Annotated in this window: 210 protein-coding genes and 8 pseudogenes (2 of these 218 only partly in view); 119 read left to right on the top strand and 99 right to left on the bottom strand. The window is 64.5% G+C overall.

What is annotated here, in order from left to right; translation table 11 throughout:
- Together R9B84_RS34520 and R9B84_RS34515 are read right to left on the bottom strand one after the other, a co-directional pair.
- On the bottom strand, window positions 1-703 hold the 5' portion of the coding sequence (locus R9B84_RS34520; protein ID WP_096475490.1) for a 3-hydroxybutyrate dehydrogenase. It extends 83 nt beyond the left edge of the window; the window shows 703 of its 786 coding nt (coding positions 1-703); it begins with the start codon at window positions 701-703; its stop codon lies beyond the left edge, outside the window.
- A 51-nt stretch (window positions 704-754) separates the two neighbouring features.
- A complete protein-coding gene (locus R9B84_RS34515) occupies window positions 755-1,495 on the bottom strand; it encodes an acetoacetate decarboxylase (protein WP_423761867.1) in 741 nt (246 codons plus the stop codon).
- Window positions 1,496-1,933: 438 nt separating this feature from the next.
- Between R9B84_RS34515 and R9B84_RS34510 the strand changes: the two genes are divergently transcribed.
- Complete coding sequence (locus tag R9B84_RS34510; protein ID WP_423761866.1) at window positions 1,934-2,515, top strand: undecaprenyl-diphosphatase; 582 nt, start codon at window positions 1,934-1,936, stop codon at window positions 2,513-2,515.
- Between the two features lie 26 nt (window positions 2,516-2,541).
- Here R9B84_RS34510 and R9B84_RS34505 read toward each other — a convergent pair whose 3' ends face one another.
- From R9B84_RS34505 to R9B84_RS34495, 3 genes are all read right to left on the bottom strand, one after another.
- Window positions 2,542-2,775, bottom strand: coding sequence for a hypothetical protein (locus R9B84_RS34505; protein ID WP_423761865.1), 234 nt, complete (start codon window positions 2,773-2,775; stop codon window positions 2,542-2,544).
- A gap of 199 nt (window positions 2,776-2,974) precedes the next feature.
- Complete coding sequence (locus R9B84_RS34500) at window positions 2,975-3,796, bottom strand: siderophore-interacting protein (RefSeq protein WP_423761864.1); 822 nt, start codon at window positions 3,794-3,796, stop codon at window positions 2,975-2,977.
- 37 nt (window positions 3,797-3,833) lie between these two features.
- A complete protein-coding gene (locus R9B84_RS34495) occupies window positions 3,834-4,544 on the bottom strand; it encodes a PadR family transcriptional regulator (protein ID WP_423761863.1) in 711 nt (236 codons plus the stop codon).
- 796 nt (window positions 4,545-5,340) lie between these two features.
- Here R9B84_RS34495 and R9B84_RS34490 point away from each other — a divergent pair.
- From R9B84_RS34490 to R9B84_RS34470, 5 genes are all read left to right on the top strand, one after another.
- The gene (locus tag R9B84_RS34490; RefSeq protein ID WP_423761862.1) at window positions 5,341-6,342 is read left to right on the top strand and encodes an FHA domain-containing protein; all 1,002 of its coding nucleotides are present in this window, start codon (window positions 5,341-5,343) and stop codon (window positions 6,340-6,342) included.
- A complete protein-coding gene (locus R9B84_RS34485) occupies window positions 6,339-10,376 on the top strand; it encodes a TOMM system kinase/cyclase fusion protein (protein ID WP_423761861.1) in 4,038 nt (1,345 codons plus the stop codon). Before R9B84_RS34490 ends, R9B84_RS34485 begins: the two co-directional genes overlap by 4 nt.
- A 33-nt stretch (window positions 10,377-10,409) precedes the next feature.
- Window positions 10,410-10,754 (top strand): BMA_0021/BMA_0022 family TOMM bacteriocin, encoded by a 345-nt coding sequence (locus R9B84_RS34480; RefSeq protein ID WP_423761860.1) that lies wholly within the window; start codon window positions 10,410-10,412, stop codon window positions 10,752-10,754.
- Window positions 10,755-10,770: 16 nt separating this feature from the next.
- Window positions 10,771-11,136, top strand: a complete 366-nt coding sequence (locus tag R9B84_RS34475; RefSeq protein ID WP_423761859.1) for a BMA_0021/BMA_0022 family TOMM bacteriocin — start codon at window positions 10,771-10,773, stop codon at window positions 11,134-11,136.
- A 75-nt stretch (window positions 11,137-11,211) separates the two neighbouring features.
- Window positions 11,212-13,449, top strand: a complete 2,238-nt coding sequence (locus R9B84_RS34470; protein ID WP_423761858.1) for a TOMM precursor leader peptide-binding protein — start codon at window positions 11,212-11,214, stop codon at window positions 13,447-13,449.
- 137 nt (window positions 13,450-13,586) lie between these two features.
- Here the strand turns inward: R9B84_RS34470 and R9B84_RS34465 are convergent, their stop codons facing one another.
- The 6 genes from R9B84_RS34465 to R9B84_RS34440 form a co-directional block, all read right to left on the bottom strand.
- Window positions 13,587-14,159, bottom strand: coding sequence for an AidA/PixA family protein (locus R9B84_RS34465; RefSeq protein WP_423761857.1), 573 nt, complete (start codon window positions 14,157-14,159; stop codon window positions 13,587-13,589).
- 420 nt (window positions 14,160-14,579) lie between these two features.
- Entirely contained in the window at window positions 14,580-15,671 is a 1,092-nt protein-coding gene (locus tag R9B84_RS34460; protein WP_423761856.1) for a porin, read from the bottom strand.
- Window positions 15,672-15,848: 177 nt separating this feature from the next.
- Complete coding sequence (locus tag R9B84_RS34455) at window positions 15,849-16,571, bottom strand: SDR family NAD(P)-dependent oxidoreductase (RefSeq protein WP_423761855.1); 723 nt, start codon at window positions 16,569-16,571, stop codon at window positions 15,849-15,851.
- Window positions 16,549-17,670 carry a 2,3-butanediol dehydrogenase gene (locus R9B84_RS34450; protein ID WP_423761854.1) on the bottom strand — a complete coding sequence of 374 codons (1,122 nt, stop codon included), beginning with the start codon at window positions 17,668-17,670 and terminating at the stop codon, window positions 16,549-16,551. The genes R9B84_RS34455 and R9B84_RS34450 overlap by 23 nt, the downstream gene beginning before the upstream one ends.
- Window position 17,671: 1 nt before the next feature.
- Window positions 17,672-18,976, bottom strand: a complete 1,305-nt coding sequence (locus R9B84_RS34445) for an MFS transporter (protein ID WP_423761853.1) — start codon at window positions 18,974-18,976, stop codon at window positions 17,672-17,674.
- Between the two features lie 18 nt (window positions 18,977-18,994).
- Entirely contained in the window at window positions 18,995-19,528 is a 534-nt protein-coding gene (locus R9B84_RS34440; protein WP_423761852.1) for a 2,4'-dihydroxyacetophenone dioxygenase family protein, read from the bottom strand.
- Window positions 19,529-19,712: 184 nt separating this feature from the next.
- Between R9B84_RS34440 and R9B84_RS34435 the strand changes: the two genes are divergently transcribed.
- On the top strand, window positions 19,713-20,693 hold the full coding sequence (locus R9B84_RS34435) for a helix-turn-helix domain-containing protein (RefSeq protein ID WP_423761851.1): 981 nt from the start codon (window positions 19,713-19,715) through the stop codon (window positions 20,691-20,693).
- Between the two features lie 91 nt (window positions 20,694-20,784).
- Here the strand turns inward: R9B84_RS34435 and R9B84_RS34430 are convergent, their stop codons facing one another.
- The 4 genes from R9B84_RS34430 to R9B84_RS34415 form a co-directional block, all read right to left on the bottom strand.
- Complete coding sequence (locus R9B84_RS34430) at window positions 20,785-22,350, bottom strand: GMC family oxidoreductase (protein ID WP_423761850.1); 1,566 nt, start codon at window positions 22,348-22,350, stop codon at window positions 20,785-20,787.
- 146 nt (window positions 22,351-22,496) lie between these two features.
- Window positions 22,497-23,465, bottom strand: a complete 969-nt coding sequence (locus R9B84_RS34425) for a helix-turn-helix domain-containing protein (protein WP_423761849.1) — start codon at window positions 23,463-23,465, stop codon at window positions 22,497-22,499.
- Between the two features lie 448 nt (window positions 23,466-23,913).
- On the bottom strand, window positions 23,914-24,390 hold the full coding sequence (locus R9B84_RS34420) for a hypothetical protein (RefSeq protein ID WP_423761848.1): 477 nt from the start codon (window positions 24,388-24,390) through the stop codon (window positions 23,914-23,916).
- 146 nt (window positions 24,391-24,536) lie between these two features.
- Entirely contained in the window at window positions 24,537-25,484 is a 948-nt protein-coding gene (locus tag R9B84_RS34415; RefSeq protein WP_423761847.1) for an aldo/keto reductase, read from the bottom strand.
- Here R9B84_RS34415 and R9B84_RS34410 point away from each other — a divergent pair.
- Window positions 25,453-25,950, top strand: a complete 498-nt coding sequence (locus R9B84_RS34410) for a hypothetical protein (protein WP_423761846.1) — start codon at window positions 25,453-25,455, stop codon at window positions 25,948-25,950. The two genes, R9B84_RS34415 and R9B84_RS34410, sit on opposite strands and share 32 nt — an antisense overlap.
- 254 nt (window positions 25,951-26,204) lie before the next feature.
- On the opposite strand, the gene R9B84_RS34405 is transcribed toward R9B84_RS34410, so the two are convergent.
- Window positions 26,205-26,825 (bottom strand): LysE/ArgO family amino acid transporter, encoded by a 621-nt coding sequence (locus R9B84_RS34405; RefSeq protein ID WP_423761845.1) that lies wholly within the window; start codon window positions 26,823-26,825, stop codon window positions 26,205-26,207.
- A gap of 110 nt (window positions 26,826-26,935) precedes the next feature.
- On the opposite strand from R9B84_RS34405, the gene R9B84_RS34400 reads away from it, so the two are divergent.
- A complete protein-coding gene (locus R9B84_RS34400; protein ID WP_423761844.1) occupies window positions 26,936-27,829 on the top strand; it encodes a LysR family transcriptional regulator ArgP in 894 nt (297 codons plus the stop codon).
- Window positions 27,830-27,877: 48 nt separating this feature from the next.
- On the opposite strand, the gene fnr is transcribed toward R9B84_RS34400, so the two are convergent.
- From fnr to R9B84_RS34385, 3 genes are all read right to left on the bottom strand, one after another.
- Window positions 27,878-28,624, bottom strand: coding sequence for a fumarate/nitrate reduction transcriptional regulator Fnr (gene fnr / locus R9B84_RS34395; protein WP_085038217.1), 747 nt, complete (start codon window positions 28,622-28,624; stop codon window positions 27,878-27,880).
- Window positions 28,625-28,727: 103 nt separating this feature from the next.
- Window positions 28,728-29,195 carry a universal stress protein gene (locus R9B84_RS34390; protein WP_047902055.1) on the bottom strand — a complete coding sequence of 156 codons (468 nt, stop codon included), beginning with the start codon at window positions 29,193-29,195 and terminating at the stop codon, window positions 28,728-28,730.
- Between the two features lie 600 nt (window positions 29,196-29,795).
- On the bottom strand, window positions 29,796-30,206 hold the full coding sequence (locus R9B84_RS34385; protein ID WP_047902054.1) for a DUF3005 domain-containing protein: 411 nt from the start codon (window positions 30,204-30,206) through the stop codon (window positions 29,796-29,798).
- Between the two features lie 277 nt (window positions 30,207-30,483).
- Between R9B84_RS34385 and R9B84_RS34380 the strand changes: the two genes are divergently transcribed.
- Window positions 30,484-30,717 (top strand): hypothetical protein, encoded by a 234-nt coding sequence (locus R9B84_RS34380; RefSeq protein WP_047902053.1) that lies wholly within the window; start codon window positions 30,484-30,486, stop codon window positions 30,715-30,717.
- A gap of 136 nt (window positions 30,718-30,853) precedes the next feature.
- Window positions 30,854-31,774: a serine O-acetyltransferase EpsC gene (gene epsC / locus R9B84_RS34375; protein ID WP_423761843.1), complete on the top strand. Its 921-nt coding sequence runs from the start codon at window positions 30,854-30,856 to the stop codon at window positions 31,772-31,774.
- Window positions 31,775-31,812: 38 nt separating this feature from the next.
- Here the strand turns inward: epsC and R9B84_RS34370 are convergent, their stop codons facing one another.
- From R9B84_RS34370 to R9B84_RS34360, 3 genes are all read right to left on the bottom strand, one after another.
- Entirely contained in the window at window positions 31,813-32,616 is an 804-nt protein-coding gene (locus R9B84_RS34370; protein WP_047902051.1) for an SDR family oxidoreductase, read from the bottom strand.
- Complete coding sequence (folE, locus tag R9B84_RS34365; RefSeq protein ID WP_262543063.1) at window positions 32,616-33,245, bottom strand: GTP cyclohydrolase I FolE; 630 nt, start codon at window positions 33,243-33,245, stop codon at window positions 32,616-32,618. Before folE ends, R9B84_RS34370 begins: the two co-directional genes overlap by 1 nt.
- A 101-nt stretch (window positions 33,246-33,346) precedes the next feature.
- Window positions 33,347-34,273: a LysR family transcriptional regulator gene (locus R9B84_RS34360; RefSeq protein WP_175917242.1), complete on the bottom strand. Its 927-nt coding sequence runs from the start codon at window positions 34,271-34,273 to the stop codon at window positions 33,347-33,349.
- A 116-nt stretch (window positions 34,274-34,389) separates the two neighbouring features.
- Here R9B84_RS34360 and pobA point away from each other — a divergent pair, with 116 nt between their 5' ends.
- From pobA to R9B84_RS34325, 7 genes are all read left to right on the top strand, one after another.
- Window positions 34,390-35,622, top strand: a complete 1,233-nt coding sequence (gene pobA / locus R9B84_RS34355; RefSeq protein WP_423761842.1) for a 4-hydroxybenzoate 3-monooxygenase — start codon at window positions 34,390-34,392, stop codon at window positions 35,620-35,622.
- A 142-nt stretch (window positions 35,623-35,764) separates the two neighbouring features.
- A complete protein-coding gene (locus tag R9B84_RS34350; RefSeq protein ID WP_047902047.1) occupies window positions 35,765-36,481 on the top strand; it encodes a 3-oxoacid CoA-transferase subunit A in 717 nt (238 codons plus the stop codon).
- Between the two features lie 13 nt (window positions 36,482-36,494).
- Window positions 36,495-37,151 (top strand): CoA transferase subunit B, encoded by a 657-nt coding sequence (locus R9B84_RS34345; RefSeq protein WP_047903702.1) that lies wholly within the window; start codon window positions 36,495-36,497, stop codon window positions 37,149-37,151.
- Window positions 37,152-37,239: 88 nt separating this feature from the next.
- A complete protein-coding gene (locus tag R9B84_RS34340) occupies window positions 37,240-38,613 on the top strand; it encodes a 3-carboxy-cis,cis-muconate cycloisomerase (RefSeq protein WP_423761841.1) in 1,374 nt (457 codons plus the stop codon).
- Complete coding sequence (gene pcaD / locus R9B84_RS34335) at window positions 38,613-39,398, top strand: 3-oxoadipate enol-lactonase (protein ID WP_423761840.1); 786 nt, start codon at window positions 38,613-38,615, stop codon at window positions 39,396-39,398. Before R9B84_RS34340 ends, pcaD begins: the two co-directional genes overlap by 1 nt.
- Before the next feature lie 10 nt (window positions 39,399-39,408).
- Window positions 39,409-39,795, top strand: a complete 387-nt coding sequence (gene pcaC, locus R9B84_RS34330) for a 4-carboxymuconolactone decarboxylase (RefSeq protein ID WP_096475453.1) — start codon at window positions 39,409-39,411, stop codon at window positions 39,793-39,795.
- A gap of 199 nt (window positions 39,796-39,994) precedes the next feature.
- Window positions 39,995-41,353 carry an MFS transporter gene (locus R9B84_RS34325; RefSeq protein ID WP_423761839.1) on the top strand — a complete coding sequence of 453 codons (1,359 nt, stop codon included), beginning with the start codon at window positions 39,995-39,997 and terminating at the stop codon, window positions 41,351-41,353.
- A 57-nt stretch (window positions 41,354-41,410) separates the two neighbouring features.
- Here the strand turns inward: R9B84_RS34325 and R9B84_RS34320 are convergent, their stop codons facing one another.
- The 5 genes from R9B84_RS34320 to R9B84_RS34300 form a co-directional block, all read right to left on the bottom strand.
- Window positions 41,411-41,659, bottom strand: coding sequence for a hypothetical protein (locus R9B84_RS34320; RefSeq protein ID WP_423763539.1), 249 nt, complete (start codon window positions 41,657-41,659; stop codon window positions 41,411-41,413).
- Window positions 41,660-41,766: 107 nt separating this feature from the next.
- Window positions 41,767-42,384, bottom strand: coding sequence for a LysE family translocator (locus R9B84_RS34315; RefSeq protein ID WP_423761838.1), 618 nt, complete (start codon window positions 42,382-42,384; stop codon window positions 41,767-41,769).
- A 359-nt stretch (window positions 42,385-42,743) separates the two neighbouring features.
- The gene (locus tag R9B84_RS34310) at window positions 42,744-43,637 is read right to left on the bottom strand and encodes an EamA family transporter (protein ID WP_423761837.1); all 894 of its coding nucleotides are present in this window, start codon (window positions 43,635-43,637) and stop codon (window positions 42,744-42,746) included.
- A 426-nt stretch (window positions 43,638-44,063) separates the two neighbouring features.
- Complete coding sequence (locus R9B84_RS34305; RefSeq protein WP_423761836.1) at window positions 44,064-45,716, bottom strand: hypothetical protein; 1,653 nt, start codon at window positions 45,714-45,716, stop codon at window positions 44,064-44,066.
- Between the two features lie 323 nt (window positions 45,717-46,039).
- Complete coding sequence (locus tag R9B84_RS34300) at window positions 46,040-46,972, bottom strand: LysR family transcriptional regulator (RefSeq protein WP_423761835.1); 933 nt, start codon at window positions 46,970-46,972, stop codon at window positions 46,040-46,042.
- Window positions 46,973-47,170: 198 nt separating this feature from the next.
- On the opposite strand from R9B84_RS34300, the gene aspA reads away from it, so the two are divergent.
- From aspA to R9B84_RS34210, 18 genes and pseudogenes are all read left to right on the top strand, one after another.
- A complete protein-coding gene (aspA, locus tag R9B84_RS34295) occupies window positions 47,171-48,592 on the top strand; it encodes an aspartate ammonia-lyase (RefSeq protein ID WP_423761834.1) in 1,422 nt (473 codons plus the stop codon).
- A gap of 371 nt (window positions 48,593-48,963) precedes the next feature.
- Window positions 48,964-50,088, top strand: a complete 1,125-nt coding sequence (locus tag R9B84_RS34290; RefSeq protein WP_423761833.1) for a type II asparaginase — start codon at window positions 48,964-48,966, stop codon at window positions 50,086-50,088.
- Window positions 50,089-50,138: 50 nt separating this feature from the next.
- On the top strand, window positions 50,139-51,539 hold the full coding sequence (fumC, locus tag R9B84_RS34285; RefSeq protein ID WP_423761832.1) for a class II fumarate hydratase: 1,401 nt from the start codon (window positions 50,139-50,141) through the stop codon (window positions 51,537-51,539).
- 72 nt (window positions 51,540-51,611) lie between these two features.
- Complete coding sequence (gene aceE, locus R9B84_RS34280) at window positions 51,612-54,284, top strand: pyruvate dehydrogenase (acetyl-transferring), homodimeric type (RefSeq protein WP_423761831.1); 2,673 nt, start codon at window positions 51,612-51,614, stop codon at window positions 54,282-54,284.
- 12 nt (window positions 54,285-54,296) lie between these two features.
- A pseudogene (locus tag R9B84_RS34275) lies at window positions 54,297-55,877 on the top strand (dihydrolipoyllysine-residue acetyltransferase).
- A 12-nt stretch (window positions 55,878-55,889) separates the two neighbouring features.
- Window positions 55,890-57,656 (top strand): dihydrolipoyl dehydrogenase, encoded by a 1,767-nt coding sequence (gene lpdA, locus R9B84_RS34270; protein WP_423761830.1) that lies wholly within the window; start codon window positions 55,890-55,892, stop codon window positions 57,654-57,656.
- Window positions 57,657-57,813: 157 nt separating this feature from the next.
- Window positions 57,814-60,096: an NADP-dependent malic enzyme gene (locus R9B84_RS34265; protein WP_322067076.1), complete on the top strand. Its 2,283-nt coding sequence runs from the start codon at window positions 57,814-57,816 to the stop codon at window positions 60,094-60,096.
- A 14-nt stretch (window positions 60,097-60,110) separates the two neighbouring features.
- The gene (gene lipA, locus R9B84_RS34260; RefSeq protein WP_423761829.1) at window positions 60,111-61,064 is read left to right on the top strand and encodes a lipoyl synthase; all 954 of its coding nucleotides are present in this window, start codon (window positions 60,111-60,113) and stop codon (window positions 61,062-61,064) included.
- 5 nt (window positions 61,065-61,069) lie between these two features.
- Window positions 61,070-62,395: an NAD(P)/FAD-dependent oxidoreductase gene (locus tag R9B84_RS34255; protein WP_322067078.1), complete on the top strand. Its 1,326-nt coding sequence runs from the start codon at window positions 61,070-61,072 to the stop codon at window positions 62,393-62,395.
- Between the two features lie 33 nt (window positions 62,396-62,428).
- A complete protein-coding gene (gene phaC / locus R9B84_RS34250) occupies window positions 62,429-64,096 on the top strand; it encodes a class I poly(R)-hydroxyalkanoic acid synthase (RefSeq protein WP_423761828.1) in 1,668 nt (555 codons plus the stop codon).
- A gap of 32 nt (window positions 64,097-64,128) precedes the next feature.
- Entirely contained in the window at window positions 64,129-65,304 is a 1,176-nt protein-coding gene (locus R9B84_RS34245; protein ID WP_423761827.1) for an acetyl-CoA C-acetyltransferase, read from the top strand.
- Window positions 65,305-65,334: 30 nt separating this feature from the next.
- Window positions 65,335-66,081 (top strand): acetoacetyl-CoA reductase, encoded by a 747-nt coding sequence (gene phbB, locus R9B84_RS34240; RefSeq protein ID WP_423761826.1) that lies wholly within the window; start codon window positions 65,335-65,337, stop codon window positions 66,079-66,081.
- Window positions 66,082-66,104: 23 nt separating this feature from the next.
- Window positions 66,105-66,785, top strand: coding sequence for a DUF6781 family protein (locus tag R9B84_RS34235; RefSeq protein ID WP_322067082.1), 681 nt, complete (start codon window positions 66,105-66,107; stop codon window positions 66,783-66,785).
- 51 nt (window positions 66,786-66,836) lie between these two features.
- Window positions 66,837-68,474, top strand: a complete 1,638-nt coding sequence (locus R9B84_RS34230) for a cytochrome ubiquinol oxidase subunit I (RefSeq protein WP_423763538.1) — start codon at window positions 66,837-66,839, stop codon at window positions 68,472-68,474.
- Window positions 68,461-69,600: a cytochrome d ubiquinol oxidase subunit II gene (gene cydB / locus R9B84_RS34225; RefSeq protein ID WP_423761825.1), complete on the top strand. Its 1,140-nt coding sequence runs from the start codon at window positions 68,461-68,463 to the stop codon at window positions 69,598-69,600. Before R9B84_RS34230 ends, cydB begins: the two co-directional genes overlap by 14 nt.
- A gap of 20 nt (window positions 69,601-69,620) precedes the next feature.
- Entirely contained in the window at window positions 69,621-69,773 is a 153-nt protein-coding gene (cydX, locus tag R9B84_RS34220; RefSeq protein WP_423761824.1) for a cytochrome bd-I oxidase subunit CydX, read from the top strand.
- A gap of 129 nt (window positions 69,774-69,902) precedes the next feature.
- Window positions 69,903-71,138: pseudogene (locus R9B84_RS34215) on the top strand (polyhydroxyalkanoate depolymerase); the annotation flags it as partial.
- A 217-nt stretch (window positions 71,139-71,355) separates the two neighbouring features.
- Window positions 71,356-71,864, top strand: a pseudogene (locus R9B84_RS34210) (LysR family substrate-binding domain-containing protein); the annotation flags it as partial.
- Between the two features lie 111 nt (window positions 71,865-71,975).
- Here the strand turns inward: R9B84_RS34210 and R9B84_RS34205 are convergent.
- Window positions 71,976-73,184, bottom strand: a complete 1,209-nt coding sequence (locus R9B84_RS34205; protein WP_322067084.1) for an MFS transporter — start codon at window positions 73,182-73,184, stop codon at window positions 71,976-71,978.
- Between the two features lie 473 nt (window positions 73,185-73,657).
- Here R9B84_RS34205 and R9B84_RS34200 point away from each other — a divergent pair.
- Window positions 73,658-74,050: pseudogene (locus tag R9B84_RS34200) on the top strand (amino acid permease); the annotation flags it as partial.
- Here the strand turns inward: R9B84_RS34200 and R9B84_RS34195 are convergent.
- Together R9B84_RS34195 and R9B84_RS34190 are read right to left on the bottom strand one after the other, a co-directional pair.
- A pseudogene (locus R9B84_RS34195) lies at window positions 74,040-74,374 on the bottom strand (transposase); the annotation flags it as partial. The pseudogenes R9B84_RS34200 and R9B84_RS34195 overlap by 11 nt on opposite strands.
- Before the next feature lie 94 nt (window positions 74,375-74,468).
- Entirely contained in the window at window positions 74,469-76,709 is a 2,241-nt protein-coding gene (locus R9B84_RS34190) for an NADP-dependent isocitrate dehydrogenase (RefSeq protein WP_423761823.1), read from the bottom strand.
- 376 nt (window positions 76,710-77,085) lie between these two features.
- On the opposite strand from R9B84_RS34190, the gene R9B84_RS34185 reads away from it, so the two are divergent.
- Window positions 77,086-77,253: a hypothetical protein gene (locus R9B84_RS34185; RefSeq protein ID WP_423763537.1), complete on the top strand. Its 168-nt coding sequence runs from the start codon at window positions 77,086-77,088 to the stop codon at window positions 77,251-77,253.
- Between the two features lie 160 nt (window positions 77,254-77,413).
- Here the strand turns inward: R9B84_RS34185 and R9B84_RS34180 are convergent, their stop codons facing one another.
- A complete protein-coding gene (locus R9B84_RS34180; protein WP_423761822.1) occupies window positions 77,414-77,572 on the bottom strand; it encodes a hypothetical protein in 159 nt (52 codons plus the stop codon).
- Between the two features lies 1 nt (window position 77,573).
- Here R9B84_RS34180 and R9B84_RS34175 point away from each other — a divergent pair, with 1 nt between their 5' ends.
- The 5 genes from R9B84_RS34175 (at window position 77,574) to R9B84_RS34155 (ending at window position 82,582) form a co-directional block, all read left to right on the top strand.
- A complete protein-coding gene (locus tag R9B84_RS34175) occupies window positions 77,574-78,458 on the top strand; it encodes a LysR substrate-binding domain-containing protein (RefSeq protein WP_423761821.1) in 885 nt (294 codons plus the stop codon).
- 93 nt (window positions 78,459-78,551) lie between these two features.
- The gene (locus R9B84_RS34170) at window positions 78,552-79,301 is read left to right on the top strand and encodes an SDR family NAD(P)-dependent oxidoreductase (RefSeq protein ID WP_423761820.1); all 750 of its coding nucleotides are present in this window, start codon (window positions 78,552-78,554) and stop codon (window positions 79,299-79,301) included.
- Between the two features lie 74 nt (window positions 79,302-79,375).
- Window positions 79,376-80,704: an MFS transporter gene (locus R9B84_RS34165; protein ID WP_423761819.1), complete on the top strand. Its 1,329-nt coding sequence runs from the start codon at window positions 79,376-79,378 to the stop codon at window positions 80,702-80,704.
- Window positions 80,705-80,741: 37 nt separating this feature from the next.
- On the top strand, window positions 80,742-81,587 hold the full coding sequence (locus R9B84_RS34160) for a transketolase (protein WP_423761818.1): 846 nt from the start codon (window positions 80,742-80,744) through the stop codon (window positions 81,585-81,587).
- Window positions 81,584-82,582 (top strand): transketolase family protein, encoded by a 999-nt coding sequence (locus R9B84_RS34155; RefSeq protein WP_423761817.1) that lies wholly within the window; start codon window positions 81,584-81,586, stop codon window positions 82,580-82,582. Before R9B84_RS34160 ends, R9B84_RS34155 begins: the two co-directional genes overlap by 4 nt.
- Window positions 82,583-82,864: 282 nt before the next feature.
- Here R9B84_RS34155 and R9B84_RS34150 read toward each other — a convergent pair whose 3' ends face one another.
- Window positions 82,865-83,068, bottom strand: a complete 204-nt coding sequence (locus tag R9B84_RS34150) for a substrate-binding domain-containing protein (protein WP_423761816.1) — start codon at window positions 83,066-83,068, stop codon at window positions 82,865-82,867.
- 347 nt (window positions 83,069-83,415) lie between these two features.
- Here R9B84_RS34150 and R9B84_RS34145 point away from each other — a divergent pair, with 347 nt between their 5' ends.
- The 7 genes from R9B84_RS34145 to R9B84_RS34115 all read left to right on the top strand — a co-directional run bounded on the left by R9B84_RS34145 (window position 83,416) and on the right by R9B84_RS34115 (window position 93,655).
- The gene (locus R9B84_RS34145) at window positions 83,416-83,703 is read left to right on the top strand and encodes a DUF883 family protein (protein WP_322067086.1); all 288 of its coding nucleotides are present in this window, start codon (window positions 83,416-83,418) and stop codon (window positions 83,701-83,703) included.
- A gap of 1,318 nt (window positions 83,704-85,021) precedes the next feature.
- Complete coding sequence (locus R9B84_RS34140; protein WP_322067087.1) at window positions 85,022-85,885, top strand: carbon-nitrogen hydrolase family protein; 864 nt, start codon at window positions 85,022-85,024, stop codon at window positions 85,883-85,885.
- An 84-nt stretch (window positions 85,886-85,969) separates the two neighbouring features.
- On the top strand, window positions 85,970-88,855 hold the full coding sequence (locus R9B84_RS34135; protein ID WP_423761815.1) for an aminotransferase class I/II-fold pyridoxal phosphate-dependent enzyme: 2,886 nt from the start codon (window positions 85,970-85,972) through the stop codon (window positions 88,853-88,855).
- Window positions 88,852-90,309: a biotin carboxylase gene (locus tag R9B84_RS34130; RefSeq protein ID WP_423761814.1), complete on the top strand. Its 1,458-nt coding sequence runs from the start codon at window positions 88,852-88,854 to the stop codon at window positions 90,307-90,309. The genes R9B84_RS34135 and R9B84_RS34130 overlap by 4 nt, the downstream gene beginning before the upstream one ends.
- Window positions 90,310-90,317: 8 nt before the next feature.
- The gene (locus tag R9B84_RS34125) at window positions 90,318-91,316 is read left to right on the top strand and encodes a C45 family autoproteolytic acyltransferase/hydolase (RefSeq protein WP_423761813.1); all 999 of its coding nucleotides are present in this window, start codon (window positions 90,318-90,320) and stop codon (window positions 91,314-91,316) included.
- Between the two features lie 85 nt (window positions 91,317-91,401).
- Window positions 91,402-92,709: a dicarboxylate/amino acid:cation symporter gene (locus tag R9B84_RS34120; RefSeq protein WP_423761812.1), complete on the top strand. Its 1,308-nt coding sequence runs from the start codon at window positions 91,402-91,404 to the stop codon at window positions 92,707-92,709.
- Window positions 92,710-92,722: 13 nt separating this feature from the next.
- Window positions 92,723-93,655 (top strand): amino acid ABC transporter substrate-binding protein, encoded by a 933-nt coding sequence (locus tag R9B84_RS34115; protein WP_423761811.1) that lies wholly within the window; start codon window positions 92,723-92,725, stop codon window positions 93,653-93,655.
- 345 nt (window positions 93,656-94,000) lie between these two features.
- Here R9B84_RS34115 and R9B84_RS34110 read toward each other — a convergent pair.
- Window positions 94,001-94,434, bottom strand: a pseudogene (locus R9B84_RS34110) (DUF2384 domain-containing protein).
- Between the two features lie 1,106 nt (window positions 94,435-95,540).
- Between R9B84_RS34110 and R9B84_RS34105 the strand changes: the two are divergent.
- Together R9B84_RS34105 and R9B84_RS34100 are read left to right on the top strand one after the other, a co-directional pair.
- Entirely contained in the window at window positions 95,541-96,023 is a 483-nt protein-coding gene (locus R9B84_RS34105) for a molybdopterin-dependent oxidoreductase (RefSeq protein ID WP_423761810.1), read from the top strand.
- A complete protein-coding gene (locus R9B84_RS34100) occupies window positions 96,020-97,858 on the top strand; it encodes a hybrid sensor histidine kinase/response regulator (protein WP_423761809.1) in 1,839 nt (612 codons plus the stop codon). Before R9B84_RS34105 ends, R9B84_RS34100 begins: the two co-directional genes overlap by 4 nt.
- Here the strand turns inward: R9B84_RS34100 and R9B84_RS34095 are convergent.
- Window positions 97,848-98,699: a helix-turn-helix domain-containing protein gene (locus tag R9B84_RS34095; RefSeq protein WP_423761808.1), complete on the bottom strand. Its 852-nt coding sequence runs from the start codon at window positions 98,697-98,699 to the stop codon at window positions 97,848-97,850. The genes R9B84_RS34100 and R9B84_RS34095 overlap by 11 nt on opposite strands.
- Window positions 98,700-99,202: 503 nt before the next feature.
- Here R9B84_RS34095 and R9B84_RS34090 point away from each other — a divergent pair.
- From R9B84_RS34090 to R9B84_RS34065, 6 genes are all read left to right on the top strand, one after another.
- Window positions 99,203-99,796 carry a TIGR00730 family Rossman fold protein gene (locus tag R9B84_RS34090; RefSeq protein ID WP_423761807.1) on the top strand — a complete coding sequence of 198 codons (594 nt, stop codon included), beginning with the start codon at window positions 99,203-99,205 and terminating at the stop codon, window positions 99,794-99,796.
- Between the two features lie 62 nt (window positions 99,797-99,858).
- Window positions 99,859-100,725, top strand: a complete 867-nt coding sequence (locus R9B84_RS34085; protein WP_423761806.1) for a thymidylate synthase — start codon at window positions 99,859-99,861, stop codon at window positions 100,723-100,725.
- Complete coding sequence (locus tag R9B84_RS34080; RefSeq protein ID WP_423761805.1) at window positions 100,715-101,278, top strand: DUF84 family protein; 564 nt, start codon at window positions 100,715-100,717, stop codon at window positions 101,276-101,278. The genes R9B84_RS34085 and R9B84_RS34080 overlap by 11 nt, the downstream gene beginning before the upstream one ends.
- The gene (locus R9B84_RS34075; protein ID WP_423761804.1) at window positions 101,275-102,567 is read left to right on the top strand and encodes an amidohydrolase family protein; all 1,293 of its coding nucleotides are present in this window, start codon (window positions 101,275-101,277) and stop codon (window positions 102,565-102,567) included. Before R9B84_RS34080 ends, R9B84_RS34075 begins: the two co-directional genes overlap by 4 nt.
- On the top strand, window positions 102,564-103,169 hold the full coding sequence (gene purN / locus R9B84_RS34070) for a phosphoribosylglycinamide formyltransferase (RefSeq protein WP_423761803.1): 606 nt from the start codon (window positions 102,564-102,566) through the stop codon (window positions 103,167-103,169). The genes R9B84_RS34075 and purN overlap by 4 nt, the downstream gene beginning before the upstream one ends.
- On the top strand, window positions 103,166-104,362 hold the full coding sequence (locus tag R9B84_RS34065) for an MFS transporter (RefSeq protein WP_423761802.1): 1,197 nt from the start codon (window positions 103,166-103,168) through the stop codon (window positions 104,360-104,362). The genes purN and R9B84_RS34065 overlap by 4 nt, the downstream gene beginning before the upstream one ends.
- A gap of 527 nt (window positions 104,363-104,889) precedes the next feature.
- Here R9B84_RS34065 and R9B84_RS34060 read toward each other — a convergent pair.
- Window positions 104,890-105,801 (bottom strand): LysR family transcriptional regulator, encoded by a 912-nt coding sequence (locus R9B84_RS34060; RefSeq protein ID WP_423761801.1) that lies wholly within the window; start codon window positions 105,799-105,801, stop codon window positions 104,890-104,892.
- Window positions 105,802-105,899: 98 nt separating this feature from the next.
- Here R9B84_RS34060 and R9B84_RS34055 point away from each other — a divergent pair, with 98 nt between their 5' ends.
- The 19 genes and pseudogenes from R9B84_RS34055 (at window position 105,900) to R9B84_RS33965 (ending at window position 125,857) form a co-directional block, all read left to right on the top strand.
- Complete coding sequence (locus R9B84_RS34055; RefSeq protein WP_423761800.1) at window positions 105,900-107,273, top strand: hypothetical protein; 1,374 nt, start codon at window positions 105,900-105,902, stop codon at window positions 107,271-107,273.
- Complete coding sequence (locus R9B84_RS34050) at window positions 107,270-109,069, top strand: class II fructose-bisphosphate aldolase (protein WP_423761799.1); 1,800 nt, start codon at window positions 107,270-107,272, stop codon at window positions 109,067-109,069. The genes R9B84_RS34055 and R9B84_RS34050 overlap by 4 nt, the downstream gene beginning before the upstream one ends.
- A gap of 3 nt (window positions 109,070-109,072) precedes the next feature.
- Window positions 109,073-110,017, top strand: a complete 945-nt coding sequence (locus tag R9B84_RS34045) for a DMT family transporter (RefSeq protein ID WP_423761798.1) — start codon at window positions 109,073-109,075, stop codon at window positions 110,015-110,017.
- Window positions 109,983-110,474, top strand: coding sequence for a YbaK/EbsC family protein (locus R9B84_RS34040; RefSeq protein ID WP_423761797.1), 492 nt, complete (start codon window positions 109,983-109,985; stop codon window positions 110,472-110,474). Before R9B84_RS34045 ends, R9B84_RS34040 begins: the two co-directional genes overlap by 35 nt.
- Window positions 110,475-110,564: 90 nt before the next feature.
- Entirely contained in the window at window positions 110,565-111,467 is a 903-nt protein-coding gene (locus R9B84_RS34035) for an EamA family transporter (RefSeq protein ID WP_423761796.1), read from the top strand.
- A gap of 7 nt (window positions 111,468-111,474) precedes the next feature.
- Window positions 111,475-111,861 (top strand): GFA family protein, encoded by a 387-nt coding sequence (locus R9B84_RS34030; protein ID WP_423761795.1) that lies wholly within the window; start codon window positions 111,475-111,477, stop codon window positions 111,859-111,861.
- Window positions 111,862-111,905: 44 nt separating this feature from the next.
- Window positions 111,906-112,700, top strand: a complete 795-nt coding sequence (locus R9B84_RS34025; RefSeq protein WP_423761794.1) for a hypothetical protein — start codon at window positions 111,906-111,908, stop codon at window positions 112,698-112,700.
- 120 nt (window positions 112,701-112,820) lie between these two features.
- Window positions 112,821-113,402 carry a GNAT family N-acetyltransferase gene (locus tag R9B84_RS34020; RefSeq protein WP_423761793.1) on the top strand — a complete coding sequence of 194 codons (582 nt, stop codon included), beginning with the start codon at window positions 112,821-112,823 and terminating at the stop codon, window positions 113,400-113,402.
- Complete coding sequence (locus tag R9B84_RS34015; RefSeq protein ID WP_423761792.1) at window positions 113,399-113,875, top strand: hypothetical protein; 477 nt, start codon at window positions 113,399-113,401, stop codon at window positions 113,873-113,875. Before R9B84_RS34020 ends, R9B84_RS34015 begins: the two co-directional genes overlap by 4 nt.
- Window position 113,876: 1 nt before the next feature.
- Entirely contained in the window at window positions 113,877-114,464 is a 588-nt protein-coding gene (locus tag R9B84_RS34010) for an isochorismatase family cysteine hydrolase (protein WP_423761791.1), read from the top strand.
- An 83-nt stretch (window positions 114,465-114,547) separates the two neighbouring features.
- Window positions 114,548-115,573, top strand: coding sequence for a hydrogenase expression/formation protein HypE (hypE, locus tag R9B84_RS34005; RefSeq protein WP_423761790.1), 1,026 nt, complete (start codon window positions 114,548-114,550; stop codon window positions 115,571-115,573).
- Window positions 115,567-117,954, top strand: a complete 2,388-nt coding sequence (gene hypF / locus R9B84_RS34000) for a carbamoyltransferase HypF (RefSeq protein ID WP_423761789.1) — start codon at window positions 115,567-115,569, stop codon at window positions 117,952-117,954. The genes hypE and hypF overlap by 7 nt, the downstream gene beginning before the upstream one ends.
- Before the next feature lie 65 nt (window positions 117,955-118,019).
- The gene (locus R9B84_RS33995; RefSeq protein ID WP_423761788.1) at window positions 118,020-119,390 is read left to right on the top strand and encodes a diaminobutyrate--2-oxoglutarate transaminase family protein; all 1,371 of its coding nucleotides are present in this window, start codon (window positions 118,020-118,022) and stop codon (window positions 119,388-119,390) included.
- Between the two features lie 79 nt (window positions 119,391-119,469).
- Entirely contained in the window at window positions 119,470-121,926 is a 2,457-nt protein-coding gene (locus R9B84_RS33990; protein ID WP_423761787.1) for a penicillin acylase family protein, read from the top strand.
- 78 nt (window positions 121,927-122,004) lie between these two features.
- Window positions 122,005-123,159, top strand: a complete 1,155-nt coding sequence (locus R9B84_RS33985; RefSeq protein WP_423761786.1) for a branched-chain amino acid ABC transporter substrate-binding protein — start codon at window positions 122,005-122,007, stop codon at window positions 123,157-123,159.
- An 87-nt stretch (window positions 123,160-123,246) separates the two neighbouring features.
- Complete coding sequence (locus R9B84_RS33980; RefSeq protein WP_423761785.1) at window positions 123,247-123,519, top strand: XRE family transcriptional regulator; 273 nt, start codon at window positions 123,247-123,249, stop codon at window positions 123,517-123,519.
- Window positions 123,520-123,908: 389 nt separating this feature from the next.
- Complete coding sequence (locus R9B84_RS33975; protein WP_423761784.1) at window positions 123,909-124,133, top strand: glycine zipper 2TM domain-containing protein; 225 nt, start codon at window positions 123,909-123,911, stop codon at window positions 124,131-124,133.
- A gap of 88 nt (window positions 124,134-124,221) precedes the next feature.
- A pseudogene (locus R9B84_RS33970) lies at window positions 124,222-124,982 on the top strand (fatty acid desaturase); the annotation flags it as partial.
- Window positions 124,983-125,521: 539 nt separating this feature from the next.
- The gene (locus tag R9B84_RS33965; RefSeq protein WP_423761783.1) at window positions 125,522-125,857 is read left to right on the top strand and encodes a hypothetical protein; all 336 of its coding nucleotides are present in this window, start codon (window positions 125,522-125,524) and stop codon (window positions 125,855-125,857) included.
- Window positions 125,858-125,974: 117 nt separating this feature from the next.
- Here the strand turns inward: R9B84_RS33965 and R9B84_RS33960 are convergent, their stop codons facing one another.
- Window positions 125,975-126,151: a CsbD family protein gene (locus R9B84_RS33960; protein WP_423761782.1), complete on the bottom strand. Its 177-nt coding sequence runs from the start codon at window positions 126,149-126,151 to the stop codon at window positions 125,975-125,977.
- Window positions 126,152-126,714: 563 nt separating this feature from the next.
- On the opposite strand from R9B84_RS33960, the gene R9B84_RS33955 reads away from it, so the two are divergent.
- Window positions 126,715-126,861 (top strand): DUF3096 domain-containing protein, encoded by a 147-nt coding sequence (locus R9B84_RS33955; RefSeq protein ID WP_423761781.1) that lies wholly within the window; start codon window positions 126,715-126,717, stop codon window positions 126,859-126,861.
- A 657-nt stretch (window positions 126,862-127,518) separates the two neighbouring features.
- On the opposite strand, the gene R9B84_RS33950 is transcribed toward R9B84_RS33955, so the two are convergent.
- Window positions 127,519-127,821, bottom strand: coding sequence for a hypothetical protein (locus R9B84_RS33950; RefSeq protein ID WP_423761780.1), 303 nt, complete (start codon window positions 127,819-127,821; stop codon window positions 127,519-127,521).
- Window positions 127,822-128,047: 226 nt separating this feature from the next.
- Between R9B84_RS33950 and R9B84_RS33945 the strand changes: the two genes are divergently transcribed.
- On the top strand, window positions 128,048-128,473 hold the full coding sequence (locus R9B84_RS33945) for a PRC-barrel domain-containing protein (RefSeq protein WP_423761779.1): 426 nt from the start codon (window positions 128,048-128,050) through the stop codon (window positions 128,471-128,473).
- A 113-nt stretch (window positions 128,474-128,586) separates the two neighbouring features.
- Here the strand turns inward: R9B84_RS33945 and R9B84_RS33940 are convergent, their stop codons facing one another.
- Window positions 128,587-129,306, bottom strand: coding sequence for a Crp/Fnr family transcriptional regulator (locus tag R9B84_RS33940; RefSeq protein ID WP_423761778.1), 720 nt, complete (start codon window positions 129,304-129,306; stop codon window positions 128,587-128,589).
- Between the two features lie 367 nt (window positions 129,307-129,673).
- Entirely contained in the window at window positions 129,674-130,285 is a 612-nt protein-coding gene (locus R9B84_RS33935) for a TetR/AcrR family transcriptional regulator (protein WP_423761777.1), read from the bottom strand.
- Between the two features lie 175 nt (window positions 130,286-130,460).
- Here R9B84_RS33935 and R9B84_RS33930 point away from each other — a divergent pair, with 175 nt between their 5' ends.
- The 4 genes from R9B84_RS33930 (at window position 130,461) to R9B84_RS33915 (ending at window position 133,433) form a co-directional block, all read left to right on the top strand.
- Window positions 130,461-130,634 carry a hypothetical protein gene (locus tag R9B84_RS33930; RefSeq protein WP_423761776.1) on the top strand — a complete coding sequence of 58 codons (174 nt, stop codon included), beginning with the start codon at window positions 130,461-130,463 and terminating at the stop codon, window positions 130,632-130,634.
- A gap of 128 nt (window positions 130,635-130,762) precedes the next feature.
- Complete coding sequence (locus tag R9B84_RS33925) at window positions 130,763-131,350, top strand: tetratricopeptide repeat protein (protein WP_423761775.1); 588 nt, start codon at window positions 130,763-130,765, stop codon at window positions 131,348-131,350.
- Window positions 131,351-131,467: 117 nt separating this feature from the next.
- On the top strand, window positions 131,468-132,295 hold the full coding sequence (locus R9B84_RS33920) for a hypothetical protein (protein ID WP_423761774.1): 828 nt from the start codon (window positions 131,468-131,470) through the stop codon (window positions 132,293-132,295).
- Between the two features lie 115 nt (window positions 132,296-132,410).
- The gene (locus R9B84_RS33915; protein WP_423761773.1) at window positions 132,411-133,433 is read left to right on the top strand and encodes a hypothetical protein; all 1,023 of its coding nucleotides are present in this window, start codon (window positions 132,411-132,413) and stop codon (window positions 133,431-133,433) included.
- Between the two features lie 137 nt (window positions 133,434-133,570).
- Here the strand turns inward: R9B84_RS33915 and R9B84_RS33910 are convergent, their stop codons facing one another.
- The gene (locus R9B84_RS33910) at window positions 133,571-134,185 is read right to left on the bottom strand and encodes a trimeric intracellular cation channel family protein (protein WP_423761772.1); all 615 of its coding nucleotides are present in this window, start codon (window positions 134,183-134,185) and stop codon (window positions 133,571-133,573) included.
- Between the two features lie 43 nt (window positions 134,186-134,228).
- On the opposite strand from R9B84_RS33910, the gene R9B84_RS33905 reads away from it, so the two are divergent.
- From R9B84_RS33905 to R9B84_RS33870, 8 genes are all read left to right on the top strand, one after another.
- Window positions 134,229-134,558, top strand: coding sequence for a hypothetical protein (locus tag R9B84_RS33905; RefSeq protein ID WP_423761771.1), 330 nt, complete (start codon window positions 134,229-134,231; stop codon window positions 134,556-134,558).
- 238 nt (window positions 134,559-134,796) lie between these two features.
- On the top strand, window positions 134,797-134,952 hold the full coding sequence (locus R9B84_RS33900) for a hypothetical protein (RefSeq protein WP_167347854.1): 156 nt from the start codon (window positions 134,797-134,799) through the stop codon (window positions 134,950-134,952).
- Window positions 134,953-135,199: 247 nt separating this feature from the next.
- A complete protein-coding gene (locus R9B84_RS33895; protein WP_423761770.1) occupies window positions 135,200-135,673 on the top strand; it encodes a hypothetical protein in 474 nt (157 codons plus the stop codon).
- Window positions 135,674-135,943, top strand: coding sequence for a DUF1488 domain-containing protein (locus tag R9B84_RS33890; RefSeq protein WP_047902012.1), 270 nt, complete (start codon window positions 135,674-135,676; stop codon window positions 135,941-135,943).
- A gap of 303 nt (window positions 135,944-136,246) precedes the next feature.
- On the top strand, window positions 136,247-137,845 hold the full coding sequence (locus tag R9B84_RS33885) for a nitroreductase family protein (RefSeq protein WP_423761769.1): 1,599 nt from the start codon (window positions 136,247-136,249) through the stop codon (window positions 137,843-137,845).
- Between the two features lie 112 nt (window positions 137,846-137,957).
- Entirely contained in the window at window positions 137,958-138,179 is a 222-nt protein-coding gene (locus tag R9B84_RS33880; RefSeq protein ID WP_423761768.1) for a hypothetical protein, read from the top strand.
- Window positions 138,180-138,244: 65 nt separating this feature from the next.
- Complete coding sequence (locus R9B84_RS33875; RefSeq protein ID WP_423761767.1) at window positions 138,245-138,964, top strand: Crp/Fnr family transcriptional regulator; 720 nt, start codon at window positions 138,245-138,247, stop codon at window positions 138,962-138,964.
- A 248-nt stretch (window positions 138,965-139,212) separates the two neighbouring features.
- The gene (locus tag R9B84_RS33870) at window positions 139,213-139,416 is read left to right on the top strand and encodes a hypothetical protein (protein WP_423761766.1); all 204 of its coding nucleotides are present in this window, start codon (window positions 139,213-139,215) and stop codon (window positions 139,414-139,416) included.
- 146 nt (window positions 139,417-139,562) lie between these two features.
- Here the strand turns inward: R9B84_RS33870 and R9B84_RS33865 are convergent, their stop codons facing one another.
- From R9B84_RS33865 to R9B84_RS33835, 7 genes are all read right to left on the bottom strand, one after another.
- Window positions 139,563-139,904 carry a hypothetical protein gene (locus R9B84_RS33865; RefSeq protein ID WP_423761765.1) on the bottom strand — a complete coding sequence of 114 codons (342 nt, stop codon included), beginning with the start codon at window positions 139,902-139,904 and terminating at the stop codon, window positions 139,563-139,565.
- A gap of 46 nt (window positions 139,905-139,950) precedes the next feature.
- On the bottom strand, window positions 139,951-140,148 hold the full coding sequence (locus R9B84_RS33860; RefSeq protein ID WP_423761764.1) for a hypothetical protein: 198 nt from the start codon (window positions 140,146-140,148) through the stop codon (window positions 139,951-139,953).
- Between the two features lie 19 nt (window positions 140,149-140,167).
- The gene (rpsU, locus tag R9B84_RS33855; RefSeq protein WP_034181433.1) at window positions 140,168-140,380 is read right to left on the bottom strand and encodes a 30S ribosomal protein S21; all 213 of its coding nucleotides are present in this window, start codon (window positions 140,378-140,380) and stop codon (window positions 140,168-140,170) included.
- 33 nt (window positions 140,381-140,413) lie between these two features.
- Complete coding sequence (locus R9B84_RS33850; protein ID WP_423761763.1) at window positions 140,414-140,623, bottom strand: hypothetical protein; 210 nt, start codon at window positions 140,621-140,623, stop codon at window positions 140,414-140,416.
- A gap of 47 nt (window positions 140,624-140,670) precedes the next feature.
- Window positions 140,671-140,955 carry a hypothetical protein gene (locus R9B84_RS33845; protein WP_423763536.1) on the bottom strand — a complete coding sequence of 95 codons (285 nt, stop codon included), beginning with the start codon at window positions 140,953-140,955 and terminating at the stop codon, window positions 140,671-140,673.
- Between the two features lie 720 nt (window positions 140,956-141,675).
- Window positions 141,676-141,879: a cold-shock protein gene (locus R9B84_RS33840; RefSeq protein ID WP_174378597.1), complete on the bottom strand. Its 204-nt coding sequence runs from the start codon at window positions 141,877-141,879 to the stop codon at window positions 141,676-141,678.
- 296 nt (window positions 141,880-142,175) lie between these two features.
- Complete coding sequence (locus tag R9B84_RS33835) at window positions 142,176-142,460, bottom strand: hypothetical protein (RefSeq protein ID WP_423761762.1); 285 nt, start codon at window positions 142,458-142,460, stop codon at window positions 142,176-142,178.
- Window positions 142,461-143,092: 632 nt separating this feature from the next.
- Here R9B84_RS33835 and R9B84_RS33830 point away from each other — a divergent pair.
- The gene (locus R9B84_RS33830) at window positions 143,093-143,308 is read left to right on the top strand and encodes a hypothetical protein (protein WP_423763535.1); all 216 of its coding nucleotides are present in this window, start codon (window positions 143,093-143,095) and stop codon (window positions 143,306-143,308) included.
- Window positions 143,309-143,427: 119 nt separating this feature from the next.
- On the opposite strand, the gene R9B84_RS33825 is transcribed toward R9B84_RS33830, so the two are convergent.
- Genes R9B84_RS33825 through R9B84_RS33815 form a run of 3 tightly spaced genes read right to left on the bottom strand, consistent with a single transcriptional unit; the run spans window position 143,428 to window position 145,897 of the window.
- Window positions 143,428-144,162, bottom strand: coding sequence for a polysaccharide deacetylase family protein (locus tag R9B84_RS33825; RefSeq protein WP_423761761.1), 735 nt, complete (start codon window positions 144,160-144,162; stop codon window positions 143,428-143,430).
- A 23-nt stretch (window positions 144,163-144,185) separates the two neighbouring features.
- Complete coding sequence (locus R9B84_RS33820) at window positions 144,186-144,752, bottom strand: hypothetical protein (protein WP_423761760.1); 567 nt, start codon at window positions 144,750-144,752, stop codon at window positions 144,186-144,188.
- Window positions 144,752-145,897: a glycosyltransferase gene (locus R9B84_RS33815; RefSeq protein WP_423763534.1), complete on the bottom strand. Its 1,146-nt coding sequence runs from the start codon at window positions 145,895-145,897 to the stop codon at window positions 144,752-144,754. The genes R9B84_RS33820 and R9B84_RS33815 overlap by 1 nt, the downstream gene beginning before the upstream one ends.
- A gap of 539 nt (window positions 145,898-146,436) precedes the next feature.
- Between R9B84_RS33815 and R9B84_RS33810 the strand changes: the two genes are divergently transcribed.
- The 3 genes from R9B84_RS33810 to R9B84_RS33800 all read left to right on the top strand — a co-directional run bounded on the left by R9B84_RS33810 (window position 146,437) and on the right by R9B84_RS33800 (window position 151,388).
- The gene (locus tag R9B84_RS33810) at window positions 146,437-147,741 is read left to right on the top strand and encodes a dicarboxylate/amino acid:cation symporter (RefSeq protein WP_423761759.1); all 1,305 of its coding nucleotides are present in this window, start codon (window positions 146,437-146,439) and stop codon (window positions 147,739-147,741) included.
- 540 nt (window positions 147,742-148,281) lie between these two features.
- Window positions 148,282-150,216 carry an SMP-30/gluconolactonase/LRE family protein gene (locus tag R9B84_RS33805; protein WP_423761758.1) on the top strand — a complete coding sequence of 645 codons (1,935 nt, stop codon included), beginning with the start codon at window positions 148,282-148,284 and terminating at the stop codon, window positions 150,214-150,216.
- Window positions 150,217-150,530: 314 nt separating this feature from the next.
- Entirely contained in the window at window positions 150,531-151,388 is an 858-nt protein-coding gene (locus R9B84_RS33800; protein WP_423761757.1) for a peptidylprolyl isomerase, read from the top strand.
- Between the two features lie 22 nt (window positions 151,389-151,410).
- Here the strand turns inward: R9B84_RS33800 and R9B84_RS33795 are convergent, their stop codons facing one another.
- Window positions 151,411-151,848, bottom strand: a complete 438-nt coding sequence (locus R9B84_RS33795) for a GNAT family N-acetyltransferase (RefSeq protein ID WP_423761756.1) — start codon at window positions 151,846-151,848, stop codon at window positions 151,411-151,413.
- Between the two features lie 43 nt (window positions 151,849-151,891).
- Window positions 151,892-152,848 (bottom strand): hypothetical protein, encoded by a 957-nt coding sequence (locus R9B84_RS33790; protein ID WP_423761755.1) that lies wholly within the window; start codon window positions 152,846-152,848, stop codon window positions 151,892-151,894.
- Window positions 152,849-153,198: 350 nt separating this feature from the next.
- Between R9B84_RS33790 and R9B84_RS33785 the strand changes: the two genes are divergently transcribed.
- Together R9B84_RS33785 and R9B84_RS33780 are read left to right on the top strand one after the other, a co-directional pair.
- Window positions 153,199-154,491 (top strand): MASE1 domain-containing protein, encoded by a 1,293-nt coding sequence (locus R9B84_RS33785; protein WP_423761754.1) that lies wholly within the window; start codon window positions 153,199-153,201, stop codon window positions 154,489-154,491.
- A 13-nt stretch (window positions 154,492-154,504) separates the two neighbouring features.
- Entirely contained in the window at window positions 154,505-155,320 is an 816-nt protein-coding gene (locus tag R9B84_RS33780; RefSeq protein ID WP_423761753.1) for an alpha/beta hydrolase, read from the top strand.
- A 45-nt stretch (window positions 155,321-155,365) separates the two neighbouring features.
- Here R9B84_RS33780 and R9B84_RS33775 read toward each other — a convergent pair whose 3' ends face one another.
- From R9B84_RS33775 to R9B84_RS33745, 7 genes are all read right to left on the bottom strand, one after another.
- Window positions 155,366-156,388: a MerR family transcriptional regulator gene (locus R9B84_RS33775; RefSeq protein ID WP_423761752.1), complete on the bottom strand. Its 1,023-nt coding sequence runs from the start codon at window positions 156,386-156,388 to the stop codon at window positions 155,366-155,368.
- A 175-nt stretch (window positions 156,389-156,563) separates the two neighbouring features.
- Window positions 156,564-157,538, bottom strand: a complete 975-nt coding sequence (locus tag R9B84_RS33770; RefSeq protein ID WP_423761751.1) for an amidohydrolase family protein — start codon at window positions 157,536-157,538, stop codon at window positions 156,564-156,566.
- 1 nt (window position 157,539) lies between these two features.
- Window positions 157,540-158,487 (bottom strand): YncE family protein, encoded by a 948-nt coding sequence (locus R9B84_RS33765; RefSeq protein ID WP_423761750.1) that lies wholly within the window; start codon window positions 158,485-158,487, stop codon window positions 157,540-157,542.
- A 48-nt stretch (window positions 158,488-158,535) separates the two neighbouring features.
- Window positions 158,536-159,828 carry an MFS transporter gene (locus tag R9B84_RS33760; RefSeq protein WP_423761749.1) on the bottom strand — a complete coding sequence of 431 codons (1,293 nt, stop codon included), beginning with the start codon at window positions 159,826-159,828 and terminating at the stop codon, window positions 158,536-158,538.
- 127 nt (window positions 159,829-159,955) lie between these two features.
- The gene (locus R9B84_RS33755) at window positions 159,956-160,873 is read right to left on the bottom strand and encodes a dihydrodipicolinate synthase family protein (protein ID WP_423761748.1); all 918 of its coding nucleotides are present in this window, start codon (window positions 160,871-160,873) and stop codon (window positions 159,956-159,958) included.
- An 8-nt stretch (window positions 160,874-160,881) separates the two neighbouring features.
- On the bottom strand, window positions 160,882-162,054 hold the full coding sequence (locus tag R9B84_RS33750) for an L-rhamnonate dehydratase (protein WP_034181412.1): 1,173 nt from the start codon (window positions 162,052-162,054) through the stop codon (window positions 160,882-160,884).
- Between the two features lie 50 nt (window positions 162,055-162,104).
- A complete protein-coding gene (locus R9B84_RS33745) occupies window positions 162,105-163,160 on the bottom strand; it encodes a 4-hydroxythreonine-4-phosphate dehydrogenase PdxA (RefSeq protein ID WP_423761747.1) in 1,056 nt (351 codons plus the stop codon).
- A 115-nt stretch (window positions 163,161-163,275) separates the two neighbouring features.
- On the opposite strand from R9B84_RS33745, the gene R9B84_RS33740 reads away from it, so the two are divergent.
- Window positions 163,276-164,223: a LysR family transcriptional regulator gene (locus R9B84_RS33740; protein ID WP_423761746.1), complete on the top strand. Its 948-nt coding sequence runs from the start codon at window positions 163,276-163,278 to the stop codon at window positions 164,221-164,223.
- A gap of 96 nt (window positions 164,224-164,319) precedes the next feature.
- Here the strand turns inward: R9B84_RS33740 and R9B84_RS33735 are convergent, their stop codons facing one another.
- The gene (locus R9B84_RS33735) at window positions 164,320-165,594 is read right to left on the bottom strand and encodes an MFS transporter (protein ID WP_423761745.1); all 1,275 of its coding nucleotides are present in this window, start codon (window positions 165,592-165,594) and stop codon (window positions 164,320-164,322) included.
- A 193-nt stretch (window positions 165,595-165,787) separates the two neighbouring features.
- Between R9B84_RS33735 and R9B84_RS33730 the strand changes: the two genes are divergently transcribed.
- The gene (locus tag R9B84_RS33730) at window positions 165,788-166,474 is read left to right on the top strand and encodes a hypothetical protein (protein WP_423761744.1); all 687 of its coding nucleotides are present in this window, start codon (window positions 165,788-165,790) and stop codon (window positions 166,472-166,474) included.
- 49 nt (window positions 166,475-166,523) lie between these two features.
- On the opposite strand, the gene R9B84_RS33725 is transcribed toward R9B84_RS33730, so the two are convergent.
- The 3 genes from R9B84_RS33725 to R9B84_RS33715 all read right to left on the bottom strand — a co-directional run bounded on the left by R9B84_RS33725 (window position 166,524) and on the right by R9B84_RS33715 (window position 168,713).
- Window positions 166,524-167,609, bottom strand: coding sequence for an ATP-binding protein (locus R9B84_RS33725; RefSeq protein ID WP_423761743.1), 1,086 nt, complete (start codon window positions 167,607-167,609; stop codon window positions 166,524-166,526).
- Window positions 167,606-168,337 (bottom strand): response regulator, encoded by a 732-nt coding sequence (locus R9B84_RS33720; RefSeq protein ID WP_423761742.1) that lies wholly within the window; start codon window positions 168,335-168,337, stop codon window positions 167,606-167,608. Before R9B84_RS33720 ends, R9B84_RS33725 begins: the two co-directional genes overlap by 4 nt.
- Before the next feature lie 169 nt (window positions 168,338-168,506).
- The gene (locus R9B84_RS33715) at window positions 168,507-168,713 is read right to left on the bottom strand and encodes a DUF1737 domain-containing protein (RefSeq protein ID WP_423761741.1); all 207 of its coding nucleotides are present in this window, start codon (window positions 168,711-168,713) and stop codon (window positions 168,507-168,509) included.
- 181 nt (window positions 168,714-168,894) lie between these two features.
- On the opposite strand from R9B84_RS33715, the gene R9B84_RS33710 reads away from it, so the two are divergent.
- The 6 genes from R9B84_RS33710 to R9B84_RS33685 all read left to right on the top strand — a co-directional run bounded on the left by R9B84_RS33710 (window position 168,895) and on the right by R9B84_RS33685 (window position 174,472).
- On the top strand, window positions 168,895-169,569 hold the full coding sequence (locus tag R9B84_RS33710; protein WP_423761740.1) for a histidine phosphatase family protein: 675 nt from the start codon (window positions 168,895-168,897) through the stop codon (window positions 169,567-169,569).
- 19 nt (window positions 169,570-169,588) lie between these two features.
- Window positions 169,589-170,620, top strand: a complete 1,032-nt coding sequence (locus tag R9B84_RS33705; RefSeq protein ID WP_423761739.1) for a phosphotransferase — start codon at window positions 169,589-169,591, stop codon at window positions 170,618-170,620.
- A gap of 67 nt (window positions 170,621-170,687) precedes the next feature.
- A complete protein-coding gene (locus R9B84_RS33700; RefSeq protein WP_423761738.1) occupies window positions 170,688-171,452 on the top strand; it encodes an SDR family oxidoreductase in 765 nt (254 codons plus the stop codon).
- Between the two features lie 7 nt (window positions 171,453-171,459).
- Window positions 171,460-172,218, top strand: a complete 759-nt coding sequence (locus tag R9B84_RS33695) for an SDR family NAD(P)-dependent oxidoreductase (protein ID WP_423761737.1) — start codon at window positions 171,460-171,462, stop codon at window positions 172,216-172,218.
- Window positions 172,219-172,252: 34 nt separating this feature from the next.
- Window positions 172,253-173,497, top strand: a complete 1,245-nt coding sequence (locus R9B84_RS33690; protein ID WP_423761736.1) for an acyl-CoA dehydrogenase family protein — start codon at window positions 172,253-172,255, stop codon at window positions 173,495-173,497.
- Between the two features lie 69 nt (window positions 173,498-173,566).
- Entirely contained in the window at window positions 173,567-174,472 is a 906-nt protein-coding gene (locus tag R9B84_RS33685) for a LysR family transcriptional regulator (RefSeq protein ID WP_423761735.1), read from the top strand.
- Between the two features lie 133 nt (window positions 174,473-174,605).
- On the opposite strand, the gene R9B84_RS33680 is transcribed toward R9B84_RS33685, so the two are convergent.
- From R9B84_RS33680 to R9B84_RS33650, 7 genes are all read right to left on the bottom strand, one after another.
- Window positions 174,606-175,703: a porin gene (locus tag R9B84_RS33680; protein WP_423761734.1), complete on the bottom strand. Its 1,098-nt coding sequence runs from the start codon at window positions 175,701-175,703 to the stop codon at window positions 174,606-174,608.
- Between the two features lie 83 nt (window positions 175,704-175,786).
- The gene (locus tag R9B84_RS33675; protein WP_423761733.1) at window positions 175,787-176,887 is read right to left on the bottom strand and encodes a porin; all 1,101 of its coding nucleotides are present in this window, start codon (window positions 176,885-176,887) and stop codon (window positions 175,787-175,789) included.
- A 150-nt stretch (window positions 176,888-177,037) separates the two neighbouring features.
- Window positions 177,038-178,672: an HAL/PAL/TAL family ammonia-lyase gene (locus R9B84_RS33670; protein WP_423761732.1), complete on the bottom strand. Its 1,635-nt coding sequence runs from the start codon at window positions 178,670-178,672 to the stop codon at window positions 177,038-177,040.
- Between the two features lie 17 nt (window positions 178,673-178,689).
- Window positions 178,690-180,012: an MFS transporter gene (locus R9B84_RS33665; protein ID WP_423761731.1), complete on the bottom strand. Its 1,323-nt coding sequence runs from the start codon at window positions 180,010-180,012 to the stop codon at window positions 178,690-178,692.
- 30 nt (window positions 180,013-180,042) lie between these two features.
- Window positions 180,043-181,683 (bottom strand): urocanate hydratase, encoded by a 1,641-nt coding sequence (locus R9B84_RS33660; protein ID WP_423761730.1) that lies wholly within the window; start codon window positions 181,681-181,683, stop codon window positions 180,043-180,045.
- Window positions 181,684-181,698: 15 nt separating this feature from the next.
- Window positions 181,699-182,790 (bottom strand): DUF917 domain-containing protein, encoded by a 1,092-nt coding sequence (locus R9B84_RS33655; protein ID WP_423761729.1) that lies wholly within the window; start codon window positions 182,788-182,790, stop codon window positions 181,699-181,701.
- 180 nt (window positions 182,791-182,970) lie between these two features.
- A complete protein-coding gene (locus tag R9B84_RS33650) occupies window positions 182,971-183,861 on the bottom strand; it encodes a LysR family transcriptional regulator (RefSeq protein ID WP_423761728.1) in 891 nt (296 codons plus the stop codon).
- A gap of 99 nt (window positions 183,862-183,960) precedes the next feature.
- Here R9B84_RS33650 and R9B84_RS33645 point away from each other — a divergent pair, with 99 nt between their 5' ends.
- Window positions 183,961-185,346, top strand: a complete 1,386-nt coding sequence (locus tag R9B84_RS33645; protein WP_423761727.1) for a dihydroorotase — start codon at window positions 183,961-183,963, stop codon at window positions 185,344-185,346.
- Window positions 185,343-186,614, top strand: a complete 1,272-nt coding sequence (locus tag R9B84_RS33640; RefSeq protein ID WP_423761726.1) for a Zn-dependent hydrolase — start codon at window positions 185,343-185,345, stop codon at window positions 186,612-186,614. Before R9B84_RS33645 ends, R9B84_RS33640 begins: the two co-directional genes overlap by 4 nt.
- A gap of 33 nt (window positions 186,615-186,647) precedes the next feature.
- Here the strand turns inward: R9B84_RS33640 and R9B84_RS33635 are convergent, their stop codons facing one another.
- The 5 genes from R9B84_RS33635 to R9B84_RS33615 all read right to left on the bottom strand — a co-directional run bounded on the left by R9B84_RS33635 (window position 186,648) and on the right by R9B84_RS33615 (window position 192,984).
- Window positions 186,648-187,670 carry an AraC family transcriptional regulator gene (locus R9B84_RS33635; RefSeq protein ID WP_423761725.1) on the bottom strand — a complete coding sequence of 341 codons (1,023 nt, stop codon included), beginning with the start codon at window positions 187,668-187,670 and terminating at the stop codon, window positions 186,648-186,650.
- A 94-nt stretch (window positions 187,671-187,764) separates the two neighbouring features.
- Entirely contained in the window at window positions 187,765-188,961 is a 1,197-nt protein-coding gene (locus R9B84_RS33630; RefSeq protein ID WP_423761724.1) for a porin, read from the bottom strand.
- Window positions 188,962-189,104: 143 nt separating this feature from the next.
- Window positions 189,105-190,289, bottom strand: a complete 1,185-nt coding sequence (locus R9B84_RS33625; protein WP_423761723.1) for an MFS transporter — start codon at window positions 190,287-190,289, stop codon at window positions 189,105-189,107.
- Window positions 190,286-191,692, bottom strand: a complete 1,407-nt coding sequence (locus R9B84_RS33620; protein ID WP_423761722.1) for a D-arabinono-1,4-lactone oxidase — start codon at window positions 191,690-191,692, stop codon at window positions 190,286-190,288. The genes R9B84_RS33625 and R9B84_RS33620 overlap by 4 nt, the downstream gene beginning before the upstream one ends.
- A gap of 65 nt (window positions 191,693-191,757) precedes the next feature.
- Window positions 191,758-192,984 (bottom strand): amino acid deaminase/aldolase, encoded by a 1,227-nt coding sequence (locus tag R9B84_RS33615; RefSeq protein WP_423761721.1) that lies wholly within the window; start codon window positions 192,982-192,984, stop codon window positions 191,758-191,760.
- 428 nt (window positions 192,985-193,412) lie between these two features.
- Between R9B84_RS33615 and plcR the strand changes: the two genes are divergently transcribed.
- Window positions 193,413-194,123, top strand: coding sequence for a phospholipase C accessory protein PlcR (gene plcR, locus R9B84_RS33610; protein ID WP_423761720.1), 711 nt, complete (start codon window positions 193,413-193,415; stop codon window positions 194,121-194,123).
- 66 nt (window positions 194,124-194,189) lie between these two features.
- Window positions 194,190-195,566, top strand: coding sequence for a pectin acetylesterase-family hydrolase (locus R9B84_RS33605; protein WP_423761719.1), 1,377 nt, complete (start codon window positions 194,190-194,192; stop codon window positions 195,564-195,566).
- Between the two features lie 96 nt (window positions 195,567-195,662).
- Here the strand turns inward: R9B84_RS33605 and R9B84_RS33600 are convergent, their stop codons facing one another.
- The 6 genes from R9B84_RS33600 to kdgT all read right to left on the bottom strand — a co-directional run bounded on the left by R9B84_RS33600 (window position 195,663) and on the right by kdgT (window position 201,876).
- On the bottom strand, window positions 195,663-196,790 hold the full coding sequence (locus R9B84_RS33600) for a J domain-containing protein (protein ID WP_423761718.1): 1,128 nt from the start codon (window positions 196,788-196,790) through the stop codon (window positions 195,663-195,665).
- An 86-nt stretch (window positions 196,791-196,876) separates the two neighbouring features.
- A complete protein-coding gene (locus tag R9B84_RS33595; protein ID WP_423761717.1) occupies window positions 196,877-197,200 on the bottom strand; it encodes a DUF4148 domain-containing protein in 324 nt (107 codons plus the stop codon).
- 226 nt (window positions 197,201-197,426) lie between these two features.
- Window positions 197,427-199,805 carry a DNA polymerase II gene (locus tag R9B84_RS33590; RefSeq protein WP_423761716.1) on the bottom strand — a complete coding sequence of 793 codons (2,379 nt, stop codon included), beginning with the start codon at window positions 199,803-199,805 and terminating at the stop codon, window positions 197,427-197,429.
- A gap of 128 nt (window positions 199,806-199,933) precedes the next feature.
- Complete coding sequence (locus tag R9B84_RS33585; protein WP_423761715.1) at window positions 199,934-200,233, bottom strand: hypothetical protein; 300 nt, start codon at window positions 200,231-200,233, stop codon at window positions 199,934-199,936.
- A gap of 127 nt (window positions 200,234-200,360) precedes the next feature.
- Entirely contained in the window at window positions 200,361-200,822 is a 462-nt protein-coding gene (locus R9B84_RS33580) for a nuclear transport factor 2 family protein (RefSeq protein WP_423761714.1), read from the bottom strand.
- Between the two features lie 49 nt (window positions 200,823-200,871).
- The gene (gene kdgT, locus R9B84_RS33575) at window positions 200,872-201,876 is read right to left on the bottom strand and encodes a 2-keto-3-deoxygluconate transporter (RefSeq protein ID WP_423761713.1); all 1,005 of its coding nucleotides are present in this window, start codon (window positions 201,874-201,876) and stop codon (window positions 200,872-200,874) included.
- 251 nt (window positions 201,877-202,127) lie between these two features.
- Here kdgT and R9B84_RS33570 point away from each other — a divergent pair.
- Window positions 202,128-202,280 (top strand): annotated as a pseudogene (locus tag R9B84_RS33570) (SDR family oxidoreductase); the annotation flags it as partial.
- A 59-nt stretch (window positions 202,281-202,339) separates the two neighbouring features.
- Window positions 202,340-203,296, top strand: coding sequence for a DNA-binding transcriptional regulator KdgR (kdgR, locus tag R9B84_RS33565; RefSeq protein WP_423761712.1), 957 nt, complete (start codon window positions 202,340-202,342; stop codon window positions 203,294-203,296).
- 48 nt (window positions 203,297-203,344) lie between these two features.
- Here the strand turns inward: kdgR and R9B84_RS33560 are convergent, their stop codons facing one another.
- Window positions 203,345-204,949, bottom strand: a complete 1,605-nt coding sequence (locus R9B84_RS33560) for an EAL domain-containing protein (protein ID WP_423761711.1) — start codon at window positions 204,947-204,949, stop codon at window positions 203,345-203,347.
- A 533-nt stretch (window positions 204,950-205,482) separates the two neighbouring features.
- A complete protein-coding gene (locus tag R9B84_RS33555) occupies window positions 205,483-205,791 on the bottom strand; it encodes a hypothetical protein (protein WP_423761710.1) in 309 nt (102 codons plus the stop codon).
- Between the two features lie 428 nt (window positions 205,792-206,219).
- Between R9B84_RS33555 and R9B84_RS33550 the strand changes: the two genes are divergently transcribed.
- Together R9B84_RS33550 and R9B84_RS33545 are read left to right on the top strand one after the other, a co-directional pair.
- Window positions 206,220-206,513, top strand: a complete 294-nt coding sequence (locus tag R9B84_RS33550) for a transcriptional regulator (RefSeq protein WP_423761709.1) — start codon at window positions 206,220-206,222, stop codon at window positions 206,511-206,513.
- 88 nt (window positions 206,514-206,601) lie between these two features.
- Window positions 206,602-206,844 carry an energy transducer TonB family protein gene (locus R9B84_RS33545; RefSeq protein WP_249744884.1) on the top strand — a complete coding sequence of 81 codons (243 nt, stop codon included), beginning with the start codon at window positions 206,602-206,604 and terminating at the stop codon, window positions 206,842-206,844.
- A gap of 52 nt (window positions 206,845-206,896) precedes the next feature.
- On the opposite strand, the gene R9B84_RS33540 is transcribed toward R9B84_RS33545, so the two are convergent.
- From R9B84_RS33540 to R9B84_RS33530, 3 genes are all read right to left on the bottom strand, one after another.
- Window positions 206,897-208,540, bottom strand: coding sequence for a histidine-type phosphatase (locus R9B84_RS33540; protein ID WP_423761708.1), 1,644 nt, complete (start codon window positions 208,538-208,540; stop codon window positions 206,897-206,899).
- A gap of 179 nt (window positions 208,541-208,719) precedes the next feature.
- Window positions 208,720-209,154 (bottom strand): phosphatase, encoded by a 435-nt coding sequence (locus R9B84_RS33535; RefSeq protein ID WP_039344286.1) that lies wholly within the window; start codon window positions 209,152-209,154, stop codon window positions 208,720-208,722.
- A gap of 324 nt (window positions 209,155-209,478) precedes the next feature.
- Window positions 209,479-210,837, bottom strand: coding sequence for an NAD(P)/FAD-dependent oxidoreductase (locus R9B84_RS33530; protein ID WP_423761707.1), 1,359 nt, complete (start codon window positions 210,835-210,837; stop codon window positions 209,479-209,481).
- A gap of 99 nt (window positions 210,838-210,936) precedes the next feature.
- Here R9B84_RS33530 and R9B84_RS33525 point away from each other — a divergent pair, with 99 nt between their 5' ends.
- A complete protein-coding gene (locus tag R9B84_RS33525) occupies window positions 210,937-211,890 on the top strand; it encodes a LysR family transcriptional regulator (RefSeq protein ID WP_014900562.1) in 954 nt (317 codons plus the stop codon).
- A gap of 22 nt (window positions 211,891-211,912) precedes the next feature.
- Here R9B84_RS33525 and R9B84_RS33520 read toward each other — a convergent pair whose 3' ends face one another.
- Complete coding sequence (locus tag R9B84_RS33520; protein WP_423761706.1) at window positions 211,913-212,110, bottom strand: hypothetical protein; 198 nt, start codon at window positions 212,108-212,110, stop codon at window positions 211,913-211,915.
- 191 nt (window positions 212,111-212,301) lie between these two features.
- Here R9B84_RS33520 and R9B84_RS33515 point away from each other — a divergent pair, with 191 nt between their 5' ends.
- Entirely contained in the window at window positions 212,302-213,213 is a 912-nt protein-coding gene (locus R9B84_RS33515; protein WP_423761705.1) for a helix-turn-helix domain-containing protein, read from the top strand.
- Here the strand turns inward: R9B84_RS33515 and R9B84_RS33510 are convergent.
- Complete coding sequence (locus tag R9B84_RS33510; protein ID WP_423761704.1) at window positions 213,204-213,512, bottom strand: DUF1016 N-terminal domain-containing protein; 309 nt, start codon at window positions 213,510-213,512, stop codon at window positions 213,204-213,206. The genes R9B84_RS33515 and R9B84_RS33510 overlap by 10 nt on opposite strands.
- A gap of 27 nt (window positions 213,513-213,539) precedes the next feature.
- Here R9B84_RS33510 and R9B84_RS33505 point away from each other — a divergent pair, with 27 nt between their 5' ends.
- A complete protein-coding gene (locus R9B84_RS33505; protein WP_423761703.1) occupies window positions 213,540-214,427 on the top strand; it encodes an NAD(P)H-binding protein in 888 nt (295 codons plus the stop codon).
- Window positions 214,428-214,470: 43 nt separating this feature from the next.
- Here the strand turns inward: R9B84_RS33505 and R9B84_RS33500 are convergent, their stop codons facing one another.
- The 6 genes from R9B84_RS33500 to osmF all read right to left on the bottom strand — a co-directional run bounded on the left by R9B84_RS33500 (window position 214,471) and on the right by osmF (window position 220,859).
- Window positions 214,471-215,673: a benzoate/H(+) symporter BenE family transporter gene (locus R9B84_RS33500; RefSeq protein WP_423761702.1), complete on the bottom strand. Its 1,203-nt coding sequence runs from the start codon at window positions 215,671-215,673 to the stop codon at window positions 214,471-214,473.
- Window positions 215,674-215,917: 244 nt separating this feature from the next.
- Window positions 215,918-216,943 (bottom strand): fatty acid desaturase, encoded by a 1,026-nt coding sequence (locus tag R9B84_RS33495; protein WP_423761701.1) that lies wholly within the window; start codon window positions 216,941-216,943, stop codon window positions 215,918-215,920.
- A gap of 82 nt (window positions 216,944-217,025) precedes the next feature.
- Complete coding sequence (locus R9B84_RS33490) at window positions 217,026-217,784, bottom strand: ABC transporter permease (protein WP_423761700.1); 759 nt, start codon at window positions 217,782-217,784, stop codon at window positions 217,026-217,028.
- The gene (locus R9B84_RS33485; protein WP_423761699.1) at window positions 217,781-218,719 is read right to left on the bottom strand and encodes an ABC transporter ATP-binding protein; all 939 of its coding nucleotides are present in this window, start codon (window positions 218,717-218,719) and stop codon (window positions 217,781-217,783) included. Before R9B84_RS33485 ends, R9B84_RS33490 begins: the two co-directional genes overlap by 4 nt.
- Window positions 218,716-219,939, bottom strand: coding sequence for an ABC transporter permease (locus R9B84_RS33480; protein WP_423761698.1), 1,224 nt, complete (start codon window positions 219,937-219,939; stop codon window positions 218,716-218,718). Before R9B84_RS33480 ends, R9B84_RS33485 begins: the two co-directional genes overlap by 4 nt.
- Complete coding sequence (gene osmF / locus R9B84_RS33475; RefSeq protein WP_423761697.1) at window positions 219,936-220,859, bottom strand: glycine betaine ABC transporter substrate-binding protein OsmF; 924 nt, start codon at window positions 220,857-220,859, stop codon at window positions 219,936-219,938. Before osmF ends, R9B84_RS33480 begins: the two co-directional genes overlap by 4 nt.
- Window positions 220,860-221,275: 416 nt before the next feature.
- Between osmF and R9B84_RS33470 the strand changes: the two genes are divergently transcribed.
- Complete coding sequence (locus tag R9B84_RS33470; protein ID WP_423761696.1) at window positions 221,276-222,376, top strand: porin; 1,101 nt, start codon at window positions 221,276-221,278, stop codon at window positions 222,374-222,376.
- A 23-nt stretch (window positions 222,377-222,399) separates the two neighbouring features.
- Window positions 222,400-223,224 (top strand): phosphate/phosphite/phosphonate ABC transporter substrate-binding protein, encoded by an 825-nt coding sequence (locus R9B84_RS33465; protein ID WP_423761695.1) that lies wholly within the window; start codon window positions 222,400-222,402, stop codon window positions 223,222-223,224.
- A gap of 55 nt (window positions 223,225-223,279) precedes the next feature.
- Here R9B84_RS33465 and dbpA read toward each other — a convergent pair whose 3' ends face one another.
- From dbpA to R9B84_RS33440, 5 genes are all read right to left on the bottom strand, one after another.
- Window positions 223,280-224,677: an ATP-dependent RNA helicase DbpA gene (gene dbpA, locus R9B84_RS33460; protein ID WP_423761694.1), complete on the bottom strand. Its 1,398-nt coding sequence runs from the start codon at window positions 224,675-224,677 to the stop codon at window positions 223,280-223,282.
- Between the two features lies 1 nt (window position 224,678).
- Window positions 224,679-224,876 (bottom strand): hypothetical protein, encoded by a 198-nt coding sequence (locus tag R9B84_RS33455; protein ID WP_040140903.1) that lies wholly within the window; start codon window positions 224,874-224,876, stop codon window positions 224,679-224,681.
- A 412-nt stretch (window positions 224,877-225,288) separates the two neighbouring features.
- Window positions 225,289-226,950 (bottom strand): malate dehydrogenase (quinone), encoded by a 1,662-nt coding sequence (gene mqo / locus R9B84_RS33450; RefSeq protein WP_423761693.1) that lies wholly within the window; start codon window positions 226,948-226,950, stop codon window positions 225,289-225,291.
- 575 nt (window positions 226,951-227,525) lie between these two features.
- Window positions 227,526-227,813: a hypothetical protein gene (locus R9B84_RS33445; RefSeq protein ID WP_423761692.1), complete on the bottom strand. Its 288-nt coding sequence runs from the start codon at window positions 227,811-227,813 to the stop codon at window positions 227,526-227,528.
- A 64-nt stretch (window positions 227,814-227,877) separates the two neighbouring features.
- On the bottom strand, window positions 227,878-228,366 hold the full coding sequence (locus R9B84_RS33440; protein ID WP_096475371.1) for an Lrp/AsnC family transcriptional regulator: 489 nt from the start codon (window positions 228,364-228,366) through the stop codon (window positions 227,878-227,880).
- A gap of 126 nt (window positions 228,367-228,492) precedes the next feature.
- Here R9B84_RS33440 and R9B84_RS33435 point away from each other — a divergent pair, with 126 nt between their 5' ends.
- Window positions 228,493-229,310, top strand: the 5' portion of a protein-coding gene (locus R9B84_RS33435; protein ID WP_423761691.1) for a histone deacetylase family protein. It continues 220 nt past the right edge of the window; only the first 818 of its 1,038 coding nucleotides appear in the window; its start codon is at window positions 228,493-228,495; its stop codon lies beyond the right edge, outside the window.

The following is a 229,310-nucleotide window of genomic DNA, read 5'->3' as shown; positions in this document are numbered from 1 at the left end:
TCTGCGCGACGTCCTGCACCGTCGTGAACACGCCGTCGACCGTGTTGCCGAGCATCACCTTCTTCACCACTTCCTCTTCACTGATCCCGAGCTCCTTCGCCTGCTCCGGAATCTGCTTGTCGACCAGTGGCGTGCGCACGAAGCCCGGACACACGACGTGCGAGCGCACGTTGTGCTTCGCGCCTTCCTTCGCGAGCACCCGTGCGAGGCCGAGCAGCCCGTGCTTGGCCGTCACGTACGCGGACTTCAGCGGCGACGCTTCGTGCGAGTGCACCGAACCCATGTAGATCACGACGCCGCCGCGATCGTCCTTGTACATGTGCTTGAGCGCGGCCTTCGTCGTCAGGAACGCGCCGTCGACGTGGATTGCCTGCATCTTCTTCCAGTCGGAGAACGCGTAGTTCTCGATCGGGTTGACGATCTGGATGCCCGCGTTCGACACGAGGATGTCGACCGAGCCGAACGTTTCGGCGACCTTGTCGATGCCGCTGTTCACGGCTTCCTCGTTCGTCACGTCCATCGCGACGCCGATCGCCTTGCCGCCTGCCTTGTTGATCTCGTCGGCGACCGCATTTGCGCCGTCCTGGTTCAGGTCGGCGATCGCGACGGCCGCGCCCGCTTTCGCGAGCTCGAGTGCGATTTCCTTGCCGATGCCGCTCGCGGCGCCCGTGACGACTGCGGTCTTGCCATTCAGGTTGCTCATTTCGAATTCCCGTGGTGAAAGGTTTGACAGGGAGAAAGGACTGCGGACGTGTTACTGAGCCAGGTAATCGTAGACGACTTCGCCGAGGCCGAGCGTCAAATCTGCGACGAGGTGCCGGGCTTCGACGATCTCGAGCACGGGCAGGTCGGCTACCGGCGCGAGCGCGTGCGGCGCCAGCTCGAGCGATGCGGGGCCCGTCCACGCGCCCTTCATCTTGATGTCCTGCAAGTAGTAGCGCACGAGTTCGCACACGCGTGCGGTGCCGTCGACGTGCGGAATGATCTTCAGCAGGAAATTGGGGCCGGCGAGGCGCTTGGTCTGCTCGGCGATGTCGAGTTCCTTGTGCTTGTAGCCCATCGTGCCGGTCGCGACGCGCACCTTGCCGTAGTCGAGCGTGCCGAGGAGGTGATCGGTGTTCACGTGCAGCGTGGGCGATGCGAGCTTCTTCGGGAAGCCCCACAGCTCGCGGCCGCCGGCGATCGGCGGGTGATCGTCGAGATACATCGCGAGCGTGTAGCCGCCCGGCTGGCCGTTGTATTCGACGGGAATCACCTGGCCGCTTTCGGTGTAGTCGCCGAACCCGGTCGAATCGGCCATGCGGATGAATTCGTAATGCACGAGCGGCTCGGTGACCTGCAGCGGCTCGGGGACAATTTCGCGGAGACGGTCCGGATCGGTGCGATACGTGATGATCAGAAACTCACGGTCGACGAAACGGTACGGGCCCATCGGGAAGGCAGGGCTGGTCAACGGCATCGCAAACGCTTTCGATCGGACATCGCTGGGTTTCATGCGGACTCCTTGTTGTTGATCGCTTCGTGGATGAGTGCTCGTAATCGTATGCCTGTGCGTTGCCGTTGTGCGATGCCGCATCTGGAATTAATTGTTGCCGATTTCGAGGAATTTACCGCGTAAATATTGAGACGAACGACGCAAACGGCCTGGATGGCGCCCGGCGCCCCGAGGTTCGCACGCGTCGATGACGCCACGATGTGAAAAAGGTGAGTCTTTACGGGATGTCAGGTGAGCCTTTCCGGGAAACGGTCGCGCTGGAATATGACAATTTCGTGAACTTGTGTTGCACTGCAGGCTCTAAGTGCGTTCGCCGCGGCGGTCGCGCCCTGCCCGCAGGCCAGCCGCATTAAGCATCGCTTAAGCGGGCGCGCCCTAGCATCGTTCCTGTCCGACCGGGTAACCGGTCGAATCTTTACGTCCCACGCAACCGGATTCATGCAGAACCTCAATCTCGCCCTTTTTTCCGCCCTCAACGCCGGGCATGCGCCGCAGCCGGGCGTGGCCCGCCTTGCCGTCTTCGCCGCCGACTGGCTCGTCTATGCGCTGCCCGCGATGCTGCTGCTGACCTGGATCTTCGGCACGCGCCCGACGCGGCGCCAGGCGATCGAAGCCGGCGTCGGCGTCTGCGTGGCGATCGCGCTCGCGCAGGTGCTCGGACATGTCTGGTTCTCGCCGCGGCCGTTCATGGCCGGCGTCGGTACGCAACTGATTCCGCACGCGCCGGACAGCTCGTTTCCGAGCGATCACATGACGTTCGCATGGAGCATGGCGGTCGGCCTGATGCTCGGCGGCACGACCCGGCTCACCGGGTTCGTGATGGCTGCGATGGCCGTGGCGATTGCGTGGGGGCGTATCTATGCGGGCGTGCACTGGCCGTTCGACATGGCGGGCGGCGTGCTGGTCGGCACGGCCGGCGCACTGGCCGCGCACCTGTACGGGCAACGCGTGACCGCGCTGCTCGAACGATTCGGCGATTCGGTGCACGCGGTCGTGATGGGGCGCCGGCACGCGCCTTAAGCGGAAGGAAGCCGGGCAGGACGCCGTCAGCCGGGAGAGCCGGGCGTGCGGGCCGATTCGGCCGACGTGGACGGGCCGCCACCCGCATCGTGCAGTTCGGGCGTATCGGCCGGGTGCTGCGCGGCGTCGCGCTCAAGGGCGCTTTCCTTCAGGATCGCGCACATCGCGACGAACAGCGCGAGTACGACCGCGGCGAGGCCGCAATAGCCGGCGATCTTCAGGTTGCGAAGGAAAGGCGAAGCGTGGCTTTCTTTTGTCATGACCGGGCGCTCCTGGGCGGGCTGCGGCGGCTGTCGCCCGACAGCGGCGTCGCAAACATACATATATACCAGCCGCGATCTCGATGCCAAGCCCGTCGGTGCGCAGGCGCCACGGTTGCATCACCTGTCCCCCGCCGGCGGGGTGCCCGTCAGCCGGGTATCAGTCAGCCGGATGCCCGTCGCCGGATGCCCGTACGCATCAATCTTCCAGCGTTTCGTGCACGGCCGCCGCGCCGCGCTTCCAGTAGGCCGCCGCGCGGATGCGCGACTTGTCGACACCGCGCTCGCCGGTCAGGTGCTGACGCACCGCGCGCATCGACAGCGCTTCGCCGGCCGCCCACACGTAGCCGTCGCCGGACGGCGGCAGCGGCAGGTCGCGAACCGCCTTCAGCAGCACGTCGCCGTCCGCCGCGTCGGCTTCCGCGCGGAAGCGCCAGATTTCATGCACGTCGGCGCGCGTATCGAACGCGATCTGCGCGGTGCGATCCGCGACTTCCAGCACGACCGCCGCGCGCGCACCGGCCGGCAGTTCCTCGAGACGCCGTGCGACTGCCGGCAGTGCCGTATCGTCGCCGATCAGCAGATGCCAGTCGAAACCGGTCGGGACGACGAACGAACCGCGCGGCCCGCCGATACCCAGCCATTGGCCGACACGTGCCTGCGCAGCCCACTGCGATGCGGGGCCCGGATGGTTCAGCACGAATTCCAGATCCAGTTCGCATGCGGCGCGGTCGAAGCGGCGCGGCGTGAAGTCGCGCGCGACCGGCTTCGGTTCGCCTTCGGGAAACTCGGGGCCGTTCGCGCCGAGCGTCGGCATCGCGGGCCGTTCGGCGCCGGGCGGCGGGAAAAACACCTTCACGTGATCATCGAACGACGCGGATTCGAAATCCGCGAGATCGGGGCCGCCGAGCGTGACGCGCAGCAGATGCGGCGTCACGGCATGCACGCGCAGGACCTGCAGCAGGCGGAACTTGAGGGTATGGCGCACGCGCGTCACGGTGCGCTCGGATGTGTTCTGCATCAATCCGTTCTCCTTGGGTTTGACGGGGCGGCGCGGATTACGCGCCGGTGCCGCCTTCGATTTCGGCCGTCGCGCGGCGCATGATGGCCGCGATGCGGCGCTGTTCGTCGGGGCCGGCTGCGCTCTTGTGCAGCAGCGCCCGCTTGAGCGCGACGCGCGCCTCGACGAACTCCGGCAGCCAGCCGGCTTGCGATTCGTCCTGCGCATCGTTGCCCGCCGATTCCCCGGCGAACGCGCGGCGCATGAATTCCATCTTGCGGGCGAGGTGCGTGAGGCGCGCGAACAGCGTGTCGACGCGTTCGCGCTGTGCGTCGAGATGCGCGCGGCCGGCGTCGGTCAGCGCATAGCGCTTGCGGTTGCCTTCCGCCTGCGATACGACGAAGCCGACTTCTTCGAGATATGTGAGCGCCGGATACACCATGCCGGGGCTCGGGCTGTAGAAACCGTTCGAACGCGTGTCGAGCGCCTTGATCAGCTCGTAGCCGTGGCTCGGCTGCTCGGCGACCAGCGCGAGCAGCAGCAGTTGGAGATCGTCGGAGCTGAACTGGCGGCCGCGCGGCATGCCGTCGTCGCCGAAATCGCCAAAGCCGCCGCGCCCGCCACGGCCGCCGAACGGGCCGCCACCGAACGGATCGTGGCCGCGACGGTGTCGGCCGATCGCGTACCAGAGACCGGCGAACCAGTCAGGGCGGGCATGCTCACCATGACCGTCACATCGGGCATGGCCGCGGGAGGGGTTGTGTCGCATGATCGTGTCCTATATGTCGTAAAACATATCTAAAGATATATATCGAAAGATAGGTCGTCAAGGGGATTTATGTGGGGTGCGATGGGGCGGATGGCGGCCGGTTGCCTGCGATGAGGATTCCTGTCGATGCGTTCCATCAACCTCTTTGGCGAGTCGATCGGACGGGCGGACGTTCGCCGCAAGGTCTGATTTCGCCATTGCTGCGAAGCCATGCCGCCCCGCATTCACCTTCCGATGACATTGCGAGAAACGCTCCATAGCGCAACGACCTGTCGGAATTAATGAGGCAATGCTGATTATAAAAATGCCGACGGTAATTATTTGAATTATCGAAATGGTTTAATTTATTATCGGTTTGCCAAACAAAATATCCGCGGCGGCAAAGGTACTTAAATCCGCCCCGTCATTCAATGTGATCTGACTCAGGCAACGCACGTCAGCCATGGCCCGCACGCCGATGAAGATTTTCGACCCTTTATTTGCACCCCGAAAATCCGTCGTAAATGTAAAGCATTGCAATATAAAACACCGGTTTGTGTATTCCGGTTGCGGCGCATGATTTTATTTGGCAGGATTTTCAACAAGTTGCTCGATTTTAAAACAACAAAACGGTCGATAATTCAATCGATCGAAATAACACATGCCGGATGAGCAACGATTCGAAAGGAAGCTGACGAGAAAACAGGTAACGAGGCGGCGAACAGTCGACATTGTTCGCAATCATTGAATCAATCGCTCGCCCGGCAGCGCCGATGCGTCACTCGGGCGATCCGGGCGAATCCGATGCGGGGCGGCCATGGCGATACTCAAGAACGATTCCTCCGGCGAAGCGTGCCTGCTCCGCGCGTATCACGTGTTCGGCCGCGATGCCGCGCGCTGCGACACGGTCATCCGGGATGCGTCGGTGTCCCGTGTTCATGCCCATATCCGCTGGATCGGCGGGCTTTGGGAGCTCCACGATCACAGCAGCAACGGTACGTCGGTGTCGGGCGTGCGGTTGCGCGACGGCGAGCACGCGGTGCTGCAAGCAGGCGACGTGATCCGGTTCGGCAGGGCGGGCACCGCGCCGTGGCGGGTCGATGCGCTCGACGATCCGGCCGATACGCTGTGGCCGATACGAGGCGCCGCGCATCCGATCGTGCTCGCGCCGCGCCAGATCCTGGCCGCACGCGCCGCGCAGCCGATCACGATCGTCCGGTCGCCGGCCGGCGAATGGCTGTGCGACGACACGTTGCCGCCGCGCGCGCTCCATGACGGCGATGAAGTCTCGACCGGCGACGTCACGTGGCGCCTGGCGCTCGTGCGCGACGGCTCGACGATGATGCTCGCCGCGCCCGCCGATCCGGCCGCGCCGGCGCAACTGCTCGAATTCTTCGTCAGCCTGGACGAAGAGCACGTGCGCATGCTGCTGCATGTTCGCGGCGGCGTGGTCGACCTCGGCGAGCGCGCCCATCATTACAGTCTCGTCACGCTCGCCCGGGCGCGCTCGGCCGACATGCAGGCCGGCTACGACGCCGCCACGCAAGGCTGGATCGAACTCGAGCGGCTGGCGCGCATGCTCGGCATCGACACGTCACATGTCAACGTGCAGATTCACCGTGCCCGGAGCCAGTTCGCGGCCCTGCCGGGGCTGGACGCGAGCCAGCTCGTCGAGCGTCGGCGCGGCAGCGTCAGGTTCGGCGATTTTCCGTTCCGCGTCATGCGCGGCGAGCATCTCGAATGCCAGTCGGTGCCGGGCGTCCAGCCGCGTATCGGCGTGCATCGTCCGGCGCCGGACCCGGTCGTCCATTGCTCGTGAACACGCGAGAACCGGCCGTGTTGCCGATCGCGTCCCGCGCGCCCGTCGTGCAGGAAGCACTTGAACCCCGGCAGCCCGCCGCGCCTTTCGCCGAACTTGCCGGCAAGTGGCATTACCGGCTCGGCGCGCTGCTCGGCGAAGGCGGCAATGGCGTGGTGTTTCGCGCGACCTGCGGCGAAACGGGACAAGACGTCGCGATCAAGCTGATGCGGGATGACGCCACGCGGACCGCGACGGAGCGCATGCGCCAGCGTGCGCGCTTTCAGCATGAGACGAGCCTGTGCGAGGCGCTGCGGCACCCGAACATCGTGGCGTTGCTGGACAAGGGGGAAGCACCCGACGGCCGTCTGTTCGCCGTATTCGAGCTGGTGCAGGGCCGGACCTTGCGCGACCGGCTCGCGGCTCAGGGGCCGCTGTCGGCCGTCGACACGGGCCGGCTGATGACGGAGGTGCTCGACGGGCTCGCGGCCGCGCATCGGCGGGGCATCGTGCATCGGGACCTGAAGCCGCAGAACATCGCGATCACGATGGCCGATGACGGGCCGCACGCGAAGCTCCTCGATTTCGGCATCGGCGCGTTGTTGCCCGGCACGGAAGACATCGCGCGCCAGACCTCGACGCTGGCGACCGAGGTGCTCGGCTCGCCGCCCTATTGCGCGCCCGAGCAATTGCGCAACGAGCCGCCGACGCCCAGAAGCGACCTGTATGCGTGGGGACTGGTCGTGATCGAATGCCTGACGGGCGATGTCGTCATGCGCGGCGCGAGCGTGGCCGACATTCTCTATCAGCAGCTCAGTCCGGTGGATGTCGCGCTTCCTCCGTCGATCGCGTCGCATCCGCTCGGCTCGGTATTGCGGCGCGCGCTGAGCAAGAATCCGGAACAGCGCGCCGCGTCGGCCGACGCACTCGCGGCGACGTTTCGCACGCTCAACTTCGCCGCGCTCGTCGGCCAGTTCGATGCCGGCCGCGCAAGCGGGCAGACGCGTCCGCGCCCGTTCGCACCGTACGGCGAGACGATCGCAACGGCTGGCGGGTACCGGCAGATCACCACGCTGTGCTGTTGCGTGACGATTACCGGAACGGGCCGGCAACGCCACGCCGGAACCGAGCACGGCGGCTTGCTCGACGGCTACGAGGAGCAATGGCTGACGAAGTGCGCCGACATCGCCGTCGGTTATGGCGCGCAGGTCGACGGACGGCTCGGCGACACGTTGCTGTTCCATTTCGGCCTGCGCGGCGACATCGACCGGCCGGCGCGCCGCGCGGCGCGCGCGGCACTCGACATGGTGCGGGTGGCCGAGCGCGCACGGCTGCCGGCGGCGGCCGGCGGCCACGCCGGTGGCGAAAGCTGGCGCGTCGAAGTGGCCGCCGCGATTCACGTCGGGCAAGTTCTCACCCATGCGTCGCGCATGTCGGGCGTATCGACGCCCGCGGCGGCGGCGCGGCTGCTGCGGCTTGCCGGGCCCGGGCAGATCCTGATCAGTGACGATGCGCGGCTCGCGCTCGAACGGCATGCCGACTACCGGCCGACCTCGTTGCGGCTGGCGCGGGCAGGCGTCGTGCCGCAGCCGGTCCATGAATTGCTCGGCGAACGTCGCGCCGATACGCCGTTCGATTCGCTCGATGCCGGCATGCGGGCGCCGCTGGTCGGCCGCGCGCGCGAACTCGACGCGCTGTTGCGCGCGTGGCAGGAGACGCTCGCACGACATCGCCGCGCGATGCGCGGCGAGCCTGCGCCGCGCGGCGTGCCAAGGCTCGTCGTCGGCGACGCGGGAATCGGCAAGTCGCGCCTCGTGCACGAGTTGTGCGAGGCCGTCCGGATCCAGGGCCACGCCTTCGCGCATTGCGGGTGCCTGCCCGAGCGGGAGAATCATGCGCTGTTTCCGATCCTGCGATTCATCGGCGCGCATTGGCATATCGACGCCGACAGCCCGGCCGGTTTCGCGCTCGCGGCGATCGACGCCATGATCGCGCCGCTCGAATGCGATCATGCGGCGGCCCGTGTCGCGCTCGCGACCTGGCTGGGGCTACCCTGCGAAGCGAAGGGGTTTCTGTGGTCGAGTGCGCGCGAACAACACGCGCTGTTCGACGTTCTCGAGCAACTGATCGTGTCGCTCGGTAACGGCGCTCCGGTACTGCTCGTCGTCGAGGACGTCCAGTGGATCGATCGCTCGACCGAGGACTTTCTTGCGTACCTGCAGCGCTCGCCGCGCGCAGCGGCGCTCGGCATCGTGTTCACGTCGCGCCCCGACAAGCTCGGGCGCTGGCGCGGCGCGACCGAACGCCTGGTGCTGCGCCGCTTGCCGCGCGACGACGCGCAGCGCCTGATATCGGCGTGTCTGGGCCAGGGCGCGCTCGATCCGGCCTGGCTCGACCAGCTCGCCCATCGCACGGCGGGCATCCCGCTGTTCATCGAGGCCATCGTGCGCGAGCTGACGATGAGCGGCATGGACGGCTCGCTCGCGGGGCTGCGCGACACGGACCCTTATCCGCTTCCGCTCAGCCTCGGCGGCATGCTCGGGCTCGCGTTCGACCGGATCGACGACGCGCGCGACACCGCGCAGCTCGCCGCGACCATCGGGCTCGAGGTGGATGCGCAATTGCTCGCCGACGCATCGCCGCATGATCGGGCCACGCTCGACGCGCATCTGCGGCTGCTGCTCGAAGAGCGGATCGTGTACGCGCAACATCGGCGCGATCGCGTGTTCTATTCGTTTCGCCACGCGCTGATTCGCGATGCGGCCTATGAATCGATGCCGCCCGCCGTGCGGCGCGGCAACCATGCACGCGTCGGCCGCGCGCTGGTCGCGGAAGCCGATCGCGGCGCCGGTGCGCATGCGTTCGGCGTCGCCGGGCACTTCGCGCGCGCGGGTGCCTTCGCCGATGCGATCGCCCACGGCACCGACGCGGCGCGCCGCGCGCTCGAACGCTCCCGGTACGACGATGCGATCCGCTACGGGCAGGCCGTGTTCGACTGGCTCGGCCATGCCGACTACGCGCAACGCGAGCACGACAGCGCGCGCATCCGCGCCACGTTGACGCACGCGACGATGGCACGGTTCGGCTGGGCTGATCCGCAGGTGCGCGAGCATGCGGAGCAACTGTTGCGGCAGATGCAGACGCTCGACGACCCGGCGCTCGAGATCAGCGCGCTATGGACGCTGTCGACCTACTACCACGTCGCCGGCGATCGCTCCACCGTGCGGGGGATCGGCATGCGGCTCGACGCGCTCGCGACCGAGCGCGGCGATGCCGGCGTCCAGGTCGCGGCGGACGCGATGCGCGGCATGAGCCTGTGGGTCGACGGCGACTATACGCGCGCCCGCGCCGCGTTCGACGCCGTGCTGGCCGGCTACGACGTGCGGCGCGACGCGGACCATCGGCGCCTCCTGGGGCTCGATACGCGCGCGTGGACGATGGCGTCGCTCGCAAGCGTGCGCTGGTGCATGGACGACGATCCGCAGGCCGCGCTCGCGTTGGCGCGCGACGCGGTGTATTGCGCGACCTGCCTCGACCATTTGCCGACGCTCGGCGTCACGATGATGTACCTCGCGCGCATGCACCAGCTGGCGGGCGATCGCGACGCGGCCCGCACGCTGTCGGAAGCGATTCTCCGTCTGTCGGAGGTGCATCGGCTGCGCGCGGTCGGGCACTACGCCGCGATCATTCATGCGTGGGCGCAAGGGGATCGCGCGGGCGTCGTCGCGCATCTCGATGCGCAGCGGCAGTCGGGCGGCCTGCTCGGGCTGACCTACTACGCGTCGCTGCTTGCCGAGCTGGATGCCGAGCGCGGCGACTACCCCGCCGCACTCGCGCAGATCGAGCAGTGCCTCGCATGGTGCGAGTCGACCGGCGAGCGGTATTACGAAGCACAGCTGCTGCTGAAGAAGTGCGAGTACTTGCGCCAGGCCGACCCGCGATGCGGCGGCGTGGCCGCGCTGGCCGCGTGCCGGCGCGCATGCGAAGTTGCAACGACGGCGGGCATGGGCCGCATTGCCAGGCTCGCCGGAGCGATGTTGCAGTCGTTGCCGTAAGTCGTTCCATTCGTCAATCAGGAGAACATACCGATGAGCAAGGATCTTCGATTACCGACGTACGAACAGTTTCTCGAATACCGGGCAACCGTTATCCGGGCGATCGCCCTCGCGTGGCATTCCAAAGCGTTTCTCGACGAACTCGAGGCCGATCCGATCCACGCGTTGCGCGAGCATTTCGACTATCACTTTCCGTTCGATCTCGACCTGAAGGTGCAGACCAAGTCGTCGGCCTGGACACCGGGCGTCAACGGTGACTGGACGGCCGGCCAGAAAAACAAGCTCACGTTGTTTCTGCCGCCCGCGCCGGCGAACGAGAAGCACTTCGCGCAGGCGCTGGCCGCCTACAACGCGAACCACATCACCATCATGGAATGACTTCAGGGAAACCGACATGGCAAAGGAAAACGCTAATCCGACGCTCGAATCGATGCTGGAGTTTCAGAAGGTCTATCTGCGTGCGATCGCGCTTTCATGGCGAAACCCGGACTTCAAGGACGAGCTGCTGAAGAAGCCGCTCGATACGCTCGCGAAATACTTCGGTTACCAGTGTCCGTGGATCATCGACATCGAGGTCGTCGAACCACCGGACGGCGATCATGGCTGGAGGGACAACGGGAAGGACGGCGGGAGCTGGCACCTGCCGCGCAACGTGATGACGGTCGGCATACCGGAACAGCCGTTGAGCCGGGACGAAGAGGCCGTTGCACTCGCGGCGTACAGCGACGCCGGGTCGACTTACCTGTTCACCTGCTGCTGATCCGGCGCGGTCGCGCCGCGCACAGTCGCGCGGCGCGACCGCGATGTTTGCTTACCCGCTGCACGGAACCAGACGATGCTTGATGACTTTTCGCGCGTGTTGCGCTTCAAACCGCATTTGCTCGTGCTCGATGCGGGACCCGAGACGCTGTTCGTCGTCGACGAGTTCAAACGCGCGATGCTGTCCGGCGCGCTCTTCGTGCAGATCGCCGCCTGTTTGCGGGCGCGGATGACGATCGCCGAGATCGTGGCATCGCTCGCCGGCAGTTTCGGAGAATGGGACGTGCTCGCGCGGCTCGATCACCTGATGCAGCGCGGGTACCTGCGTGCCGACTCGCCGCACGACGATGATGCGGCGCGCGGCTTCTTCGAGCGCGCCGGACTCGACGGCGACGCGGCTTGTGCGCACGTCGTTCAACTGCGTGTTGCGGTCGAGGCGTTCGGCGTCGACGATGCCGCGCTCAGGCGCGCGTTCGACACGGCCGGCATCGAAGTCGTGCCGGACACCGAATTGACCGTCGCGATCACCGATACGCACGACCGCGACGATCTCGCCGCGTGCGCCGCCCGCACGGCGGCGCGTGGCGGGGCATTGCTCGTCGTGGCGGCCAGTGGCGTGCAGACGCTGATCGGACCGTTGCTGGCCGGCGGCGGCGCGTTGGCCGACGCGCCGTGCATCGAATGCGTGCGCTACTGGATTCGCATCAACCGGCCGGTCGAGGCGCTGCTTGCACGCCATCACGGCAGCGACGCGACGCGTCTGCCGCCGGTCGCCTCGCGCGCCGGGGCCGCCGCCGCGGCGGCGTTGGTGGCGGCGACGGTCGAGCAGATCGCGGTCAACCGCACGGCGTCGGAACGGCTGCAAACGCATATCGTGGCGCAGCGCATCGACACGCTGGCCGCCGAGCGGCACCGCGTGCTGAAGCGTCCGCAATGCCCGTGCTGCGGCAATCCCGCGTGGATGCGCGAGCAGGCGGCGCGGGCGCCGCGTCTCGCCGATCATGCGCCGTTGGCGCGCGCCGACGGCGGCTACCGTACCGCCGATCCGCAACAGGTGTTCGAGCGTTATGCCCATCTGATATCGCCGGTCAGCGGCGCGATCGCGTATCTGCACCCGATGCCGAAGCGACACGCGGGCCTGCGCAAGGTCTATGCGTCGGGCTTTCTCGTGTGCCCGGCTGCGGTACCGGCCAGCAACCGGTTCGACAGGATCTGCTCCGGCAAAGGCCGCACCGACGATCAAGCCCGTGTGAGCGCGCTATGCGAGGCGCTCGAACGATACAGCAGCGTGTATCAAGGCGACGAGGCGACGCTGACCGGAAGCATGGAAAGCCTGCTCGCCGATCCGGCATGCGACGCCGTACCGATTCACGTGAACGATCTTCAGCAGTTCAGCGAACGGCAATTCGACGCGCGCGATGCGATCAACGCATTGACCCGCGATGTCCGAAAGCAGGTGCCGCCGCGTTTCGCGGCGCACGACGTCATCGACTGGACGCCGGCTTGGTCGCTCGCGACCGGCAGGCGCCACCTCGTGCCGCTGAGCTACTGCTATGCGGAAACGCCCGACAGTGCGCAGGCGCACGCCGCATGCGTGCACAATCCCAACGGCTGCGCCGCGGGATCGACCGTCGACGAGGCGATCTTGCAAGGCATGCTCGAATTGATCGAACGCGATGCGGTCGCGATCTGGTGGTACAACCGGATCCCGCGCCCCGGCATCGATCTCGCGAGTTTCGACGATCCGTATTTCGATGCACTCGTGCACGAATACGCGACATTCGGGTGGCGTTTGTGGGCGCTCGACATCACCACCGATCTCGGCGTGCCGACCGTGGCCGCGCTGGCGGAAAATCCGCAGGACGGGCGCTTCTCGATCGGCTTCGGCTGCCATCCGGACGGCCGAATCGCGGTGCTGCGCGCGCTGACCGAAGTCAACCAGTTGCTCGACGTCGCAGCGGAGGCCCCGCACCCGTGGGATCGCGACAAACTGTCGGCAACCGGATTCCTGTATCCGGCGACCGGCGTGCGCGGCACGACGCGCGCGACGTGGCAGCCGATCGACGCTGCGTCGTTGCCGGCGGCGCTCGCGTTTTGCGTCGGGCGCATCGCGGCGGCCGGCATCGACGTGCTCGTCGTCGACAAGACGCGGCCCGACATCGGCTTGTCCGTGGTGCAGGTCATCGCGCCGGGGCTGTGCCATTTCTGGCCGCGTTTTGGCGCGCGACGGCTTTATTCGGTTCCGGTGGAACTGGGATGGCGCGCGCAGCCGTGCGGCGAACAGGAACTGAATCCGGCGCTGCTGTTTCTGTGAATTGACCGGTTGTCCGTTCATGGCGGCGGGATGGATTCGCCAGCGGAAAGCGGCGGGCGGGCCGATTCCGCCCGCCCGGTGCTGCCGGGCGCCTCGCGCCGATCACGTCGCGGCCGTGTCGAGGCGCCGGTTCGAGATCACCCGTTGTTGGTGGTGATGTAAGCATCCCAGGTGACGTAGCCCTTCAGTTGCGCGCGCCGGTCGTAAACGGCGGCGACGAACGCATAGGTCTCTTGGCCGGGCCTGCATACGGTGGCTTGCACCCAGTAGTCCGCGCGCTGCTCTGCTTTCACACTGTTGTTGTCGGGCCAGCCCTGTACCGGGTAAGGCTCGGTGACGTTCTCGGTGTGGTACGAAACATCGTTCAGAAGGTCGCCGGTGATCGCATTGAGGCGATACAGGAAGCACGTGTAGCTTTCCGTGTACGTCAGGGATACGGTGCGCCAGTAAATCACGTCGCCGACGTTGGCCTTGAGCAGCAAGTTGCTGCCGGCCTCGCCCTGGTACACACCTTGCACGGAGCCTTGGCCATAGCCGTGCGCCGCATCCGCCAGCGGAGTGATCATGTAGACGGAGTCGGGGTCGTTCCCGAGCGAAGTTGCCTGATACGGCTCCGTGCCGAGCGCGTTGTTGTTCTTTTTCAGGATCTCCTCGACATCGAACGCAATCAGGACGTCGATGATTTTGTAGCTATCCAGGCGATGAGACATGGCAGTTCCTTTCACGTTTTGTCGTTGAAGAACACGCTGCTGAATGACGACGCCCGTGACGCCGGCATCTCTCCCATCCTGCGAAGCAGCGCCAGCGGAGAAATCGGCCGGGCGGAAGAGTATCGACAGCGTACGAGGGATTGATCCGCGAGTCGATTACACGTAGTTACAGTGCACGAGCTTGTTTGGTCGGCGCTTCGGTGTCGTGCCGTCGCCGTGTCATGACCCGGCCATGCATGACATGGACCGAATGGATTCGTTGCGTTAGCTGCGGTTGCCCGAACGCCTTCCGAGCCGATACGCGGGCGGGCGACCGGTACGCGTGCGACGACGAAGGCGGCAGGCCGTGCCGGCGCCGCGCCTTCGTCGTCAGGCGATCCGGCCGCGGGATCACCGACAGGATTCACCGTGGGCCGGAACCTAGAACCGCGTACTGAACCCGATCCGCGCGATCGACTGCAGCGTGCCGCTCGACGCGCCGTTCGCGTCCATCACGCCGTTGATCTGCGCGTTGCTGCCGTGGTTCGCGCGCTGATGCACGCCCGCCACGTACACCATCGTGCGCTTCGACAGCCAGTACTGAACGGCGGCCAGGATCTGATGCGCATGCGCGTTGTCCAGCGTGTCGTTGCCCTTCATGTACGTGTACGACGCGCCGACCACCCACGCAGGCGACGGATGCCACGCCGCACCGGCTTCCGCCGACCACACGCCCGCGCCGTTCTGCGCGTTGCGCACGGTCGTGACGAGCGCCTTCCCCGTGACCGTGCCGAGCGTGTAGTGCACGCCCGCGCCCCAGTTGCGCACGCTGGTCGGCGGCAGCCCCGCCGACGCGCCGTATTTCTGGTTCGTATAGGCCGCGCCCGCGCCGAACGGGCCGTTGTCGTAGCTCGCGCCGACGCTGACCGTGTTGTTCGCGCCGACCGACCCCGCAACGTTGCCGAAACCGTACAGCGCGCCGAAGGTCAGGCCCGCCAGCGACGGGCTCGTGTACTTGACGGCGTTCGCGACGCGATTGCTGCCCGCGACGCGATCCCAGTCGAACGCACCGGTCGGGTTGTTCGGCAGCGCGAGCGTGTCGAACGGCCCGTTGCGGAAGCCGTACAGGCCGACGAGATCCTGCGCGATCTCGTTGCCGCTGGCGGCGAGCGCATCGACCATGAACTCGTACTGGTTGCCGAGCGTGAGCTTGCCGTAGCGGTCGTGTTCCAGCCCGACGTAGGCCTGCCGCGCGAACAACCCGCCGCCGATGATCGAACCGTTGCCGAGCGAATACTGGTTCACGAGCCGGAAGATCGCGCGCGTGCCCGCGCCGAGATCCTCCTTGCCTTCGAATCCGAGCAGGTTCGGAAAGAAGATGTTGTCGTCGAATTTCGCGTTCCCGTGGCCGCCTTCGTTGCTGACGTAACTGAGGCCGGCGTCCATCAATCCGAACATCGTCACGCTGCTCTGCGCGAACGCCGCCGCCGGGATCGCACAGGCCGCGAGTGCCAGAAGGGTCTTTTTCATCATCTCCAATGTGCTCCTCACATGTTTCCGATCGGGTCGGATATTTTTGATTGGACTACTGATTGATATGAATAAACCTGAGCCGGAACGATCCCGATTCAGGTGCAACCGAAGGGGACCGGGGCACGCACCGCGCATCGGGAGCGACTGCCTGCCCGCCGACACACCGTGCGCCGTGCGCTAGACCGTCGAATACCTGCCGTCCACCGGCACGACCGCACCGGTGACGAACGACGCGCCGGGCGAGCACAGGAACAGGATCACGTTCGCGACCTCGTCGGCGGTGCCCCAGCGCCCGAGCGGGGTGCGATCGAGGATCTGCCGCGACGCGTGCGCGTCGGCCATCAGCCCGCTGCTGAGCGGCGTGTCGATCCAGCCGGGCGCGACCGCATTCACGCGGATGCCGCGATCGGCCCACGCCTGCGCGAGCGAACGCGTGAGCTGCGCGATGCCGCCCTTGCTCGCGCTGTACGCGGGCCGGTCCTTGCTGCCGAAGTACGTGTACATCGACGCGACGTTGACGATACTGCCGCCGTGCGCGGACAGCGCCGGCAACGCGGCGTCGGATGCGCGCATCACCGATGTCAGGTTCACGTTCAGCACGAGCTCGAACTGGTCCATCCGGTATTCGTCCGCGTGCCGGCTGATGCCGACGCCGTTGACGAGCACGTCGAGCCTCGGCAGCGCGGCGATCGTGCGCGTCAGCGCGTCGCTGTCGGTCACGTTCAGCTCCATGCACCGGACGCGCGGATGCACGGGCGCATGCGGGCCGCCGACGTCGAGCCCGAGCGCGATGACCGACGCGCCCGCTTCCGCGAAGTGCCAGGCGGTGCTCGCACCGATGCCCGACGTGCCGCCCGTCACGACGACGGTCTTGCCTTCAAACGCCCACCGGTGACTCATGTTCGACACTCCCGATGATGTGTGCGCGGCGGGCGGACCGCTGCGCAGGGGAAACCAGGATCTTGATCTGCGTGCGATCGGCGAGCAGCGCGTCGAAGCCGTCGGCGACGGCGTCCTCGAGCGACACGGTGCGCGTGACGATCGACGTGAGGTCGAGCGCGCCCGACGCGACGATGCGCAGCAGGTCTTCGTATGCATGCCGGTAGCCGACGCTCGCCGTGAAGGTCAGTTCGTCGTTGACCGCGCGGAACGCATCGAAGCCTGCGTGCGGCATCAGGCCGACCATCACGACGCGGCCACCCTTGCGCAGCGCCTGCATCGCCGCTTCGAACGTGGCGGGCAAACCGGCCGCCTCGAAGCTTGCATCGACGCCGAGCCCGCCCGACGCCTCGCGGATCGCGTCGCGCAGTACGGACGCGTCGAGCGTGCGCGCGTTGAACGTGTGCGTCGCGCCGAAGCGCGCGGCGGCCGCGAGGCGCTCGGGCGACACGTCGACCGCGACGATGGTCGTCGCACCCTGCAGCTTCGCGAGCTGGATCAGCAGCAGGCCGATCGGCCCGAGCCCGAATACCGCGCAGGTGTCGCCGAGCCGGAGTTCGGCGCGGCGCAGCGCATGCAGCGCGACGGCGGCGGGTTCCATCACGGCGGCCTGTTCGAGACTCACGCCGTCAGGCAGCCGATACAGCATGTAGGCCGGCACGACCGAGAAGTCGGCCATCCCGCCGTCGCCCATCAGGCCCGCGAAGCCCATCGACACGCACAGGTTGTACGACCCCGCGCGGCAGTACGCGCATTGGCGGCAGCGATATTCCGGCTCGACGGCGACGCAGTCGCCCGGGTTCAGCGTCGTCACGCCTTCGCCGACTTCGACGACGGTGCCGCAGAACTCGTGGCCGAGCGTCAGCGGCGCGGTGCGGCCGGACAGCGGATGCGGCGCGTCGACCGGAATCGCGTGCGGGCCGTCCGCGTATTCGTGCAGGTCGCTGCCGCAGATCCCGCAATACGCGACCGCGATGCGTACCTCGCCCGGGCCGACGCGCGGCGTGTCGATTTCCACGAGACGCACGTCGCGCGGGCCATGCCATTGAAGTGCGCGCATCTCAGCGTCCTCCGAGGTTCTGCGTATCGAGACGGTTCGCGGCGGCGCCGGCGAGCGCGCGCTTGCGCAGCACGGCGGGTGCGGTTTCGACGAGGCCGAACGACAGCACGCACGCGAGGATCGCGCCGGTTGCCGACGTCCACATCGCGAACTGCAGGCCGTACTTGTCCGCCGCGAAGCCGGCGACGGTCGGCGCGACGAAGCCGCCGATCAGCTCGCCGGCGCCCATGATCAGCCCGAGCGCGCTGGCGATCGAGCGGGGCGGCACCGTTTCGGCCGGGATCGTCGCCATGAACAGCGTGAAACAGCCGAGGCCCGTGTAGGTCGCGAGCACGAGCGCGCAGAGCGCCCCCAGCGAGTTCGCGTGAATCATCGCGACGGGGCAAGCGGCGGCGATCAGCGCGAACACGATCATCGTCGGCTTGCGGCCGATCCGGTCGGAGATCGCGGGCACCGCGAAACCCCAGAACACCCACGCGGCGCCGAGGCAGGTCATTACGACGCCCATGTCGGCGGGGGACAGGTGGCGGCTGTCGACGAGGAACACCGGCGCGAACGAGATGATCACGATGAACCACGTGAGGAAGAAGCAGCTGATCAGCACGCAGAGCAGGATGTTGCGTTCCTTCAGCAGCGCCCAGCGGCTGATTGCCGTACCGCCCGCCGCCAGCGTGCCGACGGCGTCGGCCTGCGCATGCCGTGCGCCGCCGGGCGGCATTTCGCGCACCCAGCGCCAGATGCAGAACGCGATCAGGAAGCCCGGAATGCACGACACGTAGAACGCGTGGCGCCAGCCGTATGCGGTCGCGATCCCGATCACGACCGGCGGGCCGATCATCGCGCCGAGCAGGCCGGCGGCCGAGCCCTGCAGCAGGCCCATGTTCAGCCCGCGGCGGCTCGGCGTCGAACTCTCGACCATCAGCGATTGCGACAGCGGCAGCACGGGGCCTTCGGCGATGCCCATCAGCGCGCGGAACGCGATCAGGCTCGCGAAGCCGCCGACGAGCCCCGACAGCGCCGAGCACACGGAAAAGCCGAGCACGGCCGCGATCAGCAGCGGCTTGCGCGTGCCGCGCGCGTCGGACCACGCGCCGGTCGCGGCGCCCGACAGGGCCCACGTGAGCGCGAGCGCGGACGACACCATGCCGAGCTGCGCATTCGTCAGGTGCAGTTCGGCGGACATGAACGGGAACAGGAACGACAGCGCCAGGCGGTCGAAGAAGACGAAGCCGAACGTCATGAACAGGATCAGCAGCAGCCTGTTCTCGTACGTCCATGCAAGCTTGGGGGAAGGGTGGGATGTCATGGCGGGCCTCGTCGCGCGTCAGCGGAACAGCTTCTCGATCGCCTGCGCGCCGAGGCCGACCTTCTCGTAGTGGGCCTTGCACATCGCGATGTACGAATGCACGTCGAAATAGCCGTCGGGGTTGCCTTGTTCGTCGAGCCAGATCAGCGGCCCCTTGACGATGAAGAACGCGCGCATCGGCTCGGGGTGATCGAACGCGACGAGCGTGTGGCCTTCGCCCGGCGTCTCGTACACGAAATCGCCCTTCGTCGCGGTCCATTCGTGTTCCAGGTAGCCCCATTTGCCGGACAACGTGTAAGCGAACACCTCGTGCGGGTGATAGTGCCGGTTCACGAGCCCCGCTTCCTTCGCCATCAGGATGTCGCACCATTTGTTCTGCGACGGCGAGATCCACAGCGGCCGCGACGAAACCGTTTCGGTGAACGGAACGTAATAACGTTCGTCGTCGGTGGCCGCGTTCGCGATGTAGGCTTCCGGCAGCGCATCGGGCTTGAACGGATTGGCAATCGGCGGGATGTTTTGCCAGAATTCGGCTACGGCTTGGTCGACCACGGCTTGTCTCCTTGTGTTTGGGTGTCGTGGGCTCGACTTTAGCCAGCCGGTGCGCGCCGCTCTTGACTGGGCTGGACGAATTGCTTGATCGGGCCGGACATCGCACCGCACGACGTTTAAACGATCCATCCCCCAATTCCGCAATGCATGCCGCTCCGTACGACGGGCGCCAGCAGGAGGCGACGTGACGAATTCGACCGTTTTTTCACGCACGCGAGGCTCGACGGCCGACGTGCCGGTGCGCGACCGGATGGCGTACTGGGATGCGTTCAATGCCGCAACGCTGGTCGGCCTGCGTTGTTCGTCGCTGTCACCGGCCGGGCTCGACGTGGAGAAGACCGACATCGCGCTGCCGGGCCTCGGCCTTGCCGACATCAGCGGCCAGGATCACGTGATCGAGCGCAGCCCCGCTTTGGTGCGCCAGTTGCCGAAGGAATCGTTGTTCGCGTGCCAGATCCTGAGCGGGCGCGCGTATTTCATCCAGCGCGACCGGTGCCTGCTCGCGGAAGCCGGCGATGTCGTCGTCTACGACACGCGCGTGCCTTATCTGTTCGGATTCCTGACGCCGATGCGGCAACTGCTGATCGATATCCCGATCACGACGTTCGACGATCGGCTCGATGCGGAACTGGCCGCGCTGCCGCTGCGGATCGCGCCGAAACCGGGCGCGGGCGCGATGCTCGGCGCGACGCTGAGGACGAGCGTCGAGCGCTTCATGAAGGATCCGGTCGAGCGCGATGCCGCGCGATTCGCCGAGCACACGCGCACGCTGATCGCGGAACTCATCGACGCGGAAGTGAACGGCGCGGGCGCATCGCGCGCGTCGCTGTCGTACCTGCTGACGGCGAAGCAGTACATCGCGACGCATCTCGGCGAGCCGGAGCTCGGGCCGCAGGCGGTGGCCGACGCGGTCGGGCTGTCGCTGCGTCATCTCGGCCGGCTTTTTGCGGCCGAAGGCGAGTCGATCACGCAGCACATCTGGTCGGAACGGTTGTCGCACGCGTATCGCGAACTGACGGATGCGCGGCTGCGCAAGACGAGCGTCGGCGAGATCGCGTTTCGCTGGGGGTTCTCGAGCCAGGCGCACTTCAGCCGTGCGATTCGTGAACGCTACGGTGCGTCGCCGATGGCGCTGCGCGATGCGGCGCGCGCGGCCGGGTACTGATACCGGCAGTCGATGCAGATGGAGCGGCGGCGCGTGTCTCACGCGCCGTTTTTGTTTTCAGTGCAGTGCGGTGCAGCGCACTGGCGCCGCGTCACTCCGCCAGCATGAATTCGGCGCAACGCTCCGCGATCATGATCGTCGGCGCGTTCGTGTTGCCGGACACGATGCGCGGCATCACCGACGCATCGCAGATCCGCAATCCGTCGACGCCTTGCACCGCGAGGCGCGGCGTGACGACCGCGTGCGCGTCGTTGCCCATGCGGCAGGTGCCGGCCGGATGATAGACGGTTTTCGCGCGGCGCCGCACGTAGTCGGCGAGTGCCGCCTCGGTCAGCGTCTCGGCTTCGCGAACGATGCGCGCGAGCGACGGTGCACGGATGATCCGCCGGGCGAGCGCGACGCCGCGCACGAGGCCGTCGACGTCGGCCGGGTCGGACAGCGCGCCGCTGTCGAACCGGATCGGCGCGGCCGGATCGTTGCCGCGCAGTTGCACGGAGCCGCGCGAGCGCGGCCTGAGCAGGCACGGGTTGATCGACAGGCCGTGGCCGGGCAGCGGCGCGCGATCGACGTCGCCGACGAGCGTCGGCAGCACGTGGAACTGGATGTCCGGCCGGCCGCTGCCCGTCGTATCGACGAACGCGCCGGATTCGACGACGTTCGACGTCAGCAGGCCGGTGCGGCACAGCATCCACTGCAGCCCGTGCCGCAACGCTTTCAGCCCGCGATCCTCGCCGAGCAGGCTGATCGGCGCGTGGCTATGGCCGTAGATCGATACTTCGAGGTGGTCCTGGTAGTTCGCGCCGACGTCGGGGCTATCGTGCAGCACGTCGATGCCGTGCGCGTGCAGGTGCGCGCCGGGCCCGATGCCCGACAGCATCAGCAGTTTCGGCGTGCTCAGCGCGCCGGCCGCGAGCACGACGTCGGCGCGCGCGGCGGCCGAACCCGTCGCGCCGCTTTCGGTTCGCCATTCGACGCCGGTCGCGCGCCGGCCGTCGAACCGGATGCGCGTCACGCGGCAGCCGGTCAGCACGCGCAGGTTCGGGTGGCGGATCGCGTCGGCGAGATAGGTGGCCGCGGTGCTGCCGCGCTGCCCGTCGAAGATCGTCGTGTGATAGAAGCCCGCGCCGTGCTGCGCGGCGCCGTTGAAGTCGTCGTTGTACGCGATGCCGGCTTCCTGCGCGGCCTTCACGAACGCGAGGCTCAACGGATGACGGAAGCGCGTGTCGCCGACCTTCAACGGCCCGTCGGTACCGTGGAACGGCTCGGAGAGCCGCAGGTGCGATTCGGCGCGCTTGAACACGGGCAGCACGTCGTCCCAGCCCCAGCCCGTGCAGCCGAGCGCGGCCCAGTCGTCGTAGTCGTCGCGCGTGCCGCGCACGTACAGCATCGCGTTGACCGAACTGCCGCCGCCGAGCGTGCGGCCCTGCGGCACGTAGGTCTTGCGTCCCGCCGCGCCGGGCTGTGGCTCGCTTTCGAACGTGACCGTGCGCCGCGTGCCGAGCACACGGATGAACGTCGCCGGAATCCGGATGAACAGGCTGTCGTCCTTCGGGCCGTCCTCGAGCAGCAGCACGCGCCTGCCGGCCTTCACCAGCCGATGCGCGACCGTGCAGCCGGCCGAACCGCCGCCGACGACGATATGGTCGTACGTCTCCATCCCGCTTCTTCTCCTTGCTGTCGGGCGGCAGAACGTGTGCCGCCGCGGAAGAAGCCAGCTTAGCGACCGCTTTGCGGCCCCATTTGACCGGGATGGACGCCGTGCTTGCCTCGCAAGGACACGGCGGCGGGTGTTGCGGCGTCAGGTTATCGCGCGTCGGCCGGCGCGCGCGTGTCGCTCGGCGTCTCGCCGAAGCGTGCGCGATAGCTGCGGCTGAAGTGCGCGCTGTTGTTGAAGCCCCAGCGGAACGCGATTTCGCTGACCGTCAGGTGCTTCAGCGACCGGTCGCGCAGATCGGCGCGGCAGCGTTCGAGCCGCCGCGCGAGGATGTAGCGCGTGAGCGGCATTCCTTCGATCTCGAACACGCGCGCGAGCTGGCGCGGCGACAGGTTGATGGCGCGGCTCACCGACTGGCTGTCGAGATCGTCGTCGGCGAGATGGCTGTCGATGAACGCCTTCGCGCGCGACAGCGTGTGCACGGTCGACTTCGTCGGCGACGCATCGCCGTCGCGCAGCCGCAGCATCGATTGCACGAGCTCGAGTATCGCGGCGGCGCGTCGTTCGCGCGCGTCCGGCGCCGGTTCCTGAGGCGCGGCGAGCAGCGCGTACACCTGCCGCACGGCCCACGACGTCACGCCGTCGTCGCGATCGATCTTGACGAGGCTGCGGTAGCGCCACGGCCCGACGCGCGCCTCGAACACGTCGCGCGGCACGTCGAGTACGGTCATCGCCATGTCGGCGGGAAAGCCGTGGCCGTACGGCACCGATGTGTCGTAGAGGACGATATCGCCCGGCGCGTGCTGCATGCAGTCGACGTCCTGGAACGTATAGCCTTGCCCTTCGTGCATCAGGCAGATGAACACGGCGTCGCGCTGGTCGGCGTGGATGTTGTGCGGCGTGCGCACCACCGCGTGCCGGTTCGCGACGATGTCGCATGCGCTGAACAGCCCGAGATCGCGCTTGCGCAGCGACGCGTCGATGCCTTCGGACGATTTTCCGCTGCATTCGATCCGCACGAGCGTGCGGGCGACATGGTCGACCCAGAAGTCGACGCGCTCGGCGCCGCGAACGGCGCGCGTCGAGATCGTGACGATCCCGGTGCTGGTGTCCGGCATGACGTTCTCCCAATGACCGCCCGAGCGGCGCAGTCTCGGGCACGTCGAATGCCGCGGTCAATCCGTGAAAGACCGGGGCCGGTGCGCGACGCGCTTGCAGCGGGGCGTTGCGGCCGGATGCACGAACGATGTCCGGTTGAGTCAACGGAAGCGGCCGCGTGGGTCAAAACGCGAGCGCGATTGTCGGCTAGGGCCTGTTCACGCTGATAACGGGCCAGCCCCACGAATGATTTTTTCCAAACAGGGGAACGTGCGTTGCCGGCCGCATTGCGGTGTCGCGCGTCGCTTGTTTGGCTCGGCCAAACGGCGCTCCTTGCTTCTTGCACGCGCCCCGAAGGAAGTCCCCTTGGGGGACGACCGGCAAGGCACGTTCGCAAGCCCGTTATTAGCGTGAACAGGCCCTAAGCGGCGCGCGTATCGCGACGCGCTGCCGACAGGTGCCGCCGGCTCACTTCGACGAAGACGACGGCAGCCCGAGCGAAACGTCTTCGTTGTATCCCATCTTGTTGTCGCGGAGTTCGACGCTCACGTGGCCGGCGCGCTGTGCGTCGGTGACGTTCGTGTAAATTCCCGCTTCCGCTTCCGCTTCCGCTTCCGCTTCCGCTTCCGCTTCCGCTTCCGCTTCCGCTTCCGCTTCCGCTTCCGCTTCCGCTTCCGCTTCCGCTTCCGCTTCCGCTTCCGCTTCCGCTTCCGCTTCCGCTTCCGCTTCCGCTTCCGCTTCCGCTTCCGCTTCCGCTTCCGCTTCCGCTTCCGCTTCCGCTTCCGCTTCCGCTTCCGCTTCCGCTTCCGCTTCCGCTTCCGCTTCCGCTTCCGCTTCCGCTTCCGCTTCCGCTTCCGCTTCCGCTTCCGCTTCCGCTTCCGCTTCCGCTTCCGCTTCCGCTTCCGCTTCCGCATCCCGCGTCCGCGTCCGCGTCCGCGCCCGCATCCCGCGTCCCGCGTCCCGCGTCCGCGCCCGCATCCACATCCGCATCCGCATCGGCGACTGCGGCGATAGCTGGACGCACTTGACGCAGGCCGATCGCGGAATCGCGAGACTGCGCGATTCCGCCCGCCGGCCTGCCACCGACGACTTCAGGTCGCGCTGGCCTCGTCGATCTGGCGGATGTCGTCCTGATCGAGCTGAACGCGGATCGCTTCGCCGAGCAATTCGAGTTGCGTGAGCGACGTTGCGCTTGCGATCGGCGCGGTGATCGACGGCCGCGCGATCTGCCAAGCGAGCGCAATCGCGGCCGGCTGCGTGCCGTGCTTGGCCGACACGGCGTCGAGCGCCGCAAGAATGCGCAGGCCGCGTTCGTCGAGATAGCCGGCGACGCGATCGCCGCGCACGCTCTTCTTCAGGTCGGCCTCGCTGCGGTACTTGCCCGACAGGAAGCCGCTCGCGAGCGCGTAGTAGTTGACGACGCCGAGCTTCAGATCGCGCACGACCGGCTCGAGATCGCGTTCGTATTCCGCGCGGTCGATCAGGTTGTATTCGGGCTGGATGACCTGATAGGCGGGCAGGCCGTTGCGCTTGCTGATGTCGGCGGCTTCGCGCAACCGCGCACCACTGTAGTTCGATGCGCCGATGATGCGCACCTTGCCCGCATCGATCAGCGTCTGGTACGCGCCGAGCGTTTCCTCGAGCGGGGCCGTATCGGCGAGGTCGCGGTGCGAGAAATACAGGTCGATGTAATCGGTCTGCAGGCGGCGCAGCGAATCGTCGGCGGCCTTCAGGATGTTGTCCTTCGTCAGGCCCGCGCGTGCCGAGAGCAGGCCGACCTTGGTCGCGATCACGACCTGTTCGCGCTTGCCGGAACGCTTGAGCCACTTGCCGATGATCGTTTCCGATTCGCCGCCGCTGTTGCCGGGCGCCCAGGCCGAATAGACGTCGGCCGTGTCGATGAAGTTGATGCCGGTGTCGGCAAGCGCGTCGAGCAGCGAAAACGATGCGTTCTCGTCGACGGTCCAGCCGAAGACGTTGCCGCCGAAGGCGAGCGGCGAAACCTGGATGCTGGACGTGCCGAGGGTGCGTAGTGCCATGTTCTGCTCCGATATCGGTGGGGTGACGGGATTGAACTGCGCGATTGGCCAGGTCGAGCGCGACGAGACGACGGGGTGCGCGGTGCGGTTGCGCCGTTGTCGCAGGACACCGGACATTCTCGCCGATCGATTCGATTCGTGCAGGCGGCGCGCTGACGCGATGGTGGACGGCCTGCGACAGATGACGGACGCATCGTCCGTCAAGTGCGCGGTCCGTACAGCTGCGTTGGATCTGGAACTGAATTTCGCGGCGGCGATGCGCTGCGGGAAGCGGGATACCGTGTCGGCGGAAGCGGAAGCGGAAGCGGAAGCGGAAGCGGAAGCGGAAGCCGAAGCCGAAGCCGAAGCCGAAGCCGAAGCCGAAGCCGAAGCCGAAGCCGAAGCCGAAGCCGAAGCCGAAGCCGAAGCCGAAGCCGAAGCCGAAGCCGAAGCGGGAGCGGGAGCGGGAGCGGGAGTGAGGGAGTGAGGGAGGAAGGGAGGAAGGGAGGAAGGGAGGAAGGGAGGAAGGGAGGAAGGGAGGAAGGGAGGAAGGGAGGAAGGGAGGAAGGGAGGAAGGGAGGAAGGGAGGAAGGGAGGAAGGGAGGAAGGGAGGAAGGGAGGAAGGGAGGAAGGAAGGAAGGAAGGGAGGAAGGAAGGGCGGAAGGGCGGGATGCCCCGACGTTGCGCCGGAGCGGATCGGCAGACGGGCGGCACACAGCCGCCCGTGCGCTGGCGAGTCGGTCAGCGCAACTGCACCGCCGCGAGAAACAGCACCATGCTGCCGATCGCGCCGTCCAGCACGCGCCACGCGACGGCCTTGCGGAACCACGGCGCGAGCAATCGCGCACCGTAACCGAGCCCGAGGAACCACACGAAGCTGACCGTCATCGCGCCGATCGCGAACGCGAGCCGCGCGCCTTCCGGCTCGCGCGCGCCGGCCGTGCCGATCAGCAGGAACGTGTCGAGATACACGTGCGGGTTGAGCCATGTGAACGCGAGCGTCATCAGCACGATCGCGAGCCCGCTCTGCGGCGGCGGCGCGACCGCGTCGCCGCGCACGTCGAGCGTTTCGTGGCCCGGCTTGAACGCGCGGCGCAGCGCGTTGATGCCGAACCATGCGAGATACGCGAGGCCGACGTACAGCACCGCATGGACGAAAGTCGGATAACGCTCGACGAGCACCGATGCGCCGCCGACCCCCGCGCCGATCAGGATCATGTCGGACAGCGCGCACAGCAGCACGATCTTGCCGACATGCGAGCGCATGATGCCTTGCCGGAGCACGAACGCGTTTTGCGCGCCGATAGTGACGATGAGCGACGCGCACAGTGCGGCGCCGTGGGAAAAAGCGAGCCAGTTCATGATGGGTGACAGCAGTAGACGCAGTAGACGGATGAATCGGGTAGCGCTAGTCTGCGATCAGCATGAAAATAAGAGAAGCTAATTCACCTAATGCGGATTAAGGAAATCTAATGCTCGACTACGCTCTGCTCGATGCGCTCGCGGCGGTGATCCGGTACGGCTCGTTCGAGCGCGCGGCCAAGGAGCTGAACGTCACGCCGTCGGCCGTGTCGCAGCGCGTGAAACTGCTGGAGGAACGCGTCGGCAGCGTGCTCGTCAAGCGCGGGCAGCCGTGCGTCGCGACGACGTCAGGTGCGCTGCTGTGCCGGCATACCGAGCGCGTGCAACTGCTCGAGGCCGAACTGGGCGGCCGGATGCCGGCGCTACCGGGCCAGATCGCGGGCGCATGGCCGATGTTGCGCGTGGCCGTCAACGACGACAGCGTCGCGACGTGGTTCATCGATGCGGTGGGGCCGTTCTGTACGGAGCGCGAAACGTTGCTCGACCTCGTGATCGACGACCAGGACTACACGGCGGCGCGCATCCGCGACGGCAGCGTGCAGGGTGCCGTGACCGCGCAGGCCGAGCCGATCCAGGGATGCCGGTCGGAGCGGCTCGGGCGTATCCGCTATCGCGCGGTGTGCTCGCCGGCATTTTACGAACGCTATTTCGCCGCCGGCATTACACGCGATGCGCTGCGTCGCGCGCCGTGCGTGATGTTCAATCCGAAGGACGGGCTGCAGGCGCGTTTCATCCGGCGCGTGACGCGGGCGGATCTCGATCCGCCGCAGCACTGGATACCGCACGTCGCAGGCTATCTGCGCGCATGCGAAACGGGGTTGGGATGGGGGATGTGCCCGGACCGGATGGTCGACCGCCAACTGGCGGCCGGTGAGCTGGTCGACATGTCGCGCGGGCGAACCGTCGATATCGATCTTTACTGGCAGAGCTGGCGCCTGTCGATCGGCTGGCTCGACGATTTCAGCGCGGCGCTGAAGGCGCGCGCCGCGCTGTTTCTCGATTGATCGGTAACGTCATGCGGGTGGCGCACGAGATACGCGCGCCGGGCGGGATCAGACGTGATGCAGGCCGTCGAAGTCGACGATCTGCACGTGGCGACCCTGCATTTCGATCAGGCCGCGCTTCTGGAATTTGGACAGCGTGCGGCTGACGGTTTCGAGCGTCATGCCGAGGTAGCTGCCGATGTCTTCGCGCGTCATCCGCAGGTTGAATTCCGACGGCGAGTAACCGCGCTTCAGGTAGCGCGACGACACGTCGAGCAGGAACGCGGCGACACGCTCTTCGGCATTCAGCGAACCGAGCAGCATCGTCTGCGACGTTTCGCGCACGATCTGTTCGCTCATCAGCTTGTGCATGCGCAACTGCATCGAGCCGGCTTCCGAGCACAGCGTCTTCAGCGCGCTGTACGGAATCACGCAGACGGAGCTGTCTTCGAGCGCGACCGCGGTGCGCGGATGCGTGTCGTCGCAGATGCCGTCGAGGCCGAGCGCTTCGCCCGCGAGATGCAGGCCCGTAACTTGTTCGCGGCCATCATGGCGCGTGGCGACGGTTTTCAGCGAACCCGAGCGCACCGCGTACAGATTGTCGAATGCGTCGCCTTCGCGGAACAGCGCTTCGCCGCGCTTGACGGGGCGAGCCGCGCAGATGACCGACTCGAGGCGACTGAGTGCTTCGGGCGCCAGGCCCTGCGGCATGCACAGGTGCCGCATTGCGCATGACGAGCAGTGCGCGGCCTGGCGAGGAGCCCAGCTGCCGGCATGCGGCGTGGCGGCGGGACGTGTGGCGACGGGCGTCAGCATGATCGTTTACTCCGGCGTTGAATCGACGGAATCATTGTCCCACCGCAAGTTGCCGCTGTCGGGTGACAAAACGTCGCGACCGGCCGCGCATGCCGAACGCCGTTCAGGCGGCTTGTTCGTCCACGTTGGCGGCGGCCGGAATCAGCAGCACGGGCAGCGTCGCGTGCCGCACGCACTGTTCGGCGATGCTGCCGAGCACGAGACGGCGGAACCCGCGGCGGCCGTGCGTGCCGAGCACGAGCAGATCCGCGCCGAACGCCTTCGCGCCTTCGAGGATCAGCGACGACACATCGACGAGCGACGTCGCTTCGGTCAGCCGCGTCTCGCCCTTCACGCCCGCTGCCTGCATCAGCTTCGTGAAATCCTTCGCGAGCTCGTTGCCTTGCGCGACGAGCTGATCGCGCAGTACGGACGGATCGTAGCCCGGCACGTTGTAGTAGATCGCGGCGTTCTCGACGACGTAGAACGGTTGCAGCTCGGCGCCGTGCGCTTTCGCGAGCGCCAGCGCCGCATCGAACGCATGGCGGGACGTGTCGCTGCCGTCGACGGCAACCAGAATACGCTTGTACATAGTGTCTCCGAGTGGCGGGTTGAAACGAAGTCGGCCGGATGGCCGATCAGTCCGAGCAATGCTGCGAGGCAGAGTAAACCAATGGCGGGGACTTTGCAGTGCGGTGCCCGTCGCACCGCGCGGGCGCGACGCTTCCGACGCTGTGGTGCACGGCCATGCTCGCGATGCATGCCGCGCTGCGCGACGCGTGTCGCATGGCTGCGTCGTATCCGTCGTTCGCGTGGTCGCCGGGCGGTTCGAGACAGCCGGCTCCGGCATGATGACGGGTGAAGACCGCAGCGCCGCCGGGAACGGATGCGCGGGCATCGGAATCGCGCATTGCACCGGCGCACGCATCGCGGCGCGTGCATGCCGCACCGACACGGTGCGCCATGCCGCGCCGATGAACTGAACGCATCGTCATTCAATCGCAACCGCGCCGTTTCGACATGATTTCGATCAACGCATGTGCGTCACTGCGATTCGCGGCATGCATGCAACTGCCGATGCCGGTGCGCGGAATCGTTCGCTTGAGCACCCGTCGCGTGCACCAATCCGCCGGCATCGGTTGTCGACCGACGTCGGTCCGCAAACGAACGATCGATTCAAACGCCGTGCCGGTTACCTCGGCACGGCCGTCAGTTCGATCACGCGTTCCGGCCGCCGTCCGTGACCGGGCCAGTACGCGCTGCCGTACATCCGGTGGACGGGACCGAACTGCGCATCGCTCGCGGGCGACGGCGCGGCGAAGCCTTTCTCGATCACCGCGTAGCCCGCGCGCAGCGCGAACGCCGGATGGTTGCCGCCGTGGCGGCTGTCGAAACCGGCGATGCCGTCGCCGGCTTCGGGCATCGAATTGACGAGCGACGCGTTGCTGCCCGTGATCTGGTCGGGCGAGATCGGCCCGCCGCCGGCGAGAAGCCACGCCTCGCGGTTCTTGCCGTCGGTATCGACGGTGCTGTCGTGGGTTTCGTCGTTGTCGAGCTCGACGCTGTGCGGATGCAAATGACCTGTTCGACCGGATGATTCCATCGCGGCTCTCCTGACGGCGAAGCGGTCCGGATCGAAGCAAATCCCGTTCCGGGCATGACGGGAAAAGGCGCGCGGGCGATCGCCGCGGTCGTGTGACGCGCACTGATTTGTCATGATTTATTTCAGCTAGAAGACGCGTTTTCTACAGAGTATGATTCTTTTCCTGCGAAGCGGCGACAGGGGGATGCGATCTCGCCGCCTTTGCCCGCGACGGGCGCCGCAGCACCCTTAAAGACGGGTAGTGAACAACAAACAAGGGACTAGAGGTGGCGGATTCATGCAAGCGACTACTGCCTTCACGCACCGCGGTTATCTGTTGAATTGCGCGCCCGCACGCGCCAGTGACGGTTCGTTCAAACCCTACGTCGTGATCTCCCGATCGAGCGACGGGGAACTCGTTGCGAACCGTTTTTTCCCGACCGAACTCCAGTTCAACGACGAAGGCGCCGCGATCGCGCACGCGCGCGACTGGGCCGTGCGCTGGATCGACGCGAGCAGCATCACGATGTGACGCCGCCGCGCTCAGGCGCGTCGGCCGTCCGGCCGATCCCCGGTGTGCCGCTCCCGGACAAAAAACGCGGTAATCTTGTGGAACCCGTCACTTTATTAGCGGCCGTGCGACCGAGCGCGGCCGCCTGCATTGGCATATGTCGACATCACCCGCCCGTCAGTGGGGCCTCGAAGAAATCGTTGCCGGCTTGCGCGAGTCGCGCGAGGAACTCCATCGCACGCGCCATCCGCGCGGCATCCGCGAACTGCCGTCCCGCGACGCGATCTGCAAGATTGTGACCGGCCTGCGTGCGTCGATGTTTCCGACGCATTACGGTGCGCCGGATCTCACCGACGAAAGCGTCGATTACTACGTCGGCCACACGCTCGAAAGCACGCTGCGCATCCTGTCCGAACAGGTTCGTCGCGCGCTGCCGTTCCTGCCCGAATATGCGGACACGCCGTTCGCCGAGCTCGACGAGCGCGCGTTCGAGATCGCGCGCGAATTCGGCCGGCAGTTGCCGGCGGTCCGCGCGCTGCTCGTCAGCGACATCCAGGCCGCGTACGCGGGCGATCCGGCCGCGCAGCACATCACCGAAATCCTGCTGTGCTATCCCGGCGTGCTGGCGATGATGCACCATCGGCTCGCACACGCGCTGCACCAGCTCGGCGTGCCGCTGCTCGCACGTTTCATCAATGAAATCGCGCACTCGGCCACCGGCATCGACATCCACCCCGGTGCCCGGATCGGCCCGAGCTTCTTCATCGACCACGGCACCGGTGTCGTGATCGGCGAGACGGCGATCATCGGCGAGCGTGTGCGCTTGTACCAGGCCGTCACGCTCGGCGCGAAGAGCTTCCCGGCCGATGGCGAAGGCGCGCTGGTCAAGGGCAACGCACGGCACCCGATCGTCGAGGACGATGTGGTGATCTACGCGGGTGCGACGATTCTCGGCCGCGTGACGATCGGGCGCGGCTCGGTGATCGGCGGCAACGTGTGGCTTACGCACAGCGTGCCGCCCGGCACGAGCGTCGCGCAGAGCAAGGCCCGCGAAGGCGGCAGCGCCGAGAAACCGTAACGCGGCGCGCGGCCGCCGGCCGCCGCCGCGGGTGCGTGTCAGTGCTTGCCGGCGGGCGAGCGGTGCTTGTACAGCACGTCCTGGTCGACGCGGATCAGGTTCTGCCCGGCATCGACGACAAAATCCACGCCGTTGTATGCATTGCCCGTCAGCAGCAGGATCGCGCTCGCGACGTCGTCGGGGCCCGCGATGCGCGCGAGCGGCGTCGATGCACGGCTCGCATGTTCGAAGTCGGCCTGCGTCTGGTCGTCGCTCGGCAGCATCAGCCCCGGGAACACCGCATTCACGCGCAGCACCGGCGCGGACGACAGCGCGAGCATCTGCGTGAGGTTGCCGAGCGCGGCCTTCGCGACCGTGTAGCTGAAATGGTCGCGGTGAAAGTTTTCCTTGATCTTCTGGTCGACCACATTCACGACGACACCCTGCGTGCCGGCGGCGCGCGCCCGTTCGTAGAACGCGCGCGTGAGCAGGATCGGCGCGCGGCAGTTGACGGCCCACGCCTGGTCGAACGCCGCGAGATCGAAGCTCGGGAAATGGTCCTGCCAGAACACCGACGCGTTGTTGACGAGCACGTCGAGGCGCCCGAAGCGCGCATATACCTGGTCGATCAGCGCGGTGATCTGCGCGGCATCCGACAGGTCGGCTTGCAGCGCGATCGAATCGTGCCCGCGTTCGGCGATCGCGCGGGCCGCTGCCTGTGCGGCATCGGCCGAACGGTCGTAGTGCACCGCGGTGCGATAGCCGTGCGCGGCGAAATACTCGGCGAACGCGCGCCCGGCCCGGCGCGCGGCGCCGGTCACGAGCACGACGGGCGCGTGCGCCGTTTGCTTCGTCGACTCCATTACGTATTCGTCAGGTTGACTGAAGAAGGATTGGCGACGATCGACAGGAATTCGCGGCGCGTCGACGGATCGGTGCGGAACGTGCCGAGCATGCGCGACGTGACCATCTCGACGCCCGGCTTGTGCACGCCGCGCGTCGAGATGCACTGGTGCGCGGCTTCGAGGATCACGCCGACGCCCTTCGGCTGCAGCACGTCGAACAGCGTATCGGCGATCTGCACGGTCATCTTTTCCTGGATCTGCAGGCGCTTCGCGAACGCGTCGACGAGGCGCGCGAGCTTCGAGATGCCGACGACGCGATGGTTCGGCAGATACGCGACGTGCGCGCGGCCGATGATCGGCACCATGTGGTGCTCGCAGTAGCTCTCGAAGCGGATGTCCTTCAGCACGATCATCTCGTCGTAGCCGTCGACTTCGCTGAACGTGCGCGCGAGGATGTCGCGCGGCTCCACCGCATAACCGGCGAAGAACTGTTCGTACGCGCGCACCACCCGTGCGGGCGTATCGAGCAGGCCTTCGCGTGCCGGATCGTCGCCGGCCCAGCGCAACAGCACGCGGACGGCGTCTTCTGCTTCTTTACGGCTCGGCCGGGATGCGGCCGGCTCGGGCCGCGCGGATTTTTTACCCATGTACAGGCTCCATCGAATGCGGCCGCCCGAGGCGGCCGGAATCCGGCCATTGTTTCATGCTTTCGCGGGTCGTGTGTGCCAGCGCGAACAGGCCCTGGCGTTCACTTCGGCCATTCGTCCTGCTCGTCGTTGAACAGCGACGCGACCACGCCGCGCAGCCACGCGGTGCGCGGATCGTTGTGGTATTTGCGATGCCAGTGCTGCTTCAGGTCGAAGCGCGGCAGCGCGAGCGGCGGCTCGACGGGCACGATGAACGCGTGCTCGGCCGCATACGCATAGCCGATCGCATGCGGCACCGTCGCGATCAGGTCGGTGCGGCTCAGGATGAACGGCAGGCTCATGAAGTGCGGCGTCTCGAGCACCGCGCGGCGCTGCATGCGCTGCTTCGCGAGATATTTCTCGAGCACTTCCTGGCTGCGCCCTTCGGCACGCACCACCGCGTGTCCGCACGCGAGGAACTGCTCGACCGTAAAGGGCGGCGCCTGTTCGAGCGGATGGCCGCGCCGCATCAGGCAGACGAACCGGTGCGTGAACAACCGCTGCTGGAAGAAGTTGTTGCCGTCGAGATCGGGGAAGTAGCCGACCGCGAGATCGATCGACCCGGCTTCGAGGCCGCGGCCGACTTCATCGTGCGCGAGCGATACCGAGCGCAGGTTCGCGTGCGGCGCGCGCGTCGCGAACGCCTGCAGCAGCTTCGGCAGGAACACGATCTCGCCGACGTCCGACAGCGCGATCGAGAACGTATGCGTGCTCGCGGCCGGGTCGAAGTCGTGCGGCGCGACGAGGCCGCGCTCGATCTGCGCGAGCGCGTCGCGTGCGGCCGGCAGCAGCGCGAGTGCGCGCGGCGTCGGCTCCATCCCGCGCGACGTGCGCACGAACAGCGGATCGCCGAAATACTCGCGCAGCCGGCCGAGCGCCGTGCTCACGCGCGGCTGGCTCACGCCGAGCAGGTCGCCGGCGCGGCTGACGTTGCGCGTGTCGTCGAGCGCGACGAGGTAGGGAATGAGGTTCAGATCGAGCGAATCCATCATCGGGCCGATATCTTGAAAACGTATACAACATATCTCCTGAATCGCGTTGCCGCATAGTCGGGAAAGCGCTCAAATGTGTTCCATTACTCGAACCAATGTTCAGGAGACGAACAATGCGCACCCAAGTCGCGATCATCGGCGCCGGTCCGTCCGGCCTTCTGCTTTCCCATCTGCTGCGCCTGCAAGGCGTCGATTCCATCCTCGTCGAAGCGCGTTCGCGCGAATACTGCGAGAACCGCATCCGTGCCGGCGTGCTGGAGCAGGGCACGGTCGATACGCTGAACGACGCCGGCCTCGGCGACCGGATGCGCCGCGAAGGGCTCGAGCATCACGGCATCGAGCTGCTGTTCTCCGGGCAGCGCCATCGCATCGACCTGTCCGAATTGACCGGCGGGCGCGCGATCACCGTCTACAGCCAGCATGAAGTCGTGCGCGACCTGATCGCGGCGGGCGTCGAGCATGGCCACCCGATGCATTTCGAAGTCAGCGACGTCGCGCTGCACGACGTCGAAGGCGAACACCCGTTCGTCACGTTCAAGCATGCGGACGGCCGCGCGGACCGCATCGACTGCGACTACATCGCCGGTTGCGACGGCTTCCACGGCATCGCGCGCCAGACGATCCCGGCCGAGCGGCTGAACACGTTCGAGCGCGTCTACCCGTTCGCGTGGCTCGGCATCCTCGCCGATGCGGCGCCGTCGCTCGACGAACTCGTCTATGCGCATCACGACAACGGCTTCGCGCTGTTCTCGATGCGTTCGCCGACGGTCACGCGCCTGTACCTGCAGTGCAAGCCCGACGAGGACCTCGCCGAATGGTCCGATGCGCGGATCTGGGACGAACTGCACACGCGCTTCTCGAACGACACGGGCTGGACGCCGACCGAGGGCCGGATCACGCAGAAGAGCGTGACGCCGATGCGCAGCTTCGTGTCGGAGACGATGCAGCACGGCCGGCTGTTCCTCGCCGGCGACGCCGCGCACATCGTGCCGCCGACCGGCGCGAAGGGGATGAACCTCGCGGTTGCCGACGTCCGCGCGCTGTCCCGTGCGCTCGGTGCGCGCTACCGGACGGGCGATGCGACGCCGCTCGACACGTATTCGGCGACCTGCCTCGAACGCGTGTGGCGCGCCGAGCACTTCTCGTACTTCATGACGAACATGCTGCACGCGTCGCCGGAGGATTCGCCGTTCGTCAATCGCCTGAAGTTTGCCGAACTGAAATACGTGACGCGCTCGCGGGCCGCGGCGCAGTCGCTCGCCGAAAACTACGTCGGGCTGCCGTTCGACGACGCAGCGGCCCCCGAGGCAACCCGCCTTGACAACGCACTGTGCACGACTCTATGATCGGCCATCGTTCGCTAATCGAATCTACGTTCGAATAGCGAACAAATACCGGGATCGAGATCGGCCCCGGCGCGGCACGCGGCACACGCGTGTCCCCTCGACAGGCCGCGCATCGTGCCGCGGGTTCGTATCAGGAAGAGACATGGTCAACAAGATTTTCGAATCGCTTCAGTCGGCGGTTGCCGACGTCCACGATGGCGCGACAATCATGATCGGCGGCTTTGGCACGGCCGGCATGCCGTCCGAGCTGATCGACGCGTTGATCGAACAGGGCGCGCGCGACCTGACGATCGTCAACAACAATGCGGGCAACGGCGAGACGGGCCTGGCGGCGCTGCTCAAGGCGAAACAGGTGCGCAAGATCATCTGCTCGTTCCCGCGCCAGAGCGACTCGCAGGTGTTCGACGGGCTGTACCGCGCGGGCGAGATCGAGCTGGAACTCGTGCCGCAGGGCAACCTCGCGGAGCGCATCCGCGCGGCGGGCGCCGGCATCGGCGGTTTCTTCACGCCGACGGGTTTTGGCACCAAGCTCGCGGAAGGCAAGGAAACGCGCGTGATCGACGGCAAGCAGTATGTGTTCGAAACGCCGATTCACGCCGATTTCGCGTTCGTGAAGGCGTACAAGGGCGATCGCTGGGGCAACCTCGTGTATCGCAAGACCGCGCGCAACTTCGGGCCGATCATGGCCAGCGCCGCGAAGGTCGCGATCGTGCAGGTGTCGGAAGTCGTGCCGCTCGGCGCGCTGAACCCGGAACACATCGTGACGCCGGGCATTTTCGTTCAGCGCATCGTCGAGGTACCGCAGGCCGCTCATGCGGCCGAGCTGGCCGCCGAACACGCTGCATCGCAAGCCGCTTAAGGGAGATATCCAGATGAAACGACTGACCCGCGATGAAATGGCCAAGCGCGTCGCCCAGGACATCCCCGAAGGCGCGTACGTGAACCTCGGCATCGGCGTGCCGACGCTGGTGGCGAACCACCTCGACCCGAGCAAGGAAATCTTCCTGCACAGCGAGAACGGCCTGCTCGGCATGGGCCCCGCGCCCGCGCCCGGCGCAGAAGACGACGAACTGATCAACGCCGGCAAGCAGCACGTGACGCTGCTCACCGGCGGCGCGTATTTCCACCATGCGGATTCGTTCGCGATGATGCGCGGCGGCCACCTCGACTACTGCGTGCTCGGCGCGTTCCAGGTGTCCGCGAACGGCGATCTCGCGAACTGGCATACGGGCGCGCCCGATGCGATTCCGGCCGTCGGCGGCGCGATGGACCTCGCGATCGGCGCGAAGCAGGTGTTCGTGATGATGGAGCACCTGACGAAGCAGGGCGAAAGCAAGATCGTCGCGCAGTGCTCGTATCCGGTCACCGGCGTGCAATGCGTGAGCCGCATCTATACGGATCTCGCCGTGCTCGACGTGACGGCCGATGGCCTCGCGGTGAGCGAGATCTTCACCGACCTGTCGTTCGACGAGCTGCAGAAGCTGACCGGCGTGCCGCTGATCGACGCGACGCAAAAGGCCGCCGCCTGAACCGCAGGCGTGCCGGCGCGCGCGGTCGAGCGCACGCCGGCACGCTTGGGTGGACAATAGGCGCACGCCGTTTCCCCAATCTGATGCCATGCTCGAAGACAGCGCCCGCCTGACCTCCCTCATCTGCGGCACCGAGCCGCTCAACCGGATCTGGTCGCCGCACGCGACGATCCAGCGGATGCTCGACGTCGAGGCCGCGCTCGCGCGCGCGCTTGCCGCGCAGCAGGTGATTCCCGCCGCCGCGGTCGCGCCGATCGAACGCGCATGCGACGCAAGCCGGCTCGATGCCGATGCACTCGCGCACGGCGCGGCGCTCGGCGGCAATCTCGCGATTCCGCTCGTCAAGCAGCTCACCGCGCAAGTGAAGGCCGACGACCCCGAGGCCGCGAAGTTCGTGCACTGGGGCGCGACGAGCCAGGACATCATCGATACCGCGACCGTCCTTCAGCTGCGCGACACGCTCGACGTGCTCGAGCCGATGCTCGACGAAGCGTGCGCATCGCTCGCGGCGCTCGCACGCACGCATCGCGCGACGCCGATGATCGGCCGCACCTGGCTGCAGCAGGCGCTGCCGATCACGCTCGGTCTGAAATTCGCCCAATGGCTCGATGCACTGCTGCGCCATCGCGCGCGCTTCGCTGAATTGCGCGAGCGCGTGCTGGTGCTGCAGTTCGGCGGCGCCGCAGGCACGCTCGCGAGCCTGCGCGAGCACGCGCGTGGCGTCACGGCCGCGCTCGCGGCCGACCTGAAGCTTGCCGTGCCGGCCGTGCCGTGGCATACGCAGCGCGACCGCATCGCGGAAGCCGCGTCTTGCTTCGGGATGCTGACGGGTACGCTCGGCAAGATCGCGCGCGACGTGTCGCTGCAGATGCAGACCGAAGTCGGCGAGCTCGGCGAACCGGCCGCCGCCGGCAAGGGCGGCTCGTCGACGATGCCGCACAAGCGCAACCCGGTCGGCTGCGCGGCCGTGCTGACTGCCGCCGTCCGCGCGCCGAACCTCGTCGCGACCGTGTTCGCGGGGATGGTCCAGGAGCACGAGCGCGCACTTGGCGGCTGGCAGGCCGAATGGGATGCGTTGCCCGACCTCGCGCGGCTGACGGGCGGCGCGCTCGCGCAGATCGCGCAGATCGTCGCGGGCCTCGACGTCAACACCGAACGCCTTGCCGCGAACCTCGACCTGACGCACGGGCTGATCCTCGGCGAAGCCGTGATGCTCGCGCTCGGCGACCGGATCGGCCGGCTCGATGCGCACCACGTCGTCGAGCATGCGTCGAAGGAAGCCGTGCGCACCGGCGCGCCGCTGTTCGACGTGCTCGCCGCCGATGCGACCGTGTCGGCCCACCTGTCGCGCGACGCGCTCGCGCGGCTGCTCGATCCCGCACATTACGTCGGCGAGGCGCAGGCCTACGTCGACGCCGTGCTCGCGCTGCATGCGGGCGCGACCCAACCAGGAGAACATTGATGCCTTTCGCCACTGTCAACGGCGTGAAACTGCATTACCGGATCGACCGTGCCGCGCGCGACGACGCGCCATGGCTCGTCTTCTCGAACTCGCTCGGCGCCGACCTGCAGATGTGGGCGCCGCAGATCCGTCCGCTCACGCAGCACTTCAACATCCTGCGCTACGACACGCGCGGCCACGGCCATTCCGACGCGCCGGCCGGTTCGTACACGATCGAGCAGCTTGCCGGCGACGTGATCGGCCTGCTCGACCACGTCGGCATCGCGCGCGCACATTTCTGCGGGATCTCGATGGGCGGGCTGACGGGCGCCGCGCTGGCCGCGCGCTACCCGTCGCGCATCGTTCGCGCGGTGCTGTCGAACACCGCCGCGAAGATCGGCTCGCCGGAAGTGTGGGCGCCGCGTGCGCAGAAGGCGCGCGCCGAAGGGATGGCCGCGCTCGCCGACGCCGTGCTGCCGCGCTGGTTCACCGATGCGTTCGTCGAACGCGAGCCGCGCCTGTTCGATGCGATCCGCGACACCTTCGTGCATACCGACAAGGACGGCTACGCGGCGAACTGCGACGCGCTGAACGCGGCCGACCTGCGCGAAGAGGTGAAAGGCATCGCGCTGCCGGTGCTCGTCGTGACCGGCGCGAAGGACATGTCGACGCCGCCCGACCAGGGCCGCGCACTGGCTGCCGCGATTCCCGGTGCGCTTCACGTCGAATTCGACGCCGCGCATATTTCGAACATCGAGTGCACCGGCGGCTTCAACCGCGCGCTGCTCGATTTCCTGACCGCGTGAGGCCACTGCGATGGACGACCAGGAACGTTATGAAGCAGGGATGAAGGTGCGTCGCGCGGTGCTCGGCGACGCGCACGTTGACCGTTCGCTCGAGAACCGCACCGAGGTGACCGACGAATTCCAGAACCTGATCACGCGCTATGCATGGGGCGAGATCTGGACGCGCGACGGCCTGCCGCGCCATACGCGCAGCCTGCTGACCATCGCGATGATGGTGGCGCTGAACCGCGGCGAGGAACTGGCGCTGCATCTGCGCGCCGCGCGCAACAACGGCGTGACGCGCGACGAGATCAAGGAAGTGCTGCTGCAGACCGCGATCTATTGCGGCGTGCCGGCTGCGAATTCCGCGTTCCATCTCGCGGACAAGATCTTCAAGGAACAGGACGAGGCCGCGTAAGACGGCCAGTCAGGTGCGGCCGGCTGAGGGCGGCCGCAACCGATCGCGTGGCCCGCTGTCGCAAGCGGGCCGTCGACGACGGGATCGATGAACGCGCCGGCAGAGCATCGGCGCGCGGCACACCGGATGGCCGGTGGGCGAACAAAGGAAGGGCACGGCAACCATGCCGTATTGCTCATATATATCAAGGAGACTCGCGATGAATCGCGCACCCGTGGTCGATGTCCAGACCTTCATCAACGAGCAGCCGTTCGGCGGCTTTCAGTGGCTCGTGTTCCTCATGTGTTTCGTGATCGTGCTGCTCGACGGTTTCGATACGGCCGCGATCGGCTTCATCGCGCCGTCGCTGCTCGGCGAATGGAACCTGACCAAGCCCGATCTCGCGCCCGTGCTGAGCGCCGCGCTGTTCGGCCTCGCGTGCGGCGCACTCGTGTCCGGCCCGCTGTCCGACCGGCTCGGGCGCCGCTCGCTGCTGCTCGGCTCGGTATTCCTGTTCGGCGTCGCGTGTTTCGTGTCCGCGTTCTCGACGACCATCGGACACCTGACGATCCTGCGTTTCATCACCGGCGTCGGGCTCGGCGCGGCGATGCCGAACGCGGTCACGATGATGGGCGAATTCTGTCCGGACAAGCGCCGCGCGACCGTGATCAACCTGATGTTTTGCGGCTTCCCGCTCGGTGCCGCATTCGGCGGTTTCCTGGCCGCGTGGATGATTCCGCATTTCGGCTGGCGCAGCGTGCTGATGCTCGGCGGCGTGACGCCGCTGCTGCTCGGCGTGCTGTTGCTGCTGAAGATGCCGGAATCGGTGCGCTTCATGGTCGCGAGCGGCCAGGCGGTCGACAAGATCCGCGCAACGCTCGCACGCATCTCGCGCGACGCGCTGAATGCCGGCGCGTTCGCGATGACCGAATCCGCGCCGCAGACGGGCAGCAAGGGCCTCGGCGTCGTGCTGTCGCGTTCGTACATCGTCGGCTCCGTGATGCTGTGGATCGCGTACTTCATGGGCCTCGTGATCTTCTACGCGTCGATCAACTGGATGCCGATCCTGCTGAAGGATGCCGGCCTGACGCCGAAGAGCGCGACGCTGATCTCGGCGCTGTTCCCGCTCGGCGGCGTGGGCGCCGTGCTGTGCGGCGTGCTGATGGACCGCTTCAACGCGAACCGCGTGATCGCCGTGTGCTATGCGCTGACGGCGGTGAGCGTGTATGCGATCGGGCAGGCGGCCGGCAACGTCGGGCTGCTCGTGCTGGTCGTGTTCGTGGCCGGCGTGCTGATGAACACCGCGCAATCGTCGATGCCGGCGCTTGCCGCCGCGTTCTATCCGACCGAGGGGCGCGGCACGGGTGTCGCGTGGATGCTCGGCGTCGGCCGCTTCGGCGGGATCGCGGGGTCGTTCCTCGTCGCCGAACTGACGCGCCGGCACTTCACGTTCGCGGGCGTGTTCGCGACGATCGCCGTCGCGGGCGTGCTCGCGTGCGTCGCGTTGCTGATCAAGCAGATGGCCCGGCCGCACGGCGTCGCGCAGCCGGCGGGCAAGATCGAGTCGCTCGGGCATTGAGCGAAGCGTGGGCCGGTGCGATGCGCCGGCCCACCGTAAGCGGCACCCTTCGTGCCGCTATTCCTCCGCGTCGTGTTCCTTGACGAAGTTGCGCAGATACGCGAGCAGCGCGGCCTCCCGGCCGCGATGATCGGCGAGGTTCGCCGCACCCATCTCTTCCTCGTCGCCGAACAGCGTGGGCGGCGCGCAGTAAGTGCCGACTTCGATGTTGTCGCGCAGCACGCGGATGTCGTGCGTGAGCGGGTGATACTCGGCGATCCAGTGCATCCCCTCGATGTGCTCGCCCGTCCTCAGGATTGGCTTCATTGGCTTGTCTCCCGGCAGCAGCGGCGCGACCGCGAAGCGGCTGCGCGCGCCCGTACCGAAAGGGTACGCCTGCATCACATGAATCTCAACGGGCGCGCTGTGAGCGCTCACTGCGGCAGCAGGTGCGCGATCAGCGGATACAGCGACAGAATCAGCAGCACGGCCATCGTCACGTTGAAGATGCGCAATGCGCGGCGGTTCGACAGGAAGCGGCGCAGGCCGAGGCCGAACGCGGCCCACAGGCAGATGCACGGGAAGCCGATCAGGATGAACACGACGGCCATCCACGCGGCGTTCATCCCGTAGTCGGCGGACAGGCGCACCGTCGTCGCGGCGGTCAGCACCATCATCCAGGCTTTCGGGTTGACCCACTGGAACGCGGCGGCTTCGATGAACGTCATCGGCCGCGGCTTGGCGCCGTGCGCCTTCACTTCGCCCGACGTGCCGATGCGCCATGCGAGGTACAGCAGGTACGCGACGCTTGCGGCTTCGAGGATCGTGTACAGCAGCGGCAGGCGCTTGAACGCTTCGCCGAGGCCGAAGCCGACGCTGAGCATCAGGATCGCGACGCCGATGCTGATGCCGAACAGGTGCGGCATCGTGCGGCGGAATCCGAAATTCACGCCGGATGCGAGCAGCATCGTGTTATTGGGGCCGGGCGTGATCGACGTGACGAGCGCGAACAGCATGCCGGCGGGCAGCGCGCTCAGGGTGAGGAATTCCATCGCGGATTCTCCATTCGGTTCGAGACTGGGATGGAGATCAGTTTAGCGACGGTTGGCGGTACAGTACCGGTACAGTTGGTTTGACGATTGCCGGTACGGGAGGAGGGCATGGGGCGGTTTGCTGGTTCCCGGTCTTGATGACCAACAGTACTGAACCGGCGGCGATCCACAGAAGCCGGCCTCATCGAGATACAACAGCCGAACGGCATGTTCCCGTACGGCCTGCTGGACGACGCAGCAGCGCCCGGATACGCCAGTAGCCGTAGGTCGGCAGGTGCGCCACATGCCAGTGTCGTCATCCGGCGATGGAAGAAGACATGCGCCCGCGCGGTTGCATTGGAATGGTCGCGCTCTGATGACTACGACTTGCGCTCGACGCATGTACCGATGCTGGCAGTCGAAACCAGAACCACGCCGGCGAGTTGCAGTAACGACAACCTTTGCTCCAGCACCAGCCATGCGATGACGCCCGATATGGCCGGCTCAAGACTCATCAGAATCCCGAAGGTTCGCGCGTTGAGCCGGCGGAGCGTGGACATTTCAATCGCATAGGGAATCAGCGGAAACAGCAGCGCGATGCCGGCGGTTTGCACGAGGTCCACAAACGTCACGTGGTTCCACTGCGGCGCGATGCTAATACATAGCGATACCAGCGACGCAACGCTGAGTGACAGCGACAGTCCTTCGATGCCGTTCGTCCGTGTTGCGACGCTGCGTGTCAGCAAAATATAGACGGACCAGCAGCCGGCTGCCGCAAATGCGAGAGCGAAGCCCGCTATGTCATGTGCATGCGAGTTGCCGGATGCGAAGCAGGCAATCCCCGCGATCGCGACGAAAGCGCAAATGAGATCCTTGATACTGCGCGACGTGACCAACGCGACGCCAAGCGGACCACAAAACTCGATCGTCGTCACAATCGCAATGGGCAATCGAGCGACGGCCTCAAAATAGCAGATCGCCATCCCGCCCGTCGCGATACCGAGTGATAGTACGCGTTTCAGGTACGCACCCGAAAGCGACGCGGCTGATGGACGCGCGATCAGCAGCAGGATCAGCGCTGCCCAGGTGAGCCGCAGGCCAGCCACTGCGCCACCGCTCAAGTGAGCGGTCATCGGAACGGACAACGCGACGCCGATCTGGGTGAAGACAATCGACGCGATAGGCCAAAGTGCCGGCGGCGCTACTGCGAGAACTCTGGAATTGGAGAAAGAGTTTGTACTGTCGTTTTGCACTACGTCACCGGTTAATGTCATCTGCTCGATCGATTGGTTCGCACACGGCGTCAGGAAGGCTGTAGGTCGAGAATCCGTTTCGAACGTGATAGCGCCTCGACATCCGTCATGAACTGATACGCATCGGAACAGAACTGGAGAAAACCGGCCTTTGAGCGACTGATGTGGTGCGCGGTTTCGCTGACGATTTACACGAGCGCGATGCTCGCCTCCGCGTGCTCGTCCTCCCGACGCCCGAAACGTATCGTTACTGCCGCCATGAAGCCGATTGGCCGTTGCTCATCTTGACGATCGGCTGGCCTGAGGTGTTCACCAGCGCGATATTTGATCTCCAACCGCCAGCTATGTCGGAGTGCAAGTGTCGACGGATTCAATGCAATCGTGATGCCCGAGAGAGCCGGCACCACTATGCCGGCCCGGAGCACCAATCGTATAACCACGGCCCATCTATTGCGACAGTGCGGCCAGTCCCGACGCCGCATCGTTAATTTGCTTTTGCAACTGCAAAATCTTGAGTTGCACCTCCAGCATGTCGCGCTGACTGTTGAGTGCGTTGAGTTTAGTGTCCGCCGCAGATGCTTGCCCACTTGCCAGAGCGTGTAGTTGCTGAAGGTCGTGCAGCGTCTTGAGATTGTCAGCAACAATCGATGCGTTAGCATCTGCGCGGTCTTTGTCTAGCGAGATTTGAGTTTTGGCAGCATCGACTTTGTCTTGCTGGCGGCTCTTCGCGAAGCTGAGGTACGACTGAGCAGTGTCGCTTGCGGCCTTGGCGGCAGAGTCGGCCTGCGACTGCGAAGAGAACGACATCTGGTTCGGTGTGCCGTTGGAGTTGAAGGTGATCTTGAGCAAATTATCGGCAAACGGCCCGTTTCTCAGGTTGAGTGATGCAAGCTGACCGTACTGAGGTACCTGAGTCAACTGGTCGACGAGCGTGTCAACCGGGTGCTCGGTGTTGTCGGTTGTATAGACGTTCAGACGGGACGTTACAGGGAGTCGATAGACGACGCCCGCGTTGCCTTCGAAGGCCCCAGCCTTGGCAATCCCGCCAGCGATCGGTTTCACTTCCACCAATACCTTGGGCAAATTTACGCAATCGAGTTGATCACTCTTGACACAGGGCTTCACGGCTGGCTCGAACAAACCGTTGATTTTCGAGAACTGCAGCGTTGCGATTCCTGAAGGCTGCGCCGCTGTGGGGGTGAAGGAATACACCTGCTCGATGGCCACCTTGGTTTTTGCGTCCGCCGCCTTCTTGCTTGCCTCGTCTACGGATGTTCCGGTGTAGGCCTTTACTTTGCGCTGGGCAGCGGCTGTGGCCTTGGCTGCAGTATTCAATTCTGCAGTCGCTGCATTGTATTGTGCGGCGGTGCCGTACTGCTTGTAGAACTCCTGCTCGTCCTTGCGTACTTTCTGCAGAGCGTCCAGCTCATCGAAGGCGTCTTGGGCGGCCTTGAGCTTCTTTGCATCATCGTTAGCTTTTCGTACCCCGATCAACGCGTCGTCATAGCTTTTTCTGGCTTCGTTGAACGTGTCACAAAGGTTCTGCGTAACCTTTTCCTTATTGCGTTCTGCGTCATTGAGCACATGGATGTTCTTCAGCAACCGCAGCGTGAAGAGGCTGTTGGGTGAACCAGAAGCCGAAAGCGGCAGTTCTCGGGCTACAGCGATCTGTGGAAACGCAACCGCTTCAGCCACAGTGAAAGCGGTCTTCGCGACGTTGGCGATGATGGGCCCGGTCTGATCAGTCATGGCCGAGTTGACGGACGTCAGCACGCCGCTGTCGGAAAGGTTGACGTCAAGTTTGCTAGTCTTGGTGAGTGCTGCCAGCTGCGCGTAATCGAGGACGTACGTCTGGGTTTCGTCGCCGACCAGTGCTTCTGAAACGGTTGTGGTGACCTTGGTATCCAATTGGACCTGGCCGTTTACAGATGAGCACTTCAGCAGTTCGTATGTCGTAGTAACGTCAAACTGCTTTTTCGGTAATCGATACACTAGTCCGCTGACTGGACCCGAACCAGTGGGATTGCTTACCAGCGCGGTCGTACACCCCGACAACAGCAATAAAGCCCCAACCCCGAACGCTCGCCAATCGGTCTGCATGATGATCCCCATTTTTATTGTGGTCTGCTGTAAATTGGGCTACTTCGAAAACCGGATCCGGTGAAGATAACGGCGACGCGTGCCTCTACTACTACCGGCAAACATTCAATTGCAATTTTCTTCTGAAGGTAAGTATGTGCTTGACTGCTGTCTCTTGGCGATTTTCAAAGAGAACACTCGAATGCCTTCGTTACCAATGCTAGTGAATCCTTCCGGAAAGCGGTGGAAGGCCACCGCAGTCCCTCTTCCAGAACGGGACTATATCTGGGCTTGAGTCGAGATCTATCGACTGGGACATCACCCAATTCTTATGGGGCTAACGACTACGCGGCTTGCCCCAAGTTACGGTGACGCTGCAGGCTGATGTGGTTCCACAATTTATCGGTGGCCGCGCTGCTTTTATCCAAACATCGGTACAAGCGAACCTCGAGTTCGGTGATCCAGGTGCCAGATCCGGCTTGGACGATCGAACCGTCGGCAAGCTCGCGGGAAATGCAGCTTTCGGGAAGCCAGCCGACTCCATTCCCAGCCACGACCATCGCCTTCAGTGCCTCCGACATGTGGGTCTCGAACGTTCGACGAAGCGAATAAGGCTCAGTCGCATCCATCAGCAGCATCTCGACGACATTGCCCAGGAATGCTCCTGACGAATAGGCCATGAATGGGAGCGGCTCGTTCGTGCGGCCGGGGAGCATGTAAATCGGCTTCCCGTGTTCGTCCGGCGCCGAGACCGGCAGGATTCGTTCGACGCTCAGTGTCAGGAATGGGAAATGGTTCGGGTCGAGCAGGATCGGCAACTGCGGATGATGGTAGGCGATCAACAGGTCGCAGCCGCCGTCCACCAGTTCCTGGATCCCCTCCGGCACATTGACGGCGAGCACCTTCGCCTTGAGCTGCCCCAACTCGAGGCTCAGTTGCTTCAGACAGTTTGGAATGAATGTGAACACGAGCGTATGGGCAACCGCGAACCGAACGACTGCGGCATCGTTGGCCAGCGGTTCGTGTCCATTTGCGAGCGTTCTTGCCGCATAAATGCTGCGAAGAATATCTGCGGCAAGGCTGCGGAACATCCATCCGGTCGATGTCAGTCGGACAGGACTGACGCTTCGGTCGATGAGCTTTGCACCCAGCCAGCTTTCGAGAGCGCTGATTCGTCGGCTGAACGCCGACTGCGTGAGATGACGAGTGCGTGCGGCGAGAGAGAAACTACGCGTATCCGCGAGGCTCAAGAAATCTTCCAGCCATTTTGCTTCCATGATGATGGCCTCGTTGTGGGATACGCAAAATTATCCTACGTACCATTGGTGCACAATCGGAAATACCCGAAGAATTCGGCCGTAACCGTTGCTATTTTCGACGCGCCTTATTCCGATTGCGCATGAGGCTCACGCATCCGAAAAATGGCTGCCTACCCTTCGTTTAATCGGTTGACCACGACACGGAGGAGAACGAAGATGGCGGACCAATCAATGCGAATCGAGCACGATTTGCTGGGCGACTACCATGTCCCGGCGGACGCGTATTACGGGGTGCACACACTGCGCGCCGTTGAGAACTTTCCGATCACCGGCACGCCAATCTCGATCTATCCAGATCTCATCAACGCGCTCGCCTTCATCAAGCAGGCGGCGGCGATTTCGAACCACGAACTCGGGCTCCTCGATCAGCAGCGCTGCAGCGTGATTGTCGACGTATGTGAAGAGTTGCGTACGGGTGCGTTGCACGATCAATTCGTGGTCGACGTGATCCAAGGTGGTGCAGGCACGTCGACAAACATGAATGCCAACGAGGTGATCGCAAACCGTGCACTCGAGCTACTCGGACATCAGAAAGGCGAATACCAGCATCTGCATCCGAACGATCACGTCAACATCGGGCAGAGCACGAACGACGTGTATCCGTCGGCATTGCGGATTGCGACCTATTTTGGCATTTACGGTCTGATCGAGGCGATGGAAGTGTTGCGCGAGGCATTCGCTGCAAAAGCGGATGAGTTCGTTGACGTGCTAAAAATGGGGCGCACTCAGCTTCAGGATGCCGTGCCCATGACGCTCGGTCAGGAATTCAGCACCTATGCGGTGATGTTGGCAGAGGACCAGGAGCGTCTGCGCGAAGCGGCGTTACTGATTCGCGAGATCAACATGGGCGCGACCGCGATTGGAACGGGCATTACCGCCCACCCGGACTATGCACCCCTCGTTGTGCGCCATCTCGGGCGTCTCACTGGCATCGATCTCGTCGCGGCGCCGAACCTTATCGAGGCAACGCAGGACTGCGGGTCGTTCGTCCAGCTGTCCGGCGTGCTCAAGCGTGTCGCAGTGAAGCTCTCGAAGATCTGCAACGATTTGCGGCTGCTGTCGAGCGGGCCACGCGCGGGCTTGGGCGAGATTAACCTGCCGCCGATGCAAGCGGGGTCGAGCATCATGCCGGGCAAAGTCAACCCCGTGATTCCAGAGGTCGTCAATCAGGTTGCGTTTGAGATCATTGGAAACGATCTCACGGTCACCTTTGCGGCCGAGGCGGGGCAACTCCAGCTCAACGCGTTCGAACCGATCATCGCGCACAGCCTGTTCAAGAGCGTCACGCATCTCCGACGCGCGTGCTATACGCTTGCAGATCGTTGCGTGAAGGGAATTACCGCAAACAAAGAGCGGCTGCGCGAGACGGTCGAGAACTCAATCGGCATCGTGACTGCGCTGAACCCGTATATCGGCTATTCCAATGCGACTGCGGTCGCGCAGGAGGCGCACGCAACCGGGGGCAGTGTCGCGGCGATCGTGCTGCAGCGCGGATTGCTGAGTCAGGCGCAACTGGATGAAATCCTGAGGCCGGAGGTCCTGACGCGGCCCGCGCCGCTTCCCGATGCACGAACATAACGGCCGTAACGGTGAAGTCGACGGGGCCAAACCGTAGTCACGCCGAGAACCTGCCACGCGTAACAACAGAGTCACTGTGAGACCTCGATCGCCATGTTGACGGCTATCTTCACTGGCTATGCTCGCGATGCTGCGGTGGCGGGTTCGGCGGAAGCGAAGGCGATTGTAGCGACCGCCTTCCGAGGCGCGGAGCGAACTCCTGTTACCGATTGATGCAGCCGGGCAGAAACGCACCGCCGCGTTCTCCTTAAGCGACCCTCATGCAAGACAGGATCGACGCCGTCCGTCAACGGTGATGGACGGCCTTCCCCAGACGGCGGGATGCTGCCGTCGTCTCGGGAGCTAACCTTTGCAATATATAGAGGATAACTATGCAACTTGCTCATCGTTTGAATAGTGTTCGACGCCGTTTGGTCGCGATTCTGCTGCTGACCGGCTGCGCGGTGCTGGCGACTGGCGCACAGGCGCAAAGTGACGGTGCGGGCACCGTGCGTTCCGGAGCGGACTTGCCGCACGTGTTGATACTTGCGACTGGTGGAACCATCGCGGGAACCGGGGCGACGAGCACGACGACCGTTGGCTACACGGCCGCAAAAGTTGGTGTCGAGCAACTCATTGATGCCGTCCCGGCACTCAGGACTGTCGCCAACGTGACCGGCGAGCAGGTGTTCCAGGTGGCCAGCGAAAACATGACGAATACGCTCTGGCTAAAGCTTGCAAAACGGGTGAACGAACTGCTGGCTCGTCGTGATGTCGATGGCATCGTGATTACCCACGGCACCGACACGCTCGAGGAGACCGCCTACTTCCTCGATCTCGTCGTCAAGAGCAACAAGCCGGTCGTATTGGTGGGGGCCATGAGACCGTCGACCGCGATTTCGGCGGATGGCCCGATCAACTTGTACAACGCAGTGATCCTCGCCGGCAGCAAGGCGGCGGCTGGCAAGGGCGTGCTTGTCGCAATGAACGACCAGTTTTATGCCGCTCGCGAAGTGACGAAAGCAAATACGTCGACAGTCGATACTTTCCGTTCGTCTGACCTCGGTGCACTCGGTTATATGCAGGACAGCCGACCGCACTTCTATCGGGTTCCGATCCGGCTGCACACGGTCGATACCCCATTTGACGTGTCCAAGCTCGACGCGCTGCCGAAGGTCGACATTGCGTACGGCTACGAAAACGTCGGTCGGACTGCTGTCGATGCATTCGTTGCGTCGGGTGACAAGGGCATTGTCTACGCCGGCGTCGGCGACGGCAGTCTGCATCAGGACGTGAAGCCGGCGCTCGTCGATGCACGCAAGCAGAACGTCGTGATCGTTCGTGGCTCCCGTGTCGGAAACGGCATCGTCGCGCGCAATGGCGAGGCGAACGACGATCAGCTGGACTTCGTCGTCAGCGATACGTTGAATCCGCAGAAGGCCCGGATTCTGTTGATGCTCGCGCTGACGCGCACCAGCGATACGCGAGAGATTCAGAAAATGTTCCAGACGTATTGATGGACGGCGCACGCAGCAGGCATTAACCGACAACGCGTTACGCGAAGGAGATGGGTATGCCGTATCGCATCGAGCATGACACGATGGGGAAGATCGCGGTTCCGGCCGAAGTCTACTGGGGTGCTCAGACTGAGCGTTCCCGCCAGAACTTCACGATCGGCGGTCAGTTGATGCCGCGAGAGCTGATTCGCGCCTTCGCTATCGTCAAGAAAGCTGCGGCCCTGACTAACCGCGAGGCCGGAGTGCTTTCCGACGACGCATGCTCGCTCATCGCGTCCGTATGCGACGAAATTCTTGCCGGTCAGCTATATGACCAGTTTCCGCTGGTGGTGTGGCAGACCGGTTCGGGTACGCAGACGAACATGAACGTCAATGAGGTGATCGCAAACCGGGCGCATGTACTGCGTGGCGGCAACCTGACGGACGAAAAGAAGCTGCTGCACCCGAACGACGACGTGAACCGTTCCCAGTCGTCGAACGATTCGTTTCCTACGGCGATGCATATTGCCGCGTACACGCTCATCGTCGAGCACCTGCTGCCGCGCGTCGGGACATTGTGCGACACACTGGCGCGGAAATCCGAAGAGACGATGCATGTGGTGAAGATAGGACGCACGCATCTGATGGATGCCACGCCGATCACCTTGGGGCAGGAACTTTCGGGGTTCTGCTCGCAATTGGATCACGGCCTGCGTGCCGTTCGGCATACGCTTGAACACCTCTCGGAACTTGCGTTGGGTGGAACAGCCGTGGGGACCGGCTTGAATACGCCGCGGGGTTTTGCCGATCGGGTTGCGGCGCACATCGCGAACCTGACCGGGCATCCGTTCCGCAGTGCCGAGAACAAGTTCGAGGCGCTGGCCGCACACGATGCGATGGTCGAGACGTCCGGCGCGTTGAAGACGCTGGCGGTGAGTCTGATGAAAATCGCCAACGATATCCGGCTGCTCGCGTCCGGCCCGCGCTGCGGCATCGGGGAGATTCTTATCCCCGAAAACGAACCTGGTTCGTCGATCATGCCCGGAAAAGTGAATCCGACTCAGGCGGAAGCGTTGTCGATGGTTTGCGCGCAAGTCATTGGAAACGATGTTGCGATCAACGTTGCCGGTATGAGCGGCCACTTTCAGCTCAATGTGTTCAAGCCGGTGATTATCTTCAACCTGATCAATTCGGTGCAACTGCTTGGCGATGCGTGTGACTCGTTCAACCGTCATTGTGCAGTCGGTATCGAGCCGAACCTGCCTGTGATTCAGCGCAACCTCGAGAATTCACTGATGCTCGTCACCGCGTTGAATCCGCACATCGGCTATGAGAATGCGGCGCGTGTCGCGAAGACAGCCCATTCGCGAGGCGTGACACTGCGTGAGGCAGCGTCGAGTCTCGGGCTGGTTTCCGACGAACAGTTTTCCGACTGGGTTAGACCTGATCGGATGGTTGGCCGCGAAGAGTAGTCGGACAGCCGACCCCTGATAGTGCGCGTTCCTGGACGGAATGTGATCCATTCATAAACAAAGGACTGCAAAATGACAACAAAGGGTGATAACGATCCCGCAGAAACTTCGGATTGGCTGGATGCGCTGCGTGCCGTTAGTGCGCATCGTGGAAGCGAACGCACCAACTATCTCGTCACCAGTCTGGTGGAGCAGGCGAGGCGCGAGGGCATTTACGTACCGCAGTCTCTGACAACCCCGTACTGCAATACGATTGCCCCGCAGCAAGAGACGCCCAATCCCGGGGACCTCGGTATCGAGGAGCGCCTGCGCTCGATCATCCGTTGGAACGCGTTGGCGATCATCCTGCGCGCGAACAAGGATTCGTCCGAGCTCGGCGGTCATATCGCGAGCTTCCAGTCAGCCGAAACGCTTTATGACATTGGCTTCGGACATTTCTGGCATGCGCCGGGCAACGGACATGGCGGCGATCTCGTCTACATCCAGGGGCACAGTTCGCCGGGCATCTATGCGCGCGCGTACGTCGAGGGACGGCTCAGCGAAGAGCAACTGCTCAACTATCGGCAGGAGACCGGCGGCATTGGCCTGCCGTCCTATCCGCACCCGTGGCTCATGCCGGATTTCTGGCAATTCCCGACGGTATCGATGGGACTCGGGCCGCTGATGGCCATCTATCAGGCGCGCTTCTTGAAGTACCTCCAGGGAAGAGGTCTTGCCGACACCGCGCCGCGAAAGGTTTGGGCGTTCATGGGTGACGGCGAGATGGACGAACCGGAGTCGCTGGGCGCGATATCGCTCGCGGGCCGGGAGAAGCTCGACAACCTCGTGTTCGTTATCAACTGCAATCTGCAGCGGCTCGATGGGCCCGTGCGCGGTAACGGCAAGATCGTTCAGGAACTCGAGAGCGTTTTCCGCGGTGCCGGCTGGAAGGTGATCAAGGTGCTGTGGGGCGGCGGGTGGGACCGATTGCTCGCGAAGGACAGCAGCGGCAAGCTGCTCGAGCTGATGGAAGAGTGCGTCGACGGCGAGTACCAGGATTTCAAGAGCAAAAGCGGCGCCTATGTGCGAGAGCATTTCTTCGGCCGCTACGAAGAGACGCGTGCGCTGGTTGCGGACATGACCGACGATGAGATCTGGGCACTCTCGCGCGGTGGCCACGATCCGGCGAAGGTGTATGCGGCCTATGCGGAGGCGGTGAAGTGCACCGGCCAGCCGACCCTGATCCTTGCGAAAACCGTGAAAGGCTACGGGATGGGCGAATCTGGCGAGGGCCAGATGATCGCCCACCAAGCGAAGAAAATGACGCAGGACGCATTGCGCGGCTTTCGTGATCGCTTCCGTATCCCGTTGACGGACGAACAGCTGGCCGACGTCCCGTTCATTCGTCCCGCTGATGACAGTCCCGAGATGCGTTACCTCCAAGAGCGACGCGCCGCACTCGGCGGTTACCTGCCGCAGCGGCGTCGCAAATCATCGTCACTCCCAATCCCGCCGCTTGAGACGTTCGAGCGGCTACTGAAAGACACCGGCGAGCGCGAGATCTCGACGACGATGGCTTTCGTTCAGATGCTCGGTACGTTGGTGCGTGACAAGACGATCGGAAAGCACGTCGTGCCTATCGTCCCGGACGAATCGCGTACGTTCGGCATGGAGGGGATGTTCAGGCAACTCGGAATCTGGTCATCGACGGGGCAGCTTTACAAGCCGCAGGACGCCGATCAGCTGATGTACTACCGGGAATCGTCCGACGGCCAGGTGCTGCAGGAAGGGATCAACGAAGGCGGTGCGATGTCGAGCTGGATCGTTGCCTCGACATCGTATAGCACGAATGATGTGCCGATGATCCCGTTCTACATCTACTACTCGATGTTTGGCTTGCAGCGGGTCGGTGATCTCGCATGGCTCGCGGGCGACATCCGTGCTCGCGGCTTCCTGCTCGGCGGGACGGCAGGACGCACGACGCTGAATGGCGAGGGTCTACAGCACGAGGACGGACACAGCCACCTGATTGCCGGCACGATTCCCAATTGCGTATCGTACGACCCCACCTTTGCGTACGAGGTCGTCACGATCGTCCGCGAAGGGATGCGGCGCATGGTCGAGGCGCAGGAAGACGTCTTCTATTACGTGACGCTGATGAATGAGAACTACGCGCACCCGGCGATGCCGGAAGGCAGCGAAGAGGGGATTCTCAAGGGCCTGTATCTGCTGCGTGACGGTGGCAAGGCCGAGCGGAAGGGTCACAAGGTGCAGTTGATGGGGAGCGGCACCATTCTGCGCGAGGTGATGGCTGCTGCGGATTTGCTACACACCGATTTCAAGATTGCTGCGGACGTCTGGAGTGCGACGAGCTTCAACGAGTTGCGCCGCGACGGCATGGATGTCGAGCGCTGGAACAGACTGCATCCCGCTGCGGAGCCCCGCGCGAGCCATGTCGAGCAGTGCCTGAGCGGGCATGACGGCCCTGTCGTCGCCGCGACAGACTACATGCGCAACTATGCGGACCAGATCCGTTCGTCGGTCCAGGCAGCCGGACGTCGCTACACCGTACTCGGCACCGATGGTTTTGGACGCAGCGACTACCGCCGCAAGCTACGTCGATTCTTTGAGGTCGATCGCTGGCACATCGCGATCGCGGCGCTCAACGCACTGGCGGAAGAAGGTGTGATCAAGGCATCGGTTGTAGCGGAAGCCATTGCGAAGTACGGCATCGACACCGAGGCTGCGGCACCCTGGACGGTATGAGGAGACAACAAAATGAGCGAAGCGATTGAAATCAGGGTGCCCGATATTGGCGACTTCAAGGACGTACCGATCATCGATATCCATGTCAAGGCGGGCGACGCCGTCAAGGCCGAGGATCCGTTGATTACGCTTGAGTCGGATAAAGCGACGATGGAGGTGCCCGCGCCGTTCGAAGGAATCGTGCACACACTAAAGGTGCAACTCGGTGACCGCGTCAGTGAGGGCAGCATCATTTTGTTGGCCGGTGCGAACGGCGTGGCGCCAGCGTCGGCCAAGCCGAGCGTAGCGCCGCCACCGGCGCCGGCGACTGCGCCGGCTGGCGCGGCCGACGTGCGCGTGCCGGATATAGGCGACTTCACCGACGTGCCGGTGATCGAGATTCATGTACGGCCGGGTGATACGGTGAAGGCGGAAGATCCGCTGATTACGGTGGAATCCGACAAGGCGACGATGGACGTGCCCGCTCCGCTTTCGGGTGTCGTCAGCGAGGTGAAGGTTTAGCTTGGTGACAAGGTGAGCGAGGGGACGGTAATCCTGACGCTCAGCACCGGCAATGGCGTCGCCGCTGCGCCTGCCGGCGCGCCAGCCCAGGAGGCAGTTGTCGCGGCCTCCGCGCCACCGAAACCCTCGGCTAGCGGCACCATCGACGAGCAGGCGTTTGCGCTCGCGTATGCCGGGCCAGCCGCGCGCAAGCTTGCGCGGGAGCTCGGCGTGGATCTCGGCAAAGTCCGCGGCAGTGGCAATCACGGTCGCATCGTCAGCGCGGATATCGAGGCGTTCGCGAAGGGCGGAGCAGCGACGGCCGCAGCGCAGCCGGCAACGTCCTCAGGCGATACCACCGGCAGTCGAGGCAGCGGTCTCGACCTGTTGCCTTGGCCGAACGTCGACTTCGCGAAATTCGGCCCAGTTTCCCGTAAGGACCTTTCGCGCATCAAGAAGATCTCCGCCGCGAACCTGCATCGAAACTGGGTGGTCATTCCGCATGTCACTACCCAGGACGAAGCGGATATCACGGATCTGGAACAGTTCCGCGTGTCGATGAACCGGGAACTCGAGAAGTCTGGCGTCAAGCTGAGCCTGTTGCCGTTCATGATGAAGGCCGCCGTCGCAGCGCTGAAGAAATTCCCGGAATTCAATGCAAGTCTGGATGGAGATGCACTGATTCTGAAGGACTACTGGCATATCGGATTTGCCGCCGATACGCCAAACGGCCTGATGGTGCCGGTGATTCGAGACGTCGACAGGAAGAGCATCCCGGAAATCGGTAAGGAGATGAGCGAACTGGCAAAGTTGGCACGGGACGGAAAGCTGAAGCCAGACCAGATGCAAGGTGGCACTTTCACGATTTCGTCGCTGGGTGGCATCGGAGGAACGTACTTCACACCCATCATCAACGCGCCTGAGGTCGCAATCATGGGCGTTTGCAAATCGTTCTGGAAGCAGGTGTCGGCGGATGGAAAACAATACGAGTCCAAGCTGATCCTGCCGTTGTCGCTGTCGTGGGATCACCGGGTGATTGACGGCGCGGCCGCCGCGCGCTTCACGGTTCTTTTTGCCAGCGTGCTCGCCGACCTGCGGCGAACCATGTTCTGATTCGAGGTTGAAATGACACAACGTGTAGAAGTCAAGGTTCCCGACATCGGCGACTTCAAGGATGTCGCCGTGATTGAGGTGTTGGTCAAACCGGGCGAGATCATTGCGGTCAATACCGGGCTGATCATGGTCGAATCCGACAAGGCTTCGATGGAGATTCCGTCGAGTCACGCGGGCGTCGTGAAGGAGCTGACGGTCAAGATGGGCGACAAGGTCAGCGAAGGGACCGTCATTCTGATGCTTGAGGCGACCGGAAGCAAAACGGCTTCGGAGCAGCCCACGGCGTCTTTCCCTGCGCCGTCGTCGACGGAGTCGGTGCAATCGCAGGCAGCGCTCCCGAACGCAGCCCACTTCAGTGGCAACGCCGATATCGAATGCGACATGCTCGTTCTGGGCGCCGGCCCGGGCGGCTACTCCGCTGCATTTCGCGCGGCCGACCTCGGAATGAAGACGGTACTCGTCGAGCGCTTTCCAACGCTCGGGGGCGTGTGCCTGAACGTCGGCTGTATTCCGTCGAAAGCACTGCTGCATACGGCCGGCGTGATGACCGAGGTATCTCGGCTCGCCGATCACGGTATCCGATACGGCAAACCCGAGATCGATATCGATGCGCTGCGTTCGTTCAAAGACGGCGTGATTCACAAGCTCACCGGCGGATTGGCCGGAATGGCAAAGGCACGCAAGGTCGAGGTGATTCACGGTACGGGCGGATTCCGCGACCCGCATCACCTGGAGGTCGCATTGCCGGAGGGTGGCAGGAAGATCATCCGGTTCGCCAAGGCGATCATTGCGGCTGGCAGCGAGGCGGTGAAGCTGCCGTTCATGCCGGACGACGAACGTGTGGTGGACTCGACAGGCGCGCTGAAGCTCAACCGGATTCCGAGGCGGATGCTGGTGGTGGGCGGTGGCATCATCGGCCTGGAGATGGCGACTGTTTATTCGTCGCTCGGCGCGCGCATCGATATCGTCGAGATGCTCGATGGCTTGATGGCTGGCGCCGACCGCGACCTCGTCAAGGTATGGGAAAAATTCAATAGCGACAGCTTCGCGCATGTGATGCTGAAAACGCGCACGACAAAGGCGGAAGCACGGCCTGACGGCATCTACGTGAGCTTCGAAGGCGATAAGGCGCCGCCAGAACCGCAGTGCTACGACATGGTGCTGGTGTCCGTCGGGCGAAGCCCGAACGGCCGGAAGATCTGCGCGGAGAATGCGGGGGTCGCAGTCACCGAGCGCGGATTTATCGAAGTCGATCGCCAGATGCGCACAAATGTGCCGCACATCTTCGCGATCGGTGACATCGTCGGCCAGCCGATGCTCGCGCACAAGGCGGTCCATGAAGGGCACGTCGCGGCAGAAGCCGCGCACGGCGAAACCACGCATTTCGATGCGCGGCAAATTCCGTCGGTGGCCTATACCGATCCTGAGGTCGCATGGGCAGGCAAAACGGAAGAGCAATGCAAGGCCGAAGGTATCAAGTATGCGAAAGCAGTGTTCCCGTGGGTTGCGTCGGGACGTGCGATCGCCAACGGCCGCGACGAGGGCTTTACCAAGCTGCTGTTCGACGAAGCGACGCACCGCTTGATTGGCGGAGGCATTGTCGGCACGCATGCGGGTGACTTGATCGGCGAAGTTTGTCTCGCGATCGAGCTGGGATGCGAGCCCGCCGACATCGGCAAAACGATCCATCCTCATCCCACGCTGGGCGAATCTGTCGGTATGGCAGCGGAGGTATTCGAAGGCGTCTGCACGGATCTGCCGCCGGTAAAGAAAAAATAGGGTTGGCACGGCGAATCGGAACCCGTCAGGGTCCGGTTCGCCACGGACGCCTGTCACGGTGTGTGTCCCATTGGCCACCGCTCTACAATTATTCGTATAACTAAATGTCTGGCGCCTCGCATATGCGGTGGCCTGGCTTTGCAACGGAGATATTTCCATGGCAGACGAACTGCGCGACGCCGCACTCGACTATCACCGCTATCCGGTTCCCGGCAAGATCTCGGTCACCCCGACCAAGCCAATGGCGACACAGCGAGATCTCGCGCTGGCGTACTCACCGGGCGTCGCCGAGGCGTGCATGGCGATTTTTAACGATCCGCAGGAGGCGGGGAATCTGACCGCGCGCAGGAATCTCGTTGCCGTTGTCACCAACGGGACTGCCGTGCTCGGACTGGGCAATATCGGTCCGCTGGCCGGCAAGCCGGTGATGGAGGGCAAGGGCTGTCTGTTCAAGAAGTTTGCCGGCATCGACGTGTTCGACATTGAACTCGCGGAAAACGACCCGGACGCGCTGATCGATACGATCGCCCGCATGGAGCCTACCTTCGGCGGTATCAACCTCGAGGACATCAAGGCGCCCGAGTGCTTCTATATCGAGTCGAAGTTGCGGGAACGAATGAAGATCCCGGTCTTTCACGATGATCAGCACGGTACCGCGATCGTCGCGGCTGCCGCGTTGCTCAATGCACTCAAATGCGTCGGCAAGAAGATCGAAGAGGTCAAGCTGGTGGCGTCCGGAGCAGGGGCTGCTGCGCTTGCGTGCCTGGATCTGGCAGTCAGTCTCGGCCTGCGGCGTGAGAACGTGTTTGTCTGCGATGCGACTGGTGTCGTCTATATCGGACGGACCGAGGGCATGGATCCGAACAAGGCGCGCTACGCGCGCGGCACGGACGCACGCAAGATGGCGGAGGTGATCCCCGGCGCCGATATCTTCCTTGGACTGTCCGCGGGCGGCGTGCTCACGCAGGACATGGTTGCGACAATGGCGCCGAATCCGATCATTCTCGCAATGGCGAACCCGACGCCGGAGATCATGCCCGAAGTGGCGCTGGCAGTCCGCCCTGACGCGATCATCGGGACGGGGCGATCCGATTATCCGAACCAGGTCAACAACGTTCTGTGCTTCCCGTTCATCTTCCGCGGTGCACTCGACTCGGGCGCCACGACGATCAACGAGGAAATGAAGCTGGCGGCGGTGCACGCGATTGCAGAGCTGGCGCACGCCGAGATTCCCGAGAGCGTTGCACAGGCGTACGGTGCACATGGATTGCGCTTCGGGCCGCAATACCTGATCCCGAAGCCGTTCGATCCGCGCCTGATCGAAGTGGTTGCGCCGGCGGTCGCCAAGGCTGCGGCAGACAGCGGCGTTGCCCAGGAGCCGATCGCCGATCTCAGCGCGTATCGGCAGCAACTGAGTCAGTTCGTCTATCGATCGAGCAGCGCAATGCAGCCGGTGTTTGCGGCCGCGAAGCGTTCGCCGAAGAAAGTGATTTACGCGGAAGGGGAAGACGAACGCGTGCTGCGTGCCGCGCAAGTTGCGATCGACGAGGGCCTCGCGCGTCCGTTACTCGTCGGACGGCCCGATGTAATCATGGAAGAAATCGTCAGATTCGATCTTAGGTTGTCGCCGGGTGAGAACTGCGATCTCGTGAATCCGCTCGATCCTGAAGTCTATGTAGACTCCGCGGAAGCCTACTACGAGATGCGGCGCCGTGACGGCGTGTCGCGTTCGCTGGCGCTCGCGCGGATGCGCAGCCAGAGCACGCTGCTGGCTGCGATGTTGCTGCGCACGGGGCGCGCGGATGCCATGTTGTGCGGAACGGTCGGTCGTTATACGGAGCACCTGTCTGCGGTACAGGAAGTAATCGGGACACGAGAAGGTGTGAGCACGCTCGCCGCGATGCAGATGCTGATGCTGCCGGAGCGCCAACTGTTCATCTGCGACACGCACGTCAATCGCGATCCGAATTCCGAGCAAATCGCCGAGATCGCGCTGCTGGCCGCGGAAGAGGTGCGCCGCTTTGGCGTCATCCCGTCCGTGGCATTGTTGTCCCACTCCAATTTCGGTTCATCGGACGCGCCATCTGCACGGAAGATGCGCGATGCGCTGAGGATGGTTCGAGCGCGAGATCCCAGACTCGCGATCGAAGGGGAAATGCAGGGTGACGCGGCACTGTCGCGCGCCGTCCTGGACGGTGAATTTCCCGAATCGCATCTCGACGGCACGGCCAACGTACTTGTGATGCCGAATGTGGACGCCGCGAATATCTCATACAACCTGCTCCGCGTCGCGGCTGGCCACGGTATCACCGTCGGGGGGATTCTCCTTGGGGCTGCCCGTCCCGCGCATATTCTCACGCCGGCGTCGACCGTGCGCCGCATCGTTAACATGACGGCGCTGGCCGTCGTCGACGCAGCATCGGAACGCGTGGGCGCCTGACCGGAGGGCATGCAATGGACATCCGCAATCCAGCGGTGCCCGCCGCCGAAGGGCAGCGTGGCGATGCCAAAACACGGCGGATTCCGATCCAGCCTGTTCCGCCGGAGGCACAGATCAAGCCCTCATGGCTGCGTGTGCCTTTGCCCGTCGGTCCTGCGTTTCGTGAGGTCAAGCGCTTGCTGCGTGAGGGCGACCTGCACACTGTTTGCGAGGAGGCGGCGTGCCCGAACATCGGTGAATGCTTCAGTCGCGGCACGGCCACGTTCATGGTGCTGGGTGACCTCTGTACGCGCCGTTGCCCATTCTGCGACGTCGCGCATGGTCGGCCGCGTCCGCCGGATCCGGAAGAGCCGGACCGGCTTGCCGAGGCAGTGGCGCGACTCAGGCTGTCGTACGTCGTTGTGACGAGCGTCGATCGCGACGATCTGCGCGACGGAGGAGCAGCGCACTTTGCGGCATGCATCCGTGCGATCCGCAACCAGTCGCCCGAGACGCAAATCGAAGTGCTGGTGCCGGATTTCCGCGGGCGTCTTGAGCTGGCGATCGAGCGGTTGGTGGCTGATCCGCCTGATGTGCTGAACCACAACCTCGAAACGGTGCCTCGCCTGTACCGGGCGGTACGACCAGGCGCGGACTATGCACACTCGCTGAGGCTTCTTGCCGAATTCAAGCGGGGGCGCAGCGACGTGATGACGAAGTCCGGGTTGATGCTGGGGCTAGGCGAGACGGATGCGGAGGTGCACGACGTCATGCGCGACCTGCGTGCACATCACGTGGACATGCTGACGATCGGGCAATACCTTCAGCCGCGCGCAGGCAACCTGCCGGTGCTTCGTTACGTCGAGCCAGCGCAGTTCGATGCGTTTCGGCAGCACGCGCAGCACCTCGGGTTCACGCACGCTGCGTGCGGGCCGCTGGTGCGTTCGAGTTACCACGCTGACAATCAAGCCCACGCGGCAGGACTGTGACGATCATGAACAGTGCACGCCAGAAACCGCATCGTATTGTCATCGTCGGCGGTGGTGCTGGCGGTCTCGAGCTGGCCACGCGCCTTGGCAGGAAGTATGGCAGGGGGCGCGCTGCAGAGATCACGCTCGTAGATCGTCATCGCACGCACGTCTGGAAGCCAAAACTGCACGAGATCGCGTCCGGAAGCATGGACACGAGTGCGCACGAAGTCGACTACTTGGCGCATTCGCATCGACACGGTTTCCGGTATCGCATCGGCGAAATGGTGGGACTCGACCGAGAACGGCGCGAGATTCACGTGGCGCCGTTCATCGACGACGAGGGAAAGAACGTTACGCAGGCTCGGGTCTTCGGGTACGACACGCTGATCATTGCGATCGGGAGCCGGACGAATGACTTCGGGACCCCGGGTGTACAGGCGCATACGGTGAGGCTCGAATCGCAAAGCGATGCGAAAAGGTTTCATGCTCGGATGGTCAACGCCTGTATTCGCGCTCACACCCAAGCGGCACCACTCAGGCCAGAGCAACTTCATGTCGCGATCATCGGCGCGGGCGCCACCGGCGTTGAACTCGCGGCGGAGCTTCATCGCACGACGCGTGAGGTGGTTGCATATGGACTGGATCGAATCGATCCCGACAAGGACATCAAAGTCAGCCTCATCGAAGCTGCTGATCGCGTGCTGCCTGCCCTATCGCCGCGGCTTTCGCAGGCAACCGAGCGGTTGCTCGACAAACTGGGCGTGGAGGTACACACAAGTGCACGCGTGGCGGAAGTCAGCGGTGACTGCGTGTGTCTCGCGGACGGACGAATGTTGGCGGCGGAACTCGTCGTCTGGGCTGCCGGTGTCAAGGCGCCAGACTTCCTGAGTAACCTCGCCGGTCTCGAATCGAACCGCATCAACCAATTGGTCGTCGGCGCCACGCTTCAGACAACGCGGGATCCGGACATCTTTGCGTTCGGTGACTGTGCCGCATGCCCATGTAGTGGCACTGACGGTAATGTGCCGCCGCGCGCTCAGGCGGCTCACCAGCAGGCAGCGCATCTGGTGACGCAGATGAAGCTGAAGTTGGCGGGCAAGCCGCTGCGCGACTATCGGTACCGCGACTTTGGTTCGCTCGTGTCGCTCGGCAAGTTCAGCACCGTCGGCAACATGATGGGTGGCCCAATGGGAGGCAGTCTCATGATCGAGGGCATGCTTGCGCGCGTCATGTACGAATCGCTCTACAAGATGCATGAGTTGGCGCTGCATGGGTGGCCCAAGGTGATCGTTGACACACTGGCGAGATTGCTCACGCGCCGCGGCGGTCAGCACGTGAAATTACATTGAGCCGGCGTGACATCCGATTGCAAGAGAACAAATATGGAAACCAACCATCCTGACCCAAGCGCTTGGTGGCGCGATCTGATGCGCTTGTGGACGCTCGACACACCCGCAGACGATGCAGCGCGAGCCTGGCGAAATGCGTGCGAGGCGTTTGCTCCGTGGCAGCTCAACGGCCTTCCTGAGTTGGGAGCGCTTTGGGCAGCGCCAAACGTGTTGAATGAGATGGCCGTTCGTGCGACCGAGGATCGACGCTTCAGCGACGACGCGTGGAAGAAGGACCCGCGTTATATCGCGCTGGCGCAGCACTATTTGGCGCAATGCGAGGGGTTCGACAAAGCCCTGTCCGCAATGCCTGTGGACGATCGCACCAAGGGCCGGTGGCGCTACATGTTGCGTCAGATACTCGATGCCGTTAGTCCGGCAAACTACCTTGTGACGAACCCGGAGGCACTTCAGACGGCGCTGGATACGAGAGGAGCGAGTCTGATCGAAGGGTTGCGTCTATTCCTCGAGGATCTCGCGAAAGGCGCGGTCACGATGTCGGACGACAGCGCGTTTTCGGTCGGTGTCGATCTCGCTGTCACGCCAGGAAGCGTGGTATTCGAGAACGAGGTGATGCAGCTGATTCAGTATGCGCCGACGTCAGCGTCGGTTCGCGAGCGTCCGTTGCTGATCGTGCCGCCCTGCATCAACAAGTATTACATCCTCGATCTTCAGCCCGAGAATTCACTGGTCGCCTACGCGGTGCGCGAGGGCCAGACCGTGTTCCTGGTGTCGTGGCGCAACATCGACGCCACATGCGGACAACTGCAATGGGACGATTACATCGAACGAGGCGTATTGCGAGCGCTCGATGTTGCACGCGATATCAGTGGAGCCGACAAGGTCAACACGTTGGGATTCTGTATCGGCGGGACGCTGCTCGCGTGTGCGCTCGCGGTGTCTGCGGCGCGTGGTGAGTCCCGCGCGGCAAGCGTGACGCTGCTGACGACGTTGCTCGACTTCTTCGATGCAGGGGAGATCGGCTTGCTCGTGACTGAGGCAATGGTTGCGGCACGCGAGATGACGATTGGCCGGGGCGGCGTGTTGCGAGGCGTTGAGCTTGCGAACGTATTTGCATCGCTGCGTGCGAACGATCTGATCTGGCCTTATGTCGTGAGCGGCTATCTGAACGGGAGACGCCCGGCCGCATTCGATCTCCTGTTCTGGAATTCGGATCACACCAATCTTCCGGGACCGATGTATTGCTGGTACCTGCGCAATGCTTACCTCGAGAACCGCTTGCGCGTGCCGGGCGGAACGGTTCAGTGCGGGCAACCCGTCGATTTCGCCAGCATAGACATCCCGGCATTCGTGTTCGCGTCTCGAGACGATCACATCGTGCCCTGGAAAGGCGCGTACGCCAGTACACGGCTGCTTGGCGGATCGACGAGATTCGTGCTCGGCGCGAGCGGGCATATCGCCGGTGTCGTGAATCCCCCCGCAAAGCGTAAGCGTCATCATTGGGCCGGCGAGATCCGCGCGGACCCGGATGCGTGGCTTACAGGTGCGGTGCGCCAAGAGGGAAGTTGGTGGCCGGAGTGGATGGAGTGGCTGCACACGCATGGGGGCGCGAATGTCGAGCCGCCACCACACGCCGGCAACGACTGCTTTCCGGTGATGGAACCCGCACCGGGGCGATTCGCGGTGGCGAAGGCCATCTAGAACAAGTAGATCGATTTCTAGTGGAGGTAGAGATGGAAGACGTAGTCATTGTTGGCGCTGCCCGCACGGCGGTTGGGAAGTTCGGCGGCTCGCTCGCTTCGGTGGCGGCGCCGGACCTCGGTGCAGTCGTGATCAAAGCGTTGCTCGAGCGATCGGGTGTCACGGCAGATCAGGTCGACGAGGTGATTCTGGGGCAGGTGCTGACGGCAGGCGGTGGGCAGAATCCTGCGCGGCAGGCCGTTATCAAGGCGGGTATGCCACATGGGGTCCCCGCATTCGTCGTGGGAAAGGTCTGCGGCTCGGGATTGAAGGCCACCCATCTGGCCGCACAGGCGATCCGCTGCGGCGATTCCGGGATCATCGTTGCAGGCGGGCAGGAGAACATGAGTGCGTCGCCTCACGTGCTTCTGCGTTCACGCGAAGGGTGCCGCATGGGCGATTGGAAGTTGACCGATACGATGGTTCATGACGGTCTGTGGGATGTCTACAACCAGTACCACATGGGTATCACGGCAGAGAACGTCGCACAGGAGTACAGCATTTCGCGCGAAGCGCAGGATGAGTTCGCCGCTGCGTCACAACAGAAAGCCGAGGCTGCTCAACTCGCCGGCAAGTTCGTCGCCGAGATCGTGCCGGTTGAGGTTGCATCGAAAAAGGGCGTCGTGGTGTTCGACCGCGACGAGTTCATCAAGCCTGGTACGACCGCAGAAGCTCTGGGCAGTCTAAAGCCCGCGTTCTCGAAAACCGGAAGCGTAACCGCCGGTAACGCTTCCGGTTTGAACGACGGTGCGGCCGCAGTGCTGATGATGTCCGCAACGAAGGCACGCGAGCTCGGTCTCAAGCCGATGGCGCGGATCGCGGCCTATGCGTCTGCGGGTCTTGACCCGAGCATGATGGGTATGGGGCCTGTTCCCGCGTCGAAGCGTTGCCTCGAAAAAGCCGGCTGGAACGTGCAGGACGTGGATCTTCTCGAGATCAATGAGGCCTTTGCAGCACAAGCATGTGCTGTAAACAAGGAGATGGGCTGGGACACCAGCAGGATCAATGTGAACGGTGGTGCGATCGCCATTGGTCACCCGATTGGTGCATCCGGTGCGCGCATTCTGGTCACGTTACTTCACGAAATGATTCGGCGAGACGTTCGCCGCGGGCTGGCATCGCTGTGCATTGGCGGCGGTATGGGTGTGGCGCTCGCCATCGAGCGTTGAGCGCACTTTCAATAACGACTGGAGATACAAATGAGTGAGCAACGCGTGGTACTGGTGACGGGCGGCATGGGTGGGCTCGGCGAAACCATCTCGACGAAGATGGCGGATGCCGGCTATCGGGTGGTCGTAACGTATTCGCCTGGCAACACGTCGCATGAGGAATGGGTCGCACGCATGAAGGAGCGCGGTTACGACATCGTCGCCGTCGCATGCGATGTTGCGGATCTCGATTCGTGCAGCGGTGCGGTGGCGGAGGTGCAGGCGCAGGTCGGTGCGGTCGACGTGCTTGTGAACAACGCGGGTATCACGCGCGACATGACCTTCAAGAAGATGGACAAGGTCAATTGGGACGCCGTGATGCGAACCAATCTCGACAGCCTGTTCAACATGACCAAGCAGGTAGTCGACGGGATGGTCGAGCGTGGCTGGGGCCGCGTCATCAACGTGTCGTCGGTGAATGGCTCAAAAGGCGCATTCGGCCAGACCAACTATTCGGCGGCCAAGGCGGGTGTCCACGGATTCACGAAAGCACTCGCACAGGAGGTGGCGAAGAAAGGCGTGACGGTGAACACGATCTCGCCGGGATACATCGGAACGAAGATGGTGACGGCGATCCCCGAGGAGGTGTTGAGCTCGAAGATTCTGCCGCAAATTCCGGTTGGTCGCCTCGGCAAGCCGGAGGAAGTCGCAGGTCTGATTATCTATCTCGCATCCGAGGAAGCGGCATTCGTAACCGGCGCCAACATTGCGATTAACGGCGGCCAGCACATGCAGTAAGTCGACATGCGTACGGAGAGGAAATGGATATCTTGAAGACGGATCATGACGCCCTCATCCGGCAGTTCGCGGAAGCCAGCGCTGCCCAAGGGGAAGCATTACAAGAGGCGGTGCGCGATGCGATGTTGAGGGCATTGCAGGGGCGGGAGCTGACGCTCAAAAGCACGATCGATACGCTGCAGGCGGTAGTTGCAGCGGCGTCAGCAGGTGTTGCGCAGAACCCGAGCGGTGCCCTTGGCCGCGTGCAGCTTCTGGCCGAGGCCGTGGAGGGGATGGACGCGGCAATGGTTCGGATCATCGATGTGCATCGCCGTACGCTGCAGCATCTATTTGAACAGGGGGCAGATCTGCGCACGCCGCAGATCCGCGATGCTGTCGAACAGGTCGAGGGTCTCGAGTCTGCCTTCTTTGCGGCGATGGATCGCGCGGCCGAAGCGTCGGCGCCGCCGATGCATGGACCGTGGGTCGACGCGATTCGCGCATTCAGGCAGGCCGGAACGTCGTCGGGACCGAGCGCGAAGACCGCGGTCGAGCAGCTGATGTCGCAGACGAAACAAGCAGCGGCTGACGGCCGCGCGCTTGGGCAGCATGCGACGCAGGCGATTCTGGATCACTACGCGACGCTCGCGAGCGGTGTCTTGATGGGTATGTGCGAAGCGATGTCGAGCGCCGCGTACCTTGCTCCGTCCCCTGACGGAGAGTGACACGGCAGCTTGACTGACTGGCTTTCACCTGCACGCGGGCATATTTGGAACATGCTTGCCCGCATTCCCCGAGTTGCACCCCCTGGGAGAACACTGTTGAGCATCGATCCCGAAGTCGTCAGCCTCTCGCGGGTGCAGTTCGGTATCACCGCGTTGTATCACTTCCTGTTTGTACCGTTGACGCTCGGGCTTTCATGGTTGCTGTTCATCATGGAAGCGTTGCATGTCATGACGGGCAAGATCATCTATAGGGATATGACGCAATTCTGGGGGAAGCTTTTCGCCATCAATTTCGCGATGGGCATCGCGACGGGCGTCACGCTCGAATTTCAGTTCGGCACCAACTGGGCGTACTACTCGCACTACGTAGGTGACGTATTCGGCGTATCGCTTGCTGTCGAAGGATTGATGGCCTTTTTTCTCGAATCTACGTTCGTCGGTTTGTTCTTCTTCGGCTGGGATCGGCTCGGGCGCGTACAACATCTGGCGGTGACATTCCTTGTTGCGGTCGGGTCGAATCTTTCTGCGCTGTGGATTCTTGTCGCAAACGGTTGGATGCAGAATCCGGTCGGCGCTGCGTTCAATCCTGAAACGTTTCGCATGGAGATGACGAGTCTCACCGAGGTGATCTTCAATCCTGTCGCGCAGGTCAAGTTCGTCCATACGGTGGCTGCCGGCTACGTCACAGCGGCAACGTTTGTGCTCGGTACTAGTGCCTGGTATCTGCTGAAAGGGCGCGACGTCGCGTTCGCGATACGGTCGTTTGCGATCGCCGCTGCGTTCGGATTGGCGTCGGTGCTGTCGGTGATCGTGCTGGGCGACGAGTCAGGGTACACGACGGGCGAGGTGCAGAAGGTCAAGCTCGCGGCGATCGAGGCGGAATGGGAGACTCAGCCGGCACCGGCTCCATTCATGTTGTTTGGCATTCCGAATGAGGCGCGCGAAACGTCCGATTATGCAATCTACGTCCCTTGGCTGTTGGGGTTGATAGCCACGCGCTCCGTCGATACGCCGGTGATCGGTATCCGTGAACTTCGCGCCGACGCAGTGAAGCGAATTCGGCGCGGGCAGCAGGCGTACGCTGCGTTGCAAGAAATCCGGAACGGAAGTCGCAATGCAGCCGCGCTGGAGGCCTGGCGTCGATATGAGAACGATCTCGGCTTTGGACTCTTGCTGAAAAAATACACGTCAAGCGTTGTCGATGCGACGGACGCTCAGATCGACTCTGCGGCTCGGGATACCATTCCGCGCGTCGCGCCGATGTTCTGGGCATTCCGCTGCATGGCTGGGCTCGGGCTCTGGCTGCTCATTCTGTTCGGATGCGCGTTCTATTTTCTTGCACGCCGCAACGTCGCGCCGCAGCGATGGCTGATGAGGCTCGCGCTCTGGTCGATTCCGATACCGTGGATTGCGGCTGAATTCGGTTGGTTCGTTGCGGAATATGGGCGGCAGCCGTGGACCATCAGCGGTGTGTTGCCGACGTTCCTGAGTGCATCGAGCGCCTCACGTGGCGACCTGTATTTCAGCCTCGGCGGACTCGCCTGCATCTATACGTTGCTGCTCGGTATTGAGCTCTTTCTGATGTTCAAGTATGCCCGCAGGGGGCCAAGCAGTCTCGGATCGGGGCGCTATCACTTTGAGGCTCAAACGGCCGCGATGGAGAAAGGGAGGGCTCATGTTGGCGCCTGATACATTGCAGCTGACCTGGTGGATTCTGATCGTGGTCCTGTTCTGCGCTTTCGTAGTAACGGACGGGTTCGATTTTGGCGCGTTGATACTGCTTCCATGGGTCGCGAAGTCCGACGAACGGCGCCGCGTTGTGCTTAATGCGATCGGACCGACATGGGAGGGAAACCAGACCTGGCTCATCTGCGCGATCGGCGCGACGTTTGCTGCGTGGCCGCTGGTATACGGCGTGACCTTCTCGGGTCTCTACGTGCCGATGATGCTCGCGCTTTTTTCGCTCTTTGCGAGACCTGTCGGATTCGACTATCGGAGTAAGCTGAAAAGTCGATGGTGGCGAGTTACCTGGGATAGCGTGTTGTGTGGTGGCGGATTCATATCGGCTTCCTTGTTCGGCCTGGTAGCCGGCAACCTTTTTGTTGGGCTACCGTTCACGCTCGATCAAGACTACCGTCTCGACTGCCATGTGACGCTATTCGACTTACTCCACGCATTTCCGGTTACCGTTGCCTTGGCAACCGTTGCGATGTGCATGATGCACGGTGGTGCGTACGTGCAAAGGCGTGTCGATTCAACATTCTCTATCGAGATAGGCCGATGGACAACGGGCGCGGCGCTCGCATTCGCGGTGCTCTTCGCCTCCTGCGCGCTATGGGTTGCCACAACCTTGCCTGGCCTACACGTCTCGTCATTGTTGATGCCCGCAGCGACGCAAAACGAGAACTACCTGTCATCGCAGTTCGTCGCAGGCGGTTGGGCACGGAACTTCGTACGTTACCCGTGGTTAGCGGCCTTGCCGGTATCGGCGTGGTCGTGTTCCGTCGCGACCGCGATTCTTAGTCGGTCACAACATTGGATTGCCGCCTTTTGTGCGAGTTCGATAGCAGTGCTATCTGTCGTCGGCAGCGTGGCTGTCGCGTTATTTCCCGTGTTGGTCGCATCGTCGGAGAATCCGGCGGCAAGCCTTACCGTATGGAACGCTACGTCGAGCCCGAGAACGCTGCAGGTCATGCTGTTCGTAGCGGTGATATTCGTGCCGCTGATCGTGCTTTACACGAACTATGTCTATCGCACGCTTCGCGGAAAGATCACCGTGGAAATGATTCGAGATCAATCAACGAAACTGTACTGACAGTACTGTAGGGGCTACTCATGTGGTATTTCACCTGGATGCTCGGATTGGGAGTGGCTCTCGCGTTTGGCGTCGTTAACGCCTTGTGGCTCGAGTCTTCTTATGCGTTCGGCGAACTTGATGAAGCGGCCACGCGTGAGCGATTCGAGTCGCGAGCCGCACTCGATGAATAATCGCCGTGCGCGATTTTTCACATGCGCCATATGCGAATCGTCACGCTCGGGCAAAATCCGGATGTTTCCATTGGCACTGCGAAATTCGTCTATCGGTGTGCCAGCAACGCATAGAAATCAGGAGGATCAATGCTTTATCAACTGTATGAGTCTCACCGGGCGATACTGAACCCGCTCACGGCCTGGGCCCAGGCTGCCTCCAAGTCGTTCGCCAATCCGTCCAGCCCGTTCTCCCTGACACCCGGCGCGACACGGATGGCCGCCGCGTGTGAACTCCTTTACCGGATCGGTAAAGACTACGAGAAACCTGATTTCAACATTCATCAGATCGTCAAGGACGGCCACAACATCCCGATCGTCGAGCAGACGATCGTCGAGAAGCCGTTCTGCCGGCTGCTGCGTTTCAAGCGCTATTCGGACGACGCCGACGCCGTCACGCAACTGAAGGACGAGCCGATCGTGCTGGTCTGCGCGCCGCTGTCGGGCCACCACTCGACGCTGCTGCGCGACACGGTGCGCACGCTGCTGCAGGATCACAAGGTCTACATCACCGACTGGATCGACGCGCGGATGGTGCCGGTCGAGACCGGCCCGTTCCACCTGCACGACTACATCGCGTACATCCAGGAATTCATCCGTCACATCGGCGCGCGCAACCTGCACGTGATCTCGGTGTGTCAGCCGACGGTGCCGGTGCTCGCGGCGATCTCGCTGATGGCGAGCCGCGGCGAGGATACGCCGCTCACGATGACGATGATGGGCGGCCCGATCGACGCGCGCCGCAGCCCGACGTCGGTGAACTCGCTCGCGACGCAGCACTCGACCGCGTGGTTCGAGAACAACGTGATCCATACAGTGCCCGCGAGCTATCCGGGCGAAGGCCGCCAAGTTTATCCGGGCTTCCTGCAGCACACGGGCTTCGTCGCGATGAACCCGGAACGACACGCGCAATCGCACTGGGATTTCTACCAGAGCCTGCTGCGCGGCGACGAGGACGACGCTGAAGCGCACCGAAAATTCTACGACGAATATAACGCGGTACTCGACATCGCCGCCGAGTACTACCTCGAGACGATCCGCGTCGTGTTTCAGGAGTTCCGGCTGGCCGAGGGCACGTGGGATGTCGAAGGCGAACGCGTGCGTCCGCAGGACATCGAGCACACCGCGCTGATGACGATCGAGGGCGAGTTCGACGACATCTCGGGCAGCGGCCAGACGCACGTCGCGCACGAGCTGTGCACGGGTATCCGGCAAGATCAGCGCCGCAGCCTGACCGCCGAGAAGTGCGGTCACTACGGGATCTTCTCGGGTCGCCGCTGGCGCACGGTCGTCTATCCGCAACTGCGCGACTTCATCCGAGAACACGGGAGAGCATCAGCGGCTCCGTAAGTAGTCGAAGGAACCGTGCGACAAATTCGACGTTGCGTTGGTACTGCATGTTGCCTATCGGTGGGGCGAGCTTGGCTTGGCGGCTGTCGACTGATTCCGGTTGGTGGTGGCAAGCGCGGTAGACGTCGGTCAACGGTCAACCAAACCGAGCAACACCGGATGGTTGAAGTGCGACTACGCGAGCTCCATCCCGATGTCGAACGTGTTCTCGGAGATCATCCGCAACGTCAGCCGCAACATGCCCAAGGTGGAACTGATGTTACGGGAGGTGTCGACTGCTGGTCCGGGTCAGCAAGTTTGCGACGGCCCGATGGACATCGGGTTCGGTTGGTCCGTGCCGAAAGCGCCCGGCGAGTGCATCCAGTCGCTCGTCTTGCCGCGCGAGCCGCTTGTCGCCGCGGTACCCGTGCAGAGCGTGTATGCGGGTCACGCGACAATCACGTTCGCCGAGCTCGCAGCGGAGCGCTTCGTCACGTTCCGCCAGGACATGGTCCCGCGCTGAACGCGGCGTTAGAAGATCTTTGCGAAAAAGCGGGTATCGAGCCGCGGTTGGGCCAGACCGCGGCGCAGATCACGACGTTGGTGTCACTAGTGGCAGCGGAGCGAGGGCTCGCGATCGTGCCCGGATTCACGTCTACGTTACAGCGCTCGGGTGTTGCGTATGTGCCGCTGGCCGACCCCTGCGTGCTCGAACAGACTGTGTTGTGGAGCAAGCCATTCTCGTCGGCCTGTGTCGAGCGATTCGTCGGACTTGCTCGGGCGCTTGCATCAGGTTGGGCGTTGGCCTGGCCGCTGTTAATCTGGCAGCCGGCGTCAGCGGTCCAGCCCCTTCTGCACATACCAGGACAGTGGGAGCGTCAGCAGCAGGATCGCCGCGAGCGCGATCAACGCGCTCGGCACACCCGCGACGTCGCCGATACGACCGAACAGCACGGGCGACAACGCGCCGGCGCCGATCGTGGCCGTATAGAACATCGCGAATGCCTGTTCGCGTTTGCCGGCGTCGACCAGGTCCGGTACGGTTCCGTACAGTACCGACGATGTCCCGTTCAGCGCGAGCCCAAGCAGCGGTAGCATCGCCATCATCGCGACGAGAGGAAAGAAGACTGCCAGCAGGATGAGCAGCGATGTCGAGGATTCTGTCAGCCATACGGTCTTCATCATCCCGATTCGCGCGCCCAGATAGCCGCACAGCAGCTTCCCGAACGCGCCGCCGATGAACAGCAGCGCCAGCGCAAGGCCGGTGCCGGCCGAGCCGGCGCCCTTGCTTTTCAACAGAAACGGCAGGAACGTCAGAAAACCCATACGCACCGCGCTGTCCAGTGTGCCGGTCGCAAGCAGCGCGCGTAGGCTGGAGGCGGAGTGGCCATCGACAGCGGCCGCCGGCGTTTTCGTCCGCTTCGTGAGCGCTGCGCGGTCCGACGGAATCAGCCACGCCATCAAGCCCGCGACCGCGATGCCGACTGCGCCGAGTAGCGTCACGCCGGTACGCCAGGTGACGACCGTCAACAACAGTCCGATCAGCCCGGGAATCAATGTCTTTCCGATGTCGCCGGAAAAGTTGTACTGCGACAGCGCTTCTTTGACGCCACCTCCAGCCTCGTATGCGTCGGTGACCATCGACGACGCGAGTGGGTGCTGCGTGCTCGCACCGAGTCCGCCGAGCACCAGCGCGAGCATCAGCAATGGTAGCCCGCCGGCGCGGCCGGCGATCAGATATGCGACACCGGCGAGTGCGGTGCCTCCGACCAGCGCGCGCTTGCGTCCAAAGCGCAGGGCGGCGCGGCTCGCGAGCAGTTGGAAGCCGGCCATCACACCGGAATAGGCTCCACGCAGCATCCCGATCTGTGCGTAATTGATCCCAAACTGTGCCTGCCAGATCGGCAGTAGCACGTAGATGACGTCCGTCAGACCGTCGTGCACCGCATGCGCTCCGCAGGCGGCCGCGAGGGATCCGCGGCGCGCGGGGGAATTGGAGACATGCGGACGCGGGAGAGAGATTTCGTCTTTCAGATCGCTCATGGTTGTTCTTGTTCGAAAGACTGGAAGTCGATTATTTAAACAAAATGTGATCGACATGCCTAGGGATATTGATGTGCGTTCACGTCGAAAATACCGGGTAAAGGGTTCTCGACACTTGTATACCGAATGCGAACGCGTCGCTCACGGCAATGCCGAGCGATGCGCCACGCGTATGCGGAACACCAGACATTTTGTAATTATCGCGTTGTATCCCCAAAAAGTAGGGCGCGTTTCAAGATGTTTTCTGTCTCCGTCGCATGCGCGATCTGGGACAGAGTAAGTCGAAATTTGCATAGCGTTAGTGAGCGAAATTGCGGCTGCGTACGGGTCGGGTTGATGGTGTCATTCTCCATTGTCGGTATGCGATAGCAACGATGCGCGATGTAATGCACCGTCGCGCGACTGCAGGCACCAGTGGGTACGGATCGCGATAGGGTTCGAACGAAATCACGCAAGCATAAGAGGATGCAATCATGGCATCGATTCCCGAGCCGTTATCAAACGGCGAGAACACCAAGCAGAACTGGCTCGAATCGCACGAAGCCGGCGATCACAAGACTCTCGGCAACCGGCAAGTTCAGATGATCGCGATCGGCGGCGCGATTGGCACCGGTCTGTTTCTCGGTGCCGGCGCTCGCCTGCAAGCCGTTGGTCCATCGCTTGCGATCGTCTACCTGGTGTGCGGTGCGTTCTCGTTCTTGATTCTGCGCGCGCTCGGTGAACTTGTGATGCACAGGCCCACTAGCGGGAGTTTCGTGTCGTACGCACGCGAGTTTCTCGGCGAGAAAGCGTTCTTTGTTGCGGGCTGGATGTACTTCCTGAACCGGGCGATGGCGGGCATCGTCGATATCACGGCGGTCGCGCTCGATCGGTAGGGTCTGGCTCAGTTGTTGGCCCGCCCCGACGGCGCGAATCGATGATGAATCGACAGCGGCTCGCGAGAAGTCGATCTGGTCTGCTGCTTGCAGCTTCGCGAGCAGCAACCCATGCAAGCGATCCCATACGCCCGCAACCTGCCAATCGCGGATCCGTCGTCAGCAAGTCACGCCCGAACCGCAGCCCATCTCGGCGGGCGGGCCGCGCCAGCGCAGTCCTGTCTTGAGAACGAACAGGATGTCGGTCACCGCGGCGTGATTCGAAACAGGCAAGCGGCCTGGGTTCTTCTCGCGCCGCGGCTTGGGTGGCGGCAGTAACGACTGACGTTTTGGTTAATTTGACATCGGATGTAGATCAGTCACAACGGACCGGAATACTAGCCGCCCGCGCTCGCCGGGCGGCGCGATTTCACTGAGCGCGAACCGCAGCGAGCGCCTCATTCAGCGTCCGGCTCGGCCGCATCACGGCATCGAGCTTGTCGAAGTCGGGCTTGTAATAGCCGCCAATGTCGGCCGGGTTGCCTTGCACGGCCGACAGCTCCGCAAGGATCGTCTGCTCGTCGTCGGCCAACTGCTTCGCGAGCGGCGCGAACTGCGCGGCCAGCGCGGCGGCGTCCGTCTGTGCCGCCAGTTCCTGCGCCCAGTACATCGCAAGGTAGAATTGGCTGCCACGGTTGTCCAGTTCACCGGTCTTCGGGCTCGGGCTCTTGTTGTTGTCGAGCAACCTGCCGGTGGCCGCATCCAGCGTCTTCGCGAGAATCTTGGCCTTCTCGTTGCCTGTCTTGATGCCCAGCTCTTCGAGCGACACGGCGAGCGCGAGGAATTCGCCGAGCGAGTCCCAGCGCAGATGGTTTTCTTCCACGAGCTGCTTAACGTGCTTGGGCGCCGAGCCGCCCGCGCCGGTCTCGTACATGCCGCCGCCCGCCATCAGCGGAACGATCGACAGCATCTTCGCGCTCGTGCCCAGTTCCATGATCGGGAACAGGTCCGTCAGGTAGTCGCGCAGGATGTTGCCCGTGACCGAGATAGTATCGAGCCCGCGCACGACGCGCTCGAGCGTGTAACGCATCGCGCGCACCTGCGACATGATCTGGATGTCGAGGCCCGTGGTGTCGTAATCCTTGAGGTAGGTCTCGACTTTCTTGATGAGCTCGAACTCGTGCGGACGATACGAGTCGAGCCAGAACACGGCGGGCGTGCCCGAGTTGCGCACGCGCGTGACGGCGAGCTTGACCCAGTCGCGGATCGCCGTGTCCTTCACCTGGCACATGCGCCAGATGTCACCTTCCTCGACGTTCTGCGTGAGCAGCAACTCGCCCGTCGCGAGATCGACGATGCGCGCCTCGCCGTCTTCGGGCACTTCGAAGGTCTTGTCGTGCGAGCCGTATTCCTCGGCCTTCTGCGCCATCAGGCCGACGTTCGGCACGGTGCCCATCGTGACCGGATCGAAGTTGCCGTTGGTCTTGCAGAAGTTGATCATCTCCTGATAGATCCGTGCGAACGTGCTCTCCGGAATCACCGCCTTGGTATCCTTCGGACGGCCATCGGCACCCCACATCTTGCCGCCGAGGCGGATCATCGCCGGCATCGATGCGTCGACGATCACGTCGTTTGGCGCGTGCAGGTTCGAGATGCCCTTTGCCGAGTCGACCATCGCCAGTTCCGGACGGTGCTCATGGCAGGCGTGCAGATCGCGGATGACTTCCTCGCGCTTCGATTCCGGCAGCGAATCCAGCTTCTCGTAGAGGTTCGCAAGGCCGTTGTTGACGTTCACGCCCAGCTCGTCGAACAGCTTGCCGTGCTTCGCGAACGCGTCCTTGTAGAAGATTTTCACGGCGTGGCCGAAGACGATCGGGTGCGAAACCTTCATCATCGTCGCCTTCACGTGCAGCGACAGCATCATGCCGCTCTTGCGCGCATCTTCCATCTGGTCTTCGTAAAACGCGAGCAGCGCCTTCTTGCTCATGAACATGCTGTCGATGATTTCGCCGTCCTGCAGCGCGACTTTCTGCTTCAGCACGATGGTCTTGCCGCTCCGGGTGACGAGTTCCATCTTGACGTCGCGCGCGCGGTCGAGCGTCATCGACTTTTCGCCGTGGTAAAAGTCGCCGTGCCGCATGTGCGCGACGTGCGTGCGTGACGCCATGCTCCACTCGCCCATGCTGTGTGGATGCTTGCGGGCGTAGTTTTTCACCGCAGCGGGCGCGCGGCGGTCCGAGTTCCCTTCGCGCAGCACGGGGTTCACGGCGCTGCCGAGGCACTTCGAGTAGCGCTGGCGGATCACCTGCTCTTCGTCGGTCTTCGGATCTTCCGGATAGTCCGGCACGTTGTAGCCCTTGGCCTGCAGTTCCTTGATCGCGCTCACCAACTGCGGCACCGATGCACTGATATTGGGCAGCTTGATGATGTTGGTGTCGGGAAGTTGAGTCAGCCTGCCCAGTTCCGCGAGGTTGTCGGGCACCCGCTGCGCGTCGGTCAGGAACTCCGGAAACTCGCCCAGGATGCGCCCGGCGACCGAAATGTCGCTGGTCTCGACCTGAATGCCCGCCGGTCCGGTGAAGGTCCGGATGATGGGCAGGAATGCGCTGGTCGCGAGCAGCGGGGCCTCGTCGGTGAGGGTGTAGATGATCGTCGGTTGCTGGGTCGTCATTGCTGGGCTCTGGGCAGACGGTTGAAAGGCATCCCGCACGCGTCATCGGCGCGGGAGCGGAAACGTTGATCAAGGATCGGGCAACACTGAGACAGAATCGATGCGCGGAGCGCACAGCAATGCCGGGCCGGTGTCCACGAAAGCGGAACGCGATGGTGAACACTGCCGTCTGCCGCGCAGACCAGATAGCACGAGCTGATTCTGCCTGATTTTCGCGGGTGCGGAAATGCAAGTGGGTTGTTCTGCGCTACTGAGGGGCTGCGTGGATGCCGCCTGCGGGAGTTTGGGGGGAGAGTCGGTCGGCCCGGCGATTGGTCAGACGATCAGCGTCCGCTGATGCTGTGATTTTCGTGACGCCGTCTTTGAGGGCGGAAGCCTGCGCAATGCGATCTTGCGAGACACACGGTTTGACGGTGGGGATTTGCGCTCGGTTGACCTAAGCGGATTGAGGCTTGTCGACGTGATGCAGAATTTCAAGGGGGCACTCTTGTCGGTGGAGCAGGCCGCAATGTTGGTCGGAGTATGTGGGATCTGCGTTCAATAATCCCTCTCATCTCTCCGCATCGACTGGGTGATGGCGTTAATTGCGAATTCGCTTGAGTATCAGGGCCCGTACCTTGCTTGCCAGGTGACGAGAAGCGGTCGCGCGCCGGAAAGGAAAAACGGATAATGCATCTCTGTCTCCGGCAAGGTTGTGCAGCGCATCAGGATAACGTGCCGATGAAGTCCAGGCTCCCGGCCTGCCACATCGGGGTCGTCGCCATGCTTGCCTCCTGCCACTGGTGCAGGTTGTCGACGAAATGGCAGCGCAGATGACGCACGAACAACGCGATTTCGTTCAACTGCAACTGAAAAAATTTCACGATGCGTATTCCACCGCTCAAGTCCATCATCGCGTTCGAGAGTGTCGCGAGAACCAAAAGCGTCAATCGCGCGGCGGAAGAACTGGGCCTGACGGCTTCGGCAGTGAGCCATCAGCTCAGCAATCTCGAGTCAATTATCGGCCAGCCGCTGTTCCAGCGATCGGGGCGCGGCCTCGTGCTGACGCCAGCCGGCGAGCGCTACCTTGCCGACGTAACCGGGTCGCTCGCCGATCTGAGTCGCGCGACGGAGCGCGCATCGAGCCGCACGGAGGTCGACATCTTGCGCGTCCATTCGAGCCCGAGCTTCGGGCTCATGTGGCTGCTGCCGAGGCTCTCTTCGTTTCAGGAAGCAAACGGCGATCTCCAGCTCAATCTCGCGTGTTCATATGAAAATGTGTCGTTTTCAAACGGCTATTACGATATCGACATCCGGCATGGCTACGGCAACTGGGACAATCTGGAAGTGAAAACGGTGCGTGGCGAATTCATTGCGCCGCTTGCTTCGCCTGCCTATCTGGAGCGCCACCCCGTCAACTCGCCGGAAGATCTGCTGGCGCATCGTCTGATCTATTCGGAGACGCCGCTCGTCCAGTGGAAACAGTGGTTCGGCAGGACAGGGGTATCCGGCACGCAGAAGACCTTCGACTTTTCCTTCGACCGCTCGTACATGTCGATCGAAACCGCGGCGCTCGGCCTCGGCATCGCGCTCGAGAGCCTCACGCTCGCGTCGGTGAAAATCCGGGACGGCTTGCTGGTGCCGGTTTTCGATGAGACGTACGCCGTTGAAGTCGGCGCGCATCATCTGGTTTACCCGAGGCAAAACGCCGACCTGCCGCGCGTCGAACGGTTTCTCGCGTGGATCGAGCGCGAGGCGGCGGCCACCTGAATTTTTCTCAGCCATTGCTGAACGTTTCCGCGTTGATGCCGCTGACCTGTACACCGACACTACAGGCACACATCAACACCCAGGAGACAAGCAATGCTGCTCGACAACAAGGTCATCGTGGTGACGGGCGCTGCATCGCCCCGCGGTATCGGCAAGGCGACTGCAAAGGCGCTCGCCGCACAGGGCGCGCGGGTCGTCATCCTCGATCTGCGCCAGGAAGACGCGCAAGCCGCCGCCGCCGATCTCGGCCCTGACCATCTCGGCCTCGCCTGCGACGTCACCGACAAGGACGCCTGTGTCGCCGCGGCACGCGCAACGCTCGAACGATACGGCCGCATCGACGGCCTCATCAACAACGCGGGCATCACGCAGCCGGTCCGCACGCTCGACATCGGCGGCAAGGATTTCGACGCGATCGTCGACGTCAATCTACGCGGCACCCTCTATATGTCGCAGGCCGTGATTCCGGCCATGAAGGATCAACACGGCGGCAGCATCGTCTGCATGTCGTCCGTTTCCGCGCAACGCGGCGGCGGCATCTTCGGGGGTCCTCACTACAGCGCGGCCAAGGCGGGCGTGCTCGGCCTCGCCAAAGCAATGGCACGCGAATTCGGCGCGGATCGTATTCGCGTCAATTCCATCACGCCGGGCCTGATCCAGACCGACATCACCGGCGACAAACTGACGCCCGAGATGCGCGCCGACATCATCAAGGGCATTCCGCTCGGCCGGCTCGGCGATGCCGCCGATGTCGCGAACGCCTGCCTCTTCCTGGTCAGCGATCTCTCGACCTACCTGACTGGCATCACCCTCGATGTGAACGGCGGCATGCTGATTCACTGACGACCGCGCCGCGCTCGCGCGGCATCCCCAAAAGCACCCGGGACGAACCCGGGGCTGTGTCAGGAGACAGACACATGAAATCCAGATACACCACGCCGCCCGTGCCGGGCGATGTGATCCCGCGCGACGACTCGCCGACATTCGAGACCAAAACCTACGCGAAGGTCAGCCGCCGACTGATTCCCTTTCTGATGCTGTGCTACCTGGGCGCCTATCTCGATCGCGTCAACGTAGGGTTTGCGAAGCTGCAGATGCTGAACGACCTGCGCTTCAGCGAGACCGTCTATGGCATGGGCGCGGGCATCTTCTTTCTCGGCTACTTCCTGTTCGAAGTACCGAGCAATCTCATTCTTCACAAGGTCGGTGCGCGCAAGTGGCTTGCGCGGATCATGCTCACTTGGGCGGTTATCTCCGCGAGCTTCGTGTTCGTCAAATCTCCAACCGTCTTCTACTTGCTGCGGTTTCTGCTCGGCGTGGCCGAAGCGGGATTCGCGCCCGGCGTGATCCTGTACCTGACCTATTGGTATCCCTCCGCGCGCCGCGCGAAAGCGTTGTCGCTGTTCTTCATGGCGATTCCGCTGGCCGGCATCATCGGCGGGCCGCTGTCGGGCTGGATCATGCATTCGCTGCAGGGCGCGATGTCGATGGCGGGATGGAAGTGGCTGTTCCTGCTCGAAGCCGTGCCGTCGCTTGTGCTCGGCGTCGCGATCCTGCTGTACCTCGATGACAGCATCGCGAAGGCAACGTGGCTCACCGACTCCGAAAAGGCGCTGCTCGCCCGCAATGTTGCTGGCGACAACGCGCACAAGACGGCGCATCTGTCGATCAGGGCGTTCATCGGCGACCGCCGCCTGTGGCTGATGGCCGCGATCTACTTCTGCGTCGTGCTCGGTCAGTACGGCCTGACGTTCTGGTTGCCGACCATCATCCGCAAAGCCGGTGTGTCGGATCCGCTGTGGGTCGGCGTTTTCACCGCGATTCCGTACCTGTGCGCCATCGTCGCGTTGCCGCTGATCGGCATGAGCGCAGACCGCCGTCGCGAACGCCGCTTCCACCTTGCCATTCCGATGCTGATCGCCGCCGCGGGCTTCGCGACCTTGCCTGCGCTGGGCAGCGTCGCCGCATCGATCATCTGCCTGAGCATTGCTGCCGCCGGCATCCTCGCATCGTCGTCGCAATTCTGGGCGCTGCCAACGTCGCTGCTTGGCGGCGTATCCGCAGCGGCGGGCATCGCGGCCGTCAACTGTTTCGCGAATCTGGCCGGATTCTTCTCACCGGCCATCGTCGGCTGGCTCAACGATCTGACCGGCAAGTCGACAGCGGGTCTCGTCTTCATCTCGGTGGCGGTGACGCTCGGTGCCGCGCTCGTGTTCCTCGTTCCGGCCAAGTCCGTCAACCGCTGACGTTTTCAGGATTCTTTCGCTATCAAAGGAGCAGTACATGGACACCGAAATCACAGCCGGGAACGTTTCGCTCGCCGAGCGCGCGTACCGGATCAGGAGAAACGCGCTGCTGATGGGCGAAGTACAGGGCCAGGGCTATATCGGCCAGGCGCTCGACATCGCAGACGTACTGGCCGTGGCGTACTTCGGCGCCATGCGTTACCGCCCGCAGGATCCGGAATGGGAAGAGCGTGACCGCTTCCTTCTGTCGAACGGGCACTACGCGATTGCGCTGTATGCGGCGCTCTTCGAAGCCGGCATTCTGCCCGCCGAAGAACTCGAAACGTACGGCAGCGACGACAGCCGCCTGCCCATGTCCGGCATGGCGAGCTACACGCCCGGCATGGAAATGTCGGGAGGCTCGCTCGGCCACGGCCTGACGATTGCCGTGGGCCGCTGTCTCGGGCTCAAGCGCAAGGGATCGAGCGCGTTCGTCTACACGCTCTTCTCCGACGGCGAACTCGACGAAGGCGCGATCTGGGAAGGCATCATGTCCGCCGCACACTGGAAGCTCGACAACCTGATCGCGATGGTCGACGTGAACAACCAGCAGGCCGATGGCCCGTCGACGCAAATCATGGCGTTCGAGCCGCTCGTCGAGAAACTCGAGGCATTCGGCTGGTACACGCAGCGCGTGAACGGCAACGACATCGATGCCGTCAAGCGCGCGTTCGACAACGCTCGCAATCACGACCAGCCCCGGCCGCGCATCATCATCTGCGATACGAAGATGGGCTGCGGCGTGCCGTTCCTCGAGGAACGCGAAAAGAACCATTTCATCCGCGTCGATGCGCACGAGTGGCAACTCGCGCTCGAAGCACTCGAAGCAGGGAGAACAGCATGAGCACCGTCGAGAAGAAGCCGCGCCTGAAAACGTCCGCGATGATCGCGTCGATCGCGGGAGAGGGCCAGGTTACGCGTTCCGCACCGTTCGGCCACGCGCTGGCCGAACTCGCGCGCACGAAGACCAACGTGATCGGCATGACAGCAGACCTCGGCAAATACACCGACCTGCACATATTCGCGAAGGAATTCCCCGAGCGCTATTACCAGATGGGCATGGCCGAACAGTTGCTGATGGGCGCCGCGGCAGGCTTTGCGCATGAAGGCGCACAGCCGTTCGTGACAACCTATGCGGTGTTCGCTACGCGCCGCGCCTACGACTTCATCCATCAGGCGATCGCGGAGGACAACCTCGACGTGAAAATTGTGGCGGCACTGCCGGGGCTCACGACAGGTTATGGCCCGAGTCACCAGGCTGCCGAGGATCTTGCGCTGATGCGCGCGATGCCGAACATGACGGTGATCGATCCGTGCGACGCGCTCGATATCGAGCAGATGGTACCCGCCATCGCCGCGCACAAGGGCCCTGTCTATGCGCGTCTGTTGCGCGGCAACGTGCCCGCCGTACTCGATGAATATGACTATAAGTTCGAACTCGGCAAGGCAAAGCTGCTGCGCGACGGCAACGAGGTCCTGCTGATTTCATCCGGGATCATGACGATGCGCTCGCTCGAAGTCGCGAGGGCGCTGGAAGCGGACAACATCGGTGTCGCCGTGCTGCACGTGCCGACGATCAAGCCGCTCGATACGGCAACGATCCTGCGCGAAGCGCAGCGCACGGGCCGCATGGTAATCGTCGCTGAGAACCATACGGTGATCGGCGGGCTCGGCGAGGCCGTTGCGCGCACGCTGCTCGGCGCGGGCGTGACACCGCCGTTCCGGCAAATCGCCCTGCCCGACGCGTTTCTCGATGCGGGCGCGCTGCCGACGCTGCACGACCGCTATGGCATTTCGACGGGGACGATGGCCACGTCTATCAAAACGTGGCTCGCGTGACGGACCAAGTGGCCGGCTAAGATCCAACCCATTCTGAGACTCAGGTCTCGCGACAGCTTACGCAAGGACGGCCGCTTTCCGATGGAGAGCAGCCGTTTACTGGCGATGCAACGGCCGCTTGTGGCGTACGTCGTGAAAAGGCGACGCTTTCCCGCGGGTCGAGCGACCGCTCCACAGGGCACGTGCACGTCAGCATCAGCGACAAAGATGCTGAAGGTCTCGCCTATTGCGTCGATATTGACGCGCACCCACAAAGGGACATTCTAGGGGCGTCCCCCAACGCTACGCGCCGTCCCGTTCGATGAGCGTAAAGCCCACGTCGACCGAACGATGCACATCGCTGCCACGCTCGATGCAGTCGATCAGCAGCGACGCGGCAAGCTTGCCGATGCTCGTGCCGTCGATGCGCACGTTTGTGAGCGCGGGTGCAGTGTCGCGAGCGAAGTCCGGGTCGCCGTAACCAACCACGCGCAGTTGTGCTAGCACGAGGTGAGCTGGCCTCTTGAGGTCAAGCGTTCCCGGAGCGGATCGGTAGACAGAACAGATGGGGTTGTCATCTCCTGTATCCCGATGCCACGAATGGCATCAGGTTAGTCGAAATACGCATGCCTCTTGTCGGCGAAAAATCGGTGGCGTACGGTATCTCGCAGGCGTCACTAGTCGATGCGCACCAGGTATTCCAGATGATCTCTGATCCAGTAGAACGATGATTCGAGGGGCATGTCACGCGAGCTGCGGCGTTCATCGCGGCATTGAATGCGAGCGTGAGATCGTCGAACCGGTGTCCACACGTGACATGAAATCAGTAAGCAATCGATAGAAGGGAGATGGCGATGTCTACGTTGGCTAGCTTGCAAGGCGCAGCAGAAAGGGATGTGAAGGGGGCTGACAGCGAAGCTGTCGGTGGTCAAGCAGGCGGTGAAGAGAGCGTGCGTGATGCGATCGGTGATCGACTCAAGCAGGTCAGGAAAAAGGCAGCGGACGCCCAGGTGATTGTCGTCGAGAAGGGTAAAAAGACGGCTCGTGTGGCAAACGAGTATGTGCACGATCGCCCTTGGACGTCGGCGGCAACTGCCCTGGGGGTTGGCGTGCTGATCGGTTTGTTGATCGGCCGGCGATGATTGAGTTCGCGTCATTGTGACCAGTGCGTCGTTCAAGAATCGTCGTTCGATCGAGCATCTTGTGCAGATGCGCCGCACGGGACACCTAGGCGCGGATTTCTGAACACCGAGGCTTCGTCACTTGGGCATGTGTGCCTAGGTGACGGGCAAATTCTGTTCGCGGAAGCTCGCCGAGCCCCTTGTAATATCTCATTCTCATCCTGCTGTACTCGGCGCACCACAACTCAATCTGATCATCAGCGTCTTCCCGGTTGGTCGGGGGCCGCGTTCAGGCTGTCCAAGATTGGTTACCGGCAGCTTTGCCCAATTCAGGCAATTTGTCAGCGCTCGTTAGCGTCGATTCGGCCTTTGTCGAATCACTTGTCCCTCCTTTCCGTGCAGCCAACTCAACAATTTTTGGCTGACGTCAAAGGTTGTACGTGTCGGCGGCACGTGAGGTTCCCGGTAGTCGGCTCACTCCGGGTTCTGAGTAGATCCACACATTCTTTGGCGGACGTTGATTCTCTCATTGGGAAGAATCAGAAAGCGTGGCTGCGCCGTGAGTCGGCAAGTCGAACGCTGCGCGATGGAGCGGAACGTCGTTAGGCAATCCGCTGCCATTTGCGTCCGCAGCGCCGCGTGCGAATTTGTCCAACGAAAGCGAGCCGGTTCCGATCTCATGGACGACATATCAGTCGGTAACCGGCATCCTCGCGTCGGTCTGACTCTGCTCCATCACAATTTGCTCAACACGATGGCGCAAGCGTTTCATCGTGTGTGTTCGTTGTATCGAAAAGTCTGTTGAATTTCCGCACGCTCCATCGCACTTTTTTGGAGGTGATCATTGGTGGCTGATGCTTTTTTTCGATTGCGTCAGTCGAAAAATGCATCAGCGTTGCACGACTGAAATTGGCTGCATACCTTTCACATCCCGGCACGATTCACGGTTCGATAAATCTACTAAAAAAATTAGTGAATTGATTCATCAAAATTAGTTAACCGTCGATCGTTGGTAAGCGGTTGCAAGTATGTTTGTGAACGAACTGATAGGTATGACCATGGATCTCGACCGGTGTGACGAAGATCGGCGTTGTAGGTGGAGGTGTCGTCTACACGGCAAATCTCATGCACACGCAGCGGATTGAACGCTAGCGCTCCGCAGAGCTGACACATCGTTTTCGCCAAGAGAGGCCAGGTGGTGTTGGCATTCGCTATTGCGGAAGCCGTTTCTGGTTGCCGGTTGGTCCTATTTCAATAAATTCCGATTTTATTCAGCAAGCTGCGATGGCCCGAAGAAGTATTTCGCCGGCCTGTTTTGCATCAATCGTTGAGAGTAGTCATGAAGTCAAATTTCGGTATCGCGGGTGTACAAATGGCGGTCTCGGCATTCGAAAGCAATGTCGAGGTGATGGGCAATTATCTGCGCCACATCAGAACGCGCTTCCCCTGGGTGCGGATGGTGATGTTCTCGGAGTTGGCGCCACTCGGTCCAAAGCACGACAGAGCCGAGCCGATACCCGGGCCTGCGGTAGCGCGCCTCTCGGAGCTCGCGCGTGAGACTGGCTTGTGGCTTATCCCTGGCTCGTTGTTCGAGCGCGTCGAAGGACCAGATGGTGCGGTGGTCTACAACACGACACCGGTGATCGACCCGAGCGGAGAAGTTATCGCTTGCTTTCGCAAGCTGTTTCCGTTCCGTCCATATGAGCGCGGCGTTGAGGGCGGCACCGAGTTTTGCGTATTCGATGTTCCAGACGCGGGGCGGATCGGCGTGTCGATCTGCTACGACATGTGGTTCCCGGAGACCACGCGCACGCTGGCCGCGATGGGAGCTGAGGTCATCTTGCATCCGACGATGACGGATACGATCGACCGAGACGTCGAGCTCGCGATCGCGCGCGCGTCTGCGGCACAGAACCAGGTGTATTTCTTCGACATCAATGGCGTCGGTGATGGTGGCGTCGGACGATCGATCGTTTGTGACCCGTCTGGCTATGTCCTGCATCAGGCCGACGGCGGCACTGAAATCATTCCAATCGCGGTCGATTTCGAACGCGTGCGCCGCGAACGTGAATGCGGTTTGCGAAACCTCGGCCAGCCGCTGAAGAGTTTCCGCGACCGCAACTGCGACTTCCCGGTGTACCGGAAAGAGAGTCATGACTTTCCGTACCTCGGTACGTTGGGACCGTTGACGAAACCCGACTAAGCAAATCGGCGCACCCGGCCGTGTGGTGGGTACAAAGCCGGGCGATCCGCTCGCACACAAAAATTGAGCCAAGGAGAAGGAGACATGACAGCAGAGCAACCGTTGTCCCAGCACTGCGCGTCGCTCGGCCGCCATCGCAGCGTGTGGGAAGGGCGTGCCGACGGGTGGATCAATCTGGTCGACGACCTGAGCCGTCTCGCGATCCTGCCAGCGGATGATCCGGAGCGCGCGCTGCGTATGCAGAACGTGCGGCGAACAGTCGAGCTGTTGACGCCGATCGAAAGTTACTGGGCATTCCCGGGCGGCCGGGTGTTCGGTGAGTTGCGCCACTGGATCGAGCGCGAGGAGATGGTCCGCGCACATCAGGCGGCGCGCCGTATTCACCGTGTGCTGGCCGCGCGCACATATCGTCACGACGCGAACACGCTAGACAGTGACAACGAGCTTCCTTCACAGATCGAGACCGACAGCGAACGCCAGGCGCAACTCACGCGTCCTTATTTTGAAGTTCTAATCGTCGACGAAATGTCAGCGAGCGAGGAGGAGGCGTTGCGCCGCCGCGTTCAGCGAAAGCGTAGCCCGGACGACGATTTTATCTTCGACATCGTCGTCGTGCCGAGCTTCGAGGACGCGCTGATCGCAACACTCGTAAATTTTAATCTGCAGGCTGTTGTCATAAGGCATGGGTTCCCATTCCGCTCGGTCAACCACAACGACATGCTGCGCCGCTTTCTTGATGGCCTCGATGAGAACATCGAGGCGATGCCTGAGTTTGAGCGCGGGCCATTGCTCGGCCGTCGAATTGCGCAGATCCGTCCAGAGCTCGACTTGTATCTCGTGACCGACGTGAGTGTCGAGGACATTGCGGCGCGTGTCGGTGAAGTTTTCAAGCGGATCTTCTTCGGCGAGGAAGATCACATTGAGCTGTACAGCTCGATCATGAAAGGTGTCAGCGAACGCCACAAGACGCCTTTCTTCAATGCACTGCGCGACTACGCGAAGCAGCCGACGGGAGTGTTCCATGCGTTGCCGCTCGCGCGCGGAAAGGCAATCATGAACAGCAACTGGATCGGCGATTTGGCCCAGTTCTACGGGATGAACCTGTTCATGGCCGAGACTTCCGCGACGTCTGGCGGGCTTGACTCGTTGCTCGATCCGGTCGGCCCACTGAAGCTCGCGCAGGAGTATGCGGCGCGCGCGTTCGGGGCCCGCCGCACTTACTTCGCGACCAACGGCACGTCGACCTGCAACAAGATCGTCGTCCAGGCGCTCGTACGCCCGGACGATATCGTGCTCGTTGACCGAAACTGTCACAAGTCGCACCACTACGGACTAGTGCTCGCGGGTGCACAGGTCACGTACCTCGACTCGTATCCGCTCGACGTGTATTCAATGTATGGCGCGGTGCCGATCCGACACATCAAGGAGACGCTGCTTTCCTTCCGCCGCGCGGGCACGCTCGACCGGGTACGGATGGTTCTGCTCACCAACTGTACGTTCGACGGAATCGTGTACGACGTCGAACGCGTGATGATGGAGTGTCTCGCGATCAAGCCGGATCTCGTGTTCTTGTGGGACGAGGCATGGTTTGCGTTCGCGCGCTGTCATCCGATCTATCGGCAACGAACTGCGATGGCGAGCGCCGCAAAGCTCGCCGACAAGTTCAGTGACCCGGAGTACGCGAAAAGCTATGAGGAGTTCGCGCTTTCGATTGACTGGAGCGACGATGCGCAGCTTCTCGACACACGCCTGTTGCCCGACCCAACGCGCGCGCGGGTGCGTGTTTACGCGACGCATTCGACTCACAAGACGCTCACTGCATTACGCCAGGGCTCGATGATCCACGTGTGGGATCAGGATTTCAAGGACAAGGCCGAAGAGTCGTTCCACGAAGCCTACATGACCCACACTTCAACATCGCCGAACTACCAGATTCTCGCGTCGTTGGACGTCGGCCGTCGTCAGGTCGAGCTTGAGGGCTATGAGTTGATCCAGCGTCAGCTCGAGCTCGCAATGAGTTTGCGGGAACAGGTTAAGCAGCATCCGCTGTTGAGCCGCTACTTCCGCTTTTTGCGCGTCTCCGATGTAGTGCCGCCGGCCTATCGCGACTCTGGTGTCAATAGCTACTACGATGACGAGACTGGCTGGAACAACCTCGAGACAGCCTGGCGAACCGACGAGTTCGTGCTCGACCCAACACGTGCGACGCTCGTGATCGGTGCAACCGGGATGGACGGCGACACGTTCAAGAACAAGGAGTTGATGGACAAGTACGGTATCCAGATCAACAAGACTTCGCGCAATACCGTCCTTTTCATGACGAATATCGGCTCAACTCGCTCGGCCATTGCATACCTGATTGAGGTACTGGTAAAGATCGCGCGCGACGTCGACGCACGCGTGTCCGATATGAGCACGATCGAGCGCCGGACCCATGAAAAGCGCGTGCGGTCGCTGACGCTCGAACAACCGCCGCTGCCCGATTTCTCGAGCTTCCACTTCGCGTTCCGCGGTCGCAGCATCGAAAGCCGCGCAGAGACGCGCGATGGCGACATTCGCAGTGCGTTCTTCCTGTCGTACGACGATGCGAACTGCGAGTACATCGACATGAATGAGGCAGCACGCGCGATCGCCGCCGGCCGTGAGCTTGTGTCCGCACTGTTCGTGATCCCCTATCCGCCGGGCTTCCCGATCCTCGTGCCAGGCCAGGTGATTAGTGCCGGGATCCTCCAGTTCATGGCGGCACTCGATGTGCGCGAGATCCACGGCTTCCGTCCAGAGTTGGGCTTCCGGATCTTCAGTCAGGACGCTCTTGATCGCGCGGTACAGGGCACCGCTTCGCGCGTCGCTATCGCGCTGTCGGACCGAGTGGCGCAGAGGCCGTCGAGCGACGCGCCCGCGGACACCGAGGTAGAGCAGATCGCCGGATTCACCACTGTCAAAGACGACGTATCCAGGAGCCAAAATTGAGCGATAAAGTTAAGAGCGTTTCCGATCTGTTGCTGATGTTCCACCGCAATGAGCGACCGATCTACTTCATTAGCGCGACCAACTTCAACCTGCTTGGCATCGACAGGTGGGTGAACCGCTTTATGTACATCAACTACATCGACTGCTTCGATGGGCGTCATCCGAACGTGTTTGTCCCGACTGAGTCACCGCACGACGAGTTTCAGTCGATTGAAGACATCAACAACTATCTTTTGTCTCACAAGGAAGTGATCGACCTGGTCGAGCGTCGCGGCGGCCGGCCGGTCGCGACATTCCTCATGTTTGACGAGAAGACGGAAGCCCTCGCGAAAGAAATCGGCATGGATGTCTGGTTCCCGCCGGCCGCGCTTCGCACCCGATGTGACAACAAGATGGAAACCGTTCGGATCGGAAACAAGGCCGGTGTCTACTCCGTACCGAATGCGCTCGAGAAGGTCGACAGTTACGCTCATCTGATGCAGATTGCGGAGCGCAATGGACTCGGCCGGGATCTTGTCGTGCAGTCCGCATTTGGCGACTCCGGACATACGACGTTCTTCATTGCGTCCGAAGACGATTTCAATAAGCACAAGGATGAAATCGTCAACGACCCCGAAGTCAAGATCATGAAGCGAATCAATTGCCGCGGGGCCACACTTGAAGCATGCGCAACGCAGTCCGGGACCCTCGTCGGGCCACTGCTGACCGAGGTAGTCGGCGCGCGGGAGTTGACGCCATACAAGGGGGGCTGGTGCGGCAATGAGGTGTTCCCGGGTGCATTCACGGAGGAGGTGCGCGCAAAGGCGCGCGCGATGGCCGAGAAGTTCGGCGATCAGTTGCTGAACGAAGGCTATCGCGGCTATTTCGACCTCGATTTCCTGATCGACATCGATTCCGGCGAGGTCTATCTGGGCGAACTGAATCCGCGCATTTGCGGCGCGAGCCCGATGACGAATCATGCAGCGTTCGCGTACGCGGACGCACCGCTCTTCCTTTTCCACCTGCTCGAGTTCTCAGGAGTGCCATTTGACCTGAACGTGAAGGAGATCAACGAGCGCTGGGCGCAGGCACACTTTATCGATTCGTGGTCGCAGGTCGTGCTGAAATACACGGACGACAACGTCGACCAGGTCACACACGCGCCGGCAACCGGAATTTACCGGATGGCCGACGACGGCAGCGTTTCGTATCATCGATTCGACTACCACCGGCGTGCGATCGACACGGAGCGCGAGGCATTCTTCATGCGAATTACAGGTCCTGGCGACTATCGCTACGAGGGAGCGGATCTTGGAATCTTGATCACGCGTGGGCGATCGATGGACGACAACTTCAGGCTCAACATTCGCGCACGTGACTGGGTGCGCGGACTGAAGCAGTACTACGCGGGTAAGCCGATTGTGGCTTCGCAACCTGAGGCGGTGCCCGCACCCGGCTCGTTCAAGATTCTCTGAGGGTCACCATGCCGATCAGTCTACAGTTCCAGGCCGTCGCCGAGGATGTTCCCGGCGAGAAGTGGCGCGCCCTGTTCGAACGAGCCTGGCCGAGCTACCGTGCCTGGTTTCTTCGAAGTGGCGTGGCCGGCCGCCCGAGCTACCTCGAATCCCGACGTGCTCTGCGCACGCATATGCCTGAACTCGTGCCAACGTGGGAGCGTCTCGTTGAGCTCATCGGCGGCGGTGACGTTGAGGCGCGTTTCCTGTCCCTGTGGTGTCCGCCGCCGTATATCGCGGGTTGCTCGCAGGCGGTTTGGATCGATCCCGGCGGCCACGAGGAGCCGATGCTGCTGCGCAACTATGACTTCGCACCTGCGTTGCTCGAAGGAAATTGGCTCGCGACACGTTGGGTCGGCTCGCGAGTTGCGGCGATGGGTGACTGCTTGTGGGGCGCGCTCGACGGGATGAACGACAACGGGCTTGCGGCGTCGCTGTCGTTCGGCGGGCGCACAGTGTCCGGAACCGGTTTCGGAATTCCGCTGGTGCTGCGGTACGTGCTGGAAACTGCGAGGACGACCGCTGAAGCGGTGGCGATACTTCAACGTGTGCCGGTACATATGAGTTACAGCGTCACGCTACTCGACTCCAAGGCGGACTGGGCGACGGTGTTTGTCAATCCAGACCGACCGACCGAGGTTACGCGTCGCCATGCCGTGACCAACTTCCAGAACTCGGTCGAATGGCCGGAGCATGCGCGGGCGACTCGCTCGCGTGATCGGCTCGCCGCTCTTCAGCTTCAAATTGTTCAGCCTGGCCCAGCACAGCAGGCGATCAACGTCATGCTGCAAGAACCACTGTATCAAAACGCATGGCAGCGGGGATACGGAACCCTTTACTCGGCAGTCTATCGACCCATGTCACGAAGAGCCGAGCTGTTGTGGCCGGAAGAATGCTGGGATCAGTCCTTGCATTCTTTCGAAGAAGGGAGCCGGCAGGTAATTCTTCAAGATCGCGATCGGCTTTGAAAGCGGAATAAGGGTGGATGTGCCGAACGCCTCGCGCGTCGGTGGTTCATCACTCAACACAGATTTGGAGCACGGAGACATTAAGATGAGAAAGAAGAAATCTTCAGCGGTATGGATTCTGATCGCGATGTTGATCGGCATTGCGATTGGCTACATGATCTATACGGAGTTTCCCGATAAGAAGGTGTCAACGGAAATCGCCGGCTACATTTCACTCGTGTCCGATGTCTTTCTGCGGCTGATCAAGATGATTATCGGCCCGCTCGTATTCTCGACGCTCGTCGTTGGGATCGCCCATATGGGGGACGCGTCGTCGGTCGGGCGGGTTTTCGTGAAGGCGTTCGCCTGGTTCATCACGGCATCGGTAACGTCGTTGTTGCTTGGCCTTCTGATGTCGAACCTGCTCCAGCCCGGCCTGAACCTTGGCTTGCCATTGCCCGACATCGGCGCGTCGGTAAACCTCGCGACGTCGAAGTTCACACTTAAGGATTTCGTCGGGCATATGGTGCCGCGCTCGTTTGCCGAAGCGCTGGCAAACAACGAGATCCTCCAGATCGTCGTGTTCTCGATGTTTTTCGGTGTCGCACTCGCTGCGCTCGGAGAGAAGGCAAAGGTTCTTGTCGCTGCAATCGACCAGCTTTCGCATGCGATGCTGAAGATCACCGGCTACGTGATGAAGCTCGCTCCGCTCGCAGTATTTGCTGCAATGGCTTCGACCGTCGCAGTGAACGGGTTGTCGATCCTGTTGAAGTTTGCGGTGTTCATGGGTGATTTCTACCTTAGCCTCTTCTTGTTGTGGGGGCTCCTCACGTTTGCGGGCTTCGTTTTCCTTGGGCCGCGCGTACTGAAGCTGCTCGCACTGATCAAGGAGGCTTTCATGCTGTCGTTCGCGACTGCAAGTTCGGAGGCCGCATATCCGAAGATTCTCGATGCACTTGACCGCTTCGGTGTTAATCGGAAGATTTCGAGCTTCGTGATGCCGATGGGATACTCGTTTAACCTCGACGGCTCGATGATGTACTGCACGTTTGCGACCCTCTTTATCGCGCAGGCGTACAACATTCATCTGTCGCTTGGCACGCAGATCACGATGCTGCTCGTACTGATGCTGACATCGAAGGGGATGGCCGGGGTGCCGCGCGCGTCACTCGTCGTCATTGCCGCAACGCTGACCCAGTTCCAGCTGCCGGAGGCAGGTCTCTTGCTTATCCTCGGCGTCGATACGTTCCTCGACATGGGCCGCTCGGCGACTAACGCCGTAGGTAACTCGATTGCGAGCGCGGTTGTCGCAAAGTGGGAGGGCGCACTGTTGTCGGAGAGCGATGCAAAGGTGAATGCGGCACGTCTTGATGCCGAGGTCAAGGCGACGCTTGCACAACCTGCTGACGCGTGACAGGAGCTGCGTGATGACGATTCATGGGTTCCGGACGGCTCTCGTCGTCGCTGGCCTATTCGCCGCGTCCGCAGCGGCGAATGCACAGGATGCGGCCGACCTATCTTCGGCGGCGCCACCGGTCACGTTATCGGGAACGCTTGAGAAGGTGCGCGATAGCGGAACGATCGCGCTTGGCTACCGCGATTCGTCGGTGCCGTTCTCGTTCCTCAACACACGCAACGAGCCGATTGGTTATTCGATCGAGTTGTGCAAAGCGCTCGTGTCCGCGATCGAGGATTCGATCAACAGGAGCGTGTCCATTCGCTGGGTGCCGGTCACTGCTGACAACCGGATCGATCAAGTTGTCAACGGTCAGGTCGACCTCGAATGCGGATCCACGACGAGAAGCCTGGAGCGTCAGAAGCGCGTCGCGTTTTCGCCGATCATCTACGTTTCCGGCACGAAGGTGATGGTGAAGGCGGGGGCGCCGATCCGCTCGTTCCGCGACCTCGCGGGTAAGAAGGTCGCAGTGACAGCCGGCACGACCAACGAGAAGACGCTGCGCGATCTCGACCAGAAATTCAACCTTGGGATGCAGTTGCTGGTGGTACGTGAACACAAGGAAGGTTTCGAAGCGGTCGCGAGCGGGCAAGTGGATGCGTTTGCAACCGACGAAGCGTTGCTTTACGGCTTGATCGCACAGGATGCGGGCAGGCACGGGAAATTCCAAGTCGTTGGCGACTATCTTTCTTATGAACCGTATGGAATTATGTTCCGGCGTGGTGACCCACTGCTCGCGCAGGTCGTAAAGACCACATTCGAGGAACTGGCAGCGGACGGAGAGATCGAGCGTCAGTACAAGCGCTGGTTCCTTCGGAAACTGCCGACCGGGACGAGTTTGAACCTACCAATGAGTACGCATCTGAGGATAATTATTCAAACGATGGGTGCGAAGACGGAGTGAGTGGCGATCTTGGCGTCAGCGACCCGGTGCCATCGGGTGCCGGGTCGTTTCGGACGTGCGAGTGGCCGAAAGTTCGGGTAGCGCAGACGGGTTGTGGTGCCGGGCTTGTATCATCGGTCGAGGTTGGCCAAGAAAGTTTCCAATTGATCCGGGTCGATGATGCGTGCGCGTGTCCGAAATACACCACGCATCGAGCGGGCATTTGAAGAGGTGGGGCAGGCAACATACCGCGGAACAACGTCCAGTCCAATATGCCCCGCTCCCTGTTTTCCGTCGCCGAACATAGGTCAGCTTTGACCTGCGAGTAACCGTTATTCGGCTGACCTACAACGTGTGTTCCCCGCCTTACCCAGCTGCACCTGCCTCAAGCGAAACGACATACCGAAGCAAGTCGTCAACGCGTCCTTCCGGCACTAATTGTTCAGCAGTCTTGTAGTCGAAGATCGGCAACGGCTCATTTCGATACCAGAAGAGTGCGCACTGTACATCCCCGGCGATATCGTTCGCGGCTCGGATAATCCGGATGGCATCCCGAAGGTACTTTTGCACGCTTTCGGAGCCCGCCAGGCGGCTCACGGTATTGCGATGGACATGGGCAAACCGTTCGAGCGTTTGCATATCGATATGCAAGGTGGCTGCGAAGCGTCGTGCCGAAACGATCGGCGCGGCGCTCTCCGGGTCCCTCAAGGACGCCGGAACTGGTCGAAGCCGTTGGGCGGTGTTGAACCGCAGGCGACGTCAGGATTCCTAACAGATTGCTGGATGCGCACTATTTGCATATTTAGAGCTCATCTTGATTGGCGTCGTCGGATGCTGATACGCACTTCTACGACGATACCTGTCGTCGACGTTCCGTCGAGACACTCGGACGGGACGGCCATAATCCCGAAGACGACTTTCCGGAGAATTTCCGTGCCAAAAGACACCTTTTCTGCGACGAGCAACATGCAGTTGTCTCAGAACAGATGTCCAAGTCCTTGATTTTTCTCGCGCGCGGGCCAAAGACAATTTTTCTGAGAGTCCACTGCATTTGTCGTCTCTCGGAAAAGATGCCCGCAGTCTCAATATGTTGTCTTTGAATAAAACGCGACATTTTACGAACCAAAGATGTGATCTGCTTCATCCTGTGGTGAATCGTGGGTCAATATTTTGCCGAAGAGGTTTTCGGCGCAATGTTCGATCGGCGACGTCATATCTTTGTCGCCCCGTTGGGAGCGCTCGACCACCACTTCACTTCGGATACGTGCGCAAGACCCTGACATATAGCCGAGATTGACCCTGTTTAGAGATTCGATGTACTCGCCGTTCCAAAGCGTCGACGTATGGCGGGATCGTATTCGAAACGGCTGCCCGGGGTCCCGATATGTTGTTTTTGAAGAAAAAGTAACATCACACTGATTTGCATTCGGACGTACTGCCTATCTTCTCCCTGAATGGACTGACATTCTCACTTCTTGGCGACGTAAATTTTGCGAGATTCGTTACTTTTCTACTTCTTGCTATCGAGACGATCAAGATGGAGCGGTGTTGGATGCCGGTCCCATCGAGCTAATAAAGCGTCGCTCTGAGACTTATGCGCGCGAAACACGGACTCATCGGCGTTACCTGCTGCAATAACGCACCGTAACGCTCTCGCCTCGACATGGGCGATCAACAGCATCACCCGTGCTATCGTTGGCTACGGTATGCTTCATACGTTCGCTTCACTCATGCCTGAAGGCGTTGGCTCACCGCTGACATTGATCTCGCGACTCCGGGTGTGACAGTTCCTGGTCACAATCGAGTTTGGTTTGACGGGCGTCTCATGTTTTTGCGGGTTTGAATAAATAAACTGAATTGCATTTCACCAAACAAGCGTCATTTTTTGGGGATGGCAGGTGATAAAATGAAAAGCGCTTTTGTGGTAATGGCAATGTGGTCGATGACCTGGTGTAACAGTGGGTATTGCTACAATTTAACAATATCGGGGAATATCAGTAATTTTACCGACCCCGAGGCCAAGGAATATGTGTTTACGGAAGCCGACCTGATGCGACTTCCTGTCACGACGATCCGAACGTCCACGGCTTGGACGCCAGCCAGTCTGTTTGAAGGTGTTTCGGTACTGGATATTTTGAAGAAAGTCGGCGGCAAGGGAACATATATCACTGCATACACGCTGGACGACTATTATGGAGATATTCCAATATCGGATTTTGAGAAGTATGGTGCTATCCTTGCCTACAAAATGAATGGCAAATATCTTCCCATAGAGAATTTCGGGCCATTCTTTATTGTTTATCCTAGAGATACGGGTGGAGGGGAGTTGAGTGGTCCGCTGTACAGTACACGATTCATCTGGCAAATATACAAAATCGTCGTGAAATGAAATTGGACAAATTGCCGCGTGCGAGCGGCGTGTACGGCTACTTTCTGGTGCTGACGCTCCTGATGTTGGCGGCAATGTCGTCGGCCGTCTATTGCTACAACAACCTGTTCTCCGAGCGAAATTTCCTCTCGCTCGTCGGGACGCAGGAAAATTACGCATCATCCACAGCACAGTTCGAATCCCGTCTTGCCGACTTTGAATTACTTCTCGACAGGAAGGATTGGGGTTGCCTGAGCCAGTGCAAGGATGTGCAGACGGAATTCAAGATTCTTGAGTCAAAGTTCTTTGTTCTATCGAATCACTCGGAATCTACCCGGTTGCTTTATGCGGAACCGGGCTACGCGGAACAGGTGGACCGGATTCGGGCGTTGTTCTCGGACGTAGAGCAAATTCTGGCCCGGCCCAAGGTCCCTTCGGTGCAACTGGAGGCGGCGGCACTGAAGATACGGCGGGTACGGCTCGAGGCGCGGAACCTGTCGACGCTCGCCGCGCATGCCGAGGCGAAGCAACGCGATCGCACCTATCAGATGTTCCTGCTGAATCGCAAGATTATCCTGATCGGTGTATCGATCATTATCATGTCGGCCGCGATTATCGGACTCGTCACTATCTTCAACATCAGGCAGCAAATGAAGACGATCCGGCAACAAGCGCGTGCGCTGGACGCGGAGCGTCGGGCGACTGCTGCTGCGGGCGAGGCGATTCGGGCCAAGAACGCGTTCCTGGGCGCGATTGGCCACGAACTCAGAACACCGCTGCAGAGCATCATGTCCGCGATCGATGTGATTGCCGGATCGAGGATCGGACTCGAGCATACCGACACCATCAAGCGCCTTGAGCTTGCCGTAGATCAGATCGAGTCGCAGATGCGCGATCTTGCGGACTATGCCCGGCTCGACAGCGGAAAGCTCGAATTGCGAAACAGCGATTTCGAACTTGAACCGATCCTTCGTGCAACGGCCTCCGAGGCGGTCGCGTTGATTGGCAAGAAGCCAGTCAGGCTGATCTGCGAAAGTCAGGGGCTGGATGGCGTCTATCTGCATTCGGATGCGGTCAGGATCCGGCAGATCATGACGAACCTGCTGTCGAACGCGATCAAGAACACCAGGGATGGGGACGTCAAGCTGTCGTGCGAGCTACAGTCTGCCGGAAGCGCCGGACGTCTGATTCTGAAGGTTGAGGATACTGGCGCCGGCATCCCCGCGGACAAGCTTGAGTATATTTTTCAGCCATTCACACAGATCGGTCAGCGACAGTCGAACATTCATGACGGCGCGGGCATGGGACTGTCCGTCGTGAAGGGGCTGGTCGATCTGTTCGGTGGCGAGATTCGCGTGAAGAGCGAAGTTGGCCGAGGCAGTGCATTCACAGTGAACCTGCCCGTGAAAGTGTCCCGTGGCGACAATGCGTTGATACCGGTGCCGGGCCGACAGGAATCGCCTGAACCGTCTACGTTCGCGTCGCCTCCCCACGTGCTGGTTGTCGACGACAATCCTTCGGCACTCAGGGCGTTCGCGTCGCTACTGGATCAGATCGGCTGTACGCACGAGGCATGCGAGTCGGCGGAACGAGGGATACAGAAGCTCATGAGGCGCCCGTACGACGCGCTCATGCTCGACTTGAACATGCCTGAGCGCGATGGCCTCTCGGTCGTACGTGAACTACGTCTGACACGCGGCCCGAACCACCGGATTCCGGTAATCGGCGTCAGTGCGCACGCGCCCGAGTTGCTGACGAAGGAACAGGCGGCATTGTTCGATGACTATCTGATGAAGCCGGTCCGCCGGGAGGTACTGTTGCGCACGCTGGTGCGTCTGACATCCGTCAGCGATTGAAGTAGCGATCGAATGCAGCCTTGATGACCGATAGCCTGATCGGTTTTTCATAGGGCCCGAGGATGTCGAAGGTTCGCATTGCGCGAGCGATTTGCGACTCACGCTCCGAGGTGTTGAGTTGTCCGGTCAGTACAAGAATGGGAGCATCGGGATTCTCGGATTGCCTTATCTTCGTCATGCAGCTCTCCGAGGTGTCCTGACCGATGATCCAGTCCACGACGAAACCGTCGAACATCTGATCGCGGACCGCATCGTTGAAGGACTGGATATCGTAATAGGCCTGCGTGTTGAATCCCTGATTGCGCAAGTACTTGGATAGCTCGTCGGCAGCCTCGGCCGAGTCGTCGAGAATCGCGATGCTTAAGCGGCGGATCTCCTCGACAGTTGGCCTGATCGTGATCAGGCGCACGCTGTGCAGTTGACCTTCAGGTGCATTGTCTGCTGTATGGATGAACCAACGACCGTCGGTTTCCAGTGCGACCAGATCGCCGCGCTGGTCCGCAGACAAGGCCAGGCCGATATGCGCTTGGCACGGGATCGCTGTGTTACCGATAACGAGCGACGCGGCGGTTGGGTCTCCCTCCACGGGGGCGGAGTCTGCTTGAGACTCGCCAAACAGTTGGCCGACGTCCTCGCCGAACTCCGCGGTAATCTGATTAACCTGGTGAATCGCCCAGGGGCTCTGGCCTTTCAGCTTTCGATGAGCCTGCGAGAAACTCAGGTTCAGGATCCGACTGATGGTGCCAGCGTGTTGACGTCTGCCGATGCCGTTCTTTGTGAGAATTTCCCTGATCCGTTGGGCGATCAGAGTCGCGCTGACGTCGTGTTCGGAACTTTCCATTTTCAATAGTGGATGATGAGTCGAGGCGTGCCGGTGTTACGGGCCGCCCGGCAGAGGGGCGCCGCAGGCTGGCAGTGTGAACGTTGCGATCCACGCTAAGTATTACACGCATGACCGGCCTGCGGGGACCCTGTCAAAAGCACAAAACATTGCGTTTCATGCCATAACGTCCCTGCTCGCTCCTCTCTTCTCGCTAATATTGCATAGCATGTGAGGTTATTTTCTATAAAAAGCGCTTGACACGCGATTCCCGCTGTCTAAAATGCCTTTCCATGCGATGTTTGTGTTGCGCGAGATGCCATGTTTTTGGGCGCCCCGCATCCTCATCGCTTTCGATGTGTGTCAAGTAACAGTCGTGTCGCCCCAAATCGCGCCCTGCATCCGTGCGATCGAAGGTATCCAATACGACCTGCATCCTGTTTCACCAAGCGTCTCGTAGTCCCTGAAAGAAGCATCGGCCAACCATGCAGATGCTCGACACAAGCAGATAATCAGGATAGCTAATGACAATCGATCGGTATCCCACCGGTTTCAGAGTAACCGTCTACGCAGGATCGTCGTTTGGCGCCAGTCCGGCGTTCTCCCGCGAGGCGGAGCGGTTCATTACGGACGTGGTGTCGTCAGGCGCGGAGATTGTGTATGGCGGCGGAAAGGTCGGCTTGATGGGCGTGGTGGCCAAGGCGGCACTGACCGCCGGGGGCAAGGTCACGGGTGTCATCCCGCGAGCGCTGACCAGCGCGGAGATTTCCCATACATCATTGAGCACCCTGCACATTGTCGATTCGATGGCAACACGCAAGAAGCTGATGGAGGATCTGGGCAACTGCTTCGTCGCGCTGCCCGGTGGCATCGGAACGATCGAAGAAACCATCGAGGTTCTGTCGAACCTGATCCTTGGAAATCACAAGAAGCCGATCTTCCTGCTGAACGTCAACCACTATTGGGATCGTCTGCTGGATCTGGTCGCCCATGTCGTGGAGGCAGGATTTGCCAATGCGCTTGAAGGAAAGCTCTTGATGCGGATCAACAGCAACGCAGAGCTGTTGGTCGGGCTGAAGCAATGGAGTCCACCGCTTCCCCGTTGGGGTGAGAGCTGATTGCTGTTGCAGTTCCGTTTGTAGAAGTCGGGAAGTCGAAATTTAACCATTCAAAAATAATCATGGAAAATTTACTTCTGAAAACCAATCCGAGGGCCGACGTCCATCATGGATTCACCAACATCTACGGCGACACTGTCGATGATCTGGTGAGGCAAGGCATTCGCAACATTGTCCAGGAAGGGCGGCCCATCAAGTCGCGGGCCGGAGACGCGACCCAGGCTTACGGCGTCAACTACGTCCTGAACAATCCGCGCAATCGCGTCCATTCGCTTCGCAACGGGGCAAAGAAGTACTTTTGTCGCGAGCTGATTGCATACTTCAGCGGCAGCCTCAAGGCAGAGAGCGGCCTGGCCAATGCATCGAAATTCTGGATGACCCTGACGGACAAGGATGGCAACGTCAACTCGAACTACGGCTATTACGTATTCTACGAGCCCGTCGAGAAATACGGTAACCAGTACAACTGGATCGTCAGCATGCTCACTGCGAACCAGGATTCCCGCCGCGCGATCATCAACATCAACCAGAACTATCACAAATCGGACACAAAGGACTTTCCTTGCACGATCGGGATGCAGTTTTTCATTCGAGAAAATCATCTGTATTGCGAAACGATTTCACGGAGCACGGACGTCATTACCGGTTTGCCGTATGACATGGGCTTCTTCTCGTTCATACACGAGCTGATCTACAGCGATCTCGTGTCGCGCGGCTGCAATCAGCTCAAACTGGGATCGACGATCATGAAGACCACGTTTACCCAGATCTACGACCATACGATGTCGAAAGCCAAAGACGCGATCGACGGGCGCGGCGAATCCGAGGCAATGCCGCTGATCCTTTCTGCCAGCGAAACGCTTGACGACATCTACAAGGGATCGGCGAAGACGGACATCATGAAATGGATCTACGACAATGCCGAATGAAACAACAGTGATCGCGATTGCATCGGAGAACGCGGCGAAGATCAACGCACTTCGCGGCGTGGCGGACGCGGTTTTCGGATCGCACCGAATTGTCGCCATCGCAGCAGAATCCGGCGTGTCCGAAACGCCAGCCAGCGATGTCGAGGCAATCCGGGGATGTACGAACCGACTTGCCGCAATGCAGTCATCGTGCAAGGAAGCCGTCGACTATTGGGTCGCGCTCGAAGGGCTGGTCGAACGGTCCGCATTCGGTGACTTCGTCTACGGTTGGGCCGCGGTTCTCAAGACAGGGCGGACGCGACCAACCTATGGATGCAGCGGAAAAGTCATGCTTCCGACCGGGCTGATCGACGCCATGCCTGCCGGTGCTCGATTGTCGACGTACGTGAAGGATACGCTGGACGCGGACGGCGATAGCTGGATCGATGTGCTCGGAACAAATGGATTCCTCACGCGCGGACTCTATGATCGGACCATGGAGTTCGAGACTGCCATACGCTGTGCGCTCGGTTCGTCTCTGCATATCGACAATGCGGAGCGTGTGTTGCCATGAGCGATGATGTTCTGTACGCAAACATCGAATACTTCGAACCCGAAACCTGCGGGCTCGTGAAGGCCGACATCCTCATCGGCGAAGGCGTGATCCGTGACATCTATCCCGCAGGGGAGGGACCGCGCACCGGAAACCAGGTGATCGACGGTGCGGGCTGCCTGATGTTTCCCGGATTGGTCAATGCACATCTGCATCCGAGCAAGGAACTCTACGGTGACCTGCACGATTTTTCGCCGATCCAGGTCGTGCTGGACACCGTACATAAAAACAACGCGCTCGAGAGCGAGCAAACTCAACGGACGTCGGCACTGTACAGCATCCTGCGTAATGTGCGGGCGGGAGTGACGAGCTTTGGGATCTTTACGAGCCGCTTCGAGACCGATGCGTACGCTTGCGAGGCAGTGGGGGTACGCGCGTCGATTCAGTTCTGCCAGAGTGACCAGTGGCTGGGCACCGGTAGCAAGCCGGCCGCATATGGAATCGACGAAATCCTGAGCAGATACGAGCGGTCCGTTGCAGGGTACGAATCTTCGCGGATCCACTTATCGCCTGCGACCGCCTCCGAGTTGTCTGCAAGCGATGACCTCGTGCGACAGTTGCATGCGCTCGCGAAGCGCTCTGGCAAGAAGTTCGCCATGCACATCCACGAAGGGCCCACACAGGTCGCATCGTTCAGGGAGGCGCGCGGCACCAGCGCGCTTCACCATCTCGAATCGCTGGGTGTGCTGGACGAACACGCCACACTGGTACATGCCAGTAGTGTCGACGACTCCGACATCGAGATCTTGCGGCGGTCGAGAGCGAACCTGATTCATTGCCCGATCAGCAACAGCTTTGTCGGTGCAGGCCGGATGCCGGTCAGGAAATTTCTTGATGGCCAGCACGTCGGACTCGGGACCGACGCTGCGATGGTGAATCCGGAAAACCGCCTGACGAATGACGCGATGTTCTGCCTGTACCACCATGGCGTACACGACTTGACGGAAAAGCCGGGCGCGCGGGACGTGTTCCGGATGTTGACGGTATCGGGTGCGGAAGCGATTGGCCTGCGGCGCCTTGGCGCAATCCGCGCTGGCTGGCTGGCCGATTTCCTGATCTACCGGCGCGCGCGGCTGCGCGAAGCGTATAGCGACACGCCGATCGGTAATCTCCGATTGCTGCGGAACGAAAGTCCGGATGAAGTTTTCGTTGGCGGAACGAAGATTTTCGCCGATGGCACTTTCTTATGCTGCGACGGCGACGCATGGCAGGCAGGGTTCGCGACACTCAAAGAAGGAATCACGGCATGAAGAAGATCGCATTTTTGTTTTCCGGTCGGGGTTCCCTGATCCGGTCGGTCATGAAAGGCGTCGATCGTGCATCCGTGCCGGCGGAAATCGCACTGGTGATCACCAATAACAAGGATTTTCCAGCCACCGGCGGGACGCTGATCGATCGCTTCGACGTCACGCGAATCCTGCACTCCGAATTCGCCGACCGCGAACTGTTCGAAGCGGCTATCGCGCATCAACTCGACGCGCACGCTGTCGATCTGATCGTCCTGGGAGGATTCCGCCGGATATTCTCGCCGGCTTTCGTCAACAAGTACGGGACCCGGACGATCAATACGCATCCCTCGATTCTTCCCGCGTTTCCCGGTGACAAGGCGCAGCGGCGCGCACTCGAAGCCGGCGTGAAGGTGACAGGCGCGACGGTGCATTTCATCAACGACGAGGTCGACGCGGGGCCGATCATCGATCAGGGCGTCGTGCATATCTCGGCGGGTATGACCGAGCCGGAGCTGAAGGACGAAATAATCAAGGTCGAGGAAGTCATCATTGCGGACGCGGTGAAAAATATTCTCGACGAGCGGATTGCTGTCGAGAACGGAATCGTGAGGGTCATTCAATGAAAGATAACGAAAAATCCGGAAACTTCGCGGCGGCGGTGGTCGTTGCGTTGATTCTATTCGTGGCGATTGTCAGCCTGGGTACGTCGCTTGCAATCTTGCCCATTTACGTGAACAAAGTGCTGGGCCTGTCGCCGTACTTCGTCGGCGCAGTCGTCGCAGCAGAGTCGGTGTCGACGCTGCTGTCGCGCGCCTATGCCGGTCGCTTCTCCGATACGCGCGGTCCGAAGACCGGGATGATCCGCGGTCTGCTGCTGATGTTCGTTGCCGGGGTGCTGTGCATCGCAGTGATCGGGGCAGGCGAGCCCGGTCGCTACCTCGCATTCGCCGTCGTGTTCGGCAGCCGGATTCTGATGGGTATCGGCGAGAGTCTGATCTTCACTTGCAGCGGAACCTGGCCCATCGGATTGGTGGGACGTGAGCACGCCGGCAAGATCATGTCCTGGGTGGGTATTGCGATGTTCCTGGGGCTCGCGATCGGCAATTACCTGGGCGTGTGGTCATATCAGGCCGCTGGATTGCTGGTCGGCGCCGCCGTGATGACGGTGCTACCGCTACTCGGAACCTTCGTCGTATGGTTCATCAAGGAAGTCAGCGTACACGACGATCACAGCCACCTTCCGCTCAGCTATGCGATAAAGCGCATCTGGAAGGCAGGGGCGGGTTTTGCACTGGCCAACGTTGGATATGCGTCGGTCACGTCGTTTCTGGCGTTGTTTTTTCTTGGAAACGGATGGAACGCCTATGCGGCTATCGCGCTCGCCCTGTTCGGAGTCGGCTACGTCTCCGCCCGGTTGTTGTTGGGATGGCGGGCGGATTCATCCGGGTTGAACACGGTGATCATTTCGCTGATTGTCGAGGCGATCGGACTGCTGTTGCTCGCCTATGCAAAGACCCCGGTTCAAGCCTCCGTCGGCTCTTTCCTCGCGGGCTTCGGGTTGTCGATGGTCTATCCGCTGCTGGCACTGCCGGCGATCAAGAGCCTCCCGGAAAAGAACATCGGACTGGCACTGAGTACTTACGAATCCTGCTTCGATATCGGTATCCTGATGGCCGGCGCTGCAGGCGGCGTGATTGCCTCGCATCTGGGTTATCCGTCGATCTTTCTCTTTGCATTCGTCTGCGCGCTGCTGTCGATCGTGTGCGCGTACCTTGCCTATCTACAGTTGTTCAGCGAAGTCAGGGCTGCAGCATGACGACGCGCTGACTTCGAAGGCCGGAGGTGAATGGCATCTCCGGCTAAAGAGGCGATGTAGTGCAGCAGGTCTTCGGTGCGTCCTTCTGATACGCGTTGTTCGGCTGTCTTGTCGTCGAATGCGGGCAAGGCTCATTGCGATACCAGAAGCGCGCGCTCTGCATATCGATATGCAGGACGGCAGCGAACCGTCGCGCCGGGATGACAGGCGCGATGGTTTCTGGGTCTCGCAAGGACGCCATGAACTGATCGAAGCTGCCGGGTGGCGCCGAGTCGCGGATGGCGTCAGGATCCATCATGGCCTGCGATGTGCACGCTATTTGCACATTCGGAGCACATATCGATTCGAGGCTCGTCAGAATCCTGGTTGATGGAGTCGGAACCGGGGCTTGATCGAGCAGCCGGCCGTCGAACGGCTTGCCAATGAGTTTGGGTTGGGCCGTTCATGTCGTCATCATGAACGGCAACAGAGAAAGTGTGTCAGGCCGACGGGTAATTAAACGGTCTGCCGGGATATGACTTACAAGATTATTTAGAAATAGAATTAAAAAGGTGATCAATAAATACCCGCACTTTCGGCGGGAGGTGCCTGTTCGGAAGATACAGTAACCAGGCAGTGCCACTATACGGCGTCACGAGTTCCCAGTCTGGAAATAACTGAACGACTTCATTGCGCTCCAACGCCGAGCGTGCGGTGAAATGCGGTAGGAATCCGATTCCGGCCCCCTCTTTCACCGCCTCGATCATGGCTTCGCTGTGGTTGACAATAAATCTTCCCCTGACCGTAACGAATCTCTCCTCTCCGTCCTGACGAAAGCACCAACGATTGTCCGAAAGCGTGTCGCCAAAGAAAAGGCAGCTATGTGTCGACAGATCATCAGGTGCAAACGGATAACCATGCTCGGAAAGATAGGTTTTCGATGCGCAAAGCACATACTGAACCGGAGAAAGCGGTTTGGCGACAAGGTTTGGTGGCGGAGTATGGTCGATACGAATAACAAAATCGACCGCATCGTCGATCAGGTCGACACTGTGATCGGTGAGTAGCAATTGCACGTCCACATCCGGATGCTCCTTCAGAAATGACGTTACATGCGGACTCACTACGATCTTGCCATATGTCATCGGCGCGCTAGCGCGCACCAGGCCATGAGGCTTTTCGATGAATTGGCCTGCAATGTCGGATACCGATTCAGCTGCCGACAGCATGTTCTCGCATGCTCGATAGACCCGCTCGCCGATTTCGCTCAGTTGCAGTTTCCGAGTGGTGCGTACGAGAAGCCGTACGCCGAGCTCCGATTCCAACCGGGAGATCTGGCGGCTTACGGCTGATGGCGTCTGGCCGAGAGACCGTGCGGCGGCGGAGAAGCTCCGAAGCTCGACGACACGGACGAACGTGGCCAAAAAAGGAAGGCGGCCGATGACCTCATTTGTGCGCATGGGGAATAGATCCTGTTCCGTAGCACGGGATTATCACATTTATTGTCTTGCAACATACTGAGAACGAGGACAAGAAACGAGCAAATTTGGAAATAGTGATGACCGATTTCGTGCAGGCAGTTGTTAATCCAATCGTAGACGAGCAACGAAAAAGCAGGTTGGTAGAAAAGATCTCAAATATCTTCGACTCGCTGCACTCTGATTTCGCACTGGATAACCTTTACCGTGCTTCGCACCTGAGCCTGACGGCGAGCGAAAACTATCCGAGCAGATTCGTGCGTACCCTGGGGGCAGGAATGCAAGGCGGATTCTATGAATTCGCTCCGCCCTACGCGGCGAATCCTGGGGAATGGTACTTCCCCGACTCGGGGGCACAAGGCTCACTGGTCGAAAAACTGGCTTCGCTCGGTAAGCAGTTGTTTGAAGCAAATTCGTTTGATTGGCGACCCAACGGGGGATCCGCAGCCGAGCAGGCCGTTCTGCTCGGTACGTGTGCTCGCGGCGATGGGTTCGTTCACTTCGCGCATAAAGACGGCGGACACTTCGCGCTGGAAGAACTGGCTCAGAAGATCGGCGTATCGATCTTTCATTTGCCTATCGAAGAGAAGAGCCTCCTGATCGACGTAAATCGGTTGGCCACGCTGATTAAAGATAATCCGCACATCAAGCTCGTCATACTTGATCAGTCGTTCAAGCTTCGCTGGCAACCTTTGTTGCAGATCCGGCAGGCACTGCCGGAGTCAGTTGTGCTCAGTTATGACGCAAGCCACGATGGCGGATTGATTATCGGCGAATGTCTGCCCCAACCGCTGCTGTTTGGTGCCGATATCGTGCATGGCAACACACACAAGACCATTCCGGGGCCACAGAAGGGATACATCGCATTCAAGAATGTCGATCACCCGGCGATGAAACATGTGTCCGACTGGGTGTGCCCGCATCTGCAAAGCAACTCGCATGCGGAACTGATTGCGCCGATGTATATCGCGTTGGTCGAGATGTCGCTTTACGGACGCGCTTATGCTGAACAGGTGATTAAAAACGCGAAGGCGCTTGCGCATGCCCTCCACGCTGAAGGCGCGCGCGTATCCGGTGAATCCTTCGGTTTTACCGAAACCCACCAGGTGCATGTCGTTGTGGGCGCCGAGCGCAAAGCGCTCGAGCTGGTGACCGGGACGCTCGCAATGGCAGGTATTCGCTGCAACAACATCGAGATACCGGGCGCGAACGGTTTGTTCGGACTTCGTCTGGGTGTACAAGCGCTGACACGTCGTGGCATCAAGGAGCACGGTATGGCGGAAGTGGCGCGCTTTCTCGTGCGGCTGATCCTCAAGAACGAGTCGCCGACGGCGATCCGCAACGAAATTGCCTCCTTTCTCGAAAGCTATCCGATCAATACTCTTCACTATTCACTTGATGCGCACTACTACACGCCGTCCGGGATCAAGCTGATGGAAGAGGTCACCGCATGACGACGTACAACTCGGGTAAGCCCGCCTATGCGATCTTCGACCATGTGACGTGGCGCGATAGCCTGTTGCGAGAGAAATTCGCCGCCGGAGGCTTGACGCCCGTGCGTAGCCCTTCCGGTCATGCGCGAGACATTCTCGGGGTCACGCCGGAGCAGTACGCAGCTTTGGTCGTGATGGATGGCGTGAACCGGCGCGGTATCGCGGGATACACGTGGATGATGCAGAAAGTGGCCGAGCTGCGCGAGCTATCGCCGACGGTCGGAGTCGTGTTCGTGAACGAGACGACGTATCCGTTACGTGCGCAGGCGATGCCGTACATGACCTGGGTGGTGGGGCGAAACGACGTCGATCTTGACTCCATCCTGCAGGTTGTCGCGTTCCAGAAATCGGAAACCAGCGCGGCTTACCGGGACGGTGGCTTTCCGTTGTCCGCGTCAGTGCATCGCGAACCCGCGTCAGACGCAGGCGAGATCGCACCGGCCTGGACTGAGACCGTGCCGAATTACAACCTCAAGCATCTGTCGATGCTGGTTCCGCTTGCGCTCGCGTCGCGCGAGCGGAACGGCACGTTGTATTGCGAAATTTCGCCCCAAGAGGCACTAACTTATTGTCGAGTGCCTTATCAGCGCGATACGAGAAAGATGGTGATGGTCGCGCTCGACGCCGTGCGCGCGGCAGTTTCGCAGGTTAATCGCAAGTTGGGCAGCAAGCTTCTGCTGCATCTCGATCATTGCGACGACCTGCAGATTATCGATCACGCGGCCAGCATAGGTTTCGATTCGATCATGGCGGACGGGTCGGCTCGCTCGCTCGAGCAGAACATCGCGTTCGTCAGGAAGGCGAAATCGATTACGTCGCGCTATCCGGTTTCGCTCGAAGGCGAAGTCGGACACATCGACGGACATGGCCCACGGCGATGGAACCGCACGCGCCCAGACGATCTCGTGCGTTTTCTCGAGGAGACCGGGGTTGACTATGTCGGCGTGCACGTCGGCCAGTTCCACGGATTCAGCTATGACTATCAGCGCAGTCGCGCCCACCATGCGGCGATTTACGCGGCGCGCGAATCCGCCAATGCAAACGACTGGCCGGCCTTCATTCACGCGTGCCAGGAACTGGACGAGGCGCTGGATCAGCTCGGCATCACTCGCACGAGCGAAGAACGCAGGATCCTGGCGCACTGCGCGACTCTGGCGCTCGATGGAGGTTCGACCGCCCCTGCCAGTGTCGCCGGACTGCTCGGTATGGTCGGAAGCAATGAACCATTTCGCATCCAACCGCTGCTGTCGGAACTCGAGGCGCGTTGGTTGCAACGCCGTGTCTCCGATGTGCAGCGACGCAACGCGCTCTGGCGAGAAATCTTCCAAGGTGCCGACCAGGAAAAACGCACAGGCTACGCGCGTGTGGATTGGGACCTGCTGAGCGGTCTGTCGGGCATTGCGGCTCGCAATGCGTCCGCACTGGTCATTCATGGCGGATCGTCGATTCACGATGACGATCTGCGCCTGCTCGGCCACGATGGCGTCGCCCGCGTCAATTTCGGTACGCAAATCTTCGCCGACTACCTGACCCATCTCGCTGCGGAACACGCGGTCGACGCGTCGCAACAGCTCGCATCGCACCTCGGCACATTGACGTTCCTCGACGAGTACGCGGGACAGTGGGAACGCTGGCTCAATCGGCCGCCCGCCGGCATCGTCGCGTTTTCGGAACGAATCATCGCGAAACACCTGAGCCTGTTCGCGCCGAGCAGCGCGTCCGTATCGTCCGTCGCATCTCTCGCATTGACCGACTAACCGATGAAACACGAAGCCAAACTCGCGATGGTTGTCTTCATATGGGGTGTCAACTATCTGGTGATCCCGTATGGCGTCGGCGCCATGGGATCCGGACCGTTCACGCTGATGCGATTCGCGATCACGCTGCCGATCCTGTTCATGCTGATGGCGTGGCGACGCGATTTCCGGATCGACCGTGGCGACTGGGGCCGCATCGCGTTGATCGGCATTGCCGGGACCACCGGCTACCAGGCCGCCTTCGCGGCGGCGGTGGACCTGACCACGACGACGAACGCCGCGATCCTTTTTTCGTTGTCTCCCATATTCTCAGTGATCCTCAATTATATGACGGGGCGAGAGAAGCCGACCGTCGTGAACTGGCTCGGCCTCGCGATCGCATTTATCGGCGGCGCGGTGATGGTGCTAAGCGACGGCCAGGGGATCAGCGTGGAATCGAAACACCTGACAGGCGACGCGCTGATGCTGCTGGCCGCGATCCTGTGGGCGGTGACGGCGTTCCTGTCCGAGGACTGCCTGAAGAAATACGGCGGATTGAAGACGACCGCATGGAGTCTTCCGTCCGGCGTGGCAGGGCTCATTGTGTTCTCAGGTTCCGCGTATGCGCGTCTCGATCTGGCTGGTGTTCCGGCATCCGCATGGTGGTCGCTCGCATTCGCGATCCTGGGCGCGACCGTGATCGGCGTGGTGATGTTCTACGACGCGTTGCCTCATCTCGGCACCAGGCAGGTCATGAGCTCGATGTACCTGATTCCGGCCATCGCGATCGTGAGTTCATGCGTGCTGACGCGATCGTGGCTGACCGGCGCGGAACTGGCCGGCATCGCGTTGGCGCTGTTCGGGGTGACGCTGGCGAAGCGGAAGACGGGCGATACGCTGCCGATGAGCGTCGCGCCGGAGCCGGTCGAGGTGCTTGGATCGTCGTCGCGGGGACAACGCAATGTTTGATTACCTGACCGGCCTGCTGACGGAGAAGGGCGCGACGTTTCGCGTGATCGAGCATCCGCCGGAAGGCAATTCGCAGCGGGTCGCGGAGGTGCGCGGCACCACGGTTTCACAGGGCGCCAAGGCAATGGTTTGCCGGATCCGCGGTGCGGACTTTCACGTGATCGCCGTCGTGCCGGGGGATCGCCGGGTCGATCTGAAGAAAGTCGCGTCGGCCGTCGGCTTTTCCCGCGCGCGCTTCATGGCGGCCGACGAGACCGTCGACATGACGGGTTGCGCGGTCGGCGCGATTCCACCGTTCCCGGTCCGACCGGACATGCGCGTGATCGTCGACCCCGAGTTGTTGGGCCGCCACGAGGACATCGCGTTCAATGCCGGTCGCCTGGATGCGTCGATCGTGTTGGCCACGAGCGACTACCTTCGCATTGTCGAGCCACAGGTTGCGTCGATCTGCGAATAGACGTGGACGGCGAGACATCCGCTGACGGCCGCCGGTCGCACGCGGATGGGCACGGCCGCGATGATTTTCTCTGACAAAGTGGGAGGCTGCATGGGAATCAGCGATCTGTCCCTGGCGCTGTTGGTGACCGCGCTTTGGGGCATCAATTTTTCGGTGATCAAGATCGGACTGGGTTCGTTCGATCCGTTCCTGCTTGCCGCGCTGCGCTTCATTTTCTGTGCGCTGCCGTGGGTATTCGTATTCAGGCGTCCGAACGTGCCGTTCAAGTACGTGTTCTGGTACGGGTTGGTGCTGGGTGCGTTGCAGTTCGGCCTGCTGTTCCTGGGTATTCGAGAAGGGCTGACCGCCGGTCTTGCGTCGGTGGTCCTGCAGCTTCAGGTGTTCTTCACGATCTGCTTCGGCGCGATCGCGCTGCACGAACGGGTCAAGGCGCGGCAACTGGCCGGCATGGCGCTCGCGTTCGCCGGCGTCGTCGCGATCGCGAAGATCGGTGGCGGTGCGAGCAATCTGCTCGCCGTGTCGCTCGTCGTGGCTGCGGCCGCTTCGTGGGGCGTCGCGAACATCATCGTCAAGAAATCCGGTGCGACCGACATGCTCGGCTTCATGGTGTGGTCGAGCCTCATCCCGCCGCTGCCGCTGCTCGCAATCGCGCTGGCCGTGAATGGACCTGCCCACGTTGTCAGCGATCTGCGACACATCGGCTGGAGCGGCCTCGGTGCGGTGCTGTACCTCGTGTATCCGACCACGCTGTTCGGCTATTCGGTGTGGAACTACCTGTTACGCAAGCACAAGACGTCGCTGGTCGCACCGCTCACGCTGCTCGTGCCGATCTTCGGGATGCTGAGCTCGATGGTGATCTTCCACGAGGCGCTGACGGCGACGAAGGTGGTGGCCATCGTGCTCGTGATCGCGGGCTTGCTGATCAACATGTTCGGCATGCCGTTGCGCAAGCAGGCGGCGGTCAATGCCGCTGCGCAGACGACGTCGCGATGAGGTGGCGATGCTGACCGGCCAGTGCTTGTGCGGCGCGGTGCGCTATCGCGTGTCCACGATGCCGTCGCGCGTCAGTTACTGCCATTGCAGCCAATGTCGCCGCTTCACGGGCGCACCCGTGTTCGCCGCGGCGCTGGTGCCGCGCGACGCGCTCGACGTCGACGGTGCGACCCGGACGTTTCGGTCGTCGCTGCATGGCGTGCGTCACTTCTGCAGTACGTGCGGATCGAGTCTCTTCTTCGAATTCGATACGAGACCGGATCGCATCGAGATTCTCGTCGGCACGCTCGACGACGCATCGAACGTGATACCGACGTTTCACGGTTTCGACGCGGAGCGAATCGCGTGGTTCGACGTGCGGGACGACCTGCCGCGTCATGCGGCGATGCCGTGATGTTTGTCGACACAAAAACCCACCACCTCACAGGAGAGGTTTACATGCCGTCCAGTTCGTCGTTCAACACGTATAGCAAGTTGCTGAATCCGGAATTCCGCACCCGGATCGACGCGATGCTCGCGCAGTTCGAGGCCGCGTTCTACGAGAAAATCGAGAAGGCGGGGGACATGCTGGAGCCCGACGCGTTCGACCTCGGCATGTACAAGCGGCACAACGTCGAGACGATCCTGCGCATCGCGCTCAAACGCGCGGTCGACCCGCTTGTCGCGAACTACTGGGCGTCGCGCGATCCGCAGCTTTGCAAGGAGTGGGGGCTGTACGGCGCCGAGGAAGGCCGGCACGACCGGATGTTCGCGCGCGACCTGCATGAAGTCGGGATGACCGACGAGGAGATCTACACGACCCGGCCGACGTTCGCGACCGAACTCCTGAACGGCTACTTCTATTACACGATGGCGACGGAAGGTCCGCTGGCGTCGATGGTCAGCGGCTTCTATCTGGAGTTCGTCGCGGGCCGTACGCAACCCGATTGGCTCGACAGCGTCGAGGTACATCTCGGCAAGGAACTGACGAAGGGCGCGCGGCGCCATCTGCAGCAGGACCTCGAGGACGATCACGTCAACATGGTCTGGAACATGATCATGCGCACGATCAAGACGCCGGTGGACGAAGCGCGCTTCGTCGAGCACCTCGTCAAGATCAACGCGTTGTTCGTGTCGTATTTCGTCGAGGTCGCGCGCAGCGTGCGTGTGCCGGCGCCGAATCCGCTCGAGGCTGCGATGACGGCGCCGGTGGCGGCGATCGGCGTTGCAGCCGAAAGCGGCGCGCTCGCGTGATCCGTATCCCGTTCGCGCCGCGCGCGATCCGTCGCCGCGGCGCACTCGCCCTGATCCGCCAGTCCACTGCATGAGGTCCCGATGAAATTCGAATGGCCGTCGTCTTTGTCGCGACAGGACATGAATGAGCTGGTCGACTTGATGAATACGGTGTCGACGCGCGAGACGACGCTCGGATTCTTCGAGCCGATCTCGGCGTCAACCGGTCTCACGATGATGGAGGCGCTCGACGCTGACATCCGTGTGCGCGCCGTTGACTTGCTGATCGCGCGCGAGCAGCCGGGCGGCCGGATCACCGGCATGCTGGTTCTTGCGCGTCAGGCGCTGCCGGCGCGGCGGCACATCGTCGAGATGAAGCGCTGCGTGATCGAACCCGCGTATCGCGGCCGATTCCTGCTCGACGGGTGGCGGCTCGCTCTCGAGCGCGTGCGCGAGATGGGCTGCGACATGATCGTCATCGACGTGCGTAGCGACGGCAAGGCCGAGCAGCTCTGGCGTCGTCTCGGCTTCGTCGAGTACGGTCGGCTCGACGACTACGCGCGCGTGAACGGCCGCGTGATCACCGGCTATTTCCTGCGCGCGTACGTGGACGACGTGATCGCGCACCAGCAGCGCACGAACACATTCTGGCACCGCCGCGAAACGGCGGCCCGCGACGAGCCCGAGCTCGCGATCGCGTCCGGCCAGCAGGACGACGCATGACGCCGGGACGCCGCAGCGCGCTGGCGTCGCTCGGCGCCATGTGCGTGCAGGGCACGTGGGCCGCATATGCGAACCATGCGTTCGGGCCCTGGATCGCCGGTCGCGCGGCCGTGGTGCAGGGTATCTGCAGCTTCGGGATGACCTATGCGGTCACGCGGCTGATCGAGTGGTCGGTCGTGCGGTTCCGCACCGACGCGCCGACGCTGCGCGCCGCGAAGACCATCGTGCTCGCAATCGGCGGGATGCTGGGCGTGCAAGTGCTCGCGCACTGGCTGGCCGGCACGCCGCACATCGCCGTGACGATCGCGCCGGCGGCATCGCTCGGCGCGATCTATTGCACGGTCTACACGATCGGCCGCGTGAAGCTTGACGAATGGCCGGCCGGCGGCAGTGCAGGGGAATCAACCATGAACGACGGCGCGGCAGCAAACGCGACCGTGGCCGTCACCCACCTATCCGACAGGAATGCATGACATGGCAGGCAACATCGCTGTACTGACGAACGATCTCCAGTACGAACTGGTCAACAAGAACCCTGAGCGCATTCGCGCGGTGGCCGACGCGAAGGACGATTTCTGCCGCTTTCTCGACGGCATGCGCGCGCGCGGCTGCGAGATCGTGCACCTGCAGCTCATCAATAGGGAGGACGACAAGAATGCCGAGCGCTACAACGGCTATCTGCCGGTGACGAAAGGCAGCGAAGGCGCGCAGATCATTGCCGATTTCCTTGCCGAATCGGATCTGGTCGTCGAGAAGAACAAGGACAGCGGCTTCTATGAGACCGATCTTCACGAGATGCTCCAGGCGCGCGGCGTCGACACTGTGGTCGTGACCGGTATGCAGACGCAGATCTGCGTGCAAACCACGGCGGCGGATGCGTTTTTCCGTGGCTACAACATCTGGGTGCCGTCCGACTGCGTCGTGTCCGCGCAGGAAGCGGACAAGAATCGGGCGCTGGAATGGCTCGACGGCTACTGCGCGACCGTGACCGATTCGGCCGACGTGCTCCGCACGATCGACGAATTTGGCCACCTGCCGCGCAAGGTCATCAAGACGCCGTGACGTACGTGCCCGCCGGGCGCCGTGCCGCGCACGCGGCCGGCGGGCGAATGCAGGCACTCCAAATCATTCGGTCGAACGAATCCATGAATATCAATGATCTTTCTCGTTCCACGGTCGTGCTGGACCATGGCACGGGCGCCAAACTCAGCCGCGAACTGGTGGAGATGATCGTCTCGGTGCTGGGCGATACCTATGTCGGCGAGATGGAGGACAGCGCGCTGCTCGACGTCGACAGCGGGCGCCTGGCGATGACGACCGACTCGTTCGTCGTCAATCCGCCATTGTTCGGCAACGGCGACATCGGCAAGATTGCGGTGTGCGGCACCGTCAACGACCTGGCCGTGGTGGGGGCGACGCCGAAGTACCTGTCGCTCGCGCTGATACTCGAGGCGGGCTTGCCGTTCGGCACGCTCGTGCGAGTGCTGGAATCGATTCGCGACACGGCGCGCGAAGCAAACGTCAAGATCGTCGCGGGCGATACGAAGGTCGTCGGCAAGGGCGAGGCCGACCAGATCTTCATCAATACGACGGGCGTCGGCTTCGTCGGGCGCGCGCCGTTGCGCATGAAACAGGTACGGCCGGGCGATCGTGTGATCCTGAGCGGCTGGATCGGCAATCACACGATCCATCTGCTGTCGATTCGAGAAGGGCTCGGCTTCGAGACGCGCGTACTGAGCGATTGCGCGCCGCTCAACGGCATGCTGGCCGAACTGTTCGACGCGATGCCGGAGGGCGCGTTGCGCTCGGTGCGCGACGTCACGCGAGGCGGCTTGTCCGCCGTGATGCACGAATACGCGTCCGCGCTCGACGCGACGCTCGAAATTCGCGCAGCCGATCTGCCGATCCAGGCGGAGACCGTGATGGCAGCCGACATGCTCGGCATCGATCCGATCAACATGGCGAACGAAGGCTGCCTGTGCCTGTTCGTCGCGCCGGAACAGGTCGAGCAGGTGCTGACGGTGCTGCGCGGACATCCGTACGGCAGGCACGCGGTCGAAATCGGCGAGGTGCGCGATACGGGCAATCGCGCTGTCGTCATGCGCGAGCGCAATGGTGAGCTGCGCACGATCGAAGAGCTCGCCGGCGCCGAACTGCCGCGCCTATGCTGACCGGAGGCGCAACCGCCGTCGCGCCACGCGCGGATCATGCCGGCGCGTGCGACGTGATCCGTTGGCGCATGCGCGTCACCGGCGTGGTGCAGGGTGTCGGATTCAGGCCGTTCGTTTATCGGATCGCGACGTCGCGCGCCTTGCGCGGCTGGGTGCTGAACGATGCCGACGGCGTCCTGATCGAGGTGGAAGGCGCCGCGTACGTGCTGGCCGATTTCGACGCGGCGCTGCGATCGAACTTGCCGCCGCTCGCGCGATTGACGTCGCTGCGCTCGCACGGCGTCGCGCCGCTGCTCGACGAGACGGAACGCTTCGTGATCCGGCACAGCGAGCAGAGCGGCAGCCATCTCGCGCAATTGCCGGCGGATTCGCACGTGTGCGACGCCTGCCTGCGCGAAATGTCGGACCCCGCCGATCGCCGCTATCGCTATCCATTCATCAACTGCACGAATTGCGGGCCGCGCTTCTCGCTGATCGATGCGATTCCGTACGATCGCGACAACACGACCATGCGCGCGTTCACGATGTGCGAGTCGTGCGAGGCGGAGTACCGCGACCCGTCCGACCGCCGCTATCACGCGCAGCCGAACGCATGTCCGGTGTGCGGGCCGCGGGTCGAGTTGTACGACGCGCAGCGGATGCTGTCGGCCGGCGACGCCGCGCTGCGCGCGACGATCGACGCATTGCGTGCGGGCCTGACGGTCGCCGTCAAGAGTGTCGGCGGATTCCATCTCGTGGCGGACGCGCGCAATCCAGACGCGGTCGCGCGGCTGCGCGAACGCAAGCGACGCCGCTCGAAGCCGTTCGCGCTGATGATGCCGACGGTCGACGCGGTGCGGCGCCGAACCGAATGCAGCGAACTCGAGGCGCAATGGCTGACGTCGCCCGGGCGGCCGATCGTGCTGCTGCGCAAGCGGGACGGCGGCGATCTGGCGGAGAACGTCGCGCCGCGCAATCCGAACCTGGGCGTGATGTTGCCGTCGGCGCCGCTGCATTACCTGCTGTTGTCCGATCCCGACATGCCGGCGCTGGTGATGACGAGCGGAAACGTGTCCGGATTTCCGATCGCGTATCGCAACGAGGAAGCGCTCGCCCGCCTGTTCGAGGTATGCGATCGCGTGCTGCTGAATGATCGCGATATCGCGATTCGGATCGACGACTCGGTGATCCGCTGCTCGAGCCACCCGCAGCTGCCGGCGCCGCAGGTCAGTTTCCTGCGGCGCGCACGCGGCTTCGCACCATACGCGATCGAGGTCGGCCGGACCATGGCGCCGGTCGTGGCCTACGGCGCGGAGCTGAAGACGACGGTCGCGCTGGCCGATCGCGAGCGGATCTACGTGAGCCAGCATATCGGCGATCTCGGCAACGAAGACACATTCCGTTCGCATCAGACGATCGCGTCGCACCTGGCCGACCTGTATCGCGTGTCGCCGGCCGTCGCCGCGTGCGATATGCATCCGTCGTTCCGCTCGACCCGGCTCGCGTCGGACACGCATGCGTCGCATCGGCAGATACAGCATCACCATGCGCACATGGCCGCGTGTCTCGCCGACAACGGACTCGACGGGCCGGCGATCGGCGTGATTCTCGACGGCGCGGGCTACGGCCCCGACGGCACGATCTGGGGCGGCGAGTTTCTCGTCGGCGATGCGCTCGACGTGCGGCGCGCGGGGCACTTGCGCTACCTGTCGCTGCTCGGCGGCGACAAGGCGGTGCACGAACCCGTGCGCACGGCGCTTGCGCTCGCGCTCGAATCGTTCGACGGCGATACGGGCGTGATGGCACGCGTGCCCGCGTTCGCGGCGCTGGGCGGCGAAGCGCGGCACGTGTACGCGACGATGTGGCGCAACGGCCTCAACGTGACGCGCACGTCCAGCATGGGGCGCTTGTTTGACGGCGTGGCGGCGCTCGCGGGCGTCTGTTCGCGGGCGGAATACGAAGCGCACGGGCCGATTGAATTCGAGGGGCTGCTCGCGCGCGATCTCGCGATGAGCGAGCCGTACCGCCCTGATGCGTTCGACACGCCCGCCGACGCACCCGTCGAGCTGGACTACCGGCCGATCGTGCGGCAGGTCGTGGCGGACGTGGCCGGCGGCGTCGATCCGGCCGCGATCAGCCGGCGCTTTCATTCGACGATCGTGCAGGCGATCGCATCGCTCTGCGAACGGCTGCGCAGCCGCCATGCGCTCGACACGGTCGTGCTGAGCGGCGGCGTGTTCTTGAACGAATTCGTGCTGGTGAACGCGCTGGTCGAGCTCCGGCGCAGGGGTTTCGATGTGCATGCGCATCGCGACGTGCCGACCAACGACGGCGGCATTGCAGTCGGGCAGGCGGTCGTGGCGAGCGCGAGAATGGCGGCGGAACGCCGGTCAGTCGATTGAATAACGCTGTTTCTGGGATGACGCAGATGAATGCACCGCACACTGAATTACCCGATCGACCTGACATGTTCGAGTTCGTCCGGCAACGCGAGTCGAGCGCGCGCACCTATGCGAACGCACTGGGCCGCGTATTCGTGAAAGGCCGGGGCGTGCACGTGGTTGACAGCGATGGAAACGAATATCTCGACTGCCTGTCGTGCGCGGGCACGCTGGCACTGGGCCACAATCACCCGTATGTCCGCGACCAGGTCATCGATTTTCTGCAATCGGACCAGTTGCTCCAGGCGCTCGACATCACGACGCCCGCGAAGAGCCGCTTCATCGAAGCGCTGTTCGACGCGCTGCCCGACGCGTTCGCGCGGCATGCCCGCATCCAGTTTTGCGGGCCGTCCGGCGCGGATGCGACCGAGGCCGTCGTCAAGTTGATGAAGACGGCCACCGGGCGGCGCTCGATCCTGGCGTTTCACGGCGGCTATCACGGCATGACCGCGGGCGCGCTGGCGCTGACGGGCAACCTGACGGCGAAGGCAGAGGTCGCGTCGCTGATGCCGGACGTGCACTTCCTGCCGTATCCGTATGCGTATCGCTGCCCGTTCGGCACCGACGGCTCGGACACGGAAGCGCTGTCGCTCGCCTACATCGAGCGCGTGCTGAGCGATCCCGAGAGCGGCATCGTCGCGCCGGCCGCGATCGTCGTCGAGGCCGTGCAGGGCGAAGGCGGGGTGATTCCCGCGCCGGCCTCGTGGCTGCGCGGGCTGCGCGAGCTCACCGAACGTTTCGGCATCCCGCTCGTGATCGACGAGATCCAGACAGGATTCGGCCGTACCGGCACGATGTTCGCATTCGAGCACGCGGGCATCGTGCCTGACGCGATCCTGATCTCGAAGGCAATCGGCGGTGGGTTCCCGCTGTCCGCGGTGCTGTATCACGAGCGTTACGACGGCTGGAAAGCCGGCGCGCACGCGGGCACATTTCGCGGCAACCAGATCGCAATGGCCGCCGGCACCGCACTGCTCGAGGTGATGCGCGACGACGATATCGCGGGCCGCGTGCAGGAGCAGGGCCGGCAGCTCGAACTCGGCTTGCGCGAGCTGGCGAGCCGCTTTCCGGGTTTCGGCGACGTTCGCGGGCGTGGGCTGATGTGGGGCGTCGAGATCGTCGATCCGGACGGGCCGCCGGATCGCTCGGGGCGCCGGCCGGCCGACGGCGACACGACGCGCCGGCTGAAGCGGGCGTGCCTGGCGCGCGGGTTGATCGTCGAATCGGGCGGCCGTTTCGGTGCCGTGCTGCGCATGCTGCCGCCGCTGACGATCTCTGCGGACGAGATCGGCGAATTGCTTGCGAAGCTCGGGGCCGCCTGCGTGGACGTGTGGCCATCCGGGCAACCGGGTGCGGCGGATCGAGAGGCCGCATCCATGCTCGCCGAAGCGGAGTAACGTCAGAGCTGCGTCGTCGGCCGGCGCAGGTTTGCGCGGCCGGATGCCGCGGCGTCATTCTTTCCAGGAGCAGAACACCTTGCTGTATCGCGTCTTCCGTTGGTCGTTGCTGATCGTCGTCCTGCTGATTGCGGCGGGCGCGGGTGGGGTCGCCCTGTATGGCCGGGCGTCGCTGCCGGCGCTGGACGGCACCGTCATCGCTGGCGGGCCGGCCGGGGTCGGCGCGCGCGTCGAGATCGCGCGCGACACGCACGGCATTCCGCATATCGTCGCGGCAACCGACGGCGACGCGTATTTTGCGCTGGGTTTCGTCCATGCGCAGGATCGGCTCTGGCAACTCGACATGAACCGGCGCATCGCGTCGGGAACGCTGGCCGAGGTCCTCGGCGCGCGCGCGCTGCCGGTCGACACCTTCATGCGCACGCTCGGCGTGCGGCGCAATGCCGAGCGCATCGTCCGCCATCTGTCGCCCGACGGCCGTTTCGCGCTGGAGCGCTATGCGGCGGGAATCAACTTCTATCTGCAAACGCGGCGCGGGGCGCTGCCGGTCGAGTACCTGATGACCGGCGCGCCGGCGCCCGCACCGTGGACGCCGGCCGATTCCGCCGCGTGGCTGTCGGTCCTCGCGTGGGACCTGAGCGGCAACATGGCAATGCAGATCGAGCGCATGCGGCTCGCGCAGAAGCTGCCGATCGAGCAGATCCACCAACTGATCACGACGTCGCCCGAGGATTCGACCCGGATGGCGACGACCGACTACGTGCCGCTGTACCGCAACCTGTCGACGCTCGCGGAGTCGGCCGTCGGTGCGCTCGCCGCGGCGCCGTCGCGGCGTGTCGAGGGTATCGGCTCGAACAACTGGGTGATCGCGGGCAGCCGCTCGGCCAGCGGCAAACCGATGCTCGCGAACGACCCGCACCTGACGCTGTCGACGCCGGGCCTGTTCTATTTGGCCCATCTGAAGTCGGATCGCCTGAATGTGGCCGGTGGTACGGTGCCCGGATTGCCGCTGGTGCTGATCGGCCACAACGAACGCATCGCTTGGGGGCTGACCAATACTGGCACGAGCGTCGAAGACCTCTTCATCGAGCAGGTGAATCCGGCGAAACGCGACCAATACCGTACGCCGGCCGGCTGGGCGCCGTTCTCCACGCGCACCGAGATCATCCGCGTGAAGGGGCAGGCGCCGGTGCGCTGGACCGTGCGTGAAACGCGCCACGGCCCCGTCGTCAGCGACGTCTCCGCAAAGGCGCGGGACGCGCTTCGCCAGTCCGACCAGTACGTGCTCGCACTGCAATGGACGGCCCTGATGCCGGACGACACCACGATGGAAGCGGGCATCGGCTTCGATCACGCGGGCAACTGGGACGCGTTTCTCGATGCCGCGTCGAAGTTCGGCGTGCCCCAGCAGAACGTCGTCTATGCGGATCGGGACGGCAACATCGGCTTCATTGCGCCCGGACGCGTGCCGCTGCGCGCGCGCGACAACGATCTGATGACCGAGGTGCCGGCGCCGGGATGGGTGGCCCGTTACGACTGGAACGGATTCGTTCCGTTCGCGGAATTGCCGCGGGCGTTCAACCCGCCGGAAGGTCGCATCGTGACGGCCAACAACCGGATCGTGCCGAACGGCTATCCGCATTTCCTGACCGGCGAGTGGGTGATGCCTTACCGGTACAGGCGAATCACCGCGCTGCTCGACGCACGGGACAAACACACGCTGGACAGCTTTGAAGCGATCCAGGCCGACGTTCACTCGCTGTCACAGGACGATCTGCTCGGGCTGCTGATCGCGCAGGCGGGGCCGCAAGCCGATCCGGACGCCGCGCAGGCGCTGGCCTGGCTCAGTGCGTGGGATCGCGAAGCGCGTGCAGACCGGGCCGAGCCGCTGATCGCGAACGCATGGGAACGTGCGGTCACGCAGGCGATCTTCGAGCCGCGCTCCGGTCATGAGTTGTTCAAGGCGTACTGGGCGCAGCGCAACCTGCACCAGGCGCTGCTGAATGCGTTGCGCGATCCTGCGATTGGCGCAGCATGGTGCCCCGTGGGGGCGGGTACGCAGGCCGCGCATCCGTGCGCCGCGCAGGTCGGTGCGTCGCTGCGGACCGCGTTGCGCGAGCTGACGCAGCGCTACGGCCGCGACATGCGTGCGTGGCGCTGGGGCGACGCCCACGCTGCGGTCGCGCCGCACCGGCCGTTCCATCAGGTGCCGTGGCTCGCGCGCTGGTTCGACGTGCGGGTGCCGGTGGGCGGCGACATGATGACGGTCAACGTCGGCGGCAACGATTTCAGCGATGAGGTCGCGCCATATCAGACGAAGATGGCCGCGGCGATGCGGATGGTAGTGGACATGGCCGACCCCGATGCTGCGCGCTTCGCGATGCCGGCGGGCCAGTCGGGCAACCGCTTTTCGACGTGGTACGCGGACATGATGCCGTTATGGGCAAGCGGTCGCTACGTCACGATTCCGACCGATATCAGCGGCATACGCCAGTGCGACTGCAAGCGATTGATGCTCGATCCGTCGCGCGAGTGAGGTCTCAAATGTGTAGCAGGCAAGGGTAACCCATCGAGACGTCGATACAGTCGTCTCTCATCTCTCAGGAAATCTCGGATGAATCAGAAGAACGCGAATGAAGTGTGCAAACAGGTGCTGGTCGGGGCAACGGCGCTTCTTTTTGCTGCTGCTGCGGCGGATGCAATGGCCGACCAGGTCGTGAAGATCGGCAGCGTCGAACCGACGACGGGCGGCATCTCGCACCTCGGCAAGGACAACGAGAACGGTGCGCGCCTCGCGGTCGAGGAAATCAACGCGAAGGGGCTCACGATCGGCGGCAAGAAGGTCACGCTGCAGCTCGACGCGCAGGATGACGCGGCCGACCCGCGCCAGGCCACGCAGGTCGCGCAGAAGCTCGTCGACGACAAGGTCGTCGCCGTCATCGGCCACCTGAACTCGGGCACGTCGATCCCGGCGTCGAAGATCTACAGCGATGCGGGCATCGTGCAGATATCGCCGTCGGCCACGAACCCGACCTACACGCAGCAAGGCTTCAAGACGACCTACCGCGTCGTCGCGACCGACGCGCAGCAGGGCCCGGCGCTCGCAAGCTACGCGCAGTCGAAGGGCGTGAAGAGCGTGGCGGTGATCGACGATTCGACCGCTTACGGCCAGGGTCTCGCGAACGAGTTCGAGAAGAAGGCGAAAGCGCTCGGCCTGAAGGTGCTGTCGCACGACGCGACCAACGACAAGGCGGTCGACTTCCGCGCGATTCTGACGAAGGTCAAGGGCGAGAACCCCGACGCGATCATGTACGGCGGCATGGACGCCACCGGCGGCCCGCTCGCGAAGCAGGCGAAGCAGCTCGGCCTGCGCGCGAGGATCCTGTCCGGCGACGGCGTGTGCACCGACTCGCTGGCCGAACTGGCCGGCCCGGCGGCCGACAACGTGCTGTGCTCGCAAGCCGGCGCCGCGCTCGAGAAGATGCCGGGCGGCGCGGCGTTCGTCGCGAAGTACGAGAAGCGCTTCAACCAGGGCATCAAGTTCGATGCGCCGTTCGCGTACGACGCGGTCTACATCGCCGTCGACGCGATGAAGCGCGCGAACTCGACGGATCCGGCGAAGATCCTCGCGGCGATGCCGGCGACGAAGTACGACGGCGTGATCGGCACGACGACGTTCGACGCGAAGGGCGACCTGACGCACGGGATCATCTCGATCTACGGCTACAAGGGTGGCAAGAAGTCCTTCCTCGACCAGGTCAAGATGTAACCCGCCAGCGCGCCGGCACGACGGGAACGCCACCCGTCGGCGCCGGCGCCGCGCGGGCCGATTTCTGAATCACGGAGACGAAGCAACATGTGTGCAATGGCGTATACCGAATTTCAGCAGGAGTTGAGAAAAGCGCAACTGACGTCGCGCGAGTTCGCCCGTCTGATCCGGATGAACGAAAGCTCGATCACGAACTATTCGAGCAAGGGCACGGTGCCCTCCCACCTCGCGGTCATCGCAAAGCTGATCGGTGCGCTGGCCGCGCACGAGATCGATTTTCGCGAACTCATCGCTCAAACCACGATTGAGCCAAAGAGACCGCGCGGCTGCCGCACGATTCTTCGAAAAAGCGGATCGTGAGCCACTCATGCGGCCTGCCGATGCCGATGATCGGAACCCAGACGTAGACGGGCAACCTTTTCAAGGACGACATTTCCGAGAATTCCCGTGCGCAAGGACACGTTCTTCGAGACGAGCGCCATGCAGTTGTCTCAAAAAAGTGTCCGGGTCCTTGATTTCTCCAGGGGCCAGAGCCCTCTTTTCTGAGAGCCCGCAGTCGTGACGCTGGGGACGGCGCAAACGGTGCTGCCGTGAAGCGGCAGGTCGGCATCCGGGCCGGTACGTTAGCGGACGGACTGCGCGCGATTCACCGCCCATCATGAACCGACGTCCCGAATTTCATCGGGATGTCAGCGCATGGGCTTCCGTGCGTCGTGCCGGATTGGACGGCGCCGCGGCAACCCGAGGAGATGATCATGAGAAAGCTACATTCCGTGGCAGTCGAGATGGCGATTGTCACCATGACGATTGTCGTACTGGCGGGTTGCGGCGGTATGTCTCGCCGCGGAACGGATACCGTGATCGGGGCGGGTGTCGGCGGCGTTGCCGGCGCGGCCCTGACGGGCGGCAGTGCGTTGGGCACGGTGGGCGGCGCGGCCGTCGGCGGCGTTATCGGCAATCAGGTCGGAAAATAGGCCGGCCGAAGGGTAGGGAATCGGCACGCGCACTCGCCGTCACGGTGAAGCGCGCGCGGATACCTGCGTGGCGCGGAGTGCGACCGGTATGTCGGCATTTCTCCTGAACGGCGAAGCTGAGGCTGTCCTGGTGGCAGCTTGCGTGGGTCGTGTTCGCGCTCACGCATGTCACGCCTCATCGGCGTGACGGTGTACCTGCACCGCTGTCAGTGCGCACCGGGCGCTGGATCTGCACCCGGGCGTCAGCCACTTCTTCCGGTTCTGGCTGTGGTTGACGACCGGCATGCTGACCTTGCAGTGGGTTGGCGTGCATCGCATGCATCACGCGAGAAGCGAGACGCCGGAAGATCCGCATAGCCCGCGAACCCGAGGCCTCGCGACCGTGCTGCTGCGCGGCGCGGAACTGTACCGGGCGGAAGTGCGGAACGAGGAAACGCTGCGCCGATATGGATGGGGTACGCCGAACGACTGGCTCGAACGCCACGTTTGTGCCCGCTATCCGAAGCTCGGCGTCGGGCTGCTGGCCGTGATCGATGTCGGGCTGTTCGGGCTGCCTGGCGTAGCGGCGTGGGCGATCCAGATGATGTGGATTCGGTTCTGGGCCAGCGGCGTGATCAACGGTTGTGGTCACTTCAGCGGCTATCGGAATTTCGCGACGTCCGGTGCGAGCACCAACCTCTTCCCGCTGGGCATCCGCGCCTGCTCCCGAACAAGGCTGTGGTCGACGACGCAACGCTGCAAGCGGTCATCCGCAACCGGCATGCGGTGATCGCCACCTATGCACGCATGCTCGAAACCGCCTGCCGGCGGGCGCTGCGCCGCATCAAGGACATGAGCCTCGACGACAAGTGATTTGCTCCTCACAGAGCAGCCGTTGGCGCCGAAGGATTCAAGGGCGCCGATGCCTTGACAAAAAACCGGCAGGAATCTGTAGTGCGCGTGCTCGATACGGGCTGCGAAAAAAAACATCGGATGCCGAATTATGCTTCGATGCGGAAAAGTCACGGGGTTGCGGTGCAGGATCCACTACGGGGCCGGAAGAACCCGCTTCCAAATAGTCGATACCGTACAGACCAACGTGTGTCGTCAGGTTCACGATGAACTCAACACCGAGGAGGCCGCCATGTGCATCCCACTTTCACCCGAGGTCGTCGAGACCCTCAAATCGCTTGATCGAATTCCGGATTCCCAAGCCGAAATTCCACGCGCCATAGCCAATGAACTATTGACTCACGGGCTTGCATACGAGTCGCGCACCGGCGGCTCGATCAATATGACGGCCGCAGGCCGGCTGTGGCTGAATCGGTGCGCGGAATAGCGCGCACGCACTGACCGGGCGGGACCGGAGTTTTGTCCTGTACAACGATCCATGGACCCATGAGGCGATGATGAAAATCCAAACTACACGATGGTTTGCGCTGGACCAATACGCGCCTGTTCGCGACGGATGGTATGAAGTGCGAATGGTGAGCGGCGACACGGCGTTTGCGAAGTTCGGCGACGGCGACTGGACCGAAAAGCCGATGCTCACTTTTACGCGCTGGCGGGGCTTGTGCTCCGATCCGGCCAAGTCGGGCGACCAGGAGACGATTGCCGCGGATGCGACCGCAGCGAAAGGTGTCCGCGATGCGTGGGACGCGTTCTTTCCCGGCGTGGGAGACGAGCAGCACAAGCCACTTGCCGCCGCGCACGGCGACCACACCCGACGCATGGCGAGATCGTGACCGTCAGTCGGGAAACGGGTATCGCCGGATGTTGCATGCACGCGCTGTCAACATCCGGTAAATCCGCGTCACGTTTGCGCGATCGTGCTGCGCTACGGAACCGTTCGCGCGAACGCCCTACGGCCGCCGCTTGATTTGCTCTTTCGCGTCACCGAATGACGCCTGTGTCTTTCCGACGACCTGCTCGACCTTGCCCCGCATTCTGGTCGATCGATTTCCCATGACCCTGCCGACCATTTCCTTCAGTTTGCCTTTCGCTTCCACGATGCGGCCTCTCACCTGATCCCTGTTCATCACACTGCTCCTTGACATTGGTGGCCTGTTCTGCCGGTACGAAACCTGGAACCATCGAGGCCTCGTATCGGGTGCTTTAGCACTGAACAATCAGGATGCCGGAACACACATTGCGCGCAATTGCGACGGAAGTCGGTACGATGCCGTACGCGAATCGGCGCAGGCGCGATCGCCGCGAAGAGAGGTGTGCAGTCTGTCTGTTTTTGCATGCTTGGTACGCTTTCGTACCGCATTCGCATTCGCCTGTGTGTAGCGTCAGGGATATCCGCGAACCCCTTGGGGCGAACCGCACAGCGACGAACACTTCCATGGTGTACGCCGGGATCGATCCTTGCTATCGGAGTCGCGGTCCAGGGGGCACGACGACCGATACATCCGACGCCAGTGGCCGGATCGACAAACGCCACATCATCGACGCAGGCGCCGACTCGACCGTTGCGCGCCCTTACACGACCGCCAAAGGCTCGCGTGTCACCCGGCTCAAGTCGCTGTAACGAGGGCGGAGGCGGGGAGGGCGGCTTTGCGTTGTATTCATGTGTTGTTTTCAATCTTGCGGAGGGCGTATGCACATCGTCACGAGCGCGGGCCCACTGGTTTCGCTGATCGCAGGCATTCTGATTCTCGTCGTGCCCCGTCTGTTGAACTACATCGTTGCGATCTACCTGATCGTCATCGGATTGCTCGGGCTGCTCGGCGGACATATCCACTGAACCGGCCCTCGACGAAATGGCAGGCGACGACCCTCGCAGGCAGCACCTGCGATCATCGATTCGCCACCGTCGCCAGGTCGGCACGGCGGGACCGCGAAACATCCTCCGGATCTTAGTCGTCAGGATCACGAAGCAATGAGGATCGCGACGTCGATGGGCTGCCGGGCGAACGAGGCAGCCGGAATCGGCCCGGTAGCGTAGCGATACGCGGGATGCGCGGGCTCAGTCTGTCCGATGCCGGACGGTTTGCCTGCGCCTGTCGGCGCTGCGACCGTGCCCGATTCCCGATTCCCGATTCCCGATTCCCGATTCCCGATGTCCGGCGTTACGCGTAGGCCCCCGATCGTGCCCAGCGGAATTTTCAGATCGGGCCTATGCTGGCGTCGTGACCGGCGGCATTCCACGCTGGCGGTCGTCCGCACGCGGCGAGTCGAATCCGGGTCCGCCTGGTCCGACAATCAGCTCCATGGAGGCGGCTATGCGCAACAGGTATCGAGAGCAGCATACGAACGGCGGCAAGAGCGAACGCAATGTCGACGAGGCGGTCGAGGGGACGTTCCCCGCCAGCGATCCTCCGTCGATAGGCGGTGTCACCAGGATGATTTCCCGCCCGGCCCATCGAAAGCATCACCGGAAGTCGTCGCACCTCAAGCACCGTTAGCGCCGGTTGCGCCGGTTGCGCGGCGCGGGTCGGCGCGTTGCACAGACGACGGCGACGAAGACGAACGGAATGGCCCGAGACGCGACGGCCTTGCCGCCCGCAAGTCGGGAATGCGCTTCTACCGATTCGATCGTCGCGTTGACGACGATGCGCCCGCACAAGGCATCGTGTGGCGTGAAGTCCGGTTCGCAATCGCGAATGCGCTGTCGATGGTCGACAGCATTCGGACATGACGGATGACAGCGCTCTATGCCGTCTTCATCAGGCGGGCCCTGCCGTAACTGGGTGTCGGCTTCCAATGTGACCGGGATCCAACGAGTCGTCGCCGGTATCCGGCGATATCGATGAACGCGGCGGTATCGGACAGCGCGACGGTGGGCCGATATTCCCGGTGTGTCCAGGTACGGAACCGTACCGACTTCCGATGCCGGTGCGCGCAGCGTTTTCCCGTGCGTTGCGTGCCGTCGTCAATGTCGAGACCGTGCACGAAATGGATATTCCCGGATCTTGTCCAAGGAGGACATCATGAGGATGCTCCACACCCCCAGTCGATCTCGGGATGATGGCAACGGGGGCAGGCTTGTCGGACGCGACGCAGGCGATGAACCCGGTCGTATGGTCACGACCGCGGATGTCCTGAAGGGCAGCAAGATCATCGCGTCGGACGGTGAGGATATTGGATACGTCTTCGACATCGTGCTCGATTTGCACCACGGCAGAATTGCGTACGCAGTTGCTTCCAGCGGAGGAACGGGCGAGATGCTTTGCGCCATTCCGTGGAGTGCGATGAAATACGATACCGGCGACAAATGTTTCCATCTGGATGTGACCGGCGCGCATGTCAAAGGCACCCCGGGCTTCGACGACGACCATTGGCCGGTGATGACGCAATCGCAGTGGGGAATGTCGCTTCACCAGTACTACAACCGCACGCCGTACTGGGTAGCCTGACGGTAGCTGAGCCGTCGCGTCGATAGCGGCAAGGTGTCGATCGTCCGCTTCCACGCCTTCGCAGGCATCAAGGGCATCTGCCGTGAAGGCCGGTACGATGCGCGCAGTGGCGGCTAGAGCCGCTTCAGATCGGGAAGCAGGCGATCGAATTCGCGTTTGACCACGCTGTAGCATTCGCACACGCGCTTTTCGAGCCCCGGCCGGTCCAGCACCTCGATATGGCCGTAGTTGTAGCGGATCAGAGCCGCGTCCTGCAGTTTTAGCGCCGCTTCCGTCACGCCCGATCTGCGTACGCCCAGCATGTTGGCGATCAGCTCCTGCGTCATGCGCAGCTGGTTCGAAGGCAGGCGGTCGAGGCTGAGCAGCAGCCAGCGACACAGTTGCTGATCGATCGAGTGATGCCGGTTGCACACTGCAGTCTGCGCCATCTGCGTGATGAGCGCCTGGGTATAGCGCAGCAACAGGCGCTGCATCGCGTTGCCGCGCCGGAATTCTTCTTTCAGGATGCTCGCGTCGAGCCGGTAGGCTTGCCCCGCGCTTTGCACGACGGCGCGACTCGGCGTCGTTTCGCCGCCCATGAACAGCGACACGCCGATCATGCCTTCATGGCCGACGATCGCGATTTCAGCGGACGAGCCATCCTCCATCACATACAGCAGCGACACGATCGACGTGGTCGGAAAATAGACGTGATGAAGCTGGCCGCCCGACTCGTACAGCACTTTTCCCAACGGCATGTCGACGAGCGTCAGGTGTGCGGCGAGGTGGGCGCGCTCATTGTCCGGCAGCGCGGCAAGCAGGTGATTTTCGGTAATGGGCGGGTTGTCCTGCATGCGTGGCTCCTGCGCTCGCGCCCGGCTGACGATGGAAAATCCGGCCGATGTGGGTGCAGCGGGAATCGGTGTGAGGGGTCAACCGTCATCTCTTGCCGATCCGACGACCGGACGGAAGGGGGGTGCAATGTGTCCCTTTTCTCGATGAGTTCGGGATACCGTTCGAATGCGAATCTACGTTCAAAAATTATAGTGTCGGCACATATCCCATCAAGGTACGCACAATCGCGCGCGCTCGATATGGAACCGATATTTCACGGAACAAGTTACGGGAAATCGCGGTCGCCAGGCCGCCATGGCGTCGATCGCGCAGTGGGGCGCCGATCCCATATCTTGCAGACCCGCAACGTACGCTCAGGACAACCCGTCACACGTGTTGCGTATGGGCGTCCGCATGTTTCGCCTGCCCGGTGCTGCCGCGCATTTCCTGTTCCAGAAGCGATTTCGCAGCTTGCCACGCTCGCCCCGCAGACGCCGAATCGTTGAACGCTCTTGCTTCGACTGTCGCACCGTCCAGCAGCATCATATAAACGGCGGCCAGCCGTTTTGCCGTTTCGGGAGATACGAGCTCCGCGAGCAGTTCGGCGATCCATTCGACCATCTTGCGGCGATAGCGGATCGCGACATCCGAGATGGGCGCATACGCCGTTCCGAATTCGGCCAGTGCGCGCTCGAACAGGCAGCCGGCGAACGCCGGCGTATTGAACCACGCTTCGTACCAGTCGAAGATCGTCTTGACCCGCTCGACCGGATCGACGACGTGCTGCAGTTGCGTGTCGATACTGCCTACGATCAGGTCGTAACGCTGGACCAGCACTTCCCGGATCAGTTCGTCCTTGCTCGGAAAATGCCGATAGAGCGTCATTCGGGCGACGCGGGAATCGTCGATGATCCAGTCGACACCGACCGGATGAAACCCGTGCTTCGAGAACAGTTCGGTAGCTTTGTCTACCACCAACTGGCGTTTGCTGGCTCTCACGAACAATTCCCTCCTTGATCCTTCCGACTGCGTAGACCGACTATTTTAGCATCGTACCGATCGGTCACATCCGGCCTTGCCACCGGCCTCCCGGACCCGGCGGGCCCACATGATGCGCGTTCGCAAGTTGTCTTGACTATGATATAGACCGATATGTATCATTTGAAAACAGAAAATGACGATCGATGATGCGTGCTTTAAAAAACCAGGAGCGCCGGCCATCGATTCACCGCTCGACGGTGCCGCAGCGGGCACGGTGGCGGAGTTGAACGAATGCCGGGGCGGCGCGCTATGCCTCTCGCCGGCTTCTGACGGTGCAGTGGTGATGCAAGACGAAAAGAGAACCTGAGAGAGCCTTGGGCTACGTGTCGGCGCTGGCGGATGGTGTTCGCCGCGTCGCGCGCAAGCCGGTGCATGCTCGCGGGGCGGGATCGCGCGAAGCAGTCGGCGCGAATAAAACTTGAGGGAAGTACCAAAATGTACCGCCGTTTACTCGCACCAGGGCTGCTGTTGCTATTGGCCGCGTGCGCGCAGGATCCGTCCGTGACCGGCAACACGGTGCGGATCTGCGACGACACCGGCTGTTCCTATCGTCCTAAAGATCAGGTCTCCTACCCAAAGAAGGACGATGCGGAAGATCGCGAAGACCCGCGCATCGCCGCACTGAAGCAGGCCGCGAAGGCCCAGCCGAAGGCGGCCTACGATCTCGGCCTGCGTTATTTCCGCGGCGACGGCGTGCGCCAGGACAGCTACCAGGCACTCAAGTGGATGCGCGACGCCGCCGAGCGCGGCGACCTGCGGGCGCAGAAGGCGCTCGGCAGTTTCTACCTGTTCGGCCTCGAGGAGATGGGCTCCGATCCGCGCGAAGCGGACAAGTGGCTGTCGATCGCGGCCGGCCGCGGCGACAAGGAATCGAAGAAGCTGCTCGAGCTCGCGCGCAAGGCCAAGAAAGAAGACGAAGAAGACTGGAAATGGCGCACGCAATGGCGTGACGTCTATTACGGCTACTGGTACTCGGGCTATCCGTACTACGGCGTCTGGAATCAGACGGACTGGTACTACTGACCGGGCCGGAAGCAACGGGGCGGCAGCGGGGAGACCACCATCGCGCCATGCCCGGGGGGCTTACGAAGGTCGCACGAACCCATAAGCCGAACAACGACTCTATCGATCGATAACGACATGAAGACCACTCTTTCCCATCGTCTTACTCAAGGTGCGCTGGTCGCAGCGCTTGGCGCGTCCGTCGCGGGGTGCGGCGGCGTGGTGACGCCCGGCGGTCAGAACGCCGGCGTGACGGGCGCCGCGGCAGGCGGCACGAGCGCGGGCGCCGATTCGGGGCTGCAGCGCTGCGCGTCGCCGCTCGGCACGATCGCCGTGGACGACGGCCGCAACGCCGACTGGTGGGGCCCGTTCGGCAGCGCGACCAAGATGACGACGATCGACCCGTTGCTGCGCCTGGCGGTCCAGCAGTCGAACTGCTTCGTGATCACGTCGATCGGCAACCAGAAGAGCGACGCGCGGCTGTCGCGCATCACGCAGCTGCAGCGCGGCTCGGGCGAATACCGCGCGGGCTCGAAGCAGCAGAAGGGCCAGCGTGTCGCGGCCGACTACTACATGGAACCGCAGATCGTCATCAACGATTCGCCGATCGGCGGCATCGGCAGCATGATCGGCGGGCTGATCGGCAACGGCGCGGTGGCGGCGGTGGCCGGCCATCTGCAGATGAAGGCGTCGGTCGTGACGTTGACGCTGTTCGACGTGCGCTCGGCGGTGCAGATCGCGGCGTCGGAAGGCAGCTCGACGGCGACCAACTACGGCGCGGCGCTGGGCGGCTTCGGCGGCGGCGTGGGCGGCGCGCTTGCGGGCTTCTCGTCGACGCCGGAAGGCAAGGCGACGGTCGTCGCGTTCATCGACGCGTACAACAAGATGGTCGTCGCACTGCGCAGCTACAAGGCGCAGGACGTCAAGGGCGGCCTCGGCCGCGGTGGCCAGCTTCAGGTCAACTGACGTCCCCGGGCCGGCGGTGCGCCGCCGGCCGATTCCCGGTATGTGAATGTCCGTGCGCGCGGCGTGATCCGCGCGCACCGGCTTCGTTCTTCCTGTTCGTTTCGAGGTGTTCCCGATGAAAGCCATTGCATTGATCGCATTGACCTGTCTGGCACTGACCGCTTGCGGCGGCGACGACAATTCCTCGCCCGCATCGTCCGGCGGTGGAGCGGGCACGAGCAACAACGGCGGAAGCGGCGGCACTGGCGGCACGGGTTCCGGCGGTACGGGAAGCGGCGGCAGCGGCGGTTCGGGTGGCTCGGGCGGCAGCACGCTGACGCTGCGCTACGACGCCCAGCCGACCGCGGCGGATCAGGCGAGCTTCCTGACGCTGCTCAACAGCGAAGGCGCGAAGGGCTATCGCTATCTGGGCGACTACTTCTACAACGCGACCAACGGCGGTTCGCGCTCGATCTTCGTGAGCGACGGCACCGCGCAGACCTACACGTACCAATTGCAGTCGACGCCGGCCGACATGACGGGCTTCGTCAACCAGGCCAACACGCAAGGCGCGAGCGGGTATCGTTTCGAAGGGCCGCTCACGTACGGCTATCTCTATCGCAAGGACGGCGGCTCGTCGGCCACCTACACGTACGCGACGACGGGCCTGCCGGCCGACACGAACGCGTTCCTCGCGCAGGCGAACGGCCAGGGCCAGTCGGGCTACTGGTTCCTGGGCCCGATGATGGTCGGATCGGCGCAGGCAAACGTGTACATGAAGAACAACGCGTCGAACGCGACCTATACGTACGATGCGCTGGTGCCGACGACGAACGTCAGCGACTTCATCGCGCAGGCCAACAGTGAGGGCGCGAAGGGCTATCGCGCAAAAGGCGGGCTGCTGTTCGGCAGCACGATCTCGTGGGTCTACGTGAAGGACCAGACGCAGTCGCCGACCTTCACGTACCAGTCGGCCGCGATCCAGTCGACCGGCGCCGGCTTCGTCCAGCAGTCAAACACTTACGGCGCGCAGGGCTCCGCGTATCTGGGCGATCTCGCGCTCGGCACGACGACCCCGGTGATGGCGTCGTTCTATTTCAAGCCGACGAACTGCACGGGGTTCCTGTGCACGACGCTGAATCCGCTCACGCAGAACTGAGCGGGCGCCTCCGGCGCGGCAGCGTCGCACGGGTCGTTCGCTGCTGAATGGCCGGCACTTGCCGAATCGAGTGCCTCAGGTGCGCCACGTCGTCCGTGGACGCATCTTTTGCCGCCGGCTTGCCGGCGGTATTTCGTTTACGCGTGCGGCAGATGCCAGCCATAGCGTACCGCGGCGAGCCGCAGGGCAAGGCAGGCGGCACCCGCACCCACAGCGGCAACGACAGGCGGCAATCCTGCTCGACGGCCGGCGACGACGAGCGCTCCGCCGACGAACGCCGCGCTCGCGTATATGTCAGACACCAGCACCGTCGGCACGCGCGCGAGCAGCAGGTCGCGCACGACGCCACCGCCGACGCCCGTCACGACGCCCATCAACGCCGCGATGAATGGGCCGATCCCGTATTCGACCGCTTTCTGCGTGCCGGCGACCGCAAACAACGCGAGCCCTGCCGCGTCGAGCGCGACGAGGACCAGGCCGGGAATGCCAAGGACTTGCGCGTGAAACACGAAGGTGACTAGCCCCATCGTGAACGCGAGCGCGGGATAGCGCCAGTCGCGGATTGCATTCGGTGGCGCTGCACCGATCAACAGGTCCCGGATTACGCCGCCACCGAGCGCGACGGTGAACGCGATGACCATCACGCCGAGCAGATCGAGGCCGCCGCGCATGGCGGCGACCGCGCCTTCGACGGCGAACACGGCCGTGCCAGCCAGATCGGCTGCCAGAACGAGTTTTGTTGTCGTTTTCATCGAGCGCAGAAGAGGAGAACCCGCGCATGCGCGCGGACGTTGCATGAAAATGGCGAAACACGCGGCACCGGTTTCCGGGTTCAGGCCATTGGCGACGCGATCCGGTGGTTACGACGCGTTTCCCGACACCGAACCGGACCTTGGAGTATCGGCAGCGGTGAAACGAATCCTACGCGAATCGAATCCGGAACTCGACGCGACTTGGCCTCTTGAGCCGCAGGTTGATCCGATGGTGATTGTATGTGCGGCGTGCGCAGGCTTCGCAACGCGAGATGGAGTGGACTACGTAGTAAGCCGCTATGGGTTTGTGACGATGCGCGTGCCGGATGGTGACGCAATCGCACTGCGTTCTGAACTGCCACGCGAATCCTGAGCGTCAATCGCGAGATTGCTGGCGAGCAGTCGGCAGAAACCGGCCAAAGGCCGGTTTTTTTGTCCGCCGTACCGGAAAATCGGCCGGACCCGAAGCGAAGTTGGCGGCCTCCATCGACCGCCGGACCAGGGAAAAGCCGATTCGTTTTCCTGAGGGACAGGAGCCGTGCCGGACGCTGGTTTCCGTGAATGCATCACCTACAATGTAATGATGGTCGCGACCTTGCAAGGAGGCTGCCATGACTCAGTCGATGATTAGCTTTGTGGTTGGCCTGGCGGTCGTATTGGCCATCGTGGTCATGCTGGCGGTACGTTACCTGCGCGACCACAAGGGTGAAGGGATGGTTCAGTGGCTCGATGCACATCACATGGGCTGGATGCACCACAAGCATTGACGGCCTGATCGACGATGCGGGTCCGATCCCGCGCTACAGGCACCGGACGGTTGTGCGCCGCGCTGAACAAGCCGCCGCGCACGCTGCGCTTCGCTTGGGCCGCGGGTCCGGGAACAACGCTGGCCGGCTGCTGCCATGTCGGGGTGGATGACAGTAGTGTGGCTTGGGCGGAATCGTGCCGTTCACGGCCCTGGCGCGAGATAGCGCTTGCATGGCCGGGATATAGGGCGCATTCTCGTGAGGTTCGATGTGCGCGATCGGTGGTTTTGCTTCGACGCCTTACGTTTCCCCCCTGTCCGCACGGCTCCGCAGAACGCTCACCACCACGATCCCGCGCGCAAACGTCGAAGCTGCGAACTTCGCGCGTCAACCCGGCCTTCCCGTGAGGCTCGATCCGGCAGTTCAGTGCGCAACAGAGGCCGTCGGCGGCAAGCCCGCGGGTAGTCCCCGTCCGTGCGTCCTGAAGGGCGCACGACGACGATATTCGGTCACCGCGACGGTTCTGACATTTGAAATTCATTTTTCGGGAACCGGCATGCCCAAGCAAACCGAACGGAAGTCTGCCACGCCCGTCAGGCAAAACGATTACGTCGACGCGCAAAAGTCTCGCGCCCAGGCACTGAAGCGCGCGGACGCCGAACGTGCCGAGAAGCGACGCGAAAATGACGCCCGCATCAATGTCAACGCGAGCAAGTGGCGTTATATCTGTCAGGAGGATTAGATGGGGAACAGTGACGCGACAATCAACTTTCCTAATCCCAGCCGCACCTATGACATGTCCAGACACTGCGTGTGCTTCTGGGGCTACGACAATTCTTCTCGCGAGATTACCTTTCTGGTCGACGATGCGATGCTGGCGAAGCTGAACGCCGACATGGATTCCAGTGAGCCCGCATTGCTTGCGGCCTTCGACCGCAACCGCGACCGGATTCTGGGACTCGCCAGGGACCTTTACAAGGGCGGTCCCCAGAACAGGTACACGATTTCGTGAGACGGGGCGCAGTGTGCGCACACACTCGACGTGCGCCTTCCTGCTGACCTGCGCGGGCCGTGAGTAGCCGTCCGCGGGCGTCGGGGCCGCCGATCGTTCGGGCGGCTCGGTCAGGCGGGCAGGTGGCTGTGTTCCGGCAATCGCCTACCGACGACCCTCGCGGAACACAAGGACTCGCACCTCGGCGAATTCGACGTTGAACGCGCGCACCGGATTCCACGACGTGATGACGGCCGCGCTCCAACGTCGAGCCATCCGGTTTTGTACAGTCGCGTGTGCAGGTATTCCGGGTCTGAGGTGGACATGGATCGGTCAACGCATGCGCTGCTCGATTATCACGAACGCAGCAAGCACCGTCTCGACTTCTACGCGCCTGGCCCCGGGAGGCTCGACTGGGCAACCCAGCCGGACCCGTTCCGGGTGTTTCACGGCGCACCGCGCGTCGATCTGCCGTTGGCCGCGGACACGCTGGCCACGCGCTACAACGCATTGCGTTGCGGCAGCCTGCCGCCCGCGCGCGCCTTCGATCTTTCCAGTCTGGCAATCCTGTTCGAACTCTCGCTCGGCTTGTCGGGGTGGAAATCCTATGGCGCCGAGCGGTGGGCACTGCGCTGCAATCCCTCGAGCGGAAATCTGCATCCGACCGAAGGCTATCTTCTGTGTCCGGCCCTGCCCGGCTTGTCTGCAGGCGTCTACCACTACCTGAGCCGGGATCATGCGCTGGAACATCGCGCTGCGGTGGATGACGCGCAATGGACCGAGGCGTTTTCGGAAAGCGGTGTCCTGGTCGGCCTTAGCTCGATCCACTGGCGCGAAGCGTGGAAATACGGCATGCGCGCGTGGCGCTACTGCCAACAGGATTGCGGCCATGTCATCGCTGCGATGAGTTACGCAGCAGCTGCGCTCGGCTGGCAGACGCGGTTGATGGAGGCGGCCGCGGATGACGAAGTGGCCGCCTTGCTTGGAGTGGATCGCAGCGAAGACTTCAGTGAGGCGGAAACGGAGGCGCCGGATCTTTTGCTGTGGATTGGCAACCCGGACGCGCGACCCGATCTCGAGAGGATGCGGATCGCTTTGGACAACGCACAGTGGCACGGGCGCGCCAATCGGCTGAGTTCGGGACATGTGGCGTGGCCGGACATCGATTCGATTCATCGCGCCACACACAAGCCCCGTACGCGCGAATCACCGTCGCGGAACCCCGAGCCGTGCCCGGCGCCGGCGACGCCAGCACGCGATCTCGGCTTCGCCCGGATCGCCAGACAGCGTCGCAGCGCCGTGAGTTTCGATGGCACGACGCGCATCGACGACGCGGCCTTTTTCAGCATGCTGACTTGCCTGCTGGCACGTCCCGGCACGCCGCCGTGGAATGCGCTGACGTCTCCTCCTGCAGTGCATGCGGCGCTGTTGGTGCATCGCGTCGACGGCCTGGAGCCAGGCCTCTATATGCTCGCAAGAACCCCGGGCGCACTGCCGGATCTCAAGCGATCCCTGCGCCCGGAATGGTTGTGGGAAAAGACCGGGCCGGACGACTTGCCGCTCTATCTTCTACTGCCTTACGATCTGCGCGCGGCGGCAAGGTTGATCTGCTGCCACCAGGATATCGGCGCCGATTCCTGCTTTGCGCTCGGGATGATCGCGAGATTCGAAATCGCGTTGAAGCAACCATGGCGTTATCGCCATCTGTTCTGGGAATGCGGGATGCTTGGCCACGCGCTCTATCTCGAAGCAGAAGCCGCCGGCGTGCGCGCGACGGGAATCGGCTGCTTTTTCGATGATGAAATGCACGCATTGCTCGGCGCGAAGGATCAGGTCTGGCAATCCCTGTATCACTTCACCGTCGGTGGCGCGGTGGACGATCCACGTCTGTCGGCATTTCCGCCGTACGAGGTTCAGCCTTGACGGACAGCTCGCGCATGTCGTTGCCGGCTTCCGCGTGACCGGTCCGGATTCGACCGCATCCGTGCAATTTCACCCGGAGTGCTAGGATGATTGGACACATGCGGAAGTCATCATGGACGATTTCACATTCACTACCGAAACGCACGTCGCACGCATTCGTGTGATGGAATCCGCGCGTGGTGTGTACCGAGGCTATGTGTATCTGCGCCGCACCAATGAGGGGCCGAACGACGATCCCCCATACGAGACCGATTCCGATCGGGAGCAGTACGATCTCGCGCTCGAAGACGCCAAGATCCTCGCGCAACGTCTGCTTCGCGAGTTCGAGTCTTGAGCCGATGACGCTTCGTGGCGTCGATTCGCGTTGGGTAGGGGCGGCAATCACGGCAGGAGCGACCTATGTCGGCGCAGCCCTCTCCGATTGACAATCATCTGCTCGCAGCCTTGCCGCCAGAAGGTCTCGCGCATATTTCGCCGCAGCTCGTGCTGGTCGACATGCCGTTGGGCAAGGTGCTGTACGAGTCGGGCGGTGCGCTCAGTCATGTCTATTTTCCGACGACATCCATCGTCTCGCTGTTGTACGTGATGGAGGACGGTTCGTCGGCCGAGATTGCCATCGTCGGCAACGACGGGTTGATCGGCATCGCGCTGTTCATGGGCGGCGAAACGACCCCGAGCCGCGCGATCGTCCAGAGCGCCGGACACGCTTACCGACTCGATGCACGCATCCTGAAAGACGAGTTCCGTCGAGGTGGTCCGATGCAGCGGCTCTTGCTGCGCTACACCCAGGCGCTCATCACTCAGATGGCGCAAACCGCCGTATGCAATCGCCATCACTCGATCGATCAGCAGCTGTGCCGCTGGCTCCTGCTCAGTCTCGACCGGCTGCCATCGAGCGAACTGAAGATGACGCAGGAGTTGATCGCCAACATGCTCGGCGTCCGGCGATCGGGCGTGACGGAGGCTGCGCTGAAACTTCAGGATGCCGGATTGATCCGGTACAACTACGGGCACATCGAGGTACTGGATCGCGCCGGGCTCGAGAAGCGTGTGTGCGAATGCTACGGCGTGGTCAGGCGAGAATTCGACCGCTTGCTTCCGGATTTGAAACGCCTTTAGAACCGGCACCGAGGCCACGCGGCTGGTCGTGCCGTCAGGTCCGTACGGCAGCGTACCGACTGCCGACGCCCGCGGGCGCACGGTGTCATATGACGCACAGACTGCAGATCGGCCGCGGACTTCATGGAGATGGGTACGCCGTGATGGACGTGGCCCGTTGCGATCCATATCGCTTGCACCGCTGTCGCCCGACTCGGGCGGCGCGAGCCCATCCATGATGAAAGGCGGTTTCTTGACGGAGCCTGTTGATGAACGATTACCCGAAACGAGAAAAAAATCCGGAGGACGGGCAGCAGGAGCAGGCGGACGCACGTGCGACCGACGATGGCATGCCCGTGGTTCATCCGGGGCGGCAAAGACGCCATACCTTTTCGTGGAAAGCCGTCACACCCAAGCAGCGTATTTCCGATGCAAGGAAACGTCTGGGCATGGGTTTTCTGTCGAACCATTAGCATAGGCGTAGCAACACTCCTCGAACTCAAACAGAACGTGGAGCTGCCTCGGCAAGGCGGAACTCGAAGCCGGCCAAACGCCGGCTTGTTACTTTGGGCTGCCGTTGCCCGAATGCATGCCGCTCGTGCGAGTGCCGTCGCTACGATCAGACCTGCTCCCTGAGGTAGCGGATGCATTTCATGCGTAGACTCGCCCCACCCGCGAGCGTGCCTCGTGGAGGCGGCGTCGCGTCTTTCGCCGCACCAGGTAGCGGCCCTGAAAATGCGGCGTTGTCGACCGGGCGGACTGACTTTGCGATCTGAAGCGACGCATGGCCAATCCAGACCCGATCGCGCCACTCGCATTTCGCGCGATGGACGATCAGCCACCCTTGCAGCGATTCGACGAGCTGAAACGGCGACAGCCACGCGCGAGTCTGCCTTTGGGTGACGAGTTGCAGGACAACAAGGAAATAGAGCAAATCAACGTACTTGGTCGGGACGCGCATAGTCCATCTTCTGGTTGTCGATGCTCGCGAGCGTGCCGGCGTCGGCTCATCCCTGGATGCTGAGCGCCTTCTCGATCGCGGCAATCAGTTTGAACGCATCGTCCCGCCCGATCAGAAAACCGCGGCTGGTGTACTCGCAACCGAACGCATAGAAGCTCGGCAGCAGCGTCACCATGTCTTTCTGCCGATCGAAATCGACTTCGCATTTCGTCAGCGGGAAAAACGGCGGCTCGTCGCCCGGCATCTTGTACACGGTGTGCTCCCTAGTACATTTTGCGGGGCGGCAACATGCGCTTCGCCCGCAGGCGCTGCCTGGAAACGGCGCTGGCCTTTTTCCGCTTGCGTTCCGTCGTGGGTTTTTCGTAGCTGGTGCGACTGCGCAACTCGCGAATCAGCCCGGTTTTCTCGATGGTGCGCCGGAAGCGCCGCAGTGCGACGTCGATCGGTTCGTTGACCTTGAGTGTGACTGTTGTCATGTAGATCCTGTTTGGGAGCGTTTGAACGGAAAACTAGCCGAGTCGTGTCATGACGGCGCTCGCTATCTCGTCGGACTCGAATTCCGAATATCCGGCTCCGATCGAGAGTGCGCGTACCGCCACGAACATTTGCAGCTCTTGCTGGTGGCTCAGTGCCGAGTCGGCGATTCTGGCGGGCATGACGGCGTCGGTCCGGGTGACCTCACGCCGTCTGATCAAGCCAAGTAGTTCGTCGATGATCATTGTGTCCTCCAGAATGCCGCCACATTGCGTTGCCGTGACGAGCCGCGTCAGAGCGCGCCGGAAAAGAAACCCTGCGTTTCGCGATTGTCGTCGATCATGTTCTCGGCATAGCGCAGAGAAGCACGACGCGCGTCACCGGCGCTGTCGAACGGAGCGTTGTCGCGCAATCTGAACGTCTGGCTCTGCGTCAGCGTGTCGTCGGTGCCGCGCAAGCAAATCTTGACTGCCGCATCGAACCCGGCATCGTAGTTGTGCGGGCAACCATCCAGCACCGGCACGTGAGGGTAAATCAGTGGATAAATCTCGAATCCACGGTAGACATGCATGCTCATGGCAAACTCCTGGCGTTCGGCCACGGCGAATCGCATGGACGAACACATCCGGCTGGTATCGCCGTTACAGGGCGTGCCGGCGGGTGAAAGGGACAACGTTGCAGCGCAGGGGAGGGGCGATGCAGCAAGGGGGTAGAGGGAGGGGTGAGCAGTCAGACGGCAAGTGATCGCCCGAATAAACCCATCATACGCGCATCGATTGTCGGGCGTTCAACTTATTCCAGACTGCGCGCTTCGACGCATCACGCCGAGATCACGTTGCACGGCAGCGGCGGCCGCCTCTTCGTCACGCTGCGATTGGTTCGTCCGCTACTACGGAGCAGGCGGGCGCTTCTTCGGGGGCGATTTCGCGATGGCGGGAGCCTTGGGCGGCACCCAGTTCAATGCCGTGCCGAGCCTGGGCAGCGTCAGGGCAGGTTTGGTACGCGAAGGCGTCTTGTTACTGTTACTGCTAGCTTGACTTCTGGTCATGCGGGTTCTCCTGCTGCGCCGCTTGCGCGATTCGGTGAACGGGAATCGTCCGATCACGCACGCGCGGCTGGACACGCGCGCTGCGAGGGCGCTGGGCATCGGCATACGCGCACGCTCGACGTCCGGATGCGACACGGATAACCCGGTCGAGCTTGCATCGGGACGCGTGGCGTCCGCGATGGAGGCGCGTATGCGCAGGAAGCGGCAGCGACGTGCCGCTTCGCGAACGGAACTGACGGCTTATGCGGATTACAGCGGGGTGATGTTCGACGCCTGCAGGCCTTTGGGGCCGCTCTTCGTTTCGTAGCTGACTTTCTGGCCTTCGGCGAGCGTCTTGAAGCCGTCGCCGCGAATTTCGGAGAAGTGCGCGAACAGATCGTCACCACCTGCGTCAGGCGTGATGAAGCCGAAGCCCTTGCTGTCGTTGAACCACTTGACGGTACCGGTATCCATATTAGATCTCCTGAAAATGGACGAGCGTATGCGCCCTGAATGGACGCGGGAAAAAATAATCAAGGAGGGAGAGGACAACGAATACCGCAGGCCGCGGTCAATGATGGGCAGCAATCGCGCTTCTTGAATACTTCAGCGACTGACAGTACGCCTCGGCAACGAGGGTGTCAAGCGCTTTCGGCCGAGGGGCAGAACAAGCGGCTGCCCAAAAAAATCAGCATTCCGTAAAAGTGACCGAAAAATCTCCGCGCGCGGCCCTTCGTCGATCATGACCGTACGCGGCCCCTGCGGCAACGTCAGAGGGTTGCCAGCAAATGCAACTGATGCTCGGTTTCGGTTCCGGTGATCAACGTAAAGAACCCTGTTTCCCGACGCTCGATCACTGAAAGGCCCTCTGCGTCGGAGAAGATGTTCCACGCGACGTCGTCGACATGCGCGAACCTTCCGCGAGTCCGTGCGAACGCCCGCAACAGCGGGCTCGCTTCGCGGCGGAGCACCAGGCGATCGGCATTCAACACATAGGGTGGCCAGCCGGCACGCAGGACGAGGTAGTGTGGAACGGAACTGCGGTCGATTTTCATGGGCGGCGCGGTTTCTTCAGAGGGGCTTGCGTTAGGCGGTCCAACTCGTGTCGACGCGATCCCCGAGCGCTGCCTGCTTCGAAGTCGACGACGCTGCATGATGCCAACCATGAGAATCGGCTCCGATGCGCGGCCGGGTGCCCGGACGATGCCGCCCCCCGAATGCCGAACTGTCTTCCGGAACCGGCGGTAAGGCTAGCCCCACTATACGCGCTGTCGCTGCGACTCACAGGTCGCTACGGTACGAAGGCAGGCTCTGGCGACAGGAATGCGCCGGATATTTCGCTATACAAATTTATGGAACGGCGTAGCATCGAACCATCGGATGACCCATTGCCGATTCCAGCGCCTTGCTCAGCATGCCCCCCGAATGCGATCGGGCCTCTCGCCATAACCGATCGTCCGGGCACCATCGATAGTGCTGACGCTCCCCTCTTGTCCCATCGCTCGAGAGTGGCTCCGAAGGTATTCCGGAGCAACGTGCTTCCATCTCCACTTGCGGGTTGCACTTCATTCGCCGGTCTATCCGTGACCATCGCCGCGAGGCCGATGCGGATGCTTTCCTGATGTCCGACGCTTTTTCGTGCTGCTCCCGCGACAGCCTGCTCGCGGTAACCCGACAGGGAGGAGCCATGCTCTTCAATTTGACACGATTCCGGATCGATCCGACACCCCGCAGGGCGGATGGAGAGTACATCGCGCATGCGAGGATCATCACGATTCTGCTGGACGGAGGTGAGCGGGAAGTACATGCCAGCGGTGATCTGGCTGGCTTCGATGTGCGCGATGATGCGGTTGCATACGCGACAAAATGGGCCGAAGGATGGCTGACTGCCCAATTTGGTTGAGGGCAACGGGTCACTCGTCCGAAGTGTTCGCCGCAGGATCGAACCGCAATGCGCAAGAGGCTGGTTTTGTCAGCAAGCGAGGTCGAAGCGATCGCGCTGCGACCGCTTTGTGCCCGGCGCTACCCGCGCTTGCGCGCACGCCAACGCGCGCACTTGAACAGCAACCGAAACGCACCGACACCGCCTGCCACCGGAATTCGCGGCAACAGAAACGGATCGTCGGACGCATCGGCGCAACCGCGTCGGGTCGTCGTCGCGTTGCCGTACCCGGCGGCGGCGACCTGATCGCGGACGCGCGCATCCAGATCGCCGTACGGATAGCAGAACGATTCGACGCGACGGCCGCCCAACGCTTCGAGCCGCCGCTTCGATTCGGCTACCTGAACGCCCGACACGTGCGCCGGCACGCGCGACAGCGGGACGTGATCGAGCGTGTGCGAGCCGATTTCATGGCCGTGATCGCGCCACGCGAGCATGTCCTCGAACGTCATCAGCGGCGAGCGCGCGGTATCGGCACCCGCATCCCAGTCGTTCTCGCCGCCGAACCGGCCGGCGACGAAATAGCAGGTCGCGGTGAACCCGAGTTCGTCCAGCACCGGCATCGCGTGCGTGAGCACGTTGAGAAAGCCGTCATCGAACGAAATGCCGAAGACCTTCCCGCTGCGCTCGCCGCGCAGATACGGCTGCAGTTCGCGCACGCTCAGGCCGCGGTAGCCGAGCCGCCTGAACAGCGTCATCTGGCGGCGGAATGCGTCGGGCGCAACGCTCAGGCTGCGCAGCCGGTCGGTCGGCGGCGGCAGCGGGCGTATCTGGTGATACATCAGGATCGGATGGCGTGTGGCGGACAGAAGCATCGGCGGATCGTGACAACGCAGGGTTACGCGGCCTTGCGGAAAATCCGCAGGGTCTTGAAGCTGCCGACCTCGGTGAAATCGGCCTCCGCCGCCCATTGCTCGATGATCGATTCGGCCTTCCGGTACGCCGACGAGCCCTTGTAGAACAACAGGTGACCTTCGCGTGCGGTATGGCGTGCGAACAGGTCGAGCACTTCCGCGTCGGTCTGCGCGCCGTAGCGGCTGTTCGTCTCGTCGCGGAATTCGCACAGGTGGAACAGCGTGACGACGTCGAACGACGGCAGCAGGTCCGAGTTGCTGGTATAGATGTCGCCGAAATAGGCCAGGTAGGTCTTGCTCACCTCCGGTTGCCGCGTGACGAGATCGACATACGACTTGTATTCCTTCGGCGATGCCGTCACGCCGAAGACCGTGTTGTTCAGGTGCGGCCGCGCGCATTCCACGCCGACATGGTGGTGGCCGCCAGTGCCGAAGTGGAAGATGCGGATGCCGTTGAGGCGAACGGATTCCAGCCACTCGACGAAGTGCACGTCGCACGGGCACTCCTGCGTCCGCAGGTCCCAATACTTCTTCCAGATATTCATGGTCATTACATGGACCTCAAGGATGTCACCCAACGATACGGGTTGTGTCGAACCGATTTCTGATAGACGGACAAAGTCGCATCGACGAATCTGTCGAACGAGAACTCGCGCTTGCCTTTCAGCCGCGCGCTGCGTCCCATCGCGCGGACGCAGCCGGGCTCGCGCACGATCGCGCGCAGGATCTCCTCGATCGCTTCGGGCTCGCGCGGCGGCACGACCCATCCGTCCACGCCCGGCTCGACGTTCTCGGGCAGCCCGCCCACGCGTGTCACGATCGCGGGGCAGCCCAGCGACATCGCTTCGCGGCACGCGTACGACAGGCTCTCGTGGTACGACAGCACGAACGACACGTCGATGATCGAGAACGGCGTGCAGACGTCGTCGAGCCGTCCGGTGAACGCCGTGCGCGACGTCATGCCGTGCCACGCGATCTGCTCGCGCTGCGCGCCGGACGGCTCCGCGCCGACCAGCAGCACGCGAAACCGCTCGCGCTCGTGTTCGGGCAAGCGGCCCAGCGCCGCGATCAGATCCATCCAGCCTTTTTCCGGCGCGGTGCCGGCGCTGCTGCCCAGCACGATCGCGTCCGCGCCGGACGGCCCGAACAGCGCGACCTTGCGGCGGCGGATCTCGTCGCTCGCCAGGCGTTCCGCGGCCTGCCTGCGCACGCCGTGCTTGACGACCGTGACGTTCCCGTACGGCGACCGGAGCGCGAGCATGCTCGCCACGTAGTCGCTGACCGCGATGGTGTGGTCCGTTGCCAACCGTGCGCGCAGCAGGTTGCCGAAGCTGTCGGCGCGATACGTGTTGTGCTTGGTGAGCACGACTGCGGGCCGATACCGGCATCCGAGCAGCGCCAGCATCACCTGCCGGTGATCGGCGGACCCGTTGACATGAATGACGTCGAAGCGCTCGGCGACGATCCGCTGGCGCAGCCGGACAAGCTCCTGGCACAACCGGTTCCAGCGCGGTTTGAATTCCATGTCGAAGATGGCCACGTCGGGGCTGCCCTTCAACAGTCGCGACAGGCGGCTTCCCTCCGGCGACGCGACCGTCACGCGGTGGTGCCGGCTCATTGCGGCGGCGAGATCGCGGACGTAGGTATCCTGACCGCCGCCATAGTCGCCGTGGAAGTTGGTGTACAGAATGTTCATCACGATACCGATTTCCCCGTTCATTCATTGGGAGGACTGCTTATCAAGCGAACGACTTGCTGTGTCTGGAACAATGAAATGACTCGAACGCGGTTCCGCATGCCCGACTCGCGATCGCGCATCGCCGCTCGGGTGTAACGGCAACGCGAATTATTTCGGAATATTACATAGAGGTTACGCGCGGTAGTGTCGAGGTCTGCGCATCTTTGTGAGAATGTGTCGCGATCGTCTTCCTGTGTCGGCGTCGGTCGGCTCGGGCGGCCTGTCCGTCGAGATCGCAGCGCTCGACGGCCGCTCGCGCCGTTCGGCCGGATCGCGACAAAACCCGCCTTTTCGGCGCCGAATGGACGCAGATCAACCCTCTCTGCTTTCAGATTTGAAAGCATTCGCGCCATTTGCGTTAGAATGCCCCCCCTGTCCGCCCTGGCGACGCCAGAAGCGGACCTGTCGCACGCATGGCGACGTGGGTTCCGATTCGCAGCCGGACGCGAATGATTTTCCAGCCGTTAGAAGCACACGCTCTGTAATTTGGATTGCTAATGAAGAAGAGACACAACATCACCAAGTACATCGTCGTCGCGATGATTCTTGGTATCGCAGTGGGTTACGCGTGCCATAGCGCGTTTCCCGACCCGAAGATGGCCAAGGAAGTCGCCGGCTACGTGTCGTTGCTGTCCGACGTGTTCCTGCGATTGATCAAGATGATCATCGCGCCGCTGGTATTCGCGACGCTGACCGTCGGCATTGCGCAGATGGGCGACGGCAGCGCGGTGGGCCGCGTGGGCGTCAAGGCGTTCGGCTGGTTCTTCATCGCGTCGTTCACGTCGTTGCTGCTCGGCCTGCTGACCGCGACGATCCTGCAGCCGGGCAGCCACCTGAGCCTGCCGTTGCCGGCGTCCGATGCGGCCCTCAACCTGAAGACGGGCGCATTCACGCTGAAGGATTTCGTGGTTCACCTGGTGCCGAAGTCGATCGCCGAGGCGATGGCGAACAACGAAATCCTGCAGATCGTCGTGTTCTCGATCTTCTTCGGCACCGCGCTGTCCGCGCTCGGTGAATCGGGCAAGCGCCTGACCGGCGTGATCGACGATCTCGCGCAGGTGATGCTGAAGGTGACGGGCGCGGTGATGTGGTTTGCGCCGGTCGCGGTGTTCGCGGCGCTGGCGTCGACGATCACGACCGAAGGGCTCGGCATCCTGCTCACGTTCGCGAAGTTCATGGCGAGCTTCTATCTGGCGCTGGCGCTGCTGTGGGGCGTGCTGACGCTCGCCGGCGTGGCGTTCCTCGGCAAGCGCACGTTCACGCTGATCCGGCTGATCCGCGAGCCGTTCCTGCTGTCGTTCGCGACGGCGAGCTCCGAGGCCGCGTATCCGAAGCTGCTGGACGCGCTCGACCGCTTCGGCGTGAACCGCAAGATCTCGAGCTTCGTGCTGCCGATCGGGTATTCGTTCAACCTCGACGGCTCGATGATGTACTGCACGTTCGCGGTGCTGTTCATCGCGCAGGTGTACGGCATCCATCTGCCGCTGGGCACGCAGATCACGATGCTGCTGATGCTGATGGTGACGTCGAAGGGGATGGCGGGCGTGCCGCGCGCGTCGCTGGTCGTGATCGCGGCGACGCTCAACCAGTTCAACATGCCCGAGGCGGGGCTGCTGCTGATCATGGGCGTCGACATGTTCCTCGACATGGGGCGCTCGGCCACCAACGCCGTCGGCAACTCGATCGCGGCTGCCGTGGTCGCGAAGTGGGAAGGGCAGCTCGACGCGCCGCGCGACGACGTCGATCCGGACGGTGGGCGCGTCACGCAGGTGAAGGTGCCGGAGACGTCGGCATCGGCATGATGCGCGGCAACGCGGCGGTCGCGGCGCGTTGCTGGCTCCGCGGTCAATGACTATCGCCGGCCTGGATTCGAAACGGATTCAGGCCGGCGATTTGTTTTGGGGTAACGATTCCGCATTGCATGCGGTCGCTATTCCCCGATTCTCCGGAAACCGCATTCGCAGTTTCAATCTGTCGTCGTCGAACAAGCGGCGATATTCCCGCAGGCGCACCGCCTGATCCCTCCGATTTCCCCCATTCCCGTTCGAGCGCGCAAGTGAAAATTCACTGCCGCACAGCCGCGCACGCCGTCGGGGTGCCTGATTGCCGCGGGCAATGCGATCGAAGCCGATCCGGCGAAAAGCGCGACTGCACGAGCGGTTCGCAATTTTTTTCGATTTATATAACGCTATTCTCGCGCTGCTCATTATCGAAGGCATGCCGCACGTAATACCGACTGCGCCGGATGATTCGGTGGAAGAATTGACGCATCGCGGATTTCAAGCCATCTGCCCGGCCGACCCCTCATGTGAATGTTTGCCCCAGTCAGGAGAGCATCAGTCATGGTTGCTGGAAAACGTATTCAGGCTGCGCTTCTTGCCGCAGCGATCGCCGCGATCGCGCCGGCCGCTCACGCAGGCAACACCACCGACTGGCTGGCGAACACGTACGGCACGCTCGCGGCCCACGTCGGCAACGTCGCGCGTTCGATGTGGGTCACGCCCGAAGGCGTCATCTACACGGCGTCGATGTGGGACGAAGACGAAGGCGGTGTCGCGATCTACCAGAACGGCAAGAGCGTCGGCTCGATGGGCACGCATTCGGAATTCCAGGGCAGCGCGATCACGGGCAACGCGACGTCGCTGTTCGTCGCGCTGCAGCCCGGCAAAACTTACGGCAGCGGCGCGGTCGGGCGCTACAACCGCGCCACGAAGTATCGCGACCGCGTGATCCAGATCAGCGCGGCGACCAACCAGCCGCGCATTGACGTCGTCACCGGGCTCGCGACGGCCGGCTCGCTGCTCTATGCGAGCGACTTCTACGGCAATCGCGTGCGCGTGTTTACCATCGACGGCGTCTGGCAGCGGGACATCAACGTGTCGGGGCCGGGCGCGCTCGCGGTGGATGGCGCGGGCAACGTGTGGGTCGCGCAGAAGAGCGCGGGCTCGGTCGTCGGCTTCAGCCCGGCCGGCGCGCTGCTGAACACGATCCGGATGCCGGCCGGGTCGCAGCCGTCGGCGCTGGTTTTCGATGCGGCGGCCGGGCAGCTGATGGTGGGCGATGAAGGCCCCGACCAGAACATCAAGCGCTATACGGTGACGGGCCGGCCCGCGCTGGCCGGCACGTTCGGCGTGCGCGGCGGTTATCTCGACACGACGACGGGCATCAAGGGGCAGGTCGGCGCGCAACGCTTCACGCGCATCGCCGGGGTCGGCAAGGACAGCGCCGGCAATCTGTATGTGCTCAACAACCCGTGGGGCGGCAGCTGGGACCTCGGCCGCAACGGCGCCACCGACATTCATGCGTACAGCAGCGCCGGCAGCCTGCGCTGGACGCTGCAGTCGCTGAACTTCGAAGGCATCGCCGCGCCGGACCCGGTCACGGACGGCGCGCTGTTTTATGGCGGCACGCACGTGTACAGCGGCAGCGCGGGCGGCACGTTCGTCGCGAACACCGTCGATCCGTTCGCGTACCCGTCGGATCCGCGCATCAACATGAGCGACACGCAGCGCGACGAGCATTTCGGGCTGCTCACGTCCGTCGGCGCGAACCGGATCCTCGTCGCGGCGGGGCAGAACCCGCCTGTCTTCTACTTCTTCCATTTCAACGCGGCGAACGGCTATATCGCGATTCCGGACGGATCGATTCCGGGCCCCGCGTTCAACACGACGCAGCGCGTCACGAGCGGGTTCAGCCTCGACAGCAAGGGCGGCGTGTGGGCCGGCCTCGACAAGACCGGCGCGATCTACCACTACCCGCTGACCGGTTTCGACGCGAGCGGCAAGCCGTCATGGGGGCCGGGCGTCGCGACCCGCGTTCCCGCCAGCATCCAGCCGCTGACGCGCCTCGTCTATCTTGCGGACAGCGACACGATGGTGCTCGCGCAGGGCGCGGTCGGGACCAACGACTGGACGTCGATCGGCACGCGCATCGAGGTGTATCACGGCTGGAGCGCGGGCAACACGACGAAGCCGGATCCGGTGATCACGCTGCCGCACAGCGGCGCGAAATCGATCGACGCGGCCGGCAACCACCTGTTCGTCGGCTACTGGTTCAGCAGCAGCGGGCCGCTCTGGCCGAACGTCGACGCGTTCAACCTCACCACCGGTAACCTCGACACCACGCTGGTCAACGCGAGCCCCGCGACCGTGGATACCAGCAGCGCGATCGATGCGATGTACAGCATTCGCGCGTACCGCCGATCGAACGGCGAGTACGTGGTGATGAAGAACAACGTGAAGGGGAACAGCATCACCGTGTATCGATGGACGCCTTGACGGCGGTGCGGCCGGTGCCGGTGAAGCATGCCTGTCGCCGCTTCGACCGGCGGCCGGGCCCGCGAAGCAACGATCGTATTCGACGTTTCCGATGAACGGCGCGCGCAACGCGCACCTCGCCGCCTTCGGCGGTCGTCCCCAACCTTCCGACGCGTCAACGCGGTTCCGTGCACAATGACAGCGGCACGGGCGGAGGCTGCCTGTGCTCGCGATGATGAACCTGAATGAATGAACGGTTGCACCGGCGTATTGCAGCGGCGGCGAACCTGCGCGGCAGCCCATGCCGCGTTCTTTGAGCACGAAGCGACGAAACGATGAAGATGAAAACGACACCGAACCGCCTGTTGCTGATTGCCGTGCTGGCCGGCGCGCTGAGCGGTCCTGTCCACGCACAGACGGCGGCTGCGTCGCAGCCGTCCGGCGCGACGGCAACCGTCGCGACCGTCAACGGCACGGCGATCACGCAGGCGGACGTCGATGCGGTGCTGCGTGCGTCGGGGCAGCCCGACTCGCCGCAGATCCGCGACGCGATCAAGCAGCAACTGATCACGCGCGTGCTGGTTCAGCAGGCCGCCGAGAAGGCGAACTACGCGGACAAGCCCGAGGTCAAGGCGGCGATGCAGCAGGCGAAGGCGGCTGCCGAGGTGCAACTGTACGTGCGCGACAACCTGAAGCCCGAGCCGGTGACCGACGAACAGGTCAAGGCGCGCTACGACGCACTCGTCGCGGCGCTCGGCAAGAACGAGTACAAGCCGAGGGTGATCGTCGTCAAGGATCCGGCGACGGCGGCGACCGTGCTGAGCGAGCTGAAGTCGGGCAAGTCGTTCGACGGGCTGGCGCGCCAGTACAGCATGGCGCCAAGCCGCGATGCCGGCGGCGAGCTGCCGTGGGTGAGTTTCAATACGCCGGCGGCGGAAGGCAAGACGGCCGGATTGCCGCTGCCGATCGCGCAGGCGCTCGAGAAATTGACGGTCGGCGCCGCGACGAAGGATTCGATTCCGGTCGATGGCGTGCGGGCCATCGTGAAGCTGGATGCGAAGCGGCCGACGCAGGTGCCGGGCTTCGAGACTGCGAAGCCGGTGCTTCAGCAGCAACTGCAGGCGATTGCGGTCGAGAAGGCGAGCGCGCAAATGATGAGCACGCTGCTGAAGGACGCGAAGATCACGCAGTAAGTCGGCGGCGAAACGGCGGGCGCTACGCGCGCCAGATCATGCTCGCGCTCGTTTCCGTTTCCGACTCGATGCGAAAGCCGAGCCGTTCGTAGAGCCGCCGCGCCGGGTTGCCGTGCAGCACGCTGAGCGATACCGGCACGTTCGCGTGTGCCGCGTCGCTCAGCAATGCGCGCAGCACGGCCTCGCCGATGCCCTGGCCCTGGTGCGCGGGGAGGATCTGGATCTGATGGACGTGCCATTCGCCGGCGGTGCGCGCCACCTTCAACAAGCCGATGGCGGTGGCGCCTTCGCAGACGATCATCGCGTCGTCGAAATGCGCGCGGATGCGCCGGTCGTGCGCTTCATCGTCGGTCGGTGCGCCGACGCGTTGCAGATGCCCGGTCATCGTGAGCCGGCGGAGGGTCAGCAGGAAGGGGAGGTCCTCCAGGGACGCAGGACGCAGATCGATCGCCGGTTTCATGATGGATGACGGGTTGCGTTGGGAGCCTGGCCTTCGACGCGGATCAAAGGCCGGGCAACTGAATCTGCAGGCCGGCCGGGCGATGTTCGAGGACATCCGTGACCTCGTATTCGGTTTTTGCGCCGTCCGAAGTTTGCCACTGCTGCATTCGGACATTGCAGACGAGCACGTCCCCCTTGCTGAAGCTGATCTGGCTGTTGTTCACGCGCGACAGGAAGCGGGTATCCGTGATCGCCGCGTGAATCGTCGATGAGCCGTCGTACAGTCGCCACGTGTTGTCGTCCTTGAACGCGAGCGACACGATCGAGAACGCCATCTTTCGATGCTCGTCGAGCAGGAGCGCATCGGCTTGTTCCGGCGCGAGAAACCACGCGATCTCGTTGCGGGTGACCGTCTCGATGACTTCCGTATCGGTGCCGGCCGCGAACATCACGATGCCTTCACGCGCGAGCGGCGCCAGGACTTGTGCGGTCGCGTTGCGAACGCGAACGTCGCGCAGCAGGGTGAGGACGGGCAGGTCGATCTCGAGCGCGTCGCCGTCGACGTGCAGCACCGCGGTGTGGTCGTGCATCCGCACTTGCCGGATCTCGCGCCCGCGCAGCCATTTGAGAGCGGCGAAGAGCCCCTTCCTTGCCCGGGGCGCGGCGATGCCGAGCGCGGTGAGGATCGTGACCGCATTGGCGAGCGCCGTGCTTTCGTTGCCGCTCAGCATGTCGCGCATGCGGCCGAGCAGCGATGTCGCGAGCGTGAAGTCGATGCCGAAGCTGCCGGTCTTGAAGCTGCCGCGCACGTTCACCTGCGGCCGAACCTGATCGCCGCACAGCGCGCGGGTCGACGCGTCGAGCAAATCGCCGATTGCAAGCAGCGCGGGTGCAAGTTCGCGCACGTCCATCTCGGACGATTCGAGCGCGGGCCCGTCGTACGTGACGCGAAATCGGCTCATGGCATCAAAGGGGCCGATATCGGCCGGGCCGGTACGGTTTCCATTGCATGTGGTCATACGGAATGGTGGCTGGAGACGTGGACGATACCTGAAACGAACGCTTTCGGATGCCTTTCATGTCAGGCGTGATCGACCGGCTGCGCGCGATTTTGGCCGTCCGGCCAAGACAACATGCGGACGTGTCGTGATAGCGCCCGGCAAACAACGAACTTTTCCGATACTTTCGCGGTCACAATCGCCAGCTTGCGGGCGCGCCGGCGCCCCGAACGCGCGTCCGGCTCCCGGTATTCCACCGCCGAACCCGTCCGCATATCATGCGCACATCGCGTACGTGCCGGCCAGAGGCGCGTCGCCGCTTCCGAGCGGCGGCGCGCTCGCCCGCACGGCGCAGCACACAGGAATCCTCGATGGACACCAAACGTTCCCGCCCGGGGCTCGTCGCGGCGCTGCTCTGGGCGGCGCTGTACCTCGCGACCGGCTACATCTCGCACGAGTTCAACGGCCCCGTCCGGCTGACGGGCTATATCTGGCTGCCGGCCGGCGTGACGGTCGGCGCGTTCATGCTGCGGCCGCTGCGCGAATGGCTGACGCTGGCCGGCGCGTTCCTCGTCGGGCAGCTCGCACTGACGGCGATCGAACACGGCAGCCTGGTCAATGCGATGCTGTTCACGGTCGACGAAGTCGGTGCGGCCGCGCTCGCGGTGTGGCTCGTTCAGCGCGTGCGCTTCTCGCTCGAAGGGCTGTACTTCCTGCGCTCGGTGATCGTCGCCGGGCTGATCGCGGGCGTCGTCGGCGCGATCGGCGGCGCGGCGTGGTACGCGATGCTCAAGGACGCGTCGTTCTTCGACGTGTGGTTCGTGTGGGCCGCATCCGATTTCGTCGGCGTGCTGCTGGTCACGCCGGTGCTCGCGTCGTGGTCGCGCTTTCGCGCGCACCGTTCGGGCGATCACGAACGCTTCGACCTGATGCTCGGCGTCGTCGCGTTCGTGCTGCTCGCGATCGTCGCGCTGGTGATCTTCGACGGCGACACGTCGCAGAAATTCGGCACGGGTGCCGGCTTCGCGTTCACCTATATCCCGCTGTTCCTGACCGTCGCGGTGACGCTGCTGCTCGGCGGCCGCGCGGGATCGTCGTCGGTGCTGGTGTTCGCGCTGATCGTGATCGAGCAGACCGCGCAGGGCGACGGCCCGTTCGCGTCGCTCCACGAGCACTACGGCAGCGCGCTGCTCGAGGCGCAGCTCTATCTGGCGGTCGCGTCGCTGCTGGTGCTCGCGGTGAGCACGCTGAAGACGACGCGCGAACGCGTGCACGAGCATGCGGCGGTGCTGCAGAACAACATGGAGCTCGCGCTCGCGAGCGCCGGCCAGATCGCGTACGTGCTCGATCCGGCCTCGGGGCGGATCGACTGGAGCGGCGACGTCGAGCGCGTGTTCGGCGTCGGCGTCGATGCCGCGCAGATCGCGAGCGTGCCACTTGTGCTCGAACGCGTGCAGCCGGGCGATCGCGCCGCGCTGAGCGACTACTGGGATGCTGAGATCGCGGGCGAGGATCGCGCGTCGCTGTCGCTGCGCATCGTGCAGCGCGACGGCGGCACGCAGACGATCACCGATCACGGCGCGCCGCTGCTCGATTCGAACGTCGACGTGACGGTGGTCGCGGGCGTCTGGCAGATCGAGCGCGTGTGGCCGGCGGACGAATGAGCGGACACGCGTCATGACAGGTCGCACGGGCGTCCTGCTGATCCACGGGCTCGGCGGCACGCAATACGATCTCGGTTCGCTGCACAAGGCGATGCGGCGCGCGGGCGGCGACACGCACATGATCACGCTGCCGGGGCACGGCACGCGCCCCGAGGATCTGGTCGGCGTGCGTGCGGAGGCGTGGCTCGACGCGGTGATCGAGCAGTATCGCGCGCTGGAACGCGAGTACGACACGCTGCATGTCGCGGGCATGTGCATGGGCGCGCTGGTCGCGCTGCTGCTGTGCCACCGCGTGCAGCATGCGCGCGGCCGGCTCGCGTTGCTGGCCACGCCGGTGTTCATCGACGGCTGGTCGACGCCGTGGTACCGGTCGCTGCGGCACGTGCTGTATCGCGTGCCGGGAATTGCCGAACGGATGCGCGTCGAGGAAGGCGAGCCGTTCGGCATCAAGAACGCGACGATCCGCGCGATCGTGAAGAAGAAGTTCGAGCGGCAGGACAGTTTCCACTATCCGTGGGTGCCGCTCGCGTGCGTGCGGCAGGTGGACCGGATGCGCGACTGGGCGCTGGATGCCGCGGCCGGCACGCGATGCCCGACGCTCGTCGTGCATGCGCGCGAGGACGAACTGACGAGCCTGCGCTCGGCCGATTTCCTGCTGGAGACGATGCCCGACGCGCGCGGGATCGTGCTGGAGAACAGCTACCACATGATCTGCGCGGACAACGATCGCGACGATGTCGCGCGGCACGTGCTCGCGTTCTTCGGGTTCGATCCGGGGCATGCGGTAAGCCCGGCGATGGCGCGCAGGATGGGGCGGCTGGAGACGTGACGATGGGGCGCCGGAATGTTGCCGGCGCCGGGAACCGATGACGGCTTATGCCACTTCCGGCCGACGCGCGATTCGCTCCCGAATCTCCGGCGATGCCAGGCACGTGGCAACCGCTTCGTAGCCAGGCGCACCCGGGTAGGGCGCGACGCGCGAAGGCGGGCTGTGATTGGCCGGGCACAGGATGATGGTTTCGTTCGTGCCGACAGCCGACAGATCTAGGATCGCCGACGAGCGCGTCAGAACGAACAGCGGCCGCATCCCGGCGGTCGCGCGCTCGCGCAGATGGGCGATCAACGCCTGCTGCGTGGGCCGGTCGAGATCCTGTTCGATCATGTCGACAACCAGCGCGCGCGGGCCTTCCGCTTCGAGACTGACGAGCAGTGCGGTCAACGCCGCCGACGGCGTCGCGCCGTTGCCGGCAAGCGTGGCCGATGCGCGATCGACGCGCGACTTCAATTCAGGATCGACGCGCAACGCATCGCGTGCAGCAGCGCCATCGTTGTCCAGCCGATCGAGGCCCACGAACACGGCGCCGGGCAGCGCGTCGGCCAGCCGACGCGCCAGCCGCGTCTTGCCGCTTCCCAGCGAGCCGATGATGTAGTTCAACGGCCGGATATCGCGACACTCGAACCACTCTCCGCCCCACGGCCACGGCAGGCTGAACGCGACGCCGGTGCCGATATCGTCGAGCAGCCGTGTCAGTTCGCCGTCGGCCGGCATCCGGCCGCGCGCCAGGCCGGCGCGGATCGCACGCACCCTGTCGACCTTGCACACGAGATCCTGAATGCCGTGGTCGAGCGTGGCTTCGTGAGCCGCCAGCGCGTCGTCGAGGCTGCGCGCGTCACCGTCCAGCACGCTCGCCACCTGCGCGAGGCTCAGGCCGAGCGCACGCAGCGCCGCGATGTCGGCCGCGCGTGCGAGGTCGTCCGGGCCGTACGCGCGGTATCCGGCCGGCGTTCGTTCCGGCGTGACGAGGCCGTGCTGTTCATACAGCCGCAGTGCCTTGATCGATACGCCGAGCCGCGCGGCGGCCGCCGATGCGTTCAAACGGGGCGTGGATGTGCGCATCCGTCACCTCTCTCTGCTGTCGATGGGTTGCGCTCAGCATAAAGGCGATCCCAAGGGCCGGGTCAAGCACGATTTCTCGCGAAGGGTCGAGTACGCGACCGCGCTGCCACTTGGTCGGCGGCCGTGGCCGGGCGATGCCCGATCGACGGGATGGGGAAAGGCGCGGAAAGCAGCGTTATCCGCGAGCCGGCCGGGATGGCGCGTCGAGCGCAATCCGGTAAACGCGGATCGCGTTGTCATGCCAGATCGCGCGGCGTGCCGCGTCGTCGAGGTTCGTCATCGCGCGGGCGAACGTGCGCAGCAGCGCGGGATAGGACACGCGCAGGCCGGCCACCGGGAAGTTGCTGGCGAACAGGCAGCGTTCCCAGCCGAAGATCGCGATCGTGTCGCGAATGATCCGCGCGTTGTCCGCGTCGTTCCATGCGGCGTCGCGCAAGCCGAGTTCGGAAATCTTCACGACCACGCGCGGCGATGCCGCGAGCGCTTCCATGCCGCGGCGCCAGCGCGCGAGCCCTGCGTCCGAGCGATCCCACGGCAGCCCGGCGTGTTCGAGCACGACGTCGACAGCGGGTGCGTCGGCGAGCAGCGCGGCCGCGTCGCCGAGATGCCAGAACGGCACGCGCAGATCCCAGCACAGGCCGTGCGCGGCGACGCGTTCCAGCGCGGCCGGCCAGCGCGGATCGTGCAGCGTGCCGGGCCCGTCGACGGGCGCATCCGGCGACGATGCGGTGCGCGGCTTGAAGCGCACGCCGCGCACGCGCGGCCACGCGGCCTGTTCGGCGAGCCGTTCGTCCGCATCGCCGGCCAGCAGGTCGACCCACGCGACGACTGCCGACGGCAGCCCGTGCGCCGCCGCGACCTCGTGCAGCCAGCGCGTTTCCGCCAGCGCTTCGTCGCGTGCGCGTTCGGCCTCGACATGCACGCTGGCGACAATCGGCGCGCGTTGCGCCGCGTGCCGGAAATCGTCCACGCCGAAATCGCGGCACAGCGCCGCGTAATCGCCGAACATGAAGCGCGACGGATCGTAGTGCGTCTGCAGCCACGGATAGTGCGCACCCGCATCGAGCCGCCACAGGTGGTGATGCGCATCGACGAGCGCGTCCGGCATGCCGTCGGGCGGCGATCCTTCGGGCGGCGCTCCGTCGCGCATGTCAGCGTGCTCCCGCGAGCACGTACGACGCATCGGGCTCGCGCAGCGTCGCCAGCGCACCGACGAAACGCCAGGTATCGAGATCGAGTTCGCGCACGTAGTCGTCCTGGAACGACACGTAGGCGACGCGCCGTGACGGATGGAACGACAGCGCGGTCGGGTTCGCGGGCAGCGCGATGCGTTCGATCTCCTCGAGCTGGCGTGCATCGAACACGGAGATCGATCGTTCGCCCGAATTGGTCAGCAGCAGCAGGTCGCGGCCGTCCGGCGCGCTCGTCCGGTAGATGCGGTTCGGATCGCTGCGCGTCTTCACGCGGCGGCCGCAGGTCATCGTTTCCGTGTCGATCTCGACCAGCGTGTCGTCGCCGCGATTCGCGACGAACAGCGTGCGCTCGTCGGCCGACAGCGCATTGCCTTCCGGGCGCGGGCCGGGCATCACCGCGCGCGGCGCGACCGTCGCGTCGCGCGGATGGAACTGCGTGACCGTGTTCGACAGCAAGTGCACGCCGTACGCGCGGCTCGCGTCGCGCGTCAGCGTCACGAGGTGCGTCTTCACGCCGCCGGACGGCACGGCCATGTTCGGCACCGGCTGCCGGGTCGGCTCGTCGAACACGAGCAGCATGTCGTGCGCCTCGCTCATCGCGTACAACCGGCCGTCGCGGTCGCTCGCCATGCCGTGCGGCCGGTAGTACGGCCACAGGTCGAGCATGCGCGTATGCGTGCGTTCGACGAGGTCGATCTCGGCGATCCGGTGGTCGCCTTCATGGCCGCGCGTCCACGCGGTCTCGATCCCGAAGATGCCGACGTACGCGTAGCGGTTGTTCGCGTCGACGGTGAACTCGTGCGGGAAGTTCGGCAGCACGATGTGCTTGAGCGCGGCTTTCGTGTCGAGGTCGTAGAAACTGAAGGTATGGGCGCATTTCTGCACCAGCAGCAGGATGTCGTTCATGGTGTCTCCGTCATTTCGTTCGCGGGGCTGCATGTCAGGTATCAGGGTTCAGTCCTCGCAGCGCTTCGGCAGCGTCAGCGCGAGCAGGCCGGCCACCGCGAGCGTGACCGCGAGGCTGAGCACGCCGGCCGCCGCGCTCACGTGCTGGGTCAGCACGCCGACCGCATACGGGCCGCAGAACCCGCCGAGATTGCCGAGTGCATTGATCAGGCCGCGCGCGCTGCCGGCCGTCTCGACGCTGCAGAGCTTCGGCGGAATCGCCCAGAACACGCCGGCGGCCGCCTGCAGGAAGAAGCCGCAGCCGATCAGGAACGTGAACGACACGGCCATCGACGCATGCGTGAGCACCGACAGCGCGAGGCACGCAGCGAAGCCGACGAGCGGCAGCAGCACGAACAGGCGGCGCTTGCCGGTTCGGTCAGACAAATACGACGTGACGAACATCCCGATCACCATCGCGACATACGGCAGCATCGCGAGCAGGCCGACCTTTCCCATCCCGCCGTGCGTGAGGTTTTTCAGCAGCGTCGGCAGCCACATCGTATAGCCGTAGATGCCGACCTGGTAGCAGAAGTTGATCGCGATGAGCAGCCAGATCGTCGGGTTGCGCAGTATCTCGCCGAACGAGGCGGCGGCCGGCGCGCCGGCCGCGCGCTTGCGTTCCTGCTCGTCGCGCAGCGCGTCGAGGATGTACGCCTTCTCGCGCGGCGACACCCAGCGCGCGGTTTCCGGGCCGTCGTCGGCGAACATCATCCACGCGACCAGGCACAGCAGCGACAGCGCGCCCGCGCTGAAGAACAGGTGACGCCAGTCGTACGCGGCGAGGATGAGGCCGGACAGCGGCGCGGTGATCATGCCGGCGAGCGGCACGAACATGATGACCATCGCATTCGCGCGGCCGCGTTCGCGGTCGGGGAACCAGTGGCTGACCATCGTGAGCACGACGGGCAGCATGCCGCCCTCGGCCACCCCGAGCAGGAAGCGCAGCGCCAGCAGCTGCCAGGTATGCGTGACGAGCCCGGTCAGCACCGACAGCACGGCCCAGCTCACGAGCGACCACCCGATGAATGTCTTGCCGCTGCCGAGTGCCGCGCGCCGGCCGCCGGGAATCTGCAGGAACAGGTAGCCGAAGAAGAATATGCCGCCGGCGAGGCCGGCCATCGTCGCGTCCATGCCGAGCTCGGCGTTCATCCCGCCGGGCATCGCGAACGCGATGTTCACGCGATCCATGTAGGAAATGATGCACGCGAGCAGCAGCGGCGGAATCACGCGCAGCCAGCGGCGGCGCGGAATGGCTTCGCCGGCTTCGTATGCCGGGGTGGCCGGGGTCAACAGGGTCATGGTGTCTCCATCCAGTTTGGGTAGTCGGCCGCGGCGGCCTTCTGATGAGCCGCTGTCCTGCCGTGGCGAGCCGGCGGGTGCCGGCCGCCGGCGCGCAACGCCTGCGCGTCGCGCGTGCATTCGATGTCTAGCGTCCCCAGCGCAACACGAGCGGGTCGAGCCGGCGCGCGACGTCGAGCAACCCGGCACGCACCTGCGGATGCAATTCCGGCCACGGCGCGCGCGGCCGGTCGCACGCGATCACGCCGCCTTCCCGCATCAGCGCCTTCGCGGTCAGGAAGCCCGACTGACGGTTCTCGTAGTTGATCAGCGGCAGCCAGCGCGCGTACTGCTCGCACGCTTCATCGCGGCGCCCGGCGAAATACGCGTCGGTGATCCGGCGAATCCCGTCCGGATACCCGCCGCCCGTCATCGCGCCGGTCGCACCGGCATCGAGATCGGCGAGCAGCGTGATGCCTTCCTCGCCGTCCCACGGCCCCTCGATCGCGTTGCCGCCGAGCGCGATCAGCTCGCGCAGCTTCGACGCGGCGCCGGCCGTCTCGATCTTGAAGTACGACACGGCATCGATCTCGCGCGCCAGCGTCGCGAGGAACGACGCGGTGAGCGCGACGCCGCTGGCCGGCGCGTCCTGGATCATCAGCGGAATGCGGAGCCCGTCGGCCGCTTCGGCGAAGAACGCGCGAACCTGCGCTTCGGGCACGCGGAACGTCGCGCCGTGGTACGGCGGCATCACCATCACCATCGCCGCACCGAGTGCCTGGGCGTGCCGGTTGCGCTCCGCGCAGATCCGCGCGCTGAAGTGCGACGTCGTGACGATCACCGGCACGCGGCCCGCGACGTGCTCGAGCGTGGTGCGCGTGATCAGGTCGCGTTCGTCGTCGCCGAGCGCGAATTGCTCGGAGTAGTTCGCGTGGATGCAGAGACCCTGCGAACCGGCATCGATCATGAAGTCGAGGCAGCGGCGCTGGCCGTCGAGATCGAGTGCGCCGTGCGCGTCGAAGATCGTCGGCGCGACCGGAAAGACGCCCTGGTAGCGTGCGTTCATGGCCGGCCTCACTCGACGATGTCGAACTGGTCGAGGAATTCGGTCTTCAGCGTGAGACCGAGGCCCGGCACGTCGTCGCGCAGTTGCAGGAAGCCGTTTTCGGCCACCGGCTCGCCGTCGAAGATGTAATAGAACAGCTCGTTGCCGACCTCGACGTCGAACATCGGGAAGTATTCGCTCATCGGCGACGCGAGCGTGCTCATCGTCAGGTGATAGTTGTGCATCTGGCCCGCATGCGGAATCACCGGCACGCTGTACGCCTCGCACAGCGCGTTGATCTTGTGCGCCATCGTGATCCCGCCGACGCGGTTCGTGTCGTACTGCACGACCGACACGGCCTTGCGGTCGAGCAGCTGCTTGAAGCCGTACAGCGAGAACTCGTGCTCGCCGCCGGAGATCGGAATGCGCGTCAGCTGGTTCAGCTCCGCGTAGCCGTCGATGTCGTCGGCGATCACCGGTTCCTCGAGCCAGCGCGGCTGGTATTTCTCGAGCTTCGGCAGGATGCGCTTCGCGTACTCGAGGTTCCAGCCCATGTAGCACTCGAGCATCAGGTCGTTGTCGTAGCCGATCACCTCGCGGATCGCCGCGACCGACTTCAGGTTCTCGACCACCCCCTGCTGCCCATGCGCGGGCCCGTAGCCGAAGCGCATCTTGAACGCGCGGAAGCCTTCCTTCAGATACTGCTGCGCCTCGTCCTGCATCGCCTTCAGGTCGGTGCGGTAGAGCTTCGAGTAGTAGCAGGGAATCTTTTCCTTGGTGCGGCCGCCGAGCAGCTTGAACACCGGCTTGCCGACGCTCTTGCCGAGGATGTCCCAGATCGCGATGTCGACCGCCGAGATCGCCGCCATGCCGATGCCCTTGCGGCCCCACGCGTGGGTGGCGCGATACATCCGCTGGTTCAGGTATTCGTAGTCCCACGGATCATGGCCGATCACGAGCGGCGCGAGGTACTGGTCGATGATGACCTTCGCGACGTGCGGCGCGAGCGCGACGTTGCCGAGGCCGACGATGCCGTCGTCGGTCTCGACTTCGACGACCGTCCACGAATGGAAGCGGAACGTGCTCATCGTTTCCTGCGGCGCGTACAGCAGGTCCATCGCGTTTGAACAAAAGTTGCCTTGCGGCGGGACGGTCTTGCCTTTCCATTGGAATACGCGGGCGCGCACGGAACGGATCTTCATGATGGTGTCTCCAGGATTCGGTGTTGTCGTGTGTAAAGGGCGTGCGAGCATCACGCCGAAACAGCGGGGGTGCGGCGCGCGGCGCCCATCCGGCATGCGATCTGCAGCGCCTGCCAGGTGGCGCCGACGTCGGCCGTGCCGCGGCCCGCGATGTCGTACGCGGTGCCGTGCGCGGGCGTCGTGATCGGCACGGGCAGCCCGCCCTGCACGGTCACGCCGCGCGAGAAGCCGAGCAGCTTGATCGCGATCTGCCCCTGGTCGTGGTACATCGTGACGATCGCCTGGTAGTCGCCGGCCTGCGCCTTCAGGAAGATCGTGTCGGCGGGGAACGGGCCGTGGAACGGCGCGTCGGTCGGCCAGTCGCGCGACTGCAGCCGGCGCACCGCGGGCTCGATGATGTCGACTTCCTCGCGGCCGCAACTGCCGCCGTCGCCGCCGTGCGGGTTGAAGGCGGCGATCGCCACCTTCGGCGCGGCGACGCCGTTCGCGAGCAGCGACCGGTAGATCAGTTCGGATGCCTGTTCGATCCGCTCGATGCTCAGGCAGCCCGCCGCGTCCTTCAGCGGAATATGCGACGAGATGCGCGCCGTCCACAGTTCGCCGAGCGTGTTGAATTCGCAGAAATAGCCGGTCACGCCGAGCGCTTCGGCGAAGTGGTGCAGTTCGTCGTCGTGGCGGAGCCCGCCGAGCTTCATCGCGTACTTGTTCAGCGGAGCGAAGCAGATCGCGTCGATGTCGCCGGCGAGCGCGGCGTCGAGACACCGGTCGAGCACGGCGAGCGTCGAGCGGCCGCCGGCCGCGCCGGCCTGGCCGACCGTGACCTGCGCGGGATCGACCGTCTCGACTTCGACGAACGCGGCGCGCGCGGTCGACGGCCGGCCGCGCGCCGCGGCCAGCGAAGCGACGGGTTCGACATCGACCTGCACGCCGGCGACGCGCTGGCCGGCTTCCCACAGCCAGCGATCGCCGATCAGCACGAGATTCGCGCGGGCCGTGGCGTCGGGCCGCGCGAGCAGTTTCGCGATCAGTTCGGCGCCGATGCCGGCGGGGTCGCCGAGCGTCAGCGCGACGACGGGCAGGGGGGCGGCGGTCGAGGGGGTGTTCATGCGGCGTCTCCGGTGGCGGCGCGTGGCCGTTCGTGTATGGGGTTGATGCTAGGTAGACGGAATGAGTCGGTAAATTGAAAACTCTTGATGAATCGATAACCTGGAGTAATCAAAGATGGGCTCGATCGACAGACGAGACTCGACCCCGCAGTTGCTGAACCGGCTGCGCATGCGGCAGATCGCGCTGTTGCTGGCGGTGGACGAATGCTCGACGCTGCGCGCGGCGGCCGAGCAGATGGGCCTGACGCAGCCGGCCGCGACGAAGATGCTCGCCGAACTGGAGAGCGCGCTCGGCCAGCGGCTGTTCGATCGCATCGGGCGCGGGCTCGTGCTGAATCCGGCCGGCGAGCGCGTGCTCGGTTATTTCCGCGGGATCCGCGGCAGCATGGAGGCGCTGAACCGCGAGCTCGGCGAACTGCAGCTCGGCAGCGCGGGGCGGCTGGCGATCGGCAGCATCATGGCGGCGTCGCCGGGGCGGCTTACCGAGGCGCTGGTGCAGCTGAAGGCGCGTTATCCATTGCTTGCGATCGACATCGCGGTGGACACGAGCGACCGGTTGATGCCGCAGCTTCGCGAAGGCGTGCTCGAAGTGGTGATCGGACGCAACGTCGGGACCGATTGCGACTTTCGCGTGGTCGACGATGAGGCGCTCGCGATCATCGCGGGCCGCGACCATCCGCTCGCAGGCGCCGGGCCGGTCGGGTTCGATGCGCTGCTCGATTACACGTGGATCCTGCAGCCGGCCGGCAGCCCGGCGCGCGAGGTCGTCGAGCGCGAGTTTCATGCGCGTCACCAGCCGATGCCGCGCGGGCTGGTCGAAACGGGCTCGATCCTGACCACGATGAACCTCGTCGACCGTTCGACGATGCTCGGCGTGATTCCGCTGACGGTCGCGCAGCGCAACGCGGAGCACGGTCTTGTCGCGATCATCGACTACGCGCTCGATCAGAGGCTGCCGTCGTACGGCAGCATCGTGCGGCGCGACCGGCCGCTGAGCATCCCCGCGCAGCAGTTTCTCGCGCTGTTTCACCGGGAGGGTGGCGAGGAGGATGACGGCGCTTGACGGAGCGGTTTGCCGGCTGTGCCGATCACGCGTCGCGGAACGCGGCGATGCGTGATGGCGGCATGAGCGCGACAGGCGAAGCCGTGGCGAGCCGCTTCAGCGCGCCGACGGCGCGGCGGGTGCCTCGGCGAGTGTCGGCATCGATTCCGACAGCGTGCGGTCCGGGCGAATCCGCAGCGCGGCGACGATGCCGATCAGCAGCATCGCGACCGAACCCACGAACGGCAGCGTCCAGCTGCCGGTGCGGTCGACGAGATAGCCGAACAGGATCGGCGACAGGATCCCCGCGATCGCGGAACCGGCGTTCATCATCCCGCTCGCGATGCCGGCGTGGGTCGGCGCGATGTCGCTCGGCACGGCCCAGATCGGCCCGATCGTCAGTTCGAGGCACAGGAACGACCCCGACAGGCACAGCGCGACGCCGGCGGTCGAGTGCACGAACGCGAGCGGCAGCAGGCAGACGAGCGCGCCGGCGAAGCTCGCGACGATCACGCTCTGGCGCGACAGCGCGAGGTTGCCGGTCTTCCGGTAGATCCGGTCGCAGAGCCAGCCGCCGAGCGTGTCGCCGACCACGCCCGCGAAGAACACGCCGGACGCGAACAGCGCGGTCGATTTCAGGTTCAGGCCCTGGCCGTTCAGGAAGAACGTCGGCAGCCACGTGAAGAACAGCCACGCGGTCCAGCCGTAGCAGAAGTAGACGAAGATCGTCGGCGCCATCCGGCGGAACAGCGGCCCCCACGGCGTTGGGCCGGACGGCGGCGCGGGGCGGGCGGCGCCGCGTGCGTGGCCGTCGTCGTCGCCGAGCGGATGTTCGCGGAAGCCGACGATCCACCAAACGAGCCACACCAGCGTCACCGCGCCGATCACGAAGAACGCGGCGCGCCACGACAGCCACGTCATCAGCGCGGCGACGATCGGCGGCGTGACCGCGTTGCCGAGCCGCGAGAACGAATGCGTGAAGCCTTGCACGACGCCGCGCCGTTCGCGCGGGAACCAGTGCGTGATCGCGCGGGCCTGGGCGGGCAGCGTCGCGCCTTCGCCGATGCCGAGCAGCAGGCGCGCGGCGAACAGGAGCGTGAGACTGTGCACGAGCCCCGTCGTGAAGGTCGACACGACCCAGATCAGCCCGCAGCCGATCAGCGTGATGCGGGCGCCGAACCGGTCGGCGATCCAGCCGCCGCCGATCTGGCAGATTGCATATGAATACGCGAATGCGGAGAATGCGACGCCGAGCTCGGTGTTCGACAGGCCGAGCTCGGCCTTGATCGCGCCGGCCGCCGTCGCGAGGTTGACGCGGTCGACGTAGAGGATGAACGAAAGCGCGCACAGCAGCCACAGCGTGTGGCGCCGTTGACGAGGGTCGTTGGGCATGTGTCTCACTCCATTCTCGTGCGCGGCGTTGCAATGACGCCGCGTTCACTGGCGGGGCCAGCATCGCGCGGCGGCGGAGACACTGTCTAATGAATCTTTGGGATCAATCGATAACCTGAGGTATTCATTCGTATTTCGGTCGGGCGCGGGCAACGTAGCGTCGGTGGCGCAACGGAACTCCACAGGTGAGACATTGACGGACATCGAAGAACTTTCGCTCCACCGGGAGAGCCGCTTCTGGCAGCTGTCGCTGGTGAAATGGTGGATCCAGGGGCACGGTCGCGACGGTTATTCGTTCCGTCTGCTGCTGGTCCCGCTCGTGATCGTGTTCGTGCTCGAATTCGTCTGCGTGACGTTCGATGCGCTGTACAGCGGCATCGTCGTCAGCGCGGTCGCGACGCTGTTCCTCGGCATCGCCGGGTTCCACGGCGCGCAGCGCGAATGGCTCGTGACGTCCGCGGCCGCGCGCGCACTCGTGAAGGCGCGCATGAAGAAGGCGGCCGAGCGGTTCTCGTCGCTCGGCGTGGGCGCGACCGTGCTCGCGATCTTCGTCGCGGCAACGTCGCTGTCGCTCGTGATGTCGGGCCAGCCGATGCTCGACAGCGTGTCGAAGGACGCCGTGTCGATCTTCATCGCGCTGGTGTTCCTGCCGGTGTACGTGTCCGGCGCGGTGCGCAAGCTGGCGATCGCGCGGATCGAGGAACTCGAGGCGCTGCGCAACTCGACCGTCGGCACGAAGCTGAAATTCGACCGGGCCGGCGCCGTGCGCGCGGTGGTGGTGCAGGGCGCGGCCGGGAAAGGGACGGTGTCCGTGACGGAGTACACGGTGCTCGGGTTCAGCCCGCCGCTCGAACACGTCGGGCGCGAACCGCGCGTGTGATCGCGGGAACGCGGCGCCGGCGCAGGCCCGTTATGGGCCGGAACAGGCCCTAAGCCGGAAACCGCTCGCTCTCGGGTGCCGGCACGAGGTTGTCGGGCCACTTCACCTCGAACCGCGTGCCGCCGACGCCCGTCGGCACGCAGATCGCCTCGCCGTGGTGCGCATGCGCGATCGCTGCGACGACGGCGAGCCCGAGGCCGGTGCCGCCGGGCTGTGTATCGTCGACGCGCCTGAATGCCTTGAACACGTGCGGCGCGAAATCGGCCGGGATGCCGGGGCCGTCGTCTTCGACGCGCAGCCGGCACATCCCGTGTTCGATGCGCGTCTGGATCCGGATCGAGCCCGGCACCGCGTGGCGGCGCGCATTTTCCAGCAGCGCCAGCAGCGCCTGGCGGATGCGAACCGGGTCGCAGCACATGCGCCGCGCGTCGAGATCGAGCATCGGATGCTGGCCGGCGGCCTGCAGCGCGTGTGCGAACACGTCGACCACGGCGCGCACGTCGGCGGCGAGATCGGTGTCGCGGATTTCGATGCTCAGGTGGCCGCTATCGGCGAGGCTGACCACGCGCAGATCCTCGATCAGCCGCGTTAACCCTTCGACCTGCGCGAGCAGGCTGCGATAGAGCGCTTCGCTGGGCGTGAACACGCCTTCGGCGAGCCCCTGAAGCCGCCCGCGCAGGATAGTGACGGGCGTGCGCAGTTCATGCGCGATCGCGGCATTCCAGAATGTCTGCTCGTCGGTCACGCGCTGCAGCTCGCTTGCGAGCGCGTTGAAATTGTCGGCGAGCCGCGCGGCTTCGTGCAGCGAGCGGTCGCCGGCGACGGCGCGCGCGCCGAGATCGCCGCGCGCGACGCGGCGGATGCCGTCCGTCACCGAATTCAGCGGCACGAGGATGCGCCGCGACAGGTTGACCGCAACGATGACGGAGATCACGAGACCGACCAGCGCGGTCGAAACGATCCACAGCCACTCCGGCCCGGTCGGGAACCAGCCCGTCTGCTTGAAATCGTCCGGCCAGTAGGTGTACAGCACGTAGTAGAACGCGTAGGCCGTCACGACGACCAGCAGCGTGACGCCGAACGCGATCGCGCCCATCGTCAGCGCGATCTGGCGGCTCAGTCCGTCGAGTTTCAATCTCCGCTCCACAGCTTGTAGCCGACGCCGCGCACGCTCACCGGCACGCCCGCGACACCGAGATCGTCGAGTTTCTTGCGCAGCTTGCTGACGTGGCTGTCGACGGTGCGCTCCAGCGCATCGCCTTCCGGCAGGCAGGTGGCCATCAGCTCGGCGCGGCTGAACACGCGGCGCGGCGCGCGCGCGAGCTGCGCGAGCAGCTTGAATTCGGTGAGCGTCAGCACGAGCGTGTGCCGTGTGCTGCCGATCTCGACCGTCGCTTCGTGGCGTTCGAGATCGATCTCGAACGGCGCGGCACGCAGCACGCGCTGTTCTTCCTGGCGCGAGCCGGCCATCGACCGGCGCAGCACGGCCTGTGCGCGCGCAACGACTTCGGCGGGATTGAACGGCTTGACCACGTAGTCGTCGGCGCCGATGCGCAGCCCGGTCAGCTTGTCGATGTCCTGGTCGAGCGCGGTCAGCATGATGACCGGCGTATCGCCGCGATGGCGGATCTCGGCGAGCACCTTCCAGCCGTCGACGTGCGGCATCTGCACGTCGAGCAGCACGAGGTCGGGCTTGAGCGACAGGTGGAGTTCGAGCGCACGGCGGCCGTCGGCGGCGTGCACGGTGCGCAGGCCGCTGCGCGCGAAATAGGCGATCAGGATCTCGGCGATCTCGGGTTCGTCCTCGGCGACGAGGACGAGCGCCTGGGCGCCCTGGCCGGCGGGGAAAGGGAATTCGGGCATTGCCACTGCTTGGCGTCCATTGGGCTGCTTGATGGAATCCGGATACTACCGCACCCGCACTACCATCGAATGGCCGTGGATTGCCGTACGCGCCTGCCGGGCTTGTACGGAAAAGCGCGTGGACGAACGTGCCATATTCGGCGGCCGCGCGGCGCTTTGCCCTGCGCGATCAGCCGCAGGACGCAGCCCCGCCGTCGTCCGGCCACAGCAACGCCTGCGCCGCCACCACATGGACGCCGTTGAAGGTGACTGCAGGCGACCCGTACAGACGGTAGCCGAGCGCCAGCGCTTCCGATACGCGGTGGCAGAACACGGCATCGTCCTTGCCGGTCAGCAAGCGATAGCGCGGCAGGTCGTTCGGCGGGGAAGAGGGCATGATGGGTCGGGCTCCGGGCAAGCTTCGGGTCGGTTGCGCAGTATAAGTCGCGCGCGCCGACCCCGGGTCGACGGGCCACTCTGCGAAATTCACATCGCGAATGACAACCGATTCACTAAATAAATTTTAAAAATAATCGCCCGCTGGCTATGCTGAATCCTTCTGATCTGGCGGGCATGCGATGGCTGAACTCTTTCTGGTACGGCACGGGCAGGCGTCGTTCGGCACCGACGACTACGACCGGCTTTCCGCGGCTGGCGAGCAGCAGGGCGTCTGGCTCGGCGAATATTTCGCGCGGCAGGGCCTGGCGTTCGACCGCGTGATCTGCGGCACGCTGCACCGCCACGCGCAGACGGTCGACGCGATCCTGCGCGGGATGGGCCGCGCAGGCGTGCCGGTCGACCGCCATCCGGGCCTGAACGAATACGACTTCCACGGGCTGTTCGCGGCGGCCGCCGGCGACTATCCGGAGATCGCGCGGCTCGCGGCCGGATCGATGAAGGAACATTTCCGTGCGCTCCGGCAGGTGCTGCAGCTGTGGTCCGAGGACAAGCTCGGCGATGCGGCTCCCGAGACCTGGGCGCATTTCCAGCAGCGCGTCGCCGACGCGCGCGCAGCGATCCGCCACGGTGGCGGCCAGCGCGTGCTCGCGGTGAGCTCCGGCGGCCCGATCGCGGTCACCGTGCAGCAGGTGCTCGCGGCGCCGCCGTCGAGCGCGATCGCGCTGAACCTGCAGATCCGCAACAGCAGTCTTTCGCAGTTTTTCTTCAACGCCGACGCGTTTCACCTCGCGTCGTTCAACGGCATCCCGCATCTGGAGGATCCCGAACGACACGCGCTGCGAACCTATGGCTGACCCACGAACGATCGCGACGATGACGAACCCTTCCCAGCAACTCGACACTGCCCGCCTCACGCGCTATCTCGAAGCGCACGTCCCGGGCTTCGAAGGCCCGGTCGACACGGAGAAGTTTGCCGGCGGCCAGTCGAACCCGACCTTCCTGCTGCACGCGAAGAGCGGCCGCTACGTGCTGCGTCGCCAGCCGCCGGGCGAACTGCTGAAATCCGCGCACGCGGTCGACCGCGAATTCCGCGTGCTGACTGCGCTGTCGGGCACCGCGGTGCCGGTCGCGCGGCCGTATCACCTGTGCGTCGACCGCGACGTGATCGGCAGCATGTTCTACGTGATGAGCTTCGAGGACGGCCGGATCTTCTGGGATCCCGCGCTGCCGGAACTGCCGAAGGCCGATCGCGCGGCGTGCTACGACGCGCTGCTGCAGACGATGGCCGCGTTGCACGACGTCGATGTCGACGCGGTGGGCCTCGCCGACTACGGCCGCCCCGGCAACTACTTCGAACGCCAGATCGGCGTGTGGACGAAGCAGTATCGCGCGGCCGAAACCGGGCGCCTCGACGCGATGGAGACGCTGATCGACTGGCTGCCGAAAGCATGCCCCGAGGACACGGGCCGGCCGGCGCTGGTGCACGGCGATTTCCGGATCGACAACCTGATGTTCGCGCGCGACGGCTATCGCGTGCAGGCCGTGCTCGACTGGGAACTGTCGACGCTCGGCAACCCGCTCGCCGATCTCGCGTATTTCTGCATGTGCCTGCGGCTGCCGTCCGGCGGGCAGGTGCGCGGGATCGCGGGCCTGGATCGCGCCGAACTCGGCGTACCGGACGAAGCGGCGATCGTCGCGCGCTATTGCGAATTGCGCGGGATCGAGCCGATCCGCGACTGGCATTTCTACCTCGCGTTCAGTTTCTTCCGCCTCGCGGCAATCGCGCAGGGCGTGAAGGCGCGCGCGCTGCAGGGCAATGCGTCGAGCGAGCAAGCGCTGCGCGTCGGCGAAATGGCCGGCCGGCTGGCCGAATTGGCCGTGAGCGTGATCGACGCGCATCGCTGAAATCGCTGACATCGCCGGGATCGCAGAGCGGCGACACGACAAACCATCAATGGAGGAGCACAACGACATGGCAACGAATCTGTTCGACCTGACCGGCAAGATCGCACTGGTGACGGGCGCGAGCCGCGGCATCGGCGAGGAAATCGCGAAGCTGCTCGCAGAGCAGGGCGCGCATGTGATCGTGTCGAGCCGCAAGCTCGACGATTGCCAGGCCGTGGCCGACGCGATCGTCGCGGCGGGCGGCAGAGCCGAAGCGCTGGCCTGCCACGTCGGGCGGCTGGACGATATCGCCGCGACGTTCGAGCATATCCGCGGCAAGCACGGGCGGCTCGACATCCTCGTGAACAACGCGGCCGCGAACCCGTATTTCGGGCACATCCTCGATACCGATCTCGCCGCGTACGAGAAGACCGTCGACGTGAACATCCGCGGCTACTTCTTCATGTCGGTCGAGGCCGGCAAGCTGATGAAGACGCACGGCGGCGGCGCGATCGTCAACACGGCGTCGGTGAACGCGCTGCAGCCGGGCGATCGCCAGGGCATCTACTCGATCACGAAGGCGGCGGTCGTCAACATGACGAAGGCGTTCGCGAAGGAATGCGGGCCGCTCGGCATCCGCGTGAATGCGCTGCTGCCGGGCCTGACGAAGACGAAGTTCGCGGGCGCGCTGTTCGCCGACCAGGACATCTACGAGACCTGGATGGCGAAGATCCCGCTGCGCCGCCATGCGGAACCGCGCGAGATGGCCGGCACCGTGCTGTATCTCGTGTCGGACGCGGCGAGCTACACGAACGGCGAATGCATCGTCGTCGACGGCGGCCTGACGATCTGAGCGCACGATGAAAATCGACAGCTACGCCGGGCAGGCCGTGATGATCACCGGCGCCGCGAGCGGCTTCGGCGCGTTGCTCGCGAGCGAGCTGGCCGCGATGGGCGCGCGGCTGGCGCTCGGCGACCTGAACGAGGCAGCGCTCGAACGCGTGGCCGCGCCGCTGCGCGCGGCCGGCGCCGACGTGATCGCGCAGCGCTGCGACGTGCGCGTCGAAGTCGACGTCGCGGCGCTGGTGCATGAGGCCGCCGCGCGCTTCGGGCGGCTCGACGTCGGCATCAACAACGCGGGCATCGCACCGCCGATGAAGGCGCTGATCGACACCGACGAAGCCGATCTCGACCTGAGCTTCGCGGTGAACGCGAAGGGCGTGTTCTTCGGGATGAAGCACCAGATCCGCCAGATGCTCGCGCAGCGCGAAGGCGTGATCCTGAACGTCGCGTCGATGGCCGGGCTCGGCGGCGCGCCGAAGCTGGCCGCGTACGCGGCGTCGAAGCATGCGGTGGTCGGGCTCACGAAGACGGCCGCGCTCGAATACGCGCGCCACGGCATTCGCGTGAACGCGGTGTGCCCGTTCTACAGCACGACGCCGATGGTTACCGACAGCGATATCGGCGACCGCCAGGATTTTCTCGCGCAGGGCTCGCCGATGAAGCGGCTCGGCCGGCCCGACGAAATCGTCGCGACGATGCTGACGCTGTGCGCGAAGGAAAACACTTATCTGACCGGGCAGGCCGTCGCCGTCGACGGCGGTGTCTCGGCCTTCTGACCGAACCGAACACGAAAATCTCGAGGAGTCGATCATGGACTTTGGCTACACCCCGAAAGTGGAAGAACTGCGCGAGCGCGTCAGCGCGTTCATGGACGCGCACATCGTGCCGCGCATCCGCCAATGGAACGACGAAGTGCATGCGGGCCAGTATCCCGTGTCGTTCATGGAGGAACTGAAGGAACGCGCGAAGGCGGAAGGGCTGTGGAACCTGTTCCTGCCGCACCTGAAGGACGACGAGCCCGGCACGGGCCTGACGAACCTCGAATACGCGCCGCTCGCCGAGATCATGGGGCGCGTGAGCTGGGCGTCGGAGGTGTTCAACTGCAATGCGCCGGACACGGGCAACATGGAGCTGCTGCACATGTTCGCGACGCCCGAGCAGCGCGAACAGTGGCTGCTGCCGCTGCTGCGCGGCGAGATCCGCTCGGCGTTCGCGATGACGGAGCCCGACGTGGCGTCGTCGGATGCGACGAACATCACGACGCGCATCGAGCGCGCGGGCGACGAGTACGTGATCAACGGCCGCAAGTGGTTCATCACGAACGCCGCGCATCCGAACTGCAAGATCTTCATCGTGATGGGCAAGACCGATCCCGATGCCGAGTCGCACCAGCAGCAGAGCATGATCCTCGTGCCGCGCGACACGCCGGGCGTGACGATCGTGCGCAACATCACGGTGGTCAATCACCACGCGCCGGAAGGGCACTGCGAGATCACGTTCGACAACGTGCGCGTGCCGGCGCGCAACCTGCTCGGCGCGGAAGGCAGCGGCTTCGCGCTCGCGCAGGCACGCCTCGGGCCGGGCCGCATCCACCACTGCATGCGTTCGATCGGCGCGGCCGAGCTCGCGCTGGAGCTGATGGTCGACCGCGCGCAGTCGCGCGTCGCGTTCGGCAAGCCGCTGAACCGGCACGGCACGGTCGGCGAATGGATCGCGCGCTCGCGCATCGAGATCGACCAGGCGCGCCTGCTGGTGCTGAAGGCCGCGTGGATGATCGACAAGGTCGGCGCGAAGGCCGCGCGCAAGGAAATCTCGATGATCAAGGCGCTCGTGCCGACCGTCTATACGGACGTCTGCGACCGCGCGATGCAGGTGTTCGGCGCGGCGGGGTTGAGCCCCGATACGCCGCTCGCCGACCTGTGGACCTGGGGCCGCGCGCTGCGCTTCGCCGATGGCCCGGACGAGGTGCACCTGCAGGCGATCGCACGGATGGAGATCAAGGACGGCGAGCCGGGCTCGACGGCGCCGTACCTGACGCCGCCGCTGCGCGCTTGAGCGGTTCCCGGAGCCGGCATGGACGAGCGAGAGGCGCCCGCCGTAAGATGCCGGCAAGGAGATTCGGCGATGCGCCTTTCGAAGATTGATCTGAACCTGTTCGTCGTATTCGAGGCGATCTACAACAAGCGCAACCTGACGCGGGCGGCCGAGGTGCTGAACCTCACGCAGCCGGCCGTCAGCAATGCGCTGGCGCGGCTGCGCAAGACGCTGAACGATCCGCTGTTCGTCAGCACGCCGGCCGGGATGATGCCGACGCCGATGGCCGAGAACATCGTCGGCCGCGTGCGCGAGGCGCTGCAACTGCTCGATTCGAGCGCGCACGAAGGCGACGTGTTCGATCCCGCATCGTCGGCGCGCGTGTTCCGGCTCAGCATGAGCGACCTGACCGAAGCGCTGCTGCTGCCCGCGCTCGGCGAACTGCTGCAACGGGAAGCGCCCGGCATGCACGTGCGCAGCTATACGATGGACCGCCGCGAAGTGGCGACCGCGCTCGCGAACGGCTCCGTCGACATCGCGATCGACGCGCCGCTGATCGGCGATCCGCATCTGCACCAGGCGCTGCTCGTGCGCGACCGCTACGCGTGCATGATCCGCGACGATCACCCGTTCAAGGGCAACACGCTGACCATGGACGACTACCTGTCGATGGGGCATATCCACGTGTCGAGCCGCCGCAAGGGCAGCGGGCACGTCGACGCGGAACTGACGCGTCTCGGGCTGCGCCGCACTATCCAGATGCGCGTGCAGCACTACATGGTCGCGCCGCTGATCGCGATGCGCGGCGATCTCGCGCTGACCGCGCCGCTGCGGCTGCTGCAGCGCTATCCGGCGCGCATCCTCGAACTGCCGTTCGAGATGCCGGGCCTCGAATACTTCTGCTACTGGCATCGCAGCGCCGATCAGGATCAGGGCAGCCAGTGGCTGCGCGAGCAGTTGATGACGCTGATGGGCGGGATGGGCGAGCCGCAGTGATGCAGGCTGGCTGTGCCTCCGCGGCACGCGCGCTTCGATATCGCGATCGACTGCGCAACGCCCGCGTCGGCACGCGCGCCACATGCACGGCCTGCGTCTGCGAACCGTCGTTGCGCCGCCCCGGCGCACGGGCTCAGAATGCGGTGCGCAGGCCGAGCCCGGCCGAATCGCCGTTTCCGTATCCGCTCGCGCGGTCGCGCATGAACGCGACGTAGACGTCGGTCCGTTTCGACAGCCGGTAGTCGTAGCCGAGCGCCCAGGTCGTTCGCGACGGGCGGTCGCGGCCGTGGCTTTTCGCGGCCATGACCGACGCGAGCAGCGTGCCGAAGCCGACCGGCACCGCCGCGCCCACCTGCCCGCTGTGCGTGCCGAGCCCGCCGCCGTCGATCGCGTCGTGCGCGTACTGGTAGAACGCGGTGAGCTTCACGAACTTCAGGTCGTAGCCGACGCCGGCCAGCACGGCGTCCTGCTGCGTGAAGCCGGCGACGGAAGCGTTCAGGTCGCCCGGAGTCCGGTCGTATTTCGCTTGCTGGAACGCGAGCGTCGCGCTGAATGCGCGCTGCCGGTCGTAGGTGACGCTGCCGCCCCACTGGTTCGCGCCGGTGTGACCGGGTTCGTTGCCCGTCGCATAGATCAGGCTCGCCTGCAGCGCGTGTTCGGCGGGCGTCGAAACCAGCACCGAATTGCTCCAGCCGTTGTCGCCGACGAGGCCCTGCGCCGAGACGCCCTTGTACATCTGGTTCAGCGCAGGCGAAAAACCGAACGACGTCGAGAACGGGTTGAAGCGCACGACGGAGATGTAATACGGCGTCGTGTTGCGTCCCGCGCGCAGCACGCCGTACGGTGTGGAGACGCCAACATACGCGTTGCGCCCGAAGAACGTATCGCCGCCGAAGCGGCCGACGCCGCCGTTCGACGGGCGCATGAACGCTTCGAGCGCGAACTGCAGTGCGTAGCCGCCGCCGAGATCCTCGCGGCCGCCGACGCCCCAGAAGCTTGTCGTGAAGCCACCCGAATTCATCGCGTATGCGCGCGGCTTGCCGAGGCTCTTTTGCGTGCCGACATAGACGTCCGCCAGCCCGTACAGCGATACCGACGACTGGGCCGAGACGTCGTTGGCGATTCCGCGGGCGACCAGCGATGCACCGAGGGTCGACAGCAGCCGCCGGCTCGCCGCCGGTGCGAACCGGCGTTGTCGCCGGTTGGTGTTCCGGATTGAATGAATAGGCATACTGATCGAATAACGTAGAGGAAGCGGAGCCGCGGGAACGGCTGACGGCAGGCGCCACGCCCGGCCGTCAGCCGCCGGGAACGTCAGAACACGTGCCGGATACCCGCGCGCCCGACCGCCTGCTTCTGGTTGCCCGACGGATTGAAGCCCGCGATCTGCGCGACCGGTGCATCGCCTGCCGCCTTCTGGAACGCCCCCATCACATAGACGGTCGTGCGCTTGGACAGCGCGTATTCGACGCTCAGGTTGAACTGGTGATACTTCGGCTCCGCGTTCGTCGCATGGTCGCGGCCCGTCGTGTACGTGTAGCCGGTGCCGACCGTCACCGCGGGCGTCGGCGTGACGAGCGCCGACAGCTCGTAGTTCTGGAACGTCGCGTCGTGCCCCGCGCTGCCCTGCTGGAAGTTCGTGTTCGTGAAGTCGGCCAGCACCTTCAGCCACTGCACGACCTGGTACGACGCGCCGACGCCGAACACCTTCTGCGCACGCGCCGCGTCGAGGTAGTTGCCGTAGATCGCGTTCGTGAAGCCCGGATAGTTCTGGTAGCCCTGCGTCGACACGCCCGGGTTGTTGATCCGCAGATAGCCGACGCCGAAGCCGACCGGCCCCGCCGCGTAGCTCGCGCCGACGCTGAACGTCGCGTTGTCGGAGAAGCGGCCCGGCTGCCCGCCGAACGCGTAGAGGCCGCCGAACGTGACGCCCGCGATCGTCGGGCTGCGGTACTTGACCGCATTCGAGATCGGGAAGCCGTTGTCGGTGTTGTCCATGTCGTTCGGGTGAGCGAAGTAATAGCCGCCGATATTGCCGTTCAGCGTGAACGGCTCGACGTAGTCGACGATCGAATCCCACTGGCGGCCGAGCGTGAGCGTGCCGAGCCTCGCATCGTTCAAGCCGACATAAGCGTTGCGCGAGAACGCGAGCCCGCTGCCGAGGCGCCCGGAATTGAGGTCGAAGCCGCTTTCGAGCCGGAAGATCGCGCTCAGCCCGCCGCCGAGATCCTCGGTGCCGCGTACGCCCCAACGGCTGCCGGCTGTCACGCCCGATGCGAGCTGCACGAGATGCTTGCCCTGCACGTTCGATACGTAGTCGACGCCGTCCTCGACGATGCCGTACAGCGTGACGCTGCTTTGCGCGTGGGCGGTGGCGGCCGCGGCGAGCGGCAGCGCGAACAGGAGTTTTTTCATGGTGGTGTTCCGGTGCGGTGTGGGTGAAAGACGGCGAACGGTGCGGCGGTCCGGTTTCTTGCGGACGTGCGTTCCCCGCGCCGCGATCGGACGACGATCGCGGCGGCGGGAAAACGGTGAAACGAAGGGAGTGTGTTGTGCCGCTGTCGCTCAGTCGCGATACGCGCGCAGCAGCGTATCGGCGGCCCGGAAGTCGGGCGCGAGCGGGCGGTCGCGCTCGAGGAACGCGACCTTCGTGCGCAGCGCACGGTACAGCGGCTGCGTGGCCGGCGCGAGCGTGAACGACGGCTGCTTGCGCTGGCGCAGGTCGATCGCCTGCGCGGCTTCGACGAGTTCGAGGCCGAGCAGCGTGTAGCTCGCATCGATCTGCTTCTGCACGCGCTGTACGACTTCAGGCGCATTCGTCGCGATGTCCTCGATGCCGCCGGCGACGGGCAGATAGTCGAGCGACACTGGCATCGCGAGCGACTTCACCGTCATCGCGAGCGCGGTCGGCGGCTTCTCCATCGCGCCGAACGCGTGCACGGTTTCCTCGGTGCCGAGGAAGCGGGCGAGGCCGGTGAGGTGCGGGTCGTTCAGCTTGACGATGCGCTGCGCGGACGCGAGCGCGTTGTGGCCAAGCGCGAGCCCGAGCTGTTCGAACGCGAGCACCCACGGCAGCGGCTCGAAGTTCGCGCTCGGCAGCACCGCGCCGCCGCCGTCGACATAACCAGCCGCATCCTGCGCGCGGTTCGACTTCGGCGTGACGCCGACCGCGACGCCCGGATTGTCGTCGCTCGAATTGAGCTGGACCTGCAGCAACGCGCGCGCCTCGTCGTAGGTGCGGTCCTCGTCGCCGAGCAGGTAGACGCCGGAACGGAAGCTGAGCGGATCCTGCAGCGGCCGGTCCGGGTCCTTGTTCCACAGGCTGCTGCCCGCGAGCAGCGTGCGCAGCGCCGCGCCGGCGCGCAGCGTGGCCGGGAACGGCCGCAACGCCAGCGTGTCCTCGCGGAACGGCGACACGTTGCCGTTCAGCCCCTGCAGGCTCAGTGCGAACACGAGCTTCGACACCTGCGCAAGACGCGCCATGTCGGTGAGCGCCAGCGCCGCCATGCCGGCCGAATACGCGTTGGAACTGAGGATCGCGAGCGCGTCCTTGCCGTACGGACGGATCGTCGCGATGCCGGCCGACTTCAGCGCGTCGACGGCGGCGAGCTTGCGGCCCTGGTAGTACACGTCGCCTTCGCCGAGCATCGCGAGGCCGACGTGGCTCAGGATCGTGATGTCGGCCTCGCCGATCGAGCCGTCCGCCGGCATCGCCGGCGTGACGCCGCGATTGAGGAACTGCGCATACGCGTCGACGATCGCCGGTTGCACGCCGGCGCCGCCGTCGAGCATCGCGTTCAGGCGCGCGGCCATCGCGGCGCGGGCGACGCGCACGCTCATGTCAGGGCCGACGCTGCCCGAGTGTGCGTGGATCAGCCCGATGTTGAAGCGTGTCGACGCGTCGATGACCTCCTGGCTCAGCTTGCCGTGCGCGTCGACCATCTCGCGGTCCTTGTTGAGGCCGACGCCGACCGTCAGCCCGTAGATCTGCTGGCCGGCCGCGGCGGCCTTCAGCAGCACGTCGTGCGCGGCGACGACCCGCTGGCGGCCGGCCGGTGCGATCGACACGGCTTCGCCGTCGGCGATGCGTGCGATCGATTCGGGCGTGACGGATCGGCCGTCGAGCGTGATGTCCGCGAAGGCCGGGACGGCGGAGAAAAGCGCGAGCGCGATCGCGCTCCGCATGAGGAGGCGTTGCATGAAGTAGTTCTCCGAATTCAGTCGTGACGTGACGTGGAAGACAGCGCGGCGATCGACGCGAGCGCGATGACGCTCGCGACCATCACATACCAGGCAGGCGCGAACGGGTTGCCGGACCGTTGCGTGAGCCACGCGAGGATCGCGGGCGCGAAGCCGCCGAAGATCGTCGTGGCGATGTTGTAGGACAGCGACATGCCGGTCGCGCGCACGCGGGTCGGGAACAGCTCCGACAGCGCGGCCGGCGCGACGCCGGTGAAGATCGCGACCATCACGCAGAACGCGCTCTGCACCGTGATCAGCGCGGCGAGCGTGTGCACGTCGGCGAGCCAGCGCAGCAGCGGATACACCGACACGAGCATCAGCACCGCGCCGGCCGTGAGCACCGTGCGCCGGCCGAAGCGATCCGACCAGCTGCCTGCACACACGCAGGTGACGGCCATCAGGCAGTTGCCGACCAGCGACGCGATGAACGCGTCGCGCCCGTCGAAGTGCAGCGCGCGCTGCACGTGCGTCGGCATGTAGATCACCAGCGCATACACGCAGACGGCCCACAACACCGAGAACCCGGTGCCGACCATGAGCGCACGTGGATAGTCGCGCACGACCTGCAGCAACGGCGTCTTGCGCTCGGCCGGCGCGCGCGCGGCACGCGCCATCTCCGCGCGGAAATGCGGCGTTTCGTCGAGCGTCTTGCGCAGCCACAGGCCGACCGGCGCGATCGCGAGACCGAGGATGAACGGAATCCGCCAGCCCCAGTCGCCGATCTGTTCGCGCGACAGCGTGAGCGTCACGCCGGTGGCGACCAGCGCGCCGAGGATGTTCGACGCGGCCATGCTCGCTTGCAGCCACGACGCGTAGCGGCCCTTGCGGTCCGCCGGTGCGTGCTCGATCAGGAACGCCGCCGCGCCGCCTACTTCGCCGCCGGCCGAGAAGCCTTGCAGCAGGCGGCCGCACAGGATCAGCAGCGGCGCGCCGACGCCGATCGCGGTGAACGGCGGCGCGAACGCGATGATGGCGGTGCCGGCCGCCATCACGAGGATGGTCAGCGTGAGTGCGGCCTTGCGGCCCGCCCGATCGCCATACACGCCGATCGCGAGCGCGCCGAGCGGCCGCGCGATGAAGCCGATCCCGAACGCCATGAACGCCTCGACCAGCTCGGTGCCCGTGTCGCCGCGATGGAAGAAGTTCTGCGCGATATACACGGCAAAGAACGCGTAGACGGAAAAGTCGTACCACTCCAGCGCGTTGCCGATCGAGGCCGCGGCGATCGCGCGCCCGGCGCTCGTTGCGGGGGGCGACACGGCCGTGGCCGTGTCGAGGGGAACCGCGGTTTGCTTCACTTCGATCTCCTGTCGTCGTGCGGGACGGAATTACAGCCGGATATGCGGAATCTGCTTGCGCTGCGCTTCGTCGAGCGCTTCTTCGTAGCCGGCGTCCGCATAGCGGATCACCCCGAGCGCGGTGTCGTTGGTCATCGACAGCGTCAGCCGCTCGTTCGCCGCCGCGCTGCCGTCGGCGACCACGGTGATGCCCGCGCTCGTCATGTAGCCGCTGTAGCCGCCGCCACCCGAATGGATCGCGACGAGATCGGCCATCGACGAACAGCTCATCATCGCGTTCAGCAGCGGCCAGTCGGCCACCGCGTCGGAGCCGTCGCGCAGGTTCTCGGTCATGATGTTCGGGTGCGCCATCGCGCCGGCGTCGAGGTGGTCGCGCGTGAACGCGACCGGCCCGGCCAGCACGCCGTCGCGCACCATCGCGTTGACCGCGAGCGCGAGCCGCGTGCGCTCGCCGTGGCCGAGCCACGCGATCCGCGCGGGCAAGCCTTCGAACGGCACGCATTCGCGCGCGCGCTGGATCCAGTTCGTGACGATCCGGTTGTCCGGGAAGTGTGCGAGCAGGTAGTCGTCGATGATGCGGATGTCGTTCGGGTCGTTCGACAGCGCGATCCAGCGGAACGGGCCGATCGCGCGGCAGAACAGCGGGCGCAGGAACGCCTCGGTGAACACCGGGATCTCGAACGCGCGCGCCACGCCGCCGTCCTTCGCATGCGTGCGGATCAGGTTGCCGTTGTCGAACACGATCGCGCCGCGATCCTTGAAGCCGAGCATCGCGTCGACGTGTCGTACGATCGACGCGCGGCTCGCGTCCATCAGCTGCGTGCGGTCGCTGTCGCGCAGCGCGCGCACTTCGTCGAGCGTGAAGCCGGACGGCACGTAGCCGTACACGAGATCGTGCGCGGCCGTCTGGTCGGTGACGATGTCGGGCACGACGCCGCGCGCGAGAATCGCCGGGAACACGTCGGCCGCGTTGCCGAGCAGGCCGACCGAGATCGGCTCGCGCCGCGCCTGCGCGTCGCGGATCAGCGCGAGCGCCTCGTCGAGATCGCGCGCCTGCCGTTCGAGAAAACCGATCTGCAGCCGCTTGTCGATGCGCGTCTGGTCGATCTCGACGACGAGCGTCGCCGCGTTCGCCATCCTGCCCGCGAGCGGTTGCGCGCCGCCCATGCCGCCGAGGCCGGCCGTCAGGATGAAGCGCCCGCGCAGGTCGTTGTCGAAATGGCGCTCGGCGATCCGCGAGAAGATTTCATACGTGCCCTGGATCACGCCCTGCGAGCCGATGTACTGCCAGTCGCCGGCCGTCAGGCCGCCCCAGCAGATCAGGTTGCGCCGTTCCAGTTCGTAGAAGTGCTCGGCTTTCGCCCACTGGCCGATCAGGTTGCAGTTCGCCATCACGACGAGCGGCGCGCTCGCATGCGTGCGCAGCAGTGCGACGGGCTTGCCGGACTGGACGACGAGCGTGTGGTCCTCGTCCATCGTCTTCAGCGTGCGTACGATCGCGTCGTGCGACGGCCAGTCGCGCGCCGCGCGGCCCAGCGCCGCGTAGACGATCAATTGTTCGGGGTCCTCGCCGACGGCGAGTACGTTCTCGAGCAGGCGCAGCAGCGCTTCCTGGCGCCAGCCCTTGCAGCGCAGCGTGTTGCCGGACGTGACTTCGAAGGTGCGGGTCATGGTGTCGTCCTCCGGTCAGCGGGCGAGCGCGTAGTCGGCGATCGAGATGCCGAGCGCCGCTTCGACCGGCGGGTAGACCGCAGGATCGAACACCGACGACGACAGCGGAATGTGCGCCTTCGCGACCCGCAGCACGTGGATCTCCATCCCTTCCTTCAACTGCCCGGCGCTGACGGGGCGGCCTTGCGCATCGAGCGTCGTGATCACGTCCGGGTAGGTCGCGATGCGCTCGCCGTGCGCGTCGTCCACCGCCATGTGCTCGTTCATCACATGAATGACCGCGCGCTGCGCGCCGCTGCCGAGATAGACGAGGCCGACGTCGAACGCGTCGCGCGTGTATTCGAGCGTATTGCGCTCGACCTTGCCGCTCGCGATGATCTCGCCGTGCGTGGCCGCGCAGATCGCATCGATCACCGCGCTGCCGCCGCGCCGCTCGGCATCGATGATCGCCTCGCCGAGCGCGAGCGCGCGGCTGATGCCGCCGAGCGCCGCATGCTGGCGCACGTACGACGCGCGAATCGGATTGCGGCAGCTCGCGATGAAGCCGCCGGCCATGTCGGCCGCCTTGCGCAGCACCGGCGACACTCTCGCGGTCGCGCCGCGCACGACCACTTCCATGTACGCATGCTGGGCGCGGTTGCCGCCGGCCGCGGCCTGGATCATCGGCGTCGTGCTCGATGCGAGACCGAGCGAGCCCATGTCGCCGGTCGGATGCGCGCGGATGTCGCCCACCGCGTCGACCACCTTGGTGCCGAGCAGCGCCGACGGCAGCCACGCGTTCAGCGTGCTCGACATGCCGTTCTGCCCGATGATGAGCCCCGCGAGCGGTGCGCCGAGCGCATCCTGCACGAGCTGCGCGGCCTTCACGTAGTCGGCGCCGAGCATTTGCCAGTCGGTGAGGCCGCCCGGCGCGCCGATCGCGGCGGCCGTGGCGATCCACGCGTCGTCCGGCAATTCGTCGATGGCCACCAGTTCGGGGCGGCCGATCGTGACCGCGAGCGTGCCGAGTTCACGGCCGTGATCGGCCCAGCCGCCGCCGCCGCATGCGAAAACCGAGCCGCCCTTGACGGCGGCTTCGACGTCCTTCGAAGACAGAATGCGTCCCATGTGTCGTTTGTCCTGAGAGAGGAAAAGGGCTGTACGCGCCAGGCCGAAAGCCTTGTGTGGCGGTACTGTCCAAACGATTCTAGGGACGCCGAATATTGAGCGTTATTGCTATTTTATGGAGACTTCATAACGCGATGTTAAGGCTAGGGTAATCCCGCGATGGCGCGTTAACAGCCAGATTCATGCGTCCGCGGAAAGCGCGTGCAGCGTGTCGATGAACTCGTGCGCGAGGCGCGACAGCGGTGCGAGCACGGGGTGCAGCACGCTGACCGGCGCGGCGATGGTCGGCACGATCGGCTTCACGACGATCTGCGGCCACACGGGCCCCGCGACCGTCAGCTCGTCGATCAGCGCGATGCCGGTGCCGGCCTGCGCGAGCGCGCACGCGACGTGCGCCTGCTGCACTTCGATCTTGACCTGCGGCACCAGGCCTTCGTCGCTGAACAGCCGCCGCACCAGTTGCCCGAGCGGAATGTCGCTGCCATAGCCGATCAGCGGCTGGTTCGCGAGATCGCGCACGGCCAGCGTCTTGCGCCGCGCGAACGGGTGCGACGCGGGCACGGCCGCGACCATCCGGTTCTCGTACAGGAGCTGGCTCTCGACGTTCGGGTGCGTGTCTTCCAGGAACGCGATGCCGAGCTCGACCTGCTGCGTGAGCACGGCCTGCAGCAGCACGCTCGGGATCATCGTGTGCAGGATGATGCGCACGTCGGGAAAGCGCGCGTAGAACGCGGCGATCGCGCGCGGCAGCAGCGATTGCCCGAGATTGGGGCTGCACGCGATGCGCAGGTGGCCCATCCGGTTCTCGATCAGGTCTTCCGCGATTTCGTTGACGCGCTGCACGCCCTGGTACACCGCATTCACTTCGACGAACAGCCGCTGCGCTTCCGGCGTCGGATAGAGCCGCCCCTTGATGCGCTCGAACAGCGCGAGGCCGAGCCGCTGCTCGGCATACGAAATGAGCCGCGACACGGCCGGCTGCGACACGTGCAGCAGCTTCGCGGCGCCGCTGATCGAGCCGGTCAGCATGATGGCGCGAAACACCTCGATCTGGCGCAGGTTCAGACGCACAGCCTTAACTCCATGTTATGTGGGGGCGATAAATCGGCATGAGACATTCTGGCAGAGCGCTGCCTAAACTGCTCGTGATCAAAAAAGCAGGAGGCAGAGATGAGCGAATTCGAGCAGGTGGTGCGCGGCCGGTTGGTCGACGCGCGCGAGGTGGTCGACGATGGCTGGCTCGCGATCCGGAACGGGCGGATCGCTGCGCGCGGCACGGGCGTGCCACCGGCGGCGCGCGACACGATCGATGCGCGCGGGCAGTGGGTGCTGCCGGGCGTCGTCGACGGGCAGGTGCATGCGGCCAGCCAGGCGAACCAGGAAGGGCTCGGCCATGCGTCGCGCGCGGCCGCCGCGGGCGGCGTGACGGTGATGGTCGACATGCCGTACGACGATCCGGAACCGGTCGCGTCGCGCGCGCAGCTCGACCGCAAGATCGCGGAGGCCGAGCGCGATTGCCACGTCGACGTCGCGCTGTACGGCACGCTCAACGCGAAGCACGGCCTCGAAGCAGCGGCCGGGCTGATCGACGGCGGCGTGTGCGCGTTCAAGTTCTCGACGTTCGAGGCGACGCCCGGCCGGTTCCCGCGCGTCGAGGAGGACGTGCTGTACGACGCGTTCCGGCTGATCGCGCCGTCGGGCCTCGCGTGCGGCGTGCACAACCAGATGCAGGACCTGACGCGCAAGAACATCACGCGGATGATCGAAGCCGGCGACACGGGCTGGGACGCGTTCCTGCGCGCGCATCCGCCGCTGATCGAGAACCTCGCGACCGCGCTGATCTACGAGATCGGCGCGGAGACGGGCGCCCGCGCGCACGCGGTGCACGTGTCGACGTCGCGCGGCTTCGAGCTGTGCAACATGTACCGGCACGCCGGCCATCGTGCGAGCATCGAAACCTGCGTGCAGTACCTGATGCTCGACCACGAAACGCATACGAAACGCTTCGGCGCGAAGACGAAGCACTACCCGCCGATCCGGCCGCGCGCGGAGCAGGCACTGCTGTGGACGCATATCGCGCGCGGCGAGTGCACGTTCGTGTCGTCGGATCACGTGAGCTGGGGGCTCGAACGCAAGGGCGATCCGAACGTGTTCCGCAACGCGTCGGGCGGCCCGGGGCTCGAAACGCTGCTGCCGGCGTTCTGGACCGGCTGCGAGCAGCATGGCGTCGCGCCGACGCGGGTGGCCGAACTGCTCGCGACGAACCCGGCGCGGCATTTCCTGCTCGACGATCGCAAGGGGTCGCTCGACGTCGGCGCCGACGCGGATTTCGTGATCCTGACGCCGGAGCGCTACGCGTTCGATCCGTCGCACAGCCTGTCGGCCGTGCAGTGGAGCGCGTTCGAAGGCATGGAATTCACGGTGCGCATCGCCGCCACCTACTGCCGCGGCGCGCTCGTGTACGACGGCGCCCGCATCGTCAATCCGGCAGGCTCGGGCCGCTTCCTGAAGCCGCACGGCAGCCGGTCGATCGCCACGCAACAGGAGCAAGCATGAATCCGACGAATTTTCCGCCGCTGAACGCCGAGCGCCTGAACGCGCGTGTCGAGCAACTGGCGCGCTTCACGCGGCCCGACGTCCCGTGGACGCGCCGCGCATTCTCGCCGTTGTTTACGGAAGCGCGCGCATGGCTCGCCGAACAGTTCGCCGAAGCCGGGCTTGCGGTGTCGATGGATGCGGGCGGCAACCTGATCGGCCGCCGCGAAGGCAGCGGCCGCCGCACCAAGCCGCTCGTCACGGGGTCGCATTGCGACACGGTCGTCGGCGGCGGCCGCTTCGACGGGATCATCGGCGTGCTGGCCGGCATCGAGGTTGCGCATACGCTGAACGAGCAGGGGATCGTGCTCGACCATCCGTTCGAGGTGATCGACTTCCTGTCCGAGGAGCCGAGCGACTACGGCATTTCGTGCGTCGGCAGCCGCGCCATGTCGGGCGTGCTCGATGCGGGCATGCTGCGCGCGACGAACGCCGAAGGCGAGACGCTCGCCGCAGCATTGCGGCGTATCGGCGGCAACCCGGACGCGCTGAGCGAACCGCTGCGCGCACCAGGCAGCACGGCCGCATTCGTCGAACTGCATATCGAACAGGGGCCCGTGCTGGAAACGCGCGGTTTGCCGATCGGTGTCGTGACCAACATCGTCGGCATCCGGCGCGTGCTGATCACCGTGACCGGGCAGCCCGACCATGCGGGCACGACGCCGATGGACATCCGCCGCGACGCGCTCGTCGGCGCGGCGCACCTGATCGAGGCTGCGCATGCGCGCGCGTCGGCGCTGTCGGGCAATCCGCACTACGTGGTCGCGACGATCGGGCGGATTGCGATGACGCCGAACGTGCCGAACGCGGTACCCGGGCATGTCGAGCTGATGCTGGAAGTACGCAGCGACAGCGATGCGGTGCTCGACGACTTCCCCGAGGCGCTGCTGGCCGGTGCGGCCGCGCGGCTCGACACATTGCGGTTGAGCGCGCGCGCGGAGCACGTGAGCCGCGCGCGGCCGACCGACTGTCAGCCGCTCGTGATGGACGCGGTCGAGCAGGCGGCCACCCAGCTCGGTTATCCGAGCATGCGGTTGCCGAGCGGCGCGGGGCACGATGCCGTGTATGTCGCGCCGACCGGCCCGATCGGGATGATCTTCATTCCGTGCCTGGGCGGTCGCAGCCACTGCCCGGAGGAGTGGATCGAGCCGCAGCAGTTGCTCGACGGCACGCGCGTGCTGTACCAGACGCTCGTCGCGCTCGATCGCTCGCTGGCGGGCGCCGCGTAACGGCCGCTGCGTGGTGCGCCACGCGCGGCGCCGTTACATCACCGCCCGCTGCCCCTCTCTCGGCCCGTGCCCGGTCCAGCGCTTGAACGCGCGCCGGAAGTTGTGCGCGTCGCTGAACCCGACTTCGTGCGCGACGTCCTCGATCGACAGCCGCGGGTTGCTCAGCAGCGTGAACGCGCGTTTCCTGCGGATGGTGTCGATCACCGTCTGGTACGACACGCCCTGATCGGCCAGCCGCCGTCGCAGCGTGCGCTCGCTCATGCACAGTTGCGCGGCGATCGCGGCGAGCGTCGGCGTATGCCGCAGGTCGCGCCGCATGATCCGTTCGATCGATTCGAGGAAGTCGGTGCCCTCGGGTTCGGGCGGCAGCGCGCCTTGCAGGAATTCGAGCACCTGGCGATGCGCGAGCGGATCGTGCGTCGCGATCGCGCGGTTGCCGAGCGACGCGTCGCACGACAGCAGGTTCTGCTCCTGCTCGAAGCGCACCGGGCACGGGAACACGCGTGCGTACTGCTCTGCGTAAGCCGGCGGCGGGTAGCTGAGATCGATGACCTTCGGCTGGAATGCCGGGCCGACCAGCGAGCGGCCGATCTTCATGAAGCTGCCGAACGCTTCCTCGACGAGGAACGCCTCGATGTCCGGTTCGAGGAACACGTTGGTCGCACGGATCGACAGCGTGCGCGCGTCCGACACCAGCTCGAAGCGCATCAGCGGCCCCGTATGGCGCTGCAGCTCGAGGCCGACCGTGATCGCGTCCTTCAGCGTGGGGCTTGTCAGCATCGCGTAGCCGACCAGCCCGATCGACGCGATCGTCTCGCTCGTCCCGAGTTCGAGGCCGAGCGCACGCCCCGGCGCCATCTCGAGCGCACGCCGGATCATCGTGCTCGCCTGGCGCAGCGAAATCCGGCACGACGGATTCGACAGGTCCGCGACGTCGAAGCCGAGCCCGAGGCACAGCCGCACGGGATCGATGCCCAGTTCCTTGCTTGTCTCCGCGAGGCACCGCAGTAAATGCACCGGCAGATTCGCCGTCGTATAACGGGCGGTATCGTCCATGGATGCTCCCTCTTTTTTTCCACGGATTGTACTCGTCCCGCCCGGCCGGGGTGCCGCCCCGGCCGTGATCGGCCACATGCCACGCGGCCCCGCTTCAGAAGTAGTGGCGCAGGCCGATCGTCGCGCCGAGCTGCGTGGTGCTCGTGCTCGGCGCCTGCCCGTTGATGCCGACGAGCTGCGCGCCGATCAGCCCGCCGCGATAGATCGCGTAATCGACTTCCGCGTAGAGCATGCTGCGCTTCGACAGGTTGTAGCCGGCGATCACCTGGAACTGCCGCGCGCGGCCGTCGAAGTCCGACGTGTAGCCGGATTGCGTGGTCCACCATGCGTTGACGGCGGCGGTGAACGCCGGCGTGAAGCGGTAGGTCAGCCCCGCGAGCACCATCTTGCGGCGGCGGAACCCGCCGGGCACCGTCGGATCGACCACCTGCGCGGGCGAGATGATGCCGAGCGCCGCGAGATCGGTCGGGCTGAACGGGCCGTTCTCGAACGACGTGAAGTCGTTGTCGCGCGCGTTCTCGATGTAGCCGGCGTTGACGGTCGCGTTGCCGAGCGTCACCGAGCCGCCGCCGCCGTAGACGTCGAACTTGCCGTGCGTGACGTCGTCCCAGCTGCGCATGAATGACGCGCCGACCGTGAACGGCCCCTTGTCCGGCGCGTATGCGACGGCCGCGCCGAGCTGGCTGCCGAGCACGCCGCCGCCCGCGTGCCCGCCCGGCGCGTATTGCGCGAGCAGGTACAGGCTGCCGAGCTGCGCGCCGTACTGGATCATGTTGCTGGTGCGCGCGGCCGCGAGCATCGTCTGCTCCGGCTTGAACAGGTTGAAGTACGGGTCCTGCGGGCCGGCCCACAGGTTCGATCCGTAGGTCAGCGACACCATCTCGAACGGCACGTTGTACTGACGGCCGAGCGAGAGCTGGCCGAGCGACGTCGAGGTCAGCCCCACGTACGCGACCTGGAAGAAGTTCGGCGAGCCGGCCGGCACGATGCTGCCGCTGTTCGGGCCGAAGTGGCTCTCGACGTTGAATTGCGCGGACAGCCCGCCGCCCAGGTCCTCGTTGCCTTTGAGGCCCCAGTAGCTTTCGGTCAGGCCGCCGCCGTCGGCCATCGAGATCTTGCGGCCCGTCGATACCGGCGTGCCGTCGGCGCCGTAGGACACGCCGTGCGTTTCGTAGCGGATGCCCGCGTCGATCACGCCGTACAGCGTCACGTTGCCTTGCGCGTGCGCGCCGGCACCGGCCAGGACCATCATCGCGCAGCACGCCGCGCGAATGCCATCGGGACGATTCATTCGGGACTCCACATTTCTGCATGGAACAGGGGACCGGCGGCATCGCACCGCCGGACACGACTGTAGAAAGCCAAATTTGCGCGGGCCAAGGCCGCGGCGGCCAATCTCGTGGTGCGTCGCGGCCACCGCATGACGCAGTGCGGTCAGGGCGACGCGCGGGCCACCGCGCCGGGCGCTGCACGGCGCAGCGCGATGCGCACGAACGGCGCGGCAGCCAGCACGGCCACGCACAGCACATGCGCGACATGCGTGCCGCCGAAGCGGTCGAGCAGCGCGCCGGACAGCGCGGTGCCGATACCGGCCGCGAAGAACGTGACGACCAGCGTGCGCGCGACGAGCGAGCCGTCCGGGTCGACGTCGGACAGCATGCCGGTGAGGAACGGCACGATCACGAAGAATGCGCTGTTCAGCACGAACTGGCTCAGGAAGTACGCGCTGCCGCCGTGCGCGCCGAAGAACCATTCGATCGATCCGACCATCGCGAGCTGCGCGGCCCAGATCAGCCCGAGGCGGTGCTTGTGGCTGGCCGGATGCGACGGAATCGCCGCGCCGACGAAACCCAGCAGCGACGACACCGACAGCAGCACGCCGATCGTCGTCGGCGACAGCCCGGCGCGTTCGCCGACGAAGCCCGCGATCGCCCACTGCGACGCCTGCACGCCGTAGACCAGCGCGGTCACGACCCAGATCGCGATGACCGGCCGCCACGGCAGCGCGTGGCTGCGCGCGCGGGCCGGCGACTGTGCGCTCGCGAACGCGTCGATGCCGCGGATCGCAGGCGCCAGCACCGCGACGACGGCAGCCAGCAGCGCGAACACCCAGCGCCCGAGCCATGCGGCCGGCAGCGCGGAGATCAGCACGAGGATGCCGCCGTTGATGCCGCCCGCGAGCAGGTTGATTTGCCCCCACAGGCGGTCGGTCGACGCGCGCTGCGACACGCCGGACGCGACGACGACGAACAGCATCCCTTCGAACAACCCCGTCATCCCGCGCGCGGCGGCTGCCGACGCGATGCCGGGCGCGACCGCGCTCAACACCTGGCCGGCGATCGTGCCGGCCACGCCGGCCAGCGTGAACGGCCGCGCGGCGCGCGCGATCCGGTGCGACAGCAGCGCGCAACTGATCGCGATGCCGAGGATCTCCGCGCTGACGAGCGCGGTCGCCGTGCCTTCGTCGAGCCGGAAGCGCGTCATCACGGCCGCGACGAGGAACGGCGACAGGATCAGGCCGTTGGTGGCGGCCGCGAACGCGAGCGCGAGGCGGACGACCGCGCCGGCCGACGGATCGGGGCGCGACTGCGCGGCCGTGCGCAGCGTGGCGGTGGTCATGAGGCCTCCTGGTTGGATCGCGGCCGATCTTGCGCGACGCGCGCCGGTTCGTGCATCGGGTGTGTCCCCCGGCGAACCGGCGCGGCGGGCGCGGGCGCGGATGCGGTTGCGTGCTGCGGCAGGCCGAACAGCGTGCGCAGGTACGGCGTCAGGAAGCGGCCGTGCGGGTCCATCCGTTCGCGCAGCGCGAGGAAATCGTCCCAGTGCGGATAGGATGCCGCGAGTTCGGCGGCTTTCAGTGCATGCACCTTGCCCCAGTGCGGCCGCCCGCCGTGATTGCGGCAGATCGCCTGCACGCCCGAGAAGTACGCGTCGAACGGCATCCCGCGATACTGGTGCACCGAGATGCGCACGCTGTCGCGCCCGTAGTCGGGGCTCAGCCAGATGTCGTCGCCGCGCACCCAGCGGTATTCGATCGGGAACATCAGCGGGAAACTGCGGCGCGCGATGAACGCGCGGATTTCGCGCAGCGCGTCGGCGCCGCGTTCGGCCGGCACCGACCATTCCATTTCGTTGAAGCGCACGCGACGCACCGTCGACAGCATCGCGTAGCTCGTGTCCACGTGCCGGGCGGCCGACACGGTCGACGCGCACAGCCGGCTCAGCGCCGGGCACAGCGACGGCACGCGCCGGCCGAGCCCGCACAGTGCGCCGAACACCGTGTTCTCGAGGAACGATTCGGATGCGCGGCTCGCCCAGTGCACGGCATCGGCCGGCTCGTCGGTCATGTCCCACGCCTTGGTCAGCACGGTGTCCGTATGCGGGAACCAGTAGAACTCGAACGAGCGGTGCCGCGCGATCAGCGCCTCCGCTTGCGCGAGGCAGTCGTCGAGCTGCATGACGCCGCGCTCGAGGCGCAGCCGGAACGCGGGTACGAGGCGCAGGCCGATCTCGGTCAGCACACCGAGTGCGCCGAGCCCGATCCGGCCGCCCGCGAACAGTTCGGGATGCGTATCGGCCGTCGCGCGGATCTCGCTGCCGTCCGCGCACATGAACGTGAGGCTGTCGATCTGCGTCGACAGGTTGCCGAGCGTGATGCCGGTGCCGTGCGTGCCGGTGCTGGTCGCGCCGGCGATCGACTGCACGTTGATGTCGCCGAGGTTCTCCATCGCGAGGCCGTGCGCGGCGAGCGCGGGGCCCAGTGCCCACAGCCGCGTGCCGGCATGGACGCGTGCGACGCGCCGGTCGCGATCGACGTCGATCACGCCCTGCATCGCGTCGAGCGACAGGATCACGTCGTCGGTCTGTACGAGCGGCGAGAACGAGTGACCGGCGCCGGCCGCGCGTACGGTCGCGCCGGCCGCGGCCGCATCGCGCAGCACGGCCGCGAGCCCGGCGCGCGACGCAGGCGTCGACACGGTTGCATCAGGACTGCAGACATATCCCGACCAGTTGCGCCACATGGCGTTGTCTCCGTGGTTGTCGTTTGAATGGTTTGGATGGTTTGAACGATGGGCCGCGTAGCCTGCTAGAAAAAGCTCTTGCCTTCGCCGCGATAGGTGGGCGCCTCGCCGACCACGCGGCCGCCGCGGATCAGCAGCAGCGTGTTGAAGCGCTCGCACAGTTCGCCGGCCTTCGCATGACGGAACAGGATCGGCTCGCCGATCGCCGGCGCGACGCCTTGCGGTACGCGCACGGGTGTCTGCACCTCGCCCGCGCCTTCGTTGCCGATCAGCGTGCAGCCGGCCGGCAGCCACGGCCGCGGCAGGCGGCTCTTGCCGGCCGGACCGGACGCGATGTAGCCGCCGCCCGAGCAGGTCACGATGCCCGGCTGCGGGATCCGCACGACCGGCAGTGCGAAGCCGGCGGCCGGTTGCGCGTGAAACGCCGCGTAGTGATCGAACAGTGCGGGCGCGTAAAGGCCGGAGCCGGCCGCGAGTTCGGTGACCGACGCGTCGCCGAGCGTGCTCTCGAAGCTGCCGGTGCCGCCGCCGTTCACGAAGCGCAGCGTGTGGCCGGCCGCGATGAGCGCCTGTACGGCCGCGTGGCGGCGCGCGTTGATCTCGCGCGCCGAGCGCCGTTTCAGATGGCGCACCAGCGCGTTGCGTGCGCCGCTGCCCGGTTCGGTGTCCGCGACGCCGGCGATCTGTCCTTCGTAACCCATCAACCCGTCGAGCCGGACGTGCTGCCGCTCGCCGATGCGGTTCGCGAGCGCGAGCGCGCCGGCCGCGTTGCGCACCGGCGAACGGTACATGCCGAAGTACAGGCCCGGGTATGCCGACGACATGTCGAGGTCGATCGCGACCGGGATCGTCACGCGTTCCTCGTGTGCGATGCGGTCGATCGCATCGACCTGCGCGCCGTCGTCGACCATCAGCGTGATCGAGCGGCCTTGCCGGAGTTGCGCGGCCACCGCGCGCAGGTCGTCGGGCTCGACGGTCGGATACGCGACGACGATGTCGTCGAAGCCGCCCGCCGCGAGCCACGCGGCTTCCGCAGCCGAATAGCACAGCAGCCCCTGCATGAAAGGGCCGGCGGCCAGCACCGCGCCGATCAGCTCGCGCGAGCGTACCGACTTCGTCGCGAGCCGGATCGGCAGGCCGCGCGCGCGGCGCTTCAGGTCGGCGAGATTGGCGTCGAGGCAATCGAGATCGACGAAGGCGGCGGGAAGCCGGCGGCCCGCGAGTGCGTCGCGGTAGGTCGGATAGTCGTGGACGGCGGCGGGCGCGCGATGCGGGAGGTCGGCACGGCTCATGGAACGGGCTCGGTTGGGTCGGGTAGGTCGCACCGAACGTTCGGCGCGGATCGGAATTCAGCATAGGGCTGGCCAAAATGCCGACCAAGCGCTCAGCGGGTCGTTCGACGGGTCCGATCCGGCCATCCGTATCGGCCACGCGGATGACGTGCCGCCGTGCGCCGCGCGGCTGGACCGAGGTTTGCTTGGTGTCGCAACGCGCATGGCGCGTGTCGGCGCGAACCGCCGCCGGACGGGCGTCGCGCGGGAGATCGCGGGTAGCCGAAGGCGGCAATGAAAGGCGTTTCAAACGTTTTGCCGGGCAGCGCCGATGCGCGCAGGTTTAGTGCCTGCGTTCTAGAGCCGCTTTTGACGGCGTGCCGGATTCGACCTAGAACCTACTCGCGGATGCACCGGCGAAGAACGGCATGACGTGACGAGGAGGCGGCGTGAAGAACAACAGGACACTCTGGCGGCGCACGGGCGCGATCGCGGCGATCGGCGTGGCCGTCGCGATCTGGCGATACGAAGCGGCGACACCGGCCGAGGCCGCGTCGTCCGGCACGCCGGGCGCGGCGGCGAGCACGCAGTCCGTCGCGGCCGATGCGTTCGGAACCGGTGCCGCGATGCCCGGCCCCGAGGAGCGGCGGCTCGACGTCGACGCGTTGCGCCGCAGCCTCGCGGAGCGCCCCGACGCGGACGCAGAAGTGCAGCGCATCGTCGCGTTCGCGCGCTTCCGCGACGAAGTCGCCGCGTACGGCGATCGCCGCAACAGCCTGCCGCAAGCCGAGCGCACCGCGCTCGCGCGCCGGATTCTCGACGAATTGCCCGACCATGTCGCGCGCAACGAGATCGTGCCCGTGCAGGCCGAAGCGCTCAGCGCGGCGCTGCTGACCGATACCGAAGCCGATCCCGCGACGCGCGGTGCGGCGATCCGGTCGATGCGCGCGCAATGGGATGCGTATGCGCAGCAGACGGTCGGCCCGTCGCCGGCGCAGGACCCGCGTTATCTCGCGTACGAGCAGCAGAGCCGCGACGTGATCCGGCAGGTTCAGGCGAGCATTGCCGATCCCGACCGGCAACAGACCGTCATCGCGCAGCGCCTGCAGGCGCTGCGCGTCCAGTTGTTCGACGGCGCTTCACCGTCCGGTGCGCACTGAGCGCCGAATCCGCGACGCCGGGACGATGCCCGGCGGCCGCGTCATGTCCATCGACAAGGAGGGGAGATGTCACCAGCACGAAGCTTGCTGCGCGTCGCCGTCGCCACGCTGCTCGGTTGCGCCGCACTGAACGGCCACGCCGCCGATACGACGATGCCGGACCCGTCGATTCCCTATTATTCGTGGTACGAAGTGACGTTGCCGGAGAGTACCGGCGCGTCGTGCGGCAACGGCACGCCGATGCGCTTCTACGTCAATCGCGCGCAGTCGGACAACCTGCTGTACATGATGGAGCCGGGCGGCGCGTGCTGGAACTACGGCACCTGCACGCAGACGTCGACCGGCGCCGAAGCCGGCCTCGGCGGCTTCAATCCGGACGGCATCCCGCACAACTACATGAACGGCACCGCGAACGAGAGCCTGCTCTCGTCGTTCCTGTCGCCGCTGCTGACGCGCATGGATCTCGCGCACATTCTGGTCGGCGAGCCGAAGGTCGAGACGCAGCAGTGGACACAGGTTTTCGTTCCCTATTGCACCGGAGATATCCACATGGGCAGCGCGGTGCGCAACTACACGTCGCCGACGGGCGACTGGCGCATCCAGCACTACAGCGGACTGAAGAATATCCAGGCCGTCGCGCAATGGCTGACGTCGCACGGCTTCGGCAAGCCGAACCGGCTGCTCGTGTACGGGATGAGCGCCGGCGGCTACGGCACGCTCGCGAACTACGCGACGCTGCGCAACACGCTGCAGCCGCAGGCGCACAGCTCGCTGCTCGACGATGCCGGCACGGTATTCAACACGCCGTTCGATGCGGATGCGGCCGCGCATCCGTCGGTCGGCCTGTACGACAAGGTGCGCACCGAGTGGGGGATGACGGGGCCCGACGGGATGATCACCGTGAACAGTCGGCTGACCAGCCGCTTCGATCCCGGCAACATGGGGAGCGCGTACGCGGCGCTGTCGGCGACTTATCCGCATGACCGCTTCGGCTTTTCGAGCTACCAGCGCGACAAGATCATCGCTGCGTATCACTATCGCGCGTTCGTGCCGGCCGTGATCGCGGCGCCGGATGACGCGACGAAGGATACGCTGTCGCTCGCGATGTTCGCGACGGAGCTGGACGGGCTGAAGCAGACGCTGAATCCGCTGCCGAACTTCGGCTACTTCATGCCGTGGGCGCGCAACGACTTCATCGACAATCATCAGGTGACGGCGGTCAGCTTCACCGGGTCGGGGATCCACGAGAACGGCACCGACGCGGATATCGGCACGTTCGTCGACAACCTGCTGAACCAGCAGGACCCGGCCGATACGCCGGTGATGAAGGCGTTCCGCACGCAGCAGTGGTCAGACTTCACGTTCTCGACGTTTCTCGCGTGGATCGACAGCGTGTTCAACCTGACCGGCGAGGCGGGGCCGATCTCGGGGCACCGGGCGTAACGCGATTCGCGTGAACGGGTGACGGCGGCGCGGCGTGCCGCCGTTCCGTCGGGCCGGATACGCGCTCGCCGTTCTGCGGGCAGAGCGTGGGCGCGCTTAGAACGGATCGTCGTCGAAGCGGGAGGATGCCTGCCGGCGCTTCATGTCTTTCAGCCAGTCCCTGACCTTTTCCGGATCGTCGAACTCGCGCAGCGCCAAGGTCAGGTCGTGGTTGCTGCGCTGCATGCCGGTTATGTCGCGCGTGAGCATGCGGACGACGGTATCGGGCGCCAGCTTGACGGACGACGCGATGCCGTAAGTCCGCCGGAAACCGGTCTCGACGTGCAGGATCTCCTGATCCAGCTCGCGGATCTGTTCCTCCAGGATGCCGTTGTAGCGCGCAAGCCGATCTTCGCCGAGGCCGTCGATCGCGCGCCGGTCGATCTGTTCGATCTCCAGTTGCAGTTCCAGCAGTTGCAGGAGATTGCCCTTTGCATAAGCGTGGTTGACCCGCTGCATCAGCACGGTCTTGCGTTCCTGTTCCTGCGGATCGGTTTCGCGATCGGGATGCAGCACGCTCGCGAGCTTGCGATAGACCTCGCGGATCGACTTGCTCGATTCGGCCTGCTCGGCTTCACGTTTGGCCGCCAAGGCCGATTGTCGGGGTGCTTTCTTGCGTTTCGCGCGCTGCGCCTCGCGGGCAGCGTGGTCGGCCATGTCCCGCTCGAACTGTTCGTCCAGTTCGGCTTGCACGCGCTCCATGAGTTCGTCGGGCGACAGCGTGTCGAGATCGTCCGCCGGTTCAACACCGGGCATCGACTCTGGTTCCGGCTTCATCTGCTCGCGATCGGCCGCTGCGGTGCTGTCGTGGCCGGATGCGCTGTGCCGGTTGTAGATGACTTTCAACTGCGCATCGTCGCTGACGTCGAGCAGGTCGCGAGCCATATCCGCGATCAGCCCGGACAGGGTGCGTTGCTCGGCCTTGCTCAATCCTTTCTGCAGGAAGGCGTCGTCGAGCCGATGGAGCAATCCGATCCGCAACGCCGTCGACGCCTGTTCGAGCGGCAATAGCCCGTCGACGAATTTTTTCTGGAAGACCGGCATGACGGCTTCCCACGCACCGAGACGTTCGCGCCGCTGTTCGATTTGCTTGACGAGCGTATTGAACGTCTTCTGGGCTTTCGACAGGCTGGCTGTCTCGTGGCTGGGCGCGATGACGACCGCGGCTCCGCGACGTGCGGTCATGATTGATGTCCTCCGGCCGCGGCAGGAGGCGCAGCAGGCCGGTATTTTAGCCGGACGGGCGCTTCCCCGAAACGACCGGCAGCGCGTTATTGCTTCACCGTCGCAACCGCCGGCGTGCCCGAATCCGTGCCCGCTGCGCCGGTCGACCCGTAGGCCGCTTCGGCACTCTTGCGTTCGGCGAGGCGCTTGGCGGCCAGGCGTTCCTGCGCGGCGACGATGTCGCCCGGATAGTTGTCGCCGTCGCCGGCGATCGGCTCGTAGCCGACCGATTCGAGATCGAGCAGTTCCTGGCGTACTTGTGCGCGCGTGAGCGTCGAGTGCGACGACTGCGCGTACGACGCGGCCGGTGTGGCGAGAAGAGCGGTGGCGGTGGCGGCGACAGCGGCGATGGTGACGATGATGGATTTCACGGTTTCCTCAGACGGTTTCGTTGCGGTTCGGCACGAATTCGCCTGGCTGAACCGACGAGACAAGTTTAGGAACCCGGACCGGCCGGATAAATGGCGATTCCTGACGAGCTGTGTTCCAGAATGCGTCAGAGTGAGGGATGCGTGGGGAACGCGACGGCGATTGACGTCACGCGGGGGAGAGGTTTCGGTGACTGCGCGGCGGCGTGCGCGGCGCGTCATCGTGCCGTCAGTCGCCGAACAACTGCCCCTGCCCGGAGATGACGCGTTCGAAATCGTCGCGCAGGAACGGCAGGATCGCATCGGCGACGGGCTGCAACTGGCGGCTCAGGTAGAACGCGTAGTCGATCGGCGAGCGCATCGTTTCGAGCGGCTCGGGGCCGGCCGTCGTCATCACGTAGCTGATCCAGCCGCCGCGCTGGTACTGCAGCGGCCGGCCTTGCGCCTGGTTGAACTCGTCGGCGATCCGCGCCGCGCGCACATGCGGCGGCACGTTGCGCTCATACTCGCGCAGCGGCCGGCGCACGCGCTTGCGATAGACGAGCTGGTCGTCGAATTCGCCGGCGAGTGTGCGTTGCACGGTGTCGCGAATGAAATCCTGATACGGCTCGCGCCGGAACACGCGCCGGTACAGCTCGCGCTGGAACTGCTGCGCGAGCGGCGTCCAGTCGGTGCGCACCGTTTCGAGCCCCTTGAAGACGAGGTCCTCGCCGCCGTCGGCCGTCGCCGCGAGGCCCGCGTAGCGCTTCTTGCTGCCTTCTTCCGCGCCGCGCACGGTCGGCATCAGGAATCGCCGGTAATGCCGCTCGTACTGCAGCTCCAGCGCGCTGTCGAGCCCGAAGCGGTCGCGCAGGTGCGCCTGCCACCAGCGGTTCACGTGCTCGACGAGCGCGCGGCCCTTGCGCCCGGCTTCGTCGTCGTCGTGCGCGCGACCGAGCCACACGAACGTCGAATCGGTATCGCCGTAGATCACTTCGTAACCCTGAGCTTCGATCAGCTCGCGCGTGCGGTGCATGATCTCGTGGCCGCGCATCGTGATCGACGACGCGAGTCGCGGGTCGAAGAAGCGGCAGCCCGTCGAGCCGAGCACGCCGTAGAACGAATTCATGATGATCTTCAGCGCCTGCGACAACGGCGCGTTGCGCTGCCGCTTCGCGTCGTCGCGGCCTTCCCACACGCGGCGCACGACATCGGGCAGGCAGTGCGCGGTGCGCGAGAAGCGCGCGCCGAGAAAACCGGGCACCGATGCGTCGTCGCCGGGGTTCGCGAGCCCTTCGATCAGCCCGACGGGGTCGATCAGGAACGTGCGGATGATCGACGGATAGAGGCTCTTGTAGTCGAACACGAGCACGGAGTCGTACAGCCCGGGGCGCGAATCCATCACGAAGCCGCCGGGGCTGTTCTGTCCCGTCACGTCGCCGAGGTTCGGCGCGACATAGCCGAGCCGGTGCATGCGCGGCAGGTACAGGTGTGTGAACGCCGCGACCGAGCCGCCGGTGCGATCGGCCGCGAGCCCCGTGACGCTCGCGCGTTCGAGCGCGAAGGACAGCAGGTCGGCCTTGTCGAAGATGCGCGTGACGAGTTCGCAGTCCTTCAGGTTGTAGCGCGCGAGCGCCGGCTTGTCGTGGTCGAAGCGGCGCTGGATCTCGTCCATCCGCTGGTACGGGTTGTCGATCGACTTGCCTTCGCCGAGCAGCGCTTGCGACACGTATTCGAGGCTGAACGATGGGAACGTCCACGTCGCCGATTTCAGCATGTCGATGCCGTCGAGGATCAGGCGGCCGGCCGCGCCCGCGAAGAAGTGGTCGGGCTGCTGGCCGTGCGCGCGCCAGTCGAGCACGCTGCCGCCGCGCCCGAGCTTCAGCGGCACGCCGTATTGCTCCGCGTGCGCATGCAGGATGCGCAGGTCGAACTGCACGAGGTTCCAGCCGATCACCGCGTCGGGATCGTGTTCGTCGAACCAGTCGTTGAGCCGCGCGAGCATCGCGGGCCGGTTGTCGCAGTAGTCGAGGCGGAAGTCGACGGCGCCCGCGTCGGCATCGCCGTTCGGCGGCCCGAGCATGTAGACCTGCCGTTGCCCGCAGCCTTCGAGCGCGATCGAATACAGCTCGCCGTGCACGCTGGTTTCGATGTCGAGCGACACGCAGCGCAGCGCCGGGCGATAGCCGGTCGCGGGTTTCAGCTCGCCGCCGGTCAGCGTGTTGTCGTTGCCGGGCTGGCCGCGAAACTGTACGCATGCGGTGATGAAGCGCTCCATCGCGTAGCGGTCGGGCGGCTGTACGTCGGCTTCGTAGACGTCGATGCCGGCGGCGGCCAGGCGCTTCTGGAGCCCGGACAGATGGCGATAGCGCCGGCAATAGAGGCCGACGACCGGGCGCTGGCGGAAGTCGCGCAGCGCGAGCGGGCGCAACTCGGCATCGCGCTCGCCGGCCAGCTCGCGTTCGGCGAGCGCCTGCTGTTCGGCCGGGATGAACGCGACGGCTTCCTGCGGGCGCAACCGCACGCGGCGCGGACCGTGCTCGGTTGCCAGCCAGAACTCGATCTCGATACCGGATGCGGTGTCCCGCCAGTGGCGGGTGAGGATGAAACCCTGCTCGAACGCCGTCAAAACGCTTGCTCGTCGTGGATGCCCAGGCGGCGGATTTTAGCGCTTGGGCGGGGTCCGTGCCGATGGCGGCTGCGAGCGAAATGGGGGCGGACTCGCCGGCGCGTGCGTCGAATGACTATCGCCGCGCGTCACGTTCGCGCATCCGCCATGTGCTTCGTCACGCGCCAGGTCGTGCGCGCCGCATCCTCTGGCCGCGACAGCCATCGCTTCGCGACGATCGCGTGGTGCTTCTGCGCGACGTAGGCATCCACAGCGAGTTCGAGCGACTCGTCGTGGCGCCGTTCGAGCGTCGCGGACGCACCTGAACCGTCGGCTAATTCGATCACGGTGGATTGAGGTTCCGTGATTCGGCCCGTGTCGTCGATTGCTACGACGCTGCCGGGATAGAGGTGCGAATGGCTGGCGCGCAGCAGAAGGGCAGTCGGCATGAAGGCGTTCCGGAAAGGGTGGGCTTGCGGCCTTGAGACGCGAGCCACCTGCCACCTGCCACCTGCCGCCTGCCGGAAGGATACGCACCGGCTCCGGAATGCGTTGACCCGGTACCCGCTCGCCCCGTCACTCCTTCGGCAGCAAATACGCTTGCCGCGCGAACAGCCGCCAACCGTTCGGATGCCGCTTCCACACCTGCAGCACGCCGATATGCGCGGTGCTTGTCTTGCCGTCCGGCAGGTTGTTCACCGAATCGAACGTATGGCGCACCCATGCGCTGTCGCCGTTCACCGTCACCGTCTGGCCCGACAGCGTGATCGACTGGAACGCGTGCGTGCCGTCGAGCGTCTTCAGGAACGCGGCACGGTCCTGCAACAGGCCGGACGAGTGGCCGTAGGTGAGATCGTCCTCGATGAGCGTGCGCAGCGCGGCGCCGTTGCTGTCGAGCATCGCGACGCGCAGGCGCTCGACCGCATGCGCGACGCGCTCGGCATCGGAATCGGCGGCGTGAGCGGCGGCGCTGCCGGCAAGCAGCGCGGCAACGGTGACGAAACGGGCAGCGGCGCCGAAGCGCTGGAGAAATGACATGGCGAACGGGTGTCCGGTGACGGGAGAGGGGCGCGACGTCAACAGCGCATCACACATGCCCTTCATGCTCGATCGGGCTTCCGTGTGCGGGCCGTGCGGCCATCAACGGCAGCGACGCACCGCTTGCCCGCGCCGCCCGCCGCGCCCACATCGCCGTCAGAATCGGCACGAGAATCGCCGTAACGAGGCAAGCAGTCGCAACGATCGCCGTCGCGGCCGGCACCATCGGTTTGAACTTCGGAATCATCTCGCCGATGATCGCGGGGTTCGCGACCGCGGCGCCGGCTGTCGACGACGCGGCGAGCCCGGCCGTGCCGTTGCCGCCGCCGATAAATTTATCCGCAAAGATCAGCGGCACCCCTGTCACGACGATCACCGCAAGCCCGAGCGCGAAGCCCGGCAGCCCGCTTTTCGCGATCACGTTGAGATCGATGCCGTTGCCGAGCGCGAAGCCGAAGAACGGGATCAGCGGATGCACGCAGCGCCCGAACAGCTCGCGCAGGTCCGCATCGAGGTTGCCGAGCGTGAAGCCGATCAGGAACGGCAGCACCGCGCCGACGAACAGCCGCGTCTCGAACACCGCGACGCCGGCCGCGCCGAGGATCAGCATGCTGACGAGCGGCCCCGATTCGATCGACATCAGCACGAACGCGCCGGCTTCCTCCTTGCTGCCGTACTGCTGCATCACGGCCGCATAGAGGCCGCCGTTGGTCATGTCCATCGACGTCGTGATCGCGAGCAGCGACAGGCCCGCGAACAGGCCCGTCCGGATGCCGTCGTCGGGGATGAATCGCGCGGCGATCAACGTCGCGAGCCACGCGACCAGGATCTTCGTCGCGAGCAGCGTGCCCGATTTGCGCAACACGACGCCGGTCGCGCCCATGCAGAAGAACCAAACGGCGAGGATCGGCACCGTGCCCGCGATCAGGCCGTTGGTGAACGAGCCGAAATACTTCCCGGCGTTCGGGGCGAACGTATGCACGCACGCGCCGAGCAGCATCGGGACCAGCATGAGCCCGCCAGGAATGCGGTCGATGGCCTGTTTCAGCTTCACGTCTCCTCCGTGGACGTCGATGCGTCCCGTTGTCGAATGATGTCTGCTGACTGACTATAGAGCACGATTTGGAACGATGGTCCGTTTTTATTGTTCTGCCTGGTAGTCGTATACCCGTAACTTCCTAAATTGATGATAAGAAAGGCATTAATTGCGCCATGGTGCGATGCGAAAAATCCGGTCCATCGTTCCGAATCTGAAAAATATGTGCTTCAATTCATCGTATGACCATCGGCCGCACAGGCGTCGGCCGGCGCAGCGACGAAATCCTCGGCCGGATCCCGGCCGGCCGCTGGGGCGTGCCCGACGATCTCGCGGGTGCGGCCGTGTTCCTCGCGTCGCGCGCGTCGGACTACGTGCACGGCCACACGCTCGCCGTCGACGGCGGGTGGCTCGTGCGCTGACCGTGTCGCGCGGCGGACACGTTATGCTCTCCCGATTCGCATCTCATGGATTCACGGACATGACAGCAACGCCCAGGCAGCACAAGCGCGATCACGCGAACCTGGAACCGGGGGCCGGCCATCCGGGGGGCGGCCATCCGGGGGGCGGCCATCCGCGGGCCGGCCATCCGGGGGCCGGCCATCCGGTGGCCGACCCGTCGGCGGGCGGCGCCGCGGAGAAGGCCGATTCGGTCGCGGCCGTCGGGAAGGTCTTCACGATCCTCGCGGCACTCGGCGATCGTCGCGAGATCGGCATCAGCGAGCTGTCGCAGCAGCTCGGCATGTCGAAGACGACGGTCCATCGCTTCCTGCAGACGCTCAAGACGCTCGGTTATGTCGCGCAGGAAGGCGAGACCGACCGTTACCGGCTGACGATCCGGCTGTTCGAGCTCGGCAGCAAGGCGCTGGAGAGCGTGGACCTCGTGCGCGAGGCCGATCTCGAGATGCGCCGCATCGGGCAACTGACGCGCGAAGCCGTGCATCTCGGCGCGTTCGACGAGGACGCGATCATCTACATCCACAAGATCGACGCCGAATACGGGCTGCGCATGCAGTCGCGGATCGGCCGGCGCAATCCGCTCTACAGCACGGCGATCGGCAAGGTGCTGCTCGCGTGGATGTCGCCCGACGAAGCGCGCGCGGTGCTGGCCGGCATCGAGTTCAGGAAGTCGACCGCGAAGACGCTGTCGTCGGCGGACGCGGTGATGAGCATCCTGCCGCACGTGCGGCAGCAGGGCTACGGCGAGGACAACGAAGAGCAGGAAGACGGCCTGATGTGTCTTGCCGTGCCCGTGTTCGACCGTTTCGGCCGCGTGGTCGCGGGGCTGTCGATTTCGTTTCCGACGATGCGCTGCGGCGCGGATACGAAGGCACATTACATCGCACTGCTGATGGAGTCCGGGCGGGCCGTTTCGGAACGGCTCGGGTATCGCCCGGAAGCGGCCGGCATCGAGCCGGCGGCGGTCGCGCCGGATTGAGCGTTCGGGGTGCGCGCAAGATGGTCGCACACCTAGGCGACGATGCCGCTATGCCCATGCGCAATCGCGCCTCAGGTTCTCCGCCCGCTGCGGCCACTGATACAGGTAGCCTTGCGCATACTGAATCCCGATCGCCTCCAGTGCGGAATGCTCTGCTTCCGTCTCCACGCCTTCGGCGATGATCTTCAGGCCGTAGTAATGCGCGACGGCGGCGATACCCTCGATCAGCCCTGCGCCGCCATCGCTCAGTCGGGCGATGAACTGGCGATCGATCTTCACGTAGTCGAACGGAAAACGCGACAGCATGTCGAGATTGCTGTGATTGGTGCCGAAATCGTCGATCGCGAACTTCGCGCCTTTCGACCTGAGTGCATGGAATATCGTGGTGGTCCGCGCATTCTTTTCGAGCAGGATGCGCTCGGTGACTTCGAGCACCAGCGTAAAGCCGGGCGGCAGCGAGCGGATTGCTTCGTCGACGACGGACACGAACTGCGCGCGTTCGAGATCCTTCGGCGAGACGTTCACGGCGATGCGCAGCGGCACGGACGGCGTCAGCGCGGTCAGTTCGGACACGGCCGTCCGCAGCACGAATTCGGTCACCTTCGGCAGGATCGTGCTCGATTCAACCTGCGGGATGAACACGGCCGGACTGATTGACCCCCATTTCGGATGGTTCCAGCGCAGCAGTGCCTCGACGCCGACCGTCCTGCACGTCTGGACATCGACGATCGGCTGGTACACGACATGGAACTCGTTGCGCTTGAGCGCGAGACGAACGGCCTTCAGCAATAGCCGTTGCGGCGCCATCGCCAGCAGGTAGGCGGCTATCACGAGGCCATCCGCGAGCAGCACGATCGTCATGCAGATCAGCCGATAGTGGTGCCGGACCTGCGACGCGTAGTGCGTCGACGCGGCGACCGACACCGTGAACGGCCAGCGGTGCGAGGCGATCGCGCTGCCGCCCTCGGGGCCCGGCGCCGATTCCGGCGTGAACGTCCCGTGCTCGTCGAGACGGCCCGAACCTTTGACCGACAGCGCGGCGGTTTCCACGCCGGATCGGGCGCTGTGCGCGAGCGCGTCGGCCAGGTAGTCGCCCTCGATCACGTAGAGGACGCCCGCGCCGCGCGCGGTGGCGCGAAACACGGCCAGCACCGGAATGCCATGCTGAAACGGCGTCTGGCGCAGCAGCGTGACGATCGTCGATCCTGGCTCCGGCTTCTGCCCGCGCGTGTACGCGTCGAGCGGCACATCGATCGCGCCGAGCGCCGACGAGCATGTGACGCGGCCGTCGTTCACCAGCCCGACGGCACGCAGGTAGCGCAAGCGAGTGGCCACTTCGGCCAGCGACCGGAATATCGTCGTGCATCGCCGCCCGACGAGCGCGGTCAGCTCGTCCGCCTGTCGCAGTCGAGCACCGTCGAGGATGTGGTCCACCGATGCGACGATGTCGTCCGCGACGACGCTTTCATGCGTGGTGACGGCATCGCGCGCATAGCGATCGGCGAGCATCATCGCGAATGCGGGCACGAGTACGCAAACGATTACCGCTGCGAAAAAAACAACCCGCGACCACGCGCCGCTGCGCTGGAAAACTGGCTTCGAGGCTGGCGTGAGCACCGACATTCCCGCGGTTGCCTTTGGTGTTGTTCGCATGGTGACGCAAGTCGAACCGGTCGACGAGTAAACGGCGCGCGTGCGTCATGCCTGATCCGGCAATACGGCGCGCGCCATATCGCGATGCTAATCGATTCGACGGTCGCGCGGGTTACGGGCGGCAGCACCGTCGCGATCGGCCATTCATCCCGGGGCTACCTGCATAACATGTGCCTGTTGCGCATGTATATTGACGTAGCACACCGAAAAAAACCCCGGCCGCAGGGTCGTGCGGCCGGGACGAAAGACACCTTCTCTTGGCACGAGGATGGTGCGCGGCAAGTATAAGATGCGGCGCGCGATTGCGAAATATTGTTATTTAACAATTGGTGCAGTTTTGTGATTGCATCTCGACAAGAGATATTTTCGCGAGACACCGTTTTCGGTGATTTGCTGTGTCGCTACGACGCAATCACAGGAAGGCACGGACCGCTGTCGAAAGGTAAACGACAGAAATGGCTCGCGCTGCAGGGGCTGAAGGGGGCTGCCGTTGAATGATCGATGCGGCGCCGGCGCGTCGCACCGGCCGCGATTCAGAAATCGTTGCGCATCTTGTGAAGCAGGTCGCCGGGCGACTGGTGCGTGTCGACCGCGGTGAGCACATCGGTCAGGAACCACGGCAGGTTCAGTTGCGTATCGGAATCGCCGACGCACACGCGGATCGGCGGCGCCTTTGACGGGGAGCGGGCGTCATGCGTGGCGTCCCGGGAAGGGACGCAATTTTTCGCATGCGCTTGAACTGGAACCGGCGCATCGGCGCCGGATGACGGTGCGCCGGCGGCGGCCGGCAAGCTGACGGCGGCAAGCAGGGTCAGTACAGCGAAAGCGGCAACGCGTTTCATGGGAGTCTCCGGCGATGCTCGTTCGACCGCGCGGGCGGACGCGAGTTCGTCGACTTGCGGCGCGACGTGTTCGCACCGCGGCCGGTCCCGCAGCGGCCGAAGCACCTGTGGATGTCGCCCGAGTGGGCGCGGCCGGGGCACCGGCCGATCCATACATGGCGTGTCGAGCGCAAGGGGGGAGGTTCGGATCGGCGTGGTAATCCAAACGTCAAGAATCGTTTGGATCACGGTCGGACGCTTGCGATGCGGAATGCGCTCATTTATTGTGCCGCCTCGACAACCCCGACACGGGGTGTCAAGCCAGATCGCAAGGAGCACCCGTCATTACCGCATCGAATCGTCGCACGCATGTTCGTGCATTTCTCGTGGCGTCGCTCGCCTATCTCAATCTTGCGCATCCTGCGTCAGCGGCATACACGGAGGCGTGGATGAGCGACCGCGACGTGAAGGAGTACGCGCGGCAGGTCAAGCATCCGACCGTGGCGGCGGCGAGCAGCTCGACGGCCGCGAAGCAGGTTCGGCAACCCGTTCGCTCACGCCCGACCGGTCCGGTCGCCGCGCATGCCGACGCGAAGCCTGCTGCAACGGCGCACCCGGCTGCCGCCACGGGCCGGAAGCTTCAGGATGCGGAGCGCGCCGATCCGAAGCCGAAAGCCGTCACGAACCCGCAGGGGAGCACGGGCGCTACGCACGGGCACGGCGGTGCGGCCTTGAAGCATTGAAGCATTGAAGCCACGACGAGTGTCGAACCGTCGACGCGCTCGGCGCTAATCGCAGCATTCGACGGTTGAGGAGAATATCGTGTCGCTGATGGACCGCCTGTTGTCACGCGGCGTGCAGAACACCTCGTCGCGCAGGCGAGTAATCGTGCGTGTCTGGCTCGACGAGCAGGGGCGTGTCCGCGATCTCAAGGTCCGGCGCAGTTGTGGCGATCCCGCTCTCGACGAGAAGGCGCTCCACGCGATTGCGGTGATGCGCTTCCCTGGCGGTCACCTCGGCTCCGGCGGGAAATCCGCCAAGCGCTGGCACGATCTCGATTATCCGGTGGACTGACGGCGCGCCACGCCACGGCTTCTTGCCGAAGACGCGGGTGCGCCGCTGCACATCACCGATACCCGTAACACTGCTTCAGCCCCGCATAGTCGTAGAAGTGGCTGCCCGGCGCGATCTTCGCGCCGTCGCACGCGGCCTGGAAATCCGTCTCGCGCTCGTTGTACAGCATCTTCACGACGAGCCGCGATCCGTTGCGATAAACATCCCATTGCATGTTCGCGGCCATCGGCGACACCTGGTCGCCGCGCCACGGGTTGTTCGCATACGTGTAGGTCTGCGCCTGCGGCGTCGGCACGAACACGTTCTTCAGGTTCATGATCGACGCGAACGGAATCACGATCTCCGCATGCGTGAAGCGCAGCTTCGCGGCGCGGGTCAGGTCGCCGCGCGCGATCGCATCGACTTCACCGAAGAAGTCGTCCTGCAGCACTTTCGCCATCCGGTACGTGACGGGGGTCGCTTCCTGGATGCCGGGCCCCTTCTGGTAGTAGTCCTCGGCATCCTGCAGATACGCGAGATACTGCGCCTGCTCCGCGCCGATGTATTTCTCCATCGTGACGCCGCCGGTTTCCGCCGTCATCGCGGGCGCGACCTGCAGCAGGTTGTACAGCACGTTCACCGCATCGACGGCCGTCGCGATCTTCGTCTTGCCGTCGCCCTTCAGCGTGTTGGTGAACTTGCCGTCCGCCGACGTGAACGCATAGGTCCCCGTGTTCGCGAACGTGTAGCCGTCGGTGCCGAGCTTCGCGATGAACGCCGGCGACACGAGCGCGGACAGCACCGTTTGCGCGACGTCGGCCGCCTGCGGTGCGGCCTTGATCGCCTTCAGCGTCGCGGCCACCGTCGTGTCGTTCGCGTAGGCCTGATAGGCCTGGCTTGCCTGATAGGTTGCGTAGTACGGATCGCTCGTGTCGGTCACGAGATCCGTGGCCGGTTTCAGCGAGTGGAAATACAGCAGGAAGCGGTTGGTGCCGGCCGGCTGCGCGGCCGGTGCGTTCGCCGGATAGCCGGACGGCGCGGCCGGCAGCGTGATCGCGGCGGCCAGCGCCGGTTGCGCGGCAACGAGCGCGGCGGAGAAATACGTCGAACTGTCGACCGCGCGATCCTGGCCCGAGTTGACGACGACGATTTGCCGGTTGCCCGCCGAGAACAGCGCGGGCAGCCGCTGCGCGAGACGCGCGGCGAGCTGCTGGTGTTCGCGGATGCCGGTTTGCGTGAGGTTGCCGTATCCGGGTGTCGAGATGCCCGACACACCGTAACCGAGCAGCGCATTGGCCTTCATCATCGCGTATGTGTCGCCCTTCAGCTGCGCGCCGAGCGCGGTCAGCGCGCCGTCGGCCTCGGCCTTGACCAGCATCGCGTAGATCGCGCCGTCGTACTTGAAGCCGGACAGCCCGCGCGAGCCGTGGCGTGCGACGAGTTCGGTATAGACAGGCGCGTAGCCGGCGGGCGGCGCTTCGTACGTCGCGGCGTCCTGCTGCGGACGGTACGGCGTCTTCGTCTGGTAGTAGGTCGCGGGAGCCGGTGTTGGTGTTGGTGTCGGCTGTGGCTGCGGCTGCGGCTGCGGCTGCGGCGCGGGCGTCGAGCCGCTGTTGTCGGCCGACGTGGCGGGCGGTGTCGAGGTTTCCCCGCCGCAGGCAGCAAGCAGCAGGCAGGCGATCGCGAGGGCGGCGGCGGTGTGGGTCGGGTGTGTCATCGTGGCGTGCAACGGGCGGGACGATGCGGTATCGCGTCGTCCCGTTTCCGGGAGGGATGGGTCAAGCCCGGAAGTGTTGCAAGCGACTTTGACAGCAGAATGTCAGGATTCGGTCGGGCAATCGTCGGAATGCGGCCCGATCGACGATGGCCGGCCGCTGCCGGCCCGCGTGCCGGCGTTCAGTGCAGGCCGGCCGATGCGATCGAGCGCACCGTATCGGTGATGTTCACGCAGCGCGACAGGCCGAAATGCTCGGCTTCGCGGCGTTCCGGTTCGCTGCTCGCAATCGCCACCGCCCGTTCGGGCGGCACGCCGAGCGCTTGCAGCGCAACGTCGAAAGGATGCTGGTTTGATCGGGAGTCCTGCTGATTGGCGTCCGTGACGACGACCGAGAAGCGGTCGAGGTTCGCGCGGCCGAACTGGCCTTCGAACATGTCGCTGAGCCGGGCGGCCGGCAGCGTCGTGACGAGACCGAGCCGATATCCTTCTTCCGACGCACGGTCGAGCCACTGGATGATCGCATCGCGCTGATGGCGCGATTCGTGCGAATCCGGTGTTGCTTCGATCTGCGCGAATGCAGCGTCGAGACGGGTGACGATGGCTTCGATGACCACGGTGATTCCTCTTCAGAAACGTGATGATCCGTTCGCCGACGGGAATGCCACACACCTTAGCGTCGATCCGGAAAACGCGACCAATTAATATTCTTGTCAGACTCATACGATTCGACTAATGAATCGGGCTGTGAGCCAGCGTGGGCGCGGGATGCGTGTCGCGCAGTGTTTTCTGCACGACACGCATCGTATCGACGGTCTGCAATGTGATGCACCAAACTCGCGCACGTTGCGCATGCAACGGTCATATGCATATGAAAAAACGGCGTATCGGGCGATGCACGCCCGATATGCCGTCTTGCGATGCCGCGTGTCGGCTGTCGATCAGTGCAGCTTGATCGACGGCTGGTTGCGGCTTTGCAGCCAGTGGCTCAGCGACTGGAACAGCGCGCGCTTCACGCCGTACAGGCTGAACAGGTGCTTGCGGTACAGGAACTTGTACAGGCCGATCGCGGCGAGCCCGTCGACGATCAGCGAACGCGAACGCACGCCGAGGTCGGCCTGGTACACGGCGCCGGTGTGCCCGAGCGACACGACGGTGCCTGCATCGCGGAACGTGAAGCCGGCCACCGGCTTGCCGGCGACGCGGCGCGCGAACGCATGAACCAGATACACGGCCTGCTGGTGCGCGACCTGCGCGCGCGGCGGCAGGAAGCCGCTCGCCCCGGCCGACGGGCACGCGGCGCAATCGCCGAACGCGTACACGTGCGGATCGTCGGGCGTCTGCAGCGTATCGGTCACGATCACCTGGTTCGACCGGTTGAGCGCGATGTCGCCGATTTCCCGCAGGATCGCGGGCCCCGCGACGCCGGCCGCCCAGATCGTGATGTCGCTCGCGAGCCGTTCGCCCGTCGCAGTCGTCACGGCATCGGCGCTCACTTCCGCGACGCGCGTATCGGTCAGCACGTCGACGTTCAGCGTGCGAAGCTGCGCATGCATCTTCGCGGACAGCCGCGCGTCGAGCGCCGGCAGGATGCGCGGGCCGCCTTCGATCAGCCGGATGTGCACGTCGCGCGCGGACACCAGCGCCTTGAAGCGGTATGTCGTCAGTTGCTGGATCGCGTGCCGCAGCGCGGCGGCCAGCTCGACGCCCGTCGCGCCCGCACCGATCACGTTGATGCAGATCGGCGCCGCGCGCCGCGCGGGCTGCTGCTCGGCCAGGTGATTCGCCTTCGTGCAGGCCGCGAGAAACTTGCGGCGGAAATCCTCGGCCTGGTCGAGGTTTTCGAGCGGCAGCGCATGGCGTGCCGCGCCCGGCACGTTGAAGAAGTTCGTCACGCTGCCGACCGCCAGCACGAGATCGTCATAACCGAGTTCGCGGTGCGGCAGGATTTCCGTGCCGTCCGCGTCCTGCACGGCCGCGATCGTCGCCGTGCGTGCGGCGCGGTCGACCTGCTGCAGCGCGCCCTGCACGAAGCGGAAGCCGTGGCGCTTGGCCTGCGCCGCGTATTCGATCGTGTGGGAAGCCGGGTCGCGATGGCCCGATGCGGCCTCGTGCAGCAGCGGCTTCCAGAAGTGCGTCGGGTAGCGGTCGACGAGCACGACTTCGGCTTGCCCGCGGCGTCCGACCGTATCGCCGAGACGCGTGGCGAGCTGCAAGCCGCCGGCGCCGCCGCCGACGATCACGATGCGCGGCATGCGCGGCGCGCGGTCCGTTGCAAGGTTGGGCGTGGTGTTGTCCATGTTGGGCTCCCGCTGATGACGATTCGGATGACATTGCTCAAGAACCGACGATATAGTTTCGAACCCACTCGAACAATTTAATGTTTATAAGCGACTCATATGTATTCACTTATAGGAAAGACCGCGACGTTCCGGCAGCTGAAGGCGCTGGACATGATTGCGCGGCTCGGCAGCGTGTCGCGCGCGGCCGAGGAGCTGAACCTGACGCAGCCGGCCGTGTCGCTGCAGGTTCGCCTGCTCGAGGAGGCCGTGGGCGCCGCGTTGCTGCAGCGGGTGGGGCGCGGCGTGCAGCTGACCGCGGCCGGCGAGATCGTGTCGCGTTATGCGCGCGAGATCCTGCATCTGTGGAGCGAGGCCGGCGACGAAGTGGCAGCGCTGACGGGCGATCTCGGCGGCACGCTGCGGATCGGCGCGATCACGACGGCCGAGTATCTGATCCCGCCACTGCTCGTCAAATTCACCGCGACGCGCCCGCATGTGAAGACGTATTTCAAGGTCGGTAATCGCGACGACATCATCCGCATGCTCGCGACGCATGAAATCGATCTCGCGGTGATGGGCAGCGCGCCGAAGGAGCTGCGCACGCATGCGGTCGAGTTCGCGAAGCATCCGATGGTGTTCGTCGCGGCGCCCGGCCATCCGCTGATGCAGCGCAAGCGCGTCGCGCTGAAGGATCTCGAATCCGCGCACCTGCTGGTGCGCGAACGCGGCGCGGGCACGCGCTCGACCGTCGAGAGCCTGTTCAAGACCGCCGGCTACCGCTTCCATGTGGGGTCCGAATTGTCGAGCAACGAGGCGATCAAGCAGATGGCCGAAGCGGGGCTCGGCATCGCGTTCCTGTCGTTGCACGCGTGTGCACTCGAACTGCGCGCGGGGCTGCTCGGGCAACTGCCGTTCCCCGGCAACCCGATCGAGCGCGAATGGTATGTGGTCACGCTCGCCGACCGGCGGATTTCGCAGGTGACGGGGCTGTTTCGCGATTTCCTGATCAAGCAGGGCGCGCCGGTGATCGACGGCGCGACGGTGGCGCCGCACGAGCGGCGGCGCAAGTAGGTGGGTGACGTTGGCCGGGCGATCAGCCGAGCCCGAAATCGTCGTTGCTGTCGGGAATCGACGCGAGCAGCCGTTCGAGCCGATACCAGCCGACGATGCGCAGGCACCACGCGGCGATGGCGATCCGGTCGTTGCGGGCGTCGGGGCGGGACGGAAGGCGGGCGGCGCGGGACGGCGAGCGGGCGATGAGCGCCGCGCATTGCGGGCAGTAATGGGGCATGACGGTCTCCGTAGGTGTCGGATGGGGCGATCGTAAGCGTCGCGGTGCCCGTCGGCGCTCATGTAAGGATCGGTTTGAGCAGAAACGGATGATCTTTTCCGTCGGTCCGGGTGCGGCTCCCGCAGGCCCGGCACGCCGGCGGAAAACGCGTCACAATGCGCGTTCGATACACGATCTGGTGGAGCCAAGCCATGAGCGACCCGATTCTCGCCCCGCCGCCCGACAACGGCGTGCCGGTCAGCCTGCGTTCCAGCCGCGGGCTCGGCTGGCGGGGCTTCGGCGCGGCGCTGCTCGACATTCGCGCCGGCACGTACCGGATTCTGGCGGCCGATCATCACCGCATCGGCGTACATATCGGCGGGCCTGTTCGAGCGGACTGCGTGTGCGACGGCGAGCGCGTGTCGCGCATCCAGGCGCATGGCGACGTCGACGTGATTCCGGCCGGCCTGCCGGGCCAGTGGACCGACAGCGCCGACTGCCGGATCCTGCACATCATGCTCAGCGACACGTTCGTGCGACGCACCTTCGAGCATCTGGAGCTGAAGCCGTCGCAGGCGCAGATCCGCCGCCGGCTGCAGGTGCGCGACCCGCGCATGCAGCACATCGCGTGGGCGATGGCCGCCGAGCTCGAAGCGGACGACGCGTCGGACCCGCTCTATGCGGAAAGCCTGTGCACGGCGCTCGTCGCGCGGCTGGTCGACAGCCAGCCGGCGTTCCGCGAGCGCCAGCGTACGCTCGCGCCGAAGGCGGCGGCGCGCGTGATCGACTATGTCGAAGCGAACCTCGACCAGCGCCTGACGCTTGCCGAACTCGCGGCGCTCGTATCGATCAGCGTGCCGCATTTCAAGGTGCTGTTCCGCGAAACGCTCGGGATGCCCGTGCACCAGTACGTCGTGCGGCGCCGGGTCGAGCGTGCGAAGGCGCTGCTGCTCGAAGGCCGGCTCAGCATCAGCCAGATCGCGCTCGAAGCCGGTTTCGCACACCAGAGCCACATGGCGAACTGGATGAACCGCGTGCTCGGCGCGACGCCGATGGAGATTGCGAGAGCGGGGGCGGGAGGCGGGCTGCGGCTGGCTTACGACGGCGACGGAAGTCAGGCATAACGAAGCCGTTGGGCGTAGGCAAGGTGTTGTTCTGGATGCTCCAGCTTGACCAGCAACACCGGGTTATGGCCCCGGGGTAATTGTCCAACTGCCTGTTGGACGATTGCCGCGTCCGGCCAGGCGTCGGCGAAAGCGCGCATGGACATCAGGTCGGTGCGGGAAGATCCCTTCATACCCGGAAAGGTGGTCTCGAGGGCGAGCGCCAACCGCTCGATGACCTTGCCCCCTAATCCGTCATCCTTTCCTGTCCGAATCATCCCTCCGTGCGCGCCGTCCCGGCCGCACATGCCGACAATCACCCCACCTTCATCCCCCAGGAGCAGATCGTGTTCGTGATCTTCGGTGCATCAGGCAACGTCGGCCTGTCGACCGTAACAACCTTGCGCAACGCAGGCCATCCCGTGCGCGCGGTGCTGCGCGACGCACGCCATCGTGAACGTTTCGCGCAGCTCGGCTGCGACGTGGCGATCGCGGCGCTGACGGACGAGCACGCAATCGCGTCGGCGATCGACGGCGCGCAGGCCGTGCAGATGCTGTGCCCGGTGCCCGTCGCCGACCCCGATCCGGCCGCGACGATGGCGCGGACGATCGACGTCGCGACCGCCGCGCTCGCCGCGAACCCGCCGCCGGCGCTGCTCGCGCTGTCGGACTACGGCGCGGAGCGCGACGGCAATACGGGCATCACGCGTCTCTTTCATGACTTCGAGGAACGGCTGAAGACGATCCCGACGCAACTGACGCTGCTGCGGTCGGCCGAGCATCTGCAGAACTGGACGCGGGTCCTGCCGGTCGCGCTCGGGACCGGCGTGCTGCCGAGCTTTCATCATCCGGTGGCCAAGGTGTTTCCGACGGTTTGGGCGCCCGATGTGGGTGTTGTCGCGGCGCGGCTGTTGCTCGATGCGCCCGAACGCGGCAACGGGCCGCGCATCGTCAGCATCGAAGGGCCGCGGCGGGTGAGCGTGACGGCGATCGCGGATACGCTCGGCGCGGCAGCCGGCCGCGCGGTCGTCGCGCATGAACTGCCGCGCGACACCTGGCATGCGACGCTGCTGCGCGCGGGCCTCAGCGAACGCCATGCGCAACTGATCGTCGATCTGTACGACGTGCACAACGCCGGGCAGATCGATGTCGAGGCCGGCGTGTCGGAGCGGCTTTACGGCACGACGACGCTGGTGGATGCGCTCGCGCAACTGGTGCGCCAGCACGCGCGATGATCGACGCGGCGGCGAGCGGTGTGCACGATGGGCACAACGTGCATTACGCTTGCCGCCGCACCTTGTTCAGCACCGCATACGAAAGCGACCCGATCACGATCCCCCAGAACGCGGAGCCGAGGCCGAGCCACGTCATCCCCGATGCGGTTGCGAGGAACGTGATCAGCGACGCTTCGCGGTGGTTCTCGTCCTCGAAGATCCCGTGCACGTTTGCGCCGATCGCGCCGATCAGTGCGAGCCCCGCGAGGATCGCGACGAACGCCTTCGGCAACGCGAAGAACACCGTGACGATCGTGCCCGCGAAGAGCCCGCCGATCAGGTAGATTGCGCCGTTCGCGAGCCCCGCGACATAACGCCGGTCCGGATCCTCGTGCGCGTCCTTGCCCGTGCAGAGCGCCGCGGTGATCGCCGCGACGACGATCGTGATCCCGCCGAAGCACGCGACGACGAGCGACATCACGCTGGTCGCCGTGATGATCGGGCGCGCGCTCGTGTGATAGCCGGACACGCGCAGGATCGTCATCCCCGGCAGGAACTGGCCGGTGAGGCTGACGACGACGAGCGGCAGTGCGAGGCTGAGCGTCGTGCCGAGCGTCCATTCGGGCGCGATGAAGATCGGCCGCGCGATGCTCGGCGACACGTTGCCGAGATGCGTCATGCCGAGCAGCGTCGCGAGCGCGGCGCCGGTGAGCAGCACGAGCACGATGCTGTAGCGCGGCAGCAGGCGCTTGAAGATCACGTAGGCCGCGATCATCCCGAACGCGAGCGCCGGCTGCTCGGACGCGGCGGCGAACGCATGCGTGCCGAACGGCAGCAGGATGCCGGCCATCATCCCGCACGCGATGCCGCGCGGAATATGGCGCACGAGCCGGTCGAAATAGCCGGTCACACCGATCAGCAGGATGATCAGCGCGGCCGTGATGTACGCGCCGACGGCCTGGTTGAGCGTCAGTTGCGGAAACAGGCCGACGAGCAGCGCGGTGCCGGGCGCCGACCACGCGGTGACGATCGGCACTTTCAGCTTCCAGCTCGCGAACAGGCCCGATACGCCCGCGCCGATCGAGATCGCCCAGACCCACGACGACACCATCGCGTTCGACGCGTGGGCTGCCTGCGCGGCCTGGAAGAAGATCGCGAGCGGGCCCGCGTAGGAAATCAGGACCGCGAGAAAGCCGGCGGTGATTGCGGAAACGGACCAGTCGTTGCCGATCGCGCGGATCGCGCCGGGCGGGGAGTTCGATTGCATCGTCGTCGGAGAGTGCGGCGCCCTACCAGGGGCAGAGCCGGGGTGAATGGCTTGTTTTGGGAACCCCGGATGACCCGCCATTCTGGACATTGCCGACGCGATTGGCAATTCGCCGACGAGTCTCTTGGTTGTCGGCATTTCGTAAGGAATCCGCGCCGATGCGGGCGGGTCGGCATGCCGTGCGGCCTTGCGCCTGCATCGTCGAACCGGGTGGCTTCACGACGAAGCGCGGCTCCGTCGAACGTTACGTGCTGATCTGCAGCACCTTGTCGACCACCGCCACCTTCACCCCGCCACCCGTCGACAGCGACGCCGTGCCCTGGTCGAACGGATGCACGGGCGCGTCGGTCGGCGTCCACGCATGGCGCGCCAGCAATTCGCGATATCCGCCGCGGATCACGAAGCCGCCGCATTTCTCCGCATACGCGTCGCGACGCATCCGGTACGCGCGCGGCAGGTCGTACCACGGCAGCTTCGGCAGGTCGTGATGGACGAGGTGGTAGTTGTTGTTCAGGTACAGCAGCCGCATCGCGAAGCCGGCTTCGTTGATCGCGATGCGCGCCTTCGGGTGTCGCGCGGCGCGGTGCTCGTACAGCGAGCGGATCATCGCGAGCGACAGCGCAGGCCACGTGACCGCGAGCAGGTAATACCACCACGGCACGCCGATCGCCCATTGCAGCCACGCGAGCAGCGCCACGACGCACACGGAATGCGTCGCCCACATCGGCAAGTAGCGAAACTCGCCGCGCCGGAGCGCGGCGAACGCATCGGCGAACATCGCGGCGACGCCCAGCGGCGGCCCGACGACGATCCGCCCGACGAACGTCTTGCGCGCGACCGTCAGCGCGCGACGCCAGCGCGGCAGCGCCGCCCAGCGGGCGCGCGACACGTAGTTCGTTTCGGGATCGACGCCCGGCACGGTCAGGTCTTCGTCGCGATGATGGTCGAGATGGGTGTCGCGATACAGCGTGTATGGATACCAGACCGTCAGCGGCGGATAACCGAGCAGCTTGTTCACGAACGCGGAACGCGTCGGATGGCCGTGCAGCAGTTCATGCTGCAGCGACAGGTGCCACGCGCCGAGCAGGATCAACGGCGGCGTCGCTGCCGCAAGCGACAAGTGCTGCGCGCGCACGAGCAGCAGCACCGCGAGCCAGCCGCCATAGATCGCGGCGATCAGCAGCCAGGTCGGCCATTCGGTGCGGGCGGTGAAGCGTGCATCGAGCGCCGCAATCGCGCGCGCGTGGTCGACGTCGAAGTATTCGGCCATGGTTTTGTGATGGAGCGAGCCGGACGCGGTGCACCGGCCGGGACAACGACGAGCAAAAACGGAAAACGGAGGCGAGCGCCGCTCAATCCGGCGCGAGTCGCGCGGCGGCCGGCGCGAATGCGCGGCCGGCCTGGCCGAGCACGTCGTACACCGCGACCGCAAGCAGCGCGACGACGATCCCGCCCTGCAGCACGAACGCGGTGTTCGACGTCTGCAGGCCCGCGATGATCACGTCGCCGAGCCCTTTCGCGGCGACCGTCGAACCGATCGTCGCGGTGCCGAGGTTGATCACGACCGCGAGCCGGATGCCGTTCAGGATCACCGGGAACGCGAGCGGTAGCTCGACCGCGAACAGTTGCTGGCGCGCGCTCATGCCCATCCCGCGCGCGGCGTCGAGCGTCGCGGCCGGAATGTCGCGCAGCCCGGCGATCGTGCTTTCGAACACGGGCAGCAGCCCGTACAGCACGAGTGCGATCAGCACCGGCTTCACGCCGAAACCGACGGCCGGCACCGCGAGCGCGAGCACCGCGACGGGCGGGAAGGTCTGCCCGATGTTGACGATGCTGCGCGCGATCGGCAGGAAGTCCGCGCCTGCCGGCCGCGTGACGAAGATGCCGGCGACCAGCGCGACGATCGCGCCGACGGCACTGGACACCGCGACGATCGAGAGATGGGCAAGCGTCAGGTCGAGCAGGCTCGCACGGTCGTAGAGCGCCGGCGCGCCGTTGTCGGCGAACGGCGCGAACAGCGGCGCGAGCCATTCGCTGCGCAACAGCAGCACGAGCAGCGCGGCGAGCACGGCGGCGCGCGCGGCGCCGGAAGCGAATGCGGCGGCCCTCATCGCGGCTGCCTTGCGCGCGCGACGATCGCGGGCAGCGAGATCCGGCCGCGCACGACGCCGTCCGAGCCGGCGACCGGCAACGCGTCGACGCCGCGCCACAGCAGCTCGGCGATCGCATCGCGCAGCGACGCGGCACCGGATAGCGGCGCACCGTCGGCCGTGCCGGGCTCGACGACCTCGTCGACGCGGGTCAGCGCGAGCAGCCGCAGCGGCCGGTCGTCGCCCGCGACGAGCTGTTCGACGAAACCGGGCGCGGGCCGCGCGAGGATGTCGGCGGGCGATGCCGCCTGCAGTACTCGGCCGCGATCCATCACGACGATCGTATCGCCGAGCTTCAGCGCTTCTTCCATGTCGTGCGTAACGAAGACGATCGTGATGCCGAGCCGGCGCTGCAGCGCGAGCAGGTCGTCCTGCGCCTTGCCGCGAATGATCGGGTCGAGCGCGCCGAACGGCTCGTCCATCAGCAGGATGCCGGGTTCGGCCGCGAGCGCGCGCGCGACGCCGACGCGCTGCTGCTGCCCGCCCGACAGTTCGTGCGGCAGCTTGCCCGCATAGGCGGCCGGATCGAGCTCGAACAGTGCGAGCAGTTCGCGTACCCGCGCGTCGATGTGATCGGCCGGCCAGCCGAGCAGGCGCGGCACGGTCGCGATGTTGCGCGCGACGCTCCAGTGCGGGAACAGGCCGTGCCCCTGGATCGCATAACCGATGCCGCGCCGCAGTTGTTCCGGGGGGAGGGTTGCCGTATCGACGCCGTCGATGCGGATCGTGCCGCTGGTGGGCGCGATCAGCCGGTTGATCATCCGCAGCAGCGTCGACTTGCCGCTGCCCGACGCGCCGACCAGTGCGGCGATCGTGCCGCGGCGAATCGACAGCGTGACGTTGTCGACGGCGGTTTGTTCGCCGAAGCGGCGGCTCACGTGTTCGATCTCGATCATGCGCGGCGTCCTTTTGCGAGTGCGGTGGCGGCGTCGAACACGACGGCGGCCGCGAGCGCCAGCGCGATCGTCGGGATCGCGCCAAGCAGCACGAGGTCGGTCGCCGACTGCCCGATGCCCTGGAAGATGAAGGTGCCGAAGCCGCCGCCGCCGATCAGCGCGGCGACCGCGGCGAGGCCGATGTTCTGCACGAGCACGATCCGCACGCCGCTCAGGATCACCGGCAGCGCGAGCGGCAGCTCGACCTGGAACAGCCGCTGCGCGCGCGTCATGCCCATCGCGGCCGCGGCCTCGACGGCCTGCGGCGGAATCTGCCGCAGCCCGACCACGACGCTCGATGCGATCGGCAGCAGCGAATACAGGAACAGCGCAAGCGCGGCCGGCGCAGCGCCGATTCCGCGTATGCCGAGCGCGGCCGCGAGCGGCACGTGTGCTGCAAGCAGGCCGAGCGGCACCATCAGCAGCCCGTACATCGCGATGCTCGGAATCGTCTGCACGATATTGAGAACCGGCAGCAGCACGCCGCGCAGCGTGACCGAGCGCGCGGACGCGACGCCGAGCGGCACGCCGGCCGCGATCGCGGCGGCGACCGAGCCGCCGACGAGCACGGCGTGCCGGCCCGCTTCCTGCCAGAACGTGTCGGCGCGCGCCGCGTATTCCTGCATCACGGAGAGACCGTCCCACCACCCGGCGTGCAGCAGCGCGGCGAGCACGGCGAAGGCGGCGGCCAGCGCGGCGAGGCGTTTGACCGGGCCGAGCGCGAGCCGTGCGGACGCATCGACGACGAGCGCCGCGTACGCGAAGAACAGCAGCCACGCGCCGGTCGCGGGCGACACGCGTGCGAGCGGATTGTCGTCGGTGACGAGATGGGCCGGCACATGGCCGACGAGCGCGCCGAGGCCGAGAAGCAGCACTGCGCCCGCAACGAAACGCGGCGCCGGCCGGCCGCGCAGCAGCGCGAACAGTGCGCTCGCCGCGCCGGCCGCGTACAGCGTGACGGCTTGCCAGTGCGGGAAGATGTCGGCCAGCGCGAGATCGTGCCCGGCGACGATCCGGTTTGCGCGGAACGTGACGAACGGCGCGAACGCGAGCGCGGCCGCGATCGTGCCGGCGATCAGCACGCCGACGCGGTCGACGCGTGGCGCGCGCACGTTCGCGGCGTCGGCGCTCGAGCCGGTGTCCGCCGGCTGGCCGGCCGCTGCGTGCGCGCCGGCGATCATTTGACGAAACCCTTCGACTTCAGATAGCCGGCGGCGACGGCCGACGCGGGTTCGCCATTCAACTGGATGCGGCTGTTGAGCGTCTGCAGCGTCTTCAGGTCGAGGCTCGCGAACACCGGCTTCAGGTAGTCGGCGATCTGCGGATGCGCTTTCAGCACCGCTTCGCGGATCACGGGCGCCGGCGCGTAGACGGGCTGCACGTGCTTTGCATCGTCGAGCACGACGAGGCCGGACGATGCGATGCCGCCGTCGGTGCCGTAGACCATCGCGGCGTTGACGCCGTCGGTCTGGTTCGCCGCGGCCTTGATCGTCGCGGCCGTGTCGCCGCCCGACAGCACGAGCAACTGATCCTGCTTCAGCTTGAAGCCGTACGCCTTCTCGAACGACGGCAGCGCGGACGCGCTGTTCACGAACTCGGCCGACGCCGCGAGCTTCACCTTGCCGCCGTTGCCGGCCCATTTGCCGAAGTCGTCGAACGTCTTCAGCCCGTTCGCCTTCGCGACCGTGCCGAGCACCGCGACGCCCCACGTGTTGTTGGCCGGCGCGGGCGTGAGCCAGACGAGATGGTTGGCCGCGTAGTCGAGCTGCTTCGCGGTGTCGTAGCCTTTTGCGGCGTCCTTCCAGACCGGATCGTCGGCCTTGTTGAAGAAGAACGCGGCGTTGCCGGTGTATTCGGGATAGATGTCGATCTCGCCGGTCGTCAGCGCCTTGCGCACGATCGGCGTGGTGCCGAGCCCGATCTTGTCGGTGACGGGGAGGCCGTGCGACTTCAGCACCTGGGAAATCAGGTTGCCGAGCAGGTTGCCTTCGGTGTCGATTTTCGATGCGACCGTGATCGACGGCGCGGCGCAGACGGCGGCCGAAGCGGTCACGGCGAAGGTGGCGACGCCGAGGCGGCGGATCGATCGGAGGAATGTCATGGGGACCGGGGCTCCAGCGTGTTGTCGAGGCTTGCCGAATGCCGCGCCGCGTGGCGTGTCGTGCGCGCGGCTTCGGGGCGCCCGTCGCGCGGGTGACGCGACGGACACACGCTGCGAAACGGCAGACCCGGTGCGCCGGCCGCGTTGCGACGTGCGGGCGAACCGCAGGCGGCTCGCGACGATTCGGAAGGAACGCGAACTTTACCGAACCGATGCCGGACGGCCAATCAATCGATTCGCATTTGCTTATCGCGGTGGCTCACAAGCCCGCCGGCCGGCGTCCGACGAGGCGCGACCGGGAAATCTCTGGAATCGAATTCTCGATTCGTTCGTTGGCGCGCGCCGGTCGCATCGATATAGTCCCGCATTCCCCGCAGACGGTTCGCATCTCTGAACAAATAGAACGGAACATCCCGATGAAGAAACTCCTGTTCGCGCTGCCGCTCGCCGCGGCCGCTACCGCCCACGCGCAAAGCAGCGTCACGCTGTACGGCATCGTCGAGGACGGCGTCGACTACGTATCGAACGTGCAGGGCAAGCATCTCGTGCAGCTCGCATCGGGCGTGACGGCCGGCAGCCGCTGGGGCGTGCGCGGCACCGAGGATCTCGGCGGCGGGCTGAGCGCGATCTTCCGGCTCGAAAGCGGCTTCGACCTCAATTCCGGCCGCCTCGGCAGCGGGCTCGCGTTCTCGCGCAACGCTTATGTCGGCCTGAACGATGCGAGGCTCGGCACGCTCACGCTTGGCCGCCAGTGGGATTCGATCGTCGACTACGTCGAGCCGTTCACGCTGAACGGCAATATCGGCGGCTATTACTTCGCTCACCCGAACGACATGGACAACACCGACAACGGCTTCCCGATCTCGAACGCGGTCAAGTACCGCAGCCCGACGATCGCGGGCGTCACGTTCGGCGGCCTCTACGCGTTCGGCGGGCAGCCGGGCCGCTTCTCCGACAACGCGACGTTCAGCGTCGGCGCGAGCTACGCGGCGGGGCCGGTCGGCTTCGGCATCGGCTACCTGCGGATCAACAACCCGGGTGTGTCGACGCAGGGCTACCAGAACTATCCGGGTTTCACGAACGCGATCTACGGCAACTACCTCGATGCGGCGCGTGCGCAGAAGGTGTTCGGCGTCGGCGCGTCGTACCAGGTCGTGCAGTGGCTGAAGGTGCTGGCCGACTTCACGAACACGAACTTCCAGCAAGGCAGCGCGGGGCACGACGCGACGTTCCAGAACTACGAGCTGTCGGCGCTCGTCACGCCGACGCCCGCGGTGACGGTCGGCACCGGCTACACGTACACGACGGGCCGCGACCATGCGACGAACGCGGAGCCGAAGTATCACCAGTTCAACCTGAGCGTCGAATACGCGCTGTCCAAGCGCACGAGCGTCTATGTGATGGGGGCGTTCCAGAAGGCGGCAGGCGATGCGCCGGTCGCGCAGATCGCGGGCTTCAATCCGTCGAGCAACCAGAAACAGGCGGTCGGGCGCGCGGGTATCCGGCACGTGTTCTGACGTTTCGATCGTAGAATGCGCGCATGAGCCAATGGATCGCAGCACTGCCGATGTACAACGTGACGCCGCGCCACGCCGCGCTGTGGCGCGCGCTGCTGCGCGACGCGCTCGATGCGTTCGCGAACGCGGGCGGGCCGGCCGGCGTCGTGCTTCCCGACGAACCGTTCGACGACCTGCCCGCGCTGTGGCTGCGCGACGATCTGCTGCTGTCGCAGACCTGCGGCTATCCGTACCGGATGCTCGGGTTGCGCGATACGGTGCATCTGGTCGCGACGCCCGTATTCGATGCCGAAGGCTGCAATGGCGCGCGCTACCGCAGCGTGCTGGTCGTGTCGGCACGCGTGCATGCGGGCGGCGCGACGACGCTCGCCGCCTGTCGCGGGCTGCGGGCCGCATTCAACGGCGGGGATTCGCACAGCGGAATGAACGCGTTACGGCATGCGGTCGCGCCGCATGCGCACGACGGAAGATTCTTCGGATCGGTCACGCCGTTCGGCTCGCACCTGAACGCGCTGCGTGCGCTGGCATCAGGCGAAGCCGATTGCGCGGCGATCGACTGCGTGACGTTCGCGTATGTGCGCGATGCGCTGCCCGAATTGCTGAAGGAGATCCGGATCATCGGCACGACGGCATCCGCGCCGGGATTGCCGTTCATCGCATCGCGGACGCTGGAGGAAACGCAGGTCGCCGCATTGCAGGATGCGCTCGATCGCGCGGTCGCGGCCGATGCGGAACGCTCGCGCGTGCTGAGACTGAAGGGATTCGAACGGCTGTCGCCGGACGACTACGACACGATTGCGCGGTTTGCGCGGGAGGCCGCCGCGCACGGGTATCCGGAACTGGCGTGAGGTGCGGGTAGTGCAGGGCGGCGCGCAACGGCGAGACCGTCCGCGCCGCTTCCCGTCACTCTTCGTCCATCAACCGGACCTTGACCCGCTTGCCCTTGATCTTCCCCGCATTGAGCTTGCGCAGCGCGTCGTGCGCGACGCCGCGCTCGATCGCGACATAGGTCGAGAACTCGGTCACGTTGATCTTGCCGATCTGCTTGCCGTCGAACCCGGCATCGCCGGTCAGCGCGCCGAGCACGTCGCCCGGGCGGATCTTGTCCTTGCGTCCGCCGAGGATCTGCAGCGTTTCCATCGGCGGCGTCAGCACGCCGTCGTCGGCCGGCTTCAGCTCGGCGAGCGGATGCCATTCGACGTCGCGCTTCTGCGCCTGCTCGATCCCGCCGACGCGGCCCATCTCGTCCATGCTCGCGAGGCTCAGCGCCCAGCCGTCCTGATCGGCGCGGCCGGTGCGGCCGATGCGGTGCACGTGCACTTCGGGGTCGGGCGTCACGTCGACGTTGATCACCGCTTCGAGTTGCGCGATGTCGAGCCCGCGCGCGGCGACGTCGGTCGCCACCAGCACCGAGCAGCTGCGGTTCGCGAACTGGATCAGCACCTGGTCGCGTTCGCGCTGGTCGAGCTCGCCGTGCAGCGCGAGCGCGTGGAAGCCCTGCGCATGCAGCACGTCGAGCAGGTCGCGGCACTGCTGCTTCGTGTTGCAGAACGCGATCGTGCTGACGGGCCGGTAGTGGTTCAGCAACTGGCCGACCGCGTGCAGCCGCTCGTTCTCCGTCACTTCATAGAAGCGCTGGCGGATCTTGCTGTTGTCGTGGCGCTCTTCGAGCTTCACTTCCTTCGGATTGCGCAGGAACTGCTGGCTCAGCTTCACGATGCCGTCCGGATAGGTCGCGGAGAACAGCAGCGTCTGGCGCGTCGTCGGGCACATCCGCGCGACCTTCGCGATGTCGTCGAAGAAGCCCATGTCGAGCATCCGGTCGGCTTCGTCGAGCACGAGCGTGTTCAGCGCGTCGAGCTTCAGGTTGCCGCGATCGAGGTGATCCATGATGCGGCCCGGCGTGCCGACGACGATATGCGCGCCGTGCTCGAGGCTCTGCGCCTGCGGGCGCATCGGCGTGCCGCCGCACAGCGTCAGCACCTTCACGTTTTCCTCGGCGCGCGCGAGGCGGCGCACTTCCTGCGCAACCTGGTCGGCGAGCTCGCGCGTCGGGCACAGGATCATCGCCTGCACGTCGAAGCGGCGCGCGTCGAGGCGCGACAGCAGCGCGAGCGAGAACGCGGCGGTCTTGCCGCTGCCCGTCTTCGCCTGCGCGATCAGGTCCTGGCCGGCCAGCGCGATCGGCAGGCTCGCGGCCTGGATCGGCGTCATGTCGACATAGCCGAGCTGCGCGAGGTTGGCGAGCGTGGCGGGCGTCAGCGGCAGCGCGCTGAAGGGCGTGGCGGTCGATTGGGTCATGTCAGGAGAGGTCTCCGAGGTAAGGGCGGCCTTCCATCTGTTCGTAGACGACGTTCCCTTCATCGTCTTCGAAGCGTTCGAGATAGTTGCGCGCGCCGCACAGCGGGCAGCGGAACAGCAGCCCCTGGCCTTCGTCCTTGATGACGACGTCGGACGTTTCCCACTGCGTGCCGCAGCTCTGGTTTCGGCAAGTAAACACGGTCTTTCTCCAGCTGAATTCGGTTGGTGGCGCGCCCGGGCGGGCGCGGCAACGGGTGTGCGGCGCTCGCGCGGATCGGGCGCGGGCCGCACCGGCGGTCGCGTGGACTGCGTCGATGCGGAGGGTGGATCGGATGGCGACGGCGTCGCGCGTGCCCGCAATTCTAGCGGATGCGGGCGACCGGCGCGGGGGATCGGCGCGGGCGATCGACAGTGGGCGACGGCTGCGGGCGACCGGCGTGGGCGACCGACAGTGGACGACGGCCGTGGGCGACCGGCGTGGGCGACCGGCGTGGGCGACCGGCGTGGGCGACCGACGCGGGCGTCGCCTCCGGCACGCGCCATGAAAAATGGCCGTCCCGGAGGGCGGCCATGTCGTGCGGCGCAACGGCGCCGCGCAGCGGTCGTGCGCGTTACAGCGCCATGTCGGCCGACGCCTTGGCCGGGCGAGCCGGCGCGGTGCCGGTCGCCTGCGACGGCACGCTGACGTCGATCTTCGGCGGCGGCGAGAGCTGCAGCACGTCGCTCGTATAGGTCCATTCCTCGACGACCTTAGCCGGGCTGTCGTTCAGCTTCGTGCCGTAGCTCGGCACGATCTGGCGGATCTTCTGCTGCCACTCGGGCGTCGCGACCTTGTCCTTGAACACCTTCTTCATCAGGTTCAGCATGATCGGCGCGGCCGTCGATGCACCCGGCGACGCGCCGAGCAGGCCCGCGATGCTGCCGTCCTGCGAGCTGACGATCTCGGTGCCGAGCTTCAGCACGCCGCCCTTCACCGGGTCGCGCTTGATGATCTGCACGCGCTGGCCGGCCTGCCACAGGCGCCAGTCTTCCTTCTTCGCGTTCGGGAAGTATTCCTTCAGCGCGTTGAAGCGGTCGTCGTCGGACAGCATCAGCTGGCCCGCGAGGTACTGCACGAGCGGGAATTCGTCGACTCCCACGCGCATCATCGGCGCGACGTTGTGCGTGTTGGTGCTTGTGAGCAGGTCGAAATACGAGCCGTTCTTCAGGAACTTGGTCGAGAACGTCGCGAACGGCCCGAACAGGATGATCTTCTTGCCGTCGATGATCCGCGTGTCGAGGTGCGGCACCGACATCGGCGGCGAGCCGACCGACGCCTTGCCGTACGCCTTCGCGAGATGCTGCTTCACGACGTCGGGATTGTCGGTCACGAGGAACGAGCCGCCGACCGGGAACGCGCCGTAATCCTTCGCCTCGGGGATGCCCGACGCCTGCAGCAGGTGCAGCGCACCGCCGCCCGCGCCGATGAACACGAACTTCGCGTCGACGGATTGCGGCGGTTCATCCGAATGCAGCTTGACCCACGACACGTGCCACGTGCCGTCGGCGTTGCGCGAGATCTCGCGCACTTCGCTCGACAGCGACAGCGTGAAGTTCGGCTGCGTCTTCAGGTAGCCGACGAACTGGCGCGTGATCTCGCCGAAGTTCACGTCGGTGCCGATCGGCGTCCAGGTGGCGGCAACCTTCTGCTTGCGGTCGCGGCCTTCCATCATCAGCGGCACCCACTGCTTGATCTGGTCGTAGTCTTCCGAATACTGCATGCCGCGGAACAGCGGGCTCGCCTGCAGCGCTTCGTAGCGCTTCTTCAGGAAGCGGACGTTGTCGTCGCCCCACACGAAGCTCATGTGCGGCGTCGAGTTGATGAACGAATGCGGGTTCTTCAATACGCCCTGCTTGACCTGCCACGCCCAGAACTGGCGCGAGATCTGGAACGACTCGTTGATCTCGACGGCCTTCGAGATGTCGATCTTGCCGTCCGCCTTTTCCGGCGTGTAGTTCAGTTCGGCGAGCGCCGAGTGGCCGGTGCCCGCGTTGTTCCAGCCGTTCGAGCTTTCCAGCGCGACGCCGTCGAGGCGCTCGACCATCGTCATCGACCAGTCAGGCTGAAGCTCGTGCAGCCAGACGCCGAGCGTCGAGCTCATGATGCCGCCGCCCACCAGCAGGACGTCGACCTTCTTCGTATCGGCCGCGTGCGCGGACGACGCGGCGACGCACAGCGCGAGCGCCGACAGTATTACCCGTAACGTTTTGATCACAGCAGATCCCTTTCTCAACTTGGATGCATCGGTTTGCCATGCCGCCCGACGAGCGTTTCGATCGCGCCGATACGCGCATCCGGAGATCCGGATCGCGAATCGGGAATTCCGGATCGACGCTGCTCGCCGTCGCATTTGCGCACGCGAAACCGTTGAGGAGGACACCTTCGGATCGGCTTCTTGCGGGCGGGCAATCCCCTGCTTCGCGGTGGCGCGCAACGCGCCCGGGCCCCTGCGGCAAGCCTGCGCGGACGACGCTTCAGGCTGCGTGGAAAGAGGCCGCGCGCGACGCGTGTGGCGGGGGCGGGGTGGCAAGGGGCGCGTAATATAACCGAAGTCGATTGCCGTGTCGCACGCGAAAAATGTCCTTGTTTTTGTGGGGTTTTTCGCGTGTCCGGGTTTCCGGAATCGGGGTGTGCCGTGCCGGAAAACCGGCGGGAATTTGACGGCGCGGCGCGCGCGATTGGCGCGCCGTGTGCCGATGTGAAACGTCGGAATGTCGTATTGCGCGATGCACGGAAGCAATGCGCGAGCGATCGCGCAACGCGTCGCGCCGGCACATCATTGCGTCGCGGCATTGCGCCGCGATCCGCCTACTTCGCCGAATTGTTCCTGCAGAACTGCTCGTACGCTTGCGCCGAATTCGCGAAGCCCTTTTGCTTCGCGAGTTCCCACGGGCGCTCGCATTGCTGCGTCTGTTCGCACCATGCGTAGCCGGCCGAGCCGATGCAGCCGTGCGCATCGCGATCGCCGCCGACCATCGGCGGTGCGGACGGCGCCGGCGAACCGGCAGGCGCGGACGATTGCGCCGCACAGGCGCTCAATGCGAACGCGCATGCAAGCGCGGCGGCAACCGAGACGGAGGGGGTGAAACGCTTCATAGGGTAGTGCTCCATGGGGTGAGGGTCGGGAACGGAATGACGGTTCGCAGGTTCATCGCGCCGTTCACGCGTCCGGCACCGGCACGCGCGACGAGAACTTCACCTCGCGCAACGCGAGGCTCGACTGGATTGACGACACGCCGGCCTGCTTTCTCAGCACGCGTTCGACGAATTCCGCATAGGCGTCGAGATCGGCCGCGACGACCTGCAGGATGTAGTCGGCCGCGCCGGTGATCTTGTGGCACGACGTCACTTCGTCGTGCCGCCGCATCACATCCTCGAAGTGATCCGAATCCTGGCCCGAGTGCATGTTGAACGTCACCTGCACGAACGCGAACACGTTCATCCCGAGCGCGCGCCGGTCGAGGTTCGCCTGGTAGCCGGTGATCACGCGTTCGTCCTCGAGCCGCTTGCGGCGGCGCCAGCACGGCGTGACGCTCAGCGACAGCTTTTCGCCGAGCGTCGCGTTCGACAGCGCGCCGTCTTCCTGCAGCAGGCGGAGCATCGCGCGGTCGACGCCGTCCAGTTCAACCGAGGCGCGATTTTTGCTCATATCCGTGGTTCCGTAGACAGTTTTCTCAAAATTGTACGAAACGGCAATGTGAATAGCAAAGTTATTGCCGGTCGGTGTCAATAGACTGTTTCCACCCTCTCACTGCCATCACTGCAACGGTCAACCATGCTCACGGTCTACAGCAGCGATCACCACCTGCATCGCGGCGTCGAACTGAAGGACGGCGCGATCACCGAGTCGTTCGAAAACCCCCTTCGCGCCGAAACGGTGCTCGCGCAGGTCCGCGCGGCCGGCCTGGGCGACGTGATCGCGCCGCGTGCGTTCGATCGCGCCAGCTATGCCGGCGCGCACAGCGCGCGCTACGTCGATTTCCTCGCCGGCGCATGGGACGAATGGGCCGCGACCGGCCGCACCTGCCAGGCGCTGCCGCTCGTGTGGCCGGTGCGCGCGATGTCGGCGGCCGCGACGCTGCCCGACTTCATCGACGGCAAGCTCGGCTTCTTCGCGATGGACGCCGGCGCGCCGATCAACGCGGGCACGTGGGACGCGGTGAGCGCGAGCGCGAATTCGGCGCTCACCGGCGCCGACCTGCTGTCGAACGGCGGTGCGTGCGCGGCGTTCGCGCTGTGCCGCCCGCCCGGCCACCATGCGGGCCGCGAGTACATGGGCGGCTATTGCTACCTGAACAACGCGGCGATCGCGGCGCAGCACGGTATCGCAAGCGGTGCCGCGCGCGTCGCGGTGCTCGACGTCGATTTCCATCACGGCAACGGCACGCAGGACATCTTCTACGAACGCGCGGACGTGCTGTTCGCGTCGATCCACGGCGAGCCGTCGGTGTCGTATCCGTACTTCTCCGGCTACGCGGACGAGCGCGGCGCGGGCGCGGGCGAAGGCTTCAACCTGAACCTGCCGCTGCCGAAGGGCACGCAGTGGGACACCTACGCGACGGCGCTCGGCCATGCGGCGGACGCGATCGTTGC

This window comes from Burkholderia sp. NLJ2, from assembly GCF_049487195.1.
GTDB classification, from domain to species: domain Bacteria; phylum Pseudomonadota; class Gammaproteobacteria; order Burkholderiales; family Burkholderiaceae; genus Burkholderia; species Burkholderia pyrrocinia.
The sequence above is the reverse complement of the archived record's forward strand: the minus strand, read 5'-3'. Positions and strand labels throughout refer to the sequence as shown.

Bases quoted from the DNA above. Each gene is read 5' to 3' on its own strand.
- R9B84_RS34515 (WP_423761867.1), bottom strand. From the start codon at position 1,495: ATGAAACCCAGCGATGTCCGATCGAAAGCGTTTGCGATGCCGTTGACC.
- R9B84_RS34510 (WP_423761866.1), top strand. From the start codon at position 1,934: ATGCAGAACCTCAATCTCGCCCTTTTTTCCGCCCTCAACGCCGGGCAT.
- R9B84_RS34505 (WP_423761865.1), bottom strand. From the start codon at position 2,775: ATGACAAAAGAAAGCCACGCTTCGCCTTTCCTTCGCAACCTGAAGATC.
- R9B84_RS34500 (WP_423761864.1), bottom strand. From the start codon at position 3,796: ATGCAGAACACATCCGAGCGCACCGTGACGCGCGTGCGCCATACCCTC.
- R9B84_RS34495 (WP_423761863.1), bottom strand. From the start codon at position 4,544: ATGCGACACAACCCCTCCCGCGGCCATGCCCGATGTGACGGTCATGGT.
- R9B84_RS34490 (WP_423761862.1), top strand. From the start codon at position 5,341: ATGGCGATACTCAAGAACGATTCCTCCGGCGAAGCGTGCCTGCTCCGC.
- R9B84_RS34480 (WP_423761860.1), top strand. From the start codon at position 10,410: ATGAGCAAGGATCTTCGATTACCGACGTACGAACAGTTTCTCGAATAC.
- R9B84_RS34475 (WP_423761859.1), top strand. From the start codon at position 10,771: ATGGCAAAGGAAAACGCTAATCCGACGCTCGAATCGATGCTGGAGTTT.
- R9B84_RS34470 (WP_423761858.1), top strand. From the start codon at position 11,212: ATGCTTGATGACTTTTCGCGCGTGTTGCGCTTCAAACCGCATTTGCTC.
- R9B84_RS34465 (WP_423761857.1), bottom strand. From the start codon at position 14,159: ATGTCTCATCGCCTGGATAGCTACAAAATCATCGACGTCCTGATTGCG.
- R9B84_RS34460 (WP_423761856.1), bottom strand. From the start codon at position 15,671: ATGATGAAAAAGACCCTTCTGGCACTCGCGGCCTGTGCGATCCCGGCG.
- R9B84_RS34455 (WP_423761855.1), bottom strand. From the start codon at position 16,571: ATGAGTCACCGGTGGGCGTTTGAAGGCAAGACCGTCGTCGTGACGGGC.
- R9B84_RS34450 (WP_423761854.1), bottom strand. From the start codon at position 17,670: ATGCGCGCACTTCAATGGCATGGCCCGCGCGACGTGCGTCTCGTGGAA.
- R9B84_RS34445 (WP_423761853.1), bottom strand. From the start codon at position 18,976: ATGACATCCCACCCTTCCCCCAAGCTTGCATGGACGTACGAGAACAGG.
- R9B84_RS34430 (WP_423761850.1), bottom strand. From the start codon at position 22,350: ATGGAGACGTACGACCATATCGTCGTCGGCGGCGGTTCGGCCGGCTGC.
- R9B84_RS34425 (WP_423761849.1), bottom strand. From the start codon at position 23,465: ATGCCGGACACCAGCACCGGGATCGTCACGATCTCGACGCGCGCCGTT.
- R9B84_RS34420 (WP_423761848.1), bottom strand. From the start codon at position 24,390: ATGCGGGCGCGGACGCGGACGCGGACGCGGGATGCGGAAGCGGAAGCG.
- R9B84_RS34410 (WP_423761846.1), top strand. From the start codon at position 25,453: ATGCTGGACGTGCCGAGGGTGCGTAGTGCCATGTTCTGCTCCGATATC.
- R9B84_RS34415 (WP_423761847.1), bottom strand. From the start codon at position 25,484: ATGGCACTACGCACCCTCGGCACGTCCAGCATCCAGGTTTCGCCGCTC.
- R9B84_RS34405 (WP_423761845.1), bottom strand. From the start codon at position 26,825: ATGAACTGGCTCGCTTTTTCCCACGGCGCCGCACTGTGCGCGTCGCTC.
- R9B84_RS34400 (WP_423761844.1), top strand. From the start codon at position 26,936: ATGCTCGACTACGCTCTGCTCGATGCGCTCGCGGCGGTGATCCGGTAC.
- fnr (WP_085038217.1), bottom strand. From the start codon at position 28,624: ATGCTGACGCCCGTCGCCACACGTCCCGCCGCCACGCCGCATGCCGGC.
- R9B84_RS34390 (WP_047902055.1), bottom strand. From the start codon at position 29,195: ATGTACAAGCGTATTCTGGTTGCCGTCGACGGCAGCGACACGTCCCGC.
- R9B84_RS34385 (WP_047902054.1), bottom strand. From the start codon at position 30,206: ATGGAATCATCCGGTCGAACAGGTCATTTGCATCCGCACAGCGTCGAG.
- R9B84_RS34380 (WP_047902053.1), top strand. From the start codon at position 30,484: ATGCAAGCGACTACTGCCTTCACGCACCGCGGTTATCTGTTGAATTGC.
- epsC (WP_423761843.1), top strand. From the start codon at position 30,854: ATGTCGACATCACCCGCCCGTCAGTGGGGCCTCGAAGAAATCGTTGCC.
- R9B84_RS34370 (WP_047902051.1), bottom strand. From the start codon at position 32,616: ATGGAGTCGACGAAGCAAACGGCGCACGCGCCCGTCGTGCTCGTGACC.
- folE (WP_262543063.1), bottom strand. From the start codon at position 33,245: ATGGGTAAAAAATCCGCGCGGCCCGAGCCGGCCGCATCCCGGCCGAGC.
- R9B84_RS34360 (WP_175917242.1), bottom strand. From the start codon at position 34,273: ATGGATTCGCTCGATCTGAACCTCATTCCCTACCTCGTCGCGCTCGAC.
- pobA (WP_423761842.1), top strand. From the start codon at position 34,390: ATGCGCACCCAAGTCGCGATCATCGGCGCCGGTCCGTCCGGCCTTCTG.
- R9B84_RS34350 (WP_047902047.1), top strand. From the start codon at position 35,765: ATGGTCAACAAGATTTTCGAATCGCTTCAGTCGGCGGTTGCCGACGTC.
- R9B84_RS34345 (WP_047903702.1), top strand. From the start codon at position 36,495: ATGAAACGACTGACCCGCGATGAAATGGCCAAGCGCGTCGCCCAGGAC.
- R9B84_RS34340 (WP_423761841.1), top strand. From the start codon at position 37,240: ATGCTCGAAGACAGCGCCCGCCTGACCTCCCTCATCTGCGGCACCGAG.
- pcaD (WP_423761840.1), top strand. From the start codon at position 38,613: ATGCCTTTCGCCACTGTCAACGGCGTGAAACTGCATTACCGGATCGAC.
- pcaC (WP_096475453.1), top strand. From the start codon at position 39,409: ATGGACGACCAGGAACGTTATGAAGCAGGGATGAAGGTGCGTCGCGCG.
- R9B84_RS34325 (WP_423761839.1), top strand. From the start codon at position 39,995: ATGAATCGCGCACCCGTGGTCGATGTCCAGACCTTCATCAACGAGCAG.
- R9B84_RS34320 (WP_423763539.1), bottom strand. From the start codon at position 41,659: ATGAAGCCAATCCTGAGGACGGGCGAGCACATCGAGGGGATGCACTGG.
- R9B84_RS34315 (WP_423761838.1), bottom strand. From the start codon at position 42,384: ATGGAATTCCTCACCCTGAGCGCGCTGCCCGCCGGCATGCTGTTCGCG.
- R9B84_RS34310 (WP_423761837.1), bottom strand. From the start codon at position 43,637: ATGACATTAACCGGTGACGTAGTGCAAAACGACAGTACAAACTCTTTC.
- R9B84_RS34305 (WP_423761836.1), bottom strand. From the start codon at position 45,716: ATGCAGACCGATTGGCGAGCGTTCGGGGTTGGGGCTTTATTGCTGTTG.
- R9B84_RS34300 (WP_423761835.1), bottom strand. From the start codon at position 46,972: ATGGAAGCAAAATGGCTGGAAGATTTCTTGAGCCTCGCGGATACGCGT.
- aspA (WP_423761834.1), top strand. From the start codon at position 47,171: ATGGCGGACCAATCAATGCGAATCGAGCACGATTTGCTGGGCGACTAC.
- R9B84_RS34290 (WP_423761833.1), top strand. From the start codon at position 48,964: ATGCAACTTGCTCATCGTTTGAATAGTGTTCGACGCCGTTTGGTCGCG.
- fumC (WP_423761832.1), top strand. From the start codon at position 50,139: ATGGGTATGCCGTATCGCATCGAGCATGACACGATGGGGAAGATCGCG.
- aceE (WP_423761831.1), top strand. From the start codon at position 51,612: ATGACAACAAAGGGTGATAACGATCCCGCAGAAACTTCGGATTGGCTG.
- lpdA (WP_423761830.1), top strand. From the start codon at position 55,890: ATGACACAACGTGTAGAAGTCAAGGTTCCCGACATCGGCGACTTCAAG.
- R9B84_RS34265 (WP_322067076.1), top strand. From the start codon at position 57,814: ATGGCAGACGAACTGCGCGACGCCGCACTCGACTATCACCGCTATCCG.
- lipA (WP_423761829.1), top strand. From the start codon at position 60,111: ATGGACATCCGCAATCCAGCGGTGCCCGCCGCCGAAGGGCAGCGTGGC.
- R9B84_RS34255 (WP_322067078.1), top strand. From the start codon at position 61,070: ATGAACAGTGCACGCCAGAAACCGCATCGTATTGTCATCGTCGGCGGT.
- phaC (WP_423761828.1), top strand. From the start codon at position 62,429: ATGGAAACCAACCATCCTGACCCAAGCGCTTGGTGGCGCGATCTGATG.
- R9B84_RS34245 (WP_423761827.1), top strand. From the start codon at position 64,129: ATGGAAGACGTAGTCATTGTTGGCGCTGCCCGCACGGCGGTTGGGAAG.
- phbB (WP_423761826.1), top strand. From the start codon at position 65,335: ATGAGTGAGCAACGCGTGGTACTGGTGACGGGCGGCATGGGTGGGCTC.
- R9B84_RS34235 (WP_322067082.1), top strand. From the start codon at position 66,105: ATGGATATCTTGAAGACGGATCATGACGCCCTCATCCGGCAGTTCGCG.
- R9B84_RS34230 (WP_423763538.1), top strand. From the start codon at position 66,837: ATGCTTGCCCGCATTCCCCGAGTTGCACCCCCTGGGAGAACACTGTTG.
- cydB (WP_423761825.1), top strand. From the start codon at position 68,461: ATGTTGGCGCCTGATACATTGCAGCTGACCTGGTGGATTCTGATCGTG.
- cydX (WP_423761824.1), top strand. From the start codon at position 69,621: ATGTGGTATTTCACCTGGATGCTCGGATTGGGAGTGGCTCTCGCGTTT.
- R9B84_RS34205 (WP_322067084.1), bottom strand. From the start codon at position 73,184: ATGAGCGATCTGAAAGACGAAATCTCTCTCCCGCGTCCGCATGTCTCC.
- R9B84_RS34190 (WP_423761823.1), bottom strand. From the start codon at position 76,709: ATGACGACCCAGCAACCGACGATCATCTACACCCTCACCGACGAGGCC.
- R9B84_RS34175 (WP_423761821.1), top strand. From the start codon at position 77,574: ATGCGTATTCCACCGCTCAAGTCCATCATCGCGTTCGAGAGTGTCGCG.
- R9B84_RS34170 (WP_423761820.1), top strand. From the start codon at position 78,552: ATGCTGCTCGACAACAAGGTCATCGTGGTGACGGGCGCTGCATCGCCC.
- R9B84_RS34165 (WP_423761819.1), top strand. From the start codon at position 79,376: ATGAAATCCAGATACACCACGCCGCCCGTGCCGGGCGATGTGATCCCG.
- R9B84_RS34160 (WP_423761818.1), top strand. From the start codon at position 80,742: ATGGACACCGAAATCACAGCCGGGAACGTTTCGCTCGCCGAGCGCGCG.
- R9B84_RS34155 (WP_423761817.1), top strand. From the start codon at position 81,584: ATGAGCACCGTCGAGAAGAAGCCGCGCCTGAAAACGTCCGCGATGATC.
- R9B84_RS34145 (WP_322067086.1), top strand. From the start codon at position 83,416: ATGTCTACGTTGGCTAGCTTGCAAGGCGCAGCAGAAAGGGATGTGAAG.
- R9B84_RS34140 (WP_322067087.1), top strand. From the start codon at position 85,022: ATGAAGTCAAATTTCGGTATCGCGGGTGTACAAATGGCGGTCTCGGCA.
- R9B84_RS34135 (WP_423761815.1), top strand. From the start codon at position 85,970: ATGACAGCAGAGCAACCGTTGTCCCAGCACTGCGCGTCGCTCGGCCGC.
- R9B84_RS34125 (WP_423761813.1), top strand. From the start codon at position 90,318: ATGCCGATCAGTCTACAGTTCCAGGCCGTCGCCGAGGATGTTCCCGGC.
- R9B84_RS34120 (WP_423761812.1), top strand. From the start codon at position 91,402: ATGAGAAAGAAGAAATCTTCAGCGGTATGGATTCTGATCGCGATGTTG.
- R9B84_RS34115 (WP_423761811.1), top strand. From the start codon at position 92,723: ATGACGATTCATGGGTTCCGGACGGCTCTCGTCGTCGCTGGCCTATTC.
- R9B84_RS34105 (WP_423761810.1), top strand. From the start codon at position 95,541: ATGAAAAGCGCTTTTGTGGTAATGGCAATGTGGTCGATGACCTGGTGT.
- R9B84_RS34100 (WP_423761809.1), top strand. From the start codon at position 96,020: ATGAAATTGGACAAATTGCCGCGTGCGAGCGGCGTGTACGGCTACTTT.
- R9B84_RS34095 (WP_423761808.1), bottom strand. From the start codon at position 98,699: ATGGAAAGTTCCGAACACGACGTCAGCGCGACTCTGATCGCCCAACGG.
- R9B84_RS34090 (WP_423761807.1), top strand. From the start codon at position 99,203: ATGACAATCGATCGGTATCCCACCGGTTTCAGAGTAACCGTCTACGCA.
- R9B84_RS34085 (WP_423761806.1), top strand. From the start codon at position 99,859: ATGGAAAATTTACTTCTGAAAACCAATCCGAGGGCCGACGTCCATCAT.
- R9B84_RS34080 (WP_423761805.1), top strand. From the start codon at position 100,715: ATGCCGAATGAAACAACAGTGATCGCGATTGCATCGGAGAACGCGGCG.
- R9B84_RS34075 (WP_423761804.1), top strand. From the start codon at position 101,275: ATGAGCGATGATGTTCTGTACGCAAACATCGAATACTTCGAACCCGAA.
- purN (WP_423761803.1), top strand. From the start codon at position 102,564: ATGAAGAAGATCGCATTTTTGTTTTCCGGTCGGGGTTCCCTGATCCGG.
- R9B84_RS34065 (WP_423761802.1), top strand. From the start codon at position 103,166: ATGAAAGATAACGAAAAATCCGGAAACTTCGCGGCGGCGGTGGTCGTT.
- R9B84_RS34060 (WP_423761801.1), bottom strand. From the start codon at position 105,801: ATGCGCACAAATGAGGTCATCGGCCGCCTTCCTTTTTTGGCCACGTTC.
- R9B84_RS34055 (WP_423761800.1), top strand. From the start codon at position 105,900: ATGACCGATTTCGTGCAGGCAGTTGTTAATCCAATCGTAGACGAGCAA.
- R9B84_RS34050 (WP_423761799.1), top strand. From the start codon at position 107,270: ATGACGACGTACAACTCGGGTAAGCCCGCCTATGCGATCTTCGACCAT.
- R9B84_RS34045 (WP_423761798.1), top strand. From the start codon at position 109,073: ATGAAACACGAAGCCAAACTCGCGATGGTTGTCTTCATATGGGGTGTC.
- R9B84_RS34035 (WP_423761796.1), top strand. From the start codon at position 110,565: ATGGGAATCAGCGATCTGTCCCTGGCGCTGTTGGTGACCGCGCTTTGG.
- R9B84_RS34030 (WP_423761795.1), top strand. From the start codon at position 111,475: ATGCTGACCGGCCAGTGCTTGTGCGGCGCGGTGCGCTATCGCGTGTCC.
- R9B84_RS34025 (WP_423761794.1), top strand. From the start codon at position 111,906: ATGCCGTCCAGTTCGTCGTTCAACACGTATAGCAAGTTGCTGAATCCG.
- R9B84_RS34020 (WP_423761793.1), top strand. From the start codon at position 112,821: ATGAATGAGCTGGTCGACTTGATGAATACGGTGTCGACGCGCGAGACG.
- R9B84_RS34015 (WP_423761792.1), top strand. From the start codon at position 113,399: ATGACGCCGGGACGCCGCAGCGCGCTGGCGTCGCTCGGCGCCATGTGC.
- R9B84_RS34010 (WP_423761791.1), top strand. From the start codon at position 113,877: ATGGCAGGCAACATCGCTGTACTGACGAACGATCTCCAGTACGAACTG.
- hypE (WP_423761790.1), top strand. From the start codon at position 114,548: ATGAATATCAATGATCTTTCTCGTTCCACGGTCGTGCTGGACCATGGC.
- hypF (WP_423761789.1), top strand. From the start codon at position 115,567: ATGCTGACCGGAGGCGCAACCGCCGTCGCGCCACGCGCGGATCATGCC.
- R9B84_RS33995 (WP_423761788.1), top strand. From the start codon at position 118,020: ATGTTCGAGTTCGTCCGGCAACGCGAGTCGAGCGCGCGCACCTATGCG.
- R9B84_RS33985 (WP_423761786.1), top strand. From the start codon at position 122,005: ATGAATCAGAAGAACGCGAATGAAGTGTGCAAACAGGTGCTGGTCGGG.
- R9B84_RS33980 (WP_423761785.1), top strand. From the start codon at position 123,247: ATGTGTGCAATGGCGTATACCGAATTTCAGCAGGAGTTGAGAAAAGCG.
- R9B84_RS33975 (WP_423761784.1), top strand. From the start codon at position 123,909: ATGATCATGAGAAAGCTACATTCCGTGGCAGTCGAGATGGCGATTGTC.
- R9B84_RS33965 (WP_423761783.1), top strand. From the start codon at position 125,522: ATGAAAATCCAAACTACACGATGGTTTGCGCTGGACCAATACGCGCCT.
- R9B84_RS33960 (WP_423761782.1), bottom strand. From the start codon at position 126,151: ATGAACAGGGATCAGGTGAGAGGCCGCATCGTGGAAGCGAAAGGCAAA.
- R9B84_RS33955 (WP_423761781.1), top strand. From the start codon at position 126,715: ATGCACATCGTCACGAGCGCGGGCCCACTGGTTTCGCTGATCGCAGGC.
- R9B84_RS33945 (WP_423761779.1), top strand. From the start codon at position 128,048: ATGAGGATGCTCCACACCCCCAGTCGATCTCGGGATGATGGCAACGGG.
- R9B84_RS33940 (WP_423761778.1), bottom strand. From the start codon at position 129,306: ATGCAGGACAACCCGCCCATTACCGAAAATCACCTGCTTGCCGCGCTG.
- R9B84_RS33930 (WP_423761776.1), top strand. From the start codon at position 130,461: ATGACGATCGATGATGCGTGCTTTAAAAAACCAGGAGCGCCGGCCATC.
- R9B84_RS33925 (WP_423761775.1), top strand. From the start codon at position 130,763: ATGTACCGCCGTTTACTCGCACCAGGGCTGCTGTTGCTATTGGCCGCG.
- R9B84_RS33920 (WP_423761774.1), top strand. From the start codon at position 131,468: ATGAAGACCACTCTTTCCCATCGTCTTACTCAAGGTGCGCTGGTCGCA.
- R9B84_RS33915 (WP_423761773.1), top strand. From the start codon at position 132,411: ATGAAAGCCATTGCATTGATCGCATTGACCTGTCTGGCACTGACCGCT.
- R9B84_RS33910 (WP_423761772.1), bottom strand. From the start codon at position 134,185: ATGAAAACGACAACAAAACTCGTTCTGGCAGCCGATCTGGCTGGCACG.
- R9B84_RS33905 (WP_423761771.1), top strand. From the start codon at position 134,229: ATGAAAATGGCGAAACACGCGGCACCGGTTTCCGGGTTCAGGCCATTG.
- R9B84_RS33900 (WP_167347854.1), top strand. From the start codon at position 134,797: ATGACTCAGTCGATGATTAGCTTTGTGGTTGGCCTGGCGGTCGTATTG.
- R9B84_RS33895 (WP_423761770.1), top strand. From the start codon at position 135,200: ATGTGCGCGATCGGTGGTTTTGCTTCGACGCCTTACGTTTCCCCCCTG.
- R9B84_RS33890 (WP_047902012.1), top strand. From the start codon at position 135,674: ATGGGGAACAGTGACGCGACAATCAACTTTCCTAATCCCAGCCGCACC.
- R9B84_RS33885 (WP_423761769.1), top strand. From the start codon at position 136,247: ATGGATCGGTCAACGCATGCGCTGCTCGATTATCACGAACGCAGCAAG.
- R9B84_RS33880 (WP_423761768.1), top strand. From the start codon at position 137,958: ATGGACGATTTCACATTCACTACCGAAACGCACGTCGCACGCATTCGT.
- R9B84_RS33875 (WP_423761767.1), top strand. From the start codon at position 138,245: ATGTCGGCGCAGCCCTCTCCGATTGACAATCATCTGCTCGCAGCCTTG.
- R9B84_RS33870 (WP_423761766.1), top strand. From the start codon at position 139,213: ATGAACGATTACCCGAAACGAGAAAAAAATCCGGAGGACGGGCAGCAG.
- R9B84_RS33865 (WP_423761765.1), bottom strand. From the start codon at position 139,904: ATGCGCGTCCCGACCAAGTACGTTGATTTGCTCTATTTCCTTGTTGTC.
- R9B84_RS33860 (WP_423761764.1), bottom strand. From the start codon at position 140,148: ATGCCGGGCGACGAGCCGCCGTTTTTCCCGCTGACGAAATGCGAAGTC.
- rpsU (WP_034181433.1), bottom strand. From the start codon at position 140,380: ATGACAACAGTCACACTCAAGGTCAACGAACCGATCGACGTCGCACTG.
- R9B84_RS33850 (WP_423761763.1), bottom strand. From the start codon at position 140,623: ATGATCATCGACGAACTACTTGGCTTGATCAGACGGCGTGAGGTCACC.
- R9B84_RS33845 (WP_423763536.1), bottom strand. From the start codon at position 140,955: ATGAGCATGCATGTCTACCGTGGATTCGAGATTTATCCACTGATTTAC.
- R9B84_RS33840 (WP_174378597.1), bottom strand. From the start codon at position 141,879: ATGGATACCGGTACCGTCAAGTGGTTCAACGACAGCAAGGGCTTCGGC.
- R9B84_RS33835 (WP_423761762.1), bottom strand. From the start codon at position 142,460: ATGAAAATCGACCGCAGTTCCGTTCCACACTACCTCGTCCTGCGTGCC.
- R9B84_RS33830 (WP_423763535.1), top strand. From the start codon at position 143,093: ATGCTCTTCAATTTGACACGATTCCGGATCGATCCGACACCCCGCAGG.
- R9B84_RS33825 (WP_423761761.1), bottom strand. From the start codon at position 144,162: ATGCTTCTGTCCGCCACACGCCATCCGATCCTGATGTATCACCAGATA.
- R9B84_RS33820 (WP_423761760.1), bottom strand. From the start codon at position 144,752: ATGACCATGAATATCTGGAAGAAGTATTGGGACCTGCGGACGCAGGAG.
- R9B84_RS33815 (WP_423763534.1), bottom strand. From the start codon at position 145,897: ATGAACATTCTGTACACCAACTTCCACGGCGACTATGGCGGCGGTCAG.
- R9B84_RS33810 (WP_423761759.1), top strand. From the start codon at position 146,437: ATGAAGAAGAGACACAACATCACCAAGTACATCGTCGTCGCGATGATT.
- R9B84_RS33805 (WP_423761758.1), top strand. From the start codon at position 148,282: ATGGTTGCTGGAAAACGTATTCAGGCTGCGCTTCTTGCCGCAGCGATC.
- R9B84_RS33800 (WP_423761757.1), top strand. From the start codon at position 150,531: ATGAAGATGAAAACGACACCGAACCGCCTGTTGCTGATTGCCGTGCTG.
- R9B84_RS33795 (WP_423761756.1), bottom strand. From the start codon at position 151,848: ATGAAACCGGCGATCGATCTGCGTCCTGCGTCCCTGGAGGACCTCCCC.
- R9B84_RS33790 (WP_423761755.1), bottom strand. From the start codon at position 152,848: ATGACCACATGCAATGGAAACCGTACCGGCCCGGCCGATATCGGCCCC.
- R9B84_RS33785 (WP_423761754.1), top strand. From the start codon at position 153,199: ATGGACACCAAACGTTCCCGCCCGGGGCTCGTCGCGGCGCTGCTCTGG.
- R9B84_RS33780 (WP_423761753.1), top strand. From the start codon at position 154,505: ATGACAGGTCGCACGGGCGTCCTGCTGATCCACGGGCTCGGCGGCACG.
- R9B84_RS33775 (WP_423761752.1), bottom strand. From the start codon at position 156,388: ATGCGCACATCCACGCCCCGTTTGAACGCATCGGCGGCCGCCGCGCGG.
- R9B84_RS33770 (WP_423761751.1), bottom strand. From the start codon at position 157,538: ATGCGCGACGGAGCGCCGCCCGAAGGATCGCCGCCCGACGGCATGCCG.
- R9B84_RS33765 (WP_423761750.1), bottom strand. From the start codon at position 158,487: ATGAACGACATCCTGCTGCTGGTGCAGAAATGCGCCCATACCTTCAGT.
- R9B84_RS33760 (WP_423761749.1), bottom strand. From the start codon at position 159,828: ATGACCCTGTTGACCCCGGCCACCCCGGCATACGAAGCCGGCGAAGCC.
- R9B84_RS33755 (WP_423761748.1), bottom strand. From the start codon at position 160,873: ATGAACGCACGCTACCAGGGCGTCTTTCCGGTCGCGCCGACGATCTTC.
- R9B84_RS33750 (WP_034181412.1), bottom strand. From the start codon at position 162,054: ATGAAGATCCGTTCCGTGCGCGCCCGCGTATTCCAATGGAAAGGCAAG.
- R9B84_RS33745 (WP_423761747.1), bottom strand. From the start codon at position 163,160: ATGAACACCCCCTCGACCGCCGCCCCCCTGCCCGTCGTCGCGCTGACG.
- R9B84_RS33740 (WP_423761746.1), top strand. From the start codon at position 163,276: ATGGGCTCGATCGACAGACGAGACTCGACCCCGCAGTTGCTGAACCGG.
- R9B84_RS33735 (WP_423761745.1), bottom strand. From the start codon at position 165,594: ATGCCCAACGACCCTCGTCAACGGCGCCACACGCTGTGGCTGCTGTGC.
- R9B84_RS33720 (WP_423761742.1), bottom strand. From the start codon at position 168,337: ATGCCCGAATTCCCTTTCCCCGCCGGCCAGGGCGCCCAGGCGCTCGTC.
- R9B84_RS33715 (WP_423761741.1), bottom strand. From the start codon at position 168,713: ATGCCCTCTTCCCCGCCGAACGACCTGCCGCGCTATCGCTTGCTGACC.
- R9B84_RS33710 (WP_423761740.1), top strand. From the start codon at position 168,895: ATGGCTGAACTCTTTCTGGTACGGCACGGGCAGGCGTCGTTCGGCACC.
- R9B84_RS33705 (WP_423761739.1), top strand. From the start codon at position 169,589: ATGACGAACCCTTCCCAGCAACTCGACACTGCCCGCCTCACGCGCTAT.
- R9B84_RS33700 (WP_423761738.1), top strand. From the start codon at position 170,688: ATGGCAACGAATCTGTTCGACCTGACCGGCAAGATCGCACTGGTGACG.
- R9B84_RS33695 (WP_423761737.1), top strand. From the start codon at position 171,460: ATGAAAATCGACAGCTACGCCGGGCAGGCCGTGATGATCACCGGCGCC.
- R9B84_RS33690 (WP_423761736.1), top strand. From the start codon at position 172,253: ATGGACTTTGGCTACACCCCGAAAGTGGAAGAACTGCGCGAGCGCGTC.
- R9B84_RS33685 (WP_423761735.1), top strand. From the start codon at position 173,567: ATGCGCCTTTCGAAGATTGATCTGAACCTGTTCGTCGTATTCGAGGCG.
- R9B84_RS33680 (WP_423761734.1), bottom strand. From the start codon at position 175,703: ATGCCTATTCATTCAATCCGGAACACCAACCGGCGACAACGCCGGTTC.
- R9B84_RS33675 (WP_423761733.1), bottom strand. From the start codon at position 176,887: ATGAAAAAACTCCTGTTCGCGCTGCCGCTCGCCGCGGCCGCCACCGCC.
- R9B84_RS33670 (WP_423761732.1), bottom strand. From the start codon at position 178,672: ATGCAACGCCTCCTCATGCGGAGCGCGATCGCGCTCGCGCTTTTCTCC.
- R9B84_RS33660 (WP_423761730.1), bottom strand. From the start codon at position 181,683: ATGACCCGCACCTTCGAAGTCACGTCCGGCAACACGCTGCGCTGCAAG.
- R9B84_RS33655 (WP_423761729.1), bottom strand. From the start codon at position 182,790: ATGGGACGCATTCTGTCTTCGAAGGACGTCGAAGCCGCCGTCAAGGGC.
- R9B84_RS33645 (WP_423761727.1), top strand. From the start codon at position 183,961: ATGAGCGAATTCGAGCAGGTGGTGCGCGGCCGGTTGGTCGACGCGCGC.
- R9B84_RS33640 (WP_423761726.1), top strand. From the start codon at position 185,343: ATGAATCCGACGAATTTTCCGCCGCTGAACGCCGAGCGCCTGAACGCG.
- R9B84_RS33635 (WP_423761725.1), bottom strand. From the start codon at position 187,670: ATGGACGATACCGCCCGTTATACGACGGCGAATCTGCCGGTGCATTTA.
- R9B84_RS33630 (WP_423761724.1), bottom strand. From the start codon at position 188,961: ATGAATCGTCCCGATGGCATTCGCGCGGCGTGCTGCGCGATGATGGTC.
- R9B84_RS33625 (WP_423761723.1), bottom strand. From the start codon at position 190,289: ATGACCACCGCCACGCTGCGCACGGCCGCGCAGTCGCGCCCCGATCCG.
- R9B84_RS33620 (WP_423761722.1), bottom strand. From the start codon at position 191,692: ATGTGGCGCAACTGGTCGGGATATGTCTGCAGTCCTGATGCAACCGTG.
- R9B84_RS33615 (WP_423761721.1), bottom strand. From the start codon at position 192,984: ATGAGCCGTGCCGACCTCCCGCATCGCGCGCCCGCCGCCGTCCACGAC.
- R9B84_RS33605 (WP_423761719.1), top strand. From the start codon at position 194,190: ATGTCACCAGCACGAAGCTTGCTGCGCGTCGCCGTCGCCACGCTGCTC.
- R9B84_RS33600 (WP_423761718.1), bottom strand. From the start codon at position 196,790: ATGACCGCACGTCGCGGAGCCGCGGTCGTCATCGCGCCCAGCCACGAG.
- R9B84_RS33585 (WP_423761715.1), bottom strand. From the start codon at position 200,233: ATGCCGACTGCCCTTCTGCTGCGCGCCAGCCATTCGCACCTCTATCCC.
- R9B84_RS33580 (WP_423761714.1), bottom strand. From the start codon at position 200,822: ATGTCATTTCTCCAGCGCTTCGGCGCCGCTGCCCGTTTCGTCACCGTT.
- kdgR (WP_423761712.1), top strand. From the start codon at position 202,340: ATGACAGCAACGCCCAGGCAGCACAAGCGCGATCACGCGAACCTGGAA.
- R9B84_RS33560 (WP_423761711.1), bottom strand. From the start codon at position 204,949: ATGCGAACAACACCAAAGGCAACCGCGGGAATGTCGGTGCTCACGCCA.
- R9B84_RS33555 (WP_423761710.1), bottom strand. From the start codon at position 205,791: ATGAAACGCGTTGCCGCTTTCGCTGTACTGACCCTGCTTGCCGCCGTC.
- R9B84_RS33550 (WP_423761709.1), top strand. From the start codon at position 206,220: ATGAGCGACCGCGACGTGAAGGAGTACGCGCGGCAGGTCAAGCATCCG.
- R9B84_RS33545 (WP_249744884.1), top strand. From the start codon at position 206,602: ATGGACCGCCTGTTGTCACGCGGCGTGCAGAACACCTCGTCGCGCAGG.
- R9B84_RS33540 (WP_423761708.1), bottom strand. From the start codon at position 208,540: ATGACACACCCGACCCACACCGCCGCCGCCCTCGCGATCGCCTGCCTG.
- R9B84_RS33530 (WP_423761707.1), bottom strand. From the start codon at position 210,837: ATGGACAACACCACGCCCAACCTTGCAACGGACCGCGCGCCGCGCATG.
- R9B84_RS33525 (WP_014900562.1), top strand. From the start codon at position 210,937: ATGTATTCACTTATAGGAAAGACCGCGACGTTCCGGCAGCTGAAGGCG.
- R9B84_RS33520 (WP_423761706.1), bottom strand. From the start codon at position 212,110: ATGCCCCATTACTGCCCGCAATGCGCGGCGCTCATCGCCCGCTCGCCG.
- R9B84_RS33515 (WP_423761705.1), top strand. From the start codon at position 212,302: ATGAGCGACCCGATTCTCGCCCCGCCGCCCGACAACGGCGTGCCGGTC.
- R9B84_RS33500 (WP_423761702.1), bottom strand. From the start codon at position 215,673: ATGCAATCGAACTCCCCGCCCGGCGCGATCCGCGCGATCGGCAACGAC.
- R9B84_RS33495 (WP_423761701.1), bottom strand. From the start codon at position 216,943: ATGGCCGAATACTTCGACGTCGACCACGCGCGCGCGATTGCGGCGCTC.
- R9B84_RS33490 (WP_423761700.1), bottom strand. From the start codon at position 217,784: ATGAGGGCCGCCGCATTCGCTTCCGGCGCCGCGCGCGCCGCCGTGCTC.
- R9B84_RS33485 (WP_423761699.1), bottom strand. From the start codon at position 218,719: ATGATCGAGATCGAACACGTGAGCCGCCGCTTCGGCGAACAAACCGCC.
- R9B84_RS33480 (WP_423761698.1), bottom strand. From the start codon at position 219,939: ATGATCGCCGGCGCGCACGCAGCGGCCGGCCAGCCGGCGGACACCGGC.
- osmF (WP_423761697.1), bottom strand. From the start codon at position 220,859: ATGACATTCCTCCGATCGATCCGCCGCCTCGGCGTCGCCACCTTCGCC.
- R9B84_RS33470 (WP_423761696.1), top strand. From the start codon at position 221,276: ATGAAGAAACTCCTGTTCGCGCTGCCGCTCGCCGCGGCCGCTACCGCC.
- R9B84_RS33465 (WP_423761695.1), top strand. From the start codon at position 222,400: ATGAGCCAATGGATCGCAGCACTGCCGATGTACAACGTGACGCCGCGC.
- dbpA (WP_423761694.1), bottom strand. From the start codon at position 224,677: ATGACCCAATCGACCGCCACGCCCTTCAGCGCGCTGCCGCTGACGCCC.
- R9B84_RS33445 (WP_423761692.1), bottom strand. From the start codon at position 227,813: ATGAAGCGTTTCACCCCCTCCGTCTCGGTTGCCGCCGCGCTTGCATGC.
- R9B84_RS33440 (WP_096475371.1), bottom strand. From the start codon at position 228,366: ATGAGCAAAAATCGCGCCTCGGTTGAACTGGACGGCGTCGACCGCGCG.